The organism is Candidatus Paceibacterota bacterium (genome assembly GCA_028718635.1).
In the GTDB taxonomy this organism is placed as follows: Bacteria; Patescibacteriota; Minisyncoccia; order Phycocordibacterales; family UBA9973; genus UBA9973.
In genome coordinates this window covers 341294-571979 of the sequence record JAQULK010000001.1, presented here as the reverse complement: position 1 = coordinate 571979, position 230686 = coordinate 341294, and the positions used below count along the sequence as shown (strand labels likewise).

232 protein-coding genes, 13 tRNA genes, 1 other RNA gene and 1 pseudogene (2 of these 247 cut by a window edge) are annotated in these 230686 nt (G+C 36.1%); 102 read left to right on the top strand and 145 right to left on the bottom strand.

Features of this window, described 5'->3' with window-relative positions; translation table 11 throughout:
- The 4 genes from PHT16_03085 to PHT16_03070 all read left to right on the top strand — a co-directional run.
- On the top strand, window positions 1–1660 hold the 3' portion of the coding sequence (locus PHT16_03085; GenBank protein MDD5721404.1) for a hypothetical protein. It extends 92 nt beyond the left edge of the window; 1660 of the gene's 1752 nt are visible here — the last part of the coding sequence; its start codon lies beyond the left edge, outside the window; it ends in the stop codon at window positions 1658–1660.
- A gap of 47 nt (window positions 1661–1707) precedes the next feature.
- Complete coding sequence (locus PHT16_03080; protein MDD5721403.1) at window positions 1708–3411, top strand: hypothetical protein; 1704 nt, start codon at window positions 1708–1710, stop codon at window positions 3409–3411.
- A 30-nt stretch (window positions 3412–3441) separates the two neighbouring features.
- Entirely contained in the window at window positions 3442–5205 is a 1764-nt protein-coding gene (locus tag PHT16_03075) for a hypothetical protein (GenBank protein MDD5721402.1), read from the top strand.
- Between the two features lie 92 nt (window positions 5206–5297).
- The gene (locus tag PHT16_03070; protein ID MDD5721401.1) at window positions 5298–5930 is read left to right on the top strand and encodes a TRIC cation channel family protein; all 633 of its coding nucleotides are present in this window, start codon (window positions 5298–5300) and stop codon (window positions 5928–5930) included.
- Window positions 5931–5956: 26 nt separating this feature from the next.
- Here the strand turns inward: PHT16_03070 and PHT16_03065 are convergent, their stop codons facing one another.
- A complete protein-coding gene (locus PHT16_03065; protein MDD5721400.1) occupies window positions 5957–6805 on the bottom strand; it encodes a D-alanyl-D-alanine carboxypeptidase family protein in 849 nt (282 codons plus the stop codon).
- A 163-nt stretch (window positions 6806–6968) separates the two neighbouring features.
- Here PHT16_03065 and PHT16_03060 point away from each other — a divergent pair, with 163 nt between their 5' ends.
- The 6 genes from PHT16_03060 to PHT16_03035 all read left to right on the top strand — a co-directional run bounded on the left by PHT16_03060 (window position 6969) and on the right by PHT16_03035 (window position 14738).
- Entirely contained in the window at window positions 6969–7922 is a 954-nt protein-coding gene (locus PHT16_03060; protein MDD5721399.1) for a hypothetical protein, read from the top strand.
- A 123-nt stretch (window positions 7923–8045) separates the two neighbouring features.
- Window positions 8046–9146: a putative lipid II flippase FtsW gene (ftsW, locus tag PHT16_03055; protein MDD5721398.1), complete on the top strand. Its 1101-nt coding sequence runs from the start codon at window positions 8046–8048 to the stop codon at window positions 9144–9146.
- A gap of 26 nt (window positions 9147–9172) precedes the next feature.
- Window positions 9173–10924 carry a hypothetical protein gene (locus PHT16_03050; GenBank protein MDD5721397.1) on the top strand — a complete coding sequence of 584 codons (1752 nt, stop codon included), beginning with the start codon at window positions 9173–9175 and terminating at the stop codon, window positions 10922–10924.
- A 74-nt stretch (window positions 10925–10998) separates the two neighbouring features.
- Window positions 10999–12129 (top strand): UDP-N-acetylglucosamine--N-acetylmuramyl-(pentapeptide) pyrophosphoryl-undecaprenol N-acetylglucosamine transferase, encoded by a 1131-nt coding sequence (locus PHT16_03045; protein ID MDD5721396.1) that lies wholly within the window; start codon window positions 10999–11001, stop codon window positions 12127–12129.
- 22 nt (window positions 12130–12151) lie between these two features.
- Window positions 12152–13471, top strand: a complete 1320-nt coding sequence (locus tag PHT16_03040) for a glutamate--tRNA ligase family protein (GenBank protein MDD5721395.1) — start codon at window positions 12152–12154, stop codon at window positions 13469–13471.
- Window positions 13437–14738, top strand: coding sequence for a peptidoglycan DD-metalloendopeptidase family protein (locus tag PHT16_03035; protein ID MDD5721394.1), 1302 nt, complete (start codon window positions 13437–13439; stop codon window positions 14736–14738). Before PHT16_03040 ends, PHT16_03035 begins: the two co-directional genes overlap by 35 nt.
- On the opposite strand, the gene miaA is transcribed toward PHT16_03035, so the two are convergent.
- The 6 genes from miaA to PHT16_03005 form a co-directional block, all read right to left on the bottom strand.
- The gene (miaA, locus tag PHT16_03030) at window positions 14702–15577 is read right to left on the bottom strand and encodes a tRNA (adenosine(37)-N6)-dimethylallyltransferase MiaA (GenBank protein ID MDD5721393.1); all 876 of its coding nucleotides are present in this window, start codon (window positions 15575–15577) and stop codon (window positions 14702–14704) included. The two genes, PHT16_03035 and miaA, sit on opposite strands and share 37 nt — an antisense overlap.
- Window positions 15578–15693: 116 nt before the next feature.
- On the bottom strand, window positions 15694–17202 hold the full coding sequence (locus tag PHT16_03025; protein MDD5721392.1) for a UDP-N-acetylglucosamine 1-carboxyvinyltransferase: 1509 nt from the start codon (window positions 17200–17202) through the stop codon (window positions 15694–15696).
- Between the two features lie 14 nt (window positions 17203–17216).
- Window positions 17217–17789: a histidine phosphatase family protein gene (locus tag PHT16_03020; protein ID MDD5721391.1), complete on the bottom strand. Its 573-nt coding sequence runs from the start codon at window positions 17787–17789 to the stop codon at window positions 17217–17219.
- Between the two features lie 40 nt (window positions 17790–17829).
- Window positions 17830–18249 (bottom strand): LAGLIDADG family homing endonuclease, encoded by a 420-nt coding sequence (locus tag PHT16_03015; GenBank protein ID MDD5721390.1) that lies wholly within the window; start codon window positions 18247–18249, stop codon window positions 17830–17832.
- Between the two features lie 157 nt (window positions 18250–18406).
- Window positions 18407–18490 (bottom strand) — tRNA-Leu (locus tag PHT16_03010).
- A gap of 119 nt (window positions 18491–18609) precedes the next feature.
- A complete protein-coding gene (locus tag PHT16_03005; protein ID MDD5721389.1) occupies window positions 18610–18999 on the bottom strand; it encodes a hypothetical protein in 390 nt (129 codons plus the stop codon).
- Window positions 19000–19180: 181 nt separating this feature from the next.
- On the opposite strand from PHT16_03005, the gene PHT16_03000 reads away from it, so the two are divergent.
- Entirely contained in the window at window positions 19181–20176 is a 996-nt protein-coding gene (locus PHT16_03000) for a ParB/RepB/Spo0J family partition protein (protein MDD5721388.1), read from the top strand.
- Between the two features lie 29 nt (window positions 20177–20205).
- Here the strand turns inward: PHT16_03000 and PHT16_02995 are convergent, their stop codons facing one another.
- Both PHT16_02995 and topA read right to left on the bottom strand, forming a co-directional pair.
- Complete coding sequence (locus PHT16_02995) at window positions 20206–21687, bottom strand: RelA/SpoT family protein (GenBank protein ID MDD5721387.1); 1482 nt, start codon at window positions 21685–21687, stop codon at window positions 20206–20208.
- A 42-nt stretch (window positions 21688–21729) separates the two neighbouring features.
- Window positions 21730–24009: a type I DNA topoisomerase gene (gene topA / locus PHT16_02990; GenBank protein MDD5721386.1), complete on the bottom strand. Its 2280-nt coding sequence runs from the start codon at window positions 24007–24009 to the stop codon at window positions 21730–21732.
- Between the two features lie 120 nt (window positions 24010–24129).
- Between topA and PHT16_02985 the strand changes: the two genes are divergently transcribed.
- Together PHT16_02985 and PHT16_02980 are read left to right on the top strand one after the other, a co-directional pair.
- A complete protein-coding gene (locus PHT16_02985) occupies window positions 24130–24414 on the top strand; it encodes a hypothetical protein (GenBank protein ID MDD5721385.1) in 285 nt (94 codons plus the stop codon).
- A 78-nt stretch (window positions 24415–24492) separates the two neighbouring features.
- The gene (locus tag PHT16_02980; GenBank protein MDD5721384.1) at window positions 24493–25383 is read left to right on the top strand and encodes a DKNYY domain-containing protein; all 891 of its coding nucleotides are present in this window, start codon (window positions 24493–24495) and stop codon (window positions 25381–25383) included.
- A gap of 6 nt (window positions 25384–25389) precedes the next feature.
- Here the strand turns inward: PHT16_02980 and dprA are convergent, their stop codons facing one another.
- Window positions 25390–26250 (bottom strand): DNA-processing protein DprA, encoded by an 861-nt coding sequence (gene dprA / locus PHT16_02975; protein MDD5721383.1) that lies wholly within the window; start codon window positions 26248–26250, stop codon window positions 25390–25392.
- A gap of 128 nt (window positions 26251–26378) precedes the next feature.
- Between dprA and serS the strand changes: the two genes are divergently transcribed.
- From serS to PHT16_02945, 6 genes are all read left to right on the top strand, one after another.
- Complete coding sequence (gene serS / locus PHT16_02970) at window positions 26379–27644, top strand: serine--tRNA ligase (protein ID MDD5721382.1); 1266 nt, start codon at window positions 26379–26381, stop codon at window positions 27642–27644.
- A 73-nt stretch (window positions 27645–27717) separates the two neighbouring features.
- Window positions 27718–28587, top strand: coding sequence for a hypothetical protein (locus PHT16_02965; protein MDD5721381.1), 870 nt, complete (start codon window positions 27718–27720; stop codon window positions 28585–28587).
- Entirely contained in the window at window positions 28571–29578 is a 1008-nt protein-coding gene (locus PHT16_02960) for a tRNA-dihydrouridine synthase (protein ID MDD5721380.1), read from the top strand. The genes PHT16_02965 and PHT16_02960 overlap by 17 nt, the downstream gene beginning before the upstream one ends.
- A gap of 40 nt (window positions 29579–29618) precedes the next feature.
- Entirely contained in the window at window positions 29619–30653 is a 1035-nt protein-coding gene (gene dnaX, locus PHT16_02955; protein ID MDD5721379.1) for a DNA polymerase III subunit gamma/tau, read from the top strand.
- A 128-nt stretch (window positions 30654–30781) separates the two neighbouring features.
- The gene (locus PHT16_02950) at window positions 30782–30940 is read left to right on the top strand and encodes a hypothetical protein (GenBank protein MDD5721378.1); all 159 of its coding nucleotides are present in this window, start codon (window positions 30782–30784) and stop codon (window positions 30938–30940) included.
- Between the two features lie 147 nt (window positions 30941–31087).
- Window positions 31088–31158: transfer RNA gene (locus PHT16_02945), tRNA-Gln, on the top strand.
- On the opposite strand, the gene PHT16_02940 is transcribed toward PHT16_02945, so the two are convergent.
- Both PHT16_02940 and PHT16_02935 read right to left on the bottom strand, forming a co-directional pair.
- Window positions 31147–32613, bottom strand: coding sequence for a recombinase family protein (locus PHT16_02940; GenBank protein MDD5721377.1), 1467 nt, complete (start codon window positions 32611–32613; stop codon window positions 31147–31149). The genes PHT16_02945 and PHT16_02940 overlap by 12 nt on opposite strands.
- Window positions 32614–32617: 4 nt before the next feature.
- Entirely contained in the window at window positions 32618–33673 is a 1056-nt protein-coding gene (locus PHT16_02935) for a phage/plasmid replication protein (protein ID MDD5721376.1), read from the bottom strand.
- A gap of 575 nt (window positions 33674–34248) precedes the next feature.
- On the opposite strand from PHT16_02935, the gene PHT16_02930 reads away from it, so the two are divergent.
- The 13 genes from PHT16_02930 (at window position 34249) to PHT16_02870 (ending at window position 44627) form a co-directional block, all read left to right on the top strand.
- A complete protein-coding gene (locus PHT16_02930) occupies window positions 34249–34623 on the top strand; it encodes a hypothetical protein (GenBank protein ID MDD5721375.1) in 375 nt (124 codons plus the stop codon).
- 3 nt (window positions 34624–34626) lie between these two features.
- Complete coding sequence (locus tag PHT16_02925; GenBank protein ID MDD5721374.1) at window positions 34627–35343, top strand: hypothetical protein; 717 nt, start codon at window positions 34627–34629, stop codon at window positions 35341–35343.
- An 18-nt stretch (window positions 35344–35361) separates the two neighbouring features.
- On the top strand, window positions 35362–36069 hold the full coding sequence (locus tag PHT16_02920; GenBank protein ID MDD5721373.1) for a hypothetical protein: 708 nt from the start codon (window positions 35362–35364) through the stop codon (window positions 36067–36069).
- A gap of 406 nt (window positions 36070–36475) precedes the next feature.
- Complete coding sequence (locus tag PHT16_02915) at window positions 36476–38002, top strand: DGQHR domain-containing protein (protein MDD5721372.1); 1527 nt, start codon at window positions 36476–36478, stop codon at window positions 38000–38002.
- An 11-nt stretch (window positions 38003–38013) separates the two neighbouring features.
- Window positions 38014–39375, top strand: a complete 1362-nt coding sequence (locus PHT16_02910; protein MDD5721371.1) for a hypothetical protein — start codon at window positions 38014–38016, stop codon at window positions 39373–39375.
- Window positions 39372–40568, top strand: coding sequence for a DNA adenine methylase (locus PHT16_02905; protein MDD5721370.1), 1197 nt, complete (start codon window positions 39372–39374; stop codon window positions 40566–40568). Before PHT16_02910 ends, PHT16_02905 begins: the two co-directional genes overlap by 4 nt.
- A gap of 64 nt (window positions 40569–40632) precedes the next feature.
- Window positions 40633–40869, top strand: coding sequence for a DUF5654 family protein (locus tag PHT16_02900; GenBank protein ID MDD5721369.1), 237 nt, complete (start codon window positions 40633–40635; stop codon window positions 40867–40869).
- 33 nt (window positions 40870–40902) lie between these two features.
- Complete coding sequence (locus PHT16_02895; protein ID MDD5721368.1) at window positions 40903–41529, top strand: LysE family transporter; 627 nt, start codon at window positions 40903–40905, stop codon at window positions 41527–41529.
- A gap of 67 nt (window positions 41530–41596) precedes the next feature.
- Complete coding sequence (locus PHT16_02890) at window positions 41597–41836, top strand: DUF2061 domain-containing protein (protein ID MDD5721367.1); 240 nt, start codon at window positions 41597–41599, stop codon at window positions 41834–41836.
- A gap of 50 nt (window positions 41837–41886) precedes the next feature.
- Window positions 41887–42477 carry a hypothetical protein gene (locus tag PHT16_02885; protein MDD5721366.1) on the top strand — a complete coding sequence of 197 codons (591 nt, stop codon included), beginning with the start codon at window positions 41887–41889 and terminating at the stop codon, window positions 42475–42477.
- Window positions 42478–42480: 3 nt separating this feature from the next.
- The gene (locus PHT16_02880) at window positions 42481–42816 is read left to right on the top strand and encodes a tRNA-binding protein (GenBank protein MDD5721365.1); all 336 of its coding nucleotides are present in this window, start codon (window positions 42481–42483) and stop codon (window positions 42814–42816) included.
- A 29-nt stretch (window positions 42817–42845) separates the two neighbouring features.
- Complete coding sequence (locus PHT16_02875; GenBank protein ID MDD5721364.1) at window positions 42846–43445, top strand: NAD(P)H-dependent oxidoreductase; 600 nt, start codon at window positions 42846–42848, stop codon at window positions 43443–43445.
- Window positions 43446–43451: 6 nt separating this feature from the next.
- Window positions 43452–44627, top strand: coding sequence for a DUF2914 domain-containing protein (locus tag PHT16_02870; GenBank protein ID MDD5721363.1), 1176 nt, complete (start codon window positions 43452–43454; stop codon window positions 44625–44627).
- Here the strand turns inward: PHT16_02870 and PHT16_02865 are convergent.
- Both PHT16_02865 and PHT16_02860 read right to left on the bottom strand, forming a co-directional pair.
- Entirely contained in the window at window positions 44608–45180 is a 573-nt protein-coding gene (locus PHT16_02865) for a hypothetical protein (GenBank protein MDD5721362.1), read from the bottom strand. The genes PHT16_02870 and PHT16_02865 overlap by 20 nt on opposite strands.
- Window positions 45181–45271: 91 nt before the next feature.
- A complete protein-coding gene (locus tag PHT16_02860; protein MDD5721361.1) occupies window positions 45272–46225 on the bottom strand; it encodes a carbohydrate kinase family protein in 954 nt (317 codons plus the stop codon).
- 215 nt (window positions 46226–46440) lie between these two features.
- Between PHT16_02860 and PHT16_02855 the strand changes: the two genes are divergently transcribed.
- Entirely contained in the window at window positions 46441–47211 is a 771-nt protein-coding gene (locus PHT16_02855) for a helix-turn-helix domain-containing protein (protein MDD5721360.1), read from the top strand.
- A gap of 53 nt (window positions 47212–47264) precedes the next feature.
- On the opposite strand, the gene PHT16_02850 is transcribed toward PHT16_02855, so the two are convergent.
- On the bottom strand, window positions 47265–47480 hold the full coding sequence (locus PHT16_02850; GenBank protein MDD5721359.1) for a hypothetical protein: 216 nt from the start codon (window positions 47478–47480) through the stop codon (window positions 47265–47267).
- A gap of 99 nt (window positions 47481–47579) precedes the next feature.
- Between PHT16_02850 and PHT16_02845 the strand changes: the two genes are divergently transcribed.
- The 6 genes from PHT16_02845 (at window position 47580) to purD (ending at window position 56809) form a co-directional block, all read left to right on the top strand.
- The gene (locus PHT16_02845) at window positions 47580–50597 is read left to right on the top strand and encodes an AIR synthase-related protein (GenBank protein MDD5721358.1); all 3018 of its coding nucleotides are present in this window, start codon (window positions 47580–47582) and stop codon (window positions 50595–50597) included.
- Window positions 50598–50608: 11 nt separating this feature from the next.
- A complete protein-coding gene (locus PHT16_02840; protein ID MDD5721357.1) occupies window positions 50609–52375 on the top strand; it encodes a hypothetical protein in 1767 nt (588 codons plus the stop codon).
- Window positions 52376–52447: 72 nt separating this feature from the next.
- Entirely contained in the window at window positions 52448–53248 is an 801-nt protein-coding gene (locus PHT16_02835; GenBank protein ID MDD5721356.1) for a phosphoribosylformylglycinamidine synthase subunit PurQ, read from the top strand.
- A gap of 105 nt (window positions 53249–53353) precedes the next feature.
- On the top strand, window positions 53354–54754 hold the full coding sequence (purF, locus tag PHT16_02830; GenBank protein ID MDD5721355.1) for an amidophosphoribosyltransferase: 1401 nt from the start codon (window positions 53354–53356) through the stop codon (window positions 54752–54754).
- A complete protein-coding gene (locus tag PHT16_02825) occupies window positions 54735–55364 on the top strand; it encodes a formyltransferase family protein (GenBank protein MDD5721354.1) in 630 nt (209 codons plus the stop codon). Before purF ends, PHT16_02825 begins: the two co-directional genes overlap by 20 nt.
- 125 nt (window positions 55365–55489) lie before the next feature.
- The gene (purD, locus tag PHT16_02820; protein ID MDD5721353.1) at window positions 55490–56809 is read left to right on the top strand and encodes a phosphoribosylamine--glycine ligase; all 1320 of its coding nucleotides are present in this window, start codon (window positions 55490–55492) and stop codon (window positions 56807–56809) included.
- 105 nt (window positions 56810–56914) lie between these two features.
- On the opposite strand, the gene PHT16_02815 is transcribed toward purD, so the two are convergent.
- The 3 genes from PHT16_02815 to guaB all read right to left on the bottom strand — a co-directional run bounded on the left by PHT16_02815 (window position 56915) and on the right by guaB (window position 60421).
- Complete coding sequence (locus PHT16_02815; protein ID MDD5721352.1) at window positions 56915–57361, bottom strand: hypothetical protein; 447 nt, start codon at window positions 57359–57361, stop codon at window positions 56915–56917.
- A 125-nt stretch (window positions 57362–57486) separates the two neighbouring features.
- A complete protein-coding gene (locus tag PHT16_02810; GenBank protein ID MDD5721351.1) occupies window positions 57487–58875 on the bottom strand; it encodes an adenylosuccinate synthetase in 1389 nt (462 codons plus the stop codon).
- 19 nt (window positions 58876–58894) lie between these two features.
- Window positions 58895–60421 (bottom strand): IMP dehydrogenase, encoded by a 1527-nt coding sequence (gene guaB, locus PHT16_02805; protein ID MDD5721350.1) that lies wholly within the window; start codon window positions 60419–60421, stop codon window positions 58895–58897.
- A 25-nt stretch (window positions 60422–60446) separates the two neighbouring features.
- On the opposite strand from guaB, the gene guaA reads away from it, so the two are divergent.
- The 19 genes from guaA to rplI all read left to right on the top strand — a co-directional run bounded on the left by guaA (window position 60447) and on the right by rplI (window position 78357).
- On the top strand, window positions 60447–61997 hold the full coding sequence (gene guaA / locus PHT16_02800; protein ID MDD5721349.1) for a glutamine-hydrolyzing GMP synthase: 1551 nt from the start codon (window positions 60447–60449) through the stop codon (window positions 61995–61997).
- Between the two features lie 26 nt (window positions 61998–62023).
- Window positions 62024–62182 carry a hypothetical protein gene (locus tag PHT16_02795; protein MDD5721348.1) on the top strand — a complete coding sequence of 53 codons (159 nt, stop codon included), beginning with the start codon at window positions 62024–62026 and terminating at the stop codon, window positions 62180–62182.
- Window positions 62160–62771, top strand: a complete 612-nt coding sequence (locus PHT16_02790; GenBank protein MDD5721347.1) for a Fic family protein — start codon at window positions 62160–62162, stop codon at window positions 62769–62771. Before PHT16_02795 ends, PHT16_02790 begins: the two co-directional genes overlap by 23 nt.
- Window positions 62768–64537, top strand: a complete 1770-nt coding sequence (locus PHT16_02785) for a hypothetical protein (protein MDD5721346.1) — start codon at window positions 62768–62770, stop codon at window positions 64535–64537. Before PHT16_02790 ends, PHT16_02785 begins: the two co-directional genes overlap by 4 nt.
- 38 nt (window positions 64538–64575) lie before the next feature.
- Complete coding sequence (locus tag PHT16_02780) at window positions 64576–64851, top strand: hypothetical protein (GenBank protein MDD5721345.1); 276 nt, start codon at window positions 64576–64578, stop codon at window positions 64849–64851.
- Between the two features lie 31 nt (window positions 64852–64882).
- Complete coding sequence (locus PHT16_02775) at window positions 64883–65161, top strand: hypothetical protein (protein MDD5721344.1); 279 nt, start codon at window positions 64883–64885, stop codon at window positions 65159–65161.
- 44 nt (window positions 65162–65205) lie between these two features.
- Entirely contained in the window at window positions 65206–66723 is a 1518-nt protein-coding gene (gene purH / locus PHT16_02770) for a bifunctional phosphoribosylaminoimidazolecarboxamide formyltransferase/IMP cyclohydrolase (protein ID MDD5721343.1), read from the top strand.
- 151 nt (window positions 66724–66874) lie between these two features.
- Complete coding sequence (gene purE / locus PHT16_02765) at window positions 66875–67393, top strand: 5-(carboxyamino)imidazole ribonucleotide mutase (protein MDD5721342.1); 519 nt, start codon at window positions 66875–66877, stop codon at window positions 67391–67393.
- Between the two features lies 1 nt (window position 67394).
- Window positions 67395–68435 (top strand): phosphoribosylformylglycinamidine cyclo-ligase, encoded by a 1041-nt coding sequence (gene purM / locus PHT16_02760; GenBank protein ID MDD5721341.1) that lies wholly within the window; start codon window positions 67395–67397, stop codon window positions 68433–68435.
- A 4-nt stretch (window positions 68436–68439) separates the two neighbouring features.
- Entirely contained in the window at window positions 68440–69384 is a 945-nt protein-coding gene (locus PHT16_02755; GenBank protein ID MDD5721340.1) for a phosphoribosylaminoimidazolesuccinocarboxamide synthase, read from the top strand.
- A complete protein-coding gene (gene purB, locus PHT16_02750) occupies window positions 69374–70747 on the top strand; it encodes an adenylosuccinate lyase (protein ID MDD5721339.1) in 1374 nt (457 codons plus the stop codon). The genes PHT16_02755 and purB overlap by 11 nt, the downstream gene beginning before the upstream one ends.
- 5 nt (window positions 70748–70752) lie before the next feature.
- On the top strand, window positions 70753–72480 hold the full coding sequence (locus PHT16_02745) for a hypothetical protein (protein MDD5721338.1): 1728 nt from the start codon (window positions 70753–70755) through the stop codon (window positions 72478–72480).
- A gap of 70 nt (window positions 72481–72550) precedes the next feature.
- A complete protein-coding gene (locus PHT16_02740; GenBank protein ID MDD5721337.1) occupies window positions 72551–72817 on the top strand; it encodes a hypothetical protein in 267 nt (88 codons plus the stop codon).
- An 8-nt stretch (window positions 72818–72825) separates the two neighbouring features.
- Entirely contained in the window at window positions 72826–74556 is a 1731-nt protein-coding gene (locus PHT16_02735) for a penicillin-binding transpeptidase domain-containing protein (GenBank protein MDD5721336.1), read from the top strand.
- A gap of 66 nt (window positions 74557–74622) precedes the next feature.
- Entirely contained in the window at window positions 74623–75615 is a 993-nt protein-coding gene (locus tag PHT16_02730; protein MDD5721335.1) for a CAP domain-containing protein, read from the top strand.
- Between the two features lie 25 nt (window positions 75616–75640).
- Complete coding sequence (mltG, locus tag PHT16_02725) at window positions 75641–76414, top strand: endolytic transglycosylase MltG (protein ID MDD5721334.1); 774 nt, start codon at window positions 75641–75643, stop codon at window positions 76412–76414.
- A gap of 41 nt (window positions 76415–76455) precedes the next feature.
- Window positions 76456–76680: a hypothetical protein gene (locus PHT16_02720; GenBank protein MDD5721333.1), complete on the top strand. Its 225-nt coding sequence runs from the start codon at window positions 76456–76458 to the stop codon at window positions 76678–76680.
- Window positions 76681–76684: 4 nt separating this feature from the next.
- Window positions 76685–77917, top strand: a complete 1233-nt coding sequence (locus PHT16_02715; protein MDD5721332.1) for a S41 family peptidase — start codon at window positions 76685–76687, stop codon at window positions 77915–77917.
- Complete coding sequence (rplI, locus tag PHT16_02710; protein ID MDD5721331.1) at window positions 77914–78357, top strand: 50S ribosomal protein L9; 444 nt, start codon at window positions 77914–77916, stop codon at window positions 78355–78357. The genes PHT16_02715 and rplI overlap by 4 nt, the downstream gene beginning before the upstream one ends.
- On the opposite strand, the gene rpmA is transcribed toward rplI, so the two are convergent.
- Window positions 78354–78629, bottom strand: a complete 276-nt coding sequence (rpmA, locus tag PHT16_02705; GenBank protein ID MDD5721330.1) for a 50S ribosomal protein L27 — start codon at window positions 78627–78629, stop codon at window positions 78354–78356. The genes rplI and rpmA overlap by 4 nt on opposite strands.
- Window positions 78630–78661: 32 nt before the next feature.
- Between rpmA and PHT16_02700 the strand changes: the two genes are divergently transcribed.
- The gene (locus PHT16_02700; GenBank protein MDD5721329.1) at window positions 78662–79123 is read left to right on the top strand and encodes an Ada metal-binding domain-containing protein; all 462 of its coding nucleotides are present in this window, start codon (window positions 78662–78664) and stop codon (window positions 79121–79123) included.
- A 34-nt stretch (window positions 79124–79157) separates the two neighbouring features.
- Here PHT16_02700 and PHT16_02695 read toward each other — a convergent pair whose 3' ends face one another.
- Window positions 79158–80138, bottom strand: coding sequence for a tyrosine-type recombinase/integrase (locus PHT16_02695; protein MDD5721328.1), 981 nt, complete (start codon window positions 80136–80138; stop codon window positions 79158–79160).
- Window positions 80139–80216: 78 nt separating this feature from the next.
- Window positions 80217–80420, bottom strand: a complete 204-nt coding sequence (locus PHT16_02690; GenBank protein MDD5721327.1) for a hypothetical protein — start codon at window positions 80418–80420, stop codon at window positions 80217–80219.
- Window positions 80421–80460: 40 nt separating this feature from the next.
- Here PHT16_02690 and PHT16_02685 point away from each other — a divergent pair, with 40 nt between their 5' ends.
- The gene (locus PHT16_02685; protein MDD5721326.1) at window positions 80461–80802 is read left to right on the top strand and encodes a phage holin family protein; all 342 of its coding nucleotides are present in this window, start codon (window positions 80461–80463) and stop codon (window positions 80800–80802) included.
- Window positions 80803–80919: 117 nt separating this feature from the next.
- On the opposite strand, the gene PHT16_02680 is transcribed toward PHT16_02685, so the two are convergent.
- The 12 genes from PHT16_02680 to PHT16_02625 form a co-directional block, all read right to left on the bottom strand.
- Complete coding sequence (locus PHT16_02680; protein ID MDD5721325.1) at window positions 80920–81597, bottom strand: queuosine precursor transporter; 678 nt, start codon at window positions 81595–81597, stop codon at window positions 80920–80922.
- A 4-nt stretch (window positions 81598–81601) separates the two neighbouring features.
- Entirely contained in the window at window positions 81602–83167 is a 1566-nt protein-coding gene (locus PHT16_02675; GenBank protein ID MDD5721324.1) for a PAS domain S-box protein, read from the bottom strand.
- A gap of 52 nt (window positions 83168–83219) precedes the next feature.
- A complete protein-coding gene (locus PHT16_02670) occupies window positions 83220–83486 on the bottom strand; it encodes a hypothetical protein (protein MDD5721323.1) in 267 nt (88 codons plus the stop codon).
- Window position 83487: 1 nt separating this feature from the next.
- A tRNA-Trp gene (locus PHT16_02665) sits at window positions 83488–83558 on the bottom strand.
- A 70-nt stretch (window positions 83559–83628) separates the two neighbouring features.
- A complete protein-coding gene (rpmG, locus tag PHT16_02660) occupies window positions 83629–83787 on the bottom strand; it encodes a 50S ribosomal protein L33 (GenBank protein MDD5721322.1) in 159 nt (52 codons plus the stop codon).
- A gap of 136 nt (window positions 83788–83923) precedes the next feature.
- Window positions 83924–85072, bottom strand: a complete 1149-nt coding sequence (alr, locus tag PHT16_02655) for an alanine racemase (GenBank protein ID MDD5721321.1) — start codon at window positions 85070–85072, stop codon at window positions 83924–83926.
- 2 nt (window positions 85073–85074) lie between these two features.
- Complete coding sequence (locus tag PHT16_02650; protein MDD5721320.1) at window positions 85075–86040, bottom strand: D-alanine--D-alanine ligase; 966 nt, start codon at window positions 86038–86040, stop codon at window positions 85075–85077.
- A complete protein-coding gene (locus PHT16_02645) occupies window positions 86037–86771 on the bottom strand; it encodes a M24 family metallopeptidase (protein ID MDD5721319.1) in 735 nt (244 codons plus the stop codon). Before PHT16_02645 ends, PHT16_02650 begins: the two co-directional genes overlap by 4 nt.
- 62 nt (window positions 86772–86833) lie before the next feature.
- A complete protein-coding gene (locus PHT16_02640; protein MDD5721318.1) occupies window positions 86834–87967 on the bottom strand; it encodes a site-2 protease family protein in 1134 nt (377 codons plus the stop codon).
- A gap of 27 nt (window positions 87968–87994) precedes the next feature.
- Window positions 87995–88546 (bottom strand): ribosome recycling factor, encoded by a 552-nt coding sequence (gene frr, locus PHT16_02635; protein MDD5721317.1) that lies wholly within the window; start codon window positions 88544–88546, stop codon window positions 87995–87997.
- A 131-nt stretch (window positions 88547–88677) separates the two neighbouring features.
- A complete protein-coding gene (locus PHT16_02630; protein MDD5721316.1) occupies window positions 88678–89391 on the bottom strand; it encodes a hypothetical protein in 714 nt (237 codons plus the stop codon).
- A 2-nt stretch (window positions 89392–89393) separates the two neighbouring features.
- The gene (locus PHT16_02625) at window positions 89394–90407 is read right to left on the bottom strand and encodes a rod shape-determining protein (GenBank protein ID MDD5721315.1); all 1014 of its coding nucleotides are present in this window, start codon (window positions 90405–90407) and stop codon (window positions 89394–89396) included.
- Window positions 90408–90585: 178 nt separating this feature from the next.
- Here PHT16_02625 and PHT16_02620 point away from each other — a divergent pair, with 178 nt between their 5' ends.
- Window positions 90586–92574 carry a hypothetical protein gene (locus PHT16_02620; GenBank protein ID MDD5721314.1) on the top strand — a complete coding sequence of 663 codons (1989 nt, stop codon included), beginning with the start codon at window positions 90586–90588 and terminating at the stop codon, window positions 92572–92574.
- A 2-nt stretch (window positions 92575–92576) separates the two neighbouring features.
- On the opposite strand, the gene rsmI is transcribed toward PHT16_02620, so the two are convergent.
- The 19 genes from rsmI to gatB all read right to left on the bottom strand — a co-directional run bounded on the left by rsmI (window position 92577) and on the right by gatB (window position 107405).
- Window positions 92577–93275: a 16S rRNA (cytidine(1402)-2'-O)-methyltransferase gene (gene rsmI, locus PHT16_02615; GenBank protein ID MDD5721313.1), complete on the bottom strand. Its 699-nt coding sequence runs from the start codon at window positions 93273–93275 to the stop codon at window positions 92577–92579.
- A 4-nt stretch (window positions 93276–93279) separates the two neighbouring features.
- Window positions 93280–93729 (bottom strand): ATP synthase F1 subunit epsilon, encoded by a 450-nt coding sequence (gene atpC, locus PHT16_02610; protein MDD5721312.1) that lies wholly within the window; start codon window positions 93727–93729, stop codon window positions 93280–93282.
- Between the two features lie 112 nt (window positions 93730–93841).
- Window positions 93842–95269 (bottom strand): F0F1 ATP synthase subunit beta, encoded by a 1428-nt coding sequence (gene atpD, locus PHT16_02605; GenBank protein ID MDD5721311.1) that lies wholly within the window; start codon window positions 95267–95269, stop codon window positions 93842–93844.
- A gap of 38 nt (window positions 95270–95307) precedes the next feature.
- On the bottom strand, window positions 95308–96204 hold the full coding sequence (gene atpG, locus PHT16_02600; protein MDD5721310.1) for an ATP synthase F1 subunit gamma: 897 nt from the start codon (window positions 96202–96204) through the stop codon (window positions 95308–95310).
- Window positions 96205–96286: 82 nt separating this feature from the next.
- Window positions 96287–97795, bottom strand: a complete 1509-nt coding sequence (atpA, locus tag PHT16_02595) for a F0F1 ATP synthase subunit alpha (protein ID MDD5721309.1) — start codon at window positions 97793–97795, stop codon at window positions 96287–96289.
- Window positions 97796–97804: 9 nt separating this feature from the next.
- Window positions 97805–98215: a F0F1 ATP synthase subunit delta gene (locus PHT16_02590; protein MDD5721308.1), complete on the bottom strand. Its 411-nt coding sequence runs from the start codon at window positions 98213–98215 to the stop codon at window positions 97805–97807.
- A 3-nt stretch (window positions 98216–98218) separates the two neighbouring features.
- Complete coding sequence (locus tag PHT16_02585) at window positions 98219–98677, bottom strand: ATP synthase F0 subunit B (GenBank protein ID MDD5721307.1); 459 nt, start codon at window positions 98675–98677, stop codon at window positions 98219–98221.
- Between the two features lie 14 nt (window positions 98678–98691).
- Window positions 98692–98931 (bottom strand): ATP synthase F0 subunit C, encoded by a 240-nt coding sequence (atpE, locus tag PHT16_02580; GenBank protein MDD5721306.1) that lies wholly within the window; start codon window positions 98929–98931, stop codon window positions 98692–98694.
- Between the two features lie 49 nt (window positions 98932–98980).
- A complete protein-coding gene (locus PHT16_02575; protein MDD5721305.1) occupies window positions 98981–99865 on the bottom strand; it encodes a F0F1 ATP synthase subunit A in 885 nt (294 codons plus the stop codon).
- Entirely contained in the window at window positions 99852–100073 is a 222-nt protein-coding gene (locus PHT16_02570) for a hypothetical protein (GenBank protein MDD5721304.1), read from the bottom strand. The genes PHT16_02575 and PHT16_02570 overlap by 14 nt, the downstream gene beginning before the upstream one ends.
- A gap of 55 nt (window positions 100074–100128) precedes the next feature.
- Entirely contained in the window at window positions 100129–100623 is a 495-nt protein-coding gene (locus PHT16_02565; GenBank protein ID MDD5721303.1) for an asparaginase domain-containing protein, read from the bottom strand.
- A 2-nt stretch (window positions 100624–100625) separates the two neighbouring features.
- Window positions 100626–100697 (bottom strand) — tRNA-Ile (locus tag PHT16_02560).
- Window positions 100698–100943: 246 nt separating this feature from the next.
- Window positions 100944–101258, bottom strand: a complete 315-nt coding sequence (locus tag PHT16_02555) for an RNA-binding protein (GenBank protein ID MDD5721302.1) — start codon at window positions 101256–101258, stop codon at window positions 100944–100946.
- Between the two features lie 149 nt (window positions 101259–101407).
- On the bottom strand, window positions 101408–102391 hold the full coding sequence (locus PHT16_02550; GenBank protein MDD5721301.1) for a PCRF domain-containing protein: 984 nt from the start codon (window positions 102389–102391) through the stop codon (window positions 101408–101410).
- A gap of 142 nt (window positions 102392–102533) precedes the next feature.
- The gene (gene rpmE / locus PHT16_02545; protein ID MDD5721300.1) at window positions 102534–102788 is read right to left on the bottom strand and encodes a 50S ribosomal protein L31; all 255 of its coding nucleotides are present in this window, start codon (window positions 102786–102788) and stop codon (window positions 102534–102536) included.
- 103 nt (window positions 102789–102891) lie between these two features.
- Window positions 102892–104268 carry a lytic murein transglycosylase gene (locus PHT16_02540; GenBank protein ID MDD5721299.1) on the bottom strand — a complete coding sequence of 459 codons (1377 nt, stop codon included), beginning with the start codon at window positions 104266–104268 and terminating at the stop codon, window positions 102892–102894.
- 30 nt (window positions 104269–104298) lie between these two features.
- Complete coding sequence (locus tag PHT16_02535; GenBank protein ID MDD5721298.1) at window positions 104299–104961, bottom strand: 50S ribosomal protein L25; 663 nt, start codon at window positions 104959–104961, stop codon at window positions 104299–104301.
- 55 nt (window positions 104962–105016) lie between these two features.
- On the bottom strand, window positions 105017–105883 hold the full coding sequence (locus PHT16_02530) for a class II fructose-bisphosphate aldolase family protein (protein ID MDD5721297.1): 867 nt from the start codon (window positions 105881–105883) through the stop codon (window positions 105017–105019).
- Between the two features lie 40 nt (window positions 105884–105923).
- A complete protein-coding gene (gene gatB, locus PHT16_02525; protein ID MDD5721296.1) occupies window positions 105924–107405 on the bottom strand; it encodes an Asp-tRNA(Asn)/Glu-tRNA(Gln) amidotransferase subunit GatB in 1482 nt (493 codons plus the stop codon).
- Between the two features lie 89 nt (window positions 107406–107494).
- On the opposite strand from gatB, the gene PHT16_02520 reads away from it, so the two are divergent.
- Window positions 107495–108169, top strand: a complete 675-nt coding sequence (locus PHT16_02520) for a response regulator transcription factor (protein MDD5721295.1) — start codon at window positions 107495–107497, stop codon at window positions 108167–108169.
- 45 nt (window positions 108170–108214) lie between these two features.
- Here the strand turns inward: PHT16_02520 and obgE are convergent, their stop codons facing one another.
- The 4 genes from obgE to PHT16_02500 all read right to left on the bottom strand — a co-directional run bounded on the left by obgE (window position 108215) and on the right by PHT16_02500 (window position 111422).
- Complete coding sequence (gene obgE, locus PHT16_02515) at window positions 108215–109252, bottom strand: GTPase ObgE (GenBank protein ID MDD5721294.1); 1038 nt, start codon at window positions 109250–109252, stop codon at window positions 108215–108217.
- 96 nt (window positions 109253–109348) lie between these two features.
- On the bottom strand, window positions 109349–110251 hold the full coding sequence (locus PHT16_02510) for an MYG1 family protein (GenBank protein MDD5721293.1): 903 nt from the start codon (window positions 110249–110251) through the stop codon (window positions 109349–109351).
- The gene (locus PHT16_02505) at window positions 110235–110840 is read right to left on the bottom strand and encodes a VTT domain-containing protein (protein MDD5721292.1); all 606 of its coding nucleotides are present in this window, start codon (window positions 110838–110840) and stop codon (window positions 110235–110237) included. Before PHT16_02505 ends, PHT16_02510 begins: the two co-directional genes overlap by 17 nt.
- 132 nt (window positions 110841–110972) lie before the next feature.
- Window positions 110973–111422 carry a GatB/YqeY domain-containing protein gene (locus PHT16_02500; GenBank protein MDD5721291.1) on the bottom strand — a complete coding sequence of 150 codons (450 nt, stop codon included), beginning with the start codon at window positions 111420–111422 and terminating at the stop codon, window positions 110973–110975.
- A 225-nt stretch (window positions 111423–111647) separates the two neighbouring features.
- Here PHT16_02500 and PHT16_02495 point away from each other — a divergent pair, with 225 nt between their 5' ends.
- Window positions 111648–112379 (top strand): exonuclease domain-containing protein, encoded by a 732-nt coding sequence (locus PHT16_02495; protein MDD5721290.1) that lies wholly within the window; start codon window positions 111648–111650, stop codon window positions 112377–112379.
- A gap of 112 nt (window positions 112380–112491) precedes the next feature.
- On the opposite strand, the gene PHT16_02490 is transcribed toward PHT16_02495, so the two are convergent.
- Window positions 112492–113148 carry an NYN domain-containing protein gene (locus tag PHT16_02490; GenBank protein ID MDD5721289.1) on the bottom strand — a complete coding sequence of 219 codons (657 nt, stop codon included), beginning with the start codon at window positions 113146–113148 and terminating at the stop codon, window positions 112492–112494.
- A gap of 355 nt (window positions 113149–113503) precedes the next feature.
- Here PHT16_02490 and PHT16_02485 point away from each other — a divergent pair, with 355 nt between their 5' ends.
- Window positions 113504–114559 carry a DNA recombination protein RmuC gene (locus PHT16_02485; GenBank protein ID MDD5721288.1) on the top strand — a complete coding sequence of 352 codons (1056 nt, stop codon included), beginning with the start codon at window positions 113504–113506 and terminating at the stop codon, window positions 114557–114559.
- A 6-nt stretch (window positions 114560–114565) separates the two neighbouring features.
- Here the strand turns inward: PHT16_02485 and PHT16_02480 are convergent, their stop codons facing one another.
- From PHT16_02480 to msrA, 3 genes are all read right to left on the bottom strand, one after another.
- The gene (locus PHT16_02480; protein MDD5721287.1) at window positions 114566–115033 is read right to left on the bottom strand and encodes a Gmad2 immunoglobulin-like domain-containing protein; all 468 of its coding nucleotides are present in this window, start codon (window positions 115031–115033) and stop codon (window positions 114566–114568) included.
- Window positions 115034–115261: 228 nt separating this feature from the next.
- Window positions 115262–115801, bottom strand: a complete 540-nt coding sequence (locus PHT16_02475; protein MDD5721286.1) for a hypothetical protein — start codon at window positions 115799–115801, stop codon at window positions 115262–115264.
- A gap of 19 nt (window positions 115802–115820) precedes the next feature.
- On the bottom strand, window positions 115821–116306 hold the full coding sequence (msrA, locus tag PHT16_02470; GenBank protein ID MDD5721285.1) for a peptide-methionine (S)-S-oxide reductase MsrA: 486 nt from the start codon (window positions 116304–116306) through the stop codon (window positions 115821–115823).
- A gap of 114 nt (window positions 116307–116420) precedes the next feature.
- On the opposite strand from msrA, the gene PHT16_02465 reads away from it, so the two are divergent.
- A complete protein-coding gene (locus PHT16_02465) occupies window positions 116421–116999 on the top strand; it encodes a carboxypeptidase-like regulatory domain-containing protein (GenBank protein MDD5721284.1) in 579 nt (192 codons plus the stop codon).
- 9 nt (window positions 117000–117008) lie between these two features.
- On the opposite strand, the gene PHT16_02460 is transcribed toward PHT16_02465, so the two are convergent.
- Window positions 117009–117437: a DUF4396 domain-containing protein gene (locus tag PHT16_02460; GenBank protein MDD5721283.1), complete on the bottom strand. Its 429-nt coding sequence runs from the start codon at window positions 117435–117437 to the stop codon at window positions 117009–117011.
- A 53-nt stretch (window positions 117438–117490) separates the two neighbouring features.
- On the opposite strand from PHT16_02460, the gene PHT16_02455 reads away from it, so the two are divergent.
- Window positions 117491–117742, top strand: coding sequence for a hypothetical protein (locus PHT16_02455; protein MDD5721282.1), 252 nt, complete (start codon window positions 117491–117493; stop codon window positions 117740–117742).
- 463 nt (window positions 117743–118205) lie between these two features.
- Here the strand turns inward: PHT16_02455 and PHT16_02450 are convergent, their stop codons facing one another.
- The 7 genes from PHT16_02450 to greA all read right to left on the bottom strand — a co-directional run bounded on the left by PHT16_02450 (window position 118206) and on the right by greA (window position 125311).
- A complete protein-coding gene (locus tag PHT16_02450) occupies window positions 118206–119528 on the bottom strand; it encodes a Mur ligase family protein (GenBank protein MDD5721281.1) in 1323 nt (440 codons plus the stop codon).
- Window positions 119529–119654: 126 nt separating this feature from the next.
- Window positions 119655–121373: a penicillin-binding protein 2 gene (locus PHT16_02445; GenBank protein ID MDD5721280.1), complete on the bottom strand. Its 1719-nt coding sequence runs from the start codon at window positions 121371–121373 to the stop codon at window positions 119655–119657.
- Window positions 121363–121722, bottom strand: a complete 360-nt coding sequence (locus tag PHT16_02440; protein ID MDD5721279.1) for a hypothetical protein — start codon at window positions 121720–121722, stop codon at window positions 121363–121365. The genes PHT16_02445 and PHT16_02440 overlap by 11 nt, the downstream gene beginning before the upstream one ends.
- Before the next feature lie 50 nt (window positions 121723–121772).
- A complete protein-coding gene (rsmH, locus tag PHT16_02435) occupies window positions 121773–122669 on the bottom strand; it encodes a 16S rRNA (cytosine(1402)-N(4))-methyltransferase RsmH (protein MDD5721278.1) in 897 nt (298 codons plus the stop codon).
- 1 nt (window position 122670) lies between these two features.
- Entirely contained in the window at window positions 122671–123114 is a 444-nt protein-coding gene (gene mraZ / locus PHT16_02430; protein ID MDD5721277.1) for a division/cell wall cluster transcriptional repressor MraZ, read from the bottom strand.
- 269 nt (window positions 123115–123383) lie between these two features.
- Complete coding sequence (lysS, locus tag PHT16_02425; GenBank protein ID MDD5721276.1) at window positions 123384–124844, bottom strand: lysine--tRNA ligase; 1461 nt, start codon at window positions 124842–124844, stop codon at window positions 123384–123386.
- Window positions 124844–125311, bottom strand: a complete 468-nt coding sequence (gene greA / locus PHT16_02420) for a transcription elongation factor GreA (GenBank protein MDD5721275.1) — start codon at window positions 125309–125311, stop codon at window positions 124844–124846. Before greA ends, lysS begins: the two co-directional genes overlap by 1 nt.
- Window positions 125312–125368: 57 nt before the next feature.
- On the opposite strand from greA, the gene PHT16_02415 reads away from it, so the two are divergent.
- From PHT16_02415 to PHT16_02395, 5 genes are all read left to right on the top strand, one after another.
- Window positions 125369–125602, top strand: a complete 234-nt coding sequence (locus PHT16_02415) for a hypothetical protein (protein MDD5721274.1) — start codon at window positions 125369–125371, stop codon at window positions 125600–125602.
- Window positions 125603–125606: 4 nt separating this feature from the next.
- Entirely contained in the window at window positions 125607–125987 is a 381-nt protein-coding gene (gene ybeY / locus PHT16_02410) for an rRNA maturation RNase YbeY (protein MDD5721273.1), read from the top strand.
- Between the two features lie 61 nt (window positions 125988–126048).
- The gene (gene ftsA / locus PHT16_02405; protein ID MDD5721272.1) at window positions 126049–127212 is read left to right on the top strand and encodes a cell division protein FtsA; all 1164 of its coding nucleotides are present in this window, start codon (window positions 126049–126051) and stop codon (window positions 127210–127212) included.
- A gap of 99 nt (window positions 127213–127311) precedes the next feature.
- Entirely contained in the window at window positions 127312–128517 is a 1206-nt protein-coding gene (gene ftsZ, locus PHT16_02400) for a cell division protein FtsZ (GenBank protein MDD5721271.1), read from the top strand.
- 133 nt (window positions 128518–128650) lie between these two features.
- A complete protein-coding gene (locus PHT16_02395) occupies window positions 128651–129622 on the top strand; it encodes an FAD-dependent oxidoreductase (protein MDD5721270.1) in 972 nt (323 codons plus the stop codon).
- A gap of 42 nt (window positions 129623–129664) precedes the next feature.
- Here PHT16_02395 and PHT16_02390 read toward each other — a convergent pair.
- A tRNA-Ser gene (locus PHT16_02390) sits at window positions 129665–129746 on the bottom strand.
- Window positions 129747–129820: 74 nt separating this feature from the next.
- On the opposite strand from PHT16_02390, the gene PHT16_02385 reads away from it, so the two are divergent.
- From PHT16_02385 to PHT16_02355, 7 genes are all read left to right on the top strand, one after another.
- Window positions 129821–129892 (top strand) — tRNA-Glu (locus PHT16_02385).
- A 4-nt stretch (window positions 129893–129896) separates the two neighbouring features.
- Entirely contained in the window at window positions 129897–130652 is a 756-nt protein-coding gene (locus PHT16_02380; GenBank protein ID MDD5721269.1) for an NTP transferase domain-containing protein, read from the top strand.
- A 9-nt stretch (window positions 130653–130661) separates the two neighbouring features.
- Window positions 130662–130733 (top strand) — tRNA-Val (locus PHT16_02375).
- Window positions 130734–130746: 13 nt separating this feature from the next.
- On the top strand, window positions 130747–131955 hold the full coding sequence (locus PHT16_02370) for a tRNA (adenosine(37)-N6)-threonylcarbamoyltransferase complex transferase subunit TsaD (GenBank protein MDD5721268.1): 1209 nt from the start codon (window positions 130747–130749) through the stop codon (window positions 131953–131955).
- 38 nt (window positions 131956–131993) lie between these two features.
- A complete protein-coding gene (locus PHT16_02365) occupies window positions 131994–134186 on the top strand; it encodes a valine--tRNA ligase (GenBank protein MDD5721267.1) in 2193 nt (730 codons plus the stop codon).
- Window positions 134174–134878: a PrsW family glutamic-type intramembrane protease gene (locus PHT16_02360; protein ID MDD5721266.1), complete on the top strand. Its 705-nt coding sequence runs from the start codon at window positions 134174–134176 to the stop codon at window positions 134876–134878. Before PHT16_02365 ends, PHT16_02360 begins: the two co-directional genes overlap by 13 nt.
- A gap of 15 nt (window positions 134879–134893) precedes the next feature.
- Entirely contained in the window at window positions 134894–135379 is a 486-nt protein-coding gene (locus PHT16_02355) for an Hsp20 family protein (GenBank protein MDD5721265.1), read from the top strand.
- 14 nt (window positions 135380–135393) lie between these two features.
- Here the strand turns inward: PHT16_02355 and PHT16_02350 are convergent.
- The 4 genes from PHT16_02350 to PHT16_02335 form a co-directional block, all read right to left on the bottom strand.
- A tRNA-Phe gene (locus PHT16_02350) sits at window positions 135394–135466 on the bottom strand.
- A 5-nt stretch (window positions 135467–135471) separates the two neighbouring features.
- Window positions 135472–135729, bottom strand: a complete 258-nt coding sequence (locus PHT16_02345) for a hypothetical protein (GenBank protein ID MDD5721264.1) — start codon at window positions 135727–135729, stop codon at window positions 135472–135474.
- 58 nt (window positions 135730–135787) lie between these two features.
- Window positions 135788–135859: transfer RNA gene (locus PHT16_02340), tRNA-Arg, on the bottom strand.
- Between the two features lie 28 nt (window positions 135860–135887).
- Entirely contained in the window at window positions 135888–136121 is a 234-nt protein-coding gene (locus PHT16_02335) for a glutaredoxin domain-containing protein (GenBank protein ID MDD5721263.1), read from the bottom strand.
- A 45-nt stretch (window positions 136122–136166) separates the two neighbouring features.
- On the opposite strand from PHT16_02335, the gene PHT16_02330 reads away from it, so the two are divergent.
- A tRNA-Gly gene (locus PHT16_02330) sits at window positions 136167–136240 on the top strand.
- 3 nt (window positions 136241–136243) lie between these two features.
- On the opposite strand, the gene ppsA is transcribed toward PHT16_02330, so the two are convergent.
- From ppsA to PHT16_02270, 12 genes are all read right to left on the bottom strand, one after another.
- Window positions 136244–138661 (bottom strand): phosphoenolpyruvate synthase, encoded by a 2418-nt coding sequence (ppsA, locus tag PHT16_02325; protein MDD5721262.1) that lies wholly within the window; start codon window positions 138659–138661, stop codon window positions 136244–136246.
- A 74-nt stretch (window positions 138662–138735) separates the two neighbouring features.
- Window positions 138736–141360, bottom strand: a complete 2625-nt coding sequence (locus tag PHT16_02320) for a peptidoglycan-binding protein (GenBank protein MDD5721261.1) — start codon at window positions 141358–141360, stop codon at window positions 138736–138738.
- 57 nt (window positions 141361–141417) lie between these two features.
- Window positions 141418–141738: a DUF86 domain-containing protein gene (locus tag PHT16_02315; protein ID MDD5721260.1), complete on the bottom strand. Its 321-nt coding sequence runs from the start codon at window positions 141736–141738 to the stop codon at window positions 141418–141420.
- The gene (locus PHT16_02310) at window positions 141728–142015 is read right to left on the bottom strand and encodes a nucleotidyltransferase domain-containing protein (GenBank protein ID MDD5721259.1); all 288 of its coding nucleotides are present in this window, start codon (window positions 142013–142015) and stop codon (window positions 141728–141730) included. Before PHT16_02310 ends, PHT16_02315 begins: the two co-directional genes overlap by 11 nt.
- A 20-nt stretch (window positions 142016–142035) precedes the next feature.
- Window positions 142036–143256: a phosphopyruvate hydratase gene (gene eno, locus PHT16_02305; GenBank protein ID MDD5721258.1), complete on the bottom strand. Its 1221-nt coding sequence runs from the start codon at window positions 143254–143256 to the stop codon at window positions 142036–142038.
- 133 nt (window positions 143257–143389) lie between these two features.
- Window positions 143390–143887, bottom strand: coding sequence for an NYN domain-containing protein (locus tag PHT16_02300; GenBank protein ID MDD5721257.1), 498 nt, complete (start codon window positions 143885–143887; stop codon window positions 143390–143392).
- A gap of 2 nt (window positions 143888–143889) precedes the next feature.
- On the bottom strand, window positions 143890–145188 hold the full coding sequence (locus PHT16_02295) for a DUF4147 domain-containing protein (protein MDD5721256.1): 1299 nt from the start codon (window positions 145186–145188) through the stop codon (window positions 143890–143892).
- Between the two features lie 4 nt (window positions 145189–145192).
- A complete protein-coding gene (locus tag PHT16_02290; GenBank protein MDD5721255.1) occupies window positions 145193–146200 on the bottom strand; it encodes an NAD(P)-dependent oxidoreductase in 1008 nt (335 codons plus the stop codon).
- A 22-nt stretch (window positions 146201–146222) separates the two neighbouring features.
- A complete protein-coding gene (locus PHT16_02285; GenBank protein ID MDD5721254.1) occupies window positions 146223–146597 on the bottom strand; it encodes a septum formation initiator family protein in 375 nt (124 codons plus the stop codon).
- 395 nt (window positions 146598–146992) lie between these two features.
- Entirely contained in the window at window positions 146993–148876 is a 1884-nt protein-coding gene (gene lepA / locus PHT16_02280) for a translation elongation factor 4 (protein ID MDD5721253.1), read from the bottom strand.
- Between the two features lie 120 nt (window positions 148877–148996).
- Window positions 148997–150766, bottom strand: coding sequence for an ABC transporter ATP-binding protein (locus tag PHT16_02275; GenBank protein ID MDD5721252.1), 1770 nt, complete (start codon window positions 150764–150766; stop codon window positions 148997–148999).
- 189 nt (window positions 150767–150955) lie between these two features.
- Window positions 150956–152281: a hypothetical protein gene (locus PHT16_02270; protein ID MDD5721251.1), complete on the bottom strand. Its 1326-nt coding sequence runs from the start codon at window positions 152279–152281 to the stop codon at window positions 150956–150958.
- A gap of 14 nt (window positions 152282–152295) precedes the next feature.
- On the opposite strand from PHT16_02270, the gene PHT16_02265 reads away from it, so the two are divergent.
- Entirely contained in the window at window positions 152296–153297 is a 1002-nt protein-coding gene (locus tag PHT16_02265; protein MDD5721250.1) for a carbohydrate kinase family protein, read from the top strand.
- A gap of 91 nt (window positions 153298–153388) precedes the next feature.
- On the opposite strand, the gene PHT16_02260 is transcribed toward PHT16_02265, so the two are convergent.
- The 5 genes from PHT16_02260 to gap form a co-directional block, all read right to left on the bottom strand.
- Window positions 153389–154387 carry a transketolase C-terminal domain-containing protein gene (locus PHT16_02260; GenBank protein MDD5721249.1) on the bottom strand — a complete coding sequence of 333 codons (999 nt, stop codon included), beginning with the start codon at window positions 154385–154387 and terminating at the stop codon, window positions 153389–153391.
- A gap of 15 nt (window positions 154388–154402) precedes the next feature.
- Entirely contained in the window at window positions 154403–155242 is an 840-nt protein-coding gene (locus PHT16_02255; GenBank protein MDD5721248.1) for a transketolase, read from the bottom strand.
- A gap of 4 nt (window positions 155243–155246) precedes the next feature.
- Window positions 155247–155942 carry a hypothetical protein gene (locus PHT16_02250; protein ID MDD5721247.1) on the bottom strand — a complete coding sequence of 232 codons (696 nt, stop codon included), beginning with the start codon at window positions 155940–155942 and terminating at the stop codon, window positions 155247–155249.
- Window positions 155943–155945: 3 nt separating this feature from the next.
- A complete protein-coding gene (locus PHT16_02245; GenBank protein MDD5721246.1) occupies window positions 155946–156431 on the bottom strand; it encodes an RpiB/LacA/LacB family sugar-phosphate isomerase in 486 nt (161 codons plus the stop codon).
- 80 nt (window positions 156432–156511) lie between these two features.
- The gene (gap, locus tag PHT16_02240; protein MDD5721245.1) at window positions 156512–157534 is read right to left on the bottom strand and encodes a type I glyceraldehyde-3-phosphate dehydrogenase; all 1023 of its coding nucleotides are present in this window, start codon (window positions 157532–157534) and stop codon (window positions 156512–156514) included.
- A 44-nt stretch (window positions 157535–157578) separates the two neighbouring features.
- Here gap and dnaE point away from each other — a divergent pair, with 44 nt between their 5' ends.
- Complete coding sequence (dnaE, locus tag PHT16_02235) at window positions 157579–160809, top strand: DNA polymerase III subunit alpha (protein ID MDD5721244.1); 3231 nt, start codon at window positions 157579–157581, stop codon at window positions 160807–160809.
- A gap of 4 nt (window positions 160810–160813) precedes the next feature.
- Here dnaE and pth read toward each other — a convergent pair whose 3' ends face one another.
- On the bottom strand, window positions 160814–161341 hold the full coding sequence (pth, locus tag PHT16_02230; GenBank protein ID MDD5721243.1) for an aminoacyl-tRNA hydrolase: 528 nt from the start codon (window positions 161339–161341) through the stop codon (window positions 160814–160816).
- A 130-nt stretch (window positions 161342–161471) separates the two neighbouring features.
- Here pth and lepB point away from each other — a divergent pair, with 130 nt between their 5' ends.
- From lepB to PHT16_02210, 4 genes are read left to right on the top strand one after another with little or no spacing between them, the layout of a single operon-like run.
- A complete protein-coding gene (lepB, locus tag PHT16_02225) occupies window positions 161472–162041 on the top strand; it encodes a signal peptidase I (protein MDD5721242.1) in 570 nt (189 codons plus the stop codon).
- Window positions 162042–162059: 18 nt separating this feature from the next.
- A complete protein-coding gene (gene hisS / locus PHT16_02220; protein ID MDD5721241.1) occupies window positions 162060–163358 on the top strand; it encodes a histidine--tRNA ligase in 1299 nt (432 codons plus the stop codon).
- A 37-nt stretch (window positions 163359–163395) separates the two neighbouring features.
- Window positions 163396–163929, top strand: coding sequence for a peptide deformylase (gene def / locus PHT16_02215; GenBank protein MDD5721240.1), 534 nt, complete (start codon window positions 163396–163398; stop codon window positions 163927–163929).
- Between the two features lie 9 nt (window positions 163930–163938).
- Window positions 163939–164391 (top strand): hypothetical protein, encoded by a 453-nt coding sequence (locus tag PHT16_02210; protein MDD5721239.1) that lies wholly within the window; start codon window positions 163939–163941, stop codon window positions 164389–164391.
- A 27-nt stretch (window positions 164392–164418) separates the two neighbouring features.
- Here PHT16_02210 and PHT16_02205 read toward each other — a convergent pair.
- Together PHT16_02205 and PHT16_02200 are read right to left on the bottom strand one after the other, a co-directional pair.
- Window positions 164419–164730 (bottom strand): annotated as a pseudogene (locus tag PHT16_02205) (NUDIX hydrolase).
- Window positions 164731–164787: 57 nt separating this feature from the next.
- Window positions 164788–165459 carry a transposase gene (locus PHT16_02200; GenBank protein MDD5721238.1) on the bottom strand — a complete coding sequence of 224 codons (672 nt, stop codon included), beginning with the start codon at window positions 165457–165459 and terminating at the stop codon, window positions 164788–164790.
- 207 nt (window positions 165460–165666) lie between these two features.
- Here PHT16_02200 and PHT16_02195 point away from each other — a divergent pair, with 207 nt between their 5' ends.
- The 4 genes from PHT16_02195 (at window position 165667) to fmt (ending at window position 169919) form a co-directional block, all read left to right on the top strand.
- Complete coding sequence (locus PHT16_02195; protein ID MDD5721237.1) at window positions 165667–166041, top strand: hypothetical protein; 375 nt, start codon at window positions 165667–165669, stop codon at window positions 166039–166041.
- A gap of 648 nt (window positions 166042–166689) precedes the next feature.
- On the top strand, window positions 166690–167883 hold the full coding sequence (locus PHT16_02190; protein ID MDD5721236.1) for a DUF4116 domain-containing protein: 1194 nt from the start codon (window positions 166690–166692) through the stop codon (window positions 167881–167883).
- A 358-nt stretch (window positions 167884–168241) separates the two neighbouring features.
- Window positions 168242–169063: a tyrosine-type recombinase/integrase gene (locus PHT16_02185; protein MDD5721235.1), complete on the top strand. Its 822-nt coding sequence runs from the start codon at window positions 168242–168244 to the stop codon at window positions 169061–169063.
- 4 nt (window positions 169064–169067) lie between these two features.
- Entirely contained in the window at window positions 169068–169919 is an 852-nt protein-coding gene (gene fmt / locus PHT16_02180; GenBank protein ID MDD5721234.1) for a methionyl-tRNA formyltransferase, read from the top strand.
- A gap of 99 nt (window positions 169920–170018) precedes the next feature.
- Here the strand turns inward: fmt and raiA are convergent, their stop codons facing one another.
- From raiA to PHT16_02125, 11 genes are all read right to left on the bottom strand, one after another.
- Entirely contained in the window at window positions 170019–170417 is a 399-nt protein-coding gene (gene raiA / locus PHT16_02175; GenBank protein MDD5721233.1) for a ribosome-associated translation inhibitor RaiA, read from the bottom strand.
- Window positions 170418–170533: 116 nt separating this feature from the next.
- The gene (locus tag PHT16_02170) at window positions 170534–172468 is read right to left on the bottom strand and encodes a hypothetical protein (GenBank protein MDD5721232.1); all 1935 of its coding nucleotides are present in this window, start codon (window positions 172466–172468) and stop codon (window positions 170534–170536) included.
- A gap of 17 nt (window positions 172469–172485) precedes the next feature.
- Window positions 172486–173664 carry a hypothetical protein gene (locus tag PHT16_02165; protein ID MDD5721231.1) on the bottom strand — a complete coding sequence of 393 codons (1179 nt, stop codon included), beginning with the start codon at window positions 173662–173664 and terminating at the stop codon, window positions 172486–172488.
- Complete coding sequence (locus tag PHT16_02160; GenBank protein MDD5721230.1) at window positions 173639–174001, bottom strand: phosphomannose isomerase type II C-terminal cupin domain; 363 nt, start codon at window positions 173999–174001, stop codon at window positions 173639–173641. Before PHT16_02160 ends, PHT16_02165 begins: the two co-directional genes overlap by 26 nt.
- 11 nt (window positions 174002–174012) lie before the next feature.
- Window positions 174013–174765, bottom strand: a complete 753-nt coding sequence (locus tag PHT16_02155; GenBank protein ID MDD5721229.1) for an HAD-IIB family hydrolase — start codon at window positions 174763–174765, stop codon at window positions 174013–174015.
- A 1-nt stretch (window position 174766) separates the two neighbouring features.
- Entirely contained in the window at window positions 174767–175309 is a 543-nt protein-coding gene (locus PHT16_02150; GenBank protein MDD5721228.1) for an adenylyltransferase/cytidyltransferase family protein, read from the bottom strand.
- A 19-nt stretch (window positions 175310–175328) separates the two neighbouring features.
- The gene (locus tag PHT16_02145; protein ID MDD5721227.1) at window positions 175329–176003 is read right to left on the bottom strand and encodes an SIMPL domain-containing protein; all 675 of its coding nucleotides are present in this window, start codon (window positions 176001–176003) and stop codon (window positions 175329–175331) included.
- 37 nt (window positions 176004–176040) lie between these two features.
- Window positions 176041–177231 carry an MFS transporter gene (locus PHT16_02140; protein ID MDD5721226.1) on the bottom strand — a complete coding sequence of 397 codons (1191 nt, stop codon included), beginning with the start codon at window positions 177229–177231 and terminating at the stop codon, window positions 176041–176043.
- A 36-nt stretch (window positions 177232–177267) separates the two neighbouring features.
- On the bottom strand, window positions 177268–177399 hold the full coding sequence (locus PHT16_02135; GenBank protein ID MDD5721225.1) for a hypothetical protein: 132 nt from the start codon (window positions 177397–177399) through the stop codon (window positions 177268–177270).
- Between the two features lie 127 nt (window positions 177400–177526).
- On the bottom strand, window positions 177527–179386 hold the full coding sequence (locus tag PHT16_02130) for a heavy metal translocating P-type ATPase (GenBank protein MDD5721224.1): 1860 nt from the start codon (window positions 179384–179386) through the stop codon (window positions 177527–177529).
- 63 nt (window positions 179387–179449) lie between these two features.
- Window positions 179450–180154, bottom strand: coding sequence for an MliC family protein (locus PHT16_02125; protein MDD5721223.1), 705 nt, complete (start codon window positions 180152–180154; stop codon window positions 179450–179452).
- 149 nt (window positions 180155–180303) lie between these two features.
- On the opposite strand from PHT16_02125, the gene PHT16_02120 reads away from it, so the two are divergent.
- Window positions 180304–180504: a hypothetical protein gene (locus PHT16_02120; protein MDD5721222.1), complete on the top strand. Its 201-nt coding sequence runs from the start codon at window positions 180304–180306 to the stop codon at window positions 180502–180504.
- Between the two features lie 331 nt (window positions 180505–180835).
- Here the strand turns inward: PHT16_02120 and PHT16_02115 are convergent, their stop codons facing one another.
- From PHT16_02115 to PHT16_02095, 5 genes are all read right to left on the bottom strand, one after another.
- Window positions 180836–181255: a hypothetical protein gene (locus PHT16_02115; GenBank protein MDD5721221.1), complete on the bottom strand. Its 420-nt coding sequence runs from the start codon at window positions 181253–181255 to the stop codon at window positions 180836–180838.
- Between the two features lie 66 nt (window positions 181256–181321).
- On the bottom strand, window positions 181322–181522 hold the full coding sequence (locus PHT16_02110) for a hypothetical protein (protein ID MDD5721220.1): 201 nt from the start codon (window positions 181520–181522) through the stop codon (window positions 181322–181324).
- A 73-nt stretch (window positions 181523–181595) separates the two neighbouring features.
- On the bottom strand, window positions 181596–182486 hold the full coding sequence (locus PHT16_02105) for a cysteine synthase family protein (protein ID MDD5721219.1): 891 nt from the start codon (window positions 182484–182486) through the stop codon (window positions 181596–181598).
- A 286-nt stretch (window positions 182487–182772) separates the two neighbouring features.
- Window positions 182773–183033, bottom strand: coding sequence for a hypothetical protein (locus PHT16_02100; protein ID MDD5721218.1), 261 nt, complete (start codon window positions 183031–183033; stop codon window positions 182773–182775).
- A gap of 47 nt (window positions 183034–183080) precedes the next feature.
- Window positions 183081–183311, bottom strand: coding sequence for a hypothetical protein (locus PHT16_02095; GenBank protein ID MDD5721217.1), 231 nt, complete (start codon window positions 183309–183311; stop codon window positions 183081–183083).
- Between the two features lie 206 nt (window positions 183312–183517).
- Between PHT16_02095 and PHT16_02090 the strand changes: the two genes are divergently transcribed.
- A complete protein-coding gene (locus PHT16_02090) occupies window positions 183518–183856 on the top strand; it encodes a DUF1653 domain-containing protein (GenBank protein ID MDD5721216.1) in 339 nt (112 codons plus the stop codon).
- 119 nt (window positions 183857–183975) lie between these two features.
- Here PHT16_02090 and PHT16_02085 read toward each other — a convergent pair whose 3' ends face one another.
- From PHT16_02085 to PHT16_02065, 5 genes are read right to left on the bottom strand one after another with little or no spacing between them, the layout of a single operon-like run.
- On the bottom strand, window positions 183976–184584 hold the full coding sequence (locus PHT16_02085) for a hypothetical protein (protein ID MDD5721215.1): 609 nt from the start codon (window positions 184582–184584) through the stop codon (window positions 183976–183978).
- Window positions 184585–184587: 3 nt separating this feature from the next.
- Entirely contained in the window at window positions 184588–184917 is a 330-nt protein-coding gene (locus PHT16_02080; GenBank protein ID MDD5721214.1) for a hypothetical protein, read from the bottom strand.
- Between the two features lie 3 nt (window positions 184918–184920).
- Window positions 184921–185139 carry a hypothetical protein gene (locus PHT16_02075; protein ID MDD5721213.1) on the bottom strand — a complete coding sequence of 73 codons (219 nt, stop codon included), beginning with the start codon at window positions 185137–185139 and terminating at the stop codon, window positions 184921–184923.
- A gap of 22 nt (window positions 185140–185161) precedes the next feature.
- On the bottom strand, window positions 185162–188236 hold the full coding sequence (locus PHT16_02070) for an N-6 DNA methylase (protein MDD5721212.1): 3075 nt from the start codon (window positions 188234–188236) through the stop codon (window positions 185162–185164).
- A 4-nt stretch (window positions 188237–188240) separates the two neighbouring features.
- Window positions 188241–188414, bottom strand: coding sequence for a helix-turn-helix transcriptional regulator (locus PHT16_02065; GenBank protein MDD5721211.1), 174 nt, complete (start codon window positions 188412–188414; stop codon window positions 188241–188243).
- 544 nt (window positions 188415–188958) lie between these two features.
- Here PHT16_02065 and PHT16_02060 point away from each other — a divergent pair.
- Entirely contained in the window at window positions 188959–190458 is a 1500-nt protein-coding gene (locus PHT16_02060) for a recombinase family protein (GenBank protein MDD5721210.1), read from the top strand.
- Here PHT16_02060 and PHT16_02055 read toward each other — a convergent pair.
- The 8 genes from PHT16_02055 to PHT16_02020 all read right to left on the bottom strand — a co-directional run bounded on the left by PHT16_02055 (window position 190447) and on the right by PHT16_02020 (window position 196056).
- Window positions 190447–190518, bottom strand: a tRNA-Asn gene (locus tag PHT16_02055). The two genes, PHT16_02060 and PHT16_02055, sit on opposite strands and share 12 nt — an antisense overlap.
- Window positions 190519–190537: 19 nt before the next feature.
- Entirely contained in the window at window positions 190538–190837 is a 300-nt protein-coding gene (locus PHT16_02050; GenBank protein ID MDD5721209.1) for a GIY-YIG nuclease family protein, read from the bottom strand.
- 147 nt (window positions 190838–190984) lie between these two features.
- Entirely contained in the window at window positions 190985–192013 is a 1029-nt protein-coding gene (locus PHT16_02045) for a phosphatidylserine/phosphatidylglycerophosphate/cardiolipin synthase family protein (GenBank protein ID MDD5721208.1), read from the bottom strand.
- Between the two features lie 7 nt (window positions 192014–192020).
- A tRNA-Ala gene (locus tag PHT16_02040) sits at window positions 192021–192096 on the bottom strand.
- A gap of 86 nt (window positions 192097–192182) precedes the next feature.
- Window positions 192183–193064: a Fic family protein gene (locus PHT16_02035; protein ID MDD5721207.1), complete on the bottom strand. Its 882-nt coding sequence runs from the start codon at window positions 193062–193064 to the stop codon at window positions 192183–192185.
- A gap of 110 nt (window positions 193065–193174) precedes the next feature.
- Window positions 193175–194842 (bottom strand): ATP-binding protein, encoded by a 1668-nt coding sequence (locus tag PHT16_02030; GenBank protein ID MDD5721206.1) that lies wholly within the window; start codon window positions 194840–194842, stop codon window positions 193175–193177.
- A gap of 1 nt (window position 194843) precedes the next feature.
- Window positions 194844–195674, bottom strand: coding sequence for a hypothetical protein (locus PHT16_02025; GenBank protein ID MDD5721205.1), 831 nt, complete (start codon window positions 195672–195674; stop codon window positions 194844–194846).
- Between the two features lie 4 nt (window positions 195675–195678).
- On the bottom strand, window positions 195679–196056 hold the full coding sequence (locus PHT16_02020) for a hypothetical protein (GenBank protein ID MDD5721204.1): 378 nt from the start codon (window positions 196054–196056) through the stop codon (window positions 195679–195681).
- A gap of 161 nt (window positions 196057–196217) precedes the next feature.
- On the opposite strand from PHT16_02020, the gene PHT16_02015 reads away from it, so the two are divergent.
- Window positions 196218–197651: a GNAT family N-acetyltransferase gene (locus tag PHT16_02015; protein MDD5721203.1), complete on the top strand. Its 1434-nt coding sequence runs from the start codon at window positions 196218–196220 to the stop codon at window positions 197649–197651.
- Between the two features lie 52 nt (window positions 197652–197703).
- Here PHT16_02015 and PHT16_02010 read toward each other — a convergent pair whose 3' ends face one another.
- Window positions 197704–198045, bottom strand: a complete 342-nt coding sequence (locus tag PHT16_02010; GenBank protein ID MDD5721202.1) for an ASCH domain-containing protein — start codon at window positions 198043–198045, stop codon at window positions 197704–197706.
- A gap of 132 nt (window positions 198046–198177) precedes the next feature.
- On the opposite strand from PHT16_02010, the gene PHT16_02005 reads away from it, so the two are divergent.
- Window positions 198178–198639 carry an HIT family protein gene (locus PHT16_02005; protein ID MDD5721201.1) on the top strand — a complete coding sequence of 154 codons (462 nt, stop codon included), beginning with the start codon at window positions 198178–198180 and terminating at the stop codon, window positions 198637–198639.
- 29 nt (window positions 198640–198668) lie between these two features.
- Here the strand turns inward: PHT16_02005 and PHT16_02000 are convergent, their stop codons facing one another.
- From PHT16_02000 to PHT16_01975, 6 genes are all read right to left on the bottom strand, one after another.
- Window positions 198669–199106 carry a hypothetical protein gene (locus tag PHT16_02000; protein MDD5721200.1) on the bottom strand — a complete coding sequence of 146 codons (438 nt, stop codon included), beginning with the start codon at window positions 199104–199106 and terminating at the stop codon, window positions 198669–198671.
- A 5-nt stretch (window positions 199107–199111) separates the two neighbouring features.
- Window positions 199112–200032, bottom strand: coding sequence for a DMT family transporter (locus tag PHT16_01995; GenBank protein ID MDD5721199.1), 921 nt, complete (start codon window positions 200030–200032; stop codon window positions 199112–199114).
- A gap of 594 nt (window positions 200033–200626) precedes the next feature.
- An RNA gene (rnpB, locus tag PHT16_01990) (RNase P RNA component class A) lies at window positions 200627–200934 on the bottom strand.
- Between the two features lie 189 nt (window positions 200935–201123).
- A complete protein-coding gene (gene nspC / locus PHT16_01985; GenBank protein ID MDD5721198.1) occupies window positions 201124–202365 on the bottom strand; it encodes a carboxynorspermidine decarboxylase in 1242 nt (413 codons plus the stop codon).
- A 133-nt stretch (window positions 202366–202498) separates the two neighbouring features.
- Complete coding sequence (locus tag PHT16_01980; protein MDD5721197.1) at window positions 202499–203749, bottom strand: saccharopine dehydrogenase family protein; 1251 nt, start codon at window positions 203747–203749, stop codon at window positions 202499–202501.
- A 172-nt stretch (window positions 203750–203921) separates the two neighbouring features.
- Complete coding sequence (locus tag PHT16_01975) at window positions 203922–204731, bottom strand: hypothetical protein (protein MDD5721196.1); 810 nt, start codon at window positions 204729–204731, stop codon at window positions 203922–203924.
- Between the two features lie 198 nt (window positions 204732–204929).
- Here PHT16_01975 and PHT16_01970 point away from each other — a divergent pair, with 198 nt between their 5' ends.
- From PHT16_01970 to PHT16_01960, 3 genes are all read left to right on the top strand, one after another.
- Window positions 204930–205823 (top strand): aspartate kinase, encoded by an 894-nt coding sequence (locus PHT16_01970; protein MDD5721195.1) that lies wholly within the window; start codon window positions 204930–204932, stop codon window positions 205821–205823.
- 252 nt (window positions 205824–206075) lie between these two features.
- Window positions 206076–207164 (top strand): aspartate-semialdehyde dehydrogenase, encoded by a 1089-nt coding sequence (asd, locus tag PHT16_01965; GenBank protein ID MDD5721194.1) that lies wholly within the window; start codon window positions 206076–206078, stop codon window positions 207162–207164.
- A gap of 176 nt (window positions 207165–207340) precedes the next feature.
- On the top strand, window positions 207341–208681 hold the full coding sequence (locus PHT16_01960; protein ID MDD5721193.1) for a type III PLP-dependent enzyme: 1341 nt from the start codon (window positions 207341–207343) through the stop codon (window positions 208679–208681).
- Window positions 208682–208690: 9 nt separating this feature from the next.
- On the opposite strand, the gene PHT16_01955 is transcribed toward PHT16_01960, so the two are convergent.
- The 8 genes from PHT16_01955 to PHT16_01920 form a co-directional block, all read right to left on the bottom strand.
- A complete protein-coding gene (locus tag PHT16_01955; protein MDD5721192.1) occupies window positions 208691–210088 on the bottom strand; it encodes a tRNA guanosine(34) transglycosylase Tgt in 1398 nt (465 codons plus the stop codon).
- Between the two features lie 64 nt (window positions 210089–210152).
- A complete protein-coding gene (locus tag PHT16_01950) occupies window positions 210153–210944 on the bottom strand; it encodes a rod shape-determining protein MreC (GenBank protein MDD5721191.1) in 792 nt (263 codons plus the stop codon).
- Window positions 210925–211971 (bottom strand): rod shape-determining protein, encoded by a 1047-nt coding sequence (locus PHT16_01945; GenBank protein MDD5721190.1) that lies wholly within the window; start codon window positions 211969–211971, stop codon window positions 210925–210927. Before PHT16_01945 ends, PHT16_01950 begins: the two co-directional genes overlap by 20 nt.
- Window positions 211947–213221, bottom strand: a complete 1275-nt coding sequence (locus PHT16_01940; protein MDD5721189.1) for a His/Gly/Thr/Pro-type tRNA ligase C-terminal domain-containing protein — start codon at window positions 213219–213221, stop codon at window positions 211947–211949. The genes PHT16_01945 and PHT16_01940 overlap by 25 nt, the downstream gene beginning before the upstream one ends.
- 53 nt (window positions 213222–213274) lie before the next feature.
- Complete coding sequence (locus tag PHT16_01935) at window positions 213275–213511, bottom strand: type II toxin-antitoxin system HicA family toxin (GenBank protein MDD5721188.1); 237 nt, start codon at window positions 213509–213511, stop codon at window positions 213275–213277.
- A gap of 5 nt (window positions 213512–213516) precedes the next feature.
- Entirely contained in the window at window positions 213517–213762 is a 246-nt protein-coding gene (locus PHT16_01930) for a type II toxin-antitoxin system HicB family antitoxin (protein MDD5721187.1), read from the bottom strand.
- 104 nt (window positions 213763–213866) lie between these two features.
- Window positions 213867–214355, bottom strand: coding sequence for a hypothetical protein (locus PHT16_01925; protein MDD5721186.1), 489 nt, complete (start codon window positions 214353–214355; stop codon window positions 213867–213869).
- An 18-nt stretch (window positions 214356–214373) separates the two neighbouring features.
- Window positions 214374–214628 (bottom strand): hypothetical protein, encoded by a 255-nt coding sequence (locus tag PHT16_01920; protein ID MDD5721185.1) that lies wholly within the window; start codon window positions 214626–214628, stop codon window positions 214374–214376.
- On the opposite strand from PHT16_01920, the gene rpsB reads away from it, so the two are divergent.
- From rpsB to PHT16_01900, 4 genes are all read left to right on the top strand, one after another.
- Entirely contained in the window at window positions 214623–215342 is a 720-nt protein-coding gene (rpsB, locus tag PHT16_01915) for a 30S ribosomal protein S2 (GenBank protein MDD5721184.1), read from the top strand. The genes PHT16_01920 and rpsB overlap by 6 nt on opposite strands.
- Window positions 215343–215387: 45 nt before the next feature.
- On the top strand, window positions 215388–216179 hold the full coding sequence (tsf, locus tag PHT16_01910) for a translation elongation factor Ts (protein MDD5721183.1): 792 nt from the start codon (window positions 215388–215390) through the stop codon (window positions 216177–216179).
- A gap of 8 nt (window positions 216180–216187) precedes the next feature.
- Window positions 216188–216601 (top strand): hypothetical protein, encoded by a 414-nt coding sequence (locus tag PHT16_01905; protein ID MDD5721182.1) that lies wholly within the window; start codon window positions 216188–216190, stop codon window positions 216599–216601.
- An 11-nt stretch (window positions 216602–216612) separates the two neighbouring features.
- Window positions 216613–216688 (top strand) — tRNA-Thr (locus PHT16_01900).
- Window positions 216689–216697: 9 nt separating this feature from the next.
- Here the strand turns inward: PHT16_01900 and PHT16_01895 are convergent.
- From PHT16_01895 to PHT16_01885, 3 genes are all read right to left on the bottom strand, one after another.
- Window positions 216698–217405, bottom strand: coding sequence for a hypothetical protein (locus PHT16_01895; protein ID MDD5721181.1), 708 nt, complete (start codon window positions 217403–217405; stop codon window positions 216698–216700).
- 36 nt (window positions 217406–217441) lie between these two features.
- Window positions 217442–218686, bottom strand: coding sequence for a glycosyltransferase (locus tag PHT16_01890; protein MDD5721180.1), 1245 nt, complete (start codon window positions 218684–218686; stop codon window positions 217442–217444).
- A gap of 90 nt (window positions 218687–218776) precedes the next feature.
- A complete protein-coding gene (locus PHT16_01885) occupies window positions 218777–219070 on the bottom strand; it encodes a DUF378 domain-containing protein (protein MDD5721179.1) in 294 nt (97 codons plus the stop codon).
- Window positions 219071–219161: 91 nt separating this feature from the next.
- Here PHT16_01885 and PHT16_01880 point away from each other — a divergent pair, with 91 nt between their 5' ends.
- Entirely contained in the window at window positions 219162–219938 is a 777-nt protein-coding gene (locus PHT16_01880) for a thioredoxin domain-containing protein (protein MDD5721178.1), read from the top strand.
- Here PHT16_01880 and PHT16_01875 read toward each other — a convergent pair whose 3' ends face one another.
- From PHT16_01875 to trmD, 5 genes are all read right to left on the bottom strand, one after another.
- Window positions 219939–221207: a sigma-70 family RNA polymerase sigma factor gene (locus tag PHT16_01875; GenBank protein MDD5721177.1), complete on the bottom strand. Its 1269-nt coding sequence runs from the start codon at window positions 221205–221207 to the stop codon at window positions 219939–219941.
- Between the two features lie 28 nt (window positions 221208–221235).
- Window positions 221236–223089 (bottom strand): DNA primase, encoded by a 1854-nt coding sequence (dnaG, locus tag PHT16_01870; protein ID MDD5721176.1) that lies wholly within the window; start codon window positions 223087–223089, stop codon window positions 221236–221238.
- A 5-nt stretch (window positions 223090–223094) separates the two neighbouring features.
- The gene (gene rpoC, locus PHT16_01865) at window positions 223095–226715 is read right to left on the bottom strand and encodes a DNA-directed RNA polymerase subunit beta' (protein ID MDD5721175.1); all 3621 of its coding nucleotides are present in this window, start codon (window positions 226713–226715) and stop codon (window positions 223095–223097) included.
- Window position 226716: 1 nt separating this feature from the next.
- Complete coding sequence (locus tag PHT16_01860) at window positions 226717–229890, bottom strand: DNA-directed RNA polymerase subunit beta (GenBank protein ID MDD5721174.1); 3174 nt, start codon at window positions 229888–229890, stop codon at window positions 226717–226719.
- A gap of 218 nt (window positions 229891–230108) precedes the next feature.
- Window positions 230109–230686, bottom strand: the 3' portion of a protein-coding gene (gene trmD / locus PHT16_01855; GenBank protein ID MDD5721173.1) for a tRNA (guanosine(37)-N1)-methyltransferase TrmD. It continues 58 nt past the right edge of the window; only the last 578 of its 636 coding nucleotides appear in the window; the start codon falls outside the window, past its right edge; its stop codon occupies window positions 230109–230111.

Here is a 230686-nt window from a genome sequence, read left to right as displayed (position 1 = left end):
ACTGCCGACTTTTTGCCCTGAGTGCCGTTTGATACGTCGGCTGGCTCGAAGAAACGAAAGAACTTTCCATCATCGAATATGTGAAAAATGCGATAAAAAGACGATTGCTATCTTTGCAGAAGATTCTGGAATTCATGTTTATTGTACTTCGTGCTGGTGGGGAGATGACTGGGACGCGATAGATTATGGAGTTGATTTTAATCCAAAACAGAATGTAATTTCGCAAATAAATGATCTGTATCACAGAGTTCCCATAATGAATTTATATGGATTGTATTCGACTTGGATTAATACTGAATACGTCAACATGTCTGCTTGGCAAAAAAATTCATACATGGTTACTTATTCTGATTATGGAGAAAATTTGATTTATGGTAGTTTCGTGAATCATAGCAAGGACAGCGTGGATAATTTAATGGCGAACCATTGCGAGCTTTGCTATGAAACTATGAATTGCAATCGATGCTACAATACATTTTTCAGTATTGATTGCGATAGTTGCCATAATGTTATGTTTTCTAAAAATTGCTCAGGGTGCAATGATTGTTTCGGCTGTATAAATTTAAATAAAAAAAGTTATTGCATTTTTAATGAACAGTATTCCAAGGAAGATTATAATAAGAAATTAGCAGAACTATACCCAAGTTCATTAAAAAAGATAAAAACAGCACAAGAGAAAGTCGAATCTTTGTCGCAAAATTATCCTCAAAAATTTTATCATGGATGGCGAAATATCGGATCGTCTGGCGATTATTTAAACGACACAAAAAATGCAAAAAATTGCTTCATTGGTTTTGAGATCGAAGACAGTAAATTTTGCAGTTTTATAACAGGAAAATTAACCGATGCTTACGACCACAGCACGTTTGGCCAAGGATCCTCGCTATTGTATGAGACATTGCAAAGCGGTGACCAGAACGCGAATATAAAATTCTCTCATTGGATAATCACAAATTGCCAAAATGTGGAGTATTCTATGTTTTGTGTCAATTCAAAGGATATTTTCGGCTGTGTCGGTTTAAGAAAAAAGCAATATTGTATTTTCAATAAGCAATATGAAAAAGAAGAATATTTTAAATTAAGAGAACAAATTATAAACCATATGAATGATATGTCTTACACAGACAAGCAAGGCCTGATATATAAATATGGAGAATTTTTCCCGATAGAAACTTGTCCTTTTGCCTACAATGAAACCACCGCTCAAGAATTCTTTCCATTGACCAAAGAACAAGCATTGGCTTTGGGATATTCGTGGAGAGAAACCGAAAAGAGAAATTATAAAATCACAAAAAATGTGAGCGATTTACCCGATACTATTTCAGAGGTGCAGGATGATATTATACATGAAGTCATAAAATGCGAACATGACGGCAACTGCAATGATCAATGCACTGGCGCATTTAAGATCATTCAAGCCGAGTTGCAATTTTATCGACGCATGAATTTACCGCTTCCGAACCTTTGTCTGAATTGTAGACACGCACGCAGGCTTAAATACAGAAATCCCATGAGACTTTGGCACAGAGTCTGCATGTGTGATAAACAAAATCATTTTCATGGGACAGAGAAGTGCGATGTCGAATTTGAGACGAGCTATGCACCAGAGAGGCCAGAAATAATTTACTGCGAGAAATGTTATCAGCAGGAAGTGTATTAAGCATTATCAAAATTTAACGGCCGTTATAAAGTGATAATATAAAAAAAATGAAAGAAGAAATTAAAACTTGCCAAAATTGTAAAAAAGATTTCGTAATTGAGCCGGATGATTTTGGGTTTTATGAAAAGATAAAAGTACCACCACCGACTTTTTGCCCGCAGTGTAGGCTAATGAGACGCCTAATGAGCACCAATGAGCTTATTCTTTATAAGCGCAAATGTGATTTTACGAACAAAGAAATTTTTAGTATGTATCCCGAGAAAACGATATTTCCAGTTTATGATATAGATATTTGGTATTCAGATAAATGGGATCCGTCTTCATATGGAATGGATTACGACGAAAATCGTCCATTCTTTGAACAATTTTTGGAATTACAAAACAAGGTTCCGAGAATGAGTCTTGTCAGGCAGGGTTTTGCGATCAATAGCCCTTACACTCATCGTGTTACCAGTCCAAGGAATTCCTATATGGTTTTCAGAGCCACCAATGCAGAAAATTCTTTTTATAGCTATATTGCCGAGAACATAAGAGATTGTTCCGACTGCGCTTGGACTGACAAAAGCGAGCTTTGTTATGAATGTATAAATTGCAGAAATTGTTATAACCTTAGGTTTAGTATGGAGAGCCATGATTGCAGGGATTCTTCGTTTTTGTATGCTTGCCGAAATTGTTCTGATTGTGTAGGTTGCGTTAATTTGAATAATAAGGAATTTTATATTTTTAACGAAGCTTATTCTAAAGAAGAATATTTTAAAAAGATAAAGGGTCTTAAATTGAACACTTATTCTGGCATTAAGGAAATGGATAGAAAATTTGAAGAATTTAGAAAAAAATTCCCTCAAAAAGCGGTTGCTTCTATAAAATCTAGTGATGTTTCTGGCAATTGGTTTACGAACTGCAAAAACGTACATCAATCTTTTGATTGTGTAAATGTAAAAGATGGAAAGTATCTTTTTTCGGTTTTCGGCTTGGAAGACTGCATGGATTTTTTTGAATGGGGGAATAAGGCTGAACTAGTATATGAATCAGAAAACTGCGGTCTAGATATCGCTAGAATTTACTTTTGCACTCAGTGTTGGATGGGAGCCTCGGATTTATATTATTGCAATTCCTGTCCAGGGGCACGGAATTGTTTTGGATGTGTCGGTTTAAAAAAAGGAGAGTACTCAATTTTGAATAAAAAGTATAATAAAGAGGAATATGAAGTGCTGAAAGAAAAAATCATAAAACAAATGAAAGAAATGCCTTATTTTGATCAAGGTTTAGAGTATCGATTTGGCGAACATTTTCCAAACTCTTTTTCTGATTTTGCTTTTAATGAGACAGCAGCGGCAGACTTCTTTCCTTTGTCAAAAGAAGAGGTTTTAGCAAAAGGGTATAAATGGAAGGACAGAGAAGAAAAAAATTATAAAACAACGATTAAAAGTTCAGAGTTGCCTGAAACCATTAGCGAAACCGATGATTCAATTTTAAAGGAAATTATAGAATGCGAAGAAAAAAATAATTCGAAATCTGTAGGGGCATATAAAATAACAGAGAACGAACTTTCATTTTATAGAAAAATGGATTTACCTCTTCCACACGCGAGTTTTTATATCAGGCATATGCGACGTTTAGCAAAACGTTCGCCTTTTAGATTAATAAAACGTTTTTGTTCAAAATGCAATATAGAAGCTGAAACAGTATATGATGAATCTTACGCTCCGATTATTTACTGCGAGAAATGTTATCAACAGGAAGTGTATTAATTACTTTACTTAACTAAAGCAGATTAGACCATGGAACATAAAAAAGAAAACAAAATATGCCAAAATTGCAAAAAAGACTTTGCAATAGAACCGAATGATTTTGGATTTTATGAAAAAATAAAAGTGCCGGTGCCGACTTTTTGTCCAGAGTGTAGATTACAAAGACGTTTAGCATGGCGCAATGAAAAGAGTCTTCATTATAGAGAATGCGGTTTGTGTAAAAAGAAAATAATTTCTATTTATAGCAAAGATTATAAAAAAGATACTATATATTGCGATAAATGCTGGTGGGGAGATGATTGGAATGCTTCTGATTATGCAATGGATATTGATTTTTCCAGACCATTTTTTGATCAAATTTTTGAACTTTTTCTTAAAGTTCCCATTGGTAATCTTTTCGCAATAAGTATGACTATGATTAATTCTCAGTATTGCAATATGGCAAATGATATGAAAAATTGTTACTTGCTTCATGATGGAACCTTTGACGAAGACATATCTTACGGAAGCGGAGTTTTCCACTCAAAAGATTCGCAGGACATTACTATGGTAGATAGAGTAGAACTTAGTTATGAAACAGTAACTAGTGTAAATTGTTATCGGACTTTTTTCTCTCAAAATTGTGAAGATTGCGTGGAAGTATATTTTTCTTATAGTCTTCGCGGATGCAATAATTGTTTTGGTTGTGTAAATCTCCATAAAAAAAGTTATCACATTTGGAATGCCCCATACACCAAAGAAGAATACGAAGAAAAATTAAAATCTTTCGGATTGGATTCTTATAAAAATATAAGTGCATTGAAAGAAAAAGCTAAGAAGTTTTGGAAAAAATTTCCTAAAAAATATTATTTTGGTGTTCAAAATTCAAATGTGACTGGTGACTATATAGTACATTCCAAAAATGCCAAAGAATGTTTTTGCGTCATAAATACAGAAGATTCAAAATTTTGCTCTTTTGTTTCAAATGGACCAGTACGAACTACTTATGATTTTACTCATTATGGAGATAATATTGAGCTTGTATATGAATGTCTTCAGTGTGGAAATGGTACATATAATATTAAGCATAGTTGGGGAGTTTGGAGTAGTTCGAGAAATATAGATTATAGCATCAGGGTTGTCGGAGGAGAAAATAATTTTGCTTGCGTTGGTTTAAAAAAGAAGGAATATTGCATCTTAAACAAGCAATACACAAAAGAAGAATACGAAGAACTGGTTCCTAAAATAATCAAACATATGAATGATATGCCTTATATGGATAAAAAAGAAAGAGTATATAAATACGGTGAATTTTTTCCTGTAGAATTTTCACCATATGGCTATAATGAAACTACTGCGCAAGAATATTTTCCTCTGAATAAAGAAAAAGCTCTAGCAAGTGGTTATAATTGGAAAGATCGTGAAAAAAGAGATTATAAAATTACAAAAAAATCGAACGAACTTCCGGACAGTATTCTACAAGTCGAGGACTCAATTTTAGAAGAAGTGATAGGCTGTGAGCATGAAGGAGGGTGCGAGGAGGATTGTATGACCGCCTTCAGAATTCTTCCTGAAGATTTGCAATTTTACAAAAGAATGAATTTGCCTTTACCTAGGTTGTGTCCGAACTGTAGGCACTATCAAAGAATGAAACAAAAAAATCCAATGAAACTTTGGCACAGAGTCTGCATGTGTGATAAACAAAATCATTTTCATGGAGCAGGAAAATGCGAAGTAGAATTTGAGACGAGTTATGCACCAGATAGACCAGAAATAATTTATTGTGAGAAGTGCTATCAACAGGAAGTTTATTAATTAAATACTATGAAATGATGCGGTCGTCTGGTTTTGTAGTAAGTTCTGTTTTTAATGTCAGCAGGGGGTGGTGATTATGGTAGAATATATTTATGTATATCCTTGATCTAATTGGAACATTAGCATTCGCTGTAGCCGGGGCTTTTAAGGCTCGGGGGCGCGAGTTGAATGTTTTTGGAGTAGTGCTTTTAGGAGTTATTACTGCGGTAGGCGGGGGAACTTTTCGGGATTTAGTTATCGGGCGCACGCCAGTTTTTTATCTCAAAGATCCGAATTATCTTTTGGTTGCGGTTATTGGGAGCATCGCGACCTATCTGGTACCGCATGTTTTTAAGAAATGGTTTACCTTTTTCCGTTTTTTGGATTCAATCGGCTTGGCCGCTTTTTCGATTATTGGAACTTCCGTAACTTATAATTATTTATTTAATGACAATGGCCATGGAATTATTGTTCCGTTAGTGTGTATTTTTATGGGGATGTTTACCGGTTTTGGAGGCGGAGTGCTTCGCGATGCAGTGATGGGTGATGCGCCATTCGCTTTTCATAAAAAATCCGGTTATATTATGGCGGCTTTTGCAGGTGCTGTCACTTTTTATTTTTTAATGTTTATAAATATTAGTGTTGCGATTTTTATCTCCATTGCAACTACTTTGACTTTGCGGGAAATATTATCGAAGTACGGTCTTTATAAAAAATATTTTAAAAAATATGAATTACAAACATAAACTTTTCTTTTGTAATTCAAAATAAATTAAAGACAATTAGGATTGATACCAAGCACATAATTATTTATTAAATCCTGTCCGGCGACATTTTCATCCCCCAAAAATCCTTTTATATCATCGTCTTTTATTAAATCTTTGTATTCTTCTGTAAAAGTTTTTGAGAGAGGCAAATATGACCAATGCCATTTTTCTTCATTGTAGCCCGTCGGCCTATTTTCATCCTTTAGATTATAAGGTTGGCAAAAACCAAACAATGGAGCATTTTTTACTAGCCATTCATAAGTTTTTTTACCCAATTTGCTTTCAAAATATTCTGGGGTAGCATCGTTTATGTCTATGTCTGTACCCCAGTGATGCCTGGATGTGCTTGGAACGGCGCTATATTCCAATATTTTCATAAACCTTTCCAAGCTGTCCGGAATAGTTTTTGCAAGATTTTCTCCATTTACTTCCATAACCCCTGTCCATTTATTATTCCAAATATTTTTTTGATAAACAAAGTTTCTAGTAGCTGAAGCTATTCTAAGGCCAATTCCACCCTTATCTGCGGCATCTCGCATTTTTAAAAAGGCGTCAAAAGTTTCTTTTCTCAAATACATTTTGCTTTGATTGGTAGTATACATCGCAGGTATCAAAACAAAATCTTTTCTAACGCTAGGGTCGAATTTTCCCGTTAAATATTTTTTTTCTTCCGCCTCTTCTTGAATTTTCTTCGCTATTTCTTTGCGGGTTGATTCTTCTTGTAAAAGTTTCTGGTAATTTTCTTCGTTTGTTTTTTGTTCTTCAAAATCCAAAAGAGAAGTGGTGAACACTGGCAGAGATATAAAAATCAATAAAATTAAAGCAAGGACGAGTTTTGAGTTAATTTTGTTCACACGGAAACAATAACACAACCATATATTTTAATCAAAAGAAAATTAATGTTATACTGATTAAATGCTTCTAAATTTGGTCAAGATTTTTATACCTACGGCTTTTGCATTTTTTTTAGGTCTTTTGCTTACTCCTATCGCCACCCATTTTTTTTATAAATATAAAATGTGGAAAAAATATTCCAGAAGCATGGACACGTCCGCGTCAGATTTTCATAAAATACACAACGAAAAAGAAGAATCAAAAACTCCTCGCGTCGGCGGAATAATAATTTGGGCTTCCGCTCTTCTGACCACGCTTCTTTTTTATTTAGCTCTAGTTCTATTTCCATCCAACGATACGGAAAAAATGAATTTTCTGAGCCGCAACCAAGCGCTCATCCCTTTTTTCACGCTTCTTTTGGGTTCATTGGTCGGGCTTTGGGATGATCTTATCCAAATTTACGGATCTGGAAAATTTGCCCGGGATGACAAATCTTGGCGCAAATGGAAAGTTCTTTTTATACTTTTGATATCTTTTTTTATAGGATGTTGGTTTTTTTATAAACTAGGCATGACGTCGATCCATATTCCGTTCGGTGGCGAAATTTATTTGGGCGTTTTGATTATTCCTTTTTTTATAATAGTGGCGTTGGCGACTTTTTCCGGAGGAGTAATCGATGGCATCGACGGGCTTTCAGGAGGAGTTTTTGCCTCAATTTTTGCTGCATATTCCGCCATTGCCTTCGCCAATAATCAGATAGATCTCGCTGTTTTTTCCGGAGTAATTACCGGATCAATTTTGGCTTTCCTTTGGTTCAACATTCCTCCTGCTAGATTTTATATGGGAGAGACGGGCATTATGGGGCTCACTATTACTTTGGCAACATTGGCATTTTTAACTGACTCAGTTTTGATTCTGCCTGTAGTTGCTATGTTGCTCGTGGTCACCTCTGGCTCGGTTATCATCCAAATGATTTCAAAGAAAATTAGAAACGGCAAAAGAGTGTTTAGGCTTGCTCCTATTCATCATCATTTTCAGGCGATCGGCTGGCCATCCTATAAGGTGACGATGCGTTTTTGGGTTCTCTCAATTATGTTTGCCATCATAGGCATAATTTTAGCAATTATTAGTCGGTAAAGAATGAATCCCGAACGAAATCGCGGACGCATAAAACAAATAAAATTATGAAATTGATAAGATCTATTATTAATAACAAAACAAAGGATATAACGTAAGCGTACGCGTCCTATTTCGTACGGGATGAAAGAAAAAAAGGCCGATAAATTTTTTCTTATAATTACATTTATTTTATTAGCGCTGGGAGTGGCTATGTTTATTTCAGCATCGCTCGGAGTTTTAGCAAGAAATGAAAAAACTTTTTATTCAGTGCTTTTTAGCCAACTAGTTTTAGGTCTTGGTATTGGTTTTCTGGGCATGTACTTTTGTTCTAAGATTAATTATAAATTTTGGCGCAGATTTTCCTTAATAATTTTTCTGGGATCAATATTATTGACTGCGTCGGTTTTTATTCCTGCACTTGGGTGGAGTCATGGAGGGGCAGAAAGATGGATCGACCTAGGCCTGCTAAAATTCCAACCTGTTGAATTTTTAAAATTTGCTTTTGTGATTTATTTTGCCGCTTGGCTGTCGTGGGCGAAAAGCAGAGTCAAGGATTTTAAATTTGGAATTTTGCCATTCTTAGTGATGCTCGCAGTCATTGCTGTGGTTCTATTAAAACAGCCGGATACAAAAAGCTTTATCTTGATTACTGTTACCGGAGTGTCGATGCTTTTTATTTCAAGCGTTCCTGTTAAATATATTATAGGCACGATTTTAGGGGCGACACTGCTACTCGGAACCCTTGTATATTTTACGCCTTATCTGCAGGAACGGGTAAAAACTTTTATAAATCCATCGCAGGATGCGCAAGGATCTTCCTATCAAATCCAGCAATCTCTCATCGCCTTAGGGTCTGGCGGTATTATAGGGCGTGGATTCGGTCAAAGCATTCAAAAATTCAGTTATCTTCCTGAGCCGCAAGGGGATTCTATTTTTGCTGTTTTGGGCGAAGAATTAGGTTTTGTCGGATCAGTCTTTACGATAATTCTTTATTTATTTTTTATTTTACGGGGTTTTCGTATTGCCAATCGCTCCCCAGATGCTTTTAGTGGACTTTTAGTTTATGGAATTGTTATACTAATTACAGCGCAATCATTTATGCATATTGCTTCTGTGGTTGGGGTTTTTCCCTTAACAGGAGTTCCATTAGTGTTTATGAGCCAAGGAGGCACTTCACTTATGGTTTATATGATGGCTATAGGCATAGTGCTTAATATATCAAAATTTCAGCGCAAAAATTAAACATAAAAATAATTAATTTTAAGTCCATGGATTCGGAAACTAAAGTATGCCAAAATTGTCAAAAAGACTTCATAATCGAGCCGGAAGATTTTAATTTCTATAAAAAAATAAAAGTGCCTCCACCTACATGGTGTCCGGAATGTCGGATGGTCAAAAGGATGAACTTTCGCAATGAAAGGTCTTTGTATAAAAGGAAATGCAATCTTTGTAAAAAAACTATTATTTCTATTTATGCAGAAGAAAGTCCCATAAATGTATTCTGTCAGGATTGCTGGTGGGGAGATTCTTGGGATCCTTTTTCTTTTGGAAGCGATTATGATTTTTCTAAAAATTTTTTCGTTCAGCTAAAGGATTTATATAATAAAGTTCCACAAATGAGTTTATTTAATACTAATCCAGTAAATTCAGATTATTGTAATTTTTCTGCTGAAAATAAAAATTGTTACCTCTTATTTGGAAGTAAAAACGATGAAAATGTTTTATATTCCAGCAACTCATCCTTCATGAAAGATTCCTTAGACATTTCTATTTCTAAAAAACTTGAACTTTGTTATGAGGATATTCAATGCGAGAATTCAAACAGATTATTCTTTAGTAAAAATTCTGATAATTGCGTTGATTCATATTTTTTATACGAATGTAAAAATTGCACTAACTGTTTTGGATGTACTAATTTAAAGAATAAACAATATTGTTTTTTTAATAAACAAATGAAGAGGGAAGAATATTTGGCAACTATTCAGAATTTAAATTTAGGTAGTTATGATTCTTTGCAAAAAAACAAAGATAAATTTAAAGATTTATATCTTAATTCTATACACAGACATTCTCTTTTAATTAATACAAAAGAATGCACAGGGAATAATATTAGGAATGCAAGAAATTGTAAATATTGTTTTGATGTATTGGGAAATGATTCTGAAAATAGTAAATACACCACACATTCAGTCCTTGGCGTAAAAGATAGCTATGACAATTATGGAATGTCAAAAGCAGAATCAGTCTATGAGACTATTGCATTAGGTTTTGAATCAAATGAAAATTCCGATTATAAATTTAGTTTTTTTATAAAGGACAGTAGTGATATTTCTTATTCTATAAATTGTTCAGGATCTATCCACCTCTTCGCCTGCGTCGGTCTCCGCAACAAATCCTACTGCATCCTCAACCACCAATACACCAAAGAACAATACGAAGAACTAGTCCCCAAAATCATCAAGCACATGAACGATATGCCCTACCTAGACACCAAAGGCAGAATCTACCAATACGGAGAGTTCTTTCCAACAGAATTAAGCCCTTTCTGTTACAACGAAACCATCGCTCAAGAATACTTTCCTTTAACCAAAGAAGAAGCTTTAAAACAAGGTTACCAATGGAAAGATGCAGAAGAAAGAAACTATACCCTAGACATTAAAACAACAGACATTCCGGACAACATCCAAGACGTAGATGAATCCATCCTAGGGAAAGTCATAGAATGCGAACATCAAGGCAAATGCAATGAACAATGCACCGAAGCCTTCAAAATCATTGCTCCAGAACTCCAATTCTACCAAAGAATGAATCTACCTTTACCTCATCTCTGTCCTAATTGCAGACATTACCAAAGACTGAAACAAAGGAATCCCTTAAAGCTTTGGCATAGAGCCTGCATGTGTGAAAAGACTACCCATACCCATATAGGTAAATGCCCTGTAGAGTTTGAGACCAGTTATGCTCCGGAACGTCCTGAAATTATTTATTGTGAGAGGTGTTATCAGCAAGAAATATACTAGTCCCGTAGCGAGCCCTGCCTGCCGGCAGGCAGGGCTCGCTCTGCTACAGGGATTAAATATGGTAGAATAAAATCATGAAAATAGTTTTTACAGGCGGGGGGACAGGAGGGCATTTTTATCCTTTAATCGCTGTCGCTCAAAAAGTTAATAAAATTGTAGATTCCGAACACATCATTGGAGCAAAACTTTACTATTTTTCAGATAGCCCTTACGACAAAAAAATGCTTGTTGAAAATGAACTTCTTTTTGAAGAAGTAATTTCTGGAAAGATGCGTACCTATTTTTCATTCCAAAATTTTATTGATATTTTTAAGGTTTTTTTTGGCATTCTTAATGCCACTTACAAATTATTTACGATTTATCCGGATGTGGTTTTTGGAAAAGGCGGATACGCATCTTTCCCGACGATTTTTGCAGCCAGAATTTTACGCATTCCTGTTTTGATCCATGAATCGGACTCTGCTCCCGGACGCGTAAATCTTTGGGCCGGGCATTTTGCCGAAAAAGTCGCTGTGTCTTTTGCGGAGTCTGCCCCATTTTTTCCTAAAAAAACCATTGCTTGGACAGGCCAGCCGATAAGAACCGAAATAGAACATAAAGCACCGCAAAAAGAAGCGTTTGAATATTTTAAATTAGAAGAGGCCATACCTGTAATTGTCATACTTGGTGGTTCTCAGGGTGCACAACTTATAAACAATGTTGTCTTAGATGCATTGCCAAAATTAATAAAAAATTATCAAATTATTCATCAAACAGGGATTAAAAATTTTAAGACAGTTAAAGGGCAGTCCGAGGTTGCTCTTGAAAAAGAAAAAAATAAAGCGAGGTATTTGCCTCTTCCTTTTTTAAATCCTTTGCAAATGAAAATGGTAGCTGGCGCTGCCACGGTTATCGTTTCGCGCGCAGGGTCAACCTTGTTCGAAATAGCTTCCTGGGGCGTGCCATCGATCCTGGTCCCTTTTAAAAATTCAAACGCCGACCACTCCAGGAAAAATGCTTTTAGTTATGCGCGAGCCGGAGCTTGCAGTGTTATTGAGGAGGAGAATATGACAGCTAATATTTTAAGCTTAGAAATTGAAAGAATAATAAATGACAAGGAAGGATATAAAAAAATGGCCGAGAATGCAAAAGCTTTTGGGAAAGAAGGTGCTGCAGAAAAAATAGCTAGGGAGTTGGTAGACATAGCCTTAAGCCACGAGAAATAGAAAAATGTGCTAAAATAATTGCATGCAAGAAAAAACTACAGAAAAAGTTGTAACTAGGTTTGCGCCGTCGCCGACGGGTTTTATTCATGTCGGAAATATCCGAACAGCGCTTTATGCTTGGCTTTTGGCTAGAAAAAACAATGGTCAATTTATTTTACGCATAGAAGATACAGATAAAGAAAGGGAAGTCGAAGGATCAATAGAGCATATTCAAAAATCATTAAAATGGCTTGGTTTGAATTGGGATCAAGGGCCGGATATCGGAGGACCACATGCGCCATATATTCAATCAAAAAGATTAGAATTATATAAAAAATACGCGGATAAACTCACTAAAGCCGGGCATACTTATTTAGATGGCCAAGCTATAAAATTTAAAATACCAGAAAAAAAACGCACCGAATGGAATGATATTGTTTGGGGAGAACTTTCTGCCGGCCCGGAGGCGCTGGATGATTTTATATTAATAAAAAGCGACGGATATCCGACCTATAATTTTGCGCACATTGTAGATGACATAGAGATGGAGGTGACTCACGTGGTGCGAGGGCAAGAATTTATATCCTCAACCCCGAAGTTTTTGTCTGTTTATGAAGCGCTTGGCGTTACTCCTCCGTATTTTGTAACTACGCCTCCGATAATGGGATCGGAAGGAAACAAAAAACTAGGGAAACGCGATGGCGCCAAAGATGTTTTAGATTACGAAAAGGAGGGCTATTTACCGGATGCCATGATAAATTATTTAGCATTCCTTGGTTTTAATCCCGGCGGAGAAAAAGAAGTATACACCAGAGAAGAATTAATTAAGGTTTTTGATTTGACTAAAATTCAACATTCAGGAGCAAAGTGGAGCGATGATAAATTAAATTGGATAAATAAGGAGCATATGAAATTACTTTCTAAAGAAGAAATAGAAAAAAATATCTTAAAAAGTCTACCAGAAAATATGCGAGAAAAAAAAATAGTACCATTAATTTTTGAGAGAATTTCTAAGTGGGGAGATATAAAGGAAATGATAGAAAAAGGAGAGTTGGATTTATTTTTTAAACAACCAAATTATCCTAAGGAGAAATTAATTTTTAAGAATACTTCTCCGGAAAAAACGTCTGAAAATTTACAGCTAGCGATAAAAGCATTAGAAGAATTAAAAGAAGAAAATTTTTCTCAGGAAAACATAAAAAATGTGCTGATGTCACTAGCGGATAAAATGAGCAGTAAGGGAGAATTGCTGCATCCAGTGCGTTTTGCTTTGTCTGGAATGGACAAATCACCTGATCCGTTTACCATAGCCTCCGTATTAGGAAAAAATGAAACATTATCGCGATTACAAAAAGCAGTTTAATACGCTGGTTTTAATAATTTTACTTCTTTTTCCAGTTGTTTTTTCCTATGCACAAAGCGCTCAAAATCTTCAAGATCAGATAAATCAAAAAAATTCCGACATTGCGCAGTTGGAAAAGGAGATTGCTAATTTTCAATCACAATTAGATAGCCTTGGACAACAAAAAAACTCTCTGAGCAGTTCTCTTAAAGCGCTTGATTTAACTAAAAAAAAATTGGATGCGGATATCGCCCTTACCCAAAAGAAAATTGATAAAACAAATTTTACAATCCAAAGCTTGAGTTCTGATATACACACCAAGGAAGATTCTATAAAAAATAATTTAGATTCTATCCGTCTCGAGATTAAAAATATAAATGAATCCGAGCAAACTAGCTTAGTGGAAAACATTTTGTCTAATAATGATTTCTCAACAATTTGGAATGATATGGATAATATTATCACCGTGCGTGAAAGAATTAGAGCGGAAATAATAACGCTTAAACAAACAAAAGGAGCCTTGGAAGATACTAGAAATGTGACCATCGATGCTAAAAATGAGCTTTCAAAACTAAAATCCCAACTTTCTGATCAGCAGAAAATCGTAGTGCAGAACACTAAAGAAAAAAATAAGCTTTTAGCTCAAACGAAAAATAGCGAAGCCAACTATCAAAAACTTTTAAAAAGCAAGCTTGCTCAAAAAAATGCAATCGAAAAAGAACTCCGGGATTATGAATCTCAATTAAAATATATTCTAGATCCTTCAAAATTGCCAAATGCTGGGGTATTTTCTTGGCCGTTAGATTATATACTTATAACTCAGCTTTTTGGCAAGACTGTCGACTCCAAGAGACTTTATGTGTCAGGTTCTCATGGTGGGGTAGATTTCCGCGCCTCAGTGGGTACACCAGTTAAATCCATGGCTTCAGGAATAGTTGCCGGCATAGGAGACACAGATATACAATGTCCAGGGGCTTCTTTTGGTAAATTTGTTTTCATTAAATACGATAATGGACTTTCTAGCGCTTATGGGCATTTATCCTTAATAAAAGTGAATGTAGGGCAAAAGGTAGACAGGGGCACGGTAGTGGCCTATAGCGGGAATACAGGCTATTCTACTGGACCGCACTTGCACGTCTCTGTCTTTGCTCCCAATGCGGCTGAAGTGAAAAACCTTCCGAGTAAGGCTTGTCCTGGAAAGTCACTGACTCAGCCTCTAGCGCCCATAAATGCATATCTCGACCCGATGTATTACTTGCCTCCGACAAATCCTAGTATGTTCAAATAATTATCGTTTTGTTCTGCGCCATTTATCCAATAAATATTTTTATCCTTTTTAAACCAAGTCATTTGGCGTTTGGAGTATTTGAGAGTTTCTGAAATCACTTTTTCTGGCGTGGGGTTATAGTATTCGAATCCCAATTCCTTCAACCTTTTTTCTGAAACGCTGTAACCGCCGAGGCGGATAGATTTTTTAAGTTTTTCTATTTCTTTTAGTAAACCCATTTTAAACATTTTTTTTACTCTCTTTTCTACTTTCTTTTTTAATTTTTCTTGAGGAAGATATAAACCTATCTTAATAAATTCATACAGCGGTGAAACCGCTGTAATTTTCGGAACCTTGCCCAATGCTTTTGCTATTTCAATCGCTCTAATTAACCGGACTTTATTTTTAACGTCTATATTCTTAACACGTTTTGCATCAAGTTTTTTTAATATTTTCAATAATTCTGTTAATGATTTTTTATCCAGACTTTTTCTCAACCTAATATTTGGCGGAACTTCCGGGAAAACAATACCTTTCGTTATTGCGTCAATATAAAATCCCGTCCCTCCGCAAATTATGGGAATTTTACCTCGTTTAGCAATATCAACTATGGCTGATATTGCTAATTTCTGATATTCTGCAACCGTAAATCTGTGTTTGGGGTTTGCTACATCAAGTAAATGATGCGGAACACCCTTCATTTCTTTTCGAGTAATTTTTCCGGTTCCAATCTCAAGACCTTTATACACCTGCCTGGAATCAGCAGAAACAATTTCTCCATTAATTTTTTTAGCAATCTGTACTGCCAAATCACTTTTACCGGTAGCTGTTTGACCCAATATTACAATAATTTTTTTCATTTTTTTAAATTTACAACATAACTTTTCGCAGGGGTTTTGCGAGCGACGGCGAGCAAACTTCAGGATTTTTAAAGCTTCCAAAAATCCGTACCGTAAAAAAGTTGATGTTGTAAATATTACTTCAAAATTTTAATATCTGCACCGACGGAGTTTAGTCGTTTAGCTATTTCTTCATAACCGCGGTTTATCATGTAAACATTGCGAAGAATGGAAGTCCCAGGAGCCCCCAGCATGGAAATAAGAATAACCATTGAAGGGCGAAGAGCTGGCGGGCATACTACCTGAGCCGATTTGAGAGGCGTTCCGCCTTGAATATAAACGCGATGAGGATCTGCAAGAGTAATGCTTGCACCTAATCTATTTAATTCAGTAAAATAAATCGCGCGATCTTCATAAACCCAATCATGAATCATGGTTTGACCTTTAGCGCGTATGGCGATGGGTACAAAAAAAGGCAAATTGTCTATATTTATTCCCGGGTAAGGGTTTGAATGGATTTTATCATCTAATGCTTTTAATTTGCTTGGAAATATTTCAATATCGACGAGTCTGGTACGACCGTTGTATGAATAGTATCTTTTCAATATTTTATATTTTAAATTCATTCTTTTTAATTTCTCGAGTTCTAATGATAGAAAATCAATTGGGCATCTGGTGATGGTGAGTTTCGAATCCGTGACAACGCAAGCCGAAATAAACATCATGGACTCGATCGGGTCTTCGCTGTTCCAATATTCAATATCTTTATTTATTTCCTTTATTCCGTGCACTGTGAGGTTGGCGGTGCCTATGCCGTCAATTTTCACACCCAAAGCCTCAAGGAAAAAACAAATTTCTTGAACCATGTAGTTTGCGCTGGCAAAAGAGATGGTTGTGATTCCGGAAATTAGAGCGGCTGCTGTCAGAATATTTTCACAAGCAGTATCTCCCGATTCATACATCACTATTTCACTAGGTTTTAATTTTTTTGCGGTGATATCATAAGTTTTTTCTGTGGTTTTTATTTTTATTCCAAGGTTTTCCAGGGCATAAATATGAGCGGCCACCGTGCGTTTGCCTAGACTGCAACCGTGCGCATGAGGCAAGGAAAAAGAAGAAAGATAATGAACGAGCGGTCCCATCAGCATTACAACAGAACGAGTCTTAATAGCCGATTCAATATTTATATCTTTTAAATTAAACTTTTTTGGGGGCTTAATAATTACTGTATTTTGGTCTGACCATTTTACTGCGACTCCTATGCTTTCCAATATTTCTATCACCCTGTTTACCTCTTCGATTCTAGCAATACCGTGCAGGGTAGTCGTGCCTTTATTTAATAGGGAAGCGCAAAGTAGCCCAACTGAACCATTTTTAGAAAAATTTGTCTTAATGGTTCCACTCAATTTCTTCCCGCCGTTTACTTGGAAGTCAATTGAATCATTTATGCAAACCATTTTATGATCTAGTACATTGCTTATTTTTGTTAAAATTTCTGTAGAAAAATTCTGTTCGCCTTTTTCCATGCGAGCTACAGCGCTTTGAGAAGTAAAAAGAGCTTTGGCAAATTCTCCCTGCGTTAAACCTCTTTGTTCTCTTAAATTTTTAATAAATTCTCCTATTTGTTTTTGTTGGGTATTTTGCATATATTTCTAATAATTTATAAATTGTATTCCACCACTTTGGCATTATCAAGTTTGTATTCAAAAAATTGTTTCTCGTTCATTTCGTTAAAAAACTTATGTATTATTTTACCAACAAAAGCATGCGTGACAATAAGAGTATTTTTATCATTATATTTTTTTTTGATTTTCTGAAGTCCGATATAAACTCTTTTTTCTACCTCCTTGATTGTTTCTCCGCCAAGTGGAGCATCGTCGTAAATCCTGGTAATATTTTTTGCCCACAATTCAGGGTAATTTTTCTTTGCTTCCTCACGCGTTAAACCTTCAAAAACCCCGACGTTTCTTTCACAAAATTCATTTGAATTATGGACTGGCACATTAATAACTTTTTGAATAATGTTCGCCATTCGCGTACATCTTTTTAGGGGAGAAGTTATAATTAAATCAATATTTAATTGAGAAGCTTTGTTGGCGGTGTCGTGCGCTTGTTGTATTCCTTTTTTATTCAGTTCAACATCAACAGAGCCAGCGTATCTTCCTTGAATATTGTAATCAATTTCTCCATGCCTAACTACATATAATTTTCCCACATATAAACTATATATCATATATGATATAATGCAAATGTGGATAACTTCTTAAATATAGTTACAATTTCCAAAAATTGACAGTTTCAACAAAAACCTCTACATCTTTAGAAATTCTAATGACATATTTAATCTTGCCCTTATCAATAACTTTTCTTGATTTAACATTAAAACCCAAAGAATTAAGTATCTCGCTAACATCCTGAATTAATGTAATACATGCAGATGTAAAATTAGCCATTTTATATCCTCTGTCAAAATACAAAGATCCGTCTGTTTGAAATAACCCTCGAATACACTCCTTTTGGTAGATTTCATTTTCCTTAATCCAATCTGGAATACACACTCGTTGTTTTATCTTAGATCCATTTTTTGCCTTCCAGCCTAATAAATCTTCTAAATCATTTGAATATACAGAAACATCTACGGCGTTAACTCTGTCCACTATGGAAACCTTATTTTTTATAAAAATGTTCTCCAAATTTTTTACTATATTTTTTATTAGCAGTGGATACTTTTTGTCACAAGTTACTCTTAGTCTTACAGCACGTCCGTTCGCATTGGATAAATTTCCATCTCCCAAAGAAACACCAATTATATAGGCTAAAGATTTTTTGTTTTTATTGTTATAAGGCAAGTGCCGGGGGGGAGACTCGAACTCCCAAGGGGTCGCCCCCGATTGATTTTGAGTCAATTGCGGTTACCAATTTCGCCACCCCGGCAACATTAAAATAATACTTTATTTTTAATTTTAAATCAATTTATAGAAAAATAACGTTATCCTACAAAAAAAATAGACAGGCGATAGGATTAAATCCCCATGGCCTGTCTATGATATCAATCAAACATGAAAACGAAATTCGTAGATTCGCTTCTGAACGAAATCTAGTTCTTTTTCTTGTTGTTCGCCGAATATTCTTTTCAAAAATATTCGATAACTTTCATGAGTACATAATTTAAGAGCTTCATCGAGTTTGTACAATCTTTTACCAATTTTCTTTACGCGTCGATTGTACATCAGAAAACTCTTTACTTCTTGGGCTATGCCTTCGGAGTAAATAGCACTGTTGGGATCCAAGTCTGGGATTGAATAAACTACCCGCGCCGAACGACCTGTTTGCTGGAAAGCTTTAGAAGTTGCCATTCCACACGCCCTAAGAATACTTTCCCAAAGGATGTGATCGAAGGTCGATACTGCTTTGCTAATCCTCTCATCATTCGTGTCTCTCATTTTTATGCTCCTTCCTTATTTTGGATTGAGCATGACAAGTATTGCCAAAAGAAGGTCTAAACCAAGAGCACGGCCCTCAATTTAATTTCTTTCCAACAATAATCAATTTTACATCTGCCCTAAATCAGTTGTAAGATTATATAAATTTTTTATATTTTCTAAAACATGCTAAAATCAATTCATGTCTAACTTATATTCCAATTCAATTTTTTGGATTGACACCGATAAAATAAAACCAAATCCTTTTCAACCAAGGCGAGATTTTGATGAAGCTAGATTAGCTGATTTAGCTGATTCAATAAAACAGTACGGGGTTCTTCAGCCACTTATAGTTTCTCGAGTTGAAGTGGAAAAAGAAGGCGGGGATGGACTAGTAACTGAATATGAATTGATTGCTGGAGAGCGCAGGCTTCGAGCTGCCAAAATGGCTATGGTATCGCAAGTCCCTGTAGTGATTCGCACAGGGGATACGACCTTGATGAAGCTTGAGCTTGCTATCATTGAAAATTTACAGCGTGAAGATTTAAATGTCGTTGATAGGGCTCGAGCTTTTTTTCGTTTAGTCACTGAGTTTAAATTTACCCACAATGAAGTCGCTAAAAAGATGGGTAAAAGCAGAGAATATGTCTCCAATTCTTTGCGTATTTTAACTTTACCAGAAGAAATTTTGCATGGTTTATCTGAAGGAAAAATTTCCGATGGTCACACTCGCCCACTCTTAATGCTCGCAGATCATCCAGAGGAACAATTGGTTTTATTTAAGGAAATTGTTTACAAAAAAATCACGGTGCGCGAGGCAGAAAGACTGGCTAGGAAAATAGCTTATGATCGCGTGCGAAAAAAAGAATTTATGCCTGACCCGGAAATTACGGAATTAGAAGAAGAATTTCAGGAAAAATTAGGTACCCGAGTACACATAGATAGGAAGGAATTGGGCGGGCAAATTAAAATTGACTTTTTTTCTACTGAAGATTTGCGAATAATTTTAGACTTGATTCGTAAAGGAGAAGTTGAAAAAAAACCAGGTGATATGCTTGAAAAGCATATTGAAAATACAGCGGTTCAACCGCTGGAACCTAACGGTTCAACCGCTGAGACACCACTAGACGATAGATCAAAAGAAGAAGCAGAAAAGGACGAGACAGATTTATACAATATTTCTAATTTTAGCGTCTAGGAACGTCCGAAGGCCTCGCCTGTAGGACGTTAACTACGGCCGAAGGACATGAGCTTAGAAAGAAGACTATTTTTTTCAAGATAGGATTTTATATTTTTCTTTGCAATGGAAGTCTTAGTATATTCCAGCCATTTGCCTGAAGGTTTAGAATCTTTTTTGGTTATTATTTCAACAATATCTCCATTTCTTAATTTGGTAAAAATTTGAGACATTTTGCCGTTTATTTTAGCTCCAAAAATATGATTTCCAATATCAGTGTGTATCGAATAGGCAAAATCTATCGGGCTTGAATCTTCTGGCAAATCAATAACATCCCCTTTAGGCGTGAAGATAAAAATACGATCATTAAAGAAATCCATCTTAAGATGGTCAATAAATTTTATTGGATCATCAGGAGAATAATTAAGTTCTTTTAGTTCTTCGATCCATTTAAATTTTTCTTTATTTCCTTTAATTTTATTTTCACCTTTTTCTTTATAAACAAAGTGGGCAGCGACACCATAAGCTGCTTCAGTATGCATTTCTTTTGTCCTTATTTGAATTTCTGCTACTCCTCCTAAACCAGTAAAAACAGTTGTGTGAATTGAACGATAACCGTTTGGTTTTGGAATAGAAATAAAATCTTTAATTCTTCCTGGTAGTGGATTCCAAACAGAATGGATTAATCCCAAGACTCGGTAACAATCTGCAACAGTATTAACTACCACACGTAACGCCACGATGTCATAGATCTTATCTATGTCCATATCATATTTTAAAAGTTTTTTATATAAGCTGTATAAGTGTTTTATCCGATAATCAATCTCTATAAATTTTATTTTGTTTTTTTCTAATTCTTTTTGTAATTTTTCATTCACTTCTTTTAAGTTTTTTTCATAAAGACCTTTTTTTTCTTTAAATATTTCTTCTGTCTCTTTGTACTCCTTTGGAAAAGCATATGGGAAAGCGGCATCCTCTAGTTCGCCTTTGAGCTTTCCCATTCCGAGCCTGTTTGCGAGGGGAGCGTAAACTTCGATAGATTCTATGGCTATTCGAGCTCTTTTATCTTCTCGCACATATTCGAGAGTGCGCAGGTTGTGCAATCTATCGGCAAATTTAATAATAACTACTCGTAGATCGCTTGCTATCGCCACAAAAAATTTACGCAGAGATTCCACATGCCTTTCATGTCCTCTGTATTTTAAGGTTCCTAATTTCGTTACACCTTTGATTAAAAATAAAATATCATCACCAAAATTTTTTTGTATTGCATCTTCTGTTATAGAAGTATCTTCTAATACATCATGCAATAATCCAGCAACGATGATTTGAATATCCATTCCAAGACCAGTTAAAATTTTTGCAGTCTCAAAAGGATGAATAAAATAAGGTTCTCCGCTCATTCTTTTTTGTCCCGCATGAGCTTTTTTCGCAAAATCATAGGCTTTGCGCAAAAGTTCCTCCTCTTCTTTATTTATTTTTCCTTGTACGAGATCAATGATTTCTCTTACATCTCCTACTGTATTTTCCATCTTAAAAGTATAGCACCTTTGTGAAAGTTAGAAAATATTATTTCAAGCTTCAATCTTGGGTATTTTATGAGGATTATGTATTTTACATGCTTTATTTGAACATCTTTCAGGAATTGTTTTTGTGCCTTCCATCATCAAGCTTCCGCATTCCTTGCATATGTTGCCGGTAGGTTTTGCCTTTATGGCGAATTTACAATCAGGATAGTTTGAACAAGAATAAAATATTCCAAAACGTCCGCGTCTCTCTGAGATATCTCCCTTTTTGCAAACAGGACAGATGACACCGGTGCGTTTTTTGGCTTCTTCAGCTTCATCTTTTTTGATAAATTTGCATTTAGGATAACGCGAGCAGGAGATAAATGTGCCTGTGCCATCGCGCCTTTGTTTGACTATCAATTTTCCTCCACCGGATTTGCCTTTCTTGTTTCCGCATTCAGGACATATTTCACCGGTTTCTTCCGGACCTTTTAATTCTGTACCGTCGAGCATTAATGCTCCCTCGCAATCGGGATATTTCGAGCAAGAATAAAATTTTCCTCCGCGTGAAAGCTTGACAATCATAGGCTCTCCGCATTTCGGGCATTTTATGTTTTCCGGAGCATTGCCCAAGTTGGTTGCTTTTTCTAATTTTTCTTTTGATTTAACTTCTTTCAAAAAAGGAATATAAAAATCTTTCAATGTTTTTTCATATTCGCGTTCGCCTCGGGATATTTCGTCCAATTCGTCCTCCATCTCAGCAGTGAATGTGTCAGAGATATAATTGGCAAAATGTTTTTCTAAAAAATCCGATACTACTTCGCCGACATCAGTAGGAAAGAGCGTTTTGCCTTCTTTTTTTACATATCCTCTAGTTTCGATGGTTCTCATTATTGATGCATAAGTAGAAGGCCTGCCGATGCCTCTCGCCTCAAGTTCTTTAATCAATCCCGCTTCAGAATATCTACCAGGCGGTTCGGTAAATTTTTCTTCTCCTTTTAGTTCTAGAAGTTTTAGAATTTCATCCTCTTTGCATAAAGGCAATTCCACATCTTCACCGCGCGCTCCAGTGTCGACTCTTAGCCATCCGGGGAAAAGCAAACGAGAGCCAACCGCTGTGAAATCGGGTAATTCGGACGTTGGACGTCCGGAAACCGGACGTCCAACGTCCGAATTTATATTTGCAGTAATTTTAGTTTTAAGTAATTTGGCATCTGCCATTTGTGAAGAAACCGCGCGCTCCCAAATAAGTCGGTATAATTTGCTTTGGTCATCTGTCCCAGCAGACAGTTTCTCTATATGTGTAGGGCGGATAGCCTCATGCGCCTCCTGGGCATTTTTTGATTTTGTCTTATAAGTGTGTGCCTCCGCATAGTTATTGCCATATTCCTTTTTTACAAATGATATTATTTGAGCTTGAGCAGTACCAGAAAGGTTGGTGCTGTCTGTTCGCATATAGGTGATGTGCCCTGCTTCATAAAGTTTTTGCGCTATTTGCATTGTGCGCGAAGGGGAATACCCAAGCCGCGAAGAGGCAGTCTGCTGGAGTGTTGAAGTGGTAAAGGGCGCTCGAGGAGAACGTTTTTGCTCAGATTCTTTTACTCCTTTTACCATCCAAGTACCTTTTCTACCTTCAGTCATTATTTTTTCAAATAATTTTTCTTCTCGAGGCTCTTTGGAACAAGTTAGAGTTATTTTCTCTTTTTTGGGTGTTTCAAATAATCCAAATATTTTCCAATATTTTTCAGGAACAAAAGCTAGAATTTCGCGTTCTCGTTCCATTATTATGCGAAGCGCAGGGGATTGGACACGGCCAGCAGAAAGTCCGTATCTCACTTTTTTCCATATGAGTCCGCTTAAATCATATCCTACCAACCTGTCGAGCACCCGGCGCGCTTCTTGAGCTTTAACGAGTTTCAGATCGATATCACTTGGGTTTTTTATAGCTTCTTGTACCGCATCTTTTGTTATCTCGTAAAACCTTACTCTTTTTATAGGAGTTTTTACTTTTTTACTTGCCCCGTAGGAAGTACTCTTTCCTTCGGGGTCTTGATTAAGGAGTGTTTCTATGTGCCAAGCGATGGCTTCTCCTTCACGGTCGGGGTCTGTCGCGAGAAGTATTTCATTTGCTTTTTCTGCCAGTCCTTGGAGTTCATGCACAATCTTTTCTTTACCTTTTGAAATTTCATAATGCGGAATAAAACCGCCTTCGATGTCTATGGCTTGTTTGTTTGATTTAGGCAAATCGCGAATATGTCCGACAGACGCGCGCACAGTAAAGGCACCTTCGAGATATTTCTCAATAGTTTTTGCTTTTGATGGTGATTCCACAATTAATAATTTCATAACTCACCAAGTATTACACGAAACATATTTTTTTTGCAAATTTTGTTTCATTTTTTACTCAAAATATATAAAAATTAATTTAATTTGACTCGAATATCTTGTTATTGGTATACTTGAGTAATGATTAAAAAAGGTGGAAAAATGACAATAGATAAATTAGCTATTATGATGAATAATAGTTTTGAAAGTTTAGAGAAAAAAATGGCTACAAAGAAGGATCTAAAAAGACAAGAAGATGTTTTGCAGATAATGTTAAAAGAAATTAAAGCGATACACGAAGACAGTAAATCTTTTAGAGATAATATTTCTACTTTATATACCGATCATGTTGCTTACGATAGAAGAATTGAAAATTTAACTGTGCGAGTTGAGAAAATAGAATTTAACTCGGGAAAGAAATTCTAAAAAATAACTTAGTATTTGAGATGCTAAATCATTGAAGAAACTAGGATTAGATTAATGTGACAATGAATAAAGAAATTTATGAAAAAAATACTTAGAACTCCTGTTTTACTAATAGTAATTGTATTTTTAGCATTTAGTGTATGGTTTCTAATTAATAGAACTTCCTTTGGGAAAGAAAAAATAGATTCGAGCATTAGCATTAGTGAGTATTATTACAAAGGATTTTCTTCGATATATTACCATAGTAATGAGGATTATTTAATAGGAGGAGGATGTAGATCATTGCTGTGTTTTGAGTTTATTCCGCTGGTTAAAAAGATAGACGTTGATCCAATACATTTTGAGATAATAAGTGGTAGTCCTTATTCTAAGGATGAAAAAACCGTTTTTTATTTTGGAAAAAAACTTAATGGGATTGATGCGACATCTTTCAAAATAATTGAAAATATGGGTGTCAATGATATAAACCCATGGTTGTACTCAAAAGATAATAAAAATGTGTATATGGCAGGAGTTGATAATTTAGGAGAAGGTGCATTAAATATTATTGATGGTGCTGACCCAAAAACATTTTTGTTTATAGGTGAACATTATGCTAAAGATAATCATAATGTTTATTATTTTGGAGGGGAGCTTGTTCGTAATATTAAGGGCACTATTCCTCAATCGGCAGTGGTACTAAAGGGAGCTGATTCCGCAACTTTTATATCTTTGGAATGTGATTTTTATAAAGATAAGAGTGGTGTCTATTATCGTGGTAAGAAAATAGAAGTTGCTGATGTTCAAACATTTACCAAATTACCCGAATGTTATTTCAAGGATAAAAATCATGTTTATAATAATGCCTTTGAAATAAGGGAACAAAGTGGAATAATAACCGATGCTGATCCAAGTACATTTTATTTAATTTCAAAATATATTTCTGCTGATAAAAATCACACATATGAATATGGAAAAAAAATTAAATAGAAAACATTAGGCCAATCTTATTTCACCTATTTCTTCTTTTATCAATCCTTTTATTTCCATCACCGATAGCAGTGCGTTGGCATGTGGTGTCGGCATTTTTAAAGAGCGGATCAATTCATCACGAGGCATCGGTTCGCGTAAAAGATCGATGACTTTTTTCTCATCAGGTGATAAGTCTAAAAACAATTTAGCCTGTTTTTCTTTGTCTTTAGGAAGCTCAAAGCCTAACGCTTCAAGGACATCTTCAGAGCAAGTGACGGGAGTCGCGCCTTGATGCAATAATTTATTTACTCCCTTTGAGTTTGGAGAAAAAATCGAACCAGGCACCACCAATAAATCTCTATTGTACTCTGTAGTGAGTCGTGCAGTGATAAGTGTTCCTGATTTTTCTTCTGCTTCTATGATGAGTACTGCTTTTGAAATACCAGCCATTAGCCTATTTCTCATCGGAAAGCTCCATTGCGTCGCCTTGAAGTCAGGTTCGAATTCCGAAATTAAGCATCCGCCGTTTTCAATAACTTCTCTTATGAGTCTTACATTTGTTTTTGGATATATTGCTTCATCCGATAATCCTGAACCAGGGAAGACTAAGGTTTTGAGCCCTACCTGCATCGCTTTTTTGTGAGCTATGGTGTCTATACCCATAGCAAAGCCAGAAACGATTACTATCGGATAGCCTTTTAATCCTGCTATTATTTTTTCGCAGGATTCGCGCCCATAAGATGTGAATTTTCTTGAGCCTACTACACAGAGGTGTATTAAATTAGGAGAGGGCATTTCCCCCATAACCCAAAGATTTTCCGGCGGTTGGGGAATTTCTAATAATGCTTTTGGAAATTTGTTTTTTGTCAGTTTTTTAATTTGCATGAAATGAAAAGCGCATAAATAATTTTTTGAAACTGCGCCCTCGGAGTCAAAAGGACAGGGAACCCACACGTTTCCTTAAAATCATTTATGCGCTTTTCATTATAACAACTTTTGTGTATAATAAAAATATGCTAGACATCAAATTTATTCGCGAAAACAAAGATATCGTGCAGGCGGGGGCGAAGAAAAAAAATATTGAGATAGATATTGATGCTTTGATTGCGCTTGATGATACCCGATTAAAAGAACTCAAAGAAGTGGAAGAACTTCGTAGTGAAGTAAATAGAGTTTCGAATGACATATCTCGCGATCAGGACCCAGCATCCAAAATTCAATTAATTGAGGAAATGCGCGCAGTGAAAGAAGACATCAAGGCTAAAGAAGAGAAATTAAAGACTACTATGGAAGAATGGCAGAAAATAATGGTGCAAGTGCCGAATGTTCCAGATATGTCTGTACCGGAAGGGAAAACAGACGCAGAAAACAAAGAAGTAAAAGTTTTTGGTGAAATTCCTAAATTTGATTTTACTCCCAAAAACCACATTGAGCTCATGGAGAATCTCGGGATGGTTGATATTGTTCGAGGTGTAAAAGTGGCCGGCTTTCGCGGATATTTTCTCAAGGGTGATGGCGCGTTATTAGAATTTGCCTTGTGGCAGTTTGTGCAGGATTTCTTTTCTAAAAAAGACGGTTTTGTTCCGATGATAGTTCCATCTTTAGTAAAGCGAGAAGTATTTTTAGGCACTGGTTATCTTCCTCAAGGAGAAGAAGATCTATACAGGACGCAAGATGGCGAGTATCTCTCTGGCACGGCCGAGGTCGCAATGATGGGACATTATATGGGAGAAATTTTAGAAAAAAAAGATTTGCCGATAAAAATGCTTGGATTTTCTGATGCATTTCGTCGCGAGGCAGGAAGTCATGGCAAAGATACAAAAGGAATCCTTCGAGTTCATGAGTTTTATAAATTTGAGCAAGTTGTCCTTTGTGAAGCATCTCACGAAGAATCAGTAAAGTTTCATGAGGAGATCGAGCGGAATACCGAAGAAATCATGGAAGCTTTAGGTTTGCCTTATCATGTAGTTATAAATTGCGCCGGGGATCTGGGCTTGGGTCAAGTAAAGAAATATGATATTGAAACTTGGTTGCCGTCTGAAAATACCTACCGAGAAACCGGTTCCGCTAGTTATTTCCATGATTTTCAAACTCGCAGATTGAATATTCGTTATCGCGATAATGACGGCAAATTGAAATTTGTCCATTCATTAAACAATACGGCTCTTTCCGGCAGGCCTCTTATAATGATAGTAGAAAATTACCAACAAGCCGATGGTTCGATAAAAATTCCGGAAGTTTTGCGCAAATATATGGGTGGTAGGGAATTCATTAAATAAACCTGTCCCGTACTAAATTTTTGAGTAGAATAAATGACCACTAATATTAACAATTTAAAATTTTAGTACTGGGATGAAAAGAAATGTTTTAAATTCTCCGGGCCTCTTAGAATTAAAAAAAAGAAGGCACAAAGTTTTTTTAAATAAGATTTTGATCTTATTGATAGTGGTTCTAGCGTTTTTTATATTGCTTGTTTTTCTTTCCCGTTTGAAAAATATAAATATTAGTGAGGTGGATATCGTCGGTAATAAGGTTCTTGATACAGAAACATTAAAAAGTGCGGTAGATAAAAAAATTTCTGGAAAATATATATGGCTTTTCCCGAAAACTAATATTTTCATTTATCCTCAAAATACCATTAAAAATGAGCTTCAGAATGAATTTAAAAGAATTAAGAATATAAATTTAAAGATTAAAGATACTAAAACCCTAGGAATATCTTTAATTGAACGCGAAGCAAAATACACATGGTGTGGATCTACGGACGTTGGACGTCCGAATTTCGGACGTCCAACGTCCGTAGATAATACAGAGCAATGCTATTTTGTCGATGAGGACGGATATGTTTTTGATCAAGCGCCATATTTTTCTGGAAATGTTTATTTTAAATTTTATGGTACCCAGTCAGAATCTTATTTTTCCAAGCAAAATTTTAAGCAATTAATTTTATTTAGAGACGTCCTGGTCGGCATGGGGTTGAAGCCCATAGCTATGTATGCGACAAACGATGGAGACCTGCAAGTATTTCTTTCAGGCAAGAATTCATCTGGAACAGAGCCAAAAATAATCCTTAAAGCAGATGCAGATTTTCAGAATGTTGCAGAAAATTTGCAAGCAGCCCTAGATACAGAACCTTTAAAATCAAAATTCAAAAATAAATATTCAACCTTGGAATATATTGACTTGAGATTTGGAAACAAAGTTTATGATAAATTCCAATAAAAAAAACTTCTGGAAAAATCTTAAAAAACCATTTTTCTGTCTTGCTCCAATGTCTGATGTTACGGATATAGCTTTTCGAACGGTACTCTCAAAATATGGTAAAAATAGAGAAAATAAAAATAGAGTTGTTTTTTGGACAGAGTTTGTCTCAGCAGATGGTCTTGCCAATAAATTTGCCAGAAAAAAATTAGCCCACATTTTAAAATTCAAAGAAAGCGAGAGGCCGATCGTGGTTCAAGTTTTCGGCGCCAATCCCGACAATATGAAGATTGCTTGTCAGTATGTCGCCAGCCTTGGTTTTGATGGGATAGACATAAATATGGGTTGTCCGGATAAATCCGTAATAAGCCAAGGAGCGGGGTCTGCATTAATTAAAAATCCACAACTCGCAAGAAAAATTATCCAAGCAGCGCACGTAGGCATTAAATCTGCGGGTCTCTCTATTCCAGTGTCTGTCAAAACAAGAATTGGTTTTTCTAAAGAAGAAATAGACAAATGGATTCCCGAATTATTAAAAGAAGATATCTCTGCACTCACTATTCATTTGCGCACCGTCAAAGAGCTTTCGCTTGTTCCGGTTGATTGGAGTCACATTAAAAAAATAAAGAAGCTTATCAAAAAAAGCGGGAAAGACATGATGCTCATTGGCAATGGAGACATAAAAGATATAAAAGATGGAGAAGAAAAAGCTTTGAAGTATGGTTGTGATGGAGTAATGATCGGACGTGGAGTTTTCGGCAATCCGTGGTTTTTCTCTGGAAGAGAAATAGGTTCAAAAGAGAAGCTAGGAGTTTTAGTAGAACATACTCAGCTCTTTGAAAAAGAACTTTCAAAACCTAAACATAAAAGTTTCGCTGTTATGAAAAAGCATTTTAAGGCATACGTAAACGATTTTCATGGAGCCAAAGAACTCCGAGTAAAATTAATGGAAACCGAAAACGCCAAACAAGTTGAAAAAATAATCAATGATTTTCTAACCCGCCTTCGCTAAAGCTATGGCAGGGCAGGAAAAATTTTGATATAGTAAGCTTATGCATGATTTAGCCTTGTATCGCAAATACCGACCCAAAACTTTTAAAGAGGTTTTAGGACAAGACCATATTGTCAAAATACTAGAAAGTTCTGTAGAGACAAATAAAGTTTCGCATGCGTATCTTTTTGTCGGTTCACGCGGTACTGGCAAGACCTCTCTCGCTAGAATCTTTGCGACGAGCATAGGAGTGTCCGCCAATGATCTTTACGAAATCGATGCTGCTTCCAATAGAGGAATTGAAGACATAAAAGAGCTTCGTAACGGTGTGCGAGTTTTACCTTTTGATTCGAAATACAAAGTTTACATTATAGATGAGGTGCATATGCTTTCCAAGGATGCTTGGGGTGCGCTATTAAAAACCTTAGAAGAGCCTCCGAAACATGTTATTTTTATTTTGGCTACGACTGAACTTCATAAGGTTCCCGAGACAATTATTTCTCGTTGCCAGGTTTTCACTTTCAAAAAAGCTTCTGACGTGGTATGTAAAAAATTATTGCTGGACGTCGCGAAGTTGGAGGGGTTTGAATTAGATGCTGGTTCAGCAGAACTTTTGGCTATTTTAGCCGATGGATCGTTTCGGGATGGTTTAGGGGAATTGCAAAAGATTCTCAATTTTAGCAAGAGTAAAAAAATTAAAAGGGAAGATGTGGAAAAGATAACTGGTGCGCCGAAGACGACTCTGGTTAATGATTTTATTTTTGCCATTGCGGAAAAGGATCTAGAGAAAGGAGTCTCTGCTGTGCGCATTGCCGGAGAAGCGAATTTAGATATGAAATTATATTTCAAACTCATAATTCAGAAATTCCGCATGGCTATAATCCTGCGCTATGCGCCAAAATTAGAAAAAGAAATGATAGGGGATTTGGGAGAAACAGATTTAGAATTTCTTAAAGATTTAATTAGAGGTGTGGGTAAAGAGGCATTTAATTCTTCTACATTGGCTGTGTTGCTTGAAGCATATAAAAATATTGATAATGCCTTTGTCTCCGAATTACCCCTTGAGCTTGCATTAGTGGAGATAATTCAAAAATAGAATTCGAAAAAGCTGAAATCATTTTGTGTTTTGATTAAATGTGGAAAATTAGTTTGATTATTTTTTTCGTGCATAATAAAATTAAAGAAGATAAAGGTCGATTATAAGTAGCTATTTAAAAAAGAATTATGAACAAAACAACATTGTTAGTAGTCGGTATTATTTTAGCTGTAGTAGGTATCATCGGTTTAATGATGAGCTTCTCTTCAACTTGGATGTGGGTTTTGATAGTGCTTGGAGTCATCGGCGTAATTTGGGGTTTGATGAAAAAGGATAAGATGATGTAAGAATTTTGTTTTTTAAACCTAAAAACCACTTACTTTTGTAAGTGGTTTTTAGGTTGTGGTGATATGTCAAATTTTAACCTAATTTTATATCTATAATATAGATTTTTTTCATTATTTATGTTATAAACTAAGTTGTTTAAAAAATATTGGGAGATCGTCTAACGGTAGGACAGAGGCCTTTGAAGCCTTTAATCTAGGTCCGATTCCTAGTCTCCCAGCCTTGCGTGGAAATTAGCATTTTGAGGTAAATTTGCGATAGCAGAATACGGACTTTTAAGTTGGTAATCAACGATATTTTTCTCTTTCATGTTAAGGTTCCAAAGTATCTCGTGGACAATATTTTGTTTTTTCTCTGGTGGAAGTGTTAAAAACTCTTTCGCCCATACAACACAATCTAAAAACAATTTTTTAGTCGGTTCCAAAGCAGAAACTGCCTTTTGGGTTTTGTCCTCAATTTCAGAAATTTGCTTGGCTAATAACACTCTTTGATTTTCAATAGCGATATTTTTTTCCTCGTATAATTCTTTAGACATAGAGCCATCTAAATATAAATTAAGAAGTTTGCCTTGGCGTTCTAAAATAACGACTGCCTCTTGTTTAAGATTTTCTAGAGTTTTATTTAAGTATCCAGTTTCGTATTTAATGTCCTCTTTTGATGCAAGGTATAACAACTCAATTTCTTCTTTATCCCACGCAACTTTTTCAAGAATAGGAAGTAATTTTTTATACAAATCATTTTCTCTCAAATATTTTTTATCAGAAGTACAAATGCCTTTGCCATTAGTGCAGTAGTAATAATCATGACCTTTTTTTCTACTAGCGGTATACATACAACCGCACTCGCTACATTTAATCAAACCTCTAACAGGAAATAGTAAAGTTTTCTTTCTTGGGTGTAGGCGTTCTTGCATTACCTCTTGGGCTTTATCATAAATAGCTTTAGAAATAATGGGTGTATGGTTTCCGTTATAAATTTTTCCGCCTGTTTTCATTAAACCACAATAAAAAGGATTTAAAAGAATCGTTTGGATTGCCGACTTTGGCACTTGTAAATTACCACTACTTCTAAATCCCTCGGAAAAAAGAATATTAGAAATATCTTTGTGTCCGTATTTTCCAGTCGTAAAAAGTTCAAAAGCACGGATAATATATTTACTGCGTACTGGGTCAATAATAATTTTGTGTGCAATTTTATCATTCAAGTATCCGAGTGGTGCCTTATTTAACCATTCGCCCTTTTCAAGTTTAGTACGAAGACCACGCTTAACATTCATACTCAAATCACGGCTGTATTGGTTAGCCATTCCAAACTGCATAGAAATCATTAACACATTATCATTGGGTAAATAAATACTTTCAGGAGTGCGAATTTCTTTGATAACAGATTTTTGCAGTAAATCAATAATTCGTCCACCGTCAATAAAGTTTCTAGCTAGGCGGTCTAGTTTCCAACAAATAATACCGTCAACTTTTCCTTTAATAAACATTTCTAACACTTTATTGAATACAGGGCGACCCTCTGACTTGGCGGACATACTTTCATGTAAGATAGCAACAACATGCAGTCCTTGAGCCTCTGCGAGCCTTTTAAGCTCGTTTTCTTGGGATTCTAGGGATTGGACTTGTCTGTCCTCGGTATCGGTTGATTTTCTGCAATAGATAACGTATTTCATAAATTTAACTATAATCACTAGTTAGCTTATAATCAAGCAAATCAAACTTTCCTTTTCCAGAGGGTACAATCAATTCCTCAACCGCTACGAAACTGGAATCACCTAAATTTTCCTCAAATGAAACACCAATATTTTTTAAATCGTTTTTATATCGCCAAATCGTAGACGGGTTAAGTCCTTTTTTAATATGAAACTTTTCATCTTGCTCGTAAAAGTAGCCCTTATAAAATTGATACAAGCGTAATGCTTTAGCTGGCTTGAAACTTTTATCTATTAACTGCCTAACATTTTCATATTTCATATTTTCTTTATTAACGTAGCGAAAAACCAAAGTAAGATATTTTTTTAATATGTCCTCAATAATTTTATCGTAAACAATACTAGAAACTAAAACTTTTCCATGAGGAAATAAATTACTTAAATATCCTTTCTTAAATTCAACCTCAAATCGTAAAACTTTTTCTGCCCAATTAAGAAGTAAATCAGCTTTATCCATATCTTTTTTAAAAATGTCTTTATAGTCATGCCTCTTAAATTCTGCACCCTTTAAATAGAATTTAATTGTATAGGCAGACCCTTTATACATTACAGAAGTATCATAGACATATTTTTTCTTTTTAGGGAAATCTATACGCTGAATAAAATTCATAATGGACTGGCATTTTTGTTCTGATTCAAAAGTCCAGTTATAGCAAACATCAAGACGATAAATAATCCATTGTTCTATTGGAGGAATACGTTCTTGGAAAAATTGGCAAACATCATTTTTAAAATTATCTAAAACATATTCAATATCATAAGCGTGTATCATTTCTACATTATTATCATAATATTGTTTAGGCAAAGAAAATTCTACGAATACACCTTTCGGGCTATCTTGTTTCAGATAAATTCTTACAGTTCGTTCATAACTTCCTACTTCAATTTCTTCTGTAAAATATTCAAATTTTAATTCATTCGTTTTCATATTTTCTCTACGAGTACGAGTAAGCTGATTTTTAATACTCTCAAAAACCTCACTGTTATCAATTGGTATTAAAAATTTAATCGTGTCTATCATATTGCAATCTGCAATGTTCTGCGGGTGTTACTACCACCCGCAGAACGAGTGTTAATAATCATCGGGTGTATCCGTTCGTCCGCCGTCCACAGAGGACGGGCGGACGAACGAACGGAACACCACCGCGAACGAAGCCAAATAGACATCTGCTGTTTCGGCAGAAATGTCTAAACCATACTTTTTCTTAAAGTGGTTTATAGTACGAGTTATTAGAATTTGGCTATATTTTAATTCCATACCCTTTTTTCGGGTACAGAAAAACAGCTTGAAATAAACGAAAAAAGAACCCAAATTTTGGTTCCTGTTTTGTTTGGCACTAATTAATTTTTTTTATTATTTAGGCTCTCTTTATTTTTTTTTATTTTATATTTCTAGCTGTGTTTTAATTTTTTATATATTTTATGCTAGCCACAAAGGGTTTAATTTTTTTAGGCGAGAGTGTTGTTATTTTTTTATTTTTTGCGTGCTTTATAAATCAAGGTGCAGTTCCGTACTCGCTATTAGTATATGCCTTTAAAAAAGGAATGTCAAACAACCATTGATTTTTTTAGCGAGAGTTGTATGATTAAAATCATATGGGATATTTACTAATAATAGTTGTCGTAGGGGTTATTATTTGGTGGGTTAATCGTAATACCTTCCATTGGAAAACTATTGTTGAGTACTTATGGAAACAGATTTATCAGAAAGCAGACATGATGGCTGTTTTTATTAAAAGTGATGAAACTTCTGGTTCTGATAATGCAAAGAAACTTGAAAAACCGATTATGATAATGGGTACTTTAATAAATGCCATATTAGACTTTGTTAATTATTTTGACCAAGAAAAAGACAAAGAGGATGAAGATTATGAAGAGGAAACATTTGGGTATGGTCGTTTTAATTTTGATGTTATTTTAAGTTCAGCAAAAAGAGACCCTGAGATTTTTAAAAGAGTATTAAAAAAATAATTTATGAAAAAAATATTAAATTGGTTATCTAGAGAAGATTTGAATCTTAAAAATAAATGGTGGCATAGACTTCTATCAATTATTTTTATTTTTTCCTTTATTCTATTTTTTATTTATAATTTAATAGTTTATAGTAATTCTAATCTGTTTAAGGGTGATATTGGAGTTCAAGAATGGAAAAAAGTTGCAACTATATCTGAAAGAATAACTTCTGAGATTAAACCAATAAGTGCACTTATTAAGATGGGGGAAAAGATAGGAGACAGTAATAGAACTTATGTATTAAATAGTCCTCCAGACGATTATTATATGGGTACTTTAAATAACGTTTATTGTTCTACTGAACTTGCCAATAATTATGAAAAAATTAAGGATAATAAAAATACGGATATATTGTATGAATTATTTATAATGGAGAATAATTACAGAAATAAAATCTCATCGGAAGCATTTTCAAATTACATAAAACAAAATGATATAAAATGTTTAATTGTTGATGCTTACACATCTTTTAATAATACAAAGGTTACTTTTTTGCAACCCGATAAATCGTACCAAGATAACTGGTTCTTTTATGAAAAATCTGTTGGTAAAACTATAATGTACTTTCTAGAAATGATTCCTGTCGTTTTGGTATTTTCCTTTTTGCTCTTTGCAGGGATTATTATTTTCTACTATAAAATCTTTTTATATATAGTATTTGGTAGTAAGAAAAAATAATCTTAACTTAAAAATATTATGTTAAATGAATCTTTATTTCTATCTTCTTTTGATGAACTAAAAAATCTTTTACTTCACGAATTAACGATATTTCATGTGGCAATAGTTTATGTTTTAATGTATGTCGTATACAAAGCCCTTGGTCGTTACATATACTTTAAACCTCAAGAACATGCATCAAAAGTGAATCGCACATTTCTTACTCTTTCTCTGCTCGTAGTTTTGCTCCATGGCCTTGATGGTTTAAATAGTTATTTACCGTTTCTTCCAGAATACAGGTGGCTTTATATGATATGTGGATTAATTATATTAATTGCTCCTTTAAGCATACTCATGGATAGGGTGATATGGAAATACGATAATCATGGCTATAAAAGCAGACGTAAATGGCATTACGACTTTCTTCCTATAAATAAGGATTACTTTAAAACTAGTATTACAAAAAGTGAGAGTAATGGTACTTATAGTCATGAATGGGAAGAGGAAGCAGTAGAAAGTACAAGTAAGAATATTCACTCTGACGCTCTTCTAAATGTACTTGCACTCATAATCTTTATAGTTGTTAGTGGAAAATGGGCTTATAACAGTGCCACAGAATATGGTTATTTACCATATGTATTTTTTGGGATTACATGCCTAACAATTACAGGTATTTTCTTGGATTGTACTTTATTTTCTTGGATATACTATCTTGAAAAGAATATTAAAACTTTATTCAAACGTTAAAAATGTTCCAACTTCGCACCAGACACCCAGCCAGTTTGAGCGCAGTTATCCCGCACGAGATGCGTTGAAACTTACTCAAGAACTATTCGTCATAGCATACCTACTGAGATACGATACGCTTCTCTGTGTGCCAAACCAAACTTTTTATTTTATTCATATGTTTTTTTAAACAAAATTAATTAATAATCATCTAAAATATTTTGCTCTTAAACGCAAAACGAACTCACTTATCGAATCCTTGGATTCTGATTTTGTGAGCCCGTGGGCAAAAACTATTTTAGCGTTAACGGCGTCAAAAGATAAATATATAAAGGTGGATTACTAACTATTTCATACCTTAAATTGCGTGCTTTGTGGATCCTAATTTGGTACAATAGTAAGTACTAATTTAAGCATTATTTTAAATATGAAAAATAAATCTAAGTCAAATAAAAATGTAACCATTAATGCCTTAAAGGTAAATCAATGGTTAAAAGAATGGGGATCAGTTGAGTTTATTAAAAAGAATCATCGAAGAGAACCAGAAAAGTGTTTCTATATATTTTCATTGTCTGCTCGCCAGCTGCGTTTTTTGTCTGGTGTAAATCGCAGAGATGCAAAAGATGGCAAAAAAAGGTCTGGCGACATGGGGATCCAACGTGCCTACGAACAATCTCGTTCAAAAAATATTGCGGAGTATGTTAAGTATGGTTACCCATGGTCAGATTTAACAAAATCTCAACGACAAGATGGTAGGTTTGATGATCTTCGTAAACCAGGGTGGCTACCTACAGCAATTGTTGTGAATATTTTAACAAAAGAAGATAAACGAAATGGGGGGTTCGTAGCATTTAAGGATTTAATAACAATAGACCAGAATGCTGTCATCACTGAAATAAAACTTCCTTTTTCTAAAGAAACAAAAAAATGGAAACCAGAACAAGTTCATCCATTGGAAGTAATTGATGGCCAACATAGATTATTGGCCTTTGATGAAAATATTAACGAGGATTACGAGTTACCGGTAGTTGCTTTTTATGGTTTAGATCTAAGCTGGCAGGCTTATTTATTCTGGACAATAAACATTAAGCCAAAGAGGATCAATCCAAGTCTTGCTTTTGATCTTTATCCTCTTTTGCGTACTGAGGATTGGTTAGATCGATTCGAGGGCCACAAAGTATACCGAGAAGCGAGAGCACAAGAAATAGTTGAATTACTTTGGTCTGAGCCAACAAGTTCTTGGTATCAGCGTATAAATATGCTTGGTGAAAGTGGAGATAGTTCTGTTACCCAAGCCGCTTGGATAAGAGCTTTATTAAAAACATATATTAAAACATCAGAAGGTAAGGGAGTAACAATTGGGGGTTTATTTGGAGCACCAGCAGGGCATGATGAAATGACGATTCCTTGGAATCGCAGCCAGCAAGCGGCTCTCTTAATTTACCTTTGGAACTCACTAGAAAAATCTATTAAAGAACTTAAAGTTGATTGGGCAAAAAAACTAAGAGAAACTGACTATAAGCGGAAGATCAAGAAAGATCCTGCTTTTTATGGACCACATACACTCCTGAATAATGATCAAGGCATTTCTGTCGTTTTAAATATTACCAACGATATACTATTCAGAAATACGGATAAATTAAATTTGAAGAAATGGAAACTGAATCCAGAAGTGACTGTATCAGAAGCTCTTGATAATTTATTAAAGAAACAACAACAGATTACTGTGTTTATAGACCAGCTTACAATTGCACTTTCAACATTTGATTGGAGATCATCGGCTGCTGAAAATCTCTCTGAAATAGAGAGAACGCTCAAACTTTCATTTAGAGGTGGTAGTGGTTACAGAGAATTTAGACGCTTGCTACTTAAACATTTATCTAAAGATAATAAATTAGGAAAAGATGCTAAAGCAATTTATAAAAACCTCGGATTTGATGGAGATGTTGTTTGATAAAAAAATTCATGCCAGCAAACTCACTAAAAAAACAGTTAAGAAATGCTTCTCCTGATGCGATTAAGGAGGGGGTAAAAAATCTTCGTTCTCACATCTCTGTTAGGCGATGGATTAATCCACAAAATAGATATTCCAAATCTTACCAAAGAAATCCAGCAAATAGAGGAAATCCTACAGAGGTAATTGCTCGAGGAAGATCCTTATATCAGAGGCAGATTGAAAATTATATAGCTGCCTCAATTTTTAATCACTGTAGTGATGGTTGGAGTCTACTGGGTAGAGCACTCAATCTTCATATAAAAGGAGATTCAAGTAGCTCTGTTCATCTTGCTTACTATGCTGAGTTGCGTGCTGCAATGTCCATTCTTGGATCCATCGGGGTTGGGGTATTTAATAGAACACATGTAATTGTAACAAATACAACAAGAAGGTCGGTCACGACATCTAGTCAAAAGGGAACACATAAATTTACATGGGAAGCTCTTGAGCATTGGGCTGATAGAAAACCATCTGCAGAAACACTTTCCGAAATTATTACGCCTGGGTCAATAGCTCTTTCTGTTTGGTTAGGTGCCTTCAATGTAAATCTCCATCCTATTGGTCGTTCTTGGTTAAAATCTTGGGGAATAGATATAAAACAATTTGGTGATGACCAAATACTACGAAACCATTCTAGTTATAGACCATCTAGAATTCTTCCTAAAACCAATGCTCCTGCACCAGACTCGCTTTCTTTTTTGAATGAATTATGGCGTATGTGCGAACCAAATCCCTCATCCAGATTTGATGAGATTGACAAACACCTTTTAAGAATAGGCTTGGCGCAGTCATACCGAGCTGTTCATGGTGTAGACCCTCGTTTACCTACTCACTTGGCGAATTATCGAGCTTGGGTTATGAAACATATTCCGGCTCTCGGCTTTGCCCTACCGATACAAAATGGTTGGGTAGATTTTCTTACATGGCAGACGCAACCCAATGAATCGAGAATTATCGAAGAAGCTTCTAAGGTTACTTCTACTGATCACCCAAATCACCATTTACAGGTTTTAGCGAGAGCCACTCTTCTATTGAGAATTTCGACCGGCATAAATGGAAGCCTGATTCGAGAGGCTGGTTTTACAAAAGCAGATCTAGAATTTTGGTGGCAACCATATGCAACTGATTATGGACTAATCAAAGACGGTACAACTATTGCTGACTTTCTTGACCTTTGGACCGATATTGATGCAGCACTTCAAGATATAAAAACGTGGGAGAATGCACAGGGAACAACTTATTCTTATAATGATTTAATAAGGGGTATTTCTCAACAAATGTTTAGTTTAAGTGAGTGTGAAAGAATATCCCTTTGGGGACTTGGCATATGAAATACATGGGATCAAAAAGATATATGTTGGCGAATGGTCTTGGAGAATTACTTCGAGAGCAACTTCCCAGTGCAAAAAGATTCATAGACCCATTTTGTGGTTCTGGAGGCGTAGTTAACTTTGTTGCCACAAATCAAAATTTTAAAGGAGAAATTATTGCAGGTGATCTACAAAAATATGCAGTTGTTCTTTCAAAAGCAGTTATAGAGCGGACTAATATTCTTAATCCTGAATATTTAAAAGAGATTTGGATAGAAAAGACTAAAAAAGAAATAAAAGATTCAAAACTTTTAAATCAGGCAGAAGAGATTGATAAAAATTACAAGAAAAGTATTAAAATTAGAGTAAATAAAGCTAGAAAACTTTGCGAAACCCTTCCAAAAATAGGTCCAATTTGGAATGCTTATGGCGGTCACTATTTCAGCCCCAAACAAGCATTAATTCTTGATTATCTTCTAAAGACGTTACCAAAAAAAACTAAATACAGAAATGTTTGCTTGGCTGCAATAATTATTGCTGCTTCAAGAGCTGCTGCTGCTCCTGGACATACTGCTCAACCTTTTCAACCGACAACTGGTGCTGGAAAATTTATTAAAATTGCTTGGCACATAGATGTGTTTAAATCTTGTGAAAAAGCTTTGGAGGAAATCACCCCTCTTCATTCTTTAGTTAAGGGAAAAGCAGTGATATCTGATGCAAAAAAACTTATATCTAAATTAAAAAAGGGTGACTTAGTTCTTCTCGACCCACCATACTCCGGAGTACAGTATAGTCGTTTCTATCATGTACTTGAAACTATTGCCCGGGGAAAATGTGGGCCGGTAACTGGTGTTGGAAGATATCCAGATATTTCTGAACGTCCACAGTCCAAATTTAGTAATGCAGGACAATCACTCAAAGCATTAGATGAACTTCTTTCAGGTTTATCAAAAAGAGAAGTGAAGGTTATTTTTACTTTTCCTAAAGGTAAATGCAGTAATGGTTTATCAGGGGACCAAGTACTTGAATCTGCTAAAAAATATTTTAATTTAGATAAAAAAAACAGTCGCATTCATACACATGCAATTACAGGAAAATTTAGTACTTTGGGTGGTAATAATAAGTTAAATAAAAATAAGCTTACAAAAAAGTCGAGAGTCAAATCAGAAGAGTTGGTATTGCTATTAGAACCAAGAAAAATAAAAAATAATTAATTTCACCTGCATTTAATTGTAACGAAAGATCGTTTTTAGTTGATAAGTTTGCTATAATTATTCCATGCTAAAGGATGAACTTAAAACACAAATCAGGAATCAGACTTCGGGGTATATCGTAGCTGCGCTTTCCTTGGTGGCTGGGCTTGCTTGGAGTGACGCGATTAAAGCTCTTATTGCTTTCTTTTTCCCTTTAGACAACTCTGGTCTTTTGGTCAAATTTCTCTACGCAATTATTATCACTACAATTGTTGTTGTTATAAGCACGTCTTTACTTAAACCTCAAAACAAAAATACCTAAAAAGTGAAAAGTGTTTTGTGTTAATATTAAAATATGAAAATTTTCAAAAATGGCTTATTTACAGGGCTAGTCCTCCAGTTGGCGATAGGTCCTGTTTTCATTTTCATTATCAATTTGACTCTGCAGAAAACCGCTCTCGATGGATTAGTCGCCACCTTGGGAGCCACTTTCGCTGATTATATTTACATTACACTCGCAATATTCGGGATCGGGAAATTATTAGAAAAAGAAAAAGTAAAAAGAATTTTCGGAATTATTAGTTCTTTTGTTTTGATAATATTTGGTATTTTTATAATCAAAAATATTTTTACGGAAAGTGTCTCAATCAACCCGAACATAAATTCAATAAGTCTTTTGTCGAGTTTTATTTATACCTTTTTTCTCACTCTCTCAAGTCCTTTAACTATATTTCTTTGGACGAGTTTGTTTACAGCCAAAGCTATGGAATATAATTATTCAAAAAAAGAATTGCTTGTTTTTGGATTTTCAACAGGTCTGGCGACTTTTGTATTTATCGGGACCTTTGTGATTGTTTTTTCCTTTATAAAAGGAACTATTCCTATGATTTTGATTCAGGCATTAAATCTTATAGTGGGGTTGCTGTTGATAGTCTACGGGGGAATAAGGCTTGGCAAAGTTCTACTAGCAAATAAATCATAAGTTTCATGGCTTTTATAATTTATTAATGATATAATTTCCCAATGACTCAAACAATAACAAGCGATTTATGATTGAAAAATTTTTCCCTCATACACATCATCATCCAGGAGAGACGCTACGCAGATCTATTATAAAAGCCATTACTTACAGATTGGTCATCATTGTGCTTGATTTTTCTATTATCTTTATTTTTACAAAAAAAGTAGAAGTAGCTATTGGCTTTATGATTTTGAGCAATATTTACACCACGCTCGTCTATTTTTTCCATGAAAGATTCTGGGATAATATAGGCTGGGGGAAAAATTAAATCTCAAAGTGGTATTTGATATATTCGCATTATTGTACTAAAATTTGTTTATGGAATCAAAAAAAGTTTTACCACATAAAGGAAAAAGATTAGTTATAACTGGAATTCCCACTATTGGTAAAACTAGCTTAGCTAAAAGGCTTGCCGAAACAGTTGGAGGAATTTATGTATCCGCTGACGATATTCGCCATGAGCTTCGTCCAGATCCGAAATTTACCGATGCGACAAATTTTTGGAAAAATAAAAACAAGAGAACTTATTATATAAAAACATCCTATGCTCAACAATGGAAAAATATTGTTTCTCAATCCGAAAAATTATGGGAGGGGATGCTCGCCAAGATAAATAGTTTTGCGGAAGAAGAGAAGCCCGTTATTTTCGAAGGAGTAAGCTTTTTACCGCATCTGGTACATAAGGATTTAAATATTCCTTGCATCGTGATAGCCGGGTCAACGCTCGAGGAGGTAGTGGAGAAAAATAAGGACAAACCTATTTGGGAAAACACCGAACTTGAATTGCAGTCTGCCGCTTTTTTCTTGGGAGACCAGCCATACTTTAAAGCGGAAGCTGAAAAATATAATTATCCTGTATTTACAAATATTGATGTAGCTTTTAAGGAAGCTCTTAAAATTTTAGAATAAATAATGGCAACTATTGAAGATTTTGAAAAATTAGATATCAGAGTTGGAAAAATCATGGAAGTAAACGATCATCCAGAAGCTCGAAAACCTGGATATAAATTAAAAATTGATTTTGGCCCTGAGGTCGGGATCAAAAACTCTTTTTCTCAAATAGCTATTTATTATAGTAAAGAAGAATTGGTTGGAAAACTCGTGCTAGGTGTTTTGAATTTTCCTATTAGAAAAATCGGTTCTTTTGAATCAGAGGTGCTGACCCTCGGTGTGCCGGATAATGAAGGAAAAGTTGTTCTATTGGTTCCAGATAAAGAAAATGCAGTTGTGGGCGGAAGGTTATATTAGTTTTTACTCCATTTTTATAAAAAAATACTATGAAAGAAAATACAAAATTAAACATAAAAGTGATCATGGGCAGTACTAGGGAAGGACGTTTTAGTGATAAAGCTGCTTTTTGGATAAATGAAGAAATTAAAAAGCATGAGGGTGTGGCGGTGGAAGTGCTCGATCTGCGAGATTATGCAATGCCTTTTTTTAATGAAGCGATAACTCCTTCTGCTAAGAAAGAACCTTATAAGAATGAAGCAGTTGCCAGATTTACAGCGAAAATTGCTGAAGCGGATGCTTTCGTGGTGGCTACTCCGGAATACAATCATGGAGTTCCAGCGGTTTTAAAAAATGCTCTTGATTGGGTCTATTCTGAATGGCACAATAAACCGATAGCTTTTGTGAGTTATGGAACAGCTGGCGGTGCACGTTCGGTCGAACATTTGCGCCTGACATCCATCGAGTTAAAAATGGTTCCCATTCGCGAAGCAATACAAATAAATGGAGAAAAATATTTTCCGGTAAGTTTTGGCAAGTCTACTCCCGAAGAACTTTTTTTGAATTACACAGAAAAAGCTAAAACTATGATAACCCAGCTTATATGGTGGGCGAGTATGCTTAAAAATGCTAGAAATAATTTACTTTAATATTTAATGTTTTTTCTAGATCCAATTCGCAATTTCTATGGAAGATTTGAACGACCTATCTCATCTTTATCCCTAGTTGGAGGTTTCGTTTTTGATGCGCTCACGCTTCATAGGGTAGACACATTATGGGAGAATTTATGGGTTTTAGGACATTTGCTCATTGTGGGCATCTTTATCACCCTTATTCACCTCCAAGAAAACGAAAGAGGGGCTGAGAAAAATCCTCAAAAAGCGCATTTTTGGTATGTGAACATACTGCAATTTTTCTTTGGAGGAATTTTGTCTACCTACTTGGTGTTTTATTTCAGAAGCGCAGATATATTTGTAACTTGGCCTTTTATTGTCCTTCTTGCTCTTGCTTTTATAGCGAATGAATCACTTAAACGTCATTATATTCGCCTTAGTTTCCAAATAAGCTTATTTTTTCTTTCGATCTATTCCTTTGCCATTTTTATCGTGCCGGTGATTTTACATAGAATAGGTGCTTGGGTATTTTTACTTTCCGGATTTCTTAGTTTACTTTTTATTACCGTATTCCTTTTAATTTTATTTTATTTTATTAACCTTAAATCACGAAACATAACTTTTCGAAGGGGTTTCGAGGCTGACGAGCCGAGAACTTCAGGATTTTTTAAGCTTCAAAAAATCCGTACCGAAGAAAAGTTTATGTTTCGTGATTTATTATTCCTAATTTTAGGAATTTCTATTCTAATCAATTTTTTGTATTTTACGAATCTGATTCCCCCGATTCCTTTATCCTTAAAAGATGCCGGAGTGTATCATTCGATACAAAAAAATTCAGAAGGGAATTATGATGTGACTTTTGAGGATTATGGTTGGAGAGGTTATTTCAATTTATATCAAAATTTCAATCAGGTTTCCGGGGAACCCATCTATGCTTTTAGTGCTATTTTTTCTCCTAAAAATCTAAACCTTACTATTGTTCACGAATGGCAATATTATGATGAAATACAGAAGAAATGGGTAACTGGAAGTACGATAAATTTACCTGTAGTAGGCGGGCGAGATGGCGGTTTCCGCACGTATTCTATGCGCTACAATTTAGCCGAGGGTAAATGGCGAGTAAATGTAAAGACGAAGCAAGGCCAGACCATCGGGGTTTTGCGATTTAATATAATTCAAACAGACACAGAACCTGCGCTTACAGAGGGGGTAAAATAGAAAGAAATTTCTCAAAACCATTGTCATCAAAAAGTATCGTTTGTAAATTGGGATATTTTTTAAAATCTAAATTTTCAAAATGTTTTATTTTATCGTCTATAAATATTACTTTTTCATCTTTATGTTTGGCGCATATTTTCTCTACAGCTTCCTTTTTACTTTTTGACACTATATGAATTTCAGAAAATAAAGGAGCGAGTCCACTTCTTTCCACTTTATTTTTATTATGTTCATATCCACCATAAGTTACTAGATAACAATTTTCTTTTCCGAATTTTTGTACAAGATTCACTAATTCAGTATTGATAAAATTAGGGCATTCACTCATTATTTCTTCATGTAATTCTTCTGCTTCGATATCCTTTTTATTTTCAAGATCTACTAGTTCAGATAAAAAATCCTTTAAAGAAAATTCTCCCCCTCGAACTTTTTTATAATAAGCTTCGGCGGTACCATAAGGAATACCCGCTTTATCTAAACAAAAATATATACGTTTTTTTAGCTTATCGCTATTGTAAAACAACACATCATCAAAATCAAAAATAAATTTCATAAATATAATATAGCATAAAATAAACAAGCCCACTTCGCAAACACATAGTGTCGCAAAGCAGGCTTGTGATAATACTTCGATATTCCAACTACTAACGGAGTTGGTGCCGCGAAGGGCCATTCCCTCCGCCCGTCATGGTGATTTTCTTTCCTGCGACACGTGCCGCGAAAGCAACCACATTTCTGAACTTATTGAGAGTCATGGTTTCTGTTGATATTTTACGCCTTATCAATTCAGAAACCAATGCTCCTAAAAACCAATCTCCCGCTCCTGTTTCATAATTATTGTTAGGAAATTTAACAGGAGCAAATTTTTCATAGTATCCGCGACCAAAATAAAGCATCCCTCCTTTGTCTGAGTCAGTCATCACCATGTGTGTTGGACCACAATCATAAATCTCTGAAAAACACATACCCGTGCTAAAGAATTCGCGCTGGTTAAGCACAAGAAGGTCCACTAAAGGTAATATCTTCTTGAATTCTCTGCTTTTACAAAAAGATTCTTTCGCGTTTAATACGCTATAACCTTTTTGTGCTTGAGAAAGAAGTGCCTTAGCGAACGGCAATTCTACAGCACGAAGACCGGTAATTACAACAAAGGTTTTTGGGCCAATGCCGACTTCTGGTCCTGAAAGAATCTGTAGTGCTTGAGACACTTCAGAGTGAATGATCTCACCCTTCTTTCCCCACACCTGGCCATTACTACCCTTAATAATCGGAATTGCGGCGATGTTGGTTTTAGAAAGGACGGGGACTGGTGTAAATGATACTCCGCTCTGCTTAACTACTCTCTTGAGAAGTAAACTCTCAAGAGTTTCTTCTTCTTTGTCATAGTTGACTTCAACCAGACCCACAAGGCTTGAATGTCCTCCTAAATTTCTGATCGCTCCATCTGCATTGCCTGAGGAACCTGATGGACACGAACAAAGGCTTATATCCAATTCTTTCTTCGGCCCTGGTGTATCTTTGACTACTAATTCAAATTCGGAGTTAACTGATACTCCTACTACAGCATCAAAAGGAACAGCAACTCTAGGTCTTTTCATAAATCCTCCTTATCCTTTTTTATTTTTATTTTATTTTCGATTTGCGATTTTTATCTATCTCTAGAATAGTAAAAAAGTAATAACTGTGTCAAATGTGTAGAAAATTTACTTTAGTTTTTTATATAAAAATCTAATAAACAAAGGGTTTTAGCAAAATATCAATAAACTGCAGGAGAAAAGTTGACAAATTAGTCATAAAAATATAATATACATATATGCAGGTTCAAGTTGCTTTAAAAAATTTTGGTCTTTCAGAAAAAGAAATAGCTGTATATTTGGCTTTGATCGAGCTCGGGTCTTCCTCTGTGCGGACAATATCCCAAAAAGCAAAAATAAATCGCGGTACTACTTATGATATTTTAAAATCCTTGATCAATCTGGGAATCATTTCCTATTACAACAAAGAATCAAAACAATATTTTATAGCCGAACGACCGGAAACCTTACTCGCAGTGATAGACAAAAAACAAGAAGAGCTCAAGGAAGTGAAAGAAAATATCGAGGAAAGCTTGCCACTTTTTAAAACTATCTTTGAAAAACAAGGAGGGAAACCAGTAGTAAAATTATATGAGGGAGTGATAGGCATTAGGCACATCCTCGAAGATGTTTTGAAAAGTATGGATAAGGTCAAAGATAAAACTTATTATGTCTATTCTTCTGCCACAGTCAGGAAAAATGTGTATCAGGCAATGAGGGATTTTAGTAATAAAAGAATTCGAAGAAAAATTAAAGTTAAAACAATCGCACTTGGTGAAGGGGGTAATACCGTAGGCCTAGATGAAAGAAAATGGATGCAATTATCAAGCAGTAAAAGTAGTAAAGGGCAGGAGGATTTGCGTTCCACTTATGAAATAATTTATGGTGGAAATAAAGTAGCGCATATTAGTCTAGATAATGCAGAGAATCCTGTCGGCGTAGTGATAGAGAATCAAGAGATTTATCACACTCAAAAATTGATCTTTGAATATAATTGGAAAAATTTATAAATAAAAATGCGTTAGAGAGAGCTTTACTCTCTCTAACGCATAAATTCTTTTTCCTACTTCTTCTTCTTTTTTTGCAATCTCTCCCACCTAGAAAGTGCTCTTCGTGCGGCTGCTTCACCTGAGGAATAAAAGCATCCTCTTGAAACCTTACCTGTTTCAGGTACAACGAAGGAAATTCTTACCCCCTCTGTACTTCTGATTAATTTTGCCCCAGGCAGATTCATTGCCTTTTTAGTAATAGGCCCTAATCTCAAAAAATTATTTTTCATAAGAACATAACCTCCTTTCAATTTTTTATACCATACAATAACTAATAGTAAAAAACAAATATTTGTCTTTAATTCTCACATATTATAATATATACTTATATGATTTCCCGAATATATGTGACGCCAAAAGAAAAGATTGGCTTTATAAGCTCTTATTTAATTTCACACAAATTAGCAAGTGACTCAAGAGATAAAATTCTCAAGATAGCCCAAGCTCTCACTAATCCCATCCTCGAAGAATTTTCAATAAACAAATTTCCCTCGGCTATAGACCTACGGGTGAAGCCAACAACACATAAGTTTACCTATGCCATTGAAATAGGTTTCAAGCCCGGAGTCACAGATAACGTCGGGCATACTGTAGAGGAAACTATTTTAGACTTGTTGCATCTAAAAAATAAAAATGATCTCGCTGTCTATACTTCTAAAATTTATTTAGTTTCAAATTCTAAGTTGAAAGAGGTAGAAAAAATTGCTTTGTCACTTCACAATCCACTGATCGAACGTTCACACATAATAAGTTTTGTTGACCTAAAAAAGAAAGGTTTGCCCTTAGAGGTGCCTAAGGTTGTTTTAAAAAAGACTACTCCGGTAATTAATGTTTCTTTAAAAGTGCCCGACGAAGAACTTATAAAAATCGGCAAAGAAGGAATATTGGACGGAACAGGCGCAAGACGAGGTCCTTTGGCTCTCGATCTGGCCTCAATGAAAGTAATTCAAGCACATTTCAGAAAACTTAAACGAGATCCGACGGATATCGAATTGGAATCTCTCGCACAAACATGGTCTGAGCATTGCAAACACACTATTTTTGCAAATCCGATCGATGATATTAAGGATGGTTTGTATAAAACTTACATAAAAGGCGCAACAAGCATAATTCGTAAACAAAAAGGTAAAAATGATTTTTGCGTTTCTGTGTTTTCTGATAATTCTGGTGGAATAATTTTTGATAAAGATTATTTGATAACGCATAAAGTAGAAACCCACAACAGTCCTTCAGCCTTAGATCCATTTGGCGGAGCTATCACGGGTATCGTGGGAGTAAATCGAGACACGATTGGCTTTGGTCTAGGCGCAAAGCCCGTAGCAAATATTTATGGTTTTTGTTTTGGCAATCCTGAGGATAAAAGACCTCTTTTCCGTGATAAAGATTTGAAAAATAAAATGTTGTCACCTAAACGCATCATGGAAGGAGTAGTAAAAGGAATAAATGTAGGAGGAAATTGTTCCGGTATACCGACTTTAAACGGTTTCGTACATTATGACGACAGATATAGAGGCAAGCCTTTAGTTTTTGCTGGGACAGTGGGATTAATCCCAAGGAACCTACCTAAGTCAGGAACAAAAACCCGACCTTCTCATATTAAAAAGGCACAGGCAGGAGATTATATTGTGATGATCGGCGGAAAAGTAGGGCTCGATGGCATTCACGGAGCGACTTTTTCTTCGGTTGTGATGGATTCCAGTTCTCCGGCAACTGCGGTGCAGATCGGTGACCCAATAACTCAGAAAAAATTAAGTGATGCAATAATAAAAGAAGCGCGAGATATGAATTTATATAATAGCATCACGGATAATGGCGCTGGAGGAATTTCTTGTTCGGTGGCTGAAATGGCAAAAGAGTGCGGCGGGGCGAAAGTTACTCTCGAAAAAGTTCCTTTGAAATATCCGAGTCTTCGCCCATGGGAAATCTGGATCTCAGAATCACAAGAACGTATGACTTTATCTGTGCCAAAGAAAAATTGGAAAATATTTGAAAAATTGATGGAAAGTCGGGGAGTAGAAGCGACAGTGATAGGTGAATTCACAAATTCCGGAAAATGTATTGTTAATTGGAAGCAATCCGCCAAAGGACGGACAAGAAAGATTATGGATATCCCTATGGATTTCTTGCATGATGGCTTACCGAAACAGCATTTGCATACAGAACCGATTAAATTCACCTCACCCCCAGCCCCTCTCCTTAATAAGGAGAGGGGGGAAACATATACCAAAGTCCTAGAAAATTTACTAGTTAATAAAAATATTAGCGGATTTTCTTTTATTTCAGAGCAGTATGACCACGAAGTCCAAGGATCTTCTGTTTTAAAACCGCTTTCTGGAAGAGGTCGCATAAATACTGAGGCGCAAGTTTTTCGGCCAGTTTTAAATTCAAATAAAGGTGTCGTCTTATCTTCAAGTACATATCCTTCATATGGAGACATTAGTACTTACCATATGGCTTCCTGCGCTATAGATACTGCTATTAGAAATGCTATTTCAGCAGGAGGAACGCTTTCACATATGGCAATTCTAGATAATTTCTGTTGGTGTTCTTCCAACGATCCAAAACGCTTGGCTCAGCTCGTGGCCTCCGTTAAGGCTTGTTATGACTATGCTGTGGGCTATGGTACGCCGTTCATATCCGGCAAAGATAGTATGTTTAATGATTTCAAAGGTTACGATGAGAAAGGGAATCCTGTGGCCGTTTCCATTCCGCCGACTCTTCTTATTTCAGCCATCAGCATTATGCCTGATTTGAATAAAACTGTTTCTCCAGAATTCAAAAATGTTGGCGATATAATTTATTTACTTGGAGAAACGAAAGATGAACTTGGTGGGGGAGAATATTTAAAAATGATCCACCCCGCCAAAGGCACCCCTCAAGAGGGGAATTTAGGAAACGTGCCTAACGTAGATTTAAAGAAAAATATAAAAATTTATTGCGCTTTGGAAAAAGCAATTCAAAAAGAATTAATAGCCTCGGCTATGCCTGTAAATTCTGGCGGGCTAGGAATAGCGCTCGCCAAATCCTGCGTGGGAGGAATGATTGGATGCGATATTTCTCTAAGTAATCCTCAAGAAGGAAGCAAGGCTTCCTTTTTACCCACAGATATAAAGTTATTTTCAGAGAGCCATGGGAGAATTTTAGTTTCTGTGTCGCCGAGAAATGTCTCCGCTTTTGAAAAAATGATGAAGGATATCCCTTGCACTAAACTGGGTAAAACGACTAAAGATAATAAATTTATTATTGCAGATGGAAAACTTGCCCGCCGTGTCGGGAATAAGGTAGTGGAAACGAGTGTGAGAAAGTTATATGATGCTTATCATAATTTTTCAAATAAAATGAAATAAACATATCAGCTATGGCGTATATTACAGAAAATAGAATATGTCAAAACTGCAAGGAAAATTTCCCAATAGAACCGGAGGATTTTAATTTCTATGAAAAAATGAAGGTTCCACCTCCAACTTTTTGTCCTATGTGTCGCGCACAAAGACGGTTAGCTTGGAGAAATGAAAGAAAATTATTCAAAGTAAAAAATTTTTTAACGGGTGAAAATATGTTCTCTACTTACCCTGCAGAAAGTGGAAGAAAAATAATGACTCGAGAAGAATGGTTTGGAGATAATTGGGATCCAATGGAGCATGCTTTAGATATTGACTTTACTAAGCCATTTTTTCAACAAATAGAAGAATTAAGTAAGGTTGTACCTGTATATAATTTTAATAATACTTTTATTAATAATAGTCCGTATGTTTTTAATGCGTCTTATATAAAAAACAGTTATTTGATTGTGAATTCAAATTATTCTGAGGATTGTATGTATGGAAATGGCGTAGATTCCTGCAAGAATTGTGTTGATAATTCTCATATTAAAAATTGCGAACGTTGTTATGAATGTTTTTGGTTGGAAAATTGTTATCAGTGCTATTTTTCTATAATGTGCGCAGAATCATATAATCTTTATTTTTGTCGTAATTGCTTAGGATGTAATGATTGTTTTGGTTGTGCAAATTTGCGTAAATTATCTTATTGTATTTTTAATAAAAAATATACAAAAGAAGAATATGAAAAAGAAATAAAGAAAATGAATTTGAATTCTACTTCTGGAATTTTAGAGGCAAGAAAAAAAGCACGTTTATTTTGGCTAACTCAGCCGACAAAATATCAACACGGTCTTAAAAATTTAAATTCAAGTGGTTCTCATGTGACGAATTGTAAAAATGTAAATGATAGCTATTTAATAAGAGAAAGTGAAAATATGCGTTATTGTCAGTATATGCAAGTACCAGGAAATAAGGATAACTATGATTCTTGCAACTGGGGAGAGCATACTGAATTAAATTATGAAACTTTAGAATGTGGTGAAAATTCCTATAATAATAAATTTTCACGTAGTTGTTGGCCTTCATCAAGAAATAATGAATACTGTCATCATCTTTTTAGTTCGTCTGATTGTTTTGGTTGTGTTGGGTTAAAAAAGAAACAATATTGTATTTTAAATAAGCAATATTCTAAAGAAGAATATGAAAAACTTATTCCTCAAATAAAAAAACACATGGAAGATATGCCCTATGTGGATTCACAAGGTCTTGTATATAAATACGGAGAATTTTTTCCTATAGAACTTTCTCCACTTGGCTACAATAATACTGTCGCTATACAACATTTTCCACTTACTGAGGCTGAGGCAAAAAATAAAGGGTATTTATGGATAGATGTACCTAGGGGAGAATATAAAATAACAAAAAAAGCATCAGAACTTACAGAATCAATAACTGAAATTGATGATGAAATCCTAAAAGAAGTTATAGAATGTGAAAAATGTAAAAATCCATATAAAATTCTAGAAAATGAGTTTTTGTTTTATAAAAAAGAAAATCTTCCGCTTCCGACCTTGTGTCATGAATGTAGATTTGAAAGAAGAATAGAAGATAGGTTGAAATTAAAATTAGAAAAAAGATCTTGTATGTGTGCTGGTTCAAGTGATAAAACTAATATATACAAAAATACCATAAAACACTTTCATGGAGACGAACCATGCAAAGAAGAATTTAAGACCGGACATATTTCAGCAAAGAAAGAGATAGTTTATTGTGAACGATGCTATCAAAGTGAAGTATATTGACCTCTCCCCAGCCCCTCTCCATTACATCAATAATGGAGAGGGGAAAGAAAGGGGTGAGGAGAATTTAAAATCATGAAAAACAAAAAACCAAAAATAATAATAATGTCTGGATACGGATTGAATTGCGAAGAAGAAACAAAATTCGCTTTTGAGAGAGTGGGCGGAGCCGTGGATATTGTGCATATTAATGATCTGATAAAAAAGCCGAAAATGCTCTCTGGTTATCAAATTTTGGTTTTCCCTGGGGGATTCTCTTATGGAGACGACACAGGAAGCGGGAAAGCTTACGCAAATAAATTTAAAAATCATTTAGCGAAGGAGTTAATAGAATTTTTATCAGGCAATACTCTTGCTATAGGCATTTGTAATGGGTTTCAGATAATGACAAATTTAGGAATCTTACCCGGCGCGCTCACCTATAATAAAAATGGAAAATATTTGGATAGGTGGGTGGACCTAGAGGCTAAAGGAACCCCACGCCATGGCGGGGCAAGTAGTCCTTGGTTAAAAAATATCAGAAAGATATCATTACCGATAGCTCATGGTGAAGGACGTTATAAAATCTCTCAAAAAGAATACCTAAAAATGAAAAAAAGTGGGGAAATTGCTTTTGTATATGCAAATGGAGAAATTTGCGAGTTTCAAAACCTAGAAAAAAACCCAAATGGATCGGAACATGACATTGCGGGAGTTTTAGCATATAATGGCAGAGTACTAGGCATGATGCCACATCCGGAGAGGGCAATGTTTGCGCACCAAAATCCAATGTGGCAATTTAATAAAAAGGTTTCCAAGGCCTCGCCCGTAGGGCTATGGCCGAGGGAAGGGGCAGGATTACAAATTTTTAAAAATGCAGTTAGTTATTTTACATAACTTTTGGAGGGGTTTCGAGCGCGACGGCGCGAGAACTTCAGGATTTTTTAAGCTTCAAAAAATCCGTACCGGAAAAAGTTGATGTAAAATAACTAAAACAAAATTATGAGTGAACTAAAAGAAAAGTGCGGAATCGTAGGGATATACGGTAAGGATTTGCCTATTTCCAGACTGGCATTTTTTGCTTTATTTGCCTTACAACACAGGGGTCAAGAAGCTTCCGGAATTACCACCAATAATGGAGTAAAATTTAAAACCCACAAAGGTGCAGGACTCGTGTCCCAAATTTACACGGAAAAAATAATAAAAAAATTACTAACAGGGAATATTGCTATCGGCCACAATAGATATTCTACCTCTAAGGGAGGCGCGCTCAATCATGCTCAGCCCGTCGTAAACAAAGAAAAATCTTTTGCGCTAGCGCATAATGGAAATCTCCCAAGCACAAAAGCATTAGAGAATTTTCTTTCTTCAAAAAAAGCATTAAAAAAAGATCGCAATGATTCAGAGCTGATGGCGGATGCCATCGATTTTTATATTAAAGAGGGGAATTCAATTTCAGAGTCTGTAAAAAAAGCCTTCCCGTTATTTACTGGGGCTTTTTCTTTAGTGATGATGACCAAGGATACTCTAGTTGCTCTGCGCGATGCTTATGGAATGCGTCCGCTCTCTATAGGAAAACTTGGCCGGAGTTATGTTATTGCTTCAGAATCATGCGCGCTTCAAACTATCGGGGCGACATTTTTTAGAGAAGTGAAACCTGGAGAAATGGTTGTCATTAATGAAAAAGGACTAAAGAGCATCCAATTGGCGCCATCCAATCCAAAACACGATATATTTGAATATGTTTATTTTGCCCGACCCGATAGCGTACTCTCAGGTAAATTAGTTTACCAGGTTAGAGAAAACTTCGGAAAAGCTTTAGCCCATGAATTTAAGAAAAAAGTTGATCTTGTCGTACCTGTGCCAGACACGGCAACACCGGTGGCTATGGGCTTCAGCCAAGCTTCTGGTATTCCAATGGAGATGGCTTTAGTAAAAAATCGCTATGTTCATAGAACTTTCATCGAACCTGATCAGCAATCCAGGCGAAACAGCGTAGCGCTCAAGCTCATACCGCTTCCGCAGGTCTTGAAAGGAAAAAAAATAATAGTCATCGATGATTCTATCGTCAGAGGACACACCTGTAAAAAAATAGTCAAAACTTTATTTAAAGCGGGAGCCAAAGAAGTGCATCTTTTGATTTCTTCTCCCGCCATCCGCTATCCGGATTTTTATGGCATGGATACTCCCTACCAAGATGAATTAATAGCAGCTTATAAGAGCGTAGAAGAAGTTCGTAAATTTATGGGAGCTACGTCGCTACACTATCTCTCGCTCGATGGATTAATAAAAGCTATTGGACTACCAAAAGATAAATTATCCACTTCATGCTTTACTGGTATTTACCCTATTGATTTAAAAGAACGCAAAAAAGATGTAAGATATGATGTCTCAACCAAATAAAACATCAGATAAAATAAAATTAGTCGTATTAATTTCTAATGCCGGTACTGGCACAAACCTCAAGGCGATAATTGATGGAGTCAATTCTGGGATAATTAAGGCTGAAATTTGTGCAGTAGTTTCAGATACTGAAAAGGCTCAAGGCCTAGAGCATGCTCGAAAAAATAATTTAAAAATTGAGATTTGCGAATCTAAAGAAAATTTGCTCGCGCTTCTAAGAAAAATTGATCCAACGTATATTTGTTTGGCTGGCTGGAAACAAATTATTTTAGATGAAGTAATCCTTGCGTTTCCAAATAAGATCTTAAATCTACACCCTGGATTAATTCCAGATACAGTTAATGAAAGTTTTAAAAATCCAGACGGAACAGAAGCTCTTTGGAACAAAGGCATGATGACTGATAAAGCGATTGCTAATTTCTTGGACAAAAAGGCCACTTTCGCTGGATCATCGGTTCATTTTTTAACCTTGAATTTTGATTTTGGTCCAGTTTTAGGGAGAACTTTTGAAAAAATCAAGGAAGGTGACAATGTTGAGTCCTTGTATGGGCGATTAAAAATCAAAGAAAATGCATTGTATGTCGAAGTATTACAAGAATTAACACAATAATCATTAATTACAAAACATAAACTTTTCTTCGGTACGGATTTTTCGAAACTTGAAAAATCCTGAAGTTCTCGCGCCGTCGCGCTCGAAACCCCTTCGAAAAGTTATGTTTCATAATTCAAAATAATATGCAAAAACCCTCGGCCGTAGCCCTTGGGGCGAGGCAAAAAATTTTAATTATCGGTGCAGGTGGCGGACGAGAACATGCCTTGGGATGGAAGATCGCCCAATCACCGCAGTGCGGACAGATTTTCTTTGCCCCTGGAAATGCCGGTACTTTGAAATTGGGAATAAATGTAGACATTAAGACTGTGGATATTCCAAAGTTGATAGAGTTCGCTAAAAAAGAAAATATTGACTTAACCCTCGCTGCTTCGGATGGGGTATTGGCTACTGACCTAGTGGAAGAATTTAGAAAGGCAAATTTGCGGATCTGGGGGCCGACCAAGGCTGCGGCGCATTTGGAATGGTCTAAAACTTTTTCAAAAGATTTCATGTATAAGCATAATCTACCGACAGCCAAATTTAAAATATTCAATAAATTTGAAGAAGCAAAAGATTACATTAGCAGGCAGTCATTTCCGATCGTTATCAAGGCAGACGGTCTAGCTTTCGGTAAGGGTGTAATCATCGCTCAAAATATTGAAGAGGCAAATACTGCACTTGAGGAAATCATGGTAAAGAAAATATTCGGGGATTCCGGCAATGAAGTAGTGATAGAAGAATTTTTAATCGGCCATGAAATTTCAATTCATGCTTTATCAGACGGCAGTAATTATAAGATCTTCCCAAGCTCGCAGGATCACAAAAGAATTTTTGAAGGGGACAAAGGACCCAATACTGGCGGAATGGGGGTAATAGGACCGCTTCCGTTTGTGAGCGGGGAGATGATGGAAAGGATAGAAAAGGAAGTGATAGCTCCCACACTGAAAGGCATGATGGATGATGGAGTTCCTTTTGAAGGAATTTTATATCCGAGCCTAATGCTGACTAAGGACGGTCCTAAAATTATTGAATTCAATACCCGTTTTGGTGATCCAGAATGCCAAGTTTACATGAGACTGCTCGACACGGACTTATTAGCAATTTTGAATGCCTGTGTTGATAAAAAATTAAATGAACAAGAAATAAAATGGAAAAATGTGTCCGCTTGTAATATTGCGCTCGCTTCCGGCGGATATCCGGAAAATTATGAAAAGGGGAAAATAATCACCGGTATTGATGAAGCGGAAATGCAACCCGACATCGTCGTCTTTCATGCGGGCTCTAAAATGGAAAATGGCAAACTTGTTACGAGTGGCGGGCGAGTGCTTGGAGTTTCAGCTATAGGCAATTCTCTTGAAGAAGCCCTTGCAAAAGCTTATAAAGCCATCGAAAAAATTTCATTTAGGGGCATGCAATACCGCAAAGACATCGGCCAATCTGCTTTAAAAACAGAAAAAATTTAATTTCTTAATATATCATATATGATAATCTAAGAAAATTATTTTCCCAAATGAAAAGCCGTTCCTCAGGCGGCTTTTCGGCGCAGCTCTAGAACGGCTTGATAGCGATTACTTACCTATATAGGCAAGGTAAGCATTTCCTTTGTTGTGAGGGAAATCTCTGAGAGAATGGTAGTGTAAGGGATTACATCCAAAATCCCACATGTCAATTATTGTAACAGAATTTTTTTGAAGGATTTCACTGATTTCCCTTCGAAGATTTGCCAGTTCTTCTTCTTTTTGCGCCTTTTTATAACCATTTCTTTTGATAATGTGTTGATACCTTTCGTTGATTATTTTCAAAACATTAATATCAGCAACATTGATAGGTTCAACGTGGCAAAAATATGAAATTAAAAGTTGAAGATTTGTTTCAATTAGGTACAGATTACTGGTCAACAAAATATCTTCGCCAGCATGTTGAATGAGTAACATAAAATCAATGAATTCTCCCACATCTTCTCCTATCTTCCTTTCAGACAGTTTTTCTGAACCACCACCAAAAAAGTATTTCATAATCCCTCCAATTTTTTATAGGTAGTACTATCCGCACCACCTGACATTATCCGCATATAAGATAACATATATTGACTGTTTTGTCAATATTTTCTGGTATTGTGCAAAGCAAGACCTCGCACAAATTAATTATCCCATTTGAAAAATTGATCTCGGTCTGGGCCTGTGCCGACGGAGATAATTTTTAGATCTAGGTCGGAGAGTTTACTTTTTATATATTTTAAATAAGAAACGAGCTCTTTGGATACTCTTTTTTTATCATTAACACCAAAGTTGGCATTGCCCCAGCCAGATATTTCTTCTGTAATTACATCGGTCACCTTATTTAGGTAAAGTGGAAAATCTTTCAAAACTTTATTGCTGCTTTTATACCCGTTGACAACTTTTATTTTATCACTTGGACAAATATCAGCCTTATTAATAAAAATCTTATTAGCTCCAGAAAGTTCTATGGCATAACGCAAGGCAAATAAATCAAGCCAACCGCACATTCTAGGCCGTCCAGTCGTCGATCCGAATTCACAGCCCGCATTTTGGAAAAGCTTTTCTAATTCAGGATCTTTAATTCTAGCAGGGAAGCTCCCACCGCCCACTTTGGTCGTATAAGCTTTTATCACACCATATACATTCCGCAGATAAGTGTGAGGAATGCCCAAACCCAAGCAAACGCTCGCTGGTAGGGTATTACTGCTTGTTACATTCGGATAATCTCCAAAATTAATATCTAGCATCACCGCCTGCGCGCCTTCAGCTAAAATATTTTTCCCTTCTTTAAGTCTTTTTTGTATAAAAGATGACAGATCGCAAATCTTAAGTTTTTTGATTTTTTTCACAGCTTCGAGCCATTTCTTTTTAGCCTCTTTAATTTTTTTAAGGTCAATTTCAAAACCATATTTTTCTTTATACATATTCAAAAGATTCATATGGAATTCTGACAAAATTAATTCTTTATTTTCAAAATCCGGCAATAATATGTCGCCGACGGAGAGCGCTCTTCTTGCTCGCGCATCACTGTAAACTGGCCCTATGCCTCTCGCTGTAGTGCCTATTCTTGTTCCTAGTTTTTGTTTTAATTTACCTCGACGATGCTCTTCCGCCTGGTCTAAAAAAGGATGCAGATATGAGACCAATTTTGCGCGATTGGAAATATAAAGACGGGGAGCAACATCGAAACCTAAACTTTTCAATTGAGAAATTTCTGTGACTAAAGACAGAGCATCAACCACCACGCCATTGCCAATATACAATTCTACTTTCTTGTGAAGACATCCGGACGGAACAATATGGCCAATGAAAGTGGTTTTGCCTAATTTGAGAGTATGCCCTGCATTAGCTCCGCCTTGGAAACGAGCGACAGCCCCATAAATACCACTAGATAAAAGTTGATCAATATTTTTACCTTTTCCTTCATCGCCCCATTGAAGACCTACGACTACATCTATAAAACCTCGCTTGCTTCCGATATGGGAAGTCAAGTGGGGTTTTATATTTTTAGATTCTTTTTTTCTAGACATTAAATTAATTTAAAATTATTTACTGTCCGATACTATAGTTAGGAGATTCTTTTGTAATTACGACGTCATGAGGATGACTTTCTTTTATACCAGCATAAGTAATTTTAACAAATCTAGCTTTATCTTGAAGAGTTTTTATATTGGGTGCTCCGCAATATCCCATACCAGCTCTTAGCCCTCCCACGAGCTGATAAATTACTTCCGACAACGATCCTTTGAAAGAAACTCTACCCACGATTCCTTCCGGTACAAGTTTTTTTATGTCATTTTCCATATCTTGGAAATACCTGTCTTTTGATCCGAGTTGCATAGCTTCAATAGAACCCATCCCGCGATATGCTTTATATTTTCTGGATTCAAAAATAATTACTTCGCCGGGGGATTCTTCAACTCCAGCAAATAGTGAACCAGCCATCACTGAGCTTGCCCCAGCTGCGATCGCCTTTGTGAGGTCTCCAGTGTGTTTTATACCCCCATCGGCGATTATGGGTATACCCGAACCCTTGATAGCCTCGGCTATTTCATACACGGCAGAAAATTGGGGAAAACCCACTCCTGCGATTATTCGAGTAGTGCAAATCGAACCTGGTCCAATGCCGACTTTTATCGCATCTGCTCCGGCTTTTACTAAATCCAAAGCTGCTTCCTTGGTAGCAATATTTCCAACAATGACTTCCAATTTAGGAAACTCTTTTTTAATTTTCTTCAGCATCTCGATCACTCCTTTTGAGTGGCCGTGAGCCGTATCAATGACAATTACGTCTACTCCATTTTGCAGAAGCGCTTTTACTCGCTCGGGTGTGTCATCTGACACTCCGACTGCCGCGCCGACACGCAAGCGGCCTAAATTGTCCCGAGAAGATTTCGGTCGAGATTTTACTTTCATTATATCTTTGTAAGTGATAAGACCAATGAGTCTGTTTTTACCATCAATCAATGGCAGTTTTTCAACTTTGTGTTCTGTCAGTATTTTTTCAGCATCTTTTAAATTCATACCCATACTTCCAGTAATCAAGTTTTCCTTGGTCATAACTGCGCTCACTCGAAGCTCTAGATTTTCCTGAAATCGCAAATCGCGATTGGTTAAAATTCCTTTTAATTCTTTATTTTCATTAATTATTGGGATACCGCCGATTTTATGTTCCTTCATAATAGCTAGAGCTTCACTCAATAATGAATCTTCTGTCAAAGTTATAGGGTCATGGATCATACCGCTTTCAGAACGCTTAACTTTACGAACCTCTTTTGCTTGTTTTTCTATATCCATATTTTTATGGATAATTCCTATGCCTCCTTCTTGAGCCATAGCTATGGCCATAGCGGCTTCAGTCACCATATCCATGGCAGCAGAAACAATCGGAACGCTAAGCGTAATTTTTTTTGTAAGCTTAGAAGAAATATCAACATTCCGAGGCAAGACTTCCGAGTATTGAGGCACGAGCAAAACATCGTCATACGTGAGGCCTTCTTTAAAATTTTCTCTTTGGATGTTTTTTCCAATTTTTGTTTTAATTTCGGTTATAATTTTTTTCGCTTTCAAAGCCATAATATATCGTGTATAATACCATACTATGAATGATATACAAATCTTGATTGTGGACTACGGGTCGCAATACACTTTAGTGATCGGCAGAACTTTACGCGAACTCGGAGTGCGAAGCATTATATTACCTCCAAATAAAGCAGACAGATGGCTCAAAAACAACACCCCAAAAGCAGTCATTCTCTCAGGTAGTAATTGGAGTGTTCACAATGAAGGAGCGCCAGGATTGCCAAAAAATCTAAACACTAGCGAAAAAAATGATAAATATTTAATTTTAGGAATCTGTTATGGTATGCAACTTTTAGCTCATCAAAATGGCGGAAAAGTCGAAAGGCCTCTTGCTCATCGTGAATATGGACCAACTCTAGTTACCTTAAACACAACTCATCCGCTTTTCAATGGAGTTCCTAAAAAGACGCAAGTCTGGGCAAGCCACGGAGATACTGTTACTAAACTTCCAAAAGGTTTTATCTCTATTGCCACTTCAGGCGGAATAAACGCCATGAGCAATAAAAATAATCGGGTGCTCGGAATTCAATTTCATCCGGAAGTGGCCGATACAAAAGAAGGTAAAAAAATATTGCAGAATTTCTTAGATATTGCTGACTGTAAGAAAGATTGGAATCCTTCAAATCTAATCCATGAAATTCAAAAAGAAGTTTTAAATATTGTAAAAAAGCCTGCCCGCCGTGGCGGGAATGAAAAAGTTATCCTGGGAGTTTCGGGAGGAGTAGATTCCACTACTTTAGCTGCCGTCCTCGCTCCAGTTTTAGGGAGTAGGCTCATCTGTGTCGCCATAGATACTGGAGGATTGAGAAAAAACGAAATTTTAGAATTAAAAAGTAATACTAAAAATGCTGGCATAAAAAACCTTAAGGTAATTTCTACTGAGAAAGAATTTATAAAAAATATCGGGAAAACTATTGATGGAGAGAGAAAAAGAGCTGAGTTTCGCACTGTATATCAAAGAATTTTTGAAGAACAAATTAAAAAAACCGGCGCAAAGTATATAATTCAAGGAACTTTAGCTACAGATATTATTGAAAGTGGGAAAGCAGGGAAGTCAGCAATGATAAAGACTCATCACAATGTAGGCCTTAATTGGAAAGTGGAAGACTTGCATCCTTTTAGAAATTTATTTAAATATGAAGTTCGAGAACTTGCTCGCGCACTTAAACTTCCAAAAAGTATTTCTGAACGTAATCCTTTCCCTGGTCCCGGTTTATTTTTAAGAATTGTCGGTACGCCAGTTTCAAAAGAAAAGCTTGACCTTGTGCGAGAAGCAGACAAAACAGTAAATGATATTTTAAAAAAATACGATGTTACAAAAGATATTTCCCAACTCATTGTCGCTCTTCTTGGGGTTAATTCCGTTGGCGTAAAAGGCGATGAAAGAGTTTACGGACATTCTCTTGCTATCCGTGCCGTGCAGACTGTGGATTTTATGACAGCTAAAGGCTATTACTTCTCGGAAGAAATTGTAAATGAAATCACAAATGCTCTCACAAAACATAAAGGTATTGTCCGTGTATTTTTTGATATGACCCCAAAACCTCCAGCCACAACGGAATTTGAATAAGAGAAATTTTATGCTATAATATATATATGAAAAATCATATATTATCTAAGTTTGTTAGTAAAAAACAAATTAAAAATGCTGTTTCAGCCTCTTCAAAAATAGAGGGGATTAGATTTGCTCGCGCCCAAAAAAACAACCTTATCATTAAAAAATTGCAAAAGTATGGCAGGGCATTCTCGTTATAATATTACAAACAAGAGTGCTGGTCTAGAAGGAGGAGTTTTGAAAAATAAGCTTGGTATTTCCAGTCAAAAAGAGCTAGAAGATGCTGAAACTATATTACTAGTAGATGCTTATGAGTTTTTTCTTTCAAAAGAGAATCGCGATATTGCGACATTTGATGTTAAATTTTTGTTTTCTATACATAAATATTTTCTTAGCACATTGTATGATTGGGCAGGGCGCAAAAGAGAAGTCGATATATCAAAGGGAAAAATGATGTTTGCTTCGGTTAACCACCTAGATTCATCTTTAAAATATTTAGATAAAATCTTGAAGGAAGATATTCCCAAAAAGCAAGATAAAAAAAATGACATAGCGTATAAAATTGCATTTATTCATAACGAATACAACGCAGTACATCCTTTTCGAGAAGGCAATGGGCGAACCATTCGATTGTTTTTAGATTTATTGGTTTCAAGTATTGGTTATGAAATGATAGATTGGAGCCCAAAATCAAAAAATGACTACATAAAAGCTTGTATTTTTGGTTCTATTGGAAATCATAAGCCTATGATAAATTTTATTCTTAAAAGATTAAGAAAAATTAAATGAAATCAGAAACAAAAATTTGCCAAAATTGCAATAATAAGTTTGTTGTAGAAAAAGAAGATTTCAATTTTTATGAGAAGATGAAAGTGCTGGCGCCAACTTTTTGCCCTGATTGCAGGTTTCAAAGAAGACTGCTTTTTAGAAACAATCGTGTTTTTTACAAGCGTGAATGCGCTTTATGTAAAAAATCATTATTGACTATATACCACAAGGATAGACCTTATACAATTTATTGTCGTGATTGCTGGCTTTCTGATAAATGGGATCCGATAACTTTTGGCCGTGATTATGATTTTTCGATTCCTTTTTTTGATCAATTTCATTCACTTCAAAAATCTGTTCCGAGAGTAAATCTTTACAGGGATAATTTTGTTTTGAGCGATTATTGCAATTACGGTTTGGATTTCAAAGAATGCTATTTATTATTCGGAGGAAAAGATAATGAAAGAGTATATTTTGGCAATCAAGTGGTGGAATCACAGGATTCCTTGGACGTCGCTTTTTCATCAAAAATAGAATTTAGTTATGAGATTTTTGAATCAACGCGTTTGAATAAAGTATTTTTTAGCCGTTACTCGCAAGAATGCATTGAAAGTTATTATTTAATAGACTGCAGAAACTGTATGTATTGTTTTGGCTGTATCGGGCTCATAAATAAACAATGTCACGTATTCAATGAACCATATTCAAAAGAAAATTATGAGAAATTTATAAAAGAAAATATTGGGAGTTATAAAAAACATTTGGAAAATATTCAAAAGCTAAAGGAGTTAGAATCAAAACTTCCCCATAGATATGCTCGGATTTATAAATCAGTTAATTCAGACGGGGATGATTTAAAGGAAGCTAGAAATGTCCACATGTCTTTCACTTCCGGCCAAGCAGAGGATTCAAAATATTTATTTTTTTGCAGACGGGGAACAAAAGATAGTTATGACACTTCTTTTCAAGGTTTTAAAGCAGAACTTATATATGAAGTTGCCCACGGTTTTGCCGGATCAAATACAGCCTTTAGTATTAGAAATTTAAGCAATCAAAATACTTATTACAGTGAGGAATGTCATAATTGTTTAAATATTTTCGGATGCGAGGGTTTGCGCAAAAAACAATATTGCATTTTAAACAAACAATACACAAAGGAAGAATATGAAAAACTCCTGCCAAAAATTATAGAGCATATGGAGAAAATGCCTTATAAAGATAAAAAGGGAATTATTTACAAATACGGAGAATTTTTTCCTTCAGAATTATCTCCCTTTGCTTATAATGAAACAATCGCGCAAGAGTATTTTCCACTAGTAAAGGAAGAAGCTCTAGATAAAGGATATTCTTGGCAGGATACGGAAGAAAGAAATTACAAAGTTGACATAGAAAATAAAAATATTCCAGACGATATTAATGAGGTAAAAGATGATATAGTGGGAAAAGTTATTGCTTGCGAACATGGCGGTAAATGCAAAGAGCAATGCACAGAGGCGTTCAAAATAGTTCCAGAAGAATTTAAATTTTATAAAAGAATGAATTTGCCTTTGCCTAGATTGTGTCCGAATTGTCGACATTATCAACGCATTAATTTAAGGAATCCGCTGAAACTCTGGCATCGAAAATGTATGTGCAAGGGTAGGGCTTCAGAAAATAATATTTACCAAAATTCTGCGAAGCATTTTCACGGAAATGATTCTTGTCCAAATGAATTCGAAACTTCCTATGCGCCTGGCAGACCGGAAATAGTTTACTGCGAAAAGTGTTACCAACAAGAAGTTTATTAATTACTTTACTTAACTAAAGTAGAAAAAATAGAGAAAATATGGAAAAAGATTTTGATAAATGGAATGAAATTAAAAAAGAATTGGATGTCAAGGAACAAAAATTCTTCTTTAAAGAAGGTGAAATTTGGTGGATGTCCGTAGGCTTAAATGTTGCTAAAGAGTCTTGTGGTAAGGGAATTATCTTCAGAAGACCTGTACTTATATTAAGAAAATTATCTAGTGATAGTTTCATCGGATTACCATTGACCTCAAAAAAGAAAATCGGTAGCTTTCTTCGTAATTGTCACCCCGCCGAAGCGGGGATCAGTGGGTAACCCCAAAAGTAACCTAATTATATAAAAATATATGGAAAAAAGTCAAGTACAAATCAAAAAAACAACACCTGAAGGAAAACAGGAAAGGCCACCAGTTCTGTATCACGGATCTACTGTTTTAAATATAGAGGAATTTGAACCTCGTGTTTGTATTTATAAAGTTCCTAGTGATAGTTTTGATTTAACTACAACAGAACAAACGGGAGAAACTTATGATTCGAAAGTTCCGGTTCGTCCGATAAGTTCTGAAAGATTTAATTCGGTTTCTGAAGCAATAAAAAAATTTGGTGGGGAAATTATTTTCAAATAAAGTAAATAAAATTATAAAAACAGTAATAAAAGAAAATAAAAAAAATGAATAAAAAAATTACAACGGCGCTTATTTCAGTTTTTAATAAAGATGGACTAGAAGAAATTGTTAAGCTTCTGGCCAAGCATAATGTAAAAATTATTTCGACCGGCGGGACTGCAGAATTTATTCGCAAGCTTGGCGTGCCAGTGACTGAAGTGGAAGAAATCACCAATTATCCTGCTTTATTTGGTGGTAGAGTAAAAACACTACAACCACAAATTTTCGGCGGAATTTTGAATCGCCGAGATAACGTTGACGATCAGAAAGAAAAGAAAGAACACAACATAGAGAATATTGATTTAGTAATCGTGGATCTGTATCCATTCGAAGAAACTTTAGAAAGATATGAAAACGAGCCCTCCTTCGCCAATGCTTCGACGGGCGAGGAAGAAATAATAGAAAAAATAGATATCGGCGGAATATCTCTAATTCGTGCAGCGGCGAAGAACTTTAATGATGTTGTAGTTATTCCTTCTAAAAATCAGTATCAGGAATTAGCAGAGATACTTAAAAAAGGCACAGAAACAACTTTAGAAGAACGTAAAAAATTTGCAGGTGATGCTTTTGAGGTGACGAGCGCTTACGACAATGCTATTCGTGCATATTTTCAAGGAAAAAAATTGCGTTATGGAGAAAATCCGCACCAGAAAGCTGAATTTATCGGGAATCTAGAAAAAAGTTTTATCCAACTTCACGGAAAAGAACTTTCCTATAACAATCTTATAGATACAGAGGCTGCCATTATGGCTGTTTATGATTTTAAAGATCCTGCTTTTGCTATCGTAAAACATATGAATACTTGCGGTCTAGCAGTTAGAGAAGAAGGGCATTTATTTGAAGCATATCAAGCAGCTTATAACGCAGATCCGCTTTCAGCTTTTGGTGGAATTTTGGCATCCAACAGAACCATAGAAGAAGACATTACTAAGCTTATCAAAGAACAAAAACTTTTCGTAGAAGTAATCATCGCGCCAGACTTTTCTAAAGAAGCGCTCGATATATTAATGGAGAAAAAAGATTGCAGAATTTTGAAATGGCAGAAACCAATCCTTGCACAAAAACAAAACCGAACTTGTTTTACCGGAATTCTTTCTCAAGATCGAGACACGCATATTGAAACTGAAGAAGATTTAAAAGTAACAACAAAACGTGAACCGACGGATCAAGAAAAAAAAGACTTGCTTGTAGCTGCAGTAATTACAAAACATTTAAAATCTAATTCTATTGCTTTAGTAAAAGATGGGACGCTTTTAGCGATGGGTTGCGGGCAAACTTCTCGCATTGATGCCTTAAAGCAAGCTGTCGATAAAGCTAAAAAATTTAATTTTTCTCTCAAAGGCGCAGTGATGTCCTCTGAAGCATTCTTTCCATTTCCTGATTGCGTAGAGTTAGCAGGAGAAGAGGGTGTAAGCGCGGTAATTCATCCTGGAGGCTCGAAAAATGATCAAGCATCGATTGATATGGCGAATAAATATAATATGGCGATGGTAACGACTGGCTTTCGACATTTTAAACATTAAAAATTAGTTCTAATAAATTACGAAATATAAACTTTTCTTCGGTACGGAATTTTTGAAGCTTAAAAATTCCTGAAGTTCTCGGCTCGTCAGCCTCGAAACCCCTTCGAAAAGTTATATTTCGTAATTTTGAAAAATGTGATAAGATAATTTCATGAGTAAAAAACCTATTGTCGGCATAGTTATGGGTTCGGATTCAGATTTGGAGGTAATGGCAGAAGCAGGGAAAATACTCGGAGAATTTAATGTGCCTTTTGAGATGACAGTGGCTTCTGCGCACCGAAGCCCTGATTTGGTTCATAAATATACAGTGAGCGCAAAAGCTCGCGGATTAAAAATCATCATTGCAGGCGCAGGCGGAGCAGCGCATTTGGCAGGAGTGATCGCCTCTCTCACGACTCTGCCTGTCATCGGCGTGCCTATTAAAACTAAAAATTTATACGGCCTTGATTCAATTCTTTCTACGATAAATATGCCTTCGGGAATACCTGTAGCGACTGTCGGCATTAACTCTGCAAAAAATGCAGGGTTGCTGGCGATTGCCATGCTTGCAATAAATGATAAAAATTTAGAAAAGAAATTGATTGCTTATAAAGATAAAATGAAGATTGCAGTTAAAATAAAAGGTGAGAAACTTTTAAAAGTTGGATATAAAAAATACCTAAAAAAATAAAATGAGTGACTTGTACAAACAAGCTGGTGTAAATATTGAAGCTGGAAATGAAGTCGTAAAACGAATAAAAGAAAGCGTGGCGAGCACTCACACTAATGCTGTACTTACAAACATAGGACACTTTGGCGGACTGTATGATCTGGGAGAAATTTTAAAATCTTACAAACATCCAATCTTAGTCCAAAGTATTGATGGTGTAGGGACAAAACTATTAGTGGCTAGAATGGTAAACAAATATGATTCCGTAGGTGAAGATATAGTTGGGCATAGTTGTGGAGACATCCTCGCAATGGGAGCTCGACCGGTCACATTTTTAGACTATGTAGCAAATGAAACACTTGTTCCAGAAGAAATGGAGCAGATGGTCTCAGGTATGGCAAAGTCTTGCAGGGAAGCAGGAGTTTCTATCATCGGCGGTGAAACCGCTGAAATGCCCGGAGTATACATAAAAGGAGAACATGACATCGCTGGATGCATCACTGGCATAGTAGAAAAAGATAATATAATAACTGGAGAAAAAATTAAAGAAGGAGATGTCGTCTTTGGGCTCGCTTCTTCTGGATTGCACACAAATGGATTTTCTTTGGCAAGAAAATTAATTTTTGAAATTGCTAAGCACAACGTCAATGAAAAAATTCCCGAACTTGGTATGACTGTGGGCGAAGCGCTTTTACAAGTACACACTAATTACACCAGACCGATATTGGAAATTCTGGATTCCGGAGTTGAGATAAAAGGAATCGCGCATATAACTGGCGGAGGATTTATGGAAAATATTCCTCGCATCCTTCCTAAAAATCTTGATGCAGAAATCCAAAAAGGTTCATGGCCAGTTCTTCCCATTTTTCCTTTCTTACAAAAAATTGGTAATGTTAGTGAACAAGAAATGTATACCGCCTTCAATATGGGAATTGGAATGGTTCTGGTTTCGGAACTATCAGAAAAAACAAAAATTACAGAAATTTTTAAAAAATATCCGAATTTTAAAATATATGAAATTGGTAAAATTATTAAAGGAGAAGGAAAAGTAATTTTAATATAAATAAATGAATATTTTAGAAAAAACGGATTTCAAAAACTTGGGAGAAAAATATGTCGGTAAGGTGAGAGACGTGTATACCCAGGATGATAAAGTAATTTTAATTTCTACAGATAGGTATTCCGCTTTTGACCGCAACCTTGCGTTGATACCTTGCAAAGGACAGGTGCTGACCCAGGTTAGCCGTTTTTGGTTTGAAAACACAAAGGATATCGTGAAAAATCATGTAATAGATTTTCCAGACCCGAATGTAGTGGTAGGCAAAAAGTGTAAAGTTTTTCCTGTAGAAGTCGTACCGAGAGCGTTCATTACCGGAGTTACAGGAACCTCCCTTTGGACTTTATATCAAAGAGGTCAAAGAGATTTCGGAGATTTTGTTTTACCTGATGGTATGAAGAAAAATCAGAGATTGGATAAAGTCGTCTTGACGCCTACCACCAAACACGAAGAGCACGACCGACCGCTTTCAAGTAGAGATATAATCGATGGCGGGTATATGACAAAAGAGCAATGGGAAAAAATTGCTGATATTTCTTTAAAATTATTCAAACGCGGAGAAGAAATTGCATTAGCTCACGGTTTGATTTTAGTAGATACGAAATACGAATTCGGCTTGGATGAAAATAATGAAATAGTATTGGTGGATGAAATTCACACTCCGGATTCTTCTAGATATTGGCAAGCAAATTCATACCAAGGCAAGATAGACCAAGGCTTAGAACCGGAAAATTTTGATAAAGAATTTTTGCGTTTATGGTTTAAAAATAATTCCGACCCTTATAAAGACAAAATTTTGCCGGAAGCACCGATCGAAATGGTAAAAGAATTATCCAGCCGATACATCCGAATTTGCGAACAAATTACCGGTATTCCTTTTAAAGTCGAAATAGGGGATATTGCAAAAAGAATTGCAAGTAATTTAAAAAAATACGAAATAAAAAATGAAATATAAAACAATAGAAAATTCCATAAACCCACTTGATGGAAGATATTTTGAAAAGACTCGCGCACTGGTACAGTATTTTTCTGAGGAAGCATTGATGAAGTACCGAGTAAAAATAGAAGCAGAATATTTAATTGCTTTATCAGAGAATAAAATATTTCGTAAGTTTTTGCCAAACGAAATAAAAATAGTTAAAAATCTTTACGAAAAATTTGATGAGATTTCATATAAAAAAATAAAAGAAATAGAAAGGGCGACCAATCATGATGTAAAAGCAGTTGAATATTTTATAAAAAATGAACTTTCAAAGACGTCTTTAAAAGACAGCATAGAATGGGTGCATTTTGCCCTTACTTCCGATGATACAAACAATCTTGCTTATGGATTAATATTGAGCGAATCTGTCGCAAATGTCTTGATGCCTGCGTTAAAAGAAATAAATAAGGAACTCGAGCTTTTGGCTAAGAATCATAAATATTTACCTATGCTTGCGCGTACTCATGGTCAGCCGGCAAGCCCCACCACTTTCGGCAAAGAAATAAATGTGTTTGCTTCCAGGCTCGGACGAGGTTTGGATCATTTGCTCGGGCAAAAAATAATGGTAAAAATGAGCGGTGCTTCCGGAAATTATAATGCGCATGCAGTAGCTTTTCCAAAAATCGATTGGGTAAAATTTTCCGAAGATTTCATCAAAGATTTAAATAAAGATTTAACATTCAAACTTGAATTAAATTCAGTCACAACCCAAATCGAACCTCATGATTCTTATATTGAGCTGTTTGATCGTTTCAAGAGAATGAACAACATGCTTATCGATCTCAATCAAGATATGTGGAGATATATTTCCGACAATTGGATAACTCAAAAAGTGAAGGGAGGGGAAGTCGGCTCTTCAACTATGCCCCATAAAATAAATCCTATCGATTTTGAAAATAGCGAGGGGAATCTCGGCTTAGCCAATGCGCTTTTTGAATTTTTTGCTAGAAAATTGCCTATTTCTCGTCTACAACGGGATCTTTCGGACTCTACTGTGGAACGCGCTTTTGGTACGGCTTTTGGACATTCATATGTAGCTTATACTTCACTCCTTAAGGGACTTAGTAAAATTACTATAAACGAAATTAAAATAAAAGAAGATCTTAACAATCATCCGGAAGTAATTACTGAGGCGATCCAAACTATTCTGCGACGTGAAGGTGTGGCTATGCCGTATGAAAAATTAAAAGAACTGACTCGTGGTAAACAAATAACCCTCGCAGATATTCACGAATTTATAAAATCCCTAGATGTAAATGAAAAGATCAAAAAGGAACTTTTAACAATCACTCCGGAAAATTACACCGGTCTTGCTTCCAAACTCGCTTCAAAGTAATAAAAATGCAAAGTGAAACAAAAATCTGTCAAAATTGTAAAAAAGATTTTACGATAGAATCGGAGGATTTTAAATTTTACCAAAAAATAAAAGTACCTCCTCCGACTTTTTGCCCAGATTGCCGTTTACAGCGTCGTTTTGTTTTTCGAAACGAGAGAACCCTTTACAAAAGGACTTGCGACGGAAGCGGTAAAAATATTATTTCTGTTTATTCTTTAGATAAACCCTTTAAAGTTTATGAACGCGACTATTATTGGTCTGATAATTGGGATGCTTTATTTTATGGAAGACAATACGATTTCTCTAAGAATTTTTTTATCCAATTCAAGGAATTACAAGAGAAAGTTCCTAGGATAAATTTAAATGCTAACTTTGTTCACAATAGTGATTATTGCAATTATGTTGGCGATGTTAAAAATTCTTATCTTTGTTTCGGATCCATCGCTATTGAGGACTGTATGTATGGGTCTCCCTATGAATCAAAAAATTGCGTTGATACTCATCTAGCGCGAGAATGTCAATTTTGTTACCAATGCATAGATTGCGAAAAATTATCAAATTCTATATTTGCTCAAGAATGTTCCAATTCTTTTGACCTTATTTATTGTTTTGACTGCAAAAATTGCCAAGATTGTATTGGTTGTACAGGACTGCGCAGTCAAAAATATCACATTTTCAATAAAGCATATTCTAAGGAACAATATCTTGAAAAGAAAAATGAGTTGCTTAAAAATGGAAGAGAAGGACTAAGAAACATTCAAAAAGAATTTCTAAAAATCAAAGGAAATGTTCCGCATAAATTTGCCATAGAAATACAGTGCAAAAACGTGACTGGAAACAACATCGTTCAATCAAAAAATGTTCACAATTGTTTCGACGTTAAAAAATGTGAAGATGAAAAATATTGTATGCGAATGATTGATGGTCGCAATGTTTACGATACAAATTATTGTGAATTTATGGAGCTTACTTATGAATACATATCATTTTGGAAAAATACTAATACAAAATTTTCAAATACTTGCGGTGAATCTGATGAACTTTCTTATTGTGATTTTTGTTATGTATGTTCAAATTGTTTCGCCTGCGTCGGTCTCCGCAACAAATCCTACTGCATCCTAAACAAACAATACACCAAAGAACAATACGAAGAATTAGTCCCTAAAATTATAGAGCATATGAACACTATGCCCTACATAGATAGTAAAGGTAGAATATACAAATACGGAGAGTTCTTTCCAACAGAATTAAGTCCTTTCTGCTACAACGAAACCATTGCTCAAGAATACTTTCCTTTAACTAAAGAAGAAGCTTTAAAACAAGGTTACAAATGGAAAGACACCGAAGAAAGAAACTATAAAATCGAAATCAACAACAAAGATCTTCCGGATAATTTTGCCGACACAAAAGAAGAAATAATCGGTAAGGTTATAGAATGCGAGCACAAAGGGAAATGCAATGATCAATGCACTGAAGCCTTTAAGGTTATAGCCGAGGAATTTTCTTTTTACAAAAGAATGAATTTACCTATCCCGAAACTTTGTCCAAATTGCAGACATTATCAACGTATCGCTCAAAGAAACCCATTTAAGCTCTGGCATAGACAATGTATGTGTGATAAGGAAGATCATATCCATACTGGTAAATGTGAAGTTGAATTTGAAACCAGTTATGCCCCAGATCGGCCTGAAATAGTGTATTGTGAAAAATGTTATCAGCAGGAAGTGTATTAAAAACGACTAGGTCAGACCTAGTCGTTTTTGCATATTTTGTATTTTGAAATAAAGCGTGTAATATAAGATTATGTTACTTAGAGTTTTGGCTTTTTTTTTGCTTTTGCTTTCAATACTTTTCATGCCTTGGTGGGTATCTGCAATTTTGGCATTAGGAGGCATGATTTATTTTAATAAATTCTTCGAAGCAGCTGTTCTATTTCTTTTATCAGATTTGCTTTTTGGAGCAAAAGAAGCGAAATTCAACAATATGATTTTTGTTTCTTTTATTATGACAGTAATTATTTTCATAATCGTAGAAATTATGAAAAAGAAGTTAAAGTTTTACCCCGCATAAAACCGAACATGATCACCAGAATAATTAAAAAAAATAAATTAAAAAATAAAAATTCCTTCGTAGAGCCAGATGAAATTTTCCTAGACTCAAAAAATTTGCAGAATTTTGATCGCCAGCAATTTGAGGGGCGAATAGAGCGCCCGATCTCCAAAAAAACTATTTTAGTGCTGGGTATTTTGTTTTTATTTTTTTCTGGGATTTTTGGAGCTCGCCTAGTCTATCTGCAAATACAAAAAGGTGAGTCGTATTTTAACCGAAGTCAAAACAATATGTTTGAAAAGACTCTTATTTTTGCCGACAGGGGGATAATTTATGATCGAAATAAAAAGGAGTTGGCCTGGAACGAAAAAGGAGATCTTGGAATCAATCCACCTCTTGAAGAAAACAAAATCGCAAATCCTCCTGCTCGCGCATATTTATCTCCTGGATTTTCGCATCTTTTAGGATATGTGAGCTATCCTTCGCAAGACAACACTGGGAATTTTTGGCAAAGTAAATTTATAGGAAAAGATGGATTGGAAAAAGAATACAACGATACTCTTGAGGGCGAAAATGGAGCAACAATAGTGGAAACTGATGCTTTCGGTAAAATTTATTCAGAAAATATTGTAAATACTCCCAAACAAGGAAAAGATTTAGTAACTACGATCGACGCTCGAATTCAAGGAGAACTATTTAATCTTATTAAAAATCTTTCAGCTAATAGAACCTTTTCAGGCGGATCAGGGGTGATAATGGATGCTACAAACGGAGAGATCCTAACCACTACCAGTTTTCCTGAGTATAATTCTGAGATTTTATCTCTTGGAAAAGATGTACAGACGATAAATAGTTACTTAACGGATAAAAGGAAAGTTTTTCTGGATAAAAATATCTCAGGACTCTATACCCCTGGGTCTATCGTGAAGCCATTTTTTGCCTTAGGAGCTCTGACTGAAGGAGTGATTGATCCATATAAAAAAATTCTTTCTACGGGTTCTATTTCTATTCCAAATCCTTATTTTCCTGACCAAAAGACTGTTTTTAAGGACTGGCAAGTAAACGGCTGGACTAATATGATGGAAGCCTTGGCAGTATCTTCGGATGTATATTTTTATGAAATTGGGGGAGGATTTCAAGATCAAAAAGGGCTTGGAATAGCAAATATTGAAAAATATGCCAAGCTTTTTGGCTTTGGAGACAGGTCTGGAATCGACTTGCCAGATGAAAAAAAGGGGACAATCCCGAGTCCGCAATGGAAAGCTTTGAATTTCAAAAATGACCCTTGGCGCATTGGAGACACTTATCACACCGCCATCGGACAATATGGTTTCCAAGTGACTCCGATGGAAATGGTTCGCGCCGTAGCCGCTATAGGAAACGGGGGGACAATGCTGACTCCGCATTTAATTCTCGGAGACACAGAAAAGGAAAATCAAAAAACTTTGCTAAATTTAAACAAAAATTATTTTGACACCATCCACCAAGGAATGAGGCTTGCTGTTACATCTGGAACTGCAAAATCACTCAACGTTAATTTTACCCAAGTCGCTGCAAAAACCGGTACCGCGCAAGTCGGCCTCGCAAAAAATAAAGTGAACTCCTGGGTCATCGGCTTTTTCCCTTACGACAATCCCAAATACGCTTTTGCAATAATGATGGAGAATGGGCCATCTTCAACAGGCAGTGGCGCCGCTGCATCTATTATGGGCCAGCTTCTAAACTGGATGTCTGTAAATACCCCAGAATATTTTAAATAAACATTTTAAATCTAACAAACAAAACCCTATCTTTACAGATAGGGTTTTGTTATATATAATATACAAATGTTTTCTTGGCTTAAAAAACATTTTATTCCACACGAAGGAAATAATCATCGCCCGCATATCTTGCGGGATGTGAGCACTCGCAATATCGTCGCGATTATTATTTTATTTGAGCTCTTCACTTTCTTAATCCCGACACTCACGCATCTAAACACCAAAGGGGGCATGGCCACTGTCTTGCCCGCAGTTTTGGATGATCTTACAAATATTGAACGACAATCTCAAAATCTTCCGACTTTAACCGTGAGTCCGATTTTAAACAAGGCAGCCGAAATGAAAGCAAATGACATGGCGACAAAAAGCTATTTCTCCCACACCAGTCCTGAAGGAAAAACCCCTTGGTATTGGCTCATGCAAGTCGGTTACAAATACCAATACGCGGGTGAAAACCTCGCTATTAATTTTAGCGACTCCAGAGATGTTACGAATGCGTGGATGGCGAGCCCTACCCACAGAGCAAATATCGTAAAAGGGAACTACACAGAGATAGGCACAGGAATCGCAAAAGGCATTTATCAAGGCAGAGAAACAATATTCGTGGCACAAGTATATGCAAATCCTTTACCAGAAACAGTAACTCAAAACCAGCCCCAAAAAACAACTACAAAAATAACAGTAACAACACCTAAGGTTGCAAACACAAAAGAACCAGCAAATGTTCTCGGAACAGAGACCGTAGAAAATGTAGAAAATACCCCTAACAACGCTATTCTAAATACCACAACAAATCCAATTCAAAATCCTACTTTCTGGCAAAAATTATTGGCTTCGCCTCGCAACACTACCAATATAATTCTTTACGTTATTTTTGGAATAATTTTTATTGCATTGCTTTTATATATTATTCTAAAAATGAAAAATCATCATATTGATTTAATAACAAATGGCTTAATCGTTCTGGCTATTATCGGGGCAATTTTTTCTATAAACTATTATTTAAGCCATCACAATATGATAATCACTCAAAGTTTAGATTATTCAATTCAGAACTAGACTTTTTTGTGTTACAATTATATTAATGAAGAAATATATTATTACATTAATTTTTCTTTTCGTTGTACTGATATCCACTTTGGTTTTTTACTATAAATTCGATCCGTCTCTGCTCACTAGGATTTCTTTTTATTTGAGCCTGGCGAACCCTTCTATGCGCATAGTCAGGGTGGAGGAGGGTCTGCGCAAAGAACAAGTGGCGCAGGTGGTGGCAGACAAGCTCAATTGGAACACGCAGGAAAAAGAGGATTTTATTAATGCAAGCGTGGAGGGCTATTATTTCCCAAAAACTTATTTAATCTACAAGGATGACGATCCTTCTACGGTCAAAACAACGATGCTTGACGAATTTAATAAACAAGTAAGTACCGTTAAAAAACCAAAATCCAAACAAATAACCAATGAAGACACTGTCATCAAAATCGCTTCTATCATCCAGCGGGAAGCGGGGAGTAAAGATGATATGGCTTTGATTTCCGGAATAATTTGGAATCGTATTTTCAATGGAATGAAACTGCAAGTAGACGCGACTTTGCAATATGCCAAGGGTAGCGAAGAAGATGGATGGTGGCAAAATGTAACCTCTGAGGATAAAAAAATAAACTCTTCATACAATACTTACCTCTATGCTGGACTACCGCCCGGACCTATCGCAAACCCAGGCCTGGCTGCCATCAATGCTGCCTACAATCCGCAAAAAACCAATTGTCTTTTTTACTTGCACGATAAAAATAGAAAAATCCACTGCGCGGCAACTTACGAACAGCACAAAAAAAATATAGATGCTTTTTTGAAATAATGGGCTTGCATATATTCGTCTTTTACTGATACAATATGCTTATGAAAAAAGTGCGCATATTTTTGTTTTTAGGTATTTGGATAACGATATTGCCATATTTAGGTTTTCCATATTCATGGAAAGATGTTTTAACTACTCTTTCTGGGCTTGGGCTAGTTTATTTAGGTTATATTCTGTGTAAAGAACCAAAAATTAAAGAAATAAAAATGGAAAAAACTTTTGACAATTTTAAAGAAAACGATTTCAGAAAAGAAGAAAATATATAATATAATGCAAAAATTCGCTGATTTTTTAAAAACAAGACGTGTCGCTTTCACTATTTTAATAGTTTTTTTGTTTATGATTACTTTCATCGGAGGCGTGTATGTCGGCGACTCAAACAGACCGGAGATAGATAAGGTCATAGGTATTTCCAATAAAGAAACCCAGGTCATAACAAAAACAGACTTTGCCCCATTTTGGAAAGTTTGGAATATCATTAATGAAAAGAGTCCGTCTGTAGGTAAAACTACTGACCAAGACAAGGTCTACGGAGCTATTGGAGGGCTTGTAAGCTCGTTAAACGACCCATACAGCGTATTTTTTAATCCAGACGAGACAAAGTCTTTTGAGGAAGAAATTGCCGGTAATTTTGATGGTATTGGCATTGAAGTAGGATTAAAAGATAAAATACTCACGGTTATCGCTCCGCTCAAAAATACTCCCGCTTATCAGGCAAATATAAAATCCGGCGATAAAATTCTTAAAATTGACTCAACTATGACTTCTAGCTTAAGTATTGACGAAGCAATTAAATTAATAAGAGGGCCAAAAGGAACGGCAGTTACGCTCACAATTTTGAGAGAGGGAAGCGACAAACCGGAAGAAATAAAAATTGTGCGAGATACTATAAACATACCAACCTTGGATACGGAAAAAAGAACCGATGGGATTTTCGTAATAAAACTTTATAGTTTTTCTGCCAATTCCGCCAATCTTTTCCGCAATGCCATGAAGAAATTTTCAGAATCTGGTTCAGACAAACTTTTGCTTGATTTGCGAGGAAATCCTGGTGGATATTTGGATGCCGCTGTGGATATGGCAAGCTGGTTCTTGCCAAGCGGAAAAACCGTCGTGACTGAAGACTACGGCAATAATAGAAAGGCGGAGATCTTTAGAAGCAAGGGTTATAATATTTTTAATGACAAATTGAAATTTGTAATTTTGATAGACGGCGGTTCAGCTTCGGCTTCTGAAATTCTGGCTGGGGCTATGCAAGATAACAAAAGGGCAAAATTAGTAGGAAGTCAAAGTTTCGGCAAGGGATCAGTACAAGAAGTCGTCGACGTGACTCCAGATACGATTTTAAAAATTACCGTGGCAAAATGGCTGACTCCTAATGGAACTTCCATCTCTGAAAAGGGTTTAACGCCGGATTACCCTGTGGAAATAACTCAAAAAGATTTAGATACAAAAATAGATCCACAAATGGATAAGGCAGTAGAATTATTGTTAAAATCATGAAAGTAATATTTTTAAAAGACGTACCGAGAGTAGGAAAAAAATATGTCATTAAGGACGTCAATGACGGATACGCTTTGAATTTTTTGATTCCAAGAAAGCTAGCAGAAATGGCGACTCCAAACGCGATCGCTCAACTGGAAAAGAAAATGAAAAATATCAGAATAGAAAGAGAAACTCAGGAAAGCCTTCTCTTGAAAAATTTGGAAGAAATAAAAGGGAAAATCGTCACCATAAAATCTAAAGCGGATGAAAAAGGGCATTTATTTTCCGGAATAAAAAATAAGGAAATCATAAAAGAAATGAAAGCTCAACACGGAGCTGAGATCAGCGAAGAATCCATTGTGTTAGAAAAACCGATTAAAGAAATAGGGGAGTTTGAAATCCCAATTTCTGTAAAAGATAAAAAGTCTTATTTTAAACTAAAAGTAGAGAAAGCTTAAGATACTACGTTTACTAATTTTTTAACCGCAGTTTTGCCGTTGAAAGATGTTTTGCGTTTAGTGCCAAATTTTACTATCCCGTCTTTAATAGCGAAAAGGGTATGATCTTTGCCTGTAGATACGTTTACACCAGCCATTATAGCTGTACCTCGTTGACGAACGATAATAGACCCAGATTGAGCCTTTTGGCCATCTGTAAGCTTTATGCCAAGGTATTGTGGATTTGAATCTCTTAAGTTTTTCGCGGTTCCGCCCGCCTTTCTATGTGCCATGTTGTTTTATGTTATACTTTATAAGTAATAATATGAGTCTACACAATTCCCAAGAAAAAATCAACCCCGTTAAAGACCGCGAGGGCTCGCAGCGACCCTCTGTCTTTAACGGGGTCAAGCAATTCATAGAAAGCGAAAAGGGGAAGGATATTTTAGTAGTTGTTATTGTAATTCTAGTGGGCATAGGGTCATTTGAGCTAGGTAGACTATCAAAGAAAAACAGCCAGAAAGGCCTAAAAATCGAATATACGAACCCAATTACGGGCAAAACGGCTAATGTTCTATCTGCGTTCATAAATAGCGAAAATAGGGCACCAGCTGAAAATAATACAAATAATTCAGGAAAAAATTTCTTTGCTTCAAGCAAGGGAAGTAAATATTATTCTCTAGGTTGTTCTGCTGGGAAAACTATCAAACAAGAAAACAGAGTTTACTTTACAACAGGGGAAGAGGCGCAAGCGGCCGGATATACGCTTTCTACCTCGTGTAGGTAATAAAAGTTATACAATATCTGGTCATAATAATATGTTATTTATTATCAAGCTCCTTTCCTCCATGAAACTTTTCATGTATATCTCTAAGCCCCTTGTTTGTTACGTGGGTATAAATCTGCGTCGTAGCAACATTCTTATGGCCTAGAAGCTCTTGCACACTTCGTAAGTCAGCCCCATGGCTCAAAAGATCGGTAGCATAGCTATGGCGAAGCGTATGTGGCGTAACTTTTTTTGAAATTCCTGCAAGTATTGCACATCTTGAAATCATTTTCTGTATTGAGCGGGGAGTAAGTCTGTGATCATCATCTATATCTTTTCCGCGATGATTTATGAATAAGGGCTTCTTCTGAACATCTTTTCTTGACGCTAGGTAAATCCTAAGCCATAGAGCCGCGCGAGGAGAAATAAATATAGTTCGTATGTGTTTCCCTTTTCCAACAATAGAAAGCTCAAATGTACGTTTTGTATCCTTATCTTTCAAAAATGACATCTGATCAACATTTAATGCTACTAATTCAGAAATACGCATACCAGACGAAAAGAATAGTTCCATGATTGTGCGATCGCGAAGACCAATAGAAGTTTTTATATCAGATGTTTTTAGCATTTCTTCAATGTCGCGAACTTCAAGAAAAGAAATAGTTTCATCTGTTTTTTGTTTAGCTAATTTAACCTTAGAAGAGGAAAGTGTTTCTATATCACGATCAGCAAGAAAATCAAGGAGAGCGCGTACCGCTATAAGATAATAATTTTGAGATTTCTTACCCAAATATTCGCCAGAACGCGTTTTATAGCTTCGAGCTAAATATAACCTATAATCCCAAATATGGTTTGCGGTTAATTCATGTGGCTTCAAGTCTTCATTATTATTTTTCTTTAGCCAATCAGTAAATAATTTAAGATACTGCTCATAATTGCGTTGTGTATTATTAGATAATCCTTTTTCAATTTCACAGTAATCAAGAAAGGGGAGAATATATTGGGATATTGGTTGAGTGACATTTTTGCTGTTCATAAACAATAGTATACTAGTTCGCACAATATATGTAAAGCGAACTTATCCACATAATAATAAATATATGTTGTATTTAACTTATCTTACTACGCTTTGAAATAATGATTTAAACCAATCAAAAGCTCCCTTTAGCCAATTTATGATTTCAGCCCAAGTAAGATTAAAATAATTCAAAATATCAGATACAGTGAGATGAAAATAATTCATTAAAAGCAAAACTATAATAAGAAGAATAATTATTTGTAAAAAACCGCCCTGTTTATTTTTTGAAATATTTTTCATACTTGTATTTTATCATAGTTGATTGTTATAATAAACATATATGAAAACATTTATACATTTTATCGTTTCGACGATAGCAATATTAATAACAGCTTATATCTTGCCCGGAGTGCATGTCAGCGGATTATTGGCAGCCTTTGTTCTAGCTGTCGTTCTTGGAGCCATTAATCTTATCTTGCGTCCGATACTTATATTTTTAACTTTGCCTATCACAATCTTCACCCTCGGTCTTTTTGTTTTAGTTATAAATGGATTGTTGGTCATGCTGGCAAGCTACATCGTCCCAGGGTTTACAGTGGACAGTTTCTGGTCTGCGTTTTTATTCGGTATTGTCCTTGCAATCATAGGCTGGGTCTTGCAAGTATTTGAGAAAAGAGAATAATTACGAAACATAACTTTTCGCAGGGGTTTCGAGCGCGACGGCGCGAGAACTTCAGGATTTTTCAAGCTTCGAAAAATCCGTACCTAAGAAAAGTTTATGTTTCGTAATTCACGATTCTTAAACTCTAAACGGATTAAAATCTGTGTCTTTGTCGTAATAATCTTCGCCCTCTTCCCTCTTTAGGAATTTCACAACTTTATAAGTAGCCGGCGTAAACAGCACCTCCACTGCAGTTTTGAATATATAATTGGAAATTATTAAGGTAAAAAGCAAAGAATTAGGAAGGACGCCAAGGAAAGCTATCGAAATAAAAAGAGTGCTGTCTATCAGCTCTCCGATGAGAGTTGATCCTATTGTTCTAGTCCAGAGCCATTTACCATTAGTCCATATTTTCATTTTGGCTAAAACATACGAATTAGAAAATTCCCCACAGAGGTAGGCTATTAAACTTGCTATCACAATTCTCGGTGTTAACCCTAAAATGGCATCATACGCAGCTTGATTATCCCAACCTACTGCAGGAGGAAGTTTGCCCACTATTATAAAAATAACTGACATCAATAAAGCCATAAAAAATCCAAGCCAAATAACGCTTCTCCCTTTTTTATAACCATAAACTTCGGTTAATATATCTCCAAAGATATAAGAAAGAGGAAAAAGCAAAGTTCCCCCATCAAAAGTAAACAAACCAAAATCTAAAATCTTTGTCGAAGCAACATTAGAAATTAATAAAATAGAAACAAAGAAAACACTGATCACTCCAAGATATTTATAATTTTTTTGATTTGTTTGCATAAAATTAGAGAGGCAAAGAAATTGAAAAAGTAGTGCCTTTGCCTTCTTTTGATTTGACAGAGACCTTATAACCATTTTGTTCTGCAAGATTTTTTACCAAATAAAGACCCAATCCTGAACCATTGCTTTTGATTTCAGAAACATTTTTTGCTCGAAACATTTTTGTAAATATTTTGTCTTGATCTTTTTTCGGAATACCAATACCATTATCCGTAACTTGTATTATAGCATTATTACTAGTTTCTTTTGCAAGTAGAGTTATCTGACCGTTTAGTCTCGAATATTTAATAGCATTTGAAAGAAGATTTTCAAGAATTATTCTAAAAACTCTTCTGTCTAAGTTTAGAGTAGGAAGATTTTTATCATATTTCTTCTTAAAACGGACTTTCTTGTGATTAATTTGAGGCAATACTGCTTCGGCTATTTCTTCTATCTCCTCGAATAATTTTACCGGTTTCGGCTTTATTTCAAATTTACCCATTTCTATACGGGAAATATTTAAGAATGTTTGAACCATCTCTGTCATATTTTTCACCTCTTTAAAAATGCTTTTCAAATATTTTCTATTCTCCTTATTTATATCCCCTACCACATTTTTCATCAGCATTTCTGTGGTTAAAGAAATAGTAGTGAGCGGGGTTCGTAATTGATGTGCTGCTAAAGATAAAAATTCATCTTTCGCTTTATTTATCTCTTTTTCATTGGTGATGTCGCGCCAAACTCCGATCGCTCCCCTGACACTGCCATCTATTACGAGCGGTGCAGAACTAATAGATAAAGGAATTAGGCGTTTACTTTTTTTATTAGCCAAATAAAAGGTAGCAGATTTTGCGACTGACGAGAATTCTTTTCTTTTTTCTGCATCGAGCGCTATATATATAGGCCGTTTGTCCCGTGGCACTCTTCTCTTAAACTCATCAAAAAAAGGGATACTTTCATCCAGATCATGGTGTAATAACTCAGAAGACTTCATACCACAGAGCCCCTCGAGCGCTTTGTTGATGTAAGTAATTCTGCCGATTGTATCGGTTACCAGAATACCGTCGGCAATACTCAAAAGAAGCGCATCATCGAATGCTTTGCCTTCCTCCATTTTTTGAGCATAATCCCGAAGTTTCTGTTCTGATTCACGGTAACGTCCGACATCGCGGGCTATTGCTGTATGAAAAATCTTCACGCCGATTTTCCACGACGAATATGAAACTTTCAGGGGAAATTCTTCACCGTTTTTCCGCACACCAATTATCTCGACAGAGGTATTTTTTTCTACGTTCCAGTTGTTCTCTTTTTCGTTCTTACCTAAAATAAATGACTTTCCAAGGACTTCCCTCTCATCATAGCCGAAAATGCGTTTGGCGCTCTTGTTCCAATACACCACGAGTCCGGCATCATCGAATGTAATGATTGCATTGTTTACCGATTCGGCAATAAGGCGGAATTTTTGCTCGCTTTCGGACATTTCTAATTTGTGCGATTTGACATAATCAAGCGCAAAAATGTATTGCCATATTGTAGCTAAAATTTCTTTTATTTTCGAAAATGTTTTTCTCCACAAACGCGCCATGTTCATTATTATGAATAATCCTCCGAAAATAGCAATCCCCGTGATGCTATAAATACAGCTAAGACTTTGATTTAATCCACCATTTTTTAACAAAAGGCAAAGATTGCACAGAAATAAAATACCCTATCGGCGGAACAAGGGCATTTAAAAAATAATTATTATTTCCAATAAAATACAAAACTTTCACTGCCACTACATAAATGATTCCTGAAATTAAAAGTACTCGAAAATAGCTAGTTTCCCAAGCCTTATCCCCTTCCACCCTTAAATTCCTTTGTTTTATTTCTTCAATTTCTTTCTCTAGTTTTTGAATCCTTTCTTCCATGCGGGTCCACGAGGATTCGAACCTCGGTCAACGGTTTTGGAGACCGCTATTCTACCACTGAACTATAGACCCAATAAACAAAACGATCCTTTGTAAGGTCGTTTAAAGTGTAACATAAATAAGTAAAAAATCTATCTGAAATCTACTTTTTAACCTCCTTATGCTTCGTCTGCTTTTTGCACCATTTGCAATATTTTTTAAGCTCGATTTTTTTAGTAACGAGTTTTTTGTTCTTGCTGGACCAGTAATTTATGCGTTTGCAAGTTCCGCAAGCAAGTTTTATAAGTCTATCTTGTGACATACTTATAGATTAATATAAAAAAGCTTAAAAAGCAAGCTTGAATTACGAAACATAACTTTTCGCAAGGGTTTCGAGCGCGGCGGCGCGAGAACTTCAGGATTTTTCAAGCTTCGAAAAATCCGTACCGGAGAAAAGTTTATGTTTCGTAATTCACAATAATTCTTGGTAGCAATGCACTTATCCGCGTGGTCATCTCATAATTAATAGTATTAATTCTTTTTGCCATTTCTTCTGCAGTAATTTCACTTTTACCCTGTTTTCCCAAAAGTACCACTTCATCTTCCATTCTAACACCCTTCAGATGGCTCACATCTACTGTAAACATATTCATAGACACTCTGCCTAAAATTTTGCATCGAGTACCCTTGATCAGCACTACGCCATTATTGGAAAAACCTCGATCAAATCCGTCTGCGTAGCCTTGAGGAATAATGGCAATCTTGGTTTCTTTTTTTGTTTTATAGGTCAATCCATAGCCGATAGTTCTCCCCGAGGGCATTATTTTAATTTGCGCTATTTTTGTTTTCCAAGTGAACACTGGTTTTAAATTAATTTTATTCTTGTATAATAATTTCAAATTTTCAGAAGGCCACATTCCATAAACGCCAATACCTAAGCGTATAATTGGATGAATCCCCTTTCCTGTTTCATAAGCTAAAAGTCCAGAAGTCGCTGATATGTGTGTTTGTAGGTTTTTAAAATTAAATTTTTCTGCCAATTTTAAAGCTTTTTGATATTCTTTTATTTGCTTTTGCGCATGAGTAAAATTAGAAGTATCTTCAATGTTTGCAAAATGCGCATAAATGCCAGTGAGTTTTATAAATTTGCACTTTTTTATTTCTCCAAAAACTTTTGGCAATTCGTCTAATAAAAATCCTTCTCGTCCTAGATATGCGTCTACGGGTAAATGTATTTCTTGTTTTATTTTTAATATATCAGCCATGGCTGATATATGCTTTATTTGCTGTATTGAAAAAACAGTCAAAATACAACTGAGTTTAACGGCTTCTAATAAATTTAGCTTTTGTATATATCCTAAAACTAAAACTTTTTTCTTGCTTACTTTTCGCAACAATCTTAACTCTTCAAAACTATCAACCTGGAAATAATCCACATACGGCTCAAGAATTTGAGCCACTTCATTCTGTCCATGACCATAAGCGTTTCCCTTGATAGCAACGGAGAATTGGGTCCCTTTTTTGGCTAAATTTTTAAATTGTTTAATATTGTGAATTAAATTTCTTTTCGAAAGCTCTGTATATGAGAGGGGTAAATTCTTTTTCACAATTATTTGACTGTTGTTTGTAATTTCTGCTCTTTTTCAAATCTTTCTATTGCAAGCTCGAGCAACTTGTCTAAAAGTTTCAAGGCAGGAACACCGCTCGCTTCCCATAATTTAGGATACATGCTGATATCAGTAAATCCTGGAATCGTATTTATCTCATTTACTAAAATATCCCCATTTTTTTTAAGAAAAAAATCTACCCTGCTCATTCCTTCGCAATTAAGCGCCTGAAATGTTTTGATGGCTAATTCTTGAATTCTTTTTGTGGTCTTTTTATCGATTTTTGCTGGTATGACTGCCACTGATCCTTCATCAATATATTTTGCATCATAAGAATAGAAATCCTGATTGGCAATAATTTCGCCTGGGATAGATGCCATAGGCATGTCATTTCCAAGCAACGCACACTCTATCTCCCGTCCATCGATAAATTCTTCAATAATTACCTTAGTGTCAAACTTAAACGCCTCACCAAGAGCTTTTTTGAATTCTTTTTCATTTCGCACTTTACTAACTCCGACCGATGAGCCCATATTGGCTGGCTTAATAAAAAGTGGCAAACCAAGTTCTTTTTTTATTTTACTAAAATTTATTTTGTCGCCAAATTTAACAGTGATAAATTTTCCAATAGGAATACCAGCATCTCGCAAGAGTCTTTTGGTAACATCTTTGTCCATTCCGACAGCCGAACCGAGCACTCCTGGCCCCACAAAAGGAACACTGGCGAGTTTTAAAAGACCCTGCATACTGCCGTCCTCACCGAAAGGTCCATGCATTACTGGAAAAATAACATCAAAATTTTTAAGATTGTTGAAATCGAATTTTCCGTCTTTGTTTATTTTTATCGGAGTAATGTGATACTTTGTTTCATCCAACGCTTTAATCACATTGTTGGCTGACTTGAGCGACACTTCATGCTCCGCTGATTTTCCTCCCATTAACACCCCGATTTTTAATTTCTTCTTCATGATTTTAATATAACACTTTTAAAATCTTTCGGCACATTTGTTAGATTCTTATAACCATTTTTGGTTATTAAAACCATATCTTCTATACGTACTCCGCCAAAACCTTTAAAATAAAGCCCTGGTTCTACAGTCATCACGCAACCTGTGGGAATTACGTCTTTGCTCTTCGGTTTGAAATTCGGCCATTCGTGGATAACTGTGCCGACTCCGTGACCAAGACCATGAGCAAACTTCTTCGCGCCATATTTTTTATTTAAGAAATCTCTGGCTGCCTTATCTATCATTTTTCCTCTTCTCTCCCCTTTTCGTATTTTTTCTAGAGCGAGATTTTGAGCTTTTAAAACACTTTCATAAATTTTCTTTTGTCGATTATTAGGCTCTCCCCAAAAATAAGTTCTCGTCATATCCGAGCAATAATGGTTTACCGTACATCCAAAATCCAGCATTATCATATCACCTTCTTTTAACCTTGCGCTTCCGGGTTCATGATGAATATCAGCAGTATTTTTACCAAAAGAAACAATTGGTGCAAAAGATAAAATGGGTGCGCTGTATTTTATAAAAGATCTTTTCATAAAATTAGCGATTTCAATTTCGCTCACTCCAGTCTTTAGAATTTTCAAAACATCTTGCAAAACTTTTTCGCTGATTCTTTGCGCTTTAATAATATTTGCAAGTTCTTTTTTGCTTTTTACCGCCCTGACTTCATGAATCAATTTCGTTTTTTGCATAAAAATTCTCCTCACCCCTTGCTTTCCCCTCTCCATTAATATGGAGAGGGGTTGGGGAGAGGTTAAAACAATTTAACTACATCGTGATAAGTAATGACAATCATAAGCAATATCAAAATACTAAAACCAACCATATTTAAAGTGTTCGCAATTTTTGGATTGATGCGCGAACCTTTTATTTTTTCAATTAATAAAAAGAAAAGCCGCCCGCCATCGAGAGCTGGAAATGGAATCAAATTTATGATTGCAAGATTTATTGAAATTAAGGCAGTGAAGGATAAAAGATAGACGAAGCCAAATTGATAAGCATCTCCCACAATTCCAACCATGCCGACAGGGCCGGTCACTGAAGCAAAGCTCCCCTGCCCTCGTAACCCGTCAACAATAAGCGTAAAAAGACCTATAGCTGTATTTTTGGTCATAAACCAGGTTAGCTTCATCCCTTCTGAAAGCGCACTAAAAAAGGGTAATTTTGCCGTACCGATTTCATCCATCGAAATACCGATGGTAAATTCTCCGTTGGTTTCTTTTGGAGTTATTTTGGCAATGTTTACTTCGGGATTTTTGCCTCGGGTGTATCCAATGTCAATTTCCTTACCTCCGCCATCAACCACAAAAGATTTTATAATTTCAGGACTTATAGAGGCTGAAAAATTATTATCATTTTTTATATTTACGATTTTATCTCCTATTTTGAGCTCCGCATTTTCAGCAGGAGATTTCGGCAGAATGGAAACGATTACCAAATTCACATCTTGCAATTTATAACCAGCAAGTTCACTGCCGGCCGATGTCGGAAGCCCAGACATAAAACCAATAGAAAATAAAATCCAAGCTAATAAAAAATTAGCCAAAATTCCGGCGAAAAGCACTGAAGCTTGCTGCCATTTTGGCTTATTTGCTAGACTTCTTTTTTCCAATTCAATCTTTTCAGGAGTATTTTCTTTATCTAAAAATCCAACTTCCAGTAAATTAGCCTCATCAACATTCTCTCCGAAAATTCTAACAAAACCGCCCAAGGGCAATAAATTGAAACTGTATTCTGTCTCCCCTTTTTTAAAACTGAATAATTTCGGCGGAAAACCAAAGCCAAATTCGTCCACCCTGATGCCGAATCCTTTCGCAGTAAAAAAATGCCCAGCTTCATGAACTAGTACTAGTACTAGAAGGATGATTATAAAAATAATTATGCTCATTCGTAATTCTTAATTCGTAATTGACTTCTACCCCATTACTTCACGCTCTTTTTTCTCAAAAATTGCTTCCAGGTTGCTATTTGTTTCGTTGACAATTTTTTGCAATTCTTCCTTGGCTCGAAACTTTTCATCCTCAGTCATCGAACCGCCTTTTTCCTTCGCCTCTATATCACTCAAAATAGTTTCGCGTTCCCTGCGCACAGCGATCCTCTGTTCTTCTAGTTTTTCCTTTAAAACTTTTACGAGAGTCTTTCTGGTGTCAGTCGTTAGTTGCGGGAAAATAACTCTGATGCCCATGTCGTCAGTCGCCACCGACAAACCTAAATTTGAAGCGATGATCGCCTTTTCTATCCCTTTTATTTGAGTTTTATCAAAAGGAGCTATGCGAAGTGTTTTCGGATCCTCGATAGACACAGAAGCCACATTCTTTATAGGGAGAAATGTTCCGTATGATTCAACAGATATACCATCAAGCACCATTGGTGATGCACGTCCTATGTTAAGTTGGTTGTATTCTTTACTCAAAAATCCTCCCACTTTTTTTAACTCCATTTTGAAATTTGAAAAATTATATTGCATCCCGTTAGAGATAGAGAATCTTTAGATTCTCGTAATTTAAGTTAATAATTCGACAAAACTCGCTGATATTTTTATTTACAACCCGATTGATTTTTTAACTATTCGATCTCTAACGGGATTGCATACTCCTATTATAACATATTTGGTGTAATTAAAGCTACAGATTCCATCAAACTTTTTGTGGAACTTCCTGGCATACGAAGAAATTCTCGGACTTTGAAAAAATGAAGAAATGGATTAATGTCAAAGGCCGCCTTTGACATTTTTTTATGTAAAACAAATTCTAATGCATCTAAAAATCTTAAAGCTTTGGAACGGGCAGAATCAAGTGGAGCGATGTCCTCCTCTTTTTCCTCAGGCACGGCAAGTAATTCTTTAATATAATCGATTCTATTTTTTAATGGCATCTTAATAAATTTTTCTATCTCTTTCGCCTCTTCTTCATCTAGGCAAGGCCTAGCTGAAATTAAATAAAATCTAGAAATGAAAGTTTTCAATAGAAAGTTGGCATCCGGCACTATTAGAAAAAAGTGTGTATTTTCTATCGGTTCTTCAAACATTTTAAGTAAAACATTTTGAGCATCTATAGACATAGTATTAGCATAAATTAAAAATATTTTTTTTACAGAAGAAAAACTTTTACCAGCCGACATTGAACGTAAAGCAAAAGCGTCATCGATTTTGAAATTATCAATTGAAATATTGACAAAATCAGGATTACCGACAGTATCTACGTCAATTTTTTTTAAAAATTCCTTAATTTCTAAAAAAATTTCTTCCCGCGCGCCTTCTATCAAATATGCGTGGTGTAAATTATTTTTATCTAAGTGCTCTAAAATATTCATTTCTACTTTTTACTTAAAACTGTTTTTTTATAAACATCTAAATGCTCGAGAGCTATGCCTGTGCCTTTCACCACACAAAAAAGAGCATCTTCAGCCAGGGTAGCTTTGACTCCGGTTTTTCTATAAACCAAATCTGTAAGATTTCTTAATTGAGAAGAACCGCCGGTCATAATGATCCCATGGTCAATAATATCTGAAGCGAGCTCTGGAGGAGTTTCTTGAAGGACATCTTTAATAGCTTTTATTATTTGTTTCAATTCATCATTTATTGCCTTGGCAATTTCATTAGTCCCCACCTGGGCGCTTCTCGGCAATCCTTGGATAAAATCTCTGCCTTTTATGGTAACACGAAGCTCTTCTTCTAAAAGAACAGCCGCACCAATTTTAATTTTTACCTCTTCGGCGGTTCTATCACCGATCGCTAAGTTAAAAGTCTTTTTAATATAATCTGCTATGGCTTGATCTATTTTATTTCCGGCGCACTTTACTGAAGTAGAAGATACAATTCCCCCAAGTGAAATTACTGCCACATCTGTCGTGCCTCCGCCAATGTCTACAACCATATAGCCTTTAGATTCATAAATTGGAATCCCTGCGCCAATCGCCGCCAATATCGGCTCTTTAACCACATAAGCATTTTTAGCTCCGGCACGTATCGCTGCTTCAATCACAGCTCTTCTTTCAGTAGAAGTCACCCCAGCAGGAACAGAAATCATTACATCGGGTTTAAAAAAATTAAATTTACCCATCGCTTTCCCAATAAAATAACGGAGCATTGCTTCAGTAACTCGATAGTCTGCTATAACTCCATCTTTCATTGGACAATAAGTAATAATAGATTCCGGGGTTTTACCTATCATGTCTTTTGCTTCAAAACCAATCGCTATAATTTTATTATCTTGTTCAGAAACTGCCACAACTGAAGGCTCGTTTAAAACGATGCCTTTACCAGGCATAAATACCAGCGTATTAGCCGTTCCTAAATCTATCCCTAATTTATTTGAAAAGAATGCCATCCCGTTAGAAACAGGTCGCGGTCAAAAAGCCGTGACTAGTTTTGATTATTTCTATTAAATTGCGACCGCGGTTTCTAACAGGACCCATAGAAGCAATATACCCCCACACCTATTTAAAATCAAGGAAATAGGTGTGGGGGTATAACACATTTTTATGCTAGAATGAAACATAAATTATATGAAAATAATATCTATAATACCGCTTAAAAAAAGTGTCCCGAGTGGTGATTTAACTTATTTTACCAATTCAAATATAAATGTTGGAAACATTGTGTCTGTTTCAATAAGAAATAAAGAAACCTTGGCATTGGTTACCGCGAGTGAAGAATTAAAAGCAGAAAAAAGCAATGTACGAAAAATGAATTTTAATCTTAGAAAAGTCTCAAAAGATAAAGGGAGTTCAGTTTTTTTAAAAGAATTTTTAGATACGATTTTTGATACAAGTAAATATTTTGCTCAAAATAAAAACAGCACTATTTCTTCATTAATTCCAAATATTTTTATAGAAGAATACGACAAGATTGCCAGGTTGCAAAATGTACGAGCCGAGCCTGCACAAAGATCAACATTAAAGTTGAAAGCAGAGAAGTTATTGTTTCAATATCCATTAAGAGACCGCATCTCTATATATAAAACTCTGGTTCGTGAATCCTTTGCTAGAAATAAATCTATCTTTATGATTCTGCCAACAGAGACAGATATAGAAAAATTTACTGATCAATTATCAAAAGGAATTGAACAATTCACTTTTTCTTTGCACGGCGGAATAAGTGCTAAAAAAAATTTAGCAACTTATGAGAAAATTGTGAACTCAACTCATCCGGTCCTGATCATTTGTACTCCGATATTTCTATCTATTCCTAAAAAAGACATTGGCACTATAATTTTAGAACATGAAAATTCGAATGCTTATAGGATGATGAATAAGACTCATATTGATTTAAGAGTTTTTGTAGAAATTTATGCTTCAAAAATAAATGCAAGATTTGTAATGGCTGATAAGATCCTACGTTACGAGACAATAGGGAGAAAAGATATTGGTAATTTTAATTCCTTATATCCATTGTCTTTTAGAATTGATTTTAATGGAAAAATAGAGGTTTTAGGAAAACCCGCTCGCCAATTGGCAGGCGGGGAAAAAAAAGATAATAAAAAATTCCAAATATTTAATGACGAAAGTATAAAAGAAATAAAATCTACGCTTGAAAATAAAAAGAAGATCTTCATTTTTACTCTCCGAAAAGGTTTGGCAACCATGACTCTGTGCAAAGACTGCAATGAAATAGTAAGTTGTGAAAAATGCAAAGCACCCCTAGTCCTTTATAGTTCTCACCAAAACAAAAAAAGAATGTTTATATGCAATAGATGTGAGATGAACAAAGAGGGAGACGTAGCTTGCGTTTCTTGTGGAAGCTGGAATCTGCTGCCTCTCGGCATCGGCACCGATACTGTATTTGAAGAAATAGAGAAGACTTTTCACCTCGGGCATAGCCCTACGGGCGAGCCGAAAATAAAAATTTTTAAGCTGGATAAAGAATCAGCAAAAACAGCAGCTGGAGCGAAAAAAATTATAAGGGAATTTTCTGCTGAAAGCGGAGGAGCAATTCTCATGGGCACAGAAATGGCATTTTTTTATCTCAAAGACAAGATTCCGCTTTCTATCGTGGCTTCTTTTGATTCACTTTGGAGCATTCCAAATTTTAAAATGGGAGAAAAAATCATTCAAATCATACTTTCCATAATCGAAAACACTGAAGAAAAAATTATTATCCAAACAAAAAATGAAAATGACCCTGCCATCCTCGCCATCAAATCAGGAAATTTATTATCTTTTGTGCGGGAAGAATTGGAGGATAGACGCAGACTATCCTATCCACCATATAAACGTTTTATTAAGATCACATATTTTGGCGATAAAGAGCAAACAATAAAGGCAAGGAAAATATTAGAAGAAATTTTTAAAGAATATTCTCCTGAAATTTTTAGCGGATTCATAGCTAAAAATAAAAGCAAATATGTGACAAATACATTAATAAAAATTGACACTCAAAAATGGTCTCTTCCAGAAATTTCTATCAATTCTTTTATAGATGAAAATCTTCTGGCTAAACTTTTTTCTCTTCCCTCTTTTTTTGAAATATTTGTAGATCCTGAAGATCTATTGTAAATTTATGCAACTATTACCACAAACTCCCCTCTTTGTTTCTCTTTATTTTTTTGAAAATATTCGAGGACTTCAGCTGGAGTTCCGATTTTAAATTCTTCATAAATTTTTGTTAATTCTCGAGCAACACAAACCCTTTTATCTGGACAAAATTTTACCAATGATTCTAATGTTTTCAAAATTCGGTGCGGAGATTCATAAAACACGAAAGTTCTTTTGGCGTCCTTAATTTCTTTAAATAAAGTTTCTCTACCCTTCTTATGCGGAAAGAAACCCAAAAAGGTAAATTCATGAATAGGTAAACCGCAAGCCGAGAGCGCAGTAATTAATGCTGTGGCCCCTGGAATTGGAATGACTTCTACAGTTTTTCCAGCAAGGACTCCCCTTGCTGGATTAAAATACTCTTTGATTTGAGAAACGAGTAGTGCTCCTGGATCAGAAATCCCTGGTGTGCCAGCGTCTGACACTAATGCAAGATTCCTTCCTTCTTCTAAAAGTTCAAAAATTTTATCCACTTTGGAGAGCTTGCTTTGAGCGTGATAGCTCATCGTTGGTTTTTTGATATCGTATTTATCTAATATTTTTTTCGTTTGCCTAGTGTCTTCGCATAGTATCAAATCCACGCTTTTAAGCGTCTCGATAGCTCGAAAAGTAATGTCCCCCATATTCCCTATCGGTGTCGCCACCACATAAAATTTAGACATAAAATTACTTCCTATATTTCCTTGTCCTCCATTTGTCGGCGATTTTTACGCGAGTGAGGGAGCGTTCGAGCTCGGCTTCAAGTTGTTCGAAGTCTACAAGTTCTTTATTTTCCATTTGTTTTTTCAATTCTATAGAGCGAGCTTTTGCCTTCTCTATCTCAGCATCTGAAATTTCAGCCACATTTTCGGCGAAATCCGCTAACACAGCAACTTCTGTTTGATTCTCTTTATTTTTCTTCACTTCAATAAAACCGCCAGCCACAGCAATAGGCACATGCTCACCATTTATGAACGCCACAATATCTCCAGACTTAAGACCTGTAATCAAAGGAATATGATCTGGCAGAACTGTAATTTCGCCTTCAGAAGTCGGTAAAACTACTTGATCAAACATTTCTTCTAAAACAAGACGTTCTGGTGTAACTATTTTTAATTTTAATTGTTTTGAATTCATTGTTGTATTTATTCCTCCCCTCCTTAATAAGGAGGGGAATGAGGGGAGGTTCTTAATTAATTCACCTCACCCCAACCCTCTCCTTATCAAGGAGAGGGAGCAATCAAAATTTTTAAAGTGCTCCTTTCATATAAAAATCATTTTCTGATTTATCATCGTGTTTGCCATCCAAGATTTCTCTGAATGAACGAATGGTATCAGCGAGCGGAACATAAACACCTTTTATTCCTGTAAACTGCTCTGCTACGAAATTTGGCTGAGAAAGGAATTTTTGTATTTTTCTAGCGCGAGCTACGAGCTCTTTGTCCGCTTCAGACAATTCTTCCATTCCCAAAATTGCAATAATGTCTTGCAGGTCTTTATAACGCTGAAGGACACGCTGAACTTCACGAGCTACGGCATAATGTTCCTGACCAACAATGTTTGGATCTAGGATCGTAGAAGATGAATCGAGTGGATCTACCGCTGGATAAATACCTATTTCTGAAAGCGAACGATTTAACACAACAGTAGAGTCAAGGTGGGCAAAAGTCGTAGCTGGGGCGGGGTCAGTCAAGTCGTCAGCCGGCACATAAACAGCCTGCACAGAGGTCACTGAACCTTTATCGGTAGAGGTAATACGTTCTTGAAGAATTCCCATTTCCGTACTTAGAGTAGGCTGATAACCTACAGCCGAAGGAATACGTCCGAGCAAAGCGGACACTTCAGATCCAGCTTGAGTAAAGCGAAAAATATTATCGATAAAAAGAAGCACGTCTTTACCCTCAGCATCACGGAAATGTTCTGCCATTGTGAGAGCAGAAAGAGCCACTCGCAAGCGCGCACCTGGCGGTTCATTCATTTGTCCGAACACCATCGCCACTTTCGGAAGAACTCCTGAATCTTTCATTTCATTGTATAAGTCATTACCTTCACGAGTACGTTCACCTACTCCGGCAAAGACAGAGTACCCGCCGTGATTTGATGCAATGTTATGAATTAATTCTTGAATGACAACAGTTTTCCCCACGCCGGCACCGCCGAAAAGCCCAACCTTACCTCCTTTTAAAACAGGACAAATAAGATCTATAACTTTAATACCAGTTTCTAGAATTTCAACTTTTGTTGCCTGGGTCACGTATTCTGGAGCTTGGCGATGAATCGGTAATTTTTTTTGCACTCCAGCGGTTGAACCGCTGTTTTTCAGCGGTTCAACCGCTGGTAAATCGTCTATTACCTCACCTAAAACATTAAAAATACGTCCGAGAGTGGCGCTTCCCACAGGTACAGAAATAGGCGCTCCGGTACTCGTCACAGGCATTCCGCGTGAAAGGCCATCTGTAGTATCCATGGCTACTGCACGAACAATTCCTCCGCCTAAATGTTGCTCTACTTCAAGAATTATTTTCTTAAATTCGGACGTTGGACGTCCGGTTTCCGGACGTCCAACGTCCGAATTTTTCATTACTTCTAAAGCGGAATAAATCTCTGGCAAATTGTCGCCAAAATCTACATCGACGACCGGTCCGATAATTCTTTTGATTGTACCTGTTGTTTTCATAAAAAAATAATTAATTATTAATTGATAATTCGTAATTGTTAATTGACTGATGCCATGCCAGCGCTGATCTCTGATATTTCTCTGGTAATATTTGCTTGGCGCGCTTTATTGAAAACTAATGTCAAATCATCAATCATCTCTCCCGAAGCATCGCTGGCATTTTTCATGGCCACCATTCTGGATGATTGTTCGGAAGCATTGGATTCAAGAAGCATCTGATAAATCTGCATTCTGGTAATTTTTTCAGCAAGCGACGAGATCAATGTTTCAAAATCTCCTTCGAATAAATAATTTATCTTCTGCTCAGCTGCGGAAGCCTTGCTCTTATCTTGCGAAAGCAAGGCTTCCACAAAATCCTTTTTGGAGATTGGTAAAAGTTGTTTTATGTTTGGTTTTTGATTAAGAGCTGAAATAAAATCAGTAAAGGCAATTAAAACTTTATCATAATGCAAAGAAATATATTCATCCATAACTAATTTTGACACCGGGAGAATGTCAGAAAGGGATATTTTGTCTGGCAATTCAGTAAAGCTAGCAATGATATTTTTATCAATCCGGCGCATAGCTATATCACCTTTTTTACCGATAGTTATAAAATCTATTTTAGTGTTTTTCTCCTCAAGTTTTAATAATGAAATAACTTTTTTAATAACTTGCGCATTATAGGCGCCGCAAAGTCCGCGATTGGAAGTTATGAGAACAAATAATATATTTTTCACTTCTCGTTCTATGAAAAGAGAATTTGTGCTATCTCCGATATTCGTGGCAACAGAGGTGAGCACTCCCCAAGAATATTCAGCATACAAGCGCGAAGCCAAAGTAGCAGATACAGCACGTTTCATTTTAGAAGCAGAAACAAGCTCCATCGCTTTAGTGATTTTTTTTGTATTCCTCACACTCTTTATTCTTCTTTTTATCTCTTTTGTTCCTGCCATCCCATTATAAATTTTAATTAATAATTTCTATTTATTGTTCCCGTCTGTTGAATTTATAACGGGACAAGTAAATAATTAAGCTCTAGAGAAAACTACTTTTAAAATCTGTGATTACTTTTTTAATTTCTTCCTCGCCTTGGGTGTCCCACATTTTTTTCTCGTCAATTTGCTTATAAAAAACTTTAGCGTTACGTTCGCTGTAATCCATAAGACCTTGTTCAAATTCTTTTATTTTATCAATCGCCACATCATCCATAAAACCATTTGAGAGAGCATAAAGAGTGACAATTTGGTTCCCGATTGGGACTGGTGCGTATTGAAGCTGTTTCAATACTTCTACCGCTCTTTTTCCGCGTTCAAGTTGGCGCTTGGTAGCGTCATCTAAATCAGATCCGAATTGAGCGAATGCTTCAAGCTCACGAAACTGCGCCAAGTCGAGCTTCAAGGTTCCCGCTACTTTTTTCATTGCTTTGATTTGAGCACTGGAACCAACTCGGGAAACAGAAAGACCGACGTTCACGGCAGGGCGAATACCTTTATAGAAAAGATCTGTCTCCAAGAAAATTTGCCCGTCAGTGATGGAAATAACATTCGTAGGAATATAGGCGGACACATCGCCAGCTTGGGTTTCAATAATTGGAAGCGCGGTGATAGAGCCTCCGCCATATTCTTTATTTCTACGGCAAGCTCTTTCGAGCAAACGAGAATGCAAATAAAAAACATCTCCAGGATATGCTTCACGACCTGGAGGACGGCGAAGCAAAAGAGAAATTTCACGATAGGCAACAGCGTGCTTGGAAAGATCATCGTAAATAATCAACACGTCTTTCCCTTGATCCATAAAATATTCTGCAATAGTTACTCCGGTATATGGAGCAATATATGAAAGCGAAGCAGCTTCTGAAGCGCCTGCTGAAACGATCACTGTGTAGGCCATCGCTCCGCCTTCTTCCAACCTCGCTTCAATTTTTCTTAATTTAGAATCTTTCTGGCCGATAGAAACATACACGCATATCATGTTCTGGCCTTTTTGGTTAAGGATGGTATCAATAACAATTGCAGTCTTACCTGTCTGTCGATCACCAATAATGAGTTCGCGTTGTCCGCGACCAATAGGAATAATACTGTCAATAACTTTTATCCCTGTAGATAAAGGCTGGTCTACTGATAAGCGAGTGATAACACCCGAAGCCACTTTTTCAATTGGATAAGTTTTTAGACCATCTTTTCCAGCTTTTATGGCGCCTTTACCATCAATAGGAACACCAATAGCATTTACCACTCTTCCTAAAATATTATCATCCACAGGAATTTCAAGAATTTTCCCAGTGGCTTTTACCTCATCTCCTTCTTTGATTTTTGAAAAATCACCAAGAATAATCACACCGACGGTGTCTTCTTCTAGGTTTAAGGCCACACCCGTCTCACCACCCATAAAAGTTACCATTTCGGAAGATTTTATATCAGAAAGTCCAGAAACTTTTGCAATACCGTCAAAAACTTCCAGCACTTTTCCCACCTTCTCAACTTTGGTTTCAGTTTTAAAATTTTCTATTTCTTTTTTTAAAATCTCTACAATGTGGTTTGACATATATTTCTTTTATTTTCTTTGCATTAAAAATTTTTCTAATTCATGAAGTTTGTGGCTGTAAGTGCTATCTAACACTTCATCCCCGACCTCCACCCTCATTCCGCCTAGTAATTCTTCTTTTTCAAAAAATTCACTAATGACATTCTGCGCTTTATATCTTTCTTTTATTTCATTTTCCAACTTGCTTTTCTCCTCTCCTTTTATATTCTTCGCTGTAGTGATTTTAGCTCTAATGGTACCCGTTTTTTTATCAATAATATTTGAGAGAACATTTAGGACTTCGTCGGATTTGCCCAGCATTCGTTTGTCTTTTAGTATTTGAGCCGAACGCTTGATCGCCAATTCTAATTCCTCCCCAGACTTGCCTTCTGTCGCCTCATATACCGCCTCTGCTATATTTTTGGGAGAAATTTTTGTCATTTTTTATTTATTTTGTTTGTTTTCTTCTGCCATAATTTTCTTAACGGCTAACATCGCAAGTGATATGACTTCACTTTTTGCTGATTCCACTAAAGCTTTTTTGTCTATTTCCATCTGTTCTGCTCTCTTCTTTGCCCATTCATTATTATCTGCTTTTATTTTTTCTAGATTTTTAGCTCTTAATTGATCCAATTCTTTGGTAAGTGCTTTTTGAGAATCTATGGCTACTTGCCTTAATTTTTTTGTATTTTGTTTGTATTCTTCGGAAGCTTTTTGCAATAATTCACTGGATTCTTTTGCATCGTCCAATCCTTTGGAAATAGTATTTCCTCGCTCTTCCATGAGCTTGCGAAGCGGTTTAGCAGCCAAAAAATAAAATACCAAAAAAACAATGCCAAAATTAATCAGCTGGGCGATCATCAATTTCCAATCTATATGAAATGTACCTATAAATTCCTGCATAAGGATACTTGGGCCTATTTAATAGAAAATGCGATAACTAATCCGTAAATTGCTACAGCTTCTGCGAAAGCGGAAGCGATAAGCATCGGAACCAAAACCTTTCCAGTAGCTTCTGGATTTCTTCCAATAGCTTCCATGGCTCTACCACCGATAAGACCAATACCAATACCAGCTCCAACTGCTGAAAGTCCAATAGCGAGACCCTTGCCTACTGGTGCAAAACTAACAACTGTATCTACTACTTCTTTTTCCATAATTTTTTTAAATTAAACTTATAATAATTTCGACTAATAATTAATAATTTTATGCGTGCACTAATCCTTCTTCATGACTACTTTCTTTGTCATGCTCTTCATGATCCTGCGAAGCTATCGTAAAATATACTGTCGCCAGCAATGAGAATATCAATGCTTGGATCAGTCCGATAAACACTTCAAGGAAAAGAAAAGGGGTAGGTAAAAGATAAAGAAAAATCGCTCCCATAGAAGCCAGCAACACTTCGCCTGCAAAAACATTGCCGAAAAGTCGGAAAGAAAGCGAAGCCACCTTGGCTATTTCCCCTATCAACTCCAATATACCGACAAAAAAATTAATAGGCGCCACAATCAAAACACTTTTGTCTTCTCGGAATTTTGTGAATATTCCTCCGAGCGCTTTTATATTAACATATTTATTAAAAGTTTTCCAAGCGCCTATCGCAATGATGCCAAAAATATTTGAACCTATCACAATAGCGATACTCAAAGCGAGAGTGGTGTTTATGTCAGCCGTCCCAGCTCGGAAAAGTGGAATAAAAAATGACTGCCCAGCTTCGTTGGCTACAAACCCGACAGAACCAACTATAGGCAAAAGTCCGAGCCAGTTATTAATTAAAATAAATAAAAATAATGATGTAACCAGAGGAAAAATCTTCAACGTCGTTTTGCGATCATTGGTGACTTGATCGCAAAGAGATAATGCTCCTTCTAAAAACATTTCAAAAATATGTTGAATTTTCCCGGGAATTTTTTTAATATTTAAACGCAGAAAAATACACAGTGCAATAATAATCAAAACTGCAAACCATGAATTGATCAAAGAATTAGTGACTTGAAAATTCCCAATACTAAAAATCGGTTCTGCATAAATGGTCGTCTCGTGTATTACTTCTTCGTGTATTGGTTGTTCGCTTATGTTATTTGTTGCCATCTTTTTCTAAATCTTTTTTATATTGTTTAATCTCTCGATAAATTCCATAACAAGTGATACCGAAGCCGAGCATAATGATGATAAAAAATAAAGACTGACTACCCGCAGATTTGCTAATAAAACTCCCTCCCAAATAACCTAAAACTAAAGGAAATACTATCCATGAAGTCGTTTTGACATAAAAAATTATTACTGGTCTCCAGTTCATGCATACACTATAACAAAAAGATAGAATCAATGCAAAAAATTTGGATAAATGAAAATTAATTTTTATCCATAAATATTCCATCAGAACGTTTTTCACATTTATCCCATTGATAAACTCTTCCGTTCATGCAAATATAAACTCCCTGATTTAAAACATTAAGAGCGCCAATAGCCACGCCTACATTAAATTCCGCGTCAGATTCACGAAATTGGTATGGCTGAGAAGCACCCGTCAATACAATAACTTTATTTGGAATAGTACTTAAAACTTTTGCAGTATCTATCATTGTGTCTGTGCCGTGAGTTATTAAAATTTTATTTTCAATTGTACTCTCGCATGCTTTTTTTATTAACTGCCTATCTTCATCATTCATTTCTAAGCTATCTTTCATCAAAAGACGCTCAACTTTATATTCAAAATTTAACTTTAACTTACTTTCAAATAACTCTAAAACAGCTTGTTTGTCACTAAAAGAAAAATTTAAAGTTCCCTTTTGGTCCGAATAAATTTTATCGATGGTACCCCCCCCTGTAAAAATTTTTATTTTCATAGTGAGCGTGGATGGGATCGAACCATCGGCCTCTGTCTTATCAGGACAGCGTTCTACCACTGAACTACACGCTCAAATTATATTTTAAACAATATAAGAAATATATAACGAATACAATATATTTGGTTCGCTCGGTCGAAATAAAAATAAATTTTTGTTTCTCCCTCACTGCCAAATATAACAGAAAAAAAAAGTTCCAGCAAACACACCTCACCCCCAGCCCCTCTCCTTAATAAGGAGAGGGTGGCTAAAAGCCGGGTGAGGTCAAATAAAAAACGGAAGCATTGCTTCCGTTTTTTATTTTTAGAATATAATTTAAATTAGTATTCTCTGCGTCCTCCTCCGTTGTTGCCATATCCTCCTCCATTTGAACGTGGTGGACGAGCTTCCATAGGGCGAGCTTCGTTGACAGTAAGTTTTCGTCCTTCAAATTCTTGATCATTAAACATAGAAATAGCTTTTGAAGCTTCATCTTGAGATGACATTTCTACGAAACCAAAACCTTTTGAACGACCGGACATTTTGTCCATGATAATCACAGCAGAAACAACGTTTCCAGCTTGTGCGAAGAGCTCTTTAAGAGCATCCTCTTGAGTGCTGTAAGGGAGTCCCCCTACATATAGCTTTGTAGCCATACTTTATACTTCTCCCGTTTTAAAAAATCGGGCAAAAACTATTTATAAACCCACCCACTAATTTTTTTTGGGGGCAGACGTAGAAACTCTATTTCGCTAGATGAGATCCTACTAATTAATAGTAACATATCTAAAATGAAAAGCAATTTTCATTCCACATCTTCCTCCCCCACTACCCCAGATTCAATAGATTCAATAATGTCTCCAATCCCCCCTTCTAGAATTTTAGGCAAATTATGCCAAGATTTTTTGATGCGGTGATCTGTCACCCGATCTTGAGAAAAATTGTAGGTGCGAATTTTTTCCGAGCGATCACCGGTGCCTATTTGCCCCTTGCGAATGCCAGCATGCTTGCTCGCTTCTTTTTCTTCTTCCAATTGTTGAAGTTTCGCTGTCAAAATCATCATTGCCTTTTCGCGATTGGCGAGTTGGCTTCGCTCATTTGTGGAACGCACATCCAGCCCAGTAGGCTTGTGAATAATGCGCACCGCCGTCTCTACCTTGTTTACATTTTGCCCTCCTTTTCCGCCGGAACGAGAATATTCCATATCAAAATCTGCCGGATTAATCTGAAAATTAACTTTTTTTCTAATCGGAAGCACTGCCACCGACGCGGTGGAAGTGTGCACTCGGCCATTTTTTTCAGTTGCCGGAATTCTCTGCACTCGATGTACACCCGTTTCATAACGTAGCTTCTTGTAAACATCTTTACCTTTTATTTCAAAACTGGCTTCTTTGTATCCATTCAAATCACTTTTTGATTCATAATTCACCTTCCATTGCCAGCCTTGCATTTCAGAGAATTTTTCATACATATGCGCAAGTTCCCAAGCAAAAAGCGAAGCTTCATCTCCCCCAGCTCCCGCCCGCACTTCCAGCACTATTTCATTTGGCGATTCATTTAATTTGTCTTCTGCTTCTTTATCTTTGTCCAAAATGTCTTGCACTTGTTTTTCAATTCTTTCCCGTTCTTCTTGGATAAATTTAAGTTCCTTCGCAGCCATTTCATGCAAGCTTTCATCGCTGTCGAGCATCTCGCGCACTTCAGCTTCCTCCCGTGTCAAGCGTTCTAGCTCACCAGCCAAATAGCTCGTATTGTGATTCTTTTTAAGTTCTTCGAGGTCTAGGCTCATATAAATGATTTTAACATAAAGAATAAACGAAAACTGGTATTTGTATTTTTAGAGTCTTTCGCAAGCCGACGGGCTGAGAATGAGCAAATTTTCAGCAGAAAATTATGTGTGCTTTATAAAAAGTGTGCCGAGAAAGAGTTTGTTATTTCTTAATTTTAGTTTTAGTAGTAGCAGCTGCTCCCTCGGCCGTAGCCCGGCCACGGGCGAGGCGTTTCTTGAAGCGTTCTACGCGGCCAGCAGTATCCATTATTTTTTCATTTCCAGTATAAAAAGGATGACACTGACTGCAGATTTCCATCTCAATAGAAGGCATAGTAGAACCAACCTCAAAAATAGCTCCGCAAGCGCAAGTAGCTTTTGTTTTTAAATCATATTTTGGATGAGTACCTTTTTTCATAACTTTGAAAGTTTAACATAATTTTAACTCAAAAGCAAATACACCTCACCCGGCTTTCAGCCACCCTCTCCTTATTAAGGAGAGGGACTGGGGGTGAGGTTCCCTAAAGCAAATCTATATTAGCTTGTATTTTTGTTTTCAAGGACGCAACGCTTCTGCTGTATGAACACGTCGACCCTCCGGAGCCATAATATTTACAGGCAGCTCTATTTTGCGCGCTGGCGCTAGTACCTATGGCTCCAAGATCAGTGAGATACATTCCAGAGGCCATAAAAGAATCTTTTGGAGACCAAGGATTGGCATAATGCCCTAGAATGTCCTGCAAGCGACTAGTAAAAAGTTTCCACGTTGAAGGGATAAATTGTGCAGGCCCCATGGCCCCACCGTATCCTGCTACCCCCGCTATCGGACAGGAAACAGCAGTTTTAAATGTATTCAAGCCAAGAGCGTTTGTTATTTCCATAAATGGCTCTACGTCGCGTGTAGGTTTCATAACATTTGAAAATGGTGTTCCGGTATTTTTACCTACACCTGCGCCGGTGTCCGGATCAGTCAGATAACATTGGCCAACGTTTGCCCCTAGATTGCTTTCCTGAGTAAGAATTGCGAGCAAAAATGCCGGCTCAATTCCCAACTTATTGCTTACATCGTTGGCGTAGGCAAGAGCTGTTCCAAAATCAATTTTAGTTGAGGAATTTGCAAGTGGAAATAAAGCTGCGCGAATTTTGTCCGCCTGAGCTTTTTTCTGCGCAGCCAGCAATTTATATGCAGCTTCTTTTTGTTTAGAAATTTCGAGTAATTGCTTTTTGTCAGCTTCCGCTTTGGCGGTACTTTTTTGCGCGCTTTCCAGCTCTGCTTTTGCGTCTGCCTCAGCGTCTTGTTTTATTACCAGGCCTTGTTTTTCGACTTCTGTCTGCGTTTTTACTCCATTTATAACATCAACAGAATTTTTTATCGCTTGCTTGATTGAATTGTAGGATTCTAGATCGCTATAAAAACCTGAAATACTGTCGTTAGATAATAAAAAAGTCACGGAATTTTGACTATCAAATTCATTTGTATTTCTAAGCAATTGAGCAAGCGATGCATACTCACGATCTATTTTATTGGAAAGGGTGTTGATCTTATTGACTTTTTCTCCAATATTTATTTTTAATTGAGCGATAGCGAGCGACCGAGCTTTTATTTTTGTTTTTAGGGCATTAATTTGAGAGGTCAAATAAGCGACGTCTCCCTTTAGAGTGCCTGTAGCTTTTTGTTGCGCTTTTTGCTTATTTAATAGGTCCGCAAGCTGAGCTTCTATTTGAGCTAGTTCGTTTCGACAATAATCTTTATCAGACTGGCTGGAGGACGCTACTAAAGTCAAACAATCAAAAGCAGCATTTACTTTTTGAGTAAAAAACAAAGAGAAAACTAATAAAGCAATAAATGCAAGACTTAATATTGAAACAAAAAAAGTTATGACTATTCTTTTCGTCATAACTCTATTGTATCATATTTTATAAAATATTTAATCTTTCTTTTCAGATTCTCCCTCAGAATCCTCAGAAGAGGGCAAGTCTTTCTTGCCTTTTTTTTCTACCTCAATTGCAGATAGATCTACTGGTGCTGCTGCTTCTTCTTTTTCTTCTACTTGTTCGACGATGGAAGCCACCACTTCAGTCGGCTCATTAATAGCTACCACTCCGGCTGGAAGTTTTACGTCAGAGACGAAAACTTGGTCATTGAGTGTTTTTAATTTAGAAATATCAACAACTAGATCGTGAGGTAAATCAGAAGGCAGTGCTTCAATCTCAAATTCATGCATAACCTTAACCAAGTTTCCGATTCCGCTTTTGACGGCTTCTGATATTCCTTCAAATTTGAGCGGAACATTAACGCGTATTTTCTTTTTCATATCAATAGCTAAAAAGTCTGCGTGTATCGGCTCGCCATTTACCGGGTCGACTTGCACTTCGTGAATGAGCACATCGATATTTTTGTCTAATATTTCAACTTTGATAGCGGAAGACTCTCCTGCGTCTCTCCAGACTTTCTTGAATTCAACAATAGGTACTGAAATGGAAGTCGTGTCCTTCCCTGCTCCATAAAAAACGGCTGGTATTTCACCAGACTTTCTTAAAAAATCTAATTTTATGCCCTCCTCTCTCTTTTTAGCTTTAATTGCAAACATGGAAACATTATATAGAAAGAATTTAAAAATTGCAAATTTATAAAGATTAAAATTATTATTTTATTCCATTAAAAAGTTTCAATCTCGCTTCCACTATTTTTTCTATCGCCTTCACGGCTGGTTCGAGTATTTTGTAAGGAGTAGTTTCTTGCGGATTGTCGGACAAGGACTTTTTGAGCGCTTCGTCATATGCTAAACGAATCTCTGTACTAATGTGGATTATCGAAATACCTGCCGCAATAGCTTTGGTAAAATCTTCGTCGCTCAATCCTGACCCGCCATGTAATACTAACGGGATTCCTGTTGCTTTTTTTATCTCGGCAACAAGTTTTTCATCGATATGAGGTTGCTCGTTTTTTATTAATCCATGAATACTGCCGACGGATGGCGCAAGCATATCCATCCCCGTCATTTCCACAAATTTTTTTGCATCTTCTGTCTTGGTGAAAATTCCAGCACCTTCCGGAATTGTGTCCTTTATATTTGAGCCTTCGCCAATATAACCGAGCTCTGCCTCTATTAAAATATCTTTGCCTGTTTCTTTCCTAATCATTCTGGCGTAATCCACGCATTCTTCTGTAATTTTTACATTATCTTCAAAACTTAACTTTGCTCCATCAATAATCGCAGAATCAAAACCGGCATCAATGCAAGCTTTTACAGAACCAAAACTGTGATGATGATCAGCATTTAAAAATATCGGAAAATTATCTCGTTCACGAATAGTGGAAACCAAAGCGACAGCTTCTTCTCTCCCGATAAATTCTTCTTCTCCTTCAGAAAGACCGATGATGACCGGCACATTTAGGCTTTTCGCCGCATTATAAACACCATGAAAACCTTCTAGATTTGAAATATTAAAATGCCCTATGGCTACTTTTTTTTCTTCTGCTTCTTTTATATATTCGCGTAAAGTTTTCATAGTGTTAATGTCAAAGGGAACCTTTGACATTCAGGTTAATCTATTTTAATAATTCTTTTAATAATTTAATAACAATTTGAGGATTGGCGGAACCGTTAGATTCTTTAATTATTTTCCCAACGAGAGACATAATGGCATTTTCTTTACCAGCTTTATAAGTAGCAACTACTTCAGGATTTTCATTTATTATTTTTTCTATTATTATTTTAAGCGCTCCTTCGTCATTACTTTGAATTAAATTTTTCTCAGTTGCAATTTTCAGTGGTGACTCATCTTTTATCACAATCATAGCTAAAATATCTTTTGCCACCCGAGAAGAGATTTTATTTTCCGTGACTAAATTTATCAATTCCACAAAATTATTTACTTGCGGAAGCCTTGCTTCCGCATTTGATTTCTTTATTCCTATATAGTCTGAAGTTATATAATTTGAGGCTGTTTTTATTTTATTCTTATCAACTAAAATTTTAGCCACCTCTTCAAACCAGAAACCAAGTGCTGGATCATTTATATAGACCTCAATATCTTCGTCTTTTATTCCAAAATCACTTTTGTATCTGGATCGCTTCCCGGATGGCAATTCCGGCAATTCTTTTTTTATTTGCTCTAAATTGAACGCTTCATGCAATTTCATTTTCGGTAAATCAGGATCGGGGAAATATCTATAGTCTGCGCTTCCTTCTTTTTTCCTCTGAGAAAAAGTTTTCTGTTTATTCTCATCCCATCCGCGGGTTTCTTGCACTATCTCTGCGCCTTTTCCACTATCCAAAAGCTCCGTCATTCTATCTATCTCGTATTTAACAGCGCGCTCGACACTCCTAAAGGAATTCAAATTTTTTACTTCTACTTTTGTACCAAGAGATTTCTGGTCTCTTGAAATTGAAATATTCGCTTCTACACGCATTTCACCTTTTTCCATATTCGCTTCTGAGACTCCCAAATACCAAAGAACAAGTTGTAATTCTTTTGCAAATTTGGTGGCTTTTTTGGCGGTTTCTTCGGCTGTTTCAAAAGTATGCGGTTCAGTGACAAGCTCCATCAAGGGCACTCCAGCGCGATTGAAATCAATCAAGGAGTATCCTTCCCCGTCGGACGTTGGACGTCCGAATTTCGGACGTCCAACGTCCGACACACTATCTCTGTGTTTGTTATTCGCTGTGTCTTCTTCTAAATGTATTCGAGTAATATCCATTTCGGCTAATCTTCCACCAGAAACTATCGGATATTTGTATTGAGAAATCTGATAGCCTTTCGGAATATCCGGATAAAAATAATTTTTGCGATCAAATTCTGAAAAGTCCGCAATATTGCCGTCTACAGCAAGTCCAACTTTTATCACATTCTCAATCGCTTTTTTATTCGGCACCGGCAAGGCTCCGGGGTGCGCCATGCAAACTGGGCAGATATTTACATTTGGTTTTACCTCATCTGGATCGTTCTTACAGCCACAGAACATCTTCGTTTGTGTTTTTAATTCCGCATGCACTTCAAGACCAATTGTTGGATAATATTTTTTTATCATGACAATATGTACTATCTTAACATAATATCACATTTAATTAATTTGAACGCACTCTTGAAAAAGTTTTATATTCTTGTTAGAATATTTACATGAAGATTTTAATCATTGAAGATGAGGAAAATCTAGCCAAGCTTATCAAAAAAGGTTTGGAATCTGAAGGTTATGCTGTGGACTATTTAACAGACGGAGAATCTGGTGAAAATCGTATTTTTTTACATCATCAAGATTATGATCTAATAATTTTAGACTTGATGCTTCCTTTAAAATCAGGAAAGGAAATTTGCCACAATATGAGAGAAATGAATATTCATACTCCTGTTCTGGTATTAACCGCAAAATGCGATTCAGTCAGCAAAGTATCATTGCTAGACATAGGTGCAGACGATTATATGTCAAAACCTTTCGAACTTACCGAATTATTAGCTAGAATCAGAGCTTTAACCCGCAGACCAAAAGTTTCTCTGCCTGTCGAATTGAAAGTCAGCGATCTGGTTTTATCCCCAAGTGATAAAAAAGTTTTCAGAAACAAAAAAGACTTAAACCTTACCCTAAAGGAATTCAGGCTTCTGGAATATTTTATGCGCCGTCCGAATCAAGTAATAGAAAGAGTTAATCTAGTAGATAATATTTGGGATTTTGATCAAAATTCTTTTTCCAATAGCGTCGATGTCTATATCAATCGATTGAGAAACAAAATAGACAAAGGCAGGAAGAACAAATTAATTCAAACTATTCGCGGAGTGGGGTATAAATTAAAAGTCTGACCTTTTTAAGGAGGAAAAAGTAATTAAATTTTCTTCAGCTTTTTCTTAAGAGTGAAACTTTAAAATCTTTATTAATTCATCCCTGAATTTCTTCACTGACTTATCATCATATAAAGAAATTACAAAAACTTTTTTGCTGATCTTTTCGAATTTTTTCACTTCTTTTTCTATTGTCTTCAGCAAGGACTCCCCTTGCTGAAGAAGAACATCGCTTTTTGTTAGAACTATTATTTCTTTCTTGGAAGCCAAACTCTCTTCACCATCTTTATTTAAGCCTAATTTTTTATCATATTTTTCTAACTCTTTGCGGATTTCTTTGTAGACTTTCATCATGCCAGCCGAGCCCTTGGTTAAATTCTCAAAGGATATTAGATGTGCAAGCATTTTTGTGCGTTTAATATGGCGCAAAAATTTAACACCTAGACCTTTGCCTTCTGAAGCTCCTTCAATGATTCCAGGAATATCAGCAATAATATAACCGTAAAATTCCCCTAGATTCGGATCAAGAGTGGTAAAAGCATAATCTCCCACCTTCGCTTCCGCATTGGTCAGTGAATTCAGTAGAGAAGTTTTCCCCGCATTCGGAAGCCCGATAAAACCCACATCTGCAAAAAGCTCCAACTCTATTTTAAAATTTCCTTTTTCACCCTCCGCTCCCTCACGTGATTCTTTTGGGGTCGTATTAGTAGAGCTTTTAAAATGCTCGTTTCCGAAACCGCCGTAACCGCCTCTTAGGATCATAAATTTCTCTCCCTCAGATGCGAGTTGCCAGCTCTCATCAGTCTCAAGATTTGTAATTATTGAACCAATCGGTAAATCAAGGTAAAAGTCTTCGCCATTTTTGCCATGCAAGCTTTTATTTCCGCCATCCTCTCCGCGCCCGGCCGTAAAACTTTTTTTTGCTTTGTATTTTGAAAGTATATGAATATCGCGTACAGCCCGTACAAAGAAATCTCCCCCGCGGCCGCCGTCTCCTCCTGCAGGTCCGCCTTTGGGTATAAATTTTTCCTGGCGCCAGCGCACGACACCATTTCCGCCCCGTCCGGCGGACGCTTCAATTTTCATTTCATCAATAAATGCCATATAAAATAAAGAAAATAAAAATTTTAAGAGTCGTGTTGGTCCCCTGTCCTTATGACTCCGAGGGCGAAGGCTCTAAAATTTTTGATTTTCTTTATTTTACCCTAAAAGTGCCAATTCTGCTAATTTAATAGCTCCCTCTTTTGTTTTAGCAACAGCTAAAAACACATTTCTGTGGCAAAATATTGCATCAGAAACTCCTGTGACTTTTTGTAGTTCTTGATCGCGCAAGCCAGCCCAGCTCTCAGGAAAATCTTTTCGATTTTTAAAACTATTTATTTCTTTTCTCATTGCCACTACTCCCCAATCCTCTTTATCACCATAAACAATAAAAAGCGGTTCAGGAAAATTTTGCAAGGCGTCATAAATTTCATGCCTGGAAACTTTTGGTTTATCTATGACCACCACTCTTTTATCCTGGCTGTTTTTGTAATAATTCTGGATTATTTTTGTAATCTCTATTTGATCATTATTTTTTTTAATTTCCCTTTCTAGGATTTTTTTTGCCCACTCTAAAGCCTGTAAAAACTGTTCGTCTTTTTCGTCTTTTTCCAAAGCTGTTCCTGAAAAAATAGACAAAACATCATTTACGCTATAAGAAAAAACATTTTCAAAATTATTTTTGTATAAATTTATACCGTTATCATGCGCATCAACGGAAGAAACTAATTTTTGATCTATTGTGTCAGCCACTTTTTGCGATCCGCAAAGTTCTTCGCCGAATTTTTTCCACACTAAGCCAAAAGATGAATATTCAATGCCATTTCCCCTACTCCCCACCCCGCCTATTTGATGATGGTCAAATCTGTTTTGCTCTGCGTCGTATATCCCTCCAACATCAAAAACATAATCGCTAGACTGGATTATTTCCTCATCTCTCGTGCGGATGATTTCACATTCTTCGCCTTTTTTCTCCACCAGTAAACACAATACAGCACAGGCAAAAACATCATCTGCATGAAAGGACCCGTTGTGTGTAATTAATTTATTTATCTTTGTCATAAAATTCCTCAAATATTTCGTAAAGCCAAGTGACTAACTTGTCAAAAAATACAAATAACATGAACAATACAAGGACCACTACTGAGAATTTCCAAATCTCGTGGCTGATATGCAATGCAGTATAGCCAAAAAAGAAACCAAGCGACAATAAAAGAGGCGCCCAAACAACTGTAGCAGAAATTTCAGCTTTTAAAAACTGCTTATAATTTATCTTTTCATAACCGCAAAAAATAATAACCAAATTATTGGCACCAATTATAAATTTAGAAACAAAAATAGACCAAAAAGGTTTCGTTTTAAATTTTGGCAAAACATTATAAACACGTTTTTGAATATATTTAAAAAAATTATTATAATTAAATTTTTTAAATAAATATTTTCCTAAAGCATACCCGATAAAAGTTTTAGTTATTGAACCCAAAATAATAAACAGTAAAGAAAAATAAAAATTCAAGGCGCCAATATGAGCCAGAATTCCAGTAAATATTACAAAAAACTCTCCTTCAAAAATTAATCCGGCATAAATTAAAAGATAAGCGAGAACTTGATGATTCTCTACTAAACTGGTTAAAAGGTTGACTGTATGCATGGCTGATTTGAAAGGAACGCAGTGACTATTAAAATCGACACCCTGTTAAATGCCCTTTGGGCAACTTTTGCGAAGCAAAAGTTATTTAACAGGGTAAAAAAAATTATATTCGCCTTACTCATTAATTTTTATTTAAAATAAAGAATCAACGACCTCTTTCACCATCGATCCTTCTGCTTTTCCTTTTAAATCCTTCATTAAAGCAGACATCAGCATTCCTTTTTTTGTAGCATCGGTAATTCCGAGCTCGTCTTTTTTAGCTCGCGCTATTTTTTCTACTTCGCTCTTCTCCATCAATTTTGGCAAATAAGTTTCTAAAATAGAGAGCTCTTCTTGTTCTTCTTTTACTAAATCCTCTCGATTCCCTTTTTTAAATTGCTCGATAGAGTCTTTCCTCTGTTTTGCCAGCCTGGTAATCACCGCCAAGGCTTCTTCATCCGAAAGCATGTCTTGCGGTTTTTTATTCTTCGCTACCAGTTCATTTGTAAAGGCCGAGGACATCGCGCGAAAAGCCTTCAGCCGTAAAGCATCCTTTGCCATCATCGCTTCTTTTATTCCATTTTTTATTTGTTCGTGTAACATAACAAAAATTTATAAAATATAATTTTTGAAGGGGTTTCGAGCGCGACGGCGCGAGAACTTCAGGATTTTTTTCAACAGAAAAAAATCCGTACCGAAGAAAAATTGATATTTTATAAATCTATATAAATCATACCAGAAGTATGCTAAAATAGCACTACCTGTCCCGTTAGAAATTCAAAAAACATGTTATAATGATATAGATTATTAATTAAAATTTTTAATGGGATGTCTAAGTTGATATTTTTTGATACAGAAACCACAGGCAATACAGAAAAGGATTTTTTGGTTCAAATCGCCTATAAAAGCAAAGACGAAAGTTTTACAGGCCTCTATAAGCCTGAAATAAAGATTCCTCCGGAGGCTTCAGCTGTGCACCACATCACCAATAAAATGGTAGCTGATAAACCTACTTTTAAAGAAAGCACTGATCAGGCAATAATTAAAAAACTTTTTGAAGACAAAGATTCTGTTGTCGTTGCCCACAATGCCCCCTTCGATTTGGCAATAATTAAAAAAGAAAGTATAGAACCAAAAAATTTCATCTGCACTCTAAGGCTCGCCAGATATTTAGATAAAGAAGAAAAAATTGACCGGTACACTCTGCAATATTTGCGCTATTTGTTGGATATCGAAGTAGAAGCCACTGCCCACGATGCTATGGGGGATGTTTTAGTGTTAGAAAAACTTTTCGAAAGATTGAAAAATAAAATGTCGAAGATGCTAACAGAGAAAGAAAAAGAACTTACAGAAGAGGAAGTTATAAATAAAATGATAGAAATTTCTTCGCATCCTTCCCTTTTGCACACTTTCAAATTCGGCAAACATAATGGTAAAAGAATTGAGGATGTAATAAAAGTAGATAGAGGCTATTTGCAATGGCTTTTAGACCAAAAATTAAACGGCGACGGCATAGACGAAGATTGGATTTACACTTTGAAGCATTATTTAGAAAAATAATAGTTATCCACATATTGTTGTTTTTTTACAACAAATATATTATACTAAACTTGTAATGAAAATTACCCTCGCCTATAGGATATTAGGATTGTATTTATGCCTCGCCCAAGCTTTACCGCTTGGGCGAGTTTGTTTTTACATACTCTAAATGATCTTTTAAAGAATCAGCTGGAATATATTTATCACAATTCATCTTAAGTTCTTCGCTAACAAAATCCCTAGCACAAATAACAATAGCTTTTTTCTTTTTTGATTTTAAATATTGTAAAAGGGTATGAAAATCACTATCTCCAGACCAAAGAAATATTGTATCGTATTTTTCCATTTGTTGTATTATGTCCATTGTCATTTCTACATCAAAGTTACATTTATTTATTTTTCCTAAAAATTTACCATCTTCATCAAAATTGTTTATTTCTTTTATATCTTTAGTACGAACTCTGAAACCACATTTTCTAGCTTTATCTATACGAAATATTGATTGGCGATATTTCAAATTTAAAGTATGTTCCTCAGGTAAATCTATATGCTCTTTATAATGCCCATAATAAAAATATTTTTTGCTTGCCTTAATATGATTAATTAATTTATGAATTTTTTCTATATCAATTTCTTTTTTTAAATATTCTTTATTTTCTTTTTTCCAAAAAACTTTCGCCCAATTCCTTACGTTAGCAAAATCTACAAAAGAAAAAATTCTCCCGTATTCTTTTGGATCAAATAAATAAGCCTCTTGAAAATGTTTATCTTTAAATTCAAATAAATCCATAAATGCAATCATAACACACTGGTTATATAAATAATTTAAGTTATCCACCTTTACAAAAAAACATACTTATTTTACAATAGTAGTTGTACAGGCGTATAGCCCTGAAGTAAAGCCAGCTATGCTGACGACTGCGAATGTGTGAGGCAACTCACTTGTATGGGGATTAGTAATTACATACTTATAATATGAGTTTGAGGTTTTCTGCCAACTGTTTAGGAATGGTTGGATCCTACTTTTAACCAAAGACCTTTCAAAGACGTACCCACTACAAAAACTTTAGTCTTTAGAAGACTACGCAACTCTGGCATAAGGCCAGAGTTTTTGTTTATAAATTAAAAATGCTAAAATTACTAATATGGAAGAAAATATTTTTTTAATAATTATAATAATTGTCTGTATAACTATTATTTTTTTCTTGCTTTACCTTAATAATAGAAAAAAGAACATAAATGGAAAAGACGACATCGGATTGAATCTTATCTTGACGCAAATAAATGAACTTTCTAGAACTGTAGATAGCAAGATCGGCGAGTCCCACAAACAGGTCAATGAAAGTTTGAAGTTCCATTCTTCTGAATCAAATAAAATAATTCGGGACGTCACAGAGAGACTCACCCGTCTGGACGAGACAAACAAGCAAGTCATCTCCTTCGCTGACCAGCTCCAAAGCCTGGAAAATATCTTAAAAAATCCAAAACAACGCGGAATTTTAGGCGAATATTATTTAGAAACAGTTTTGAAAAATGTATTGCCTCCTGGAAGCTATCAGATGCAGTATGCTTTCCCCGATGGAACCATCGTGGACGCAGTTGTTTTTGTGAAAGATAAAATCATTCCTATCGATTCAAAATTCTCCTTAGAAAATTACAACAAAATGGCCGAGGAACATGACGGCACCGAGAAAAAAAGACTAGAAACAATTTTTGTAAATGATTTAAAAAATCGCATTACTGAAACATCAAAATACATCCAGCCCACCAAAGGCACTACTGACTTTGCATTTATGTTTATCCCCCACGAAGCCATTTACTATGATTTGATCACCAATAAGGTCGGCGCAAGTGACGATAATGAGAACCTAATCCAACGCGCGGCTGGAAAGTACAAAGTCATTATCACCTCCCCCACTTCATTTCTTGCTTATCTGCAAACTGTCCTGCAAGGACTCAAGGCTCTGCAAATAGAAGAGTCCGCTAAAGAAATAATTAAAAAAGTAGAAGACCTCGGCAAACATTTAAAATCTTATGATGAATATCACAACAAGCTCGGCAATGCCCTGGGCACAGTGGTGAACCACTACAACGCTTCAAATAAAGAACTAAAAAAGATAGACAAAGATGTGCTTCGCATAGCCGGCGCTTCACCCGAGCTAGCGCTTCTTGAAGTGGAGAAGCCAAAATCAGGAGACTAAATTTTATTACTCAAATGAAATAGGAATGACGAGTTCATCAGCATTTTGAGGAAGTCCAGATGGATTGTCTTTCATTAGGATTAGTTTCCCCTTCCCGGCTTTTTGTGTATGGAAAGTGACAACTTGTTCAAAAGGAACAAAATCGGTCGTCATCCAATTTGCTGAAGTCATAATATAACCTTGAGAAAGCGGAACTTCCTTGCCTTCGGTGTTAATTAATTTAATAGGAAAAGAAGCTTCAAAAAACCAATTCCCTCTCGCCTCGCCTTTTATGTCGATTGAATTTTTTATCACATCGTTTGGCTGGGGTGAAAATACGCGAATAAGATCTTTTTTCTGTTCAGCGTTTCCTGTATCCATATTACTTACCAGGCTCGGCTCCATGGTCGTTTCTTTTTTAACATTAATCTGCCAGACCAAAGCCATAATTACTAAAATAATGATAATAATTATCACCGATATAAATTTTTTCATATGATGATTATAACATGAGCGGTAAAAACTGTTATTACTCTACCGCTAGGTCTTTCCTAGCGGAATTATTATTTAGCCTTTAGTTTTAATTTTCTTTAGTTTTTTGATGAAAAATGCTATATTTTCCCAAGTAAGTTTCTTTAGGCTCTATCGTCTAATAGTCAGGACGGAAGCTTCTCAAGCTTCAAATCTGGGTGCGATTCCCAGTAGAGTCACAGATTCCTTATGCTATAAAAGCAAAGGTAGAATTTCTTCCGCGATAGCTTCTGGTGTTTTGTTTTCTGTGTCGATTTTTGTGTAATTGGGATAGAAAAAAGGAGTTGGGCTGGTAAAATTAAGAGTATTTTCTAGAGCAAGTACGTGTTCTTTATTTGGCGCATACTTTTTTTCTACACCACGCATTGGATTATCTGCGCGTTCTGCTCGAATTGAAAGCGGCGCAACTAATTCCACAAAGATTACTTTACCTCCGGCAGATTCATAAATATTTTTGTAAAAATCTATATTATTCTTTCCCCTCTCTTGTCCAAAATCCCAAACATAAGTGAAGATAAGATTAATTTTATTTTCTGCAGCTTCTTTTATTATATTCTCTCGAATGATCCTGCTCAGTTTATTTTCAGAAGAAGTTCCAACTCCAAATAGATGCATAACGCCATCCAAAGCCATGTGGTTATGAAAAAGCTTAAAATCTGATTTTGATTCTATTATCTTCCCTACTGTAGTTTTCCCCACCGCTGGAGGACCAAAAAGTATTAAAAGTTTCATAAAGTGATTCTACCATACGTCACAGATAACTATCAAAATAAATGGCATGGCAAGAATATCCGCCAGGGTTCTTTTGTAAATAATCTTGATGATATTCCTCCGCTTCGTAAAAATCACCCAATGGTTCAAGAGTTGTAACCACAGGATCTTTCCAGCGTTTTGATTTATTTACGATATCTATAAAATTTTCTGCTTCTTTTTTCTCCTCTTCATTGCTATAAAATATCGCGGAGCGATATGAAGTCCCTCTGTCATTCCCTTGCTGGTTTAAGGTCGTAGGATTGTGAATTTGAAAGAAAAAATCCAGCAATTTTTTATAAGAAGTTTTTTCTGTGTCATATTCTATCTCTACTGCTTCCGCATGACCCTCATGATTTCGATAAGTTGGATTTCCTACTTTTCCACCGGTATATCCCACACGCGTTTTCACGACACCTGCTTGTTTTCGTATCAGATCCTGCAATCCCCAGAAACATCCTCCCGCTAATATAATTTTTTTAATCATCTTATTATTTATTTAAGCATAATATCATTAATTTGTTATTAAAACACTTTTTTTTTGATTGAAAATTTTGCCAGTTGAAAAGTTTTGGCTTTAGTGTCATCATTATAGTTAATTATGAAAAATTTTGAAAAACGTTTTTTATACATATCAATCTCGCTCTTAATCTTGGCGTTTATTGTATGTACTATAGTATGCAGTATCTTGGCAAAAAGCAATAAAAAAAATAATGCCATTCCAGTTAACCATGTCGCATGCACGATGGAAGCGAAACTCTGCCCAGATGGTTCTTATGTGGGACGTATGGGATTAAATTGCGACTTTGCTGTTTGCCCCGAGGCTGCTCCCGCAAACAATAATAATGGAACAAAGAATATTCTTCCGTATAAATCAGGAGTGAAAGGAAAAGTCGTGTTGGGCCCGACATGCCCAGTCGAGCACATTCCTCCAGATCCAAATTGCGCCGACAAGCCATTTAAAACTAACATTGTTGTATTTCAAGCAAGCGATCTCGCTCATTCATTTGCAACGACTACCAGTGACACAAAAGGAATTTTCTCAGTTTCCCTACCGCCCGGAGACTATACCTTAGTCGCCGGAGAAGGCACTCTACCAAGATGCGATCATCCTCAAATCACTGTAAGCGCAAATACTTTTACCACAACAACTATTTCTTGCGATACAGGTATAAGATAAAAAAATCTTTTAATGTTTATGATCGCTTTTACGGGAGATGAAATAACGATTGACGGGAATAGTGATAACAAAGGCGACTACGAGTGAAGCCAATAATTTAAACCAATAGAGCGAGTCTCCAAGGTGTGCGTTTGTTGCACCCGGAATGAAAAGCAGAAAAGTACTGTCAACAGCCTCCATGGAAAGTATAGAGACGGTGTCTATAGACAAAGCGGTCTTGATAGCATGACGCCAGGAAATACCACTCTTTTTAAGCGACCAAGATGTAAGAAGGTACCCGAAAAAGAATGCGAGCGGTATAGAAAAAATCACTTTCGCGAATACTGCCCAGCCAAGCAAGGTCGTTATGGACATACCTAGCATTTCCCCTATTGAACAACCAAATAGGCAGTGCAAGGTGTGGCGTATAGCTAATTTTGTAAGCTGATCCAATCTCATTTTGAATAATAAGTTTTAATGATAATATCATATTTTCATGTTATATTAAATTTATGATGAAAAAGAAAATCAAAAAAATAATAATCTTGGGTCTTGGAATATTTTTTATTCTACTTGGATTGCTTGGTTTAGTAGTACCTCTTTTGCAAGGAATTCTTTTTTTGATAATAGGATTTTTACTACTGTCTTTTTATTTTCCCCAAACCAACACTATTTTAAAAAGATATTTACACAAACACCCTCATTTGGTTGAGAAAATAGAAAAAATCGAGAATAAAATAAAAGAATTTATCGGGGAGATCTGATTTGACTTTCTTCATACTTAGGCGTAATCTCAAAAAAGACAATAATGTAGCAAAAAAATAATATTTCCTTCTTAGGAAGGAAAAGAAAGGAGGTGGAGTGAGTGTGAGTATGCCGACTGATTTTGATTTAGATTTGGCCATTAAGTTGGCCAAGGCGGACGGTTTAGATCTTACGATAGACCACTTAGAGATACTTAATTTTCTTTTGGTTTATCATGAAAAGTGGGGAATTGTACCCACTTTTAAAGTGTTCGTTTTAGAGATAAAACGGGCACTGGGTCAGGATAAGGGCTGTACGAGGTACATGTACAGTCTGTTTCCAGAAAATCCAATGAGGCAGCTATGCAGATATGCAAATCTGCCTGAGCCCGATCGTCCTTCGACTCCAAAGTCTTGAATTTCAGTATCCCCTCCTCAGTGGTGAGGAGCACTTTGGGGGTTAGCGTATAGCTGGCCCTCTTTTTTATTTCTTCTCCAGCCACTCTCTCTCTTGGCGCACTAATAATTTGCTTTTATTTTCTTGATCTAAAAGAATAGTCTCGACGACACGCTCCATACGCATCCCTTGCGAACCTTTTACCAGCACAATGTCATTTTTCTCTACAAAAGTTTTTATAAAATTCCCTGCCTCACGTGAATTTAAAAATTGAATAATACTTTCTTCATTCATTCTTGCTTCTATCGCCCCTTCTTTTATCTTTTCTGCTCTTGGACCCACAACAATTAAAATATCTACGTTATCTTTGGCAATTTTCCCAATATTTTTATGAGCTTCACTGGTATGCTTGCCGAGTTCGAGCATATCACCCAAAACAGCCACCCTCCTCCCCTTTTCGTTTTTATTTTTTTCTATTTTTATCTGTCCCAAAGTTCTAAGCGCAAACTCGCAAGCAAAGGGAGAAGAATTGTAAGTATCATCAATGATCAAACTACCGTTTATCCCATTGTGCAGTCTCATTCGCCCAGGCGCCACGTCATAATCTTTGAGCGAATCTACCGCTGTCATCATATTAAATTTCAAGCCAAAGGATAATGCCAAAGCGGAGAGAGCCGCATAGACATGATTTCTTCCAAAAACTTTTTCTATTACGATAGGCAAACTCTTGCCTTCTACATCTACTCTGAATATTATTCCTTCGGGTTTGTTGTCTTTGTTGTAAAAAATAGTATCTCCTGAACCCAAAACATCAGCGCCTTCTTTAAATCCATAGGTGACAGTAAGATTTTTGCTTTTTTCTTTCATTTCCAAGATCGTCGGATCATCTGCGTTTAACAACAAAAGACCGTCTTTTTTTAAGGTTTTTATCAACAGACTTTTTTCTTCCACGAGGTGCTTGTGTGAATTGAAAAACTCAACATGTGAAGGCGTGTCTCCTATCGCTGTCATAATCACGACATCAGTTTTAAGCCAGGACGCTGTCTTTTTCATATCGTCAGGCTTCCCTATGCCGACCTCAAGCACGAGCCATTTGGGATATTTGTCAGTATTAAAAGGATTGAGAAAAAGCCACAACCCTTTTAATATATTTAAAAGCCAGATAAGCGGATTGTTCCACCCATTCGGAACACCCAAAATGGTAAGAGGCAAACCTATCTCACTATTAAAACTTTTTTCACTTTTTCGTACATGGGATATTTTTGAAAGGACAGCAAAGACTGCGTCCTTGGTGGAAGTTTTTCCCACTGATCCGGTGATGGCTATGATCTTAGGTTTATATTTTAAAAGCACTAGCTCCGACTCTATTCTTAAAATATAAACTATTATTTTTTTGAAAGTTGTTTTCATCCCGTACGAAATAGGACGCGTACGCTTACGCTTTTTCCTTTGTTTTACTATTAAAAATATCTTTAATCAATTTCATAAATTTATTTATTTTATGCGTCCGCGATTTCGTTCGGGATTCATATCCTATTACCTATCCGGCGGAACATTGTAATAATTTAATAAAAATTTCGCAATTTCCAAAAAAGGATCCGTCCAAGTCGTAGCAGAATAAAGCACCCCTTTAGGATTTATGGCATAAAGAAAAACTATAAATTTAGGATCGTAAGCGGGGAAATAACCTACAAAAGAATGGTTATGCCTATCTTTATAATATCCTCCATTTAGATTATCCGCAACTTGCGCCGTACCTGTCTTGGCTGCTACGCTAAAATGCTCAAGTTTTTTCGAATCTCCAGCTATTCCTTTATCCATAACTTGCACCAGCATTCTGGTTATCTCTTCCGAGGAGGCTTTGGTAATTTTTGTAGGAATTGCCGAATAAGTAATTTTCTTAGAAGTCCCATCAGTATATTTTATTTCAGAAACAAGATGAGGAGTAACTAAATTACCGCCATTACTAAGAGAGGCTAAAGCTCGAATTAATTCAAATGGGGTAAAAGCAATTCCTTGTCCAAAAGCCGCATTGGCATACTCGATCTCGCGAGGACTAGTCAGTATCCCAGAAACAAGTCCCGAGGTTTCATTCGGCAGATCTATCCCAGTTTTATCTTTAATGCCAAAACTCAATAAATAATCGCGTAATTTTACTTTACCTAATTTCTGTTCTACAAAAACCATACCGGTGTTGAGAGATTGATTAAGAACATCCTGCATAGTAGTGCCTAGGCCTCTGCCTTTTTTATCGAAATTAAATATTTGGTGTTTTTCGACAGTAACTTCGCCTTTATCGTTGTACGTCGTGTTGGCAGTGACTACTTTTGCGTCCAGAGCAGATGCCATAACTAAAGGTTTAACCACGGAACCAAACTCTAAAACATTTTCTACTAATGGATCCGAGAAAACTAAGACAGTTTTATTTTGAGCAAAATTATTCGGATCAAAAGAAGGTAGCGCTCCGAGCGCATAGATGGATCCGTCCATAGGATTCATAATTATTCCACCGACAGAATCAATCTGATATTTATTCTTTACTTCAGCCAATTTTTTTTCTAAAAAACTTTGAACTTGAGGCTCGATTGTCGTCACGATGTCCCCCTCTGCCACTTTATTTTTTTCAAACAAAGTTTCATTAATATTGGAGAAAACTTCAGCAAAAAAATTAACATAAGGATTGTCCACGTTTCGGGCAAGGATGGAATCATATTGCCTTTCAAGCCCATAACGCCCTCCCAATTCATCACCTTTATACCCCACAAAGCCGAGCGCGTGCGCAGCCAAATTGCCTCCAGGGTAAAAACGCCATTTTTCTTTAAAAATATTTACTCCGGGAATTTTTAATGCTGAGATGGCATCAGCTTGTTCTTTAGAAAGATGGTTCGCTATCTCTTCATATGGATCATTCTTTTGTCCTGCTCTTAATATAAAATTCGTGTAATCAAAAGTTGCTATTTTTGATAATTTTTTATAGACAGCTTCTCCATTGGTAATTTTATTTGGATTGATAGCCATTTTAAAACCGGCAGTTTGGATCGCAGCCGGAACAAGCGCTCCATCTTTGCGTACAAAATAAATAGTTCCGCGTTCAAAAATATTGGATGAAGGCGTGGAATATTGGCGATCTGCGGTTTCTGAATAAGTATTGCTATGTACTAATTGCACAAAAAAAAGTTTTGTTACGAGCACACCGGCAAAAATCAAAACAAAAAGAAGAATTATTCTGGATCTAAAAACAAAACTAGATTTCATTATTGGCAAATTTTACGTTTCCAAGATGATCACTGCTTGCATTGAATCCGAGAGCCTCGCCCGTAGGGCTACGGCCGAGGGTTTTTCGAGTGGCAAAAGTTGCCTTGGTTTCCTTAAATCCCATAGAAGATGAAAGATTCATATCAACACTATTTGAAACAGCTAAATAAGAAACTTGTAAGTTGCCCACCTCATTGGACAAAGAAAGCATTTCTTTTTCTAAATTTCTTCTTTCCACAATGTTGAAAACCATGTTTCCCAAAATAAATACATAAAAAAGCGCCAAACCCGCAAAAATAAAGATCATTGTATACAAAATATTTTTTTTAATTTCAATATTATTGTTCATAATATTTACATTGGATATTCGTGTTTTTAATTGTAAGGTTGCTTGTCTCATTATTTTATTTTTTCCATAACTCTTAATTTTGCGCTTCTTGATCGGGGATTATTTTTTAACTCTTCATCGCTTGCTAAAATGATTTTCTTATTTATTAATTTTACTTTTCCTTCTTTTTCTAATTCTTTATAAAATCTTTTTACTATCCTGTCTTCTAGGCTATGGAAAGAAATTACTGCCATCCTTCCACCCGTCTTTAATTTGCCAAATCCTTTTTCCAAACCATCTTTTAAAACTCCTAACTCATCATTGACTGCGATTCGTAATGCTTGAAATGTTTTGGTGGCTGGATGCAATCTCCCTCTTTTATATGATGCTGGAACTGACTCGCTGATTATCTTTACTAAATCGAAGGTCGTCTCTATCTTTCCTTTCTTTCTTGCTTCCACGATTCCTTTGGCTATCCTTCTGCTGTATCTTTCTTCTCCGTAACCATAAATAATGTCAGCCAAACTTTTCTCATTCCATGTGTTTACGATATCCATCGCAGTGAGATCTTCTGCCTGAGGATTTTCTTTCATGGTCATAAGCAAAGGCTCATTTTTCATAAAAGAAAATCCTCGTCCAGAATTTTCCAATTGGTCAGAACTCAAACCTAAATCAAAGATAATGCCATCCACTTTTTCTTCCTTCAATACTTTATCTAGATTGGAAAAATTTTCATTATGAAAAGAAATTCTCTTATCATTATTTCTCCACACACCTTTGTCTTGATCAAGCGCAATAATTTTCACTTTTGGAAATCTTTTTAAGATCTCGAGGCTATGTCCGCCTCCCCCAAAAGTGCAATCCAAAACGACAGAATCTATTTTCAAGTTCAAACCTTCTATTGTTTCATTTAAAAGAACTGTCTGGTGTATACTCTCCTTCGGCCGTTGTCCTATAGGCGAGGCCATCTTATTTTCCGTCGTTTCCGAGCTTCTCTGCTAATGCTTCTGCTTGCTTCTCTACTAACGCTTTTTCCTCTGACCACTTCTTCTCGCTCCAAACTTCTACTCTGTCTTTGACTCCCACGATCGCTGCCGTATTTTTGAGTCCGATTCTTTCTTTCAGAAAATCTGGAATCAAAATTCTGCCGATCGAATCTATCTCTATTTCTGCCGCCCGTCCAAACATATATCTATTAAAATTTCTTTGATCTGCTTTTAAAAATGAAAGGTCGTTGTCTGAATCAGAAAGTTTCTTGCTTACTTTTTCCCATTCTTTACTTGTAAAAATGAACAAGCATTGTCCGAGTCCTGGGGTGATAATTATTTTCTTGCCGAGCTCTTTGCGAAACTTTGCTGGCAAAGACATTCTATTCTTTTCATCTATTGTGTGTATGTATTCGCCAATTAACATAAATGATTTTTAGAGAGGAAAGTGAACATAAAAATCTTTACCCTGTTAAATGCCTTTTGGCAATTTTTGCTTTGTAAAAATTATTTAACAGGGTGGTGAAATTTTACAGTCGCTGTCGCTTCTTAAAATTTCCCACTTTTTCCCACCTGATATACATTATAAACCACTAAAAAAATACCTCCAACCCCTCCCCTGTGGATAACTTTGTAGTTCTTAATAACAATAAAAAACCATCAATTTATTGATGGTTTTTTATAATAATTTTTAATTTATTCTTTAATTGGTTTCATTAGTGGAAACATTTGAGTTTCGCGAAGAGGCTTGTTTAATAGAATAGAAAAAAGTCTTTCACCAAAACCAAACCCGCAAGTTGGAGGCATACCATACTCAAGCATTTCTACAAATTCATCGTCTGGCATCATGGCTTCAGTATCCCCTTTATCCAACATCTTCTGCTGAGATTCAAATCTCTCCCTTTGATCAATCGGATCATTTAATTCTGAATATCCATTCCCTACTTCACTACCAGCAATAATAGGCATAAATCGTTCAGTGGTAAGAGAATCCTCTCGATTTATTTTTGCAAGCGGTGCAACCAACACAGGATGATGAACAAGAAAAGCTGGACCAGAAATCTGTTTACGACAATATTTCCAAAGTGAATCGATCAAACGTTCCTTATTGTCTCCATCATATTTTACACCAAGCTTGTTAAGTTTTTCCTTTATATCTTTTTCACTGGCTTTAAAAATATCAATTCCTGTCATTTCTTTTATTTTAGAAACATAGTCAATCTTCTCCCATTCATCAGCTAAATCAAAAGTATGTTTGTGCACAGTAAATTTTGTCGTACCGAAAACTTCTTTAGCAATTTTAATATACATTTCTCGAACCAGTTTCATGCCATCATTATAATTAGCAAAGGCCCAGTAAAACTCCATATTGGTAAATTCTTGAGCATGTTCTGGACTAGTGCCTTCGTTTCTATAAACTCTGCCAATTTCAAAAGTTTTAGGAAAACCAGCTGCCATCAATCTCTTTTGCCATAATTCACCAACAGAAATACGCAAATAAACATCTAAATCATAATCATTATGGTGGGTTTTAAAAGGAGTGGCCTCTGCTCCACCGGTCGTAGTTTCTAAAGTTGGAGTTTCAACTTCTAAAAAACCTTTTTCTTTCATAAAATTACGCACAACATCCCAAAATTTTGCTTTTTTTTCAAAAAGATCCTTTATCTCAGGATTCATTAAAATATCCAAATATCTTTTGCGGAATCTTTCTTCCACATCCACTAATCCATGCCATTTTTCGGGAAGCGGGCGCAAACTCTTTGAGAGCATCCGCCAATCTTTTGCTTCTAATGTTTTCTCTCCTCTTTTAGTCGTAAAAAAAGTTCCTTGGATTTCTACAAAATCTCCAATATCAACCACTTCATTCCAAAAATCGAATTTCTCATCGCCAAGAACATCTTTTTTCAAAAGTCCTTGGAAGAGTCCAGTACCATCATTCAAGGTAATAAAAATAATTGCCCCCTGTCCACGAATAGACATTATTCTACCGGCAATCCATTTTGCTTGTTTTTCTTTCTCAAGATTTTCAAAATCATCAACTGCATCCTTCAAAGAAATTTCTCTTTTTGAATTTGCGGGATACGCCTCATGCCCTTTCTTTTTTAAAAGTTCGAGTTTTTTTATTCGAGCGTCCCTAATTTCATCAATTGAAGACATTAAGATACATTAATGATTTTATAATTAACCAAGCCGTTCGGAGTTTGAAAAGAAACATTGTCGCCTTTCTTTTTTCCAAAAAGCGCAGTCCCTACAGGGGAACGATTAGAAATTTTCCCCGATGCCATATCTGCTTCTTCTGACCCGACTATGATATAGTTTTTCTCTTCTTTGGTACCAACTTTTTGGACTATTACATTAGAGCCAATACTAACCACATCTCCTCCTCCACCTTTGACGACTTGGGAGGATTGTAAAATCTGCTCTATTTTAGCGATACGCGCTTCTAGTTTGCCTTGATCTTCGCGAGATTGATGATATTCTGCATTTTCTGATAAATCCCCAAGTGATTTTGCGTACTCCAAATTTTGCAAAATTTCTTTCCTTTTAGGACCTTTTAAATCTTTCAACTCCGCTAAAAGCATTTGCTTTTTTTCTTCGGTTATATAATCCGCTGTTTGTTGCATTATTTGAATATCTTATCTTTTTTTGACAAAAGAGTCAATTATATGATAGTGTAGGTTATGGCAAAAACAGTAATTGAAGTGAGAAAAAATCCGAACGAAAACAATTCGAGCGTCTTGCGCCGTTTTTCGCGCAAGATTCAAGAATCCGGCATCATTCGCAAAGTCAAAGGTTCTCGCTATAATTTGAGAAAAGAATCAAAACTTAAATTAAAAAAAGGCGCTCTAAAGAAAATCAGCAGAAGAAAAGAAATAGAGAAGCTTCGCAAACTGGGCAAAATGATATCTAAGTAAAAACATGGAGGAGAATTTTTCTTTAATAAACAAAACAAAAGGCAAGCTTCCTCGCTTGCCTTTTGTACTTTTAAAAGAAGATATTTTAGGTAAGAAATATTCCTTGTCCATCGCTTGCGTCGATGAAAAAACTTCTAAAGAAATAAATAAAAAATATAGGAACAAAAATAAACCCACAAACATTTTATCTTTTTTGTTAAGTAAAAATGAAGGAGAAATAATATTGTGCCCCGCTGTTATAAAAAAGGAGGCTAAAAATTTTAACAAAACTTTCAGCGACTTTTTGGGCTTTTTAGTTATCCACGGAATGCTGCATCTAAAAGGATATGAACACGGCTCGAAAATGGAAGAAATGGAAGAAAAATATTTATCCCGTAACGGCTAGCGCCTAATTTTTGAGAAAGTGATATAATAAGGGTATTAAAAGTTAAAATTTTAGTATCGGGATGATAAGAAATATTTCGGTAGGCATAGACGTGGGATCGTCCATGACGCGAGTCGTAGTCGGAGAATTCATCAAGGGAGAAAAAAATCCTAAAATTATTGGTATGGGTGAAAGTGTGACGCTCGGCATGCGGAATGGTTATGTCGTAAACTCTTCTCTCGTAACCGCTTCGGTAAGTTCTGCCGTGAAGATGGCTGAAAAAACTTCCGGCCTAAAAATCAAACGATGCTTTGTTTCGATCTCTGGCGCCACTTTGCAGAGCATCGCAAGTTCAGGGGAAACAATTATTTCAAAAGCAAACGGCGAAGTAACTGCTCTCGACATCAATAAAGCCGTTCAAGATTGTGAAAACAATTTAAACCTAAGCAATAAAAAAATCATTCATATTTATCCGCAAACTTTCAGGCTTGATGGAAAAGAAGTGCTGGGAAGATTAGAGGGAATGTTTGGAACGAAGCTTGAAGTTAAAACTCTTTTTGTCACTTATTCTATCGTATATTTAGAAGATTTGGTAAAAGCTATTGCAGAAGCCGGAGTCGATACCTTGGATGTCATAGCATCGCCGGTCGCCATTGCGGACATAGCCTTGTCAGAAAAACAAAAAATCGTGGGAGTGGCATTGGTAGACATCGGAGACCAGACGACTTCCCTTTCTGTTTTTGAAAATGGATTATTGGTATCAATGAGCACCTTTCTTATAGGCTCGAATAAAATAACCAACGACATCGCTCTTGGTTTTAAAATCCCACTAGAGAAAGCGGAAGCTTTAAAACTCGGAAACGATACGGGAGAATTTTCTAAGAAAAAACTCGATGAGATTATCGAAGCGCGATTGTGCGATATTTTTGAATCAATAGAAAATAATTTAAGAAAAATAAAAAGATCAGAACTCTTGCCGGCGGGCATAGTATTCGTAGGCGGCGGAGCAAATACTCCTCGTTTGACAGAATTATCAAAATCGATTCTCAAGCTTCCATCGAATATTGGCGCTATAGAAATCTTCGGCAATGCCAAGACAAAACTTCGCGACCCGTCTTATTTCACCGCTATTGGCCTTCTCTCTTCCGGCAAGGACGGCGACAGTTATTCCGACAGCTCTTTGGGTAATCTTTTCAAAGATTTCAAAAACCTTTTAAAATCAAACCTCAAGCAATTGATGCCGTAGGTTGCCCCACACTTATTTCATAAGTTGTGGGGGTTTGCTTTTTTTTGCGCTAGTGCTAGTATGATTCTATATAAACCTAATCATTTTTAAGTATAAAATATGCCAAAAATAAACCAAGAAATACAAAGTTTTGCTCGCATTATGGTCATCGGAATCGGTGGATCAGGCAAGAACGCGGTGAACCATATGATAAATTCTAAAGTCAAAGGTGTCTCTTTTATCTGTATGAATACTGACACTCAAGACTTGCACCACTCCCTCGCTGAGAAAAAAATTCATATCGGAAAAAATCTTACCAAGGGTCTTGGCGCAGGCATGGATCCAGAAGTTGGGAAAAAGGCAGCCGAAGAAACAAAATCTGAAATCCAAGACGTCATCAAAGGGGCGGACATGATTTTTCTTGCTTGTGGAATGGGTGGAGGCACCGGCACAGGAGCTGCTCCTATCGTCGCTCGCGCAGCGAGAGAACAAGGAATCTTGACCGTAGCAGTCACTACCAAGCCTTTCTTTTTTGAAGGAAATCACCGTATGAAAATAGCGGAAAAAGGAATTGAGGATTTGGCTAAAGAAGTGGATGCGATCATTATTATTCCGAACGACAAATTACTTCAATTGACTGATAAAAACACTAACTTCAAAGACGCTTTTGCAAAATGCGATGATATCTTGCGCCAAGCCGTAGAAGGAATTTCCGATTTGATTACCACTCCAGGTATTATCAATGTTGATTTTGCAGACATTAGAGCTGTAATGTCAAACGCCGGCTCGGCACTTATGGGTATCGGCGCATCTTCTGGCGAGAAACGTGCTGAAAAAGCAGCTTTGGCCGCTATCAATTCACCTCTTCTTGAGGTCTCCATCCACGGCGCCAAGGGAGTATTGTTTGCTATTTCTGGCGGTGATGATTTGACTATCAATGAAATTCAGGAAGCTGCAAAAATTATCACAGAGTCAATCGATAAAGATGCTAAAGTAATCTTTGGAACAATCCGAGATGAAAAATTAAAAAAAGGAGAAATCAAAGTCACTGTTATCGCCACTTCGTTCCCTGCCGATATGCCTCGCAAGAATCTTTTTAGTGGAACAACAGCAGGCCAGCTTTTAAAAGATGAAACTCCAGCAGTAGTAAAAAAAGAAATTCACAATACTATCCAAAGCAATCTGCACAATACCCACAGTACAAATATCCACAATAATGATTTTATAAAAAAGATAGAAAAAAAAGAAACCAAAGAAGATATCATAGAAGATGATGGCGATGACTGGAGCGCTGTTCCAGCATTCTTGAGACGCAACAAGAAATAGGAATTCCAAAATTAAACTTTTTCCGGTACGGAATTTTTTAAGCTTAAAAATTCCTGAAGTTTCCTCGCCGTCGCTCGGAAAACCCCTGCAAAAGTTTATTTTGAAATTCCTATTCATGATGTATAATATGCAAATGATTTACGATCTAATAATTATTGGAGGTGGGCCGGCTGGGAGCGCAGCGGCTGTTTACGCAGCTCGAAAGAAACTGAAGACACTTTTTGTTATTTCAGAGTGGGGTGGGCAGAGCATAGCTTCAGAAGAAATTAAAAATTGGATAGGATCCCCTGCTATCTCCGGAGCACAACTTGCAGAAAATTTTAAAAAACATGTTTTAGAAAATGTGGGAGAAAGTCTAGAAGTAAAAGAAGGCGAAAAAGTAACAGCAATTAAAAAAAAGGAAGCAAGGCTTCCTTCAGCTGAAGGAAGAGCTGAAGGAAGCCTTGCTTCCTTTTTTTCTGTAAAAACAGAATCTGGAAAGGAATTTGAAACTAAAACAATTTTAATAGGGAGCGGCAGTGGACACAGAAAACTCACCGCTAAGAATGCAGATACTTTAGAGCACAAAGGCCTTACCTACTGCGCCAGTTGTGATGGTCCACTTTTTGCAGACATGGATGTGGCTGTGATCGGCGGAGGTAATGCCGCTTTCGGATCAGCCTCCCAGCTTTTAGCATATTGTAAATCTGTCACGCTTATAATCAGAAGCGACTCTTTTCGCGCTGACCAAACTACAATTGATAAAATTTTAAAAAATCCAAAAATAAAAATAATAAAAAATGCTGATATTTTAGAAATACAGGGCGATAAATTTGTAGAAGGAATAATTTATAAGGATAAAATTTCCGGAGAACAAAAAGAATTAAAAGTAGCAGGCATTTTCGTAGAAATCGGACAGATTCCAAATACTGACTTTGTAAAAGATTTGGTTCCTTTAGATGAAATAGGTAAAGTAAAAATAGATGCTTGGTCCCAAAAAACAGAAGTCCTTGGAATTTGGGCTGCTGGGGACTGCACTAATATTCACTATCATCAAAACCTCATCGCAGCCGGCGATGCCGTCCGCGCCATAGAAGATATCTATATTACTCTAAAAGCAAAATAAACTTGTGCAACATCGGATGTTGCACAAGTAGAAAAGTATTTGCGGAGGGTACAGGACTTGAACCTGTAAGGGATTGCTCCCGCTGGTTTTCGAAACCAGTGCCATACCATTAGGCGAACCCTCCTCGTTTGATAATCTAGCATTTTTTGCAGTTTTTTCAAAAAATGTTATGATACTAATGTTTTTAAGCAACAAGAAGGCCCTATCGTCTAACGGTTAGGACGAGTGCTTTTCAAGCACTAAATCCGGGTCCGACTCCCGGTAGGGTCACAGTATGAGCGAAAATAAAATAAAAATAATAATCTTGGCTGCCGGTAAAGGTAAAAGGATGCAGAGTGATTTGCCCAAGGTTCTAGAAACCATAAGGGGTAAAATAATGATCGAGTATTTGCTCGAATCTATTGAAAAATCTGGAATAAGCGACAAACCTATCATTGTCGTCGGCTATGGCAAAGAAAAAGTAATGGAAGCCCTTGGTAAAAATTATGATTATGTGGTTCAGGAAGAACAACTCGGCACAGGACATGCAGTAATAAATACCCAAAAAATACTTGAAAATAATGCAGACCACATAATGGTTCTTTATGGAGATCACCCACTTGTTAGCCCTGAAACAATAAAGAAATTAAAAGATACACACTTAGCTTCTAATAAAAAAATAACCATGGCCACTTTTATCGTTCAAGATTTTAATGATTGGAGGACTGTATTTTATAAAAATTTTTCTCGCATAATTCGAGATCTAAATGGATACATTGTAAAAGATGTACAATTCAAAGATACTAATGACGAAGAAAAAAATATAAAGGAGTTAAATCCTTGTTATTTTTGTTTTGAAGCAAAATGGCTTTGGGAGAATCTTAAAAAATTAAATACCAACAACGCTCAAAAAGAATATTATTTGACTGATTTAGTAAAAATAGCCATGAAAGAAAAAAATCAAATACAATCTATAAACATAGATCCACGTGAAGCTTTAGGTGTAAATTCAAAAGAAGAACTTGAAACATTAGAGAAATTGGTAGTATAGTGTCTAAATGCGCGATTAGCTCAGTGGTAGAGCGACCCCTTGACGTGGGGTAGGCCGGGGGTTCAATCCCCTCATCGCGCACAAGAATATGACAATGAAAATCTTAAGCATCGAAACATCTTGCGATGATACAGCAATAAGTATTATGGAAGTTCACCCGCCGAAGGCGGGCAAGAAAGGAGGCATTACAAATGCTTCCTTTAAAGTGTTGGCGAATAATTCAAATTCTCAAATAAATATTCACATTCCTTTTGGAGGTGTTTTCCCAAAACTCGCTAAACAAGAACATATCAAGAATCTACCTATTTTACTTGAGCTTTGTCTTAAACAAGCCAAATTAGATAAAAAGAAAAAGCCAATAGACGCGATAATGATAACTTATGGTCCAGGTCTTGAGATGTCTCTTTGGACCGGAATCGCCTTTGCCAAAGAACTCGCCCAAAAATGGAAAGTGCCCTTGATACCGGTCAATCATATGGAAGGACATGTTCTTTCCGTTTTTGGAAAAGAAAAAGGAACTTTTAAAATAAAAAAAGTGGAAACACCAATCCTAACGCTTCTAGTGTCTGGCGGACATACGCAATTAGTACTTTCGAAAAAGTGGATGGATTATGAAATCATTGGCAAAACGCTTGATGATGCAGTCGGAGAAGCTTTTGATAAAGTAGCCAGAATGCTTGATCTGCCTTACCCTGGAGGGCCACAAATTTCAAAATTAGCTGGAGAAGCGAGAAACTTGTGCGAGGGAAGCATTGCGCAGGCTGTCGAGCCGAGCATAGCAAATTTTCAGCAGAAAATTATGCGTGCTGAGTCCGCACAAGTTTCTCGCTTCTCTCTCTCGCGCGACACTATAAAGATTGATTCTCTTTCTTTCTCCCTCCCCCGCCCGATGCTGCATACAAAAGATTTTAATTTTTCTTTTTCTGGTCTTAAAACGGCAGTTTTATATTTAATAAGAGACCTAGGCGGAATTGAGAAAATCGATCAGAATACAAAAAAACAAATTGCTTTGGAATTTGAGAACGCCGCCATCGAATGTCTAACCTATAAAACAAAAAAAGCTTTAGAAAAATACGATATAAAAACTCTCATTGTTGCCGGAGGGGTTGCAGCAAATAAATATTTGCAAGATGAAATAAAGAAAATTACTAAAAGTAAAATCAAGTTTATGTTTCCACCAAAAGGACTTATTGGAGATAATTCCATAATGATCGGGATTGCTGGGTACTTAAATTATATAAAAAATAAAAAGAAAGTTCCTAAATTAGATAGCATAAAAGCAATTGGTGATTTAAGGCTCTAATCCTTCTCGAGTCAAGATAAATGTGATATTATCTAACTATGAACGAAAAGTTACTCAAGCCGTACGACCCCAAAAATACAGAAAAAAGAATTTACAAACTTTGGGAAGAAAGCGGTTTTTTTAACCCAGACAATCTGCCTGGCAAGGAAGACGGACAGCAAAAAGAAGCTTTCACTATCATGATGCCTCCGCCAAACGCTACCGGCACTTTGCACATGGGGCATGCCCTTTTTTTAACGCTCGAAGACATTATGATTCGTTACAAGCGTATGCGAGGATATAAAACGCTTTGGTTGCCCGGAACAGATCATGCCTCCATTGCTACCCAATCAAAAGTTGAAAAAGAAATTCAAAAAAAGGAAGGTCTTTCCAGGCATGATTTGGGGAGAGAAAAGTTGCTAAAACGCATTGATGAATTTGTAGAAAAAAATAGAGATATTATGACATCGCAGATGAGAACGATGGGCGCCTCATGTGACTGGTCTCGTGAAGCTTTTACTTTAGATGATAAAAGAAATCTTGCTGTAAACACGATATTCAAGAAAATGTATGACGATGAACTTATCTATCGTGGTAATAGAATAGTAAATTGGGACCCAAAAGGCCAAACCACAATTTCTGATGATGAAATAGTTTATGAGGAACGCGAAGCGAAGCTTTATACTTTTAAGTATTCCCACGAATTTCCCATTGCAATTTCAACCACCAGACCTGAAACAAAGATCGGCGACACCGCTGTAGCGGTGCATCCTGACGATAAAAGATATGAGAAATTTATTGGAAAAGAATATGATTTAAAGTTTTGTGAAGTACCAATTCATATTAAAATAATAGCTGACAAAGAAGTTGATCCAGAGTTTGGCACCGGAGCACTTGGAGTCACTCCAGCCCATTCTATGATTGACTGGGAAATGGCTGACAGACATGACTTACCTCGCCCGCAAGTCATAAATGAATATGCCAAAATGTCTATTGGCGGAGAAAGTTTACTAGGCAAAAAGACAACGGAAGCAAGAAAAATTATTGTAGAATGGCTTCGCTCCCAAAATCTACTAGAAAAAGAAGAAGAAATAAAACAAAATATCGCTACCGCTGAACGTACTGGCGGAACAATAGAACCACTTCCTAAATTGCAATGGTTTATAAACGTAAATAAGCCTATAAAAGAACGCGGTAATAAAACTCTCAAGGATTTGATGCGTGAGCCATTCTCCAAGGGAGAAATAAAAATTATTCCGGATTATTTTTCTAAAACATATTTTCACTGGATAGAAAATTTACGCGATTGGTGCATTTCAAGGCAAATTTGGTATGGACACAGGATTCCAGTTTGGTACGACAGTAAAGGTGGAGTTTATTGCGACACAAAAGCTCCTGTTGGTGAAAATTGGAAACAAGATGAGGATACCTTAGATACTTGGTTTTCTTCCGGACTTTGGACTTTTTCCACTCTAGGCTGGCCCGCCTCCGTTTCCACTACGGCGGGTAAACCCGAAAAAACAGGAGACCTAAAAACCTATCACCCCACAGACGTCCTAGAAACTGGTTATGATATTCTTTTCTTTTGGGTGGCGAGAATGGTATTAATGTCAGAATATGCTTTGGGTGAAGTCCCTTTCAAAAATATATTCCTTCATGGAACTGTTCGGGACGCAAAAGGAAGAAAGATGTCTAAATCCCTAAATAACGGGCTTGATCCTATTGATATAGCGGAAAAATTCGGAGCCGATGCTGGACGAATGGCGCTCATCGTGGGCACTGCGCCTGGCACAGATAGTAAAATTTCAGAGGACAAAATAAAAGGCTACAAAAATTTTGCAAATAAAATTTGGAACATTACCCGTTTTATTTTAGACAATGTGGATGAAAACAACTTTGGAAAAACTATAGAAAATAAACTAACAAAAGAGTTTAAAGAAATCAAAGAAGATATAACGACTGATATGGAAAATTATCGTTTCCATTTGGCGTCAGAAAAAATATACCAATATATTTGGCACAGGTTTGCTGATCAGATTATTGAGGAAACAAAAGAGATTCTCAAAACGAACGGTGAAAAAGCGGATGAAAGAAGAATTGCTTTAGCCTCAATCTGGAAAGATTGTTTAAAAATACTTCATCCTTTTATGCCTTTCGTCACAGAAGAAATTTGGCAAATTATAAATTCCCGACCAGAGTCGGGATCCCGACATAGGTCGGGACTTTTAATGATTGGACAATGGCCATCTTAACAATCGATCCCAAAACTTTGCTGATAGCATTCTTTGGCGGGATCATCCCCTCTCTTTTATGGCTTTGGTTTTGGCTAAAAGAAGATGAAGAGCATCCTGAACCTAAAGGATTAGTCACCATAATATTTATTATGGGCATGATAGCGGTTATATTGGTTTTGCCTATTCAAAAATTTATCCAAGACAATGTGGGTTCATATGAAGGTAAACTTATATTGTGGGCAAGTGTAGAAGAAATTTTGAAATATTTGGCGGTATTGATAATCCTGTGTAAAACAAACAATGCTAGTAAGCCGATCGATTGGCCAATATATATCATTACCGCAGCTTTGGGCTTTGCCGCTCTTGAAAATATGTTATTTTTGCTCAAAATTTTCCCTGCATCGATCGGCACCACCCAGAGCCTGAGTACTGGCAACTTAAGATTTCTTGGAGCCAATCTGCTTCATGCCATCTCAAGCGGAATTGTGGGTATTTCCATAGGAATTTCCTTTTACGCAAAAAAATGGGAAAAAAATATTTCTCTTTTCGTTGGTTTTTTGATTGCTATTGCCTTGCATACCGCCTTTAATTTTTTTATAATAAGAAACGATGGAAATGATTCCTTGAAAGTTTTAACTTTTCTGTGGGTCGTCACAATTATAATAATGTTACTTTTTGAAAAAGTAAGAAGAATGAGCAAAAATTATTAACTAACAAAATAAATTATGGAAAATAGAAAAAGAAGTTTTTTTGAAAGATTAACTGGAAGCGTAAATAATGAAGAGGAAGAAATAACCTACAGAAAGAATTATTCGTTGAAAAACATAAAAGAAAACAACGGAGACAAAAGAAACAGCAATTGGATTGAAGAAGAAAACGAAGAGGCGGAATTGTCAGTCGACGTTTATCAAACGCCGACTGATATCGTTGTGCAAACAATGATAGCCGGAGTTAAGCCGGAAGATCTAGAATTATCAATTGCGCGAGATATTATCACCATTTCCGGTAAGCGTGAAGAAAATAGAAATATCGACGATGAAAATTATTTCACCAAAGAACTTTATTGGGGAAAGTTTTCCCGCACCATATCGCTTCCCCTAGAAGTGGAGCCAGAAGAAGTGGAAGCAACTGAGAGACATGGATTAGTCACCATTAAAATTAAAAAAGTAGACAAAGAAAAGAAAAATACCGTCAAAGTGAAATCAATCTAGGTAAACTTTTTTTGTGCCGAGGGGCGGGCTCGAACCGCCGACATCTTCCTCTTCAGGGAAGCGCTACTACCACTGAGCTACCTCGGCAATATTTAATTTGGTATTTTGTTCAAAAAGGAACCGACATTATCTAAATCACTCTTTGCTCCACTATATACGCCAATTAATTGATCAATATATGGCTGGATGAAATAATAAGCACCCAAAGCAGAACCGATAATAATAACCCAATAAATAATGCGCATTATGCGAGCAAGACGCATGGAACGCATTACAGAATGAAGCATTTTATTGTTCTCTTGTGCAAGAACAAGGGTATCTTCTAAAAGCTTTTTGGATTCAGGATCCATAGATATAATTTAACATAAAAATTCAAAAATACCAATTTAAAAAAGGTTTTCTTTTTTGTGCCCTCGGTACGAATCGAACGTGCATCTATTCCTTAGGACGGAACTGTTCTATCCATTGAACTACGAGGGCAACAGAACAATCATATAGTAGAAATAGACTAAAGTCCAAGTAATTTGGAAATTCTTGACTGATCAAAACCCACGATAATTTCATTCCCGATCACAATAACCGGCACGCCCATTTGCCCGCTTTTTTCCATCATTTCCTTTCTTTTTTCTTGATCAGTTCCTACATTATATTCTGTAAAAACTACTCCATTTGCCGTAAAAAAATCTTTTGCTATGTGGCAAAAATGACACGTATTGGTAGAATAAATTGTTACATTTTGCATAAAAATATTGTAAATTATTTGTAATAAGCTATTATAGCATAATATGCGAGTATGGTTTAGTGGTAGAATGAGTCCTTCCCAAGGATTAGACGGGGGTTCGATTCCCCCTACTCGCACCAAATTTATTTCTTTTCTCCAAGCGCCATGATTATTTTAATCACGGTATCAGGATTGAGCGACATGCTCTCTATGCCTTCATCTACGAGAAATTGAGCAAAATCAGGATAGTCTGAAGGCGCTTGACCGCAAATGCCTATGTACTTTCCTTTTTCTTTGCATTTATGGATGATTTCAGCAATAAGTTTCTTCACTGCTCCATTATTTTCATTTGCAATGTGAGTGACTATTCCAGAATCACGATCGAGCCCAAGAGTAAGCTGAGTCAGGTCGTTTGAGCCAATCGACATGCCATCAAAAATCTCCAGATAATCATCAGCCAAAAGAATATTTGAAGGAATTTCACACATGACGTACACTTTGAGTGTTTCATCTTTAGCTCGATCTAAACCATTTACTCTCATTTCTTCAATCACTTGTTTGCCTTCTTCTGGAGTTCTGCAAAATGGAATCATAGGAAGAACATTTGTAAGACCCATGTCTTCCCGCACCCGCTTCATAGCCACACACTCAAGACCAAAAGCTTCTTTAAACTTTGGATCATAATAACGAGATGCCCCGCGCCAACCTATCATAGGGTTCTCTTCATGGGGTTCATACATTTCTCCCCCAAGCAAGGTGCGATATTCATTCGTCTTAAAATCAGAAAAACGAATAATAACTTTATTTGGATAAAAAGCAGCGCCGATCTTGGCGATACCCAAAGCGAGATTGTCCACGTAGTATTGTTTTTTGTCTTTATATAAAGGCGTAAGCTCGTCAATCTTATTTAAAACTTTTTGAATTTCAGGAGTTTTCTTTTCTTTTTGTAATTTATCATAATCAATCAAAACATTTGGGTGTACCCCGATGTGAGAAGCGATTATAAATTCTAATCTCCCGAGACCAACACCCTGCGCAGGAAGATTGTAATTCTTAAATGCTTCATCGGGAGAACCAATGTTCATCATGATCTTTGTCTCTATTTGAGGTATTTTGTCTAAATGATGTTCGTTTATTTTGAATGGCAAAATTCCTTCATAAACATTGCCGACATTTCCAGAAGAACAGTCAATAGTCACTTCCTCCCCTGTCTTTAACAATGTCGTAGCATTATTAGAACCTACTATACAAGGAATCCCAAGCTCTCGTGAGACTATGGCCGCATGAGACGTGCGTCCGCCTTCGTCTGTCACAATAGCGCTAGCTATCTTCATAATAGGCTCCCAATCTGGATCCGTAATCTCTGTAACTAAAACTTCGCCTTCTTTAAAAGCATTAATGTCTTTTGCATTATCTAAAACCCTCACTTTGCCTGCACCAATCTTAGAACCTACAGCTATACCTTTCAATCTAACATTGCTAGTTTTCTCAAGTTTGTATTCTTTCAAGATTTTTCTATCTACGGCTGAAGCGACAGTCTCTGGACGAGCCTGAACTATGTAAAGCTCTCCTGTTTTTCCATCTTTTGCCCACTCAATATCCATAGGCTGATAATGTCCATGTCTTTTTGAAAAATATTTTTCTATCTCATAACACCATTTTGCAAGCTTAACTACTTCTTCATCTGTAAGGCAGAATTTTTGTTGATCATCTTTGGAAACTTTTTCTTCCTTGGTTCCATTAGAGGAATAGACAAGTTTAATATTTTTCTTGCCTATGCTTTTTGAAATAATAGGATACTTTTTTTCATTATCAAGAGCAGGTTTGAAAATTATATATTCATCAGGAATAACTTTCCCTTGCACTATAAATTCTCCCAGACCATAAATACTAGTAATTACTATTGCTTTATCAAAACCTGTTTCCGTGTCTATCGTAAAAGCTACGCCTGAAGCTGCGAGATCGGAACGTACCATACACTGAATACCCACCGAAAGCGCTACATCAAAATGTGAAAATCCTTTGTCAGCGCGATAGGATATAGCTCTATCAGTAAAAAGAGAGGCAATACATTTTTTTGTCGCTTCTAAAACATTGTTTATACCACGCACGTTTAAAAAAGTTTCTTGCTGACCGGCAAAAGATGCCCCGGGAAGATCCTCCGCAGTAGCAGAGGAACGCACAGCCACATCTGGATCCTTGCCGTATTTATTTCCTAATTCTATGTAATACTCTTTAATTACATCATTTAGGTCTTGTGGTAACTTAGCTTTTAAAATAGCTGAGCGGACTTTTTCTCCTCTCTTTTGAAGATTACGAAGGTCTTTAGTATTAAGATCTGCTAAAATTTCTTTTATTTTTTCATCTAACCCAGTATCCTTAAAAAAATGTCTATATGCATCCGCGGTAAGAGCAAATCCGTCAGGAATTTTTATACCAAGCGGTACAAGATTAGAAAACATTTCTCCCAAAGCTGCATTCTTTCCTCCCACAATTCCGACATCATCAATATTCACTTCATTGAACCATTTTATAAAACTTTGTCCTTCCTGTTCTGCCATAAAAATATTTTTTTAATTAATAATAAATATACCTCACTAAATATGAGTGTATTATAACATAAAATTAATTAGTACTATTTCTCCCCATTCATCCTCCCCCTCGTCTTCTCCCCCACTACCCCATCCACTTTTAGATTATGCGCTTTTTGGTATTGTTTGATAGCCATAGTTGTTTTTGATCCCAAGATGCCGTCTATTTTCAAGTTTAGTTTCAGATCTTGGTTTAAGAACTTCTGCAATTCTTTCACAGCCTCACCCTTGCTTCCTTTTTTGAGAACAGAGAGACCAAAGTTGTAAGCATTAACACTTCTTTCCCCTCCTTGATTCAGGAGGGGTGCTGTAGGCGGGGTGGTAATTACTGGAATTGAAATATTGTATTGATTAGCCAATTGTTGCGCTTGGGTGTAGTTGCCCATGGAGAGCAGATTGTTGATTCGACTCTGAGCACTGTTGCCTGAAGAATGCGCGGTAGGGTTAGTAATGGAAAAAGAAATAGGGTAATCGTTGCTGTTAGCATTTGAGCCGTCAGTGCAGCGGACATAGTAATTGTATGTATTGCCGTTGGAGAGACCGGAAATGGTGGTGGAATGGGATTGGGTGCCAGTTGTGGTAAAGGTATCGGTCATGGAAGCGTAAGCGGTGTCGGCAGAGGTGGAGTATTTGCAGGTGGCGTTTTCGTCGGTGGTCAAAGACATTGTTACTTGCGTTGTGCCAGCAGGTTGACTGCCGGAAGGCAAACCGGCGGAACGGATGGGGGCGGTATTATCTCCTTCTTCCACGTCAAAGGTGTGTTCGGAATATGAACCAGTATAGGTAAAAGATATTTTACCTTCCGCGTTGGAAAGACAGAGGCCGTTTGAACAGTTATCGCCGGTAATGTTGTTTCCCAGAACGGAATCCACGGACACATTGTAGTATTTGTTGGGTTCCAGGTCTCCGATGGTATGGAGGGTGTTGGTAATGGTGCTGGTAGTGTTTTCCGTCCAGGTTTTGTGATAAGTTCCGGAGTTGTCCCAGGTGGAAACTGCTATGTCCAGCCACTTGGTTTTATCCGAGTCGGGAATGGTAATTGAGAGATCAGCCGTGGTTTCCGTGGTGGTGGCGGTTTTGTTTCTGAACTTTTCGTCTCCGTACATTCTGACACTGGTGGAAGTGTTTACTGCATCCGTGCCCATGGTATATGGCGGCTGGTATTCATAAGCGCCGATGTCGGGCGTACCGTAGATGGAATTGCCGGCGTAGTCGGTGGTTAATGAGACATCGGTGCCAGAGTCGATGGCGGGGGAAGTGGGGAGAAGGGAAAAGTTATAAATACTGGAATTAAAAAATTTTGGATCCTGTATAATTGAATAAGCACCGGCAGAAATACCAACATAATTAGAAGTTAATACTCCATAAATAATATCATGGTCATTGGATATTGTTCCTCCAGTTTTTATAAGGCCACGATTGAAACCATCTATTATATTGTTTTGCATATCAACGGTCCCTTCAACGCTTACTGCATCACCAGTCTGACTTCCACTGTAAATAATATTATTATATAATTTATGATTTCCAGTATTTTGTAATAAAACAAGCGGCAAGGTGCCATTGGTTGCATGATAAAAAAGATCATAATACATTTCAACAGCGGAGCTATTAACGTGAGCAATCGCAGTTTTTAAATTATTTTTGCTGATTGAATACCTGATTATTCCAGAAGAAGTCTCATGGAAACTGAATCCGTCTCCATCTGATCCTATCCCGTCTGTTCCGTTAGTATCCGCCGTACAATAATCAAAAATAACACCAATCCAAGTGTTATGGACACCAAATCCATCCCCTCCGTTGTTGGCTGATGTTACCCTGGTAAGGATAACTGTACTGCCGGTCCCTTGTAGTAAAAATCCATTTTTATCAGATCCGATCCCATTACGGGACATGGTGGTATCTGTTATCGTAAAATTACTCCCGTTCGCAGTGCCATCGGTGAAAAAACCTTCTGATGTGTTGTCGTCGAAATGGCTATTGGATATGGACAATGTGTTAACAGTAACCCCGGCAAATCCATAAATACCATATGTATTATTACTGGCATTTAGATTTGAAATTGTTAGATTTGAAATTGTATTGTTATAGAGATGGATAGCCTTTGCAGAAGAAGATATACTTCCATTATTTATTGTTATGTGGTCATTTCCATTGAGAAAAAAGTATCCTTGGAATGTTGCATTTCTAACATCCAAATTATTAAACGTAACATAATTTATTCCACGAAGATCGATACCGCTATTATTTCCAGTAGCGTCGATTATAGGTTTATTTCCACTTCCATAGGAATCAAATGTTAATATATTTCCTACCGTTCCCGTTACCTTAACATACAAATAGCCAAAGAAAGTCTCCCCTGCTTTAAATAAAACACTATCACCAGCATGAATAGAAGCGGCATTCAGCGCGGCATTTACTTTAGTTAGTGTTTTCCATGGACCTTCACTTGCTCCATCATTTATAGTTGTGGTTATACCATTATATGTATCCTTTCCAAGAGTCGCATCCACATAATACGTCGCCGCGCTTGCTTCGTTTGCCAAAACAAAAAAGCTTCCCAGAAATATCGAGAAGAAAAAAATGAAACGGAAAAGTTTTATTATTTTGGCAAACGCATTAGATCCTGAAACAAGTTCAGGATGACAAAATTGGCGAGCGTCATTCACTCTCTCTCTCTCTCTCTCGATTCGTGGTTAAAATTGTCGTCATATAAAATTTTTAATTTATTGCTTAATCAATTCTTCTTTTAACGGTGGTAAATCAATAATAATTGTATTCCAAACCACATCTAAATTAATATCAAAATAATTATGAATAGCTTTATCTCTAAATCCAGCTATTTCTTTCCATGGCAAATTTATTTTTAATTTTAAATCATTAGAAATTTTTTTTGAAATTTCTCCAATTAATGTGAGTTGCATAATCACTCCACTTTGAACTAAAGAATTTGTTAGAAAATTTTCTTTATCAATTCCATTTACAAATAACTCAATTTTTTTAATCGAATCAAGAATTTGATCTATGTAAACTTTATTATTCTTCATAGATGGTTTTTAGATCTGGTAAAATGTAAGGTTCTAAAAATTTATTTACACCACCTTCAGCTAATAGATCAACTTTTCGTCCTAGTATTTCTTCCATCTTTATCACTAATCCCGAAAAGCCCACTAAACCCATTGGCTTACCTAATTTTACAAGCACGTCAACATCACTTTCTGGGGTATCTTCTCCCCTGGACACGGATCCAAAAATTGCAGCATGTTTGACACCATATTGCTTAAATATTGGGGATAATTTATTTTGTAAATCTTTAATACTCATAGAATATATAATATCATAATTTACAAATTTGTTGAAATTTTAATCAATCTATTGTATTTTACCATTCTTTCTGGTTTTGTGGGGGCACCGGCTTTCAATCCGAAACAACCAAATGCATAAGCCAGATCCGCGATAAAACTATCCTCTGTTTCTCCACTTCGATGGCTTACAATAAGCTCTATGTCATTTTCTCGAGCTAATTTCATGGTTTCTAGCGTTTCAGAAAGCGTACCTATTTGATTTGGTTTTATAATCATTGCATTGATGCTTTTATTTTCAATCGCTTTTTTAAGAAGTAAAACATTTGTCACCGTTAAATCATCTCCCACTACATAAAGACCATCATTTTGTTCTTTTAATTTTGCAAAACTTTCAAAATCTTCTTCATTAAAAGGATCTTCAATGGAAAGTAAATTAAATTCTTTTATAAGAGAAATATAGATCCCCAGCAATTCTTCTTTTGATACATCTCTGCCATCAATTTTATAAAAATAATTTTTATAAAAAGAAGAAGAAGCAACGTCTAAAGCCAGTCTCACTTTTCCCTCTAAATCATTTTGTTTTATCGCTTCTCTCAAATAAAAAAGTGGTTTTCTGATGTCTGAAATTTGCGGAGCAAAACCTCCCTCATCCCCCATGATCACAGATTCTTCTCCCAAATCCTTCAAGATTATTTCCTTTAATGTGTTATCTACACTTATTCCAATTTCTATGGCTTCCTTGATATTTTCTGTATCAGGGACAATATGATATTCCTGAAAAGCAAGCCCATCTTTCGCGTGTTTCCCACCATTAATTAAATTCATATATAAAAATGGTATTTTACGAGAAGGTTTGATTTCCGCTAGAGTGCGTAAGTGTTCATAAACTTCTACTCCAGAGACTTTCGCTGCCACTTTGGCGCAAGCAATGGAAACCCCAATCATAGAATTTCCACCCAGCCTGTCTTTGTTGGTAGTACCGTCCAATTCAAGCATCCTTTTATCTATTTCATTCTGATTTAAGACGTTCAATCCAATTAATGCTGGAGCAATTACACTGTCTACCTCTTTTATAGCATTCTGTACACCCCTACCATCCAGGTCACGCAATTCATGAGCTTCATGAATGCCTGTTGAAGCTCCGGACGGGTCAGAAAAATCATCTTCAACATTGCCGACAAACACCTTAACCTTTAGAGTTGGATTCCCTCTCGAATCTTTTATTTCTTCTGCTGTGATTTTTGTAATTTTAGTTTCCATAACACCTTTATATTTTAACATATTTACTGCTTGTGGATAATTATTGACTTTTTGTTTAAGATCTTGTTATAATGTAAGCATCCTTACGAAAAAGACCCTTGTGTGGTTCGTCCACACCGGGGGCTTTTTCTTTTTATATATCTTTTTTAAGAATATTCTTCTGATCAGTAAGATAAGATATTTTCACTCCGGTTCTTTTTAATAAAATAGAACATTTTTTTGTTTCATATGGCGATAAAATAAATCCGATTTTATTTTTTTCTTTTAAAAATTTTACTAAAGGAGCATAATCACCATCGCTAGTCACTAAAATTGCCTTTTCAAATCTGTTTTCATATGCACTTTTCATAGCATGGACAACAATATCTGCGTCGCAATTACCTTTTGCTTTTCCATCACCGTCAAAAATTACTTCTTTAAAAACTAAAGTGTAACCTTGTTCCTGCAGTCTTGTATAAAGATCTTTATACTTTGGAATTAATCCCAAAAATAAATACGCCTGTTGAACACCATATTTTTCTTTCAACCAAATTCTAAAACGTCCGTAGTCAAAATCCCAATCTAGGTTTTCCACTCCTTTGTGTAAGTTTGCCCCATCTATATACGCAACGTTGTTTTCTTTTTCTTTCATTTTTATTTTTTTTTCAATAAAATCATCAGATCCGAAACATTTGCCCCAGTCGGACCGGTAATAATCATATCGCCAGTCTTTTGGAAAAAATTATAAGAGTCAAATCTTTCCAGATAATCATCAATTGATAAGCTAAGCTTCTCAGCTTTTTCTAGCGTGTTTTTGTCCACCACCGCTCCAGCCACATCGCTATTGTCCATACCGTCACTTGCAAACGATATAAAAACAAAATCACTGTAATTTTCTTTTGTATTTTTTTTATTTATCATTTCATTTTTTATTACTTCTAATCCCATATGCAAATTTCTCCCGCCCTTTCCTCCTTTTTTTGTTATTACAATCTCTGGTTCACCCGCAACAAGCACTACTGTGTTTTCTTCTTTGGCAGAAAATATTTTTTGAGTGGCTTTTTCTTCTTCGTCGTATAAATTAGTCGAAACAATATTTGTTTTAAAATTAAGCTCCTCCGCTTTTTTCGCCATCGCTTCTACGGCAATCTTATTTGAAACCAAAACGAAATTATGAACTTTCTCAAAATATTTATCTTCTTTAGGTGTTTCAATCAGATCAAATTCCCCTAAATTACTTTCTTTAATGATTTTCTTTGCATCGCTTACAGTCGTTTCATCTTTACAAGTCGGACCGGAAGCGACATTTTCAAAATCATCCCCGGGAATATCCGAAAAAATAAGCCCGACAATCGTCGCAGGATAAGCTAATTTTGCCAAACCTCCGCCTTTGAGAAGCGATAAATGCTTTCTGATCGTATTTATTTCAATTATTGTTTTGCCTGATCCTAAAAATGCATCATAAAGTTTTGCTCCCATGGCGCTCTCGGTCTCCGGATAGCACAAAAGAGCCGAACCTCCGCCAGAAACCAAAACGATGATTAAATCATCAATAGTGGAGTCTTTTACTATTTCATATATTCTTTTTCCGGCTAAAACATTTACCTCGCTCGGTTTGGGATGAGTTCCTTCAAAAGTTTCTATATGCACAGTGTTCGCTTTGCAAAGCCCGATGACTGCGCCTTCTTTAATTCTAGAACCTAGAATTTCTTCTAATACTAAAGCACCCTCGCAAGAGGACTTGCCAAAACCGACAACTTTTATATTTTTAAATTTCGTTAAGTCAAAACTCTCGCCGTTTATAGTTAAAATATTATTTTCAAGTTTTATTTTATTTCGAATTACTTCTTGTGTATTTATAGCGTCGAGCCCAGCTTCCATGATTTCCATCGCATTCTTCCTGTTTTCAGTCGTAGCTAACTGATCAAAATTTTTTATCCAATGCTTAGTCATAATATTATTTTACAAGATTCTTTGGCTGATTTTGAATGAATCCTTCGATGTTTTCTATGGTTGTTTTGGTAATTTCTCTTACGGCTTCTTTAGAATAAAAAGCAATGTGTGGAGTGACTATGACTTGTGGCATATCAATCAAGACTTGATCCTCGACTACTATTTTATAGTCTATTTTTTCAGTGGTATTAAAACCGATAATCTCTTTTTTGATCTTCAAATCCCTTTCCCCTTCCAAAACATCCAGCCCAGCGCCTGCGATAATCCCTTCATTTATTCCCCAAATTAAGGCCTCTGTGTCTACCAAGGCTCCCCTCGCGGTGTTTATGACCAATATTCCTTTTTTCATTTTGGAAATATTCTCTTTATTTATTAAGTGATGATTTTCTTTAGTGTAAGGAGTGTGAATGGTCACAATGTCAGACTCTCCCAAGACTTCTAATAAACTCTTATACGTAAAATTATTTTCCTTGGCAAAAGCTAAATCTGGGAACAAATCGTAAGCGACAATATTCATTCCGAAACCCTTCCCTATCTTTATGGAATTTTTACCAATTTTCCCCGTGCCGATGACTCCCAAGGTCTTGCCATCTAGATCGAAACCCTGTAAAGAAGAGTAAAAATTGAAGTCCATTGAATCCCGCAGATGATTGTTTGCATTTATTATCTTTCGGGAGAGATTCAATATCAAAGAGAAAGCGAATTCAGCCACAGTGTGAGAACCGTAAGAAGGAACGTTGGAAACCAAGATACCTTTGGTGGCACAATACTCGAGATCTGTGTGTTCGAAGCCTGTGGAGCGAGTAGTGATAAATTTTAAATTCGGCAATAATTCGATAACACTTTTACTAATAATTGAATTAATAAAAACGGAAAGAATCTCCGCGTCTTTTGCTTTTTCCGCGTTATGCTCAGTTAATTTTTCCTCAAAAAAAGAAACCTCCGCTCCGCTAAAAGCTTGGGAGAAAAAGGATTGTTCTTCTTTAGGCACCTCAAAAAATGCTATTTTCATAATCTATATTATATCATAGATATTATCTAAACAAATTGGTAAAAAAGGACCAAAAACCCGAAGACGCCGGTTTGGAAGCTGCAGGCGGGTTTTTGTCTTCTATCACCACCGTCACGTCTTCCCCTTCTTTTGCTAAGCCCAAATTTTCCCTAAAGAACTTTTCCTTGCCTTCCGGCGTATTTAAACTACTTATTTCAGAAGAAATATCTTGTTTTTGTTTTTCCAGCAAAGCAATTTTGTCTTCGACTATTCTTTTATTTTTTACGGTCTCTTGCATTTTATTCCAGAAAACAAAAACATTCCATGAAAAAAATAAAATTACAATGCAAAAAAGTATCAAAAATGGTTTTGATTGGACTATATTTCTCCAGCCTCTTTTTTCTTGAAAATTTCTCATCCCGTTTAGAAGCAGGTCGCGGTCTGTATACCGATACTATGCTCAATTATGTGATTAAATTTCATATTTATTTTGACAACATTATTTTATTATATTAAACTGCGACCGCGGCTTCTAACGGGACTCATAATATGCTATCCTTATTGTATGCTTTTTAATAAAAAACATCAAAAGAAAATACAAATAGTTTGGGCAGTAGTAAGTATACTGATTATCATCAGCATGATCCTGCTCTACTCGCCGATTTTTAGGTAGGTAATTTTAAATGCGAAACTCGTCGCAGGCATAGTTTTATGGAAGCATTGCGCAGGCGGGTAGCCGAGCATAGCAAAAAATCAGCAGATTTTTATGTGTGCTGACAGAAAACTTGTGCCAAGAAAGAGTTTCGCATTTCATTACTTTTCCCCCGTTCGCATCATTTTCAAAAACACATCTTGCGGAATGTTCACTCGTCCCCTTTCCTTCATCTTCTTTTTGCCTTTCTTTTGTTTCTCTCGAAGTTTCATTTTTCGCGTAATATCGCCTCCATACATATGCTGAGTCACATCCTTTTTCATGCCGAATTTCGTGCGGGAAGAAATAATCCGTCCAAGCGCTCGGCCTTGAATTTTCAAAGTAAACATTTGTCTCGGCAATAAATTATCTAATTTTAAGACGGCATTTTCTGCTTCAACTTCAGCTCTCTTTTTAGCCACCACCCGAGAAAAAGCTGGCACCACTTCGTCTGCTACTAGTAGATCAAGCCTAGTGACATTTGCCTCCCGCAATTCCCCAATGGAATAAGAAATTGAAGCATAACCAGAAGAAATACTTTTTAATTCATCGAAAAAATTCCGCATAAGCTCTCGTAAGGGCATTTTCACGGAGATAGTAGAGCGATTGTCTCCAAAATTCTCTGTATCACCTACTTCTCCCTCATGGTCAAAAAGAAGTTGGATAACACTGCCGACATATTGGACTGGAGTAATAATCTTCAAACTTACCCAAGGCTCGAAAACCTTCTCGATTAGGCCATCGTCCGGAAAATGAAACGGGGAATAAACTTTTTCTCTTTTTCCATTTTTTAACAAAACTTCATAAGTGATGGAAGGCGTAGTGATGACTAATTCCAAATTAAATTCGCGTTTTAGTCTCTCAGTGATAATTTCCAAATGAAGCATTCCTAAGAATCCGCATCTGAATCCCCTGCCCAAGGACCCAGAAGATTCTTCTTCGTAGGAAAACGCTGAATCAGAAAGTTTTAATTTTCCTAAAGCAAGTTTTAATTCTGCAAAATCATCCGCATCTTCTGGAAAAACGCTCGCCCACACTACGGGCAATGGTTGCATATATCCCTCAAATGCAGGCAAAGGATTTTTAAACATCGTAATAGTATCTCCAACGGATGCTATGCCGGGCTTCTTTATGCCAGTGACGATATAACCCGTGTCCCCAGGAGAAAGAAAATCGCGCGGGGTTTCTTCTGGAGAAAAAGTTCCGACTTCAAGAGCGGTAAATTTCTCGCCAGAAACTGCAAAAACCAAACTGTCGCCCTTTGCGACTTTTCCATCAAAGACGCGCACAAAAACTATCACCCCTCTATGATTTGAATATTTAAAATCAAAAACTAAGGCGCGCAGGATTTCGGACGTTGGACGTCCGGAATCCAGACGTCCAACGTCCGAAATGGTTTCTTTTGGTTCTGGTACTCGTTTTATTACTTCCTTAAGAAGATTTTCAACTCCTTCTCCTGTGCGTCCAGAAACTAATAAAATTTCATCCGGATCGCAATTTAAAAGATCCACTACTTCATCTTTTACCTCCGAAACTCTGGATAAAGGCGAATCAATCTTAGAGAGTACTGGGATTATTTTAAGACCTCCCTCTCGCGCCATAGCGAGAGTGGTAAGCGTTTGCGCTTGCACCCCTTGAGTTGAGTCAATAAGCAAAATAGAACCCTCTACCGCCTTTAATGCTCGAGAAACTTCATAAGAAAAATCTATATGACCGGGCGTATCAATAAGATTTAAAATATACACCCCTTCCCCCGCCTTCTCCAAAAGAGAAGGTGCCCCTCCCTTTTGGGGAGGGGTTTGGGGAGGGGTGTATTCCATTCGAACGGGTTGCATTTTTATAGTAATTCCTCTTTCGCGCTCCAGTTCCATAGAGTCTAAAAACTGGTTGCGCATTTTCCGTGTTTCTATTGTATGCGTAATTTCAAGCATTCTATCCGCTAAAGTACTTTTACCGTGGTCAATGTGCGCTATTATGCTAAAGTTTCTAATGTGTTTTAAATCCATCCCGTTTAGAAGCAGATCGCGATCAACTCGCGTATCTGATGTTTAATATTATTAATTTTTATAATTTCTAATTTCATGTTTTTGTTTGTTTTTAAATTGCGATCGCGGCTTCTAACGGGATTAATCTAAAAATCCTCCCGCTTGAAGATCCCATAATTTTTTATAATATCCATCTTTTTTATTTATCAGTTCGCTGTGGATTCCGTCTTCGACAATTTTTCCTTTTTCTAATACGATTATTCTATCCATCTGCCTAATAGTGGAAAGTCGATGAGCGATAACAATAGTAGTTTTCCCGGCAATAAGTTTAGTAAGGGCATCTTGGATCAAAGATTCAGAATGGGAATCAAGCGAAGAAGTAGCTTCATCTAAAATAAGAATCGGCGCATTTTTGATAATGGCGCGGGCGATAGCCACCCTCTGACGCTCCCCACCCGAGAGTTTTATTCCCCGTTCTCCCACGTATGTCTCATAGCGAAATGGCAAAGAATCAATAAACTCATCACAATGCGCGAGCTTGGCTGCTCTCATGACTTCTTCGTCTGTGGCGTTTCTTTTACCATAACGAATATTTTCCATCAAGGTACGATGAAAAAGAACAGGGTCTTGCGGAACAAAAGCTATTTGCTCTCGAAGATTTTCTTGGGAAATTTTACTGATATCAATTCCATCAATAGTAATCTTCCCTGAAGGAATATTAAACAACCTCATCAATAAGCGAACCAAGGTCGTCTTGCCGGCGCCAGACGAACCGACCAATGCAATCTTTTGTCCTGGTGGTATGGTTAAAGAAAAATTATCTAATACTTTATTTTTATTATTTTTATATGTGTAAGTAACATTATTAAAAACAACTTCTCCTTTAATATTTTCCGCGACTTTTTCTACATTATCACTTATTTCATACGGCGAATCTAAAACTATAGCCATTTCTTGAGCATCAGCAAAGCTGTTATAAAAAGTACGCACAATACCGCCAAAACTCCATAAACTATCAATCAAACGAACTAGATAACTTTGAAGTAATACCATAAAGGGTAAAGTAACGAGAGATAGTCTCCAATCATTAATTGCTACCCAAAAAATAATAAATTGAACGATGACCGAATAAAAACTTTGAATGGCATTAAGTCCCTCCCATAAATACCAATTAAAGACTGTCGCTTTCCGTTGTTTTTGAATTATTTTTCTTGTTCGATTTTCCTCATACTTATGACCAGTAAAAATCTGGATTGAGGAATGATTGCCAATGGCATCAGCAAAAACTCCTGTGGTTCTGGTGTCAGCCAAAGCTGAGATCACATCATATTTAATTTTAAATCGAATATAAAAAAAGGCAGTTAATAAAAAAACTAAACAGAATATTCCTAAAATATATGCATATTTCGGAATCAAAGAATAAACAGCAATGAATACGCCGATACTGCGGACAAAAAGCGGTAAAGCATCGGCAGCCATTCTGTCTGTTAATTTTTCAAAAGCATTAGCATATTTATTTATTTTCCTGGTTAATGAACCTGAAAAATTATTTGCAAAAAAAGAATGGGAATGACCGATCATATAAGAAAAAGCCTGTTCTCGGAGGCCGGCCATCACTCCTGATTCGAAATATGATAGGAAAAATCCAGAAGTCCTGCGAAGCACCCAGCCAATTAGTCCCAATATTAATATCAGAATAATAATCGATTTAGCAGTCGAAACGACGGCAAAATTATTGGTATTAAGAATATCCCAAAGTTTTAAAAATTGGAGCGGTATATAGATATCGAGAGCAGAAAAAAGTGTTGTGGAGACAAGAACGCAAAAAAAGGAGAATTTAAAATTCTTAATTACCTGCCAATAATATTTGAGCACCAACCCAACATCTAAATTTGAAAAATCTTTTTCCATATAAAAAGAGGACAATTTTTGCCCTATTTTTTATTCTAGCAGAAAAAACCCTTATTTCAAAGGGCATTATAATCGTGAGTTACGAAACATAACTTTTCGAAGGGGTTTCGAGCGCGACGGCGCGAGAACTTCAGGATTTTTCAAGCTTCGAAAAATCCGTACCAAAGAAAAGTTTATGTTTCGTAACTTTTATTCATCTAAAATATCAAAATCATCCCCTTCTTGGACAACGGCTTTTTTCCGGCGAATAAAATAAACTGCGCCCGCGCTAGCTCCAATAAAAACAAAAGAAGCGATGGGAATGATGGGCACAGAGTAATTGTCTTCACTGCTACTATTCATAACATTGCTTTGTAAATTGATAGTTCCTGAATTTCCCAGCGGTTGAACCGCTGTAGAAACTTTACTCGTCATATTTTGATGGGGAGATTTAGGGGGTTGTATTTCCGCATTATAATCAGATATCAATTCACCAGTTCCAGAATAAAGTTTTAAGTTGTTTTGATCGTTCTGGGTAAATCCGGTTATTTTACCAGGAACAATTACTTGTTTTTTAGACATAATCACGCTGTTTTTGGGAAAAATAAAAATTTTTCCATTTGCATTAATGACCCAATTTGAGATATCTATGTCCGAGCTGGCATTGTTTGAGAGTTCAATAAAAAAATCTTTTGCATCCCCTACTTTAGAAATAAAAACAGAAGTCGGAAGAACTTTTACCACCATTTTGCTGGTCGCTTCGGGGGTTTTTGAAAAATTATTTTGGTAGTATTCCAAAAATAAAACATACTCGCCTGAATAATAATAAGTATGAGAAAATTTTTCAAAATTATTTATTTGTTCCAACGAACCGCCGTCGCCAAAATTCCACGAAGCCCTGCCGAGAACAACATTTTCATTGGAAAACCCTAAGACATTAGTTTTTATTTCAAGCGGTTGCCCGGTAAAAGCTAAAGCATTGGCTAAAATTTTTACTTTCATGGTCGGATTTTCAATCACTTTTGGCTTGGGTTCTGGCTGAGTTGTTGAAGTGTTGGTTGAAGAATTTGAATCATTACTAGGTGAATCAGAGACAGGTAACGGAGTAGATAAAGAGCTATCAACTGTTATTGTATAAGGCGAAGTCAATATGAAATCGTAAGTAACTGGGCTTGCAACATCTTTCTTCACATGAACAGAAATATTATATATACCATCAACTAAGACTTTATTTTTAGGAGATATGGCACCATTCCATGTTTCAGTACAATAAGCGGTGCCGTCACAAGAATTAGGAGAAAATGTTTTATAAATACTAGAATCATCGTTTTTTTCAATTTTTATTGAAACCCAATTAGGTATGTTTTCATTAGCAGAGAACTTAATTTCTACAGGATTAACAACAGGATTTGCCACAATATTGGAAGAAGTTCCATTTAAAGTATAAGAAATAATCGGTGTCACTTCTGTAGCTAATACCAACTTAAATCCCAAAAATAAAAAAACAAACCCCACTAGAATCAGTTTTTTAAACATGGTAGAATGATACCATGAGTGAAGACAATAAAAAAATTGATTTTTTAGCAATTGGGGATATTGTGATAGATGTTTTTATTAAATTAAAAGACGCAAGCATCAAGGGGACTCCTGACAATAAAGATTACGAGATATGCCTGCCTTTTGCGGACAAAGTTCCATACGAAGATGTTTTTGCTCTCCCCGCCGTAGGTAATGCAGGCAATGTTGCGGTGGCAGCTGCTCGGCTAGGACTTGAGACAAAGCTCGTTTCCAACGTTGGGGATGATAAAGCAGGAATAGATTGTTTAGATTCACTTAAAAAGGACGGGGTCGGCACCGAGTTGATAAAAATAAATTCTGGAATAAAAACTAATCAACATTTTGTTCTATGGTATGAAGCTGAAAGAACTATTTTAATAAAACATGAAATTTATCCATACAGCTTGCCAGAATTTGACGAACCAAAATGGATTTATTTCAGTTCTGTAAATGAAACAGCCTTTCCTTTTCATTACACTATAGCCGACTATTTAGATGCCCATCCAGAAACAAAATTCGCTTTCGAGCCGGGAAAATTTGAAATAAAATTGGGAAAAGAAAAATTGCAAAGACTCTATAAACATACTGATATGTTTTTCTGCAATGTTGAGGAAGCAAAAAAAATATTAGGGTTAGATAGCGGAGAAATCAAAGAATTACTCCAAAAGATTTATTCTCTCGGGCCAAAGACTGTGATAATTACAGACGGACCAAAAGGCGCTTATACTTTTGACGGCGCAGAGTACTTATTTATGCCCCCTTACCCTGATCCAAAACCTCCCCATGAACGCACCGGCGCTGGAGATGCTTTTTCCTCCACTATTGTAATTGCAACCATATTGGGTAAAACTTTGCCTGAAGCTTTGGCTTGGGCAGGCATAAACTCTATGTCCGTGGTCCAAGAAGTCGGAGCGCAAAGAGGACTTTTGACAAAAGAAAAATTGGAAGAATATCTAGAAAATATACCAGAAAGCTATAAAACTGTAAAAATTTAAAATAAACTTTTGAAGGGGTTTTGAGGCTGTCGAGCCGAAAACTTCAGGATTTTTTAAGCTTCAAAAAATCCGTACCGAAAAAAGTTCTATTTTAAATTTTTCTTTTTAAAACTTTCCTCACCGCTTCTTTGATAGAATTTTTGCCCATACCATAATGTTCGATAAGTTCTTTTGGAGTACCGGATTGGCCGAATCGGTCATGCACACCGATGAATTCAATGGCAGTTGGATAATTGGCCGCTAAAACCTCTGCTACAGCCGAACCCATGCCTCCGGCAATTTGATGTTCTTCTGCTGTCACTATTGCTTTACATTCTTTTGCTAAAGCGACAATTGCTTCAGAATCTATTGGTTTTATACTTGATAAATTCATCACTTTTGTTTTTATGCCTTCTTGCTCTAATTCTTTGGCGGCAAAAAGCGCGTGCGACATGAGTCCGCCAGTAACGATTATTCCCACCTGGGCCAACCCTACATCCGGCATCCAAAAAATTTCTGCTTTACCTATTTGCATAGGAGTTTCCTCCGTGGTAATGATTGGCGTTTTTTCACGAACAAGACGCAAGTATGCTGGTTTCCCCGTTTTTGCAAGCGCTATTGTCGCTTTTTTAGCTTCAAGGGCGTCACAAGGAGAAATGACGTCAACGTTCGGCATCACCCGCATCAAAGCTATGTCTTCAAGCGCTTGGTGCGTACCGCCATCAGGACCCACAGAAATACCCGAATGAGAGCCCACGATTTTTACCGGCCTATCATTGTAAGTTATTGTTGTTCTGATTTGTTCCCAATTTCTCCCGGGAGAAAACATCGCATAAGAAGAACAAAAAGGAATCTTGCCCATAGCTGCCATACCCGAAGCCACTGTTACTAGGTTTTGTTCTGCTACTCCGACTTGGATAAATCTATTGGGAAATTTTTCCGCAAATAAATTCATTTGAGTGCTTTCTGTCAGGTCGGCGCAAAGTCCTACGACATTTTCACTAACCCCACCCGCTATCAACAGCCCCTGCCCGAAACCTTTACGTATGGGGACCTGTTCGACATCGTCATTGAAAATTTTGGGATTCAATTTTAATTTCGGATTCAACATAAAAATAAAATAATTTTAAAATCTTACTTCCCGCAATTCTTTTATTGCCATCTCCCCCTCTTCTTTGTTTGGAGCCTTGCCATGCCATTTATAATTTCTTTCAAATTCTTTTACGCCTTTGCCTGGTATGGTATGCGCTATTATGACCGTCGGCTTTTCATAGATAGCTTGCGCTTCTTCTATCACTTCATTCAATGATCTAAAATCGTGTCCGGAAACTTCTATCACGTGCCAATTAAAACTTTTCCATTTTGCGTGAAAAGGTTCAAGAGGCATTACATCTTCGGTATATCCTTCAATCTGAATGTTATTTCTATCGACAACTGCAATCAAATTATGTAATTTATTTTTCCCTGCAAGCATGATTGCTTCCCAAGTATTTCCTTCGTCCATCTCTCCATCAGACATAAAACAATAAATAAATCTATCTTTGTCTTTACCATCTATCTTGTCAGCAAGTGCCATACCGACTGCTTGTGAAAGACCAGAGCCGAGCGGGCCAGAAGAAGTTTCCATATATGGCAGATATTCCCTATGAGGATGCCCTTGAAGCCTAGTGCCAAATTTTCTTAAGGTTTTCAATTCTTCAACTGGGAAATATCCAGCATGCGCCATTACCGAATACAACACTGGGCAAATATGACCATTAGAAAGCACCACTCTATCCCGTTCTTCCCAAGAAGGATTTTTGGGATCATGTTTAAGAATATGAAAATAAAAAAGAGTAAAAATATCCGCCATCCCGAGAGGCCCAGCAGTATGTCCACTCCCCGCCTCCATAAGCATTTCAATAATAGAGATGCGAATCTCGTTCGCCTTCTTTTCCAACTCCAAAATTTTTTCTTCAGTAAGCATGTTTTTATAAGCTTTCAAATTCTTCTATCGTTCCAATTATATCATCAACATTAAAAATAGCCGAACCGGCAACAAGTTTTGTCGCTCCTGCTTTGATTAAAAGTGGCGCTGTTGTTTTGTTGACACCGATGTCAATTGCAATAGGTAGATCAGGGTACTTCTCTCTTAAAATTTTAATTTTTTCATAAACCTGTTCATCTAAGGGAATCCCTTTATGTCCTATGATATCGTTTCCCATACATTGCACAAAATCTACAGAAGAAATCAATGGATAAATTTGCTCAAGTGGTGTTGACGGATTTATAGCGATACCTATTTCGATACAATCTCTAATATACATATCTATTCCTTCTAAGAAATGATGGAAACTTTCAATTTCCCCCACAGCCTCAATATGAAATATTATTCTCTTTGGACCGAGCTTGGTATAAATATCGAAATTTTCCACAGCGTCAGCCACCATTAAATCAAGCTCAAAATCAATGTCTTCCCAAAAAGGCATTCCTTCTTGTTCATTCAAAATTCTTTGAAAATGGAGATCTGCTCCACCACCGGAAGAAAACGGCCAAGTGCGAGTAGGCACAAAAATTCCATCACAAAGATCTATTTGCACCACAGGCGCCACGCCTCGCGCTAAAGCAATTTTATTTTTTAAGTTTTCATAATCTTTTTCTAAAATTGCCGGAATTATTTCTGCCATAATTTAGTCTATTTTTAACTCATCTATTTTTGCCAAACGACGAATATGTCTTTCATCTCCGCTATACGGGGCATTTAACCAAAAGTTAACAATTTCTACCAAATCCGCTTCGGTAAAATATCGAGCGCCCAAGGAAAGAATATTGGCGTCATTGTGCGCTCTTGATCTAGCGAGAATTCCTGACTCAGCTTCCACCACTGCTGTTGCTCTACCGTAATAAACGATAGCTCTTACATAGGGGAATCTATTGGCGACTATTGCCTCTCCTTGTCCAGTACCTCCTAAAATAATGCCTCTTACTTTTGTTGAATCATGCACGTCTTTAGAGACAGCTCGGGCAACTTTGGAAATGAAATCCGGATAATCATCATTTTCGTCATAATCATACGCACCTTCATCTATGACTTCATGCCCTTGAGTTTTTAAAAAAACCACAAGAGCCTCTTTTAATACGTACCCTGCATGATCTGTTCCAATATAAATTTTCATCCCATTATAAATTTTAATTAATAATTTTTATCTACTGTGTCCCATTTGTTGAATTTATAACGGGACAAGTATTGTTTTTATTATACAGTGTTCCCTGTCTTAATAACATGGTCCACCAACGTATGGGTATACCCCATCTCATTATCATACCAAGCCATCACTTTTACTAAATTGCCTCCGACGACGCGCGTCATGGCAAGGTCTGCGATTGAAGCATATTTGCTCCCTAAAATATCCGAGGACACAAGGGGCTCTTCTGTAACTGAAAAAATATTTTTCCACTTATCTGAACCAGCTTGTTTTTTTAATATTTTATTTACTTCTTCTACACTTGTATTTTTATTTGCAATAAATGTAATATCTACGATTGACCCAGCTGGCACAGGCACCCGAATAGAGATACCGTCAAACAAACCCGTCAAGGCAGGAAATGCCTCTGTCACCGCCACAGCCGCCCCAGTAGAAGAAGGCACAATGTTTTGCGCAGCAGCTCGTCCTTCACGCAAATCTTTTTTACTTGGTCCATCGACAAGCGCTTGAGATGCAGTATATCCATGCACAGTATTTAAGATTGCTTTCTCTATGCCAATCTCTTCAAAGAGTATTGCGATAAGAGGACTGGCTGCATTGGTCGTACAAGAAGCGTTTGAAGTAATGTCACATGTACCAAATTTTTCTTCATTCACACCCAATAAAATAGTCTCGCCGTGAGCTCCTCCCACATCTCCTTTTGATGGTGCTGAAATCACAACTTTCTTTGCACCTTGATCAATATGAAATTTTGCTTTTTCATAAGAAGTAAAAAGTCCCGTAGACTCTACGACTAGATCAATGTTGAGTTCTTTCCAGGGCAGTTTCGAGGTATCTTTCAACGACAAGAATTTAACCATTTTGCCGTCAATAATAATATTACCGGCATCGTGCTTCACATCGTGAGACCAGGTCTTGTACACGGTGTCATATTTTAATAAATAAGAAAGGCTTTCGAGTGACCCTAGGTCATTCACCGCCACAATCTCAATCTCCGGCTTATCCCAAGCAATCTTTAAAAAAGCTCTACCAATCCTTCCAAAACCATTTATACCTACTCGTATTTTTTTCATAATTAAATTATACCAAAAAATAAAAAAAGTGTATAATCATGAAAATGGAAAAAGACACAGAAATAAAGTTTATACACCTCCATACTCACTCCCATTATTCATTACTGGATGGGCTTTCAAAGCTTGAGGATTTGGTGGATTTAGTTAAAAAAAACGGAATGGGAGCTCTGGCTATTACCGACCACGGAAATATGTACGGTGCAATTGAATTCTATAAATTAGCTAAAAAAGCTGGTATCAAACCAATTCTCGGAGTAGAGGCTTATATGACCGCAGGTTCACGGAAAGATAAGACACTAGAAAATGGAGCTAAGCGTTACTACCATCTCACTCTCCTAGCAAAAAACCTCCAAGGCTATAAAAATTTGATGAGGCTGGTGACTATCTCAAACTTGGAAGGATACTATTACAAACCTCGAATGGATAAAGAAATATTAAGACAATATTCAGAAGGAATAATTGCTCTTTCAGGATGTCTCGGCGGAGAACTTGCTCAGGCGCTCATGAATAAAGATGAAGAAAAGGGAGAATCGATAATAAAAGAATATCAGGAAATTTTTGGAAAAGAAAATTATTTTCTAGAAATTCAAAGACATCCAAAATCACCCAACGATGAGGAAGTCCACAAAAGAATCATTGCTCTTGGAAAAAAATTTAACATTCCCTTAGTAGGGACAATTGATTCACACTATCCTTGTCATGAAGACCGAAAGGCGCATGAAACTCTGCTCGCTATTCAGACCAACTCAGACATCAAGGATGAAAATAAATTTACTTTTGGCGAGGATGATTATTTTTTTGTAAACACCGAGCAGGCAAAAGAACTTTTCAAAGAAACACCGGAGGCTGTGACCAATACTATGAAAGTGGTAGAAATGTGCAATTTGGAATTGGAATTAGGACGTTGGGTTTTTCCAGATTTTAAAATACCCGATGGAAAAACTCCTGATGAGAAACTGCGAGAACTCACCTATGCTGGATTTGAAAGGCTTAACTTAAAAGAAACTCCGGAAATCAAAGAAAGAGTAGAATATGAATTACAAGTTATTTTTAAAAAAGGATATTCGCCATATTTCTTGGTGGTTGGTGATCTGCTACGTTACGCTAAAGAAAATGGTATTTTAAGCGCTATCCGAGGCTCGGTCGCGGGATCAATGGTTACTTATCTGTTAGGTATTACTAATATAAACCCAATTGAATACAAACTCCCTTTTGAAAGATTTTTAAATCCATTTCGTCCTTCACCTCCTGATATCGATATGGACTATGCCGACAACAGACGAGATGAAATGATTGAATATGTTAAAAGAAAATACGGGGAAGATAAAGTTGCCCAGATAGGAACTTTCGGCACCATGATGGCCAAAGGCGCCATCCGCGACGTCGCTCGAGCACTTGCCTATCCTTATGCTACTGGAGATAGAATTTCAAAAATGATTCCACTCGGTTCGCAAGGTATGCCGATGACCATAGACCATGCGATGGAGATAGTTCCAGAATTAAAAGAGGCGTATCAAAAAGAAAAAGACACGAAAGAGATAATTGATTTAGCTAAAAAATTGGAGGGCTGCGTCAGGCATATTTCGGTGCATGCGGCTGGAGTAGTCATCGCCCCGCAACCAATCTATGAATATATGCCGACTCAGTTTGATCCAAAAGGAGGAAAGATAATCACGCAATATGATATGTATAGCGCCGAAGAGGCTGGGTTGCTTAAATTCGACTTTTTGGGAATAAGGAACTTAGCCATTCTTTCAGACGCAGTAAATCTTGTAAAAAAATTCTACAATATAGATATAGATATAGATCGCATTCCATTGAACGACCGGAAAACCTTTGAACTTTTAGCTAGTGGTCAGACAGAAGGCTTGTTCCAATTAAACGGCAGCGGTATGACCAGATATCTAAAAGAATTAAAGCCTACTTCAATTCATGATATTAATGCCATGGTCGCGCTTTATCGTCCGGGACCTATGGAATCAATACCGGAATACATAAAACGCAAACATAATCCTAATCTCGTAAAATATTTGGATCCTCGAATGAAAAAATTCTTAGGAGAATCATACGGGCTCATCGTCTATCAAGACGACTTGCTTTTCTCGGCGATAGAACTCGCGGGATACAATTGGGAAGAAGCAGATAAGTTCCGTAAGGCTGTTGGTAAAAAAATTCCAAAAGAAATGGCTGCCCAGAGAGAGAAATTTACCAAAGGCATAATCGCAAACGGCCAGACTCCAGAATTTGCTGAAAAATTATGGAAACTTTTTGAACCGTTTCAGGCATATGGTTTCAATAAAGCGCACGCGGCTTCATACGGCAGAGTGGCCTACCAGACAGCTTATATGAAAGCGCATTATCCAGTCGAATATATGGCTGCGATCCTCACTGCTGAATCAGGGGACGTAGAAAAAATCTCAGAAATAATTGAGGAATGTAAAAAAATGAAGATTGATATTCTTCCTCCGAACATCAATGAAAGTTATGGGGGTTTTACTGTAATTCGAGAAAACAAAAATGGTCAACCTGCCACGTCGACCACTCAAAAAAAAGTAGGAAGGATTAGGTTTGGATTTTATACTATTAAAAATTTAGGCACTGATATTTCAGACGCAATAATTGCGGAAAGAAAATTGAATGGAAAATTCAAATCCATCACGGATTTTCTAAATAGAATAAAGCATAAAAATTTAAATAAAAAATCAATGGAAGCATTGATCAAATCTGGATGCATGGATGATTGGGAGGATCGCGGAGTGCTTCTTGCTAATCTAGAGGCAATGTTGAAATATAGTCATGAAAATTCTAAACAAAACCAAAATCAAATTTCTCTTTTTGGAGGTGAAAATTCTATCAAGGCTCCGGAATTCAAATTACAGACCGCCCAAACTGCCAGCCAAGCAGAAAAATTGCTTTGGGAAAAGGAACTATTAGGACTTTATATTTCAGGACATCCGCTGGATCGCTTGCGTGAAAAACTTGAAAAAAGAACTGTTAACATCAAAAAAATAAAAGAGGAATTCGGCAACGGAATGCAGATCACCATCGCTGGAATTATAGAAACTTCCAGGCAAGTAGTGACAAGAAATAATGAACGCATGGCCTTCCTTAAAATTGCAGATTTGACTGATTCTATAGAAGCCGTTGCTTTCCCTTCCCTCTTTAAAGAATCTATCGAGATACTTATCGCCGAAAAATGTATCGCTCTCTCTGGAAAAGTCTCTAATAAAAACGGAGAAAAAAGCATCATTATCGAAGCGGTAAAAGAGATCTAAATATTTAATTATACAAACTCATTGCCTTTTCTTTGCTTTCGGTAAAAATCATCTCCACCGCTTCGGCAACTTTTTTCGAAAGCTTTTTTAATGTTTCCAATTCTGATTTTTTATATTCGCCAAGCAAGAAATTCAAAACCGCTTTCTCCCCTTTTGGTTTTTTTACTACGCCTTTCGGAGTGGCAGGTGAAATGCCAATCCTGATTCTTACAAATTCTCGTGATTTTAATTTTTTAATAACCGATTCTAATCCATTGTGCCCGCCGGAACTTTTATCAAAGGAAATTTTCATTTTACCAATTGGCAAATCAATATCATCATAAATCACTATAAGATCTTTTAAATCTTTTTTACTTTTTATCAGAGGCGCAACAGCTTTTCCAGAATTATTCATAAAAGTATCCGGGGTAAGAAATTTTATCTTGCTGTCCGCCAATTTTTTTTCCAAAATCCCAACCAAAATCCGCCCAGTATTGTGTCTAGTATTTTCATATTCTTTTCCCGGATTTCCCAAACCTACTACTAATTTCATGGTTAGGATTATAACACAAAACCTCACCCTTCGCCCTCTCCTGACAGGAGAGGGTTGGGGAGAGGTGAATTTAATATTACCCAACAAAAAACACTGAGCTGTCAAGGACATTATATGCTATATTATAGCAATGGAAGAACAAATTAAAAAAACCAAATGGCAGTCATTTTGGGAGCTAGTACGTTTTGCCCTTGTAGCATTGATTATCGTCGTCCCTATCAGAGCCTTTGTCGCTGAGCCTTTTATAGTCTCGGGAAGTTCGATGGTCCCGACATTTACAAACGGAGATTATCTTATAATAGACAAAATATCTTATGAATTAGGCAATCCAAAAAGGGACGATGTGGTAGTTTTCCGATACCCAGGAGACACCACAAAATTTTTCATTAAGAGAGTCATCGGCTTGCCAAACGAAACAGTGGATATAAAAGGTAACGACGTAACTATTACCAACAGCGCCCATCCGGAGGGTTTCAAGATAGACCAGCCTTTCGTAAAAAATACTTCCAACAACGAAGAGCACATTGTGCTGAAAAGCGATGAATATTTTGTTATGGGCGACAACAGAAGTGCCAGCTCAGACTCAAGAGCTTGGGGCCCGGTAAAAAAAGATTTATTTACAGGAAGAGCATTTCTTCGTTTGTTGCCGATAAGCAAATTAAACCTGTTGCCTGGTAATTACCAACAAATAGTACCTTAGGTGCTTTCTACAAAAAATATGAAAAAGACAATTAAGAATAAAACAATGGAAATATCCTCGTCTAAGGGGATGAGGGATTTGATGAATGAAGAATATTATTCTTTCCAAGGTTTTTTTGAAAAAGCGCAAGAAGTAGCCGTGCATTATGGTTTCAAACCGATAGATACTCCGATATTGGAAAATGAAGAAATTTTTTCTAGAACGATCGGCCTGGGGACAGATATTATAGATAAAGAGATGTACACCCTCAAAACCAAAGGCGGAGATCACCTAGCGTTGCGTCCCGAACACACTGCTCCCCTAATGCGCGCTTATATAGAACATGGAATGCAAACCCTGCCTCAGCCTGTAATGTTTTATCAATACGGTCCGGTTTTTAGACATGACAAACCTCAGAGAGGACGCTACCGGCAATTTTGGCAATTTGATTTAGATTGCCTTGGTAATGATAAAAGCATTATGGATGCATTGGTAATAAAAGTGGGTATGAGTATTTTAGAAGAAGCGGGAGCAACGAACCTGACAATTGACATAAATTCAATCGGCGATAAAGAATGTCGAAATGTGTATCTCAAAGAACTTACAAGTTATTATAAAAAACACCTGAATAATTTAGGAGCAATAGACAGAGAGCGCCTAAAAACAAATCCGCTTCGGATTTTAGATTCAAAAGATCCAAAAACAAAAGAAATCAATGAAAATGCCCCCGATTCAGTTTCCTTTCTTTGCGCCTCATGCAAAAAACATTTCAAAGAAGTGCTGGAATACTTGGAGGAAATGGGCATATCTTACAATGTGAATAAAAATTTAGTGCGGGGAATTTCCTATTATACCCGGACAGTTTTTGAAATTATTGAGCAAACAGGCGGTGAAGAAGGCGCTCCGCTCACTTTGGCTGGTGGCGGACGTTATGATTATTTGGCTCGCCAAATGGGAAACAAGCGCGATGTGCCGGCAGTGGGAATATCCATCGGAGTAGATAGAATAATCGCATCAGATTGGTATAAAAAACTTTCACCCCGCATTCTCAAGAAACCAAAAATTTATTTCATCCAATTAGGCCCTGAGGCAAAATTAAAAAGCTTGAATATTATTGAAATATTGCGCAAAGCACGCATTCCTATAGCCCAATCGCTCTCCAAAGACAGTCTTGGGTCTCAACTAGCTATCGCGGAAAAGCTTTCTATTCCCCACGCCATAATCTTTGGATTAAAAGAAGCTCTTGATAATTCTGTTATTGTTCGAGATATGTCAAATAGATCGCAAGAAACAGTTAAGTTGACTAAGCTTCTGGAATATCTTAAAGAACTTAAATAGTCCCAGTAGTAGAACAAAGCTCACTACGGAAAAAACAATGAAGAAAATAGTTCAAAAAGAAAATAAAGTTTTACGCGAACAAGCAAAAGAAATATCCGTAAAAGAAATTACAACTCCTAAAATAAAAAAGGTTTTAAAAGAAATGTCTGCGGCTCTCAAGAGCCAAGATGACGGCGTGGCCATAGCGGCACCGCAGATCGGATATAATTTACAAATTTTTGTCGTTTCTGGAAAAATTTTTCATAAAGATTTTTTAAGAGGAAAAGATGAATTAAAAGAAATTAACAAAAAAGAAATCCCTAAAGATTTAATTTTTATCAATCCAAAAATTTCCAAACTTTCCCGTGAGAAAATGTGGGTGCCAGAAGGATGTCTGTCCGTCAGATGGCTCTATGGGAATACTTTTAGATCAAAAAAAGCAACAGTTACAGCTTATGATGAAAATGGCAAAAAATTCACTCGCGGCGCCTCGGGTCTTTTGGCGCAGATCTTCCAACACGAGACTGACCACCTAAAAGGCATACTCTTTATCGACCATGCAAAAGACATAAGGGAAGAATTACCTAGATAGCTAAAATCTATGACAAATTTTGATCAAATTAAAAATGAAAGAAAAGATGACAAAATTCTTTTTGTAGAAAGAGAGCGTTTTGTTAAAGAAAACTATCCTCAGAAAAAAAGCAATTATAAAATGGATGAACTCATAAATAGTGGGTTAGAAGGAATGGATGTTATAGAAAAGAGAAACAAAGACAATGAAATCGAGGGAATGATTAGCTATGTCATTAATAAAGATGAAAAAGGTATGCAATATCTTTCTATCGGCATAATGTTAACTAAAAAAGAATCACAAGGTGGGGGTGTAATGAAAAATTTAATTTTGGAACTCAAGAATATTGCTACAAAAAACAATTGCGAATATATCACTGCAATTGCTGACACTGAAGAAGGTGAAGAATTTTTACTTAAAGAAGGATTTAGTGAAGAACTCGATGAGGTAAATGGGAGAGATTATCTAAGGTTGGAACTATAAACTAACTATTCGTCATATATTTTACATTTACTTTTTATAAAGCCCTAGCTTGATTAAATTCTCAAGGGCAAATGGTGTTATTGTATATTTTGAAATATCATTAACGGAAATTAATCTTATTTGATTATTTCCCTCAATTTGCCTAGGTGACACTAATTCACAATCAAAATAATTACAAATACTATTGTTGTTTTCAAAAATGCCTAAAAATTTTATAATTCTTACATCAACTCCTGCTTCTTCCTTGACTTCTCTGATGAGTGCCTCTTCTGGTGTTTCTCCCTGTTCTATATGTCCCCCAGGCGTCTCCCAACAACCTGAGAATTCCCCTTTTTCTCTTGTAACCAAATAAAAGGAATAAAAGGGGTCAGGTACCTTTTCTAGGAATAAAAGGGGTCAGGTACCTTTTCTAGGTCTTCCTTTTTGTCTAATTGTTGATTCAAGACCAAATTTTTTAATAGTTTTAATCGACCAATCAATGCTTCCAAATGGGTTACTTTTAATTATTGGTATTCTAATACTTTCCTCTTCAAAATTTGTTTGCGGTGTATTTACAAAAGAAAGATAATCTTTCGGTTCTTCTATTGGCCATTTGGATAGAAGTTTTTTATTAGTATTTTTAAAAAGCCTATATGACAAACTGTTAAATTTCCAATTCTCTGCTTTTTTAACTAATTTTGCGCGTAATGGATTGCGTTCTACATAACGAATCACAGACAAAAGATGCTTATCCCCTTCTATTAAAAAAGATTTATATCTCCCTTGATACAGATGTCCACTACCAATTGTTTTGTTATGGATGTGCCATCTTTGAGTGTGAGTAAGTGTTACCCATTGCATAAATTTCTGCAAATCATTATCTTGTCTTGGATATAAAACAAGATGAAAGTGATTTGGCATTAAACAATATGCAATAATTCTCATGTCGTATTTTTTTTGTGCATCTTCTAAAATAGAAACAAAAAGTTCAAAATCTTCTTCTTTGAAGAAAATAGGTAAACGAGCATTAGCACGGTTGATCACATGGTATAACTCATTTCCAACATCGACTCGTGGTGAACGTGGCATTTTTTTATTATATCATATTTTTAAATTAAAGGTACCTGACCCCTTTCTCTTTAAATGAGAAATTTCTGAACCGCATGTGCTGTGTTGTCTGATGTGACGAAAAACAAAAGGAAATCGATATTGACATTTTCGCTACAATCTGTATACTACTTTGAAGTTCTTTAAAGGTAGTAACGACATCTAACCACATCGATTTCCAAGTTATTTTTGGAAATTTTTAAAAACAATCCAAAAGAGGAGGCGGCCATGAACTACGAGATTGACGTTGAGGTAACAAAGAATGATGCAGGAAGAATAAACGGCGTTAAGCTGAGCGCAAAACCACACACGGAGTCAATCGATTTTTGCGCGTCATTTCCGAAGGCACTGTTTAGGGACGGAACCGCCGACATCGCATTTGAGGGCAATAAAATCGTGTTCAAACACCCCAAATGTGACTTTCCTGGCGAGTTCAGTGCCGAGCTTGACCAGGCCGACATCGAGGAACTCAAGGATGTAATAAGCCCCGAAAGGACAATCAGCCTTGAGCAGTGGTCGGCGTGGGGTGGCGGCGGATTCAGGTTGTATGTCAAAGATATTTAACAGCGTTTTTTAACGCACACTTCGGAGGGCTTCATTTTGTTGCCCTCCTTTTTTTGTTTTTAAAAATTTCCAAAAATAACTTTGCATTTTTTGTTTTTCGTCATTTCAGACAACGTTAGTTGTATCAGAAGTTTTTGCCTTCTTTCCTTAGTGTAATATAAAAGAAAGAAGAAGGCAAAAATTTGGGTGGAAGAAATTTGCACTCCTTTGGAAGATAATTGAGGCGAATTTCTGGAACCTGATACAACTTGTTAGGCGATGTAATTTTTTCTCATCCTTATTATTCGTTTCCTTCTGGTCTTCTTTTATATAATATAGAGCAAAATAAGATTTTCCGTTTTGGGCTTTGGGCAGAGGGGAATTAAAGAGGTGAATGCCCAAAGCCCAAAACTCCTTGTTGCTTTTTGGATTATTTAGCCAAAATAAGCCATTTTACGATATTACTATTGACAGATTATTGAAAAGGTGCTATACTGAAAAATCAAAATTGACAGCACTTTGAAAACTGAATAATGGATTACGAAGTAGCAATAAGACGGCAATTTTTTGCCATTTTATTGCTACTTCGTAGCAAGCTATTTTCCGCATAAGCGGAATTACCGACCAGATGGCGGGACAGTAGTAAAATTCCAAAAAGGAGGATCCGCTATGGACCAAATGGACGGCACCGGGAGTTTGTCCTCGGAGCTAACGGTTGAGCAGTTGGTGCGAGGAGTCCTGACCCTTGAGCAAGGCCAGGCCAAAAAAGTTTTCAAGACGCTTCAAGACGGGCTTGAGAATCTTGTCGCTCAAAACCTCATCCCGACTTCTGTCGCGAAGCAATTCCGGCAGTTGCGGGCAAAAATTCTGAAAGAAGGAGAAAAGAAAATGATATTTGACAGATTGAATTTTGACGGCTGTGAGGCGGAGTACGAAGATAAGAACAGAGATTTCTTCGGTACTCTTTTTGGTGTCAATGAGATTTCCTACGAACGGAGATCGTGTGATGGAGATACCTACTATGATCTCCTCTGGGTCAATCGTGGCACCGAGGACGAAAACTGCATCCCTATCCCGGTTTTTCTCCAGATCATCGGCCATGGTGAAGTCGATGGTTACGCCGCGGTTGTGGACCTTCTGAAAGAGGGAGGTTTCTCGACTGAGGTAGATCACGGCAGTTGTCTTCCTGATGAAATTGTCGGGGATGCCGAGGCGATAAAAAAGTACCTCCTTGAGAATCCAGGGGCATTTTGCGAAGAGCATCTGCTGCCTGAAATGGCGGATGACAAGGAGTTTGTTCTCGGGCTGATCGAGAAGAGAGTTGAAGCCTTGAATTCTCACATGTGCTTTATCTCCGAACGGTTGAAAGGCGACAAGGATGTTGCCCTTGCGGCGATCAGCTTGGCAACCAACAATTACGTCGGAATTACTCCTGAACTGCAGAAGGATTCTGATGTGATTGAGGCGATGTTCGAGCATGAAGAGGGCCCACATTGGCTTATTGCTGGGTCAAAGGAAGTGCTTGACAGCCTTGACATTATGTCAAGGGCGGTCAGACAGCAGCCCGACATGCTCAACGTTGCATGTCCCTCGTGCGATTACCTCAAAAAAAACACCAGATTAATGGTGGAGGCGATCGGAGCGAGCGACAAACCTCAAATCATCCTTCATTACTATCAAGACCTCTCTGCTGAGCAGAGAAGGGATCCCGAGATTCAAAAAGTAATGGAGGAAAAAAGAGGCAAATTCGGAAATAGGGAAGTTTCGGTCCCTAACCCAGATTGCTGGGAAAAAGGGATTAGCCAATTTATGTGCATCCAAAAAACGTTGAAACACGCGTTGGATGCAGTCGGCAAATCCTAATAACCATCGCGGTCGGTAAGCTCTCTGCCGAATCAGGGAGTAAAATAGTTCTTTCAAGTTCACTCAAGCCCCGGTGGTATAACCATTTGGGGCTTTTTCTTACTTATATAAAAAATCCGTTTTCTGTAGCGTAGCGGAAGAAAACACCTTATTCCCCTCTATAAAATAAAAAGAAAATCTTATTTTGCATTCCTTATTCAAAAAAAGAAGACCAGAAGGAAACATTTCTAAAAGAGAGAAAAAAATTATTTCGCCTAACTCGTTTATATACGAAGTGTTTTCGTATAGTATGTATAATATTGCACTTTTTACGACTATTGTGTATATTTATATTAGTTTAATTATAACAAATAAATAAATGAAAGTATATTTAAAAAAACTAGAAGACGAGCTAAAACTCAGAAATTATAGTCCTAAAACTATTAAAAGTTACGTGGGCTGTGTAGCTGAATATTTGCGTACTAAGCAAAACAATTTTGATTCGGTAGATGTTGATTTTATTAAGCGATATTTATTGTCAAAAATTGATAAAAAAATGTCTTCGCAAACCATCAATCAAAGCTTACAAGCTATTAATTTTTTCTGTTGGAATGTACTAAAGTTTCATAATAAAATTGACATTAAATTTGCAAAAACACCGAGTAAATTGCCAATCGTATTGTCAAGAAATGAAATTGAAAAAATTATTGATTCAATAAGTAATGAAAAACATCAACTATTAATTTCTCTATCATATGCTTCCGGATTCAGGGTCAGTGAAACAACAAATTTAAAAATTAAAGACTTAAATTTAGCAGAATTAACTATTCATATCAAAGGGGCAAAAGGCAACAAAGATAGAATTACTATTTTCCCGAAAAAACTAAGTAAAAAAATTGAAAAATCAATAACTGGAAGAAATTTAAATGACTATGTTTTTGCTAGTGAACGTGGCGGCAAATTAACAGAAAGAACCGCACAAAAGATTTTTGAAAACGCTTTAAAAAAATGCAATATTAATAAAGAAGCTACTTTTCACTCACTTCGTCATAGTTTTGCCACTCACCTTTTGGAAAATGGTGTGGACGTGCGTTATGTGCAAGAGCTTTTAGGCCACGCCAATATCAGAACCACACAATTATACACAAAAGTAACCAATCCTGCGATAAAAAATATTAAAAGCCCATTTGATAGCTTATAAATTTATGCAAAACAAAAACTTAAAATTTGTATTCTTTGGAACACCAGACTTGGCTGTGTATGTATTAGAAGAACTTGCAGAAGATGGATATTTCCCTTCTCTTGTGGTAACTGCCCCAGACTTAAAAATCGGACGAGGTCACCATTTTGAAGCTCCGCCAGTAAAAAAATGGGCAGAGGCTCATGGGATACCGACACTCCAGCCTAAAGTTATTGATGAAAACTTCCTGTCGGGTGTTGGACACCCGACAGGGCTTATGGAATATGATGTTTTTGTCTTAACTGCTTATGGAAAAATTCTGCCCCAAAAAATCCTAAACATGCCGAAGCATGGAATTTTAAATGTACATCCCTCAATGTTGCCTCGATTGCGCGGACCTTCCCCTGTAAGATCATCGATACTCAACAATGAAAGAGATATTGGAGCAACAGTAATAATTTTAGATGAGAAAATGGATCATGGACCGATCGTGGCGCAAAAAAATGTCGAAATAGATGACAAGGATTGGCCTCCTCTTTTGCCTATTTTAGAAGAAAAACTTTTTCGAGAAGGCGGAAAATTATTAGTAAAAGTACTGGAGGATTATATAAAAGAAAAAATAACTCCAAAACCTCAAGATGAATCTAAAGCAACCTATTGTGAAAAAATCAAAAAAGAAGATGGTTTGGTGGATTTGTTAAATGATTCGCCAAAAGAAATTTACACTAAATATTGCGCGCTTTACGGCTGGCCGGGTATATATTTCATAAAAAATGGCAAAAGAATAAAAATAACCGAAGCTAAATTAGAAAATAAAAAATTAGTGATAAAAAAAATAATACCAGAAAATGGAAAAGAAATAGATTATGTAAATTAAAAAAAGCATGCCCCGTACTGAGCTTCGCTCTAGTATGGGGTTCTTCCTGAAGGAAAAAAAGAAATAAAATACGAGGATTTCTTAAGGATTTCTTGAAGACTAATACTTTGAAGTAAAAGGGTTTCTTTTAGAAAGACCTTTGAACATTTTTTTCACGCTGGTGGCTCCACGTTTATAGAGAGTTTGTTTTCTGTCTTTGTTTTTACTTATTTCGTTAAAGAGAGTTTCTTTCACCTCATCCACTGCACTATATAAATCTTCATTATCACTTTCACTATAAAACTTTTTTCCATCTACCTTTATCGCACAACTAGCATGAAAAATCTCACCTGTCTTATGATGATTAGTAGTCTTTACCACTTCAAAATTTACCATCGCTTCTCCCTTCCCTGCTTCAATACCAGAGAGCAATTTCTCTAAATTGGTAACTCTTTTTAATACATAGTCTTTAATGGACTCCGTCAGCTCAATACCTTTTCCTTGTAAATTTATCTTCATCCCGTACAAAATAGGACGCGTACGCTTACGCGATATCCTTTGTTTTATTGTTAATAATATTTTTTTGAATAATCATAATTATGTTTATTTTATGCGTCCGCGATTTTGTTCGGGATTCATCCCTTGATTATATCTCGAGTGAGAGCTCTAAGCAATACGCTGAGTTCTATCGTCGCCACTCCGACGACGGTATCCGCTCCCCCATAATAAATGTAAAGCAAGCCATCCTTCTCTACCATTCCACAAGGAAAAACAACGTTATTTACTATGCCGTTTTTTTCATATGGTTCTTCCGGTTCAAAAATAGGATCAGAAGTGCGGGTGAGAACAGTGGCTGGATCATGAAGATCAAGCAAAACAGCTCCAATCCTGTAAGTATTGTGATTTTTTGAAATTCCGTGGTAAAGGAGCAACCAGCCATACTTTGTCTTGATAGGCGGGGCAGAAATCCCCACTTTGGCATTGTCCCATTTGTTTATCCTTGGCCCGATTATCCTGATGCATTTTCGGATAGTTTCTTGGTTAAAATCAAGCGACTTTAGATAATCTCCGCATATTTCATTTCCCACTCGATGCAAAACAAAATATTTACCATTTGTCTTTTCAGGAAAAATACACGTATCTTTATCATCGAAACCTCTGGGAGTGATCAAAACAGGCTTTTCCCATTGCCAGTTTTTCTGCAAAAAATTATTTTCTGTAATGGAGGTAATGGCAACCCGTGCAGGACCAACACCGTCAAAAGCGGTGTAGCACATATAAATATTTTTCCCTATTTTCGTCAACCGCGGATCTTCACAACCGGAATTTCCTCCCGAAATTTTTTTTAATTCAAAACCTTCTCTCGGCACATAAGCTGGCAGGGCTTGTCTCTCATTGATCAAAAAACCATCTTTGCTCGATGCATAACCGAGAGAAGAAGTATTATCATCCGAAAGCGCTCTATACAATATGTGGATTGTATCTTTTATCCTCAAAGCGGCTGGATTGAAGGTAGCCTTGGATTCCCAGGGATGTGTTTCATTCTTGGTAATAATAGGATTTTTGGCATAACGTTTGAAATGCCATCTAGCAGATGTTTTCGGAAGCATGGTACCCACTAGATCAGTCATGTTCACATGAGCCATACAGGTCGTCGTATCGGCTGCTCCATAATACATAAAAAGGGTATCTTTTTCTAGAATTGCTCCGGAAGGAAAAACTATATTGGGAACATGTCCAAGAAGTTCATATGGCTCTCTCGGCACCAAAATAGGTCCTTTTGTCCGCCCGACAATTTTAAGAGGATTCTTTAAATCGAGAAGCACCGCTTCAATTCCAAAAATTCTATCGGAATTTTCTCCCCCTTTAAAATAATTTTGAATATGAGAATACAAAAGAAACCAACCTTGCGAAGTATAAATAGGAGCAGTGCCTATTTCGGTATGATCAGTCGGAAATCTTTTGAAATCAAGAGCGTTTTTATCTATATTCGCGTACCATTTTTCCCAAAATTTTTGATTCCATAAATCTTCAATTTTATCAACCTGTACAATGGCAATTTTAGAAGGAGGCATGTCTGTATTTACAGTTACAATTACAGTAATTTTGCCATTTATGCGTTTTGGAAAAAGAGTCATGGCTTTAGCGTTGAAAGGGGTTATTAAATGGCGTTCATCGATTTTCTTTAAATCTTTTGAAATTGCCAAGGCGACTTTGATACCGCTTGCCTCGAATGGATATTTGGAAAGAGCAGTATAAAATATGTAGTAATTTCCTTCAAAAAAAGTAATGCGAGGATCTTCACATCCGTATTTTTCCCATTCCTCTATAGGTTCAATAAACGGCACACAGTTTTCAAAATGAGTTTTGTCTTTGCTAGACCCCAGACCGATAATGGAAATCTGCTCCGGTACGCGCAGCTTATCGACAGCTCCAATAGCGCGATAAACGCCATAAAAAGTCTTGCCTTTTTTAATAACACTCATATTAAAAGTGGCAAAAGATTCCCAATAATGGTCTCTATAGGGAAAAAGAACCGGATTGTGATGTGATCTTTTTGTTGCGTACATTATTTAAATTTTTATTTTTAATTTATTTTTTTCATTACTGTGACATTCGAATGCACTAACTCATTTAAAAATGAGTCTAAATTCGCCGTAGCTACGCAAGAAACTTTATCTGCTCCTCCATAGTATACAAACAATTGTCCATCCTTTACAACAGCTCCACAGGAATAAATTACTCCGCTTTTATATCCCTCATTCTCGTACCACTCTTCCGGTTCAAGAATTGGTTGATTGGAACGATAAAGAACCTTAGTTGGATCTTTCATATCTAAAATCATTGCGCCCATTTTATATTTATCCGGATTTTTGTGATCCATAGCATGATATAAAACAAGCCAGCCATATTTTGTTTTAATGGGAGAAGGACCGACACCGCGAAACCAACTATCCCACTCTCTCGTCTCATCTACAGGTCTAGTATTGTTACTATTTATAAATTTTTCACCATCAAGCCCATCTAGACTATCAAAATAATCAATAAGAATTTTCGGAGCAAAACTGTGTAATATTGCGAATTTTCCATTTACTTTTTCTGGAAAAAGCACCCAATTTTTATGTATTTGTCCAGGTGGAGAAATCAAAACAGGTTCTTTCCAGTTCCAACGTTTAGCTATAAAATCATCCAAGCTAATAGAAGTCAAAGCCATTCGCAATGATCCCCAACCATCAAAAGCTGTATATATCATATACACAGTGTTGCCTAAAAGTGTTAAGCGAGGATCTTCACAACCACCGCCCCATCCACCCCCCGAAGAATAATTTGATAATTTAGTTTTTGGATCTTTTTTTACTGCCACTTTTCCTTTGTGGTAATAAGCCAGTTCTTTTGAATTTTTATCAAAAAAATAACCATCAGAACTTTTTGCGTAGCCCATTACGGAAATATCACTATCTCCAATCGCTCGATAAATAACATGAATCTTCCCATCATGATGGATAGCACTGGGATTAAACGTCGCTTTTGATTCCCAGTATGAATGATTTTCTGGTTCAATGATTGGATTCTTTTTTGACCTTTCTAAATTAAGAGCAGTAAATTTTTTAGTAGTTTTTTTTACTACTATTTTTTTAAATATAGTTTTTCGTTTTATAATTCTGGCTCGATTTGCTGAGTTAAGATGGACTTTCTTTTTTACAGAAGTTTTTTTTACTGTTTTCTTTTCAGCTATCTTTTTAATTTTCTTTTTTAACGCGGCCATATTTATCTTTTATCCTTATAATATCATTTTCATCAAAATTCCCATAAGCTATTTCTAAAACTTTTACATCATCAATTGGAGCCTCCAACTGATGTATCTGCAAATTATTTACCCTAAACTCATTTTCAGGCTCTGCGTTGATTTTCTCTTCGCCAATCGTAACAAGTGGATGACCCGAAAGAACTTTCCAAAACTCTATCCGATGATTGTGATATTGTAGACTTAAAGAACAACCTTTTTTAATTGAAATAATTTTTACGGTAGTTACTTCGTTGTGAGTAAATTGCCTAAAATTTCCCCATGGACGTTCCTCTTGATATGTTTCAAATCTTTCCATTTGTTTTAATTTTAAAGTTTTAAAATCTTCTGCATTAACTCGTCTGCAGGAAGAAACTTACCTTTTAATGGAACATAGAACTTTCCTTGAACTCTGCTTTTATCAGCTGATATAGGCATTCCGCTCTCTTCTAAAAGTTCTTGATCATTGTAATTATCCCCTATGGCCATCACATTTTCTTTCTTTAATTTAAAAAGTTTCATCGTATGTCTCAAACCGAGAGCCTTTGTTTGATCTTTTTTTATCAAAACATCATACGCTTCACCATTCCAGAGAGTGACAAGATTTTTATCACTTTTTACCACGTCTTCGATTTCTTTTATTTGTTTTTTGCAATGAATCGTTATGATGAATTCTTTAGGTTCAAATCCTTTGAAATCTTTCTTTTTAATTGCCACTTTTTTTAATTTTGGCAAAATATCTTTTAAACGTTCAAAGCTGTTGATATGCTGGTAGATTTTCCCTTTGTACCAAGTGGCGCTGCCGCATTCATAAGTAAGACTGATAAAAGGCAAAATGTCTCGAAACATTTCTTGAAGCATATATAACCCCCTTCCAGAACTAATATTTATTAGAAATCCTTTTTTGTGTAATTTTTTAATTTGCTCTATTTGCCTAGGCGCAATGACTTTTGTTTCTAAGGTGGTTGTGTTTCCAATCTGTTTTATTTTTGTGCCTCTTGGCACTATTACTCCGTCAACATCAAAAACTACTAACTTGATTTTACTGATATCTTTTTTTGACATTTCGTTTAAAGGTTTCATTTTATTTTCTTCGTCCCGTAGTAAGCTTTGCTTTACTACTGGGATTCTTTTTATTTACTTTGGCTTTCTTTACTAAATCTGATGAGCTTTGGACTTTTCCCCCATGTCCTACATTGTATATCATATCAATACCAAGTTTTTTATGTATTTCTCTTTCTCTATATAAAGAAGATTTTGGATCAAGAGAATCTTTAGTATCCCTATCGCCCCCATTCGCAAAAATGTGTGGCTTAATTTCTATTAAACCCATACACACACTCATATCTTCAGGATTTTCTGGATGATTGCTTATGATAACTCTATCAACGGCGTCAAATGCCTCAATAATTTCTTTGCGCTCATGTTCGGGCATAAAGGCGAAGCCCTTTTTCTTTTTAAGCCAATTATCATTATTCAAATACACCACCAGCTCATCCCCTAATTTTTTGGCCTCATTAAACATTCGCACATGCCCAATATGTACTGGATCAAATCCTCCACTGACCATCACTACTTTCTTTTGTTTTTTAGATTTTTTTATTGAAGTTTTATTTTTCTTTTTCATAAATCTAATTTAATAAAAACTAATTTAAAAGAAACCTAAGGGTAGACACTACGCGTATTTTTTTAAATTCGGGAGAACCGGGATCCTTGTCTGAAATATCAAACACACCTTGGTTGCCCCGAGCCACACTGCCGAGACGCGCGCCGGATTCTTTAGCAAATTGCGCGGCTGTGTCTTTTGCATTTTTGATTGCTTCAGCCAGCATTTCCGGCTTTACACTATTTATATCTGAAAATTCAAACACAATAGAATTCTGGCTCATCGTAATTCCCTTTTTAACTAAAAATAAAGTATCTTTGGAAGTAGATTTCACTAAGTCAACTTTTTTTGTATAGACAGATAATTGGGTGCTGGAATTATATCTAAATAATGAATCCTTGTATGTATCCTGATATATGTTTACCGGAGCTACGTTTATTTCTGAATCTTCAAAACCTTTGCTTATGAGAAATGATTTGATGGTGTCAATATTGGTTTGGATGTTCGCATACAAAGAATCCACATCGTTGGACTTTACATCAAAAGTAATTGACCAAATTGCCACGTCCGCTTTCACTATTTTTTCCGACAAACCTTTGACTTCGACATAAGACTGCTGTTTAGAAAAATTTCTTGCAGCAAAAAAACAAAGAATAGAAAAAACCAAGAACACTCCCCCGATAATCAAAACCCAATTATTTTTTATATTTTCCATAATGTTTATTATACCCCCACACCTATTTTATTCCAAGTTAAAAATAGGTGTGGGGGTATACCACCTTCACAAAGAAAAGATAAACAAAAACACTCATAGCGATAAACGCTATAATGGCCGCAAAAACAAAGGCGTAAATTGGGTTAAAAACCCAAAGAAAACCTGCAATTACAGAGGCTAGAAGATAAATTAAGCCCGTAATAAAATTGTATGCGCCGATAGCCGTGGCTCTCCGGTCTTTTTCCAGATCAGAAATAAATGCTTTACTCTGAGCTTCGTCAATGCTATAAAAAACACCGAATATAATAAATAAAATTATTATTCCCAATTTTTCTTTTACAAAAATAAAACCAAGAGACATAGCGATATAAATGAAATATTCTAAAACTATAATATATCTTCTTCCAATAAAATCCCCTAGTTTGCCTATAGGTATGGACATAACCACAAAAGAAATATTGAAAAGCGCGTAGAGCAATACCACATCTGCCACAGCAAAACCAAAAGTGTAGGCTCGAAGCAATAAAAATCCAAAACTAAAATATGCCAAAGAAAAAATACCGGCAGGAATAAGAAACTTTTTAAATTCTCCACTTAGAGTTCCCCAAGCTTTGAAAATATTTTCTCTTTCGTACGGAATCCCCGGACGATCTTTTATTAAAACGAGAACCAATACCGCCCCTATCGCTCCGATTACCGAGATGATAAAAATTAAACGAAAAGTTCCCAAACTCTGTCCAAAATAAAGAAGAAGAAAATATGCAATAAGTGGACCTAAGACAGCCCCCATTTTGTCCATTGCTTTATGTAGACCAAAGGTATACCCCCTTGTAGCTTGTTCCGCTACTGCAGAAAGCCAAGCATCTCTCGGCGGACCACGGAAGCTCTTTCCAATTCGTTCAATAATTCTAAAAAAGGAAAGAGTTAAAACAGAAGTCCCCACTAAAAGTATAAATTTTGCTAAGGTGGAAAATCCATAACCAAGCAGAGCCAGTTTTTTTCTTTTTCCTGACTTATCAGAAAGCCAGCCAGAAAAATAATCCAAAGAAGATGCAGAAAAATCTGAAAAACCTTCCACGACACCGAGGAGTGATGCGGAAGCGCCGGCAAACACTGTAAAAAATATAGAAAAGACTGAAAAAATAGCTTCAGAGCTGATGTCCGTCAGGAAACTTACAAGACCTAATTTAAGAACATCAGAGTCTACCTTTAAGAATCTTTTTTCCATATATATTATTTTCGCAAGAACTATTCTTGCGAAAAACTAACCTTTGTTTGAAGTTTTTCTGAGAGCTCTCTTTGTGATCATTACTCTCTTCACAGCTAAACGTTTGGCTGTCTTGTGTGAGCGTCTTGATTTCTTTTTTGGACTAAGCGTGGTTCCTCTTTTTGCCATAAATTTTTTTGATTATTATTAATAAGCTAATTTTAGTATACCCCCACACTTATTCAAAGTCAAAATAAGTGTGGGGGTATACCCTGTAGTGAAATTTTTAGCAAAATTTTCTTTAACTTAAAATTTATTAAATCTTTTGAAAGTTTAATCTCAAGGCATTGATAATTACCAATACATCTAAAACTTCTTGCATTAAAGCCCCAAAGATTGGAGTGATATATCCAAGTGATGCAAAAATCATTAATATGATACTAGCCCCTATCCCAAAGAAGATACCTTGTTTTGCTAGTTTTATTGCATTCTGAGCAATATGCAATGCATCGTGCACTCGATCTATATTATTTACCATAATCACTACATCGCCCGTTTCAGAGGCAGCCGTAGCACCGTGGGAAGCCATGGCAATGCCCACGCTTGCGATAGCAAGCGCCGGAGCGTCATTCACCCCGTCTCCAACCATTGCCATTTGTCCATATTCTTTTTGAATTTTTTTCAACCATTCTACTTTTTGTTCCGGCAATAATTCAGCTTGAAATTCTGTGATGCCGACACTTTTTGCAATATTTTCTGCTACCAATTTTTTATCGCCAGTCAACATGATCAACCTCTTAACATCATGTTCTTTTATCGATTCGAACATCGCTTTTGTCTCTGGTCTTATAATATCGGCAAATACAATGTAACCAAGCAGATTTTTGTCATCACTTAAATAAACAGCGGTCTTTCCTTGTTCTTGAAAAATCTTGTGCGCTTTCTCTACGTCTTCTTTTATTATTATATTTTGGTCCTCAATATATTTTAATTTACCAAAAAAATAAATTTTATTTTTCAATTTAGCCTTGACCCCTTGACCAAAAATTTCTTCAAAGTTTTCCGGATAATCTAGTTCCAAGTTTTGCTTTTGAGCATACTGGATCAAAGATCTAGCAAAAATATGAGCCGATAGCTGGTCAACAGAAACAGCAATTCGAAGCACCTCACTGGTGGGTAAATTAGAAAAGGATATTGGTTCTACTACTTCAGGAACACCTAAAGTCAAAGTGCCAGTTTTGTCAAACACTAATCCTTTTACTTCTCCTAATTTTTCCAAGGCTGTACCATTTTTAATAATGATACCCCTGCTAGCAGCCTTACTAATCCCCGAAATCATGGCAATAGGTGTCGCTAAAATAAGTGGACAAGGAGAAGCTACTACTAGTATTGCTAAAACACGAATTGGATCCCTAAATAAAATCCAAGCAACAATCACCACTCCAAAAGTAATAATATTAAAAAATAAAGCGTAACGGTCTGCCAAACGAACTACTGGCGCTTCTGCATCTTGCGCTTCTTTAATAAGTTTAACTATGATTTGATATTTACTCTCTATGCTATTTTTTAGTGCTCGAACTTCTAAAGCCCTATCTTCATTTATAGAACCGCTGTACACCATAGAACCTGGTCTTTTTTCCACTGGTAAACTTTCTCCAGTAATAACCGCCTCATCTAAATTTGAGATTCCTTCTATTACGATAGCATCAACCGGAACAACTTCTCCTGGTTTAATGACCAAAATATCATTAATCTTCACCTCGTCGACATTTATATCTCTAAGTTTGTTGTCGCTTTCTTTAATATGAGCAAATGCTGGAGCTTTATTTAAGAGTTGAGTTAACTCCTTTTTAGCTCTGGCTTGAGCGTATGTTTCCAACGCTTCGCCTCCTGAAAGCATTAATAAAATTACAATCCCTGCTAAGTACTGCCCTGCCCAAAACGAAGCAAAAATAGCGACTATGGCTATGAGATCTACCCCGAACTTACCTTTGATTATTGCTTTAAAAGTTCTTAAGACAAAAGGAAGAGATCCTATTACCAAGGTAATAAACCAAATTTTATGATCTAGATTTTCGTAATGAAATTTATAAAAGATAGCGCCTAAAAGCAATCCAGCAGATATAAACCCGGGTATTAGAATATCATATTTTAAAAAATTAATTTTTGTTTTCATTTTTTTGATTTTTTCTTAAAACTCAATTTCTCGCGATAAGCCATAAGGAAATCTCTGCGAGTATCACAGAGAACAATCTTTGTAAGTAGTGGTATTGCCCTCGTTAATAAAAGCTGTATCTCCTTTATTCCAAAAGACAAGTGATTCATTAAAGTTGGCATATCGCGCTCCTGAGGCAGACAATGTTTGGGGTAGCAACATTTTTCTTCCATCGCTTAATGTGATATCGACTGCGTCTTTATAAAAAATTGCTTTTATATTTTTATTATCGGCACACTTAAATACCACCGAATTAATTACATTTGTCACAAGCTTATATACTACAGTAGTATCAAAAGTAATTTTACTTAGATCAATAAATTGCGCTCTCTCCTCAGTGCCAGTATCGCCAAATCCTCGGATGAAACCCCCATCTACTTTTTTAAATGCCACCCAGCCGACAGATTTCATGCCTTCGGATTGAAATGTATAATCTGCCAGTAAGATTCCATTTTTGTATGTACCTGCCAAGGTACCAGTAGAACTGTCTTTTTCAAAATTTTTAATATCAAGCTTTCCAGTAAAAGATTCACCTTGCTCTAATGAAATCGTAAGAACATAAACATCGTTTACTAGACGGCCTATATAAGTACCTAAAATTGTTTCTTCTGAAATTACCGAAGGATTATTATTCAACGATCCATTTTTTGGTTTTTGATAATAAATCAAAACGCCGACGAAAACCACAACTATCATTCCAAATGATATTATTTTTAAATAGTTTTTCATAATTTAATCATATCACAAGTTCAAATAGCTATTAAATAAAAACCTCTACCCTATTCTTGAGTAAGATTAAAAAATAAAGGGTATTTGTCAATATTAAAAATATGTGTTATTTTGAATAAAATCTGGTTCCTTGAAAGGAGGTGGGGTAAATGCCAAACAGTGGAACACTGCTAAAGTGTTCAAGGCCAGGATGTTGCAATGTATGGTGGCATGGGGATGCAGGATGGGCATGGGTTCCTTATTCTGAAGTGATAGAAAAGGAAGCAACTGCACTCAGAATGAAAATTAAATTTACAACTTGCAATCCTTGTATTGATCAGGAAGATGAGGGTCAAGCAGGGGTAGCCTAGTTTCCAGAAAAGAAAGGAGACACAAATGCAAGTTTGTGCGTGTTGCGGGGACGTCCAAATCATGGACGAAGAGTTTCGAGAACCGACAAAGGAAGAACAATCTTTTGTCGATAAGGGTTTGGCAAATTATACAGTTTGCACGGAGTGCCGTGCAATGACCGATTCGTAGTCGTAGGAGGTAAGATATGTATTATAAAATTTAAGCCTGAGAATCAACTTAAGAGTGCCAGTCCTCTATCATCTGACTGGCTTTTTTTATTCAAACCATTAGAAAAATATAATTAACAAAAAGACGTATAGCACTTAACTATAATAAAAAAACGGAATAAAATTAATTTTGATTATTATTTTCTGATCTTTTTGCTTTTTTTAAAGTAAACCACCCAACAACAATCGGTAAAACTAGGGTTAAAAAGTAATATAAGTAAACATCTAATTTATAATAATCAGTTGCCTTGAGCAATTTAACTAAAAAAACATAATCCAAAACTATAGCCATAATTGCCCAAACAACACCTAGTCCTAGGTAACACATAAACTTTTCTCTTTTAATCTTTTTAAGTAATACCCAAAGAGTTGCAATTACCCCAAAAGGCATAATATACCAACCGAGAGATTCTTTCGGCACAATGGCGAAAAACACAAATCCTAATATATAACCAAAAAGCCAAAGAACAAATCCCCAAAATATAGTGTTTAAAAAAATCTTTCCCTTGTTTGCCTGTGCTGGGCTTGTAGAATATGTTTCCATAATTTTTAAATTAAAGCTAATAATATCTAAATTATAACAAAAAAATACTTTATCCAAAAATAAAAGCTAAGATTTGTCGTTTAAATATTTGCCAGCCACACTTAATGCAAAGGAAGGCAATATAATAAAAATAGTCGTAAGTAGAAGTTTCATTAATGTTTTGTTTGGTTCCGAATTATCACCTGCATTAGACAAAACCAGTAAAATTCCTATAACTCCAAAAGCTAGGGATGAATAAATAAATATACGTGTGGCTATTTTTTGCATAGTTATAGTATAACATAATTTAATTATTTCTATATTTGAGAGAATATTCGAATAATTATAGCTAAAAGCTTTACTAATCAAACAAAGTGGTACTTAGATATTTCTCTCCCCTGTCAGGAAAAATAACCACGATTATGCCTGATTTTATCTTTTTACTAATTTCTATTGCTGCATACATTGCCGCCCCACTGCTCATCCCGACAAATATCCCTTCTTTTTTTATAATTTGTCTTGTCATTTCAAACGCAGACCTTGTTTCAACCATTATCGTTTCATCTATCACTAAAGGATTATACAAAGCAGGCACTATCGCTTCTTCCATATTTTTCAAACCTTGAATATAGTGCCCTTTTACAGGATGTGCGCTGACTATTTTTATTTTAGGATTTTTTTCTTTCAAATATTTGCCTACGCCCATCAAAGTCCCAGAAGTACCAAGTGGAGCAACAAAATATTTAATTTTTCCATTCGTTTGATTCCAAATCTCTTCTGCGGTGGTTTGGTAATGAGCTATTTTATTATATTTGTTTGAAAATTGATCCAACATAAAATATTTTTTTGGATATTTCTTTGCCAATTCTTTTGCTTTTCTTATAGCGCCATCTGTTCCTAAATTAGGATCGGTTAAAATTACCGAGGCTCCAAATGCCTTTATCACTTTTTGTCTCTCAATGGAAACGGCTTTACTCATAATAATCTTCACGGAATAGCCTTTTACCGCCCCGATCATAGCCAAGGCAATTCCAGTATTGCCAGAAGTAGGTTCAATAATTATTTTTTTCTTATTCAACTTTCCTTCTTTTTCGGCCTGCTCTATCATTTTCAGGGCAATTCTATCTTTGATGCTTCCTCCGGGATTCACCCCTTCTATTTTCGCGTATATTTTAATTTTCTTATTTTTATTAATTTTATTTATTTTGACTAAAGGAGTTTTTCCGATTGTTTTTAAAATATTTTTATATATCATAATTATTATTTTTAAGATGCTAATAATAAAAAATCCCGCTTTCGTCGGGGATTTGTGTTTTTATCTATTTATCAAAAACGTTTTAGATTAAATAATCACAAGAATCTCCCGACAATATGGGGAGATGCAACATTGATTGAATTGATGATTTGATTTATTAACTTCCATATTTTTATATTACCATTTTTCTAAAAACAAGCAATTGCTCGAATAACGATTTGAAAAGAAAAGTTATATAAATGAGAAAGCCGCGAAAAGTCTTGCGGACATTCTCACGGCTTGATTATATTTGATAAGCAACCACTACGTCATACATTGATACATTGCCGATGAATCTGCAACTATATCCTTTAAATTTTTCTGCCAAAGTCTGTGTAACCTTGGCTGCCTCGTCGTTATCATTATAAAGCAGACCCCCTTTTATAATGATTTTTTCAGATACATCTCTTCCTTCCCGGGTTAAAATAAGTTTCCCGAGTGAGTCTAATGTATGTTCTCCTTTGTACAACGCTAAAATTAAGTCAGGTTTTTCTAAGAGTATCATTTTTCTTCCCACCTCTTTAAGGTTATGTTGGGTTTGATTTTTGTTATCTAAGGGTTATTTTTTTCAGATTCTCCCCAATTAATAGGGAAGGTTTCTTTCCATTCCAATAAAGGGATACATCCGATTGACCTTTTTTCGGGTGGAATTTTTTTCCAAGTTTCCTCCGCAAGCTCTTTTGCTTTCTCTTTAAATTCACGTTTTGTGTGTGAACCATCGAGAAAGTGTAATTTGGTGCGAATGATTTTTCCTTTCGGATTTTCCCATTTCAAGTACCACATATTTGTTTCCTCCTATCTATTTAGTTAAAAGCGAGAAAAAATCTATATTCAATAGATTTCTTTTCTCTTTTAACTACTTTTTTCAACGATCAAAAAACCTTTGTATATAATACATTATTTGAGTAAAAAGTCAAGGCTCTTGGGTAATGTGCACACATTCAACATTGAAATGCTGGGATTGTTGTTTTATTTGATATAATAATTCTATGTTAAAAATACCGGGAAAAGTACCAGATAAAGGTTTTTATTATCATTACAAGCACGATCCAGATGGATCAATAAACAACTACGCTTATGAAGTTATGGGAGTAGGACATCACACAGAAGCTGATTCTTGTCCTGTTGACCCATACATGGTTGTCTATAGACCATTATACGAATCATTGGTTTATAAAGCTGGTAAACTTTTTGACTTGCGACCACTTGAAATGTTTCTAGAAAAAGTAGCCAAGGATGGCAATACCCTTAACCGTTTTGAAAAAATCAAAGACCAAAAAGTAATTGCCGAACTAGAAAAAATAAGAGCTAGAATGTATGGCAACTAAAAAGATTCTTCCAGCGTCTCAGGGGGTTTATATCCCCTGTTCTCATAAGCCTGCATATTTCATAATCATTATCCTTAAAATCTTTTTCATTTGATTTTTAAAATTTTTTGTCGATAATATTACGATTTCTGTTTAATATAATTACCAATTTCCTCTACAGCTTTATCTATTTCTTGACTAAAGACGTCTTTTTCATTTTCATTACTTGTATCGTAAATAATTTCGTCGATCTTTTCTAGGCTTTTTGTTCTTAATTCAGGAGTTAAATATTGCTGAAGACCTATATTAAGTTCAGTGACTTTTTTTCTTAATGGCTTCACTTTATTTAAAATTTCTGAACCCCACAAAACTTCAGCTGCAAGCAAATGTGATTCCATTTCTGTATATGCATTTGTAATTTCTTCCCATCTCATTTCATAAACATATATATCAGAATTTTTCTTCATATTCTCATTATCTATTTTTTCAGGATATTTATTTTTAAAATATTGAATTGCTTTATAATTTTCTGCATTCCATATAGCAGGGTTTCTCACGTGTTTTATAGCATCCCTAAGTTTCAAGATAGAATAATTCAAATTATAAGATACTTCCATTATTTTAGTCCCCTTAATTTGTTTTTTCCAAGTAGAAAGTCCTCCTCCAGCTATTATCATTCCAATAATAGTTAAAATAAATGTTACTAAATCTTTTATAAAAATATATGTTGGTTGATTAACAAATTCCATAAATCATTTTTTATTTAAAATTTGTTTTTCTAGTTCAATAATTATTTCTTGATTTTTTATATTTTGATTAAGTAATTCCTGGTTAATTTTTTGTGTTAAATCAATAGATTCTTTTTTTTGAGAATATTCTCTATAAGTTGCAGAAGTAAATTGAAAATAAGCGACAAGAAGTTGTAAAAAGCCCAAAACACAAACTAATACCACAGCTGCAATCCACCATTGAAAATTTTTAGCGGTTGCCCTTATTTTATTTTCTGAATCTTGCGCGGAAAGTTTTACTGCCTCAGAAATAACGGCGAGATCTTTTTGTTTAAATTGTATTTTTTGTGTCATGGTTTAAAAAACTCCTAGAATTTGGATTCTATCAGCGTGTCGAATAATTTGTAAATCTCGATCAATAAAAAGAGTAAAATCTATCCCCGCAAAAGAAGCACCTCTTGAAAAACGAACTCCGGGACCAAAAGAAACATCTCCAACTTGTATATTGGTTCTAGGTTCAAGTGTTCCATCTGGAAACACATTAAATATTTCTCTAAATGTTGCTCTTTCTGGCATATATTTGTTATATTAGCACTAATTAAATAATTTTATCAATTTCCTTCATTATTCTATCTGTTTCAGATAATGCAGCTATTATTTTTTGATAATGAATAATATCATCATAGGAAAGCTCTCTACCTTTACGATCTTTAAGCCACTTTTGAGCTGGTTGATATCCGCCCATAAAAAACTCCCATGCAATCTTTGGCACATTTTCAAAATATTGAGACGAACTTATCATGACTCTACCAACTCCATTTCCTATTTCTTCAAATTTTATTTTTTCAATAATATTTTTTCCATCATCTTTCGGATATGAAATTATAGAATTATTTAATGAAGAAGATTCAAGTAAATGAATTTCTCGCAATTCCTTTCCTTTTTCAGCCAATTTCCCAAAAACATCTTTATTTTCCGGATATGGTACTTTTGGAAAATCTATTTTTAAAAATTCTTTGTATTTTTCACGATAGTTTGGCGAATATAATACTGCATAAATATAATCTAAAATATTTTCTGGCTCTATTTTCCCTGTAATTTTTTCTATTTCTAAAACTATTTCCTTTTTAAGATTTGAAGTTCTTTGACCATTTTCAGAAAATAAATATAAAGGTAATATATTAGCACTTGCGTTCATGGTTTCAATAATATGTAAATCAGTAATATTATTAACAATGAAATAGTGACAAATTTTATCAATACGGATATGTTTATTTACAACTAAACCTAGGTTTTTATGAGTGAAATTTTTCATAATTTCTTTTCTTGACCGTTCAACAAAAGAATCGTCGTAGTACACAAAACGTGTATCAAAAGCACGATAACTTATAGGAATAATTGCGTCTGTATTAAATTTTTGCTTTAATGCATTGCTAACTTTCCATGATTTATTTTCTACAAGATTAAAATCATTTTTTGCAAGTGAAGCATCGCTATAGGAAAAAAACTTTCTCATTCTGTTTTCAAGTTCTTGCCTTGTAGGTGCAATTACAAAATCATCACGAGAAGTAACGATACCAACACTAGATTTTATAAACAATTCAGCAACAGAAAACCCTTTTTTGTAAAGATTTTCTACTTTATTGTCTCGCAAAACAAAATCATAATTAGGTGCAATTGGTATAAATTTTTCACATTTTATAGACTCAATCAAATTTTCATTAAGAAAATCATATTTAAATGATCTGGTTCCAAAAACATCAGAACGAGAAATTGTGGCGAGTTTTTTAATTCCTTTTTGCTTCTTTTTTATAGCTATAACTATGGCAACACCTTGCTTAATATCAAAAACATTTTCATCTGTACTACCATCTGTTGATTTTTCTTTTTTATTCGCGTTTCCATGTAAATCAAAAATATGTATTTTCTCAAAAGTATTTAAGAGATGCCAACGCATACCACGAAATGTCGGATTATCAAAATATCCATGTGGAGTAATCATTCCTACAATCCCCTCATTATTTTTCTCAATCAAAATTTCTGCAAAACGAATAAATTTAACATAATCATCATTAATCCATTTCGAATTTCTTTCTTGTAATTTTTGTTTTGTATTTGGTTCAAATTTATATACTTCAAGTTCTTTTTCAAAAAGTTTTTGGTTAGAGGAATGACCAGAATATGGAGGATTACCGAGAACTACCATAATCGGCGTTTCATTTTTTATTCTTCCGGCGTTTTGTGCTTCTGAACTCAAAAAACTTCCCATCAAAAGATTCGGTGATTCTTTTACACCTTCTTCTAAACTATTAGTCAGCCAAACAGAAAAACGTTCTTTTTCTTCAATATATCCAGTTTCTTTAAGAGTTAAGGCAAGTTTGAAATGACACATTGTATATGGTGCCATTAATAGTTCAAAACCATGCAAGCGAGGAATCAAATCTTTTTTAACATAACTAGGCCAAATACCTTTATCTTTAAAAAATTTGTAAATATATTTTATAACTTCATTTAGAAATGTGCCGGTTCCCACTGCAGGATCAAGAATTTGGACTTTATGAATTTCTGTTTTGACTTCTTTTCCTTGATTTCTAACTAGGTGGGGTATTTTAGTTGTATCAGCTAATCCTTGAACCAAATTAAATTCTTTTTTTAAGATATCATCAATTGCCCTAACTATAAATTGAACAACTGGAAGAGGAGTATAGTAAACACCACGAGATTTTTTTAATTTTTTGTCATATTCTCCAAGAAATGTTTCATAAAAATGAACAACTGGATCTTCTTGTTTTGTTGAAGTTCCAAATTTTGCTAAAATAGTTTCCATATCGGAATAAAGAAAAACAGTCGCCAGTTCATCAACTACCCAAGAAATTTTAGGATCTAAATCAGAACCAGAAATATGTTGAAATAATCTTCTTAAAAATGGATTAGAACTTGGTATTAGGTTTTGCGCCTCAAAACGAGAAAAATTTTCTCTTGTCTTACTACTACAACGAGCCACAAAAAGACCATAAGCAAGCGTTTGAGCATAAAGATCTGCAAAAATTTCTGGAGAAATGTCGTGCATGAGTGTTTCTTTGAAGGCTTGAAATAAATCCTTAATATCACTTTTTTCATCATTATGATTTAAAAGAATATCTTCTGAAACATCTTTTACTAACTTTGCTTTTTCCGCCATCCTTTTTGCTAAATCCTTGGCGGAAACTATTAATTGAGATTCTTCTCTTAAAAAATTTTCAAGATAATGTTGTAATGTATTAAATTGATTTTCATCAAAAATAATTTTATTGTTTTGCAATATTCCAATAGATACCCTTGCGTATTCCTTGCTTTTTCTATAAAAAATAAAATCTAAGTTATTTGTGATAAAAATATTATCAAGAGCCATATATCGCTCAAATTGTTTATTATTTGCGCCTGTTTGAAAAAATAAATCAAGGCCAATTCCCATATCTTTCATTTCAGCATAACCAATCGGAATTTTATTTTTAAGAAATATAAAATCTGGTGCACCTACTTTTTGTCGCTTGGGTTCATTTACTGCAGTAATTTTATTATCTAGAGACTGAATAAGATTTTTAAATGCCGGACGGTAAGTATGCTCAGTCGTCTGCCCTGTTTTAAATTCTTTTTCTATTTCTTGAGTAAATTTAGATATTATTTGATCCATATTTTTATTTCAAAAGCTCATCCACTGAAACCCCTAATGCTTTTGCTAATTTAGTAATAGTTGAAAGTGTCGGATTTTTATTGCCACTTTCAACATTGCTGATGTAAGCTCTATCAACGCCTAATTTTCGGCAAATGTCGCCTTGCGACATTTGCTTTTCAATACGAATTCTTTTCATATTTTGTCCCAATTTTTTTGAGTTATTCACAGTTTTAGTATAAACCTGATTGTCTTTTCTAACAATGATGTTTTATAATACAATAGAAGCCCGCATTCCCTCCCAAACCCTTCCTGCGGGCAGAATTTGAAATCTCGTCAAAAGACCAAAGTCGAGGAAAAGCAAAATCCTTGTTCCCAAAATTTATGTTTTTGCTTTTCGGAGTCCATTAAAATTATCACATTAGGAGAGCGTAGTAAGAATATTAAAATTAAGGAAAGCGTGGAGCGTGCACATTAGCTTTCAGTATTGTTTTGAAAATAAGTTCGGATTTTGTGGTATAGAGGGAGCAGAGCAGTATAGAGCCCAAAATTCGGCGCGCGCGAAGCGCGCGAAAGTTCGGCGGGAATTTCGGAAACCCCAGCATTCAAAAGCATTTCCCAAGATTTTTTTGGAGAAAAAGAAAAGGTGCGAGCGTCGAGAAGATGGTTCCCTGAATTTCATTCAGACAAAATAATAATTTTGTGAGCCAAAGTGAAACGATAATTATAAAAAATCAAAAGCAATGAAATACTTTTTATACATAAGAAAATCAACCGACGAGGATGACAGACAAGTTTTGTCGCTTGAAGCACAAGAGTTTGAATTGAATGAATTTGCCAGACGAGAGCATTTGATTGTTGTCGAAACATTTCGCGAATCTTTAACCGCGAAATGTCCCGGCAGACCGATTTTCAATCAAATGCTCGACCGCATGGAGCGTGGCGAAGCGGAAGGAATTTTAGCGTGGCATCCGGATAGACTGGCGAGAAATAGCGTGGATGGCGGACGAATAATTTATTTTGTGGACTCGCTAAAAATCACCGCGCTAAAATTCCCAACATTTTGGTTTGAAGCCACACCCCAAGGCAAATTCATGCTATCCATTGCTTTTGGTCAGTCGAAGTATTTTGTAGATAATCTTTCGGAAAATACTAAACGTGGTTTGCGTCAAAAATTAAGACGAGGCGAATGGCCCGGTTGGGCTCCGCTCGGATATTTAAATGATCAAGTTAAACACAATATTATGAAAGATCCTGAGCATTTTCGCCTCGTCAAAAAACTTTTTGAAATGTACGCAACCAGCAATTACTCAATGAAAGATTTACAAAATACTGCAAAAAATATCGGCTTGTTTGGAAAAAGTGGAAAAGTCCCCTCGGTTTCCTTAATTCAACATACTATTTCTAATCCATTTTATTACGGAGTTTTTAAATATAATGGTGAACTCCACGAAGGCAAACACGAGCCAATGATATCAAAGAAACTTTTTGAAAAATGTCAGGAAGTAATGGCCAGAAAATCGCAACCAAAAAAACGCCATATTGCAAAGCCGACACTTCGCGGATTATTAAATTGTGCGGATTGTAGATGTGCCATTACTTCCGAAACACAAAAAGGACATCATTATTATCGCTGTACTAAAAAACGAGGAAATTGTTCGCAGGGTTACATTCGCGAAGAATTTCTTGTTGAACAAATAAATGATGTCCTTCAAAAAGTTTCTTTACCGCCGTCTTGGGCAGATGAAATGCTCGCGAAGCTGGAAAATGAACGCGAGCAAGAACGGCAAGACGGATTGATTTTTGCTCAAAATCTGAAAGCTCAGATTGAGGATTTAAATATTAAAATTGAAAAATTACTAGACGCACATATTGATGGGCTTATTCCGAAAGACGAATATGTGCTGAAAAAACAAAAAATCCTCAATCAAAAAATTGAGCTTTCAGACAAATTGCGAGATTTTGAGCAAAAGGGAAATTTTTGGCTCGAACCAATGCGACTTTTTATTTTAGATAGTAAACAAGCCATAATTATCGCTTCCGAAGAAAATTTGGAAGACAAGAAAAATTTTCTTAAAAAGATTGGCTCGAACCATCTTCTCTCCGCTCGCACGCTTTCATTTTCTCCAAAAAAATCTTGGGAAATCCTTTTGAATTCTTGGGTTTCCGAAATTCCCGCCGAACTCTCGCGCGCTTCGCGCGCGCCGAATTTTGGGCTCTATACTGCTCTGCTCCGGGGGTAGGGATCGAACCTACGACCAATCGCTTAACAGGCGACCGCTCTACCGCTGAGCTACCCCGGAATTTATTATTAAACTTTTTTTATAAATTATTTGTGGATGCTCTACCTCCGCCAGCTGGCGGATACCACGAATTTATTATTTTACTTTTAATGAACTTTCTTCCTTGATAAGATTTTAGTTGTTTTTCTCTAACAACCGCTTCAGAACGACTTGCCAATGATTCTTTGTGAACTAAAACCCACTCTCCTGAATATCTAGAAGTGAATTTTTTAAATGAAGAATCGTTGTGTTGCTTTAATCGTTTAACTAAATTAATAGTTTGGCCTATATAAATCTTATTATTCCGATGATTATAGATAACGTAAACATAGTAGTTCATCTTTTGATTATACTACAGAAGAACGCTCTACCTCCGCCAACTGGCGGATACCCCGGAATTCTTATTAATAAACCTCCATCTCCACCAAATGGTGGACACTTTAGAATTTCTTTTTTCTTTAAAGAACTTTCATAATATTAGCAGAAATTAGAGAAAAAACAACAAACGAATCAACGGAGACAAGATGCGATCAATCCATTTTGGATTATACGAATTTGGATCGAATAAGACTGATTCCTCTTTCCACTCGTTTGTTATCTTTAAAAGCTTGTGAATTACTTGGGTATCTTTTATAAAAACTCCGATTTCGGAATTAAGTTCAAAAGAAAAAAAGTCTAAATTGTTGCTTCCTATCATCCCCTCTTTTTCATCTACGATCAACGCTTTGGCATGATTCATTTTTGGCTCAAGAAAGAATTTTACGCCGAGTTTAGACATTTTATATATATAAAAATGATTGACGCGATCGACAAGAAAATGATCAGTCGTCTTCGGAATAAGAACCTCGACTTTTACCCCGCGCAAAACAGCCTGATGTATAGCTCCCATGAGCCAGCGTTTGGGTGTAAAATACGGACTTACTAAAAGAACACTTGTTTCAGAATCTCTCAGCGCTTCCTTGTAAAGTTTCTTCAAATGATATTTATTACTGATTGGAAAATGCTCCATAACCCAAGTTTTGGCCTTGCTAAAAACAATCTCCTTATTCAAAGCAATCAAGGCTTGGTCTTTGCCTCCATAATTAGCATAAGCTTTGCTAAAAGATCGAGTAATGCTTTTGACCAAACTGCCTTCCACTCTGACTACCAAATCCATCCATTTATTCATCTTCTCTTCAAAATTAACTCCTCCGATGAATGCCACTTTTTCATCCACTATCAGGACCTTTCTGTGCGTCCGATAAAAAATATGACTGAAGAAAATAATTTCTGCTCCTGCATTTTTTAAACTTAAAATTCCTTCTTTGCTTAAATCAGAACTTCCAAAAGAATCTATAATTATTTTTACTTTAACCCCGGATTCTGCTTTTTCTTTTAATAATTTTAAAAAATTAAATTCCGACATATCATCTACGAAGATATACATTTCTAAAAATATTGATTTTTCAGCCCTGCTCATGTCGGCAAACATGGCTTGCCACGCCCGTTTCGAATTAGTGAAAAATTTATAAAGCATAATACTCTGGTGGACCCAAGGAGACTCGAACTCCTTACCTCCTCATTGCAAATGAGGCGCTCTACCAGATGAGCTATGGGCCCTTATTCAATAAAACTATTCTATCTTATTTTACTAATAATGCAAATTATTATATAAATCCACAGAAAGATTCTTATCACACATAAACTCATTTTTTATGTACTCCTATTTTCCAAACACCTTTTTCCAAGAAAGCTTCAATTGTCTGACGTGTTGCTTTGTTAATAAGATTAGAGTGAGAAATTTTTTTAGATTTTGCATACTCAACTAATGTCATAATTTTTTTGCCTTCCAAATATGCCAAACGCTTATGATAACTATTAGTCAAAGCTTTAGCGACAATCTCCTCCATTATTTTTGTTTTACCTTTTTCGTCAAATTCCTTAAATGCATCATAATATTTCTTGCGGTCTATAAACTTAATATTTATAGGAACGAATCCTTCACGAATCAAAAGATAATTGTTTAGCACACGGCCAATACGCCCATTACCATCGATAAAAGGATGTGTATATTCAAATGTTAAATGTAATTTTGCTATCCGTTTAATAATATTTTCGTGACTTTTTGCATTATACTCGGACAACATTTTTTCAAGTCTTTCTAAAACTTCTTCTGGTTTTGGAGCGATGTGACTTCCCACTCTGACATATTCATTATTTTTACGAAATCTTCCTGCGACGTCATCACGAATATTTGTAATGAGCATTTTGTGAAGTGAAAGAATTACATCAAGTGTCAATTCTTGTTCTTTCGATCGTTTGTCAATATACGATACTACTCGCGCGAGATTTTTGGCTTCAAAAATTTCTCTCTGACTAATAAACCTTTCAAGATCAATTTGAAGTAAAATTTTTTCTGTTTCTTCAAGTGACAATGTACTATTTTCTATAGCATTTGAGTTATATACTTGCTCAGCAACTTCTGCTTCACTAACGAGCCTAATAAGTGCCTCTTTACCAATAGAAGCTTTATAGTAACGCTCTCGTAAAGAATTTATTTTATTAAATACTGCTGGTGTCTTTGACATATATAAATTATAGTCTTTTTCACGCTTTTGTCAACATAACCGTGAAAAACTATATTTTTTCTTTTATTTTCACTGTTTTCAATACAATTTTCCCCCACAAAAGCATTCTTTTATGCTTTAGCCACCTCAGAAACAACAGGAGTAGAATTAGCTGGCAACTCTATATAGAAGGCCGAACCTTTGCCCTCGCCTGCGGACTCTGCCCAGACCTTGCCTTTGTGTTCTTCGATAATCAGTTTGACTGAATAGAGCCCGTAGCCAGTACTGTCCACATTTATTTTGACAGATTCTTTACCTCTTCCGCCTTCGGTAAATAAATGTTTTTTATCTTCTTCAGTGATGCCTATGCCGGTGTCCTTCACAGAGAGATTCACTTTTCCATTGCCGTCATGCAAATCGACACTTATCTTCCCTTCCTTGGTATATTTAATAGAATTATCAATCAGATTATTGACCGATTCGGTGAGCCAGAAAGCATCACCCGAAACATTATACACATCACTCTTGTCGTCATGGATATTGCTTTCCATTTGAAGCCCCTTCGCTTCCGCTTGCACTTTTTTGTCCACCAAAACTTTTAACACTATTTCTTTAAAATCAACCGGTTTCATTTCATATTTGACTGACCCAGTAGAAAGATTAGAAGCATTCAAAACTAGATTAACCGTTTGGATTCCACCATTGTCCGACTCCAAGCCCATCTGCGCATATTTTTTTACCACTTCACTTATTTCACCGAAAGTCCCATCCAAAAGCCCAGCAAAAATATATTTTGAGCGAGTAAAAGAACCCTTCACTTTATGGGTAACCAAGTGCACGAGACTCTCTCTTTGCTTGAGGAGATCTTGAAGGTCAATATTAAGTTTTTCAATTTGTATTCTTTGGTCAGACTCTTTTTTTAAATTTCTGAAAAGAATCAAGCTTAAAAGAGCGAGCAAGACGATAGTTAAAATAGTGAGTAGTCTATTGGTCGTGCTAGTGATAAAGAATAATTGCCCCCCCATAAGAATAATAAGACCTACCACTAGATAATAAGTACCAAGAATATGGACTTTAAAAATATCAAGTTCAAATACAGAATAAATAATTGCAATCAAAAATACCGGCAAAAGAAATAAGCTGTATAAATTCATTTCATAATATCCGGTTGTTGATGCAAGATATTCTGTCACTCCAAAGATTGAAAGAAAAAGAAACATAGAACCCAGAACTATTAAATCTGCTTTTTTCTCTTCCCGTGAAAACTTTTTGAAAAATGGGATAATTGCGTAGATAAAAATTATCAACAATAATATTACTTCAACAGCAAGTTTATATTCACTTATAAAATTATTACTTAACGCTTCACACACAGGATAATAAAATCCAGTCAATGATTGTTTAATTATGGTTAGAAAAAGTGTCGGTAAAGTTAAGACAAAAAGAAATATTTTCCATAATATAGATATGTCAGACTTCTTTACGAATATAAGAGCAAAATAAAATCCTAACACATAAAAAACTATTTCAAGATAATCAAGTGGTGCCCATGAAGCATATTGAAGAAAATAATTATTTTGTGTCCAAAGAACCACATCACCAATAAGCCAAAGTGAGAACACAATAATAAAAGCAAGGAAAACTTTTGAAAAAAGATTAAATTTTGTTTTTATAAATACAAAAGTTCCTAAAATAAGTGATAAAACTATTGGAATTACGTGAGAATAATAAGCGATAGTACCAGAATCTCCTCTAGTTAAAAAACATGTATTTACTATTGTATTTGCGAAATTAATCATATTATCTTTTTATTTTTTTACGATCTTTTATTAATTGTTTTACATTAAGGCTATGATATGTCCAAAAATCATCTAATTCGATTTCAAATGGCTCAATCGGCACGATAAGGGGCTTCACTCCTGTCATATTCATAACCTCCTCAATAGCTGGCAATACTATTTTTTTAGAGAAATCTCCACCACTATCTTTAGATGTTAAAAAATTTTCAAAAATTATTCCATGATAAACAAAAAGAAGAAAAACATATTTATAATAATCTCGTGCATGAGCACCTTTACTTTTTAACCACCCTGATCCATCCCAAGTGATAATTTTTTCATCCTTAAAATGATCATTAAATAAAAACTTATGGAAATCAATAAGGGGTTCAGACCATAACGTTTTTACCTCATTTAGTTTATTTCCTCTGTGTTCATTAAAATCAACAATCCTAAGATTTTCTACTAGGTTAGTATTATTTTTCTTGCACGAGCCTTTATGGATAGACAATATCCCTAATGAATACTTAAATGGATTATCATCAGGCGAAAATATGTCGTCATGATATTCAAAAACAACTGGGTGTAAGTTATTTTCCTTAGCTAATGCTATAAATCTATTGGTTTCGTAATCTGGTGTAGAAATTTGTCTAAAAAGTACAGCGTATTTCTTATCTTTTTTAAAAACCTCTGGGATATCTCCCTTTAGTAATTTCTCAACCTTCGCCATCAGTTCTGGATCTTTTCTTCTTTTCTCTAAAAGCAGTAATGCTTCAGATAGAGGAGTATAGACAATTTGATTAAAAATATTCCGATCATTCATTATTGTATTGTAGTCACCAATCTTTATCATAATTTTATTCTTCTTCAGCAACCGGTAATTCTAACACACTACAAGACTCCCCCATTTCTTCATCTTCTTCACATTCTATGGGTTCGCATTTTATTGTTCCAGCTTCACAGGCATTGGCGCAGTCTTCATTCTCACACATTTTGAAATCACTAGCTTTCAAGCTAAATCTTTTAAAATCTGAGAGTTCATTCGGCGGGCAATCGTCAGGATTAGAACAATCACGCTGAAAACAAATCTCCACAGATGGATCACAAGCAACCTCCACGATAAAGTCATAGTCTTTTTTAAAATAAAAAAAATAAAAAGATACAAGAATTGCAACTAGACAGCTAATGCCAATCAACCACAAAAACCAATCACTCTTTTTATCTTCTTCAGACATAGATTCATTATAACATAATAATTAATTAAATTAATTAAAAAGATTATTATTACACCACGAGCTTGACTTTTGGCAACAGGAGGCTAGACTTCATATAGATGTAAATTCTTCGACAAAATAAGAAAGGAGGTAGAAAAGGTATATCAACGCAAGTATCACAGATGAGCTTGCACATTTACAAATCATTTAATTTGAGTTGCGCATATCCTGATATTAGGATAGCAACTCAGCAAGGAGAAGAAATGAAAAGTATTACCACCTCGATTAGGGAAGCACAAATTCATGATTTTGATTGGGTCGCTGATCTAATGCATAATTCTCTTGAGCAATATTATGGTGGAGATCATCGTGCTCATGCAAAAAGAATTTTTGATGCTCATATGGCTGGTGGCCATGATAATGTGGGATTTTTTTCTTTTGAACAGCGTATGTTCATCATAGAAGCAAATAACACACGTGCAGGAATGATTCACTTAGTCGGCAAGAGGCAATCCACTTACAAAATAAGCCCTATTATTGTTGCCCCTGCCTTTCAAGGTCAATTCGGAATTGGTAGCCAACTTCTAAAATATGCTGAGAAGTACATCCGTAGTCAAAATTCCCGTCAAATATATTGCACCGTAGCAGAAAAAAACAAATCAGCGATGCAGTTTTTTGTTCACAAAGGATTTATACGAGCAGGAAGTTCAGATAGTCACTATAAGAGTGGCGTTGTTGAAACCATGCTGTATAAGCCTTTATATAGCACGAGTAAAATTATTTCTCTGGATCAGCTTCATGTTTCTGTCGTACTATTTGATGAAACAAATACAGAACTTCGAAAACAAGTGGGGCGCTTGTTGCTCGAAAAACTACCAGAATCGTTTGAAGGAATAACTGATGAATGGGTCAATGCGCTTTTTAACGGCTACAGCCGTAGGCACGCAGCTGATATCAACGCCAAGTACAAATTGATTTATGTTGCCACTGACAGTACTGGAAGAGTGAAAGGTGTGGCAGGTGCAACACCTAAAAAGGGAAATCCCATCAAAGTAATGCCTTTTATTGCGACGAACATAGTTGCATTTGAAGCCATGCTTATTGATATCCCCTACCAACTGGTGCCATACGGACACAAACTTTATATTCACATTAATCCAACGGCAGATGAAGTTACTTCTCTCCAAAGACTTGGATGGAAACTGGATGCAGCATTACCGTCAGCATACCACCCAGGCATAATTACTCAGCAATGGAGTCTGCATATAGGAGAAACAACTATGAAAACAATGAGAATAAAAAAAAGGTTTTTTGATCTTATAAGTTCAGGTAAAAAAACTCTTGAGGTGCGTGTTGGGTATAATTCACTTAAGCGCATAAACGCTGGTGAAGATATTAGGATGGTAACACACACATCAAGCTGTGTTGTTCGAGTAAATGCAGTTCGCCACTATCAGACTTTTGAAGCAATGCTTGCAAAAGAATCTTACGAACGTATTTCTCCTGACGCTTCTTCGAGTGAAGATGTTCTCAATTTATTGAAAAATATCTACGCAAAAGACAAGGAGAAACTTGGGGTCATCGTTTTTGATATTACCCCAACTCAAAAAAAATAGCATAACAAACAAAACAATCGAAGGAGTCCTGACACATGTCTGGACTCCTTTCTTATTTTTTAAGCTCTATTTTTATTCCAACAACCCCGTATTTTTTTTCATCTTCATTTGAATAAAATCTTTTTATTTCCCTAATTAAAAATTTTTTTGATATCCCCCCAAAATACTCAACAGGAAAAGCAGAAAATAACTCACTGAATGTTTTGTATTTATGTAAAGACTTAACTTTTGTTATAACTCTTTTCTCTTCATCATCATTCTGATAAAATTCTATACTATCACCGACTTTAATTAATTGGCGTTTCTCGTCATAAAGTCTCGATTCTATTATTTTTTGACCACTTGCTATTTTTTCAAATGGCTCGCGATCTAATTTCATTCTGTATATATTCATATTTTTATATTATTACTTTTAATTAAGACTAGCGAAGACAATACAATGACACTAGTTAGTACATAAGCTTATCATAAGAGGATAATAACATTATATTTTGCTATTCACAAAAAAACTTGCTATAAATTTAACATGAACAATTGTATATTTTGTAAAATTGTAAAAGGCGAAGCTCCGGCTCATATAATTTGGGAGGATAAAAAGCATATAGCTTTTTTGTCTATTTTTCCAAATACTGAAGGTGCTACTGTAGTAATTCCAAAAACTCATTATACAAGCTACGCTTTTGATTTACCGGACAAAATACTCACTGATCTTTTACTTGCCACTAAAAAGGTCGCAAAACTACTCGATTTAAAATTAAAGGGCGTTGGTCGGACCGCTATGGTATTCGAAGGTTTTGGCGTTGATCATGTTCACGCAAAACTTTTTCCAATGCATGGAACTGCAAACCTAAAAAAATGGAAGCCTATCGAATCAAAAGTGAATAAATATTTTGATAAATATGAAGGGTATATTTCTTCACATGATTCCAAAAGAGCTGATGATGTAAAACTTGCCAAACTAGCTGCAAAAATAAAAAGGGGGAAATAAATCTGGTGTTTAAACAAGAGCGATTCTTTCTATTTCAAAAACACCCACCTTTTCATTAATTTTTCTGCTTGATTTATAAATTGTTCTTCATCTAGATTATATTTTAAGGCAATATGTTTTAATTTCCATGTCTTTCTAGGATTACGTACCTCGGTCATTTTTACGTTTTTATCAATTTTCTGCCCTAAAACTCTATAAAATTTCCAGCGAAGAGAATATTTAGGAAACATATATAAAAGTCCTAAATAAAAACTAATTTTACTTAAAGGATATTCTATAGTTTTATACCCAGACCAATGCGCTCTGGTATATGTATAAGCAATATCTGATAATTCGCTCCATTTGTTTATCAATCCCCTTGTCTCCTCAAATTCTTTCAACTCTTCCAAAACATCAGCTTTGTGCCATTCAAAATCTTTTTTCGGCATATCTAAAATCGAATGCCATTTGTTAATTATAGTTTTCATATTTATTACAAAAACAATATCACACTCCCGATAATCATAATCGCAATGGCAACCATTTTAGGCAATAACATGCGTTTTTCTAAATTTTCTTTTGTAATTTCAGGGAAAAATTTAGTAGTAAAAATAGTTAAAAAAAGCACAATGGCAGGCTGAAAACTTCCGACTAAAAATACCATAGCAACGGGGGCTAAAAGCAATGCATAGCTGGTTAAAAGGTTGCCAATAATTGACATAAATTCGCTTACAGTATTTACGATAAAAATCGTATACCCTCCTGTTCTATTCATATGCAAAAAAGATTTCCTGTAATGTGGAATAAATAGAAAAATAAACAAACCAGACACCCCTAAACCTAAATATTCCCAAAATGAAGAAATCCAAAAATTATTTCCTACCGTAACATATTTAAAAATAACTCCAGAGATAGCTACAGCTATGCACGCAAAAAGCATATAAAATACAGGCTTATGTTTAAAAGATTTTTTTTCTTTACTAAAATCCAAAGAAATTAAAATCAAACCTAAAAAAATTATTCCAGATCCAATAAATTGACTAAATGTTAACTTTTCCCCGAGAAAGAAAAAACCTAATATATATCCAAAAATAGGAACAGAGAGAAACCAAGGCACAACATTAGAAATCTCTTCTATTTCCAAAGCAAATAAATAAAAAACAATCCAAATAATAGTCAAAATACCACAAATAAAAAGCAAAAATTTATCCAGTATTGGAATATTAAATACATCTGGAACAAAAATCCAAATTAAAAAAGAAATAACAATACCAATAAGACTAGAAAAAAGAACCAGTCCTCCAGAGCTACGTTCTTCTTCTTTGTGAGAAAATCTAGTGACTAAATATTTATCAGCTACATTTACTAAAGCCCATAAAAATGGTGCGGCTAAAGCTATGAAAAACCATTGCATATAACTATTGTACTATTAAATTGCATTTACTCAAATTAGAATTCTTTATATGAAAAAAAAGGAGCGTGCAAAAATGCAAACTCCTTGCCTAAAATTGAGAATGATTTACCTCCATACAGCGATTAGGGTGGCAGTATCTTTACTACACCCACAATCGTCTTCTATGAAAGTACATCCATTAGCTCTAGCTTTTAATTCCAAAGCTAAGCTTAACTTTACCCTTTCTCCAAGACGATAAATTTTGTTACAGTATTTACACTGTAACAAAATACCTCCCTTGCAAAATTGTAGAGGAATCATCTCCTTCCCTCCTTTTAAATTGTTTAGTGCAAAAGTCTTCAAGTACAATTATACTACTTTTCATGTAATTGACTATAGCAAGTTATGCACCTAGCGAGGACAACCCTAACTGAAACAAAAGACAAAACAAAAAAACACCTTACGGCGTTTTTTTGCGGCACTTATGTTGTTCACGAAAAATGTAAGATAAAACCTTACACTCACTAAGGAACAGTATAGCATACTTGCAAAAAAAATGCAAGTTTTTATGAATTAAATAGAAAAATCCTCTCGTTAGAGAGGATTTTTCATGTTTGTGGTCTTGCATTTATAAGCCGAATTTTGTGATCCGACCGAAGTCGGACGATAGCAATTTATCTAGGCCTGAAATTACTCCCAAGCTCAAGCGATTCTCTCCCCGACCTGGGTCGGGGAGCACGATCTTGCACACACGTAAGTATTTTGCCGTTTCACCCGAACTAAATCGGTTCGTCACTGTTCGCAACTCTGTCCTTACGGACGACGGGCGTTACCCGCTACGCTTCTCCGACGCGAGGTCGGAGTATGTGTTCGGACTTTCCTCCCTCTGACCTAAGTCAGAGAGTAGCTATCAAATGCAGGACCAACTCTAATTGTAGTACAAAATACAAAAAAGTAAATAAGAAGTTCTTTTGAATTACGAAACTCTTTCTTGGCACAAGTTTTATATCAGCACACATAAAAATCTGCTGATTTTTTGCTATGCTCGGCTCGTCAGCCTGCGCAATGCTTCTATAAAACTGCGCCTGCGACAAGTTTCGTAATTCAAAATTCTATAGCCTTCTTTTAAAATCCTCATACCCAAATCTTTTCAAGACCTTTATTTTCCCCTTCTTGTCCATCTTGGTGATATTCGGCAAATTGACTCCATTAAAGGTATTATTCTTTACCATCGTATAAATCGCCATATTGAGAAAAATTATCTTGTCTCCGATTTTTAATTTATTAGGAAAAGAATAAAAACCGATAACGTCTCCAGTCAAACACGTCGGCGCCACTAGCTTATAAACATTTTTTTCTCCCTCAATTTTACAATTACCAGTTATAGGTTTCGCACCCACAATTTTCGGCAAATACGGCACTTCTAAAACATCCGGCATATGACACGCCGCTGACACATCAAGAACGGCAATATCTACTCCGTTATTAAAAATGTCTATCACAGAAGCCACTAGACCTCCGGTATTCATCACTACTGCTTCTCCCGGCTCGAAATAGACCGTCAAGTGCGGGTATCTTTTTTTAAAATCAGAAACGACCTTATAAAGCAAATCAAGGTCATAATCGGAATTGGTAAGAAGATGCCCGCCTCCGAAATTTACCCATTTCATCTTTCCTAAAAATTTTCCAAACTTTTCTTCAAAAGCTTTCAGAGTGCGCGCAAACTTATCGGCGCCATTTTCACAAAGAGTGTGAAAATGCAATCCTTCTATCCCTTCCATGTTATTTGTTTCAAAATTCGCTAAAGTCACGCCTAGATGCGAACGGGGCACACAAGGGTCATACATAGGCATGGTTCCTTCGCTGTGTTCTGGATTTACTCGGATACCGCAAGACACTTTTTTCTTGGTCTCACCCGTAGGGCTACGACCGAGGGAATTTTTGATGGTTTTTTTGAACTTGTTCCATTGAGAAAAAGAGTTGAAAGATATATGGTTGCCGTATTTTATATATTCTTTGATATTTTTATCGGTGTAGGATGGAGAAAAAATATGATTTTCCTTGCCGAATTCTTCATATCCTAGACGCGCTTCATTTACTGAACTCACTTCTGTCCCCGCTAAATATTTTCTTATGAGCGGAAAGACAGAATACATCGAAAAGCATTTAAGGGCAATTAAAATTTTTACTCCTAAATCTTTCTGTATTTTTTCGAGAATTTTTAAATTACGCTCAAGATTCCCCTCGCTTACAATATAGCAAGGAGTTTCAACATTTTTTAAATTCAATTTTTGAAAACCTTCTTCGTTAACCCAAGGCTCAACTTGTCTTTCTTCCGGATTGCAATGTGACATGATATTTATCATGAATTATGAAACATAACTTTTCGAAGGGGTTTCGAGGCTGACGAGCCGAGAACTTCAGGATTTTTTAAGCTTCAAAAAATCCGTACCGAAGAAAAGTTTATGTTTTGTAATTCAAAGTTAATTAATAATTCTTTTTTAAAGGCGCTGGTAAATCTTTCATTTTTTTAACGACCCAAGGCAAACCGAGCTTGAACATTTCTTCCAAAAATATTTTTGAATCGAGAGTTTTATCCTCAGGAACTTTTACTCCACTACCTGCCCATTTCCCTTCCAGCATTAGTTTGGCGCAAGCAACTGTAGGAACAGCTGTATTGTACCCTATCCCATTACCACCAGTTTCTAAAAAGGCCTTGTGATGATCAGTAACATTGTAGATGTAAACTACTTTTTTCTTACCGTCTTTGGTTCCAGAAATAATGTCCCCAGCGATGGTCTTGCCTTTATAACCTTTATTAAAATCATCACCTGTAGGCAAGAGCGCTTTCAAAAATTTTACTGGAATAACCGGAAAGCCGTTGTATTCGACTTGGTCAATTCTAGTCATTCCAACATCAAACAACACTCTCAAATATGAAAGGTAGACTGGTGAAAAAGTCATCCAAAATCTTGCTCTTTTTAGATGGGGAATGCGAGTGACTAGAGTTTCTAACTCCTCGTGATACATCAAGTATGGCGTAAATTTGCCAGTCTCTGGAAAATCAAATTCAAAGAAAGCTGCGTCTTCATCTATCAAACGCCCGCGTTTCTGCCACTTCCCTTTTTCCCAAAAATGAATTGGTAAAATTAATTCGCGTAAATTAATCTCTGGATTAAAGTTCGGAGCAAATTTAATTTTCTTGTCTTTAGAACCACCGTTACAGTCGATAATGTCAATAGTGTCTATTTTATCAAAAATATAATCTCGCGCATAAGCGGCAAAAATGTTTGTAACTCCCGGAGCAAAACCTAAACCAGTAACAGCCAGCAATCCTTTTTCTTTGAAAGCTTTATCTTTGGCCAATTGCAATTTATAAGAGAAGCCGTATTTTTTTGGATCTTCATAACAACAGGTGTCAATGTAGTGGACGCCCATTTCCAAACATACATCCATAATGACTAAATTGTCGTAAGACAGCCCAAAATGCACTAAAATATCAGGCCTGACTTTTTTGAAAAGCTCTAGTAAGAATTTCTTGTCCCCTGCATCTCCTTGGTGAATATTTATTTTTACCTTCCCGCGTGTTTTCTTTAAAATTGAAGCCTGGACCGCTTCCGAATTTTTAGTGGTCCTGCTGACTACATGGATGTCAGAAAAAATCTCCGGATATTGAGCCATTTTATGCAAGCCCACTCTGCCAACATTTCCAGAACCTATTACAAGTACTCTAGCCATATTTTTTAAAAAAAAATTATAAAATAATAATAAGAATAGTTTACTACTTAGTACCCTAATGTCAATAAAAATTGTACCTAAAATAAAAACAAGTGAGCGTGGAAAAATCCTACTGCTCACTTGCGTGTGAATGATACGTTGCTCTGCACCATCCACACACAAGTGTGGGGTACTAAAGACAACAATTCTTAATTATCGAGCGCAGAAGTGCGTTCGCAATCTCTTCCCTCTTTTTCTGAGGGAGGTTGAAGAGATACAAAAATTCTTCGATATCTTCTACTTCGGTGAGCAGAAGCTCACCACTTTTTGTCCTCACGGCATCGATACGTTGAATACCGTAAGATAAATTGTTCCACTGAACAAACTGAGCCGCCCAAAACAACTCTTTTAGGGTCGGCTTGTACAGTTCTATATCAGTGTCCGCAATCCTATTGGGCATGTCGATCGCGTAAAGGAACTTGCCGTCAAGAAAGAAAAACGACGGCTCTGAGACAAATTTAAGAAAGGGCTGAATTATAGAATCATCAACCAACTTCCCTGTTTGCCATGGGCAAGTACTTTTCCATGCCCCTGAGCCATCACAGCCGATTTTCGGCTTGATGTAATACAACCCAGTCTCAGGTTCAGGGAGGATATCCAAATACTCCACCATGTCGATGGAGGGAATGACTGGATATCCATCCAGGTACAACTCGACAAGATAATTTTTGCCGGCATTATCTCCTTTCCCCGTCAAAGGATTATACGACGGGATGCCGGATTCGACAATTCTCTTTTTAACTTTCTCCCACTCCTCCCTGTATTCTGAAGGAGAAGGCCAGACGTTTCTAATTACGAACGCATCCGTGTCGTAATCCGGATGCAGAGGATGGCATATTTTTACTTCGTAACCGATACCACGAAGTAACCCAATCAGATACTCATCCTCTAAGAACCAGCCGTTGCTTATGTTGGTTAAATAGGAAATCCTTTTACTTTTCATAAACCCTCCTAATTTTCTATATCTTATTCCTTAAACTCATTCATCAATGATGAATAAAATTTATAGGATATATTTTTCAACGAATTAACTATCTTATAGATAACACACTTAAGACTAAAAGTCAAGGAAAATATAGGTACATTCAACTTTTTATTGACAGATATACATGCTTTAGCATACTATATGCTAACAACAGAAATGAAAACACGGAAAAAGGACTCATCCCCTAAAAAAATCATCGTAAATAAATTCGGAGGAGGAATTTTGATAAAAGATTTTATTCCTTTGATGGTAGAAAGGTTGCAGGAACAAATAAAAGACGGCTTTAGTCCTGTCGTCGTGATTTCGGCTTTTCCTGGAGTCACGGACGAACTTTTAAAAATTTCTGATAAAACTTTTTTAAAACAATTCAAGGAAAAAAATCTACAAAAAATGATAGAAATGGGTTTCAGTAAAGAATGGATAAAAAAGACTCAAATAGAATTAAATAAAATATTTACTGATTTAGAAAAAGATTTAAAACTCGCAAGAACTGTTCTTGCGAACGAAGACAAAATCGTCGCGTATGGAGAGAAATTATCAGCGACGATTTTTACTTTTTACCTAGAGATGCTTGGCTTGCCAGCTCAAAGATTTCTAGCGGAAGAAATCCCTATTATCACCGACGATAATTTTAAAAATGCTAATATCATTTATGAAATTTCCCAAAAAAATCTCCAGAAAAAAATTCAAAATAAAACAAACACCTTAAAAGAAATCCCAGTTATCCCCGGTTTTACTGGCAGAACCAAAAAAGGCAAAACCACTACCCTCGGGCGAGGTGGCACGGACACTACGGCTTGTTTCGTCGGCTCTGCCCTGAGAGCAGAAAAAGTGATTCTCTGGAAAGATGTCGGCGGAGTTTTTTCGGCTGATCCTAAAATTGTTCCGGAAGCAAAAACTCTCCCTGTCATTAGCTATAAAGAAGCTGAAATGGCTGGAAAAATAATTCACGGCAAAGCGATTCAATACGTTAAATTATCCAATACCCCGCTTGAAATAACTTTCATCGCTAATCCCAAATTAAAAACAAAAGTTAGTAAAAGTCTATAAATTACGGAACATAACTTTTTGTAGGGGTTTGGCGAGCGACGGCGAGCCAACTTCAGGATTTTTTAAGCTTCAAAAAATCCGTACCGAAAAAAAGTTTGTGTTCCGTAATTAACGATGTATAATCATTTTATGACTCCCGTTAGAAGCCGCGGTCGCAGTTTAAAACAAAAATATAAAAATGAAATATAAAAAAATTTATAAATATAATCAAGCATAGTTACGGTGTAATGACCGCGACCTGCTTCTAACGGGATGAAAAAATTCAAAGTTGGAATCTTGGGTGCTACTGGCATGGTGGGTCAAAATTATATTCGTCTTTTGGAAAACCACCCCTGGTTTGAAGTTGTATATTTGGCTGCCTCAGTTAATTCAGCTGGCAAAAAATATGCTACGGCTGTTTCTGGACGCTGGCAAATGAATTCTCTAATTCCTAAAAATATAGAAAATATTATGGTGGAAGACGTGCTTGATGTAGAAAAAGCAAAGAAAAAATGCGACTTTGTTTTTTCAGCATTTGAAATTAAAGACAAAGAAATGATTAAAACAATAGAAGAAAAATATGCTGAAGCAGGGATCCCTGTTGTATCTAATGCTTCCGCTAATCGCCATACTGAAGATGTTCCTATGATTATTCCAGAAATTAATCCTGAACACTTAGGAATGATTGAACAACAAAAGAAAAATCATAAGTGGAACAAGGGTTTTATTGTGGTCAAACCGAATTGCAGTTTACAAAGTTACATCACCCCTATTTTTGCTTTAGAAAAAGCCGGCTATCCCATTAAAAAAATATTTATTACTACGCTTCAAGCTGTTTCCGGAGCTGGTTATCCCGGAGTACCAAGCTTGGATATGATCGACAATGTCATCCCTTACATCGGAGGTGAAGAAGAAAAAACGGAAGAAGAGCCTTTAAAAATTTTAGGCAGTCTTAAAAATGGAAAATTTATCAAGAAAAAAGATATTGAAATTTCTGCGCAATGCACTAGAGTTCCTGTAACAGACGGGCATTTAGCTTGCGTTAATATTTTATTTAAAAACAAAATACCGACAAAAGAAAAAATTATAGAAATCTGGAAAAATTTTAAAGGGATACCCCAAGAGCTTAAACTCCCTTTCGCTCCTGCTTGTCCCATTATTTACCAAGAGGAAGAAAATCGTCCCCAACCAAGAAAGGACAGAGATAACGACAAAGGTATGGCTGTGACTGTCGGCCGTCTAAGAAAATGTAAAATTTTTGATTATAAATTCGTAGCCTTGAGCCACAATACTGTCCGCGGTGCCGCCGGTGGAGGAATTTTAAATGCAGAACTCCTTGTAAAGAAAAATTATATAAAATAATATTTTGTATTTGCTTGACATTGTTTCTAATTACCTTACAATAAACAAATTATTTATCCCGTTAGAAGCCGCGGTCGCAGTTTAAAATAAAAATATATAAAAAATGAAACATATAAAATTTATAAACATAATCAAGCATAGTTACGGCGCAATGACCGCGACCTGCTTCTAACGGGATGAACACCCAACAAAAAAAACAATTGCTTGAGCTCGCCGCAAAACACGGCACCCCTCTTTTGGTGGTGGACCATGAAAAACTGCGACAAAATTATTTAGAATTTAAAGAAAAGTTACCGACAGTCCAGGCGTATTTTGCAGTCAAATCCAATTCTGATACTGATATCATAAAAACCATGTATGACATGGGAGCTAGTTTTGATGTGGCCTCCTTCCAAGAATTTATGAAAGTTTATAACAATATTAAGCATTTGCCTGAAAAAGAAAGACAGCAATATATCTGGGATAATATAATTTATGCCAATACTATCAAACCAGCTTCCATTTTAAGAAAGTTGAATATTTACAAACCTTTGGTCACTTTTGACAACATTGAAGAGTTAAAGAAAATAAAGAAAAATGCACCAGACGTGCGTCTGGTGTTGCGCATTCGCGTGCCGAACACTGGATCTATGGTAGAGCTTTCCAGTAAATTCGGAGTTCATCCAGGAGAAGCAGTCGACTTGATGGCGGAAGCTATCGGTATGGGACTAGGAGTGGAAGGTATCAGCTTTCATGTGGGCAGCCAATGCAATAATTTTGAAAATTATGTTTTAGCCCTTTCTTTATCTTCTTCTATTTTTAAAGAAGCAAAGTTAAGAGGGCTGGATATAGGTTTTATAGACAAAGACGGTAAAAAAATGAAAGTCTTGGATATCGGAGGCGGTTTCCCTGTGAAATATACTCCGGACGTGAAACCTTTTCCAATGTTGGCTAGAAAAATTAACTCAGAAATCAAAAGAATGTTCAATGGGGATGTCGATGTCATCGCCGAACCAGGAAGATTTATGGTGGCAAACACTTGTACTTTAGTGACAAAAATTATCGGTAAATCTATTCGAGATGGAAAAACTTGCTATTATTTAGATGACGGAGTTTACAATACTTTTTCTGGACAAGTTTACGATCACCAAAGATATCCTCTTCATTCTTTCAAAGATGGAGAAAACAAAGTTTGCGCTACTTTTGGTCCGACTTGTGATGCTTTCGACACTATTTCCCTATCAGATGAATTGCCGGAGGATTTAGAAATTGATGATTTGCTTTATGCTGAAAACATCGGCGCTTATACCACCGCTTCTTCCTCTTTCTTCAATGGGTTCAAGCCAACAAAAATTGTATCGATAAATAAATGCACCTCAGATGAACCTTGTTCCTGTGGCAGTGGCAAGAAATTCAAAGACTGTGGAATTTTAAATACCGACGAACATAAATCGCTCCATCATCAAACGCCAAAAGATACCAAAGACACCGCAAAGGACACAGCGAAAGATCTAAAAGAAACGAAACTAAAGAAATAAAAAAAGGAATTAGCTTAAATATGATTTCAAAAATTCTTCTTTGAATTCGAAAAATTTTTCATCTATTATTGACTGCCGAATTTTTTTGACCAAGTTGACTATAAAATACAAATTGTGAGTGGAAGCCAAGGTGCCAGCAAGCATCTCTTTGCCGTGAAAAAGATGCGCGATATATGCCCTTGTGTACCCCGAACGAGAGCCTGCGGCTCCGTACGGGGCAGGATTTTTACAAGTGAAACACTCACATCCCTCATCAAGTGGACCAAAATCATTTCTGTATTTCGTATTCATTATAATTATTTTCCCATTTTTTGTATAAATTGTGCCATTTCTTCCTAATCGTGTCGGAGCCACACAATCAAAAAGATCTACTCCATTTTCTATCCCCATAAAAAGATCCTCTGGCTCCCCTATGCCGAGCAAGTGACGAGGTTTTTCTTCTGGTAATATTTCATTCACCCACCTTACAGCGGTAGACATATCTTCTTTTGCAAAACTTCCACCAATACCAAAACCATCAAACCCCGAACGAGAGCCTGCGGCTCCGTACGGGGCAAGATCTATACTCATTTCAGATATAATTTTAGCTGATAATTTCCTTAGTTTTTCATCTCTCCCGCCTTGCACAATGCCAAAAAGTGAAATACGGGAAGAAAAATTTTCTTTGCGGGGTGTCTCGCAGGCTGACGAGCCGAGAGGCAGCGCTGTGTCAGCAGACACAGACAGCGACCCCGCAGAGAAAGATTTTTCTTCCCGCATGAGACGATGATGCTCCTGTAAACTTCTCTCCGCCCAGCGATGCGTGCGCTCGAGCGCTTCTTCTTGATATTTTAAATCTTCAGTCGGACTCGTGCATTCATCAAAAGCAAAAATTATATCTGCACCCAAGTTGTGCTGAATCTGTATAGATTTTTCCGGAGTAATGTAATGGATAGTTCCATCTAAGTGCGACTTGAAGGAAACTCCATCTTGCCCTATCTTTGCCAGACGCGGAGCATCGCTATCATCGAAACGCTCCGGAATCAGCAATGATGGATCAGTAATTTTTAGAAGTTTAGATATATCTTTTCCGTAAGCAACTCCCAAAGAAAATACTTGAAAACCGCCGGAGTCAGTCATGGTCGGTCCTTTCCAATTCATAAATTTACCGATACCACCCGCGTCTCGCACTATTTCATCCCCTGGTTGTAAATAAAGATGATAAGTATTTCCGAGCACTACTTGCGTACCAGCCTCTCTCACTTGTTCCGGATTCAAAGATTTCACAGTCGCTTTAGTACCGACAGCCACAAAAGCCGGAGTCAAAATATCTCCATGCGGAGTTTTGATTACCCCTGCCCTTCCCAGATATGTTTTACCGGCTCCGCCTTTGCTATTCTTAAGTTTTTTTTCTATTTTAAAAATCATAATTCACCTCACCCGACCTTCGGCCACCCTCTCCTTACTAAGGAGAGGGGCTGGGGAGTGAGGTTTAAATCTCCACTTCCACAAATTTAAGTTCCTGTACATTCACTGGGCTCACGAGCAATGCTTTTATAAAAGGATCTCGAGGATCGGAAATTATTGTTTGCGCGATAGCTAAAACATTCGGAGTAATGCCAGGCATTACGATTTGATCTCCTTTTTGTAAAACAAAATCTCTCGGCAAAATCATTTCAAAATTTCCTCCGCCTCGTCCAACTAATTCCATAAAAATGTTTTTACTAGAAACAACTGCCTGTGTTTTTTCCCCTGGGTTTGAAAATAAGATAATCTTAGAGGAATTATCATAAACTAAATCCACGCGCCCTATAGGTATATTCCCTAAAGCAAAAACTATGTCTCCTGTTTTTATGCCTTGCGCCGTGCCTGCGTCGATGAGAAGCGTGTCGTAAAGACTTTGATTGGGTTTAGCTAAAATAGCAGAGAGAACTATATTTACTTTCGGATCTTTTCTTCCCAAGGTCTCTTTGAGGCTTACATTCTCTGCTACGACAGAATCATAGTTGGCTCTGTCAGCTGCACTTGCCGATATTTGATCTTTAAGATTTTGATTTTCTAAAGAAAGAGAATTTTTTGAAACAAAATATGAACCGATATTATTAAATTTTTGGCCTATATTCTGCCCCACAACTAAAATGGGACGAAAAAAAACTTGACCGACAAAAGAAAGCCCATTAAAAATATTTAATCTAAAATAGAATAAAATAATCAGAACAACAACGCCCAACGTAATTTTAAAAATCTTATTTCTTTTTATTTTTTTATCTAGGAGGTAGCTCATCTTGATTTCTAATCAAAACATCTTTATAAAGCGGGACGTCGTCAAAAATTACTCCGGTTCCGCGGGCTACAGCTGAAAGCGGATCTTCCACAACATAAACCGGAATTTTAAGAACTTTTTGTAAAAGTTCTCCGAGTCCGTGAAGTAAAGCCCCCCCGCCAGATAAGGTAATTCCGCGATGCATTATGTCAGATAAAATCTCCGGTGGAGCTGATTCCAACATATCCTTCACGCCATCTATCAAACCTTTGATGGACAAAGAAATTGCTTCGCGAATATCCGAATCTGTGACTACCACTTCACGCGGAAGCCCGGTTAAAAGATCCCGTCCATGAACTTCTGTTTCCATATATTCTCCGGGAATCACCGAACCAATGGCTATTTTTACCATTTCCGCAGTTCGCTCCCCAATCAAAATTTTAAACTCATCCCGCATATAAGAGATGATGTCATTATTCAATCTATCGCCGGCTATTTTTAAATTTTTTGATTTTACGATTCCTCCCAGAGAAATGACAGCAATATCCGTCGTGCCTCCGCCGATATCTATGATCATCGAGCCTACAGGGTCTTTAATTGGGAGCCTTATTCCAATAGCCGCCGCCATCGGCTCTTCTACCAAGAAAACTTCCCTGGCCCCAGCGCTCCTGGCAGCATCATACACAGCCCGAGTTTCCACATTCGTCGTGCAGGACGGCACTCCGACGAGAACTCTCGGTCGGGCAAATTTTTTAGACATTTTATCCGCTTTGTTTATCAAATAAGAAAGCATTTCTTCGGTAACTTCGAAATCAGAGATAACGCCATCCACTAGCGGGCGGATAGCTTTTATGTGCCCCGGAGTGCGTCCAAGCATTTCTTTCGCTTGCATTCCCACTGCCAAAATTTGATTCGTCTTGATGTTTACAGCCACGACAGACGGCTCATTTATTACAATCCCATGACCTTTCAAATATACCAAGGTATTAGATGTCCCCAAGTCTATTCCGATGTCATTAGAAATTAATTTGTAAAATTTGTCGAACATGTTTTTATTAATTCTTCCAAAGTTACCATTTTCCCTTTTTCTTCTGTGCGTTTTTTCAATTCTATACCCCCAGAAGATAAGTCTTTCATACTCCTTGCCGAGATAACCGCACGGTAAGGCATGCCAAGCAAATCCGCATCAGAAAATTTTTCTCCAGCCGACAAGCCCGCGCGATCATCGAACAAAACTGCAATATCAGCTTTTATTAAACTCTGATAAATCTTTTCTGCTTCTTTTAAAACTATTTTATCTTCACCTAAAACAAGAAGATGTAATTTAAATGGCGCGATAGATTCCGGCCAAATTATACCTCTGTCGTCCGAAAGAGTTTCTACTACCGTACCCATTAAACGTCCCAGACCAATACCATAACTACCCATCACTACTAATTTATCTTCTCCATTTTCATTTTTATATTTTAAATCAAAAGGAGCTGAAAACTTTGTCCCAAGTGAAAAAATGTTTCCCACTTCTACCGCTCTTTTTTCAACTAAATTTTCTTTTTTCAGCTTTAGCTCTTTTACAATTTCATCATTATAAACTTCTTTATTTATAGCAATGCCTGAATTTTCATCTAAATAAATGGTATCTTCCCCGACAGAAGTTATCGTTTGAAATTCATGAGAAAATTTTGAAAAACTTCCCCCGGAGGCAAAAGTCATGTAGGTCAAATGACCGATCCCGACTCTTTTGAAAATATTTTTGTAAGCTGCTTTAGCTTTTTCATAAAAAATATTATGTTCTTCGTCATTTTTTGAGAATGAATATAATGCCTTCCAATAAAATTCCCTACCTCGCATAATTCCAGATTTGCTTCTTGTTTCATTTCTAAAAATATTCTTAAAATCATATAAATAAAGCGGCAAATCTTTGTATGAACTTACATATTGTTTTAAAATATTTGAATAAGCTTCTTCATTTGTAAAAGAAAGACCAACTTCTCCTCCATTTTTTAATTTTGTTTTAAACCAATTATCTACAACCTCGTCATCCCATCTGTTGGATTTTTCCCATACTTCCTTATTTTGAAACACAGAGGTTCTCATCTCGGTTCCACCAATTGCGTTCATTTCTTCTCTGATAATGTTTTCAATTTTTTTTAAAACCCGCAACCCTAAAGGTAAAAAAGTGTAAACCCCCGCCATCTCTTTATGTATAAAACCACCACGGGTTAAGAGCTCAGCGTTTTTTGATGTCTCGTCCGCTGGCGCCTCTTTTCTTGTTTTTGTAAAAAGTTTAGATTGTCTCATATTAGGCTCATCTTACCCGAAAAAAGTCCTTTTGGCAAAGAAAAGTTTTATATTTATATACGCAATCTCAACTTGTCATATTCATCCAAAGACAAGTCTATATCTCGCAATATAATTTTTAAAATACCAACTCCCAAAACTTCATTGGAATGAACAGAAATAGTTGTAGATTTTTTAGTGATAGGATGAATAAAAAAATGATGACTACCTTTTATTCTAACTTCTTCAAAACCAAGTCGCTTAAGAATTTTAATAATTTTAGATGTAGAAATAGGAACTAGCTTAGGCATAAATTTTAACTCACAAATTCCATATTTTGCACTCCGATAAATTGATTAGTTGTGATGGTTGTTTTAAAAAGTTTTTTTTCAACTTCCAGCGAAAGAGAAACAACTTCTTGCAAGCGTTTATAAAGTTCTGGAAGAGTTTTTGCTTGTGTGTAACAACTTCTCAAAGAAGGTACGACACCGACAAAAAAACCAGATTCATCTTTTTCTATTATAACTGGAAATTTTAATTTTTTTAACTTTAATTTACTCATAATACGAATTATATCATATGGATCTTGTTTGGCAAAGATGCCAACCCAAATCCATACAAACAAGCAATTAAGAAAATCTGCAAGGCAAGACCTAATAATTTTATTTATTTTTCTTTGAATGACAACCAATTTCTTCTCTCTTTAAACTCTGATTTAGGCTCTATTTTATTTGTTTTAATTATTTCTTTTTGTATTTTTGGTATCTCTTCTTGTAAGGCGATCTCTATTTGATTTCTCCAATTTTTTGTTTGGATGATCCTGACTCCTATCCCCGGATATTTTTCAATTAAAGAATTTTTATCTCCTTTGTCTTCTATGTCTAGTTCTTCTAAAGTTAAGCCTTTTTCTGCAAATTTTGCAGTATCAAAAATATAACTAACATTGCCTTCTTCATCGCAGATATAGGCTACCCGTTCTAAATCTGGCATCTCTACTCTAACATAAGGAGTTTGGCGCATCATTTGATTTGTAACTATACCTTCTTTTATTAGTACGTTTTGGGGTAGTATCTCAAAATCATTTTCTAAAATATAAAAAAGAGTTAAAAGCCTTGGAAACATTTTTTTTGCTTCAAAGAATCCATACCCTTCCATTTTTCCATTATTACTCTCTTATGGAGGAGTGATAACTTTATCTAATTTTTCCGTATTGATCTTAATATATTCCTTCAGGGAATCAATCTGATCTTTTTTATCAATAATCAATTGTAAAATTTTATTAATATCTTCCATTCCTAAAATCCTCAACGCCTCGTTTTCTTGCTCTTTTTTATTTATTTGATTGATTCCATAGATATAGTTAAAGTATATATAAAATAAGGCCGGGTTGCAAAAAACAATTCTTTCTGCTATATTAACTCTATGCAAAAAACGGAAATCAAAAAGGGTGCGGATACAATCATCGAAAAGATGTTCAAGGCCGGAGCGCATTATGGTTATAGTAAAACACGAAGACATCCTTCCGTGTCTAGATATATCTACGCTACAAAAAACAAAGGAGACATAATCGACCTTGAAAAAACAAACGAACTTTTAAATCAAGCGACAGAATTTATGAAAAATTTGGGAGCAAAAAACAAAGTGGTGCTTTTTGTCGGCACTAAACCTGAAGCGAAGGTTGCGACAAAAGAAATCGCAGAAATGTTAAAAATGCCTTACGTTGCGGAAAGATGGATCGGTGGCACTCTCTCTAATTTTACAGAAATTAAGAAGAAAATTATCGAATTGGAAAATTATCAGAAGGATAAAATTGGCGGCGGGCTTGATAAATATACTAAAAAAGAAAGAGTGGTAATAGCAAAAAAAATGGAAAAATTGGCAAGGTATTACACTGGCCTACTGGGATTAAAGAAAGCTCCAGACGCGTTGTTTATAATAGACGCCAAAAGTGAACACATCGCAACCACAGAAGCCAGAAAGTCTGGTATCAAGGTCATCTCTTTGGTGAATTCTGATTCAAATATCAAAGGAATTGACTACCCTATCGTGGCAAATGACTCGGGCATGCCATCCATTAAATTTTTCACTACTGCAATTGCCGATGCCTATAAGGAAGGGCAAGCTAGCGTACCAGTGAATTAACAGAGCAAACCTGCCTGCCGGCAGGCAGGTAAAAGAGTTTTTATTATGTCAATACAAATAACAACTGAACAGATAAAGGAATTAAGAGATGCCACGGGCATCTCAGTAATGCAATGCAAACACGCTCTCGAAGAAGCTGAGGGTGATATGAAAAAAGCTCTGGCTATCCTAAAAAAGACTAGTTCGGACATCGCATTAAAGAAAGTCAATCGCGCAGTCTCTGAGGGAAGAGTGGCAATAAAAGTCAAAAATGAAGACGAAACGAATAAAGCAGTATTGATTTCCCTGCTTTGCGAAACTGATTTCGTCGCTAAAAACGAAGACTTTGTGGCCTTGCTTGAAACTCTCGCCAATAAAGCATTAGAGGAAGGAGTGGAAAAAATAAAAATGGATGCAAAAGATATAATAAATCCCATAATTCAAAAAACTGGAGAAAATATTCAATTGGGCGATGTGTACGAAGTAATGGGGAGCGTGTTGGGAAATTATGTCCACAACAATAAGACAGGGGTGATTGTTTCATTAGAAGGAGGCAATGCAGAGCTCGCAAAAGATGTAGCCATGCACATAACCGCCATGAAACCAGAATATATTACAGAAGCAGAAATAACTGACGATGCTAAAAAAACAATGCAAGAGATTTTCGAAAAAGAAGTTGCTAATGTCGACAAGCCTGCAGAAATAAAGAAAAAGATGTTGGATGGAAAAATGGCAACCTATTTCAAAGAAAAAACCTTAGTTAACCAAATATTTATAAAAGATGGAGAGATAACAGTGGGCAAGCTTCTAGAAAATAATCACGCAAAAATCAAAGAAGTAAAGGTTTGTTCAATATAATAAACAATATGTATCTTATTTTAATTTTGTTTTTTGGATCATTTATTGGAATCACTTTCATGATCGGAAAGAAGCTGTTGATGCTTCAGAGCGGACAAATATCCTACAATGACAATGAGGAAACTTTTTTAAAAGCGCAATATTTCGAAGAGTTAAAACATTCCGCTGTCAAAACAATCAAGAAACACAGATACACTGGGCTGGTCACAATTGTTAGAATTTATGTCAGATCTTCCAATTTTATAAAAAATAAATACGAACAAGTAAAAATAAAAATAAAAGAAATCTACTGTAAAAAAATAAGAAGTAATAGTGTGATAAAAGAAAAACAAGAAGTCCCAAAATTCTTAAAAATCATCTCAGAATACAAACAAAAAATCAGAGAAATAAGACACAAAATAAGGGAAGAAGAGAATTTGTAAAAAAAATAATTGCCGCCTTAGCTCAGTTGGTAGAGCAACACTTTTGTAAAGTGAAGGTCCTCGGTTCGAATCCGAGAGGCGGCTCCAGAAATTCGTTTATTGTTTCTTAGGCGTTGAAACTTTTTGTTGAGTTGGTGTTCCCTGCTGGAGCTTGAAAGATTCTTGAACTCGATTTTCTAGATCTATTAAGCTTTGGAAACCGGTCAACACCTCATCGTCTATGACTAAAGCAGGAAGCTCTGTGTCTTTTATTTTATAAATCTGAAGCATAGAGGTAACAGCGGAAAGATCGGTACTGTAATCAAAAGAATACACGCGAAGCTCGGGATATTCCGAACGAAGCGTCGAAAGCACTAGGCCTTGCTTCTCGCAATCACTGCAGTTTTGGGCGGTAGTATAAAAATAGAGAATAAAGGCAGACTTTGTTCCACATCTTGAAGAAATCTTTTTCGTCAGCAAATAATCTTTAATTTGCAATAAAGAATAGTACTTCTTTAAATAAGTCACTTCGTCTGTAGCCGAAGAACCTAAATTGTTTTCGCTCCATTCTAGCTTGCTGCCGAGTTCTCCGAGCTCGCTCGAAAAAACAGAATCAGAAATGCTTTTACAAGAAAGTTCAGAGAGAAGAGAAAATTGAGTTTCGGAAGACAATATATCTATAGCTATTTTATCTTGAATTGTTTTTAATTGATTGATTTTTTGATTGCCAAAATAATTGCTCAAATAAATAGCAGTTATAAAAAGCCCGGCGGTTATCAGCAATACAATCAAATATTTTTTCCAATCTATATTATTTGAGTTCATAATTTTAAATTCGTAATTCGTAATTTTAAATTGATTCTATCTCCAGGCTGGCTTTCGCTGGATAAGCGTATTATAAAATGCCCTAATAAGCCAAAATGGGGCAATGATAGTAAAAACTGGAAAGAAATAAACCATATCTAAAGACAAGCTCCACTTCCCTTCTGTCATTTTCTGCCCCAAGATCATGGCAAAAATCACCAAAATATAAATAGAGAGAAACAAGAATACAAAGAACTGCGTATTTATGAAAAAAGGATCAAAAACAAAACTTTTCAATTTAAAAATAAAGCCGACTGTCTCAAATTGAATAATCTTTGTATATAGGAAATTTCCAAAATTATAAACGATTCTTCCAAAAAGATAAACAATGGAAAATATAGAGATAACACCCAAAGGTAAAGTGAAAAGAGCGAAGTTCCCGTATTTTTTCTTAAATAAAACTTTTCGATAATCTATGGTGTTGTTAATAAAACCATAAATCCAACGGATCCTTTGTTTGTAGAGCTTTTTGGCTGTTTCAGGAGTGTTTGTATAAATATATGCGTCATTGCAATGTTCTATTATATATCTATTTTTTTGCATACGGTAAGCGATCTCCATGTCTTCCGTATTGTGACCATGGCAGTAACCTCCTAAATTATCAAAAACTTTTTTCTTAAAGATCGTCATCGGCCCCGGAGTTACGTTGATAGCTCCCAGAAAACAAAGCATTTTTTTGAAATAAACACCCATGCTGTATTCGGCTTTTTGCGCCTTTTTTAGAATATTTTTTGAGTTAGAAACAATCACAGACGGAACGACCGCCATAATGTTAGAATCTTTTTCAAAATAACTCATAATACGAATAAGGGATTCGGAATCTGCAAAAGAATCAGCATCAAGACCGCCGAAGAAATCCGTCTCACAATGCTCGAGCGCTAAATTGAGCGCGGTAAACTTGCCTCCGTTTTCTTTTTGAAAAACTTTTATATTTGTAAAATCTTTAAACTTATTTATCACCTCGAAGGTGCCGTCCGTAGAACCATCGTCAATCAAAAATATTTGAAGCTTGTCTTTCGGATAATTCAAACCGAGCAAAGAATTTACTGTTTTTTCAACTGTATTTTCTTCATTCCAACAAGGCACGGCAATAGTCACAGCCGGATAATCCTTTAAGGTTATTTTTCCATTTCTGATGACTATTTTTTTTCTATTCTCAAGAAAAGTAATAAGAAAAAACACCTGCGCGTAGACAGATAAAAAGATCAAAATATAAAATATAAGGTCAAAAATTGAAGTCATCTACTGGCAATATCATAGCATTTTTTAGGCTTTAACGCAAAACTCCTCCGACCTGGGTCGGAGGAGTTTTGCAACTTAAATATGCTCAAATTACATCTTTCCTTCCATCTTTTCTACCCCTCCGCAACAAGCAGCGCGCGCTTCCATATTTTTCTTGCATCTGCAACCAAAAATACCCATGATGGCTGCAATACCCACAAGAACATAAATTATTCCTTCAACCACTGGCATTGTTCCAAAAATCATTCGAACGACATTCCATGAATCCCCACTGCCTATCAACATTCCAATACCGACTAAGCCCCAATTTAAGCCTCCTATGATTAATAGGATTTTACCAATCTTAGAACAGACACACATACCTTTGCATTTATTCATATCCATATATTTTATTAATTAAATTATTAATACCCATATTATACTACTTTTTATAAAATATGCTACAATAGTGTATTACAAATTTAATTAAAGAAATATGGAAAATAATAGTCAAAAATCAATAGTTAGTGCAATTATTATAGTAGGAGTCTTAATAGCTGGAGCAATTTTACTAAAAGGCAGCTCAATCCCTAAAAATCCCCAAGCAAATGAGAAAGGGGTTCCAGTAATAAATGGAATTCCAGTAACAACTGCTACCTTGGCACCAGTCGGAAAAGAAGATAAAACCCTAGGAAACCCGCAAGCAAAAGTCACTCTCATTATGTATGAAGATTTTCAATGTCCGTTTTGCGGAGCAGTAACTGGACTTGAGCTCAACTCACCTTCCATGAAACCCGTAATGGATTATCTTAAAAAAAATGATCCCACATGGACTCCTTTTATGCCTGAGATTATAAATAATTATGTAAATACTGGGAAAGTTTTGTTTGTTTACAGAGATTTTACTTTTCTCGGTCCAGAATCCGTGAAAGCCTCCGAGGCCGCAAGGTGCGCTGGAGATCAGGGAAAATTTTGGGAATATTATAACTATCTCTATGGACACCAAAATGGAGAAAATAAGGGAGGCTTCTCGGATACTAATTTAAAATTTTTCGCGAAGACACTTGGGTTAGACACATCCGAGTTTAATAAATGTCTGGATAGTGGCAAATATACGGAAGCTGTTACGGATTCTAAAACTGAAGGAACTACCGCTGGTGTAACTGGCACTCCAAAAGGATTTATATTAAGAGATAATAAGATTGCAGGAACTATAGATGGAGCAGAATCCTGGAGCACAGTAAAACCAAAAATCGATTCTGCGTTGCAATAATTAATCAAAGTAATTTTTTAGTCTGGCGATCTTTTCGTGTTGGCGGAGTTTTTCGTGAACTTTCGCTTCGATTTGACGAATACGCTCACGGGTTACTCCAAACTCTTCCCCCACCCTTTCCAAGGTGTGCTGAATGCCATCGAGCAAACCATAACGCATTTCTAAAATTTTTCTTTCTTTTGGGTTTAATTCATCTAGCACTTCCCGGATTTGATCAGATAGAATTCTTCTAGAAGATTCTTGATCTGGACGTAAAATCTTATCGTCCGGAATGAAATTCTCTAGTGTAGATTTATCATCATCATCTCCGACTGGCTGTTCGAGGGAGACTGTTTCCTGCGAGATGTTTTCAATGACATGAATTTTTTCAACTGGGATACCCATTTCAGTCGCAATCTCTTCAGCAAGCGGTTCTCTACCCAAGTCCTGAGAAAGCCGGCGATGGGTTTGCTTATATTTAGAAATTGTCTCTACCATGTGCACCGGAATACGAATGGTTCTAGACTGATCTGCTAATGCCCGAGTGATAGACTGGCGAATCCACCAAGTGGCATAAGTAGAAAATTTATAGCCTTTAGTCCAATCAAATTTTTCAACCGCCTTAAACAATCCGAGGTTCCCTTCTTGAATCAAATCAAGCAAGGTCAAATTCGCACTTCTGCCCACGTATTTTTTTGCGATAGAAACAACCAGACGCAAATTTGCCCGTGCTAATAAGTTCTTCGCTTCTACATCACCATGCTCAATGCGCTTGGCTAAATCTTTTTCATCACTAGCGTAAATTAAAGGATACTGCCCTATCTCCTTCAAATACATCTGGATAGAATCATGCATATTCCCTTTATTCAAATCTTTATCATTTAGATCAATATCTAAATTGAGTAAATTTCCTCCTTCTAGAACATCAATGGAAGCTATTGAAAACTTTTCATAAAGCTCATCCAAAAATAAAATATTGTTTTCAATATCCGGAAAAGTTTTCAATATCTCATCATAAGTGATAAATCCGCGTTTTCTTCCTTTTTCTATAAGACTATTTGCCAAAGCATCTAATTTTTCAGCCTTTTTCTCGGCAGAAGACAATTTTTTAATTTTTTCTTTTTTGACAGTCTTGCTCTTCTTTGCTGTCTTTTTCATTTTCTTCCCGCCTGCAACGCTATGCGTAGCATTGCGGGCAGGTATCTTTTGCTTTTTCTGAACTTTTTTTATCTTTTTTACAACTTTTCTTACTGCCTTTTTTATTTTCTTTTTGTTTTTTATTTTTTTCATATATTTTATGTACCGTTAAGCTCGTAGTTTATTTTCTTATACGACTATTTTTAATATCTTCTTTTCTTTTTGTTATTTCACTTATTTTTTTAAAAATTTCTTCCTTTTCTATTTTATCTTTGCAATTCTGGTATTCTATCATCTTAATGCTAAATTCTTCATTTAAATATTCTTCCTCTATATTGAGCAGCATTTCCTCTACGTCTTTTTCCAGATTTTCATTATTTGAGTAAAATTCTTCTACCTCATAAATCAAATCCTCTCTCCTGTCTTTATATTTTTCTTTAACATTTTCTTTTGCTTTTTCTAATTTTTTAAAAATCAATTCTGGATCAATTCTAGGTTTGTCGGACGTTTTGTCGGACGTTGGACGTCCGAATTTCGGACGTCCAACGTCCGACAGACTCTCTTGCCAAAAAGCTATACCTAAAAGCCTTCGCTCGATCGGGTCTTTTCTTAATTTTTTCTCTATATTTTCTTTGGCGATTTTGATATCTTCTTTTTCATTCTTAAATTCAGTTTCTACTTTTTTCAAATCTTCCATCAGGGCATTTTCAGGAATCCCTGATTTATTACTGATTAATGTAATGAAATGTGATTTTTCTATGGAGCTTTCTATCTCATTCACAAAAGGAAGCAAGCGTTCCTTTATTTCCCTGCCAGCCTTTCTATTGTCAGAATTAGTATCTTTTAAGATCCTCAGCAGCATAAATTCGATAAAATGTTTCGAATTCCTTATCGCTTCCCGCCAGGCATCCACTCCAACTTTTGCCTCGCCCATTTGGCTATAGCCACGGGAAATCAAATCAGCCGGATCCATTCCCTCGGGTATATCTGCCACCTTTACATCCATACCCAAAGATAATGCAATCTTAGCAAAACGGTTAGTCGCACTCACCCCCGCTCTATCAGCATCATAAGCAAGGACCATGTTCTTTGACAATCTGGTGATAAGTCCTAGGTTATTTATAATATTTTCTTTTGACAATACTGAATCAGTCATGGCTGTCCCCGAGGAAGCTACGGTATTTTTAAATCCTGCTTGGTGAGATAAAATCAAATCCATTTGACCTTCAACTAAGATAGAAAAGTCATTTTTCCGAATGGGGTCTTTAGCTTTATCTATGCCGAAAAGAACAGCGGATTTATTAAAGATAGAAGTTTCAGGGCTATTTAGGTATTTCGCAGACTTTCCGTCATCAACAAAGATTCTTCCGGAAAAAGCAATAACCCGTCCGCTAGAATCCGAGATAGGAAACATTATTCGTCCACGAAATCTGTCATACAGACCCCCACCCAGCCTCCCCCTTATCAAGGGGGAGGTGCCAACGGCGGAGGGGGTCTTTGCAAGTCCTGCTTTTTCTATTTCACTGTCAGAAAAATTTTTAGATTTTAAATAATCATAAAGTTTACGCCACTCCAATAAGGCAAAACCAATACGGAAATTTTTTATACTTTCATCATTCAGCCCCCTATTTTTTAGATAAGATGAAACTTCCGGATTTTCTTTTAAATTCTTCTCAAAAAAAACAGTCGCTTCTTCCATGACTTCATATAATCTTTCTTTTTCGCTCTGATTTCTTTGATCTTTCGGATTGTAAGATTCCAAAACAATTCCCGCTCTGCTGGCAAGCAATTTAAGAGCTCCTCTAAAATCAAGACCTTCAAATTCTTCTACGAAAGTAAAAATATCGCCCTTTACCCCGCATCCAAAACAATAGTAAGTGCCTCGATCAGGGGAAATAAAAAAGGAAGGAGTTTTTTCGTTATGAAACGGGCATTTTGCTTTTAGGTTTGCGCCTGCCTTTTCTAGCTTTATATAAGAAGAGACTACTTCTTCAATTGATAGCCTCTCCTTAATTTGTTGGACAGGAGAGTTCATAATTTTTATTCTTCTTTTGCGCTCACAAACTTATTCTTAAACCCTGTTCCGGCTGGAATCAAGCGTCCGATGATGACATTTTCTTTTAGACCTCGGAGCGAATCCACGCCGCCCTTGATGGCATTTTCTATTAAGACACGATTAGTATTTTGGAATGACGCAGCTGAGAGCCAGCTCTTGGTGCGGAGAGAAACTTCCGTAATACCGAGCACTACTATCTCCGCTTTTGCTTCTTTTCCATCTATTTCTTTCACTCTGGCATTTTCTTCTATGAAAGCGGTATTCTCAACTATGTCTCCGGCAGAAAAATTGGTCTCACCGGCATCTTTTATTTTTCTGCGTGAAAACATTTGACGAATAATAATTTCAGTGTGTTTTCTAGAAATTGAAGCGCTTTGAAGCTCATAAACTTTATTAATTTCTTCAATAATATATTCTTCCACTAATTCTTTATTTCCCAATCTGAACATCTCGGCAATATCGGCTGACCCGTCAGTTAAAAGCTGCCCCTTCTTTACCGCATCCCCGACTTTGACAATAGGCGTTCTGCGAAAGGCCACCAGATATTCTATCTCATTTGCTTTGCCATCGGCTTTACTGTCAGATAACACTTTAATTATTTTTTCTTTTACATTTTCTTTACCTTCCTTGCTTGTAATAGAGATTACTTCTCCGTCAGTCTCGGAAATAATAGCGGGGTTTTTAGGAATACGTCTTTCAAAAATTTCTTCAACACGAGGCAAGCCTGTGGTGATGTCTGTTCCTGCCACACCTCCAGCGTGGAAAGTGCGGAGCGTCAACTGAGTACCAGGTTCTCCGATAGCTTGAGCGGCAATTATACCGACAGCCTCGCCAAGCTCTACTAAACGATTTCGCCCTAAATCAAGTCCGTAACAATTGACACAAAGGCCATGCGCTGTTTTACAAGTAAGAGGGGAACGCACGAATACCTCGGTAAAACCTGCTCCTTCAATATTGTAAGCTTCTTCTTTGGTGATTAAAAATCCTCTGCTATAAACAACATTCCCATCTTTGTCTTTTAAATCTTTCGCCAGAACTCGTCCTCGAATATTTTTAGAAAGCGGGATTTCAATTCCGGAAATATTTTCTTTGGTAACTATTTTGCCTTCTTTGGTACCGCAATCTTCTTCAGTGATCACCACATCTTGAGCCACATCTACCAGTCTTCGAGTCAAATATCCGGCTTTTGCAGTATTGAGCGCCGTATCAGACGCGCCCTTACGAGCACCGTGAGTAATAACGAAATATTCAATCGGAGAAAGACCCTCTTGGTAACAAGGAATAATTGGAAATTCTAGAATTTTACCCTGATTGTTTTGGATAAGGCCAATCATCCCCGTCATTTGCATCAAACTGCTCATCGTACCTCTCGCTTTGGAAGTAAATAAATCATAAGTAGAACCTTTTTTATCAAGCGTATTTGGCAGGATTTTTTCTAGATTTTTCTTAACCTGCGTCCAGATCTCGATAATCTTTTGGTATCTTTCATCCAAAGAAAGCAGACCCTCGCTCCACTGCGCCACCATATCGGCTTCTAATTTCTTGCCTTCTTCTATGATTTTTTTCTTTTCTTCAGGAACTTTAGTATTGTCCAATCCCCAGGTGGTGCCAGAAACCGTAGAATACTTGAATCCAAATGCTTTGATCTTATCCAAAATATGAGGAGTATTTTCCACTCCGGAATGAACGATAATCTCATCTAAAAGAGAAGAAAGTCTGTTTTGAGTCATTTCATCATTCACATAAGAAAAATCATTCGGCAAAATACTATTGAAGAGAAGTTTGCCGACAGAAGTTTCAAAAATCCCTCCATTAAATTTTCTGTATTTATGCGTATCAGTTGCTAGAACCTTTATTTTGGCACGAAGAGAAACAATACCATAGTCAGAAGCGGTTATAGCAGTATTTGGATTGGGAAAATATTTGCCTTCACCGACTTCCCCATCAACCGATTTGGTCATCCAATAACTGCCAAGCACCATGTCCATGCGAGGATGTACTATCGGATCTCCGTTTTGGGGTTTAAGCAAATTTTTATTCGATGCCATTAATTCTTTTGCTTCGAATTGCGCTTCTTCAAGTAATGGTACATACACTGCCATCTGGTCTCCGTCGAAGTCGGCGTTGAAAGCCTGACAAACAAGCGGATGAACTTGAATAGCATTTCCTTCAATTAAAATTGGGTTAAAAGCTTGAATACCCAAGCGATGCAAAGTCGGTGCACGGTTAAGAAGCACGTATTTGCCTTGGATAACTTCTTCTAATATTGCCCACACTTCAGGGGAACGCTCTTCTATGAGTTTGTTTGCTCCGCGAATATTAAATGCAAGTTCTGCTTGTAAAATTTTTGAAATTACAAACGGTCGGAAAAGCTCGAGAGCCATATGCTTTGGCAACCCGCATTGATTTAATTTGAGTTCAGGACCGACGACAATGACGCTGCGGCCTGAATAATCCACTCGTTTTCCTAAAAGATTTTGGCGGAAAAGGCCTTGTTTGGATTTTAGGTTATCGGAGAGTGATTTGAGAGGACGTTTCTGAGACTGGCTCATTGCCACAGAATCATTTTGCTTGGCGATCGAGTTGTCGATAAGAGCGTCTACTGCTTCTTGAATAATGCGTTTTTCATTTCTTAAAATGACATCCGGAGCATTAATTTCTTTTAATTTCTTTAAGCGATTGTTTCTATTTATGACACGGCGATAAAGATCATTTAAATCACTTGAAGCATGGCGCCCACCGTCTAGGGCCACCATCGGACGCAAAACCGGCGGAATGACTGGAATAACAGTCAAAAACATCCATTCTGGTCGAATGCCCGCGTAAGTCATCGCGCGGATGAGGGAAAGCCTTTTTTGTAGTTTATCTTTTTCAACTGCGCTAGCGTCCACAAGCATTTTTTCTGTAAGATTTTTTAGTTTATTTAAATCTAGATTTTTGAAAATAGAATAAATAGCTTCAGCTCCAATATTAGCTTCAAAACAAGTCCCGTATTTTAAAGAATAATGATGAAAGGAAATTTCATTTAAAACTTTTCCTTCATAAATTTCTCCAATTTCTTTCTTGGTAATAGAAAGCAGATTTTTTAATTTTTCCCGAGTTTCATCATCAGAAGAATTTTTTAATTTTATTTTGTACTCTTTGTCTAAGCCGGAAAGAATTGCTTCTTTTTCTTCTTCGTGTACCTTGGTAATGATGTACCCCGCGAAATATATGACTTTCTCAAGATCAGAAACAGATATATTCAAAAGAATGCTCATTCGGGAAGGAACTCCGCGCAAAAACCAAATATGCGAAACGGGGGTAGAAAGCTCGATGTGCCCCATGCGCTCTCTTCTAACGATAGAACGTGTAACTTCCACTCCGCATTTTTCACAAATAATGTCTTTATAACGAATTCGGCGATATTTTCCGCAATAACACTCATAATCCTTTTCAGGACCAAAGATCTTCTCGTCAAACAAGCCTCCTCTCTCGGATCTGCCGGTGCGATAATTTATAGTTTCCGGTTTGGTAACTTCTCCAAAAGACCATTCCTTGATTTGCTCAGGCGATGCAAGCCTAATAGCGATTTGCTCAAATTCAGTTGTGTTTAAAGTTTTCATATTATTTATTTTCCTTTTTTAAATCAATATCAAGTGCTAGACCCCTTAAATAATTTAAGAGCACATTGAATGAAGCGGGAGAATTCGGCGCTTTAATCGTTTCATTTTTGATAATAGAATCAAAGGCTGCAGAACGTCCGAGGATGTCATCCGACTTGATAGTAAGCATTTCGCGAAGCGTATAGGCCGCGCCGTAACCTTCGAGCGCCCAGACCTCCATTTCTCCAAATCTTTGTCCTCCGCCTTGAGCTTTTCCTCCGAGAGGCTGTTGGGTGATGAGAGAATAAGGACCCACTGAACGCATATGGATCTTGTCTTCCACCATGTGATGCAGTTTAAGCATATACATATATCCGACTGCCACATCTTGCTGGAAAGCTTCTCCTGTGCGCCCGTCAAAAAGTTTCAACTTGCCATTTTCAGGCAAACCAGCCTTTTTTAGTTCTTCCTGAATTTCTTCATGTTTTGCTCCTAAGAATGGAGGAACTATCGCTTGATAACCTAGGCTGTTTGCGGCCATCCCTAAATGTATTTCCAAAATTTGCCCCAGATTCATACGAGAAGGAACTCCAAGCGGAGAGAGAATGACATCTATGGGTGTCCCGTCAGCCATGTAAGGCATATCTTCTTCTGGAAGAATCGTAGAGATGACTCCTTTGTTTCCGTGCCTGCCTGAAATTTTGTCTCCAACCGAAATATTTCTAATCTGAGCGACTTCTATCACTATTTTTTTGATAATGCCTGCTTCAAGCGTATGCCCTAGACTGCGGGAAAAAATCTTTACCCCGATAATGCGTCCGCGCTTGCCGTGTTCCATGCGAAGAGAAGTATCTTTCACATCGCGCGCTTTTTCGGCAAAGATCGAACGAAGGAGACGTTCTTCCGGAGTAAGCTCGGTTTCCCCTTTCGGCGTAATCTTCCCGACTAAAATATCATTCTCTCTGACTTCCGCACCGATACGGATGATTCCATCTTCATCCAAATCTTTCAATCGAAGCTCTCCCACGTTTGGAATATCTCGCGTGGTAATTTCGGGGCCGAGCTTGGTGTCGCGAACTGCGCAAATAAATTCTTCAACATAGACAGATGTAAATTTGCTCTTTTTTACCAAGCGTTCAGAAATAACAATCGCATCTTCATAAGTCGATCCAGCCCAGGACAAAAAGGCCACAAAAATATTTTGGCCGATAGAAATTTGTCCATTCACGGTACTGCTCGTGTCTGCAAGTACGTCACCCTTTTTTATTTTATCTCCGACATTTACCAAAGGACGCTGATGAAAGACGGCAAAGTTGTTGTTCCTTAGGAAATTAATTAAATTATAAGTTTTTTCTGTTTTACCCTTAACAACTATTTTTTTAGCATCTAAATATGAAACAACACCATCCTCAGATGCAATGACTAACCTGCCTGAGTCTCGCGCCGCTAATTCTTCAACTCCAGTTGCGACAAGCGGCATTTCCGGCAACACGCAAGGCACAGCTTGTTTCTGCATATTACTTCCCATGAGCGCTCGGTTTGCATTGTTGTGTTCCAAAAATGGAACCATGGAAGTTGCTATAGAAAAAGCTTGGTTTGGAGCAACATCAATAAAATCAACAGCATCTGGAGAAACCATTCCCGGCTCTGTTTTAATTCTTGCTTCGACTTTTTCTTTAGTAATTTTGCCATTCTCATCATAAGGAATTCCAGCATGGGCAATATTGTATTTTTCTTCTTCAAGCGCATTCATATAAACAATTTCTCCGGTTATCTTGCCGTTTTTAACTTTTACATAAGGAGTTTCGATAATTCCAAAATCATTTATTTTTGCGTATGTTGAAAGATGTAAAATAAGCCCGATGTTCGGACCTTCCGGGGTATGGATCGGGCACACTCTTCCGTAATGAGAAGGGTGCACGTCACGCACTTCCAAACCTGCTCGTTCTCGAGTAAGACCTCCGGGGCCAAGAGCCGATAGCGTGCGTAGATGCTCCATTTCACAAAGCACATTTTCTTGCGCCATAAATTGTGAAAGCTGGTTGGTAGTGAAAAATTCCTTAATGCGGGCTTGAAGCGGACGCTGATTGATGATGGCGATAGGCATGGCCGTATCGACATCAATAATAGACATGCGGTCTTGAATATTTCTTTTGATCTGCATCATGCCTGTGCGCACTTTTTGCTGGAGTATTTCTCCGACAAAACGCACTCGTCTTTGGCCTAAATGGTCTATATCATCAGCTTTTGCAAGAGGCGTATTATTTAAAGTAATGATATGAGAAATTACAGTAACCAAATCTTCTTTAGAAATTATTCTGCGAGCCATTTCGTCCTCCCCCATTCCCTTCCCGAAGCGCTGATTGAATCTAAATCGCCCTACTGGAGAAAGGTCGTATCTCTCCGCTGTAAATAAAGAATGAATGAATTCTCTGGCATTATCAGCGGTCGCCATGTCGCCATCTCGAAGACGCTTATAGATCTCAACATAAGCGTCATTTAAACTTTTATCCCCTTCTTTTGCCAAGGAGGCTTTGATTATTTCTTCTACGGTAGAATTGCCGGCAAACGCTTTCAAAATCATTTCATTGCTCTCATAGCCCAGAGCGCGCAATAATGACATCGCAGGAAATTTTCTCTTTTTGTCTATTCTTATATAAATCCCTCCATCTGATTCTGATTCTATTTCAATCCAAACTCCACGAGCTGGAATAATTTTCGCGCCGAAATATTTATTGCCTTTGCTTTCAGACTCTGTAAAAAATACTCCGAAGCTTCGGGCAAGCTGTGGTACGATGACGCGCTCCACTCCGTTGATAATAAAAGTCCCATGAGAAGTCATCAGAGGAAATTCAGACATAAAAATCTCTTGTTCTTTCACAGTGCCGAGAATTTTATTAGTCAATTTTACTCTAGCTTTAAGCAAACCTTGGTAAGAAAGTTTATTTATTTTAGAATTATGTTCATCAACTTTTGATTCACTCAAAGAAAAAGAGGTGAATTCCAATTGGAACTTTTTTCCAGAGTAATCTATAATAGGAGAAAATTCTTTAAAGACTTCTCCAATGCCGGTTTCCACTAGCCATTTGAAACTTTTTAATTGAGCTTCGATTAAATTCGGAAATTCCACCAAAGGCTTTTTGTATCTATTAAAATACTTTTTTGGACGCTTGTTTACGCTTATTTCTTTAGCCATAGTTATTTAGCCTAAACAAAGAAAATAAAGTAAAGAAAAATCAAAGAAAAACAGATGAAAAATGCTTTTCTTTAGCTTCTCAAGATTTATTTAGATTATTTAGATATGATTAAGTTAAAAACCTTATAATTAAACAATAAGATTGCATCCGATACTCAATCAATGAATCCTAAACACCCTACTCTATTTCATCTCTTTTGTCAAATAAATGTTGTGGATTATTTCTTTTTTCTCCACTCTTCTATTTTTTTATGATTCCCAGAGAGAAGAACTTTTGGCACTCTATAATTTTTACCTTTATATTTTAAAACTTCTGGACGGGTGTAAACTTCGCTTGATGAAACTCTTTCTTCTTCTAAAGATTCATATTTACCAAGCACGCCAGGGATCTGTCTTGAAATAGAATCTATTAAAACCATAGCTGGAAGATCTCCGCCCGTTAGCACATAATCACCTATTGAGATTTCTTCAGCTTTAAGAATTTTCTGCACTCTTGCGTCTATACCCTCATAACGTCCAGAAATCATAATAATATCTGTATATTTTTGTACAGATTTTTTTGCATAATTTGTATCAAATTTTTTACCACTTGGTGAAAATAAAATAATTTTTGTTTTCTTCTTGTCTTTAATTTTAATTTTAGAAAAGGCCTTAAGAAAAAATTCTGGTCTTAATACCATCCCGGGGCCTCCTCCATACGGCCTGCCATCCACCCGCTCCTTCGGCTTACAAAAACTCATGGGATTATAAAAAAGAATTTTTATTTTTTTATCTTTGATTGCTCGCCCGATAATAG

What these genes read in the sequence shown, in the direction of transcription:
- PHT16_02440 (MDD5721279.1), bottom strand. Translation starts at nt 121,722, where the DNA reads ATGAACAATAATATTGAAATTAAAAAAAATATTTTGTATACAATGATC.
- msrA (MDD5721285.1), bottom strand. Translation starts at nt 116,306, where the DNA reads ATGATTAAAAAAATTATATTAGCGGGAGGATGTTTCTGGGGATTGCAG.
- PHT16_02260 (MDD5721249.1), bottom strand. Translation starts at nt 154,387, where the DNA reads ATGTTGAATCCGAAATTAAAATTGAATCCCAAAATTTTCAATGACGAT.
- PHT16_02865 (MDD5721362.1), bottom strand. Translation starts at nt 45,180, where the DNA reads ATGAAATTTATTTTTGATTTTGATGATGTGTTGTTTTACAATAGCGAT.
- PHT16_02045 (MDD5721208.1), bottom strand. Translation starts at nt 192,013, where the DNA reads ATGCTTTATAAATTTTTCACTAATTCGAAACGGGCGTGGCAAGCCATG.
- atpC (MDD5721312.1), bottom strand. Translation starts at nt 93,729, where the DNA reads ATGAATTCAAAACAATTAAAATTAAAAATAGTTACACCAGAACGTCTT.
- ftsW (MDD5721398.1), top strand. Translation starts at nt 8,046, where the DNA reads ATGAAAGAAAAAAAGGCCGATAAATTTTTTCTTATAATTACATTTATT.
- PHT16_01895 (MDD5721181.1), bottom strand. Translation starts at nt 217,405, where the DNA reads ATGAACTCAAATAATATAGATTGGAAAAAATATTTGATTGTATTGCTG.
- PHT16_03000 (MDD5721388.1), top strand. Translation starts at nt 19,181, where the DNA reads ATGTCTAACTTATATTCCAATTCAATTTTTTGGATTGACACCGATAAA.
- PHT16_01940 (MDD5721189.1), bottom strand. Translation starts at nt 213,221, where the DNA reads ATGAGACAATCTAAACTTTTTACAAAAACAAGAAAAGAGGCGCCAGCG.
- PHT16_02185 (MDD5721235.1), top strand. Translation starts at nt 168,242, where the DNA reads ATGAAAGTATATTTAAAAAAACTAGAAGACGAGCTAAAACTCAGAAAT.
- PHT16_02030 (MDD5721206.1), bottom strand. Translation starts at nt 194,842, where the DNA reads ATGATTAATTTCGCAAATACAATAGTAAATACATGTTTTTTAACTAGA.
- PHT16_02075 (MDD5721213.1), bottom strand. Translation starts at nt 185,139, where the DNA reads ATGCCAGAAAGAGCAACATTTAGAGAAATATTTAATGTGTTTCCAGAT.
- PHT16_02925 (MDD5721374.1), top strand. Translation starts at nt 34,627, where the DNA reads ATGAAAAAAATATTAAATTGGTTATCTAGAGAAGATTTGAATCTTAAA.
- PHT16_02740 (MDD5721337.1), top strand. Translation starts at nt 72,551, where the DNA reads ATGTTACTTAGAGTTTTGGCTTTTTTTTTGCTTTTGCTTTCAATACTT.
- PHT16_02070 (MDD5721212.1), bottom strand. Translation starts at nt 188,236, where the DNA reads ATGGATCAAATAATATCTAAATTTACTCAAGAAATAGAAAAAGAATTT.
- PHT16_02695 (MDD5721328.1), bottom strand. Translation starts at nt 80,138, where the DNA reads ATGAACAGCAAAAATGTCACTCAACCAATATCCCAATATATTCTCCCC.
- PHT16_02590 (MDD5721308.1), bottom strand. Translation starts at nt 98,215, where the DNA reads ATGACAAAAATTTCTCCCAAAAATATAGCAGAGGCGGTATATGAGGCG.
- PHT16_02570 (MDD5721304.1), bottom strand. Translation starts at nt 100,073, where the DNA reads ATGAACTGGAGACCAGTAATAATTTTTTATGTCAAAACGACTTCATGG.
- PHT16_02020 (MDD5721204.1), bottom strand. Translation starts at nt 196,056, where the DNA reads ATGTCTGAAGAAGATAAAAAGAGTGATTGGTTTTTGTGGTTGATTGGC.
- PHT16_02025 (MDD5721205.1), bottom strand. Translation starts at nt 195,674, where the DNA reads ATGATAAAGATTGGTGACTACAATACAATAATGAATGATCGGAATATT.
- atpG (MDD5721310.1), bottom strand. Translation starts at nt 96,204, where the DNA reads ATGGCAGGAACAAAAGAGATAAAAAGAAGAATAAAGAGTGTGAGGAAT.
- PHT16_02505 (MDD5721292.1), bottom strand. Translation starts at nt 110,840, where the DNA reads ATGCATACAGTCAACCTTTTAACCAGTTTAGTAGAGAATCATCAAGTT.
- PHT16_02065 (MDD5721211.1), bottom strand. Translation starts at nt 188,414, where the DNA reads ATGAAAAGAATTCGTATTGAAAAGCAAATGTCGCAAGGCGACATTTGC.
- PHT16_02345 (MDD5721264.1), bottom strand. Translation starts at nt 135,729, where the DNA reads ATGGATCCTGAATCCAAAAAGCTTTTAGAAGATACCCTTGTTCTTGCA.
- PHT16_02930 (MDD5721375.1), top strand. Translation starts at nt 34,249, where the DNA reads ATGGGATATTTACTAATAATAGTTGTCGTAGGGGTTATTATTTGGTGG.
- mltG (MDD5721334.1), top strand. Translation starts at nt 75,641, where the DNA reads ATGAAGAAATATATTATTACATTAATTTTTCTTTTCGTTGTACTGATA.
- PHT16_02115 (MDD5721221.1), bottom strand. Translation starts at nt 181,255, where the DNA reads ATGGAAACATATTCTACAAGCCCAGCACAGGCAAACAAGGGAAAGATT.
- PHT16_02100 (MDD5721218.1), bottom strand. Translation starts at nt 183,033, where the DNA reads ATGATACTCTTAGAAAAACCTGACTTAATTTTAGCGTTGTACAAAGGA.
- PHT16_01960 (MDD5721193.1), top strand. Translation starts at nt 207,341, where the DNA reads ATGAACACCCAACAAAAAAAACAATTGCTTGAGCTCGCCGCAAAACAC.
- PHT16_02520 (MDD5721295.1), top strand. Translation starts at nt 107,495, where the DNA reads ATGAAGATTTTAATCATTGAAGATGAGGAAAATCTAGCCAAGCTTATC.
- PHT16_02155 (MDD5721229.1), bottom strand. Translation starts at nt 174,765, where the DNA reads ATGAAACCTTTAAACGAAATGTCAAAAAAAGATATCAGTAAAATCAAG.
- PHT16_02650 (MDD5721320.1), bottom strand. Translation starts at nt 86,040, where the DNA reads ATGAAGAAGAAATTAAAAATCGGGGTGTTAATGGGAGGAAAATCAGCG.
- PHT16_01955 (MDD5721192.1), bottom strand. Translation starts at nt 210,088, where the DNA reads ATGATTTTTAAAATAGAAAAAAAACTTAAGAATAGCAAAGGCGGAGCC.
- PHT16_02700 (MDD5721329.1), top strand. Translation starts at nt 78,662, where the DNA reads ATGAGTCTACACAATTCCCAAGAAAAAATCAACCCCGTTAAAGACCGC.
- PHT16_03080 (MDD5721403.1), top strand. Translation starts at nt 1,708, where the DNA reads ATGAAAGAAGAAATTAAAACTTGCCAAAATTGTAAAAAAGATTTCGTA.
- rsmH (MDD5721278.1), bottom strand. Translation starts at nt 122,669, where the DNA reads ATGGCCTCGCCTATAGGACAACGGCCGAAGGAGAGTATACACCAGACA.
- PHT16_02880 (MDD5721365.1), top strand. Translation starts at nt 42,481, where the DNA reads ATGGCAACTATTGAAGATTTTGAAAAATTAGATATCAGAGTTGGAAAA.
- PHT16_02360 (MDD5721266.1), top strand. Translation starts at nt 134,174, where the DNA reads ATGGCCATCTTAACAATCGATCCCAAAACTTTGCTGATAGCATTCTTT.
- PHT16_02190 (MDD5721236.1), top strand. Translation starts at nt 166,690, where the DNA reads ATGGACCAAATGGACGGCACCGGGAGTTTGTCCTCGGAGCTAACGGTT.
- rpoC (MDD5721175.1), bottom strand. Translation starts at nt 226,715, where the DNA reads ATGAAAACTTTAAACACAACTGAATTTGAGCAAATCGCTATTAGGCTT.
- rpsB (MDD5721184.1), top strand. Translation starts at nt 214,623, where the DNA reads ATGCAAAAAACGGAAATCAAAAAGGGTGCGGATACAATCATCGAAAAG.
- PHT16_02120 (MDD5721222.1), top strand. Translation starts at nt 180,304, where the DNA reads ATGCCAAACAGTGGAACACTGCTAAAGTGTTCAAGGCCAGGATGTTGC.
- PHT16_02840 (MDD5721357.1), top strand. Translation starts at nt 50,609, where the DNA reads ATGGCGTATATTACAGAAAATAGAATATGTCAAAACTGCAAGGAAAAT.
- PHT16_01975 (MDD5721196.1), bottom strand. Translation starts at nt 204,731, where the DNA reads ATGAAAAGTAAAAGGATTTCCTATTTAACCAACATAAGCAACGGCTGG.
- def (MDD5721240.1), top strand. Translation starts at nt 163,396, where the DNA reads ATGAAGAAAATAGTTCAAAAAGAAAATAAAGTTTTACGCGAACAAGCA.
- topA (MDD5721386.1), bottom strand. Translation starts at nt 24,009, where the DNA reads ATGAAATTATTAATTGTGGAATCACCATCAAAAGCAAAAACTATTGAG.
- PHT16_02510 (MDD5721293.1), bottom strand. Translation starts at nt 110,251, where the DNA reads ATGACAAAGATAAATAAATTAATTACACACAACGGGTCCTTTCATGCA.
- dprA (MDD5721383.1), bottom strand. Translation starts at nt 26,250, where the DNA reads ATGCAAATTAAAAAACTGACAAAAAACAAATTTCCAAAAGCATTATTA.
- PHT16_02790 (MDD5721347.1), top strand. Translation starts at nt 62,160, where the DNA reads ATGGCAGGGCATTCTCGTTATAATATTACAAACAAGAGTGCTGGTCTA.
- PHT16_02730 (MDD5721335.1), top strand. Translation starts at nt 74,623, where the DNA reads ATGTTTTCTTGGCTTAAAAAACATTTTATTCCACACGAAGGAAATAAT.
- rsmI (MDD5721313.1), bottom strand. Translation starts at nt 93,275, where the DNA reads ATGTCTAAATTTTATGTGGTGGCGACACCGATAGGGAATATGGGGGAC.
- PHT16_02775 (MDD5721344.1), top strand. Translation starts at nt 64,883, where the DNA reads ATGGAAAAAAGTCAAGTACAAATCAAAAAAACAACACCTGAAGGAAAA.
- purB (MDD5721339.1), top strand. Translation starts at nt 69,374, where the DNA reads ATGAAATATAAAACAATAGAAAATTCCATAAACCCACTTGATGGAAGA.
- PHT16_02460 (MDD5721283.1), bottom strand. Translation starts at nt 117,437, where the DNA reads ATGAGATTGGATCAGCTTACAAAATTAGCTATACGCCACACCTTGCAC.
- PHT16_02685 (MDD5721326.1), top strand. Translation starts at nt 80,461, where the DNA reads ATGAAAACATTTATACATTTTATCGTTTCGACGATAGCAATATTAATA.
- PHT16_02825 (MDD5721354.1), top strand. Translation starts at nt 54,735, where the DNA reads ATGATGTCTCAACCAAATAAAACATCAGATAAAATAAAATTAGTCGTA.
- frr (MDD5721317.1), bottom strand. Translation starts at nt 88,546, where the DNA reads ATGCAATATAATTTTTCAAATTTCAAAATGGAGTTAAAAAAAGTGGGA.
- PHT16_02795 (MDD5721348.1), top strand. Translation starts at nt 62,024, where the DNA reads ATGAAAAATCATATATTATCTAAGTTTGTTAGTAAAAAACAAATTAAA.
- PHT16_02085 (MDD5721215.1), bottom strand. Translation starts at nt 184,584, where the DNA reads ATGGAATTTGTTAATCAACCAACATATATTTTTATAAAAGATTTAGTA.
- PHT16_03025 (MDD5721392.1), bottom strand. Translation starts at nt 17,202, where the DNA reads ATGCAAAATACCCAACAAAAACAAATAGGAGAATTTATTAAAAATTTA.
- PHT16_02555 (MDD5721302.1), bottom strand. Translation starts at nt 101,258, where the DNA reads ATGGCTACAAAGCTATATGTAGGGGGACTCCCTTACAGCACTCAAGAG.
- PHT16_02370 (MDD5721268.1), top strand. Translation starts at nt 130,747, where the DNA reads ATGAAAATCTTAAGCATCGAAACATCTTGCGATGATACAGCAATAAGT.
- PHT16_02755 (MDD5721340.1), top strand. Translation starts at nt 68,440, where the DNA reads ATGAATATTTTAGAAAAAACGGATTTCAAAAACTTGGGAGAAAAATAT.
- rpmA (MDD5721330.1), bottom strand. Translation starts at nt 78,629, where the DNA reads ATGGCACATAGAAAGGCGGGCGGAACCGCGAAAAACTTAAGAGATTCA.
- purM (MDD5721341.1), top strand. Translation starts at nt 67,395, where the DNA reads ATGAGTGACTTGTACAAACAAGCTGGTGTAAATATTGAAGCTGGAAAT.
- PHT16_02160 (MDD5721230.1), bottom strand. Translation starts at nt 174,001, where the DNA reads ATGGAAAGATTTGAAACATATCAAGAGGAACGTCCATGGGGAAATTTT.
- PHT16_02300 (MDD5721257.1), bottom strand. Translation starts at nt 143,887, where the DNA reads ATGAAAGAAAAAGAAAACAACGTTGCGTATATAGATGGGGCAAACTTA.
- PHT16_02165 (MDD5721231.1), bottom strand. Translation starts at nt 173,664, where the DNA reads ATGGCCGCGTTAAAAAAGAAAATTAAAAAGATAGCTGAAAAGAAAACA.
- PHT16_02915 (MDD5721372.1), top strand. Translation starts at nt 36,476, where the DNA reads ATGAAAAATAAATCTAAGTCAAATAAAAATGTAACCATTAATGCCTTA.
- PHT16_03040 (MDD5721395.1), top strand. Translation starts at nt 12,152, where the DNA reads ATGCAAGAAAAAACTACAGAAAAAGTTGTAACTAGGTTTGCGCCGTCG.
- PHT16_02675 (MDD5721324.1), bottom strand. Translation starts at nt 83,167, where the DNA reads ATGAACATGGCGCGTTTGTGGAGAAAAACATTTTCGAAAATAAAAGAA.
- PHT16_02640 (MDD5721318.1), bottom strand. Translation starts at nt 87,967, where the DNA reads ATGAGCATAATTATTTTTATAATCATCCTTCTAGTACTAGTACTAGTT.
- PHT16_02875 (MDD5721364.1), top strand. Translation starts at nt 42,846, where the DNA reads ATGAAAGAAAATACAAAATTAAACATAAAAGTGATCATGGGCAGTACT.
- PHT16_02785 (MDD5721346.1), top strand. Translation starts at nt 62,768, where the DNA reads ATGAAATCAGAAACAAAAATTTGCCAAAATTGCAATAATAAGTTTGTT.
- PHT16_02910 (MDD5721371.1), top strand. Translation starts at nt 38,014, where the DNA reads ATGCCAGCAAACTCACTAAAAAAACAGTTAAGAAATGCTTCTCCTGAT.
- PHT16_02380 (MDD5721269.1), top strand. Translation starts at nt 129,897, where the DNA reads ATGAGCGAAAATAAAATAAAAATAATAATCTTGGCTGCCGGTAAAGGT.
- PHT16_02890 (MDD5721367.1), top strand. Translation starts at nt 41,597, where the DNA reads ATGATTGAAAAATTTTTCCCTCATACACATCATCATCCAGGAGAGACG.
- eno (MDD5721258.1), bottom strand. Translation starts at nt 143,256, where the DNA reads ATGGAAACTAAAATTACAAAAATCACAGCAGAAGAAATAAAAGATTCG.
- PHT16_02530 (MDD5721297.1), bottom strand. Translation starts at nt 105,883, where the DNA reads ATGAAAACTTTACGCGAATATATAAAAGAAGCAGAAGAAAAAAAAGTA.
- PHT16_02110 (MDD5721220.1), bottom strand. Translation starts at nt 181,522, where the DNA reads ATGCAAAAAATAGCCACACGTATATTTATTTATTCATCCCTAGCTTTT.
- PHT16_02395 (MDD5721270.1), top strand. Translation starts at nt 128,651, where the DNA reads ATGATTTACGATCTAATAATTATTGGAGGTGGGCCGGCTGGGAGCGCA.
- PHT16_02035 (MDD5721207.1), bottom strand. Translation starts at nt 193,064, where the DNA reads ATGTCAAAGACACCAGCAGTATTTAATAAAATAAATTCTTTACGAGAG.
- PHT16_02585 (MDD5721307.1), bottom strand. Translation starts at nt 98,677, where the DNA reads ATGCAGGAATTTATAGGTACATTTCATATAGATTGGAAATTGATGATC.
- PHT16_02050 (MDD5721209.1), bottom strand. Translation starts at nt 190,837, where the DNA reads ATGAACTACTATGTTTACGTTATCTATAATCATCGGAATAATAAGATT.
- PHT16_02495 (MDD5721290.1), top strand. Translation starts at nt 111,648, where the DNA reads ATGTCTAAGTTGATATTTTTTGATACAGAAACCACAGGCAATACAGAA.
- PHT16_03070 (MDD5721401.1), top strand. Translation starts at nt 5,298, where the DNA reads ATGTATATCCTTGATCTAATTGGAACATTAGCATTCGCTGTAGCCGGG.
- PHT16_03005 (MDD5721389.1), bottom strand. Translation starts at nt 18,999, where the DNA reads ATGAGAGACACGAATGATGAGAGGATTAGCAAAGCAGTATCGACCTTC.
- PHT16_02090 (MDD5721216.1), top strand. Translation starts at nt 183,518, where the DNA reads ATGTTAAAAATACCGGGAAAAGTACCAGATAAAGGTTTTTATTATCAT.
- PHT16_02485 (MDD5721288.1), top strand. Translation starts at nt 113,504, where the DNA reads ATGGAAGAAAATATTTTTTTAATAATTATAATAATTGTCTGTATAACT.
- guaB (MDD5721350.1), bottom strand. Translation starts at nt 60,421, where the DNA reads ATGGCTTTGAAAGCGAAAAAAATTATAACCGAAATTAAAACAAAAATT.
- PHT16_02625 (MDD5721315.1), bottom strand. Translation starts at nt 90,407, where the DNA reads ATGGCATTCTTTTCAAATAAATTAGGGATAGATTTAGGAACGGCTAAT.
- PHT16_02810 (MDD5721351.1), bottom strand. Translation starts at nt 58,875, where the DNA reads ATGTCTAGAAAAAAAGAATCTAAAAATATAAAACCCCACTTGACTTCC.
- PHT16_02355 (MDD5721265.1), top strand. Translation starts at nt 134,894, where the DNA reads ATGGAAAATAGAAAAAGAAGTTTTTTTGAAAGATTAACTGGAAGCGTA.
- PHT16_02940 (MDD5721377.1), bottom strand. Translation starts at nt 32,613, where the DNA reads ATGAAATACGTTATCTATTGCAGAAAATCAACCGATACCGAGGACAGA.
- miaA (MDD5721393.1), bottom strand. Translation starts at nt 15,577, where the DNA reads ATGAAAAAAATTATTGTAATATTGGGTCAAACAGCTACCGGTAAAAGT.
- PHT16_02005 (MDD5721201.1), top strand. Translation starts at nt 198,178, where the DNA reads ATGAACAATTGTATATTTTGTAAAATTGTAAAAGGCGAAGCTCCGGCT.
- PHT16_02950 (MDD5721378.1), top strand. Translation starts at nt 30,782, where the DNA reads ATGAACAAAACAACATTGTTAGTAGTCGGTATTATTTTAGCTGTAGTA.
- PHT16_02170 (MDD5721232.1), bottom strand. Translation starts at nt 172,468, where the DNA reads ATGTACGCAACAAAAAGATCACATCACAATCCGGTTCTTTTTCCCTAT.
- obgE (MDD5721294.1), bottom strand. Translation starts at nt 109,252, where the DNA reads ATGGCATTTATTGATGAAATGAAAATTGAAGCGTCCGCCGGACGGGGC.
- mraZ (MDD5721277.1), bottom strand. Translation starts at nt 123,114, where the DNA reads ATGTTAATTGGCGAATACATACACACAATAGATGAAAAGAATAGAATG.
- PHT16_03035 (MDD5721394.1), top strand. Translation starts at nt 13,437, where the DNA reads ATGAAACATTATCGCGATTACAAAAAGCAGTTTAATACGCTGGTTTTA.
- lysS (MDD5721276.1), bottom strand. Translation starts at nt 124,844, where the DNA reads ATGTCTTCAATTGATGAAATTAGGGACGCTCGAATAAAAAAACTCGAA.
- PHT16_02265 (MDD5721250.1), top strand. Translation starts at nt 152,296, where the DNA reads ATGAGTGAAGACAATAAAAAAATTGATTTTTTAGCAATTGGGGATATT.
- PHT16_01930 (MDD5721187.1), bottom strand. Translation starts at nt 213,762, where the DNA reads ATGAGTAAATTAAAGTTAAAAAAATTAAAATTTCCAGTTATAATAGAA.
- tsf (MDD5721183.1), top strand. Translation starts at nt 215,388, where the DNA reads ATGTCAATACAAATAACAACTGAACAGATAAAGGAATTAAGAGATGCC.
- PHT16_02455 (MDD5721282.1), top strand. Translation starts at nt 117,491, where the DNA reads ATGATGAAAAAGAAAATCAAAAAAATAATAATCTTGGGTCTTGGAATA.
- PHT16_01945 (MDD5721190.1), bottom strand. Translation starts at nt 211,971, where the DNA reads ATGTTCGACAAATTTTACAAATTAATTTCTAATGACATCGGAATAGAC.
- PHT16_02920 (MDD5721373.1), top strand. Translation starts at nt 35,362, where the DNA reads ATGTTAAATGAATCTTTATTTCTATCTTCTTTTGATGAACTAAAAAAT.
- PHT16_02715 (MDD5721332.1), top strand. Translation starts at nt 76,685, where the DNA reads ATGCAAAAATTCGCTGATTTTTTAAAAACAAGACGTGTCGCTTTCACT.
- rplI (MDD5721331.1), top strand. Translation starts at nt 77,914, where the DNA reads ATGAAAGTAATATTTTTAAAAGACGTACCGAGAGTAGGAAAAAAATAT.
- asd (MDD5721194.1), top strand. Translation starts at nt 206,076, where the DNA reads ATGAAAAAATTCAAAGTTGGAATCTTGGGTGCTACTGGCATGGTGGGT.
- ybeY (MDD5721273.1), top strand. Translation starts at nt 125,607, where the DNA reads ATGGAGGAGAATTTTTCTTTAATAAACAAAACAAAAGGCAAGCTTCCT.
- greA (MDD5721275.1), bottom strand. Translation starts at nt 125,311, where the DNA reads ATGCAACAAACAGCGGATTATATAACCGAAGAAAAAAAGCAAATGCTT.
- PHT16_02285 (MDD5721254.1), bottom strand. Translation starts at nt 146,597, where the DNA reads ATGAGAAATTTTCAAGAAAAAAGAGGCTGGAGAAATATAGTCCAATCA.
- PHT16_02010 (MDD5721202.1), bottom strand. Translation starts at nt 198,045, where the DNA reads ATGAATATATACAGAATGAAATTAGATCGCGAGCCATTTGAAAAAATA.
- PHT16_02095 (MDD5721217.1), bottom strand. Translation starts at nt 183,311, where the DNA reads ATGTGGTACTTGAAATGGGAAAATCCGAAAGGAAAAATCATTCGCACC.
- PHT16_02150 (MDD5721228.1), bottom strand. Translation starts at nt 175,309, where the DNA reads ATGAAAAAGAAAAATAAAACTTCAATAAAAAAATCTAAAAAACAAAAG.
- PHT16_03050 (MDD5721397.1), top strand. Translation starts at nt 9,173, where the DNA reads ATGGATTCGGAAACTAAAGTATGCCAAAATTGTCAAAAAGACTTCATA.
- PHT16_01875 (MDD5721177.1), bottom strand. Translation starts at nt 221,207, where the DNA reads ATGAAAAAAATAAAAAACAAAAAGAAAATAAAAAAGGCAGTAAGAAAA.
- PHT16_02895 (MDD5721368.1), top strand. Translation starts at nt 40,903, where the DNA reads ATGAAAATTTTCAAAAATGGCTTATTTACAGGGCTAGTCCTCCAGTTG.
- PHT16_02690 (MDD5721327.1), bottom strand. Translation starts at nt 80,420, where the DNA reads ATGAAAAATATTTCAAAAAATAAACAGGGCGGTTTTTTACAAATAATT.
- PHT16_02575 (MDD5721305.1), bottom strand. Translation starts at nt 99,865, where the DNA reads ATGGCAACAAATAACATAAGCGAACAACCAATACACGAAGAAGTAATA.
- PHT16_02000 (MDD5721200.1), bottom strand. Translation starts at nt 199,106, where the DNA reads ATGAAAACTATAATTAACAAATGGCATTCGATTTTAGATATGCCGAAA.
- PHT16_01970 (MDD5721195.1), top strand. Translation starts at nt 204,930, where the DNA reads ATGAAAACACGGAAAAAGGACTCATCCCCTAAAAAAATCATCGTAAAT.
- rpmG (MDD5721322.1), bottom strand. Translation starts at nt 83,787, where the DNA reads ATGTCACAAGATAGACTTATAAAACTTGCTTGCGGAACTTGCAAACGC.
- PHT16_02980 (MDD5721384.1), top strand. Translation starts at nt 24,493, where the DNA reads ATGAAAAAAATACTTAGAACTCCTGTTTTACTAATAGTAATTGTATTT.
- hisS (MDD5721241.1), top strand. Translation starts at nt 162,060, where the DNA reads ATGAAAAAGACAATTAAGAATAAAACAATGGAAATATCCTCGTCTAAG.
- PHT16_02905 (MDD5721370.1), top strand. Translation starts at nt 39,372, where the DNA reads ATGAAATACATGGGATCAAAAAGATATATGTTGGCGAATGGTCTTGGA.
- PHT16_02735 (MDD5721336.1), top strand. Translation starts at nt 72,826, where the DNA reads ATGATCACCAGAATAATTAAAAAAAATAAATTAAAAAATAAAAATTCC.
- rpmE (MDD5721300.1), bottom strand. Translation starts at nt 102,788, where the DNA reads ATGAAAAAAGGTACTCATCCAAAATATGATTTAAAAACAAAAGCTACT.
- PHT16_01860 (MDD5721174.1), bottom strand. Translation starts at nt 229,890, where the DNA reads ATGGCTAAAGAAATAAGCGTAAACAAGCGTCCAAAAAAGTATTTTAAT.
- PHT16_03020 (MDD5721391.1), bottom strand. Translation starts at nt 17,789, where the DNA reads ATGATATATAGTTTATATGTGGGAAAATTATATGTAGTTAGGCATGGA.
- PHT16_02275 (MDD5721252.1), bottom strand. Translation starts at nt 150,766, where the DNA reads ATGGAAAAAGATTTTTCAAATTTAGATGTTGGGTTGGTGCTCAAATAT.
- dnaG (MDD5721176.1), bottom strand. Translation starts at nt 223,089, where the DNA reads ATGAACTCTCCTGTCCAACAAATTAAGGAGAGGCTATCAATTGAAGAA.
- PHT16_02535 (MDD5721298.1), bottom strand. Translation starts at nt 104,961, where the DNA reads ATGTTTGCAATTAAAGCTAAAAAGAGAGAGGAGGGCATAAAATTAGAT.
- PHT16_02250 (MDD5721247.1), bottom strand. Translation starts at nt 155,942, where the DNA reads ATGGCAGAAATAATTCCGGCAATTTTAGAAAAAGATTATGAAAACTTA.
- PHT16_02245 (MDD5721246.1), bottom strand. Translation starts at nt 156,431, where the DNA reads ATGAAAATTTATATTGGAACAGATCATGCAGGGTACGTATTAAAAGAG.
- PHT16_02255 (MDD5721248.1), bottom strand. Translation starts at nt 155,242, where the DNA reads ATGCTTACTGAAGAAAAAATTTTGGAGTTGGAAAAGAAGGCGAACGAG.
- PHT16_02490 (MDD5721289.1), bottom strand. Translation starts at nt 113,148, where the DNA reads ATGGATTTATTTGAATTTAAAGATAAACATTTTCAAGAGGCTTATTTA.
- PHT16_02960 (MDD5721380.1), top strand. Translation starts at nt 28,571, where the DNA reads ATGATAAATTCCAATAAAAAAAACTTCTGGAAAAATCTTAAAAAACCA.
- PHT16_02475 (MDD5721286.1), bottom strand. Translation starts at nt 115,801, where the DNA reads ATGAAACTTTTAATACTTTTTGGTCCTCCAGCGGTGGGGAAAACTACA.
- PHT16_02445 (MDD5721280.1), bottom strand. Translation starts at nt 121,373, where the DNA reads ATGAAATCTAGTTTTGTTTTTAGATCCAGAATAATTCTTCTTTTTGTT.
- PHT16_02295 (MDD5721256.1), bottom strand. Translation starts at nt 145,188, where the DNA reads ATGACTAAGCATTGGATAAAAAATTTTGATCAGTTAGCTACGACTGAA.
- PHT16_01885 (MDD5721179.1), bottom strand. Translation starts at nt 219,070, where the DNA reads ATGGATATGAATAAATGCAAAGGTATGTGTGTCTGTTCTAAGATTGGT.
- PHT16_02145 (MDD5721227.1), bottom strand. Translation starts at nt 176,003, where the DNA reads ATGGAAAATATAAAAAATAATTGGGTTTTGATTATCGGGGGAGTGTTC.
- PHT16_02130 (MDD5721224.1), bottom strand. Translation starts at nt 179,386, where the DNA reads ATGAAAACAAAAATTAATTTTTTAAAATATGATATTCTAATACCCGGG.
- PHT16_02540 (MDD5721299.1), bottom strand. Translation starts at nt 104,268, where the DNA reads ATGACGAAAAGAATAGTCATAACTTTTTTTGTTTCAATATTAAGTCTT.
- PHT16_02140 (MDD5721226.1), bottom strand. Translation starts at nt 177,231, where the DNA reads ATGGAAAAAAGATTCTTAAAGGTAGACTCTGATGTTCTTAAATTAGGT.
- PHT16_02670 (MDD5721323.1), bottom strand. Translation starts at nt 83,486, where the DNA reads ATGGAAGAAAGGATTCAAAAACTAGAGAAAGAAATTGAAGAAATAAAA.
- PHT16_02565 (MDD5721303.1), bottom strand. Translation starts at nt 100,623, where the DNA reads ATGAAAATAAAAATTTTTACAGGGGGGGGTACCATCGATAAAATTTAT.
- PHT16_01935 (MDD5721188.1), bottom strand. Translation starts at nt 213,511, where the DNA reads ATGCCTAAGCTAGTTCCTATTTCTACATCTAAAATTATTAAAATTCTT.
- PHT16_03045 (MDD5721396.1), top strand. Translation starts at nt 10,999, where the DNA reads ATGAAAATAGTTTTTACAGGCGGGGGGACAGGAGGGCATTTTTATCCT.
- PHT16_02335 (MDD5721263.1), bottom strand. Translation starts at nt 136,121, where the DNA reads ATGCAAAATGTAACAATTTATTCTACCAATACGTGTCATTTTTGCCAC.
- gap (MDD5721245.1), bottom strand. Translation starts at nt 157,534, where the DNA reads ATGAAAAAAATACGAGTAGGTATAAATGGTTTTGGAAGGATTGGTAGA.
- PHT16_02210 (MDD5721239.1), top strand. Translation starts at nt 163,939, where the DNA reads ATGACAAATTTTGATCAAATTAAAAATGAAAGAAAAGATGACAAAATT.
- PHT16_02745 (MDD5721338.1), top strand. Translation starts at nt 70,753, where the DNA reads ATGCAAAGTGAAACAAAAATCTGTCAAAATTGTAAAAAAGATTTTACG.
- purD (MDD5721353.1), top strand. Translation starts at nt 55,490, where the DNA reads ATGCAAAAACCCTCGGCCGTAGCCCTTGGGGCGAGGCAAAAAATTTTA.
- gatB (MDD5721296.1), bottom strand. Translation starts at nt 107,405, where the DNA reads ATGATAAAAAAATATTATCCAACAATTGGTCTTGAAGTGCATGCGGAA.
- PHT16_02935 (MDD5721376.1), bottom strand. Translation starts at nt 33,673, where the DNA reads ATGATAGACACGATTAAATTTTTAATACCAATTGATAACAGTGAGGTT.
- PHT16_02200 (MDD5721238.1), bottom strand. Translation starts at nt 165,459, where the DNA reads ATGCCACGTTCACCACGAGTCGATGTTGGAAATGAGTTATACCATGTG.
- PHT16_02365 (MDD5721267.1), top strand. Translation starts at nt 131,994, where the DNA reads ATGAACGAAAAGTTACTCAAGCCGTACGACCCCAAAAATACAGAAAAA.
- PHT16_02310 (MDD5721259.1), bottom strand. Translation starts at nt 142,015, where the DNA reads ATGAGTATTAAAGATTTACAAAATAAATTATCCCCAATATTTAAGCAA.
- PHT16_02290 (MDD5721255.1), bottom strand. Translation starts at nt 146,200, where the DNA reads ATGAAAATAGCATTTTTTGAGGTGCCTAAAGAAGAACAATCCTTTTTC.
- atpA (MDD5721309.1), bottom strand. Translation starts at nt 97,795, where the DNA reads ATGTCAAACCACATTGTAGAGATTTTAAAAAAAGAAATAGAAAATTTT.
- PHT16_01905 (MDD5721182.1), top strand. Translation starts at nt 216,188, where the DNA reads ATGTATCTTATTTTAATTTTGTTTTTTGGATCATTTATTGGAATCACT.
- PHT16_01995 (MDD5721199.1), bottom strand. Translation starts at nt 200,032, where the DNA reads ATGCAATGGTTTTTCATAGCTTTAGCCGCACCATTTTTATGGGCTTTA.
- PHT16_01925 (MDD5721186.1), bottom strand. Translation starts at nt 214,355, where the DNA reads ATGGAAGGGTATGGATTCTTTGAAGCAAAAAAAATGTTTCCAAGGCTT.
- PHT16_03075 (MDD5721402.1), top strand. Translation starts at nt 3,442, where the DNA reads ATGGAACATAAAAAAGAAAACAAAATATGCCAAAATTGCAAAAAAGAC.
- PHT16_01880 (MDD5721178.1), top strand. Translation starts at nt 219,162, where the DNA reads ATGGAAAATAATAGTCAAAAATCAATAGTTAGTGCAATTATTATAGTA.
- PHT16_02860 (MDD5721361.1), bottom strand. Translation starts at nt 46,225, where the DNA reads ATGAAAAGACCTAGAGTTGCTGTTCCTTTTGATGCTGTAGTAGGAGTA.
- atpD (MDD5721311.1), bottom strand. Translation starts at nt 95,269, where the DNA reads ATGAAAACAACAGGTACAATCAAAAGAATTATCGGACCGGTCGTCGAT.
- ftsZ (MDD5721271.1), top strand. Translation starts at nt 127,312, where the DNA reads ATGCCAAAAATAAACCAAGAAATACAAAGTTTTGCTCGCATTATGGTC.
- PHT16_02125 (MDD5721223.1), bottom strand. Translation starts at nt 180,154, where the DNA reads ATGAAAAACTATTTAAAAATAATATCATTTGGAATGATAGTTGTGGTT.
- dnaX (MDD5721379.1), top strand. Translation starts at nt 29,619, where the DNA reads ATGCATGATTTAGCCTTGTATCGCAAATACCGACCCAAAACTTTTAAA.
- PHT16_01950 (MDD5721191.1), bottom strand. Translation starts at nt 210,944, where the DNA reads ATGAGCTACCTCCTAGATAAAAAAATAAAAAGAAATAAGATTTTTAAA.
- raiA (MDD5721233.1), bottom strand. Translation starts at nt 170,417, where the DNA reads ATGAAGATAAATTTACAAGGAAAAGGTATTGAGCTGACGGAGTCCATT.
- fmt (MDD5721234.1), top strand. Translation starts at nt 169,068, where the DNA reads ATGCAAAACAAAAACTTAAAATTTGTATTCTTTGGAACACCAGACTTG.
- PHT16_02870 (MDD5721363.1), top strand. Translation starts at nt 43,452, where the DNA reads ATGTTTTTTCTAGATCCAATTCGCAATTTCTATGGAAGATTTGAACGA.
- dnaE (MDD5721244.1), top strand. Translation starts at nt 157,579, where the DNA reads ATGGAAAAAGACACAGAAATAAAGTTTATACACCTCCATACTCACTCC.
- PHT16_02995 (MDD5721387.1), bottom strand. Translation starts at nt 21,687, where the DNA reads ATGGAAAATACAGTAGGAGATGTAAGAGAAATCATTGATCTCGTACAA.
- purF (MDD5721355.1), top strand. Translation starts at nt 53,354, where the DNA reads ATGAGTGAACTAAAAGAAAAGTGCGGAATCGTAGGGATATACGGTAAG.
- PHT16_02060 (MDD5721210.1), top strand. Translation starts at nt 188,959, where the DNA reads ATGAAATACTTTTTATACATAAGAAAATCAACCGACGAGGATGACAGA.
- PHT16_01980 (MDD5721197.1), bottom strand. Translation starts at nt 203,749, where the DNA reads ATGGCTAGAGTACTTGTAATAGGTTCTGGAAATGTTGGCAGAGTGGGC.
- PHT16_02270 (MDD5721251.1), bottom strand. Translation starts at nt 152,281, where the DNA reads ATGTTTAAAAAACTGATTCTAGTGGGGTTTGTTTTTTTATTTTTGGGA.
- PHT16_02630 (MDD5721316.1), bottom strand. Translation starts at nt 89,391, where the DNA reads ATGAATATTTTAGAGCACTTAGATAAAAATAATTTACACCACGCATAT.
- PHT16_02965 (MDD5721381.1), top strand. Translation starts at nt 27,718, where the DNA reads ATGAAAAGAAATGTTTTAAATTCTCCGGGCCTCTTAGAATTAAAAAAA.
- PHT16_02720 (MDD5721333.1), top strand. Translation starts at nt 76,456, where the DNA reads ATGAAAAAAGTGCGCATATTTTTGTTTTTAGGTATTTGGATAACGATA.
- PHT16_02855 (MDD5721360.1), top strand. Translation starts at nt 46,441, where the DNA reads ATGCAGGTTCAAGTTGCTTTAAAAAATTTTGGTCTTTCAGAAAAAGAA.
- PHT16_02415 (MDD5721274.1), top strand. Translation starts at nt 125,369, where the DNA reads ATGGCAAAAACAGTAATTGAAGTGAGAAAAAATCCGAACGAAAACAAT.
- PHT16_02985 (MDD5721385.1), top strand. Translation starts at nt 24,130, where the DNA reads ATGATTAAAAAAGGTGGAAAAATGACAATAGATAAATTAGCTATTATG.
- PHT16_03060 (MDD5721399.1), top strand. Translation starts at nt 6,969, where the DNA reads ATGTGGAAAAAATATTCCAGAAGCATGGACACGTCCGCGTCAGATTTT.
- PHT16_02835 (MDD5721356.1), top strand. Translation starts at nt 52,448, where the DNA reads ATGAAAAACAAAAAACCAAAAATAATAATAATGTCTGGATACGGATTG.
- PHT16_02315 (MDD5721260.1), bottom strand. Translation starts at nt 141,738, where the DNA reads ATGAAGAATAATAAAGTTTACATAGATCAAATTCTTGATTCGATTAAA.
- guaA (MDD5721349.1), top strand. Translation starts at nt 60,447, where the DNA reads ATGAATGATATACAAATCTTGATTGTGGACTACGGGTCGCAATACACT.
- PHT16_02815 (MDD5721352.1), bottom strand. Translation starts at nt 57,361, where the DNA reads ATGAAATACTTTTTTGGTGGTGGTTCAGAAAAACTGTCTGAAAGGAAG.
- PHT16_01890 (MDD5721180.1), bottom strand. Translation starts at nt 218,686, where the DNA reads ATGACTTCAATTTTTGACCTTATATTTTATATTTTGATCTTTTTATCT.
- PHT16_02845 (MDD5721358.1), top strand. Translation starts at nt 47,580, where the DNA reads ATGATTTCCCGAATATATGTGACGCCAAAAGAAAAGATTGGCTTTATA.
- PHT16_02500 (MDD5721291.1), bottom strand. Translation starts at nt 111,422, where the DNA reads ATGTTACACGAACAAATAAAAAATGGAATAAAAGAAGCGATGATGGCA.
- pth (MDD5721243.1), bottom strand. Translation starts at nt 161,341, where the DNA reads ATGAAATTAGTAGTAGGTTTGGGAAATCCGGGAAAAGAATATGAAAAT.
- PHT16_02080 (MDD5721214.1), bottom strand. Translation starts at nt 184,917, where the DNA reads ATGACACAAAAAATACAATTTAAACAAAAAGATCTCGCCGTTATTTCT.
- PHT16_02620 (MDD5721314.1), top strand. Translation starts at nt 90,586, where the DNA reads ATGAAAATAATATCTATAATACCGCTTAAAAAAAGTGTCCCGAGTGGT.
- nspC (MDD5721198.1), bottom strand. Translation starts at nt 202,365, where the DNA reads ATGTCACATTGCAATCCGGAAGAAAGACAAGTTGAGCCTTGGGTTAAC.
- lepB (MDD5721242.1), top strand. Translation starts at nt 161,472, where the DNA reads ATGGAAGAACAAATTAAAAAAACCAAATGGCAGTCATTTTGGGAGCTA.
- ppsA (MDD5721262.1), bottom strand. Translation starts at nt 138,661, where the DNA reads ATGGCAGAACAGGAAGGACAAAGTTTTATAAAATGGTTCAATGAAGTG.
- purH (MDD5721343.1), top strand. Translation starts at nt 65,206, where the DNA reads ATGAATAAAAAAATTACAACGGCGCTTATTTCAGTTTTTAATAAAGAT.
- PHT16_02850 (MDD5721359.1), bottom strand. Translation starts at nt 47,480, where the DNA reads ATGAAAAATAATTTTTTGAGATTAGGGCCTATTACTAAAAAGGCAATG.
- PHT16_02885 (MDD5721366.1), top strand. Translation starts at nt 41,887, where the DNA reads ATGGAATCAAAAAAAGTTTTACCACATAAAGGAAAAAGATTAGTTATA.
- purE (MDD5721342.1), top strand. Translation starts at nt 66,875, where the DNA reads ATGAGTAAAAAACCTATTGTCGGCATAGTTATGGGTTCGGATTCAGAT.
- PHT16_02450 (MDD5721281.1), bottom strand. Translation starts at nt 119,528, where the DNA reads ATGAAAACAACTTTCAAAAAAATAATAGTTTATATTTTAAGAATAGAG.
- PHT16_02465 (MDD5721284.1), top strand. Translation starts at nt 116,421, where the DNA reads ATGAAAAATTTTGAAAAACGTTTTTTATACATATCAATCTCGCTCTTA.
- atpE (MDD5721306.1), bottom strand. Translation starts at nt 98,931, where the DNA reads ATGGAAAAAGAAGTAGTAGATACAGTTGTTAGTTTTGCACCAGTAGGC.
- serS (MDD5721382.1), top strand. Translation starts at nt 26,379, where the DNA reads ATGCTAGACATCAAATTTATTCGCGAAAACAAAGATATCGTGCAGGCG.
- PHT16_02780 (MDD5721345.1), top strand. Translation starts at nt 64,576, where the DNA reads ATGGAAAAAGATTTTGATAAATGGAATGAAATTAAAAAAGAATTGGAT.
- PHT16_02645 (MDD5721319.1), bottom strand. Translation starts at nt 86,771, where the DNA reads ATGCAAAAAACGAAATTGATTCATGAAGTCAGGGCGGTAAAAAGCAAA.
- PHT16_02480 (MDD5721287.1), bottom strand. Translation starts at nt 115,033, where the DNA reads ATGAAAAAATTTATATCGGTGATAATTATTATCATTATTTTAGTAATT.
- PHT16_02015 (MDD5721203.1), top strand. Translation starts at nt 196,218, where the DNA reads ATGAGCTTGCACATTTACAAATCATTTAATTTGAGTTGCGCATATCCT.
- PHT16_02550 (MDD5721301.1), bottom strand. Translation starts at nt 102,391, where the DNA reads ATGAGCCTAGACCTCGAAGAACTTAAAAAGAATCACAATACGAGCTAT.
- lepA (MDD5721253.1), bottom strand. Translation starts at nt 148,876, where the DNA reads ATGGATTTAAAACACATTAGAAACTTTAGCATAATAGCGCACATTGAC.
- PHT16_02680 (MDD5721325.1), bottom strand. Translation starts at nt 81,597, where the DNA reads ATGCAAACAAATCAAAAAAATTATAAATATCTTGGAGTGATCAGTGTT.
- ftsA (MDD5721272.1), top strand. Translation starts at nt 126,049, where the DNA reads ATGATAAGAAATATTTCGGTAGGCATAGACGTGGGATCGTCCATGACG.
- PHT16_02900 (MDD5721369.1), top strand. Translation starts at nt 40,633, where the DNA reads ATGCTAAAGGATGAACTTAAAACACAAATCAGGAATCAGACTTCGGGG.
- PHT16_02135 (MDD5721225.1), bottom strand. Translation starts at nt 177,399, where the DNA reads ATGGCAAAAAGAGGAACCACGCTTAGTCCAAAAAAGAAATCAAGACGC.